221 protein-coding genes, 8 tRNA genes, 4 rRNA genes, 1 riboswitch and 1 other annotated feature (2 of these 235 only partly in view) are annotated in these 230686 nt (G+C 48.0%); of the genes, 32 read left to right on the top strand and 201 right to left on the bottom strand.

Features of this window, described 5'->3' with window-relative positions; all coding sequences use genetic code 11:
* Nucleotides 1-601, bottom strand: the 5' portion of a protein-coding gene (locus SATMO3_RS02725; protein WP_371377150.1) for a LysR family transcriptional regulator. Its footprint begins 311 nt before the window's first position; only the first 601 of its 912 coding nucleotides appear in the window; it begins with the start codon at nt 599-601; the stop codon falls past the left edge of the window.
* A gap of 205 nt (nt 602-806) precedes the next feature.
* Between SATMO3_RS02725 and SATMO3_RS02720 the strand changes: the two genes are divergently transcribed.
* Nucleotides 807-1724 carry a ketopantoate reductase family protein gene (locus tag SATMO3_RS02720; RefSeq protein WP_371377147.1) on the top strand — a complete coding sequence of 306 codons (918 nt, stop codon included), beginning with the start codon at nt 807-809 and terminating at the stop codon, nt 1722-1724.
* Nucleotides 1725-1864: 140 nt separating this feature from the next.
* On the opposite strand, the gene SATMO3_RS02715 is transcribed toward SATMO3_RS02720, so the two are convergent.
* Both SATMO3_RS02715 and SATMO3_RS02710 read right to left on the bottom strand, forming a co-directional pair.
* Nucleotides 1865-2329: a hypothetical protein gene (locus tag SATMO3_RS02715; RefSeq protein WP_371377144.1), complete on the bottom strand. Its 465-nt coding sequence runs from the start codon at nt 2327-2329 to the stop codon at nt 1865-1867.
* Nucleotides 2330-2393: 64 nt separating this feature from the next.
* Nucleotides 2394-3482, bottom strand: a complete 1089-nt coding sequence (locus tag SATMO3_RS02710) for a mechanosensitive ion channel family protein (RefSeq protein ID WP_371377141.1) — start codon at nt 3480-3482, stop codon at nt 2394-2396.
* Between the two features lie 304 nt (nt 3483-3786).
* On the opposite strand from SATMO3_RS02710, the gene SATMO3_RS02705 reads away from it, so the two are divergent.
* Nucleotides 3787-4272, top strand: coding sequence for a GNAT family N-acetyltransferase (locus tag SATMO3_RS02705; RefSeq protein WP_371377139.1), 486 nt, complete (start codon nt 3787-3789; stop codon nt 4270-4272).
* 107 nt (nt 4273-4379) lie between these two features.
* Nucleotides 4380-4465, top strand: a riboswitch (cyclic di-GMP riboswitch).
* Between the two features lie 127 nt (nt 4466-4592).
* Entirely contained in the window at nt 4593-6578 is a 1986-nt protein-coding gene (locus tag SATMO3_RS02700) for a methyl-accepting chemotaxis protein (protein ID WP_371377136.1), read from the top strand.
* A gap of 177 nt (nt 6579-6755) precedes the next feature.
* On the opposite strand, the gene SATMO3_RS02695 is transcribed toward SATMO3_RS02700, so the two are convergent.
* Nucleotides 6756-6995 (bottom strand): CDGSH iron-sulfur domain-containing protein, encoded by a 240-nt coding sequence (locus tag SATMO3_RS02695; RefSeq protein ID WP_371377133.1) that lies wholly within the window; start codon nt 6993-6995, stop codon nt 6756-6758.
* Nucleotides 6996-7538: 543 nt separating this feature from the next.
* Between SATMO3_RS02695 and SATMO3_RS02690 the strand changes: the two genes are divergently transcribed.
* A complete protein-coding gene (locus tag SATMO3_RS02690; protein ID WP_371377130.1) occupies nt 7539-8063 on the top strand; it encodes a hypothetical protein in 525 nt (174 codons plus the stop codon).
* A 36-nt stretch (nt 8064-8099) separates the two neighbouring features.
* Here SATMO3_RS02690 and SATMO3_RS02685 read toward each other — a convergent pair whose 3' ends face one another.
* Both SATMO3_RS02685 and SATMO3_RS02680 read right to left on the bottom strand, forming a co-directional pair.
* Nucleotides 8100-8222: a hypothetical protein gene (locus SATMO3_RS02685; protein WP_371377128.1), complete on the bottom strand. Its 123-nt coding sequence runs from the start codon at nt 8220-8222 to the stop codon at nt 8100-8102.
* Between the two features lie 128 nt (nt 8223-8350).
* Nucleotides 8351-8923, bottom strand: coding sequence for a TetR/AcrR family transcriptional regulator (locus SATMO3_RS02680; RefSeq protein ID WP_371377125.1), 573 nt, complete (start codon nt 8921-8923; stop codon nt 8351-8353).
* A gap of 198 nt (nt 8924-9121) precedes the next feature.
* Between SATMO3_RS02680 and SATMO3_RS02675 the strand changes: the two genes are divergently transcribed.
* Nucleotides 9122-10309, top strand: a complete 1188-nt coding sequence (locus SATMO3_RS02675) for an MFS transporter (RefSeq protein ID WP_371377121.1) — start codon at nt 9122-9124, stop codon at nt 10307-10309.
* 183 nt (nt 10310-10492) lie between these two features.
* Here the strand turns inward: SATMO3_RS02675 and SATMO3_RS02670 are convergent, their stop codons facing one another.
* The 4 genes from SATMO3_RS02670 to SATMO3_RS02655 are packed head-to-tail and all read right to left on the bottom strand — an operon-like array spanning nt 10493 to nt 15517.
* On the bottom strand, nt 10493-11812 hold the full coding sequence (locus SATMO3_RS02670) for an MBL fold metallo-hydrolase (RefSeq protein ID WP_371377118.1): 1320 nt from the start codon (nt 11810-11812) through the stop codon (nt 10493-10495).
* A 4-nt stretch (nt 11813-11816) separates the two neighbouring features.
* Nucleotides 11817-13481, bottom strand: coding sequence for an ABC transporter permease (locus tag SATMO3_RS02665; protein WP_371377115.1), 1665 nt, complete (start codon nt 13479-13481; stop codon nt 11817-11819).
* 17 nt (nt 13482-13498) lie between these two features.
* Nucleotides 13499-14539 carry an ABC transporter substrate-binding protein gene (locus SATMO3_RS02660; protein ID WP_371377112.1) on the bottom strand — a complete coding sequence of 347 codons (1041 nt, stop codon included), beginning with the start codon at nt 14537-14539 and terminating at the stop codon, nt 13499-13501.
* Nucleotides 14540-14551: 12 nt separating this feature from the next.
* Nucleotides 14552-15517: an ABC transporter ATP-binding protein gene (locus SATMO3_RS02655; protein WP_371377109.1), complete on the bottom strand. Its 966-nt coding sequence runs from the start codon at nt 15515-15517 to the stop codon at nt 14552-14554.
* A gap of 201 nt (nt 15518-15718) precedes the next feature.
* Here SATMO3_RS02655 and SATMO3_RS02650 point away from each other — a divergent pair, with 201 nt between their 5' ends.
* The gene (locus SATMO3_RS02650) at nt 15719-16621 is read left to right on the top strand and encodes a LysR family transcriptional regulator (protein ID WP_371377106.1); all 903 of its coding nucleotides are present in this window, start codon (nt 15719-15721) and stop codon (nt 16619-16621) included.
* Nucleotides 16622-17130: 509 nt separating this feature from the next.
* Here the strand turns inward: SATMO3_RS02650 and SATMO3_RS02645 are convergent.
* The 10 genes from SATMO3_RS02645 to SATMO3_RS02600 form a co-directional block, all read right to left on the bottom strand.
* Nucleotides 17131-17904, bottom strand: a complete 774-nt coding sequence (locus SATMO3_RS02645; RefSeq protein WP_371377104.1) for a hypothetical protein — start codon at nt 17902-17904, stop codon at nt 17131-17133.
* Between the two features lie 82 nt (nt 17905-17986).
* Nucleotides 17987-18565 carry a hypothetical protein gene (locus SATMO3_RS02640; RefSeq protein WP_371377101.1) on the bottom strand — a complete coding sequence of 193 codons (579 nt, stop codon included), beginning with the start codon at nt 18563-18565 and terminating at the stop codon, nt 17987-17989.
* A 78-nt stretch (nt 18566-18643) separates the two neighbouring features.
* Complete coding sequence (locus SATMO3_RS02635) at nt 18644-20701, bottom strand: TonB-dependent receptor (protein WP_371377098.1); 2058 nt, start codon at nt 20699-20701, stop codon at nt 18644-18646.
* A 202-nt stretch (nt 20702-20903) separates the two neighbouring features.
* Nucleotides 20904-22952 (bottom strand): heterodisulfide reductase-related iron-sulfur binding cluster, encoded by a 2049-nt coding sequence (locus SATMO3_RS02630; protein ID WP_371377095.1) that lies wholly within the window; start codon nt 22950-22952, stop codon nt 20904-20906.
* 192 nt (nt 22953-23144) lie between these two features.
* Nucleotides 23145-23597 (bottom strand): MarR family winged helix-turn-helix transcriptional regulator, encoded by a 453-nt coding sequence (locus tag SATMO3_RS02625; RefSeq protein ID WP_371377092.1) that lies wholly within the window; start codon nt 23595-23597, stop codon nt 23145-23147.
* A 538-nt stretch (nt 23598-24135) separates the two neighbouring features.
* Nucleotides 24136-25368 (bottom strand): nitrogenase component 1, encoded by a 1233-nt coding sequence (locus SATMO3_RS02620; RefSeq protein WP_371377089.1) that lies wholly within the window; start codon nt 25366-25368, stop codon nt 24136-24138.
* A complete protein-coding gene (locus SATMO3_RS02615) occupies nt 25349-26647 on the bottom strand; it encodes a nitrogenase component 1 (RefSeq protein WP_371377087.1) in 1299 nt (432 codons plus the stop codon). The genes SATMO3_RS02620 and SATMO3_RS02615 overlap by 20 nt, the downstream gene beginning before the upstream one ends.
* Nucleotides 26644-27399: an AAA family ATPase gene (locus tag SATMO3_RS02610; RefSeq protein ID WP_371377084.1), complete on the bottom strand. Its 756-nt coding sequence runs from the start codon at nt 27397-27399 to the stop codon at nt 26644-26646. The genes SATMO3_RS02615 and SATMO3_RS02610 overlap by 4 nt, the downstream gene beginning before the upstream one ends.
* Nucleotides 27400-27449: 50 nt before the next feature.
* On the bottom strand, nt 27450-28235 hold the full coding sequence (locus SATMO3_RS02605) for an ABC transporter ATP-binding protein (protein WP_371377081.1): 786 nt from the start codon (nt 28233-28235) through the stop codon (nt 27450-27452).
* Between the two features lie 19 nt (nt 28236-28254).
* Complete coding sequence (locus SATMO3_RS02600) at nt 28255-29235, bottom strand: FecCD family ABC transporter permease (RefSeq protein ID WP_371377079.1); 981 nt, start codon at nt 29233-29235, stop codon at nt 28255-28257.
* A gap of 340 nt (nt 29236-29575) precedes the next feature.
* Between SATMO3_RS02600 and SATMO3_RS02595 the strand changes: the two genes are divergently transcribed.
* Nucleotides 29576-30433 (top strand): helix-turn-helix domain-containing protein, encoded by an 858-nt coding sequence (locus SATMO3_RS02595; protein WP_371377076.1) that lies wholly within the window; start codon nt 29576-29578, stop codon nt 30431-30433.
* A gap of 159 nt (nt 30434-30592) precedes the next feature.
* Nucleotides 30593-30766 (top strand): hypothetical protein, encoded by a 174-nt coding sequence (locus SATMO3_RS02590; protein WP_371377073.1) that lies wholly within the window; start codon nt 30593-30595, stop codon nt 30764-30766.
* A gap of 175 nt (nt 30767-30941) precedes the next feature.
* Here the strand turns inward: SATMO3_RS02590 and eis are convergent, their stop codons facing one another.
* Nucleotides 30942-32153, bottom strand: coding sequence for an enhanced intracellular survival protein Eis (eis, locus tag SATMO3_RS02585; RefSeq protein ID WP_371377071.1), 1212 nt, complete (start codon nt 32151-32153; stop codon nt 30942-30944).
* Between the two features lie 115 nt (nt 32154-32268).
* Nucleotides 32269-33156 (bottom strand): LysR family transcriptional regulator, encoded by an 888-nt coding sequence (locus tag SATMO3_RS02580; protein ID WP_371377068.1) that lies wholly within the window; start codon nt 33154-33156, stop codon nt 32269-32271.
* Between the two features lie 151 nt (nt 33157-33307).
* On the opposite strand from SATMO3_RS02580, the gene SATMO3_RS02575 reads away from it, so the two are divergent.
* Nucleotides 33308-34468 (top strand): MFS transporter, encoded by a 1161-nt coding sequence (locus SATMO3_RS02575; RefSeq protein ID WP_371377066.1) that lies wholly within the window; start codon nt 33308-33310, stop codon nt 34466-34468.
* A gap of 488 nt (nt 34469-34956) precedes the next feature.
* Here SATMO3_RS02575 and dcuC read toward each other — a convergent pair whose 3' ends face one another.
* From dcuC to SATMO3_RS02525, 10 genes are all read right to left on the bottom strand, one after another.
* The gene (gene dcuC / locus SATMO3_RS02570) at nt 34957-36333 is read right to left on the bottom strand and encodes a C4-dicarboxylate transporter DcuC (RefSeq protein ID WP_371377063.1); all 1377 of its coding nucleotides are present in this window, start codon (nt 36331-36333) and stop codon (nt 34957-34959) included.
* 334 nt (nt 36334-36667) lie between these two features.
* Nucleotides 36668-37354, bottom strand: a complete 687-nt coding sequence (locus tag SATMO3_RS02565; RefSeq protein ID WP_371377060.1) for a GntR family transcriptional regulator — start codon at nt 37352-37354, stop codon at nt 36668-36670.
* 153 nt (nt 37355-37507) lie between these two features.
* Nucleotides 37508-38476: a phosphoglycerate dehydrogenase gene (locus SATMO3_RS02560; RefSeq protein ID WP_371377056.1), complete on the bottom strand. Its 969-nt coding sequence runs from the start codon at nt 38474-38476 to the stop codon at nt 37508-37510.
* A gap of 62 nt (nt 38477-38538) precedes the next feature.
* Entirely contained in the window at nt 38539-39117 is a 579-nt protein-coding gene (locus tag SATMO3_RS02555; RefSeq protein ID WP_371377053.1) for a FumA C-terminus/TtdB family hydratase beta subunit, read from the bottom strand.
* Nucleotides 39118-39120: 3 nt separating this feature from the next.
* Nucleotides 39121-40014, bottom strand: coding sequence for a fumarate hydratase (locus SATMO3_RS02550; RefSeq protein ID WP_371377050.1), 894 nt, complete (start codon nt 40012-40014; stop codon nt 39121-39123).
* A 94-nt stretch (nt 40015-40108) separates the two neighbouring features.
* On the bottom strand, nt 40109-41299 hold the full coding sequence (locus SATMO3_RS02545; protein ID WP_371377046.1) for a mandelate racemase/muconate lactonizing enzyme family protein: 1191 nt from the start codon (nt 41297-41299) through the stop codon (nt 40109-40111).
* A 65-nt stretch (nt 41300-41364) separates the two neighbouring features.
* A complete protein-coding gene (locus tag SATMO3_RS02540; protein WP_371377042.1) occupies nt 41365-42708 on the bottom strand; it encodes an MmgE/PrpD family protein in 1344 nt (447 codons plus the stop codon).
* Nucleotides 42709-42895: 187 nt separating this feature from the next.
* The gene (locus tag SATMO3_RS02535; RefSeq protein ID WP_371377039.1) at nt 42896-44881 is read right to left on the bottom strand and encodes a methyl-accepting chemotaxis protein; all 1986 of its coding nucleotides are present in this window, start codon (nt 44879-44881) and stop codon (nt 42896-42898) included.
* 431 nt (nt 44882-45312) lie between these two features.
* Nucleotides 45313-46434, bottom strand: a complete 1122-nt coding sequence (locus SATMO3_RS02530) for an MBL fold metallo-hydrolase (protein WP_371377036.1) — start codon at nt 46432-46434, stop codon at nt 45313-45315.
* Nucleotides 46431-47606: an MFS transporter gene (locus tag SATMO3_RS02525; protein ID WP_371377033.1), complete on the bottom strand. Its 1176-nt coding sequence runs from the start codon at nt 47604-47606 to the stop codon at nt 46431-46433. Before SATMO3_RS02525 ends, SATMO3_RS02530 begins: the two co-directional genes overlap by 4 nt.
* Nucleotides 47607-47948: 342 nt before the next feature.
* Here SATMO3_RS02525 and SATMO3_RS02520 point away from each other — a divergent pair, with 342 nt between their 5' ends.
* Nucleotides 47949-49094 (top strand): aldo/keto reductase, encoded by a 1146-nt coding sequence (locus SATMO3_RS02520; RefSeq protein ID WP_371377030.1) that lies wholly within the window; start codon nt 47949-47951, stop codon nt 49092-49094.
* Nucleotides 49095-49174: 80 nt separating this feature from the next.
* On the opposite strand, the gene larB is transcribed toward SATMO3_RS02520, so the two are convergent.
* The 3 genes from larB to SATMO3_RS02505 are packed head-to-tail and all read right to left on the bottom strand — an operon-like array spanning nt 49175 to nt 51631.
* The gene (gene larB, locus SATMO3_RS02515; RefSeq protein WP_371377027.1) at nt 49175-49921 is read right to left on the bottom strand and encodes a nickel pincer cofactor biosynthesis protein LarB; all 747 of its coding nucleotides are present in this window, start codon (nt 49919-49921) and stop codon (nt 49175-49177) included.
* 36 nt (nt 49922-49957) lie between these two features.
* A complete protein-coding gene (larE, locus tag SATMO3_RS02510; protein WP_371377024.1) occupies nt 49958-50764 on the bottom strand; it encodes an ATP-dependent sacrificial sulfur transferase LarE in 807 nt (268 codons plus the stop codon).
* Nucleotides 50765-50779: 15 nt separating this feature from the next.
* On the bottom strand, nt 50780-51631 hold the full coding sequence (locus tag SATMO3_RS02505; protein WP_371377021.1) for a LarC family nickel insertion protein: 852 nt from the start codon (nt 51629-51631) through the stop codon (nt 50780-50782).
* A 230-nt stretch (nt 51632-51861) separates the two neighbouring features.
* On the opposite strand from SATMO3_RS02505, the gene SATMO3_RS02500 reads away from it, so the two are divergent.
* Together SATMO3_RS02500 and SATMO3_RS02495 are read left to right on the top strand one after the other, a co-directional pair.
* The gene (locus SATMO3_RS02500; protein ID WP_371377019.1) at nt 51862-52968 is read left to right on the top strand and encodes a DUF362 domain-containing protein; all 1107 of its coding nucleotides are present in this window, start codon (nt 51862-51864) and stop codon (nt 52966-52968) included.
* A gap of 54 nt (nt 52969-53022) precedes the next feature.
* Nucleotides 53023-53217 carry a hypothetical protein gene (locus SATMO3_RS02495; protein WP_371377016.1) on the top strand — a complete coding sequence of 65 codons (195 nt, stop codon included), beginning with the start codon at nt 53023-53025 and terminating at the stop codon, nt 53215-53217.
* Between the two features lie 96 nt (nt 53218-53313).
* Here SATMO3_RS02495 and SATMO3_RS02490 read toward each other — a convergent pair whose 3' ends face one another.
* Nucleotides 53314-53853, bottom strand: coding sequence for a flavodoxin family protein (locus tag SATMO3_RS02490; protein WP_371377013.1), 540 nt, complete (start codon nt 53851-53853; stop codon nt 53314-53316).
* A 385-nt stretch (nt 53854-54238) separates the two neighbouring features.
* Between SATMO3_RS02490 and SATMO3_RS02485 the strand changes: the two genes are divergently transcribed.
* Complete coding sequence (locus tag SATMO3_RS02485) at nt 54239-54589, top strand: hypothetical protein (RefSeq protein ID WP_371377010.1); 351 nt, start codon at nt 54239-54241, stop codon at nt 54587-54589.
* 157 nt (nt 54590-54746) lie between these two features.
* Here SATMO3_RS02485 and SATMO3_RS02480 read toward each other — a convergent pair whose 3' ends face one another.
* From SATMO3_RS02480 to SATMO3_RS02450, 7 genes are all read right to left on the bottom strand, one after another.
* On the bottom strand, nt 54747-56030 hold the full coding sequence (locus tag SATMO3_RS02480) for a hemolysin family protein (RefSeq protein ID WP_371381659.1): 1284 nt from the start codon (nt 56028-56030) through the stop codon (nt 54747-54749).
* A gap of 204 nt (nt 56031-56234) precedes the next feature.
* On the bottom strand, nt 56235-57110 hold the full coding sequence (gene htpX / locus SATMO3_RS02475; protein WP_371377007.1) for a zinc metalloprotease HtpX: 876 nt from the start codon (nt 57108-57110) through the stop codon (nt 56235-56237).
* Nucleotides 57111-57587: 477 nt separating this feature from the next.
* On the bottom strand, nt 57588-58061 hold the full coding sequence (locus SATMO3_RS02470; protein ID WP_371377004.1) for a hypothetical protein: 474 nt from the start codon (nt 58059-58061) through the stop codon (nt 57588-57590).
* Nucleotides 58062-58206: 145 nt separating this feature from the next.
* Complete coding sequence (locus tag SATMO3_RS02465; protein ID WP_371377001.1) at nt 58207-58638, bottom strand: SoxR reducing system RseC family protein; 432 nt, start codon at nt 58636-58638, stop codon at nt 58207-58209.
* Between the two features lie 246 nt (nt 58639-58884).
* On the bottom strand, nt 58885-60183 hold the full coding sequence (locus tag SATMO3_RS02460) for a sulfite exporter TauE/SafE family protein (protein ID WP_371376998.1): 1299 nt from the start codon (nt 60181-60183) through the stop codon (nt 58885-58887).
* A gap of 236 nt (nt 60184-60419) precedes the next feature.
* A complete protein-coding gene (locus tag SATMO3_RS02455) occupies nt 60420-61856 on the bottom strand; it encodes a glucosyl-3-phosphoglycerate synthase (RefSeq protein WP_371376996.1) in 1437 nt (478 codons plus the stop codon).
* Nucleotides 61857-62245: 389 nt separating this feature from the next.
* A complete protein-coding gene (locus SATMO3_RS02450; protein WP_371376993.1) occupies nt 62246-63196 on the bottom strand; it encodes a DMT family transporter in 951 nt (316 codons plus the stop codon).
* A gap of 239 nt (nt 63197-63435) precedes the next feature.
* Between SATMO3_RS02450 and SATMO3_RS02445 the strand changes: the two genes are divergently transcribed.
* Nucleotides 63436-64332: a LysR family transcriptional regulator gene (locus tag SATMO3_RS02445; RefSeq protein WP_371376990.1), complete on the top strand. Its 897-nt coding sequence runs from the start codon at nt 63436-63438 to the stop codon at nt 64330-64332.
* 353 nt (nt 64333-64685) lie between these two features.
* Here SATMO3_RS02445 and SATMO3_RS02440 read toward each other — a convergent pair whose 3' ends face one another.
* From SATMO3_RS02440 to SATMO3_RS02410, 7 genes are all read right to left on the bottom strand, one after another.
* Nucleotides 64686-66407 (bottom strand): ABC transporter ATP-binding protein, encoded by a 1722-nt coding sequence (locus tag SATMO3_RS02440; protein ID WP_371376987.1) that lies wholly within the window; start codon nt 66405-66407, stop codon nt 64686-64688.
* Nucleotides 66408-66874: 467 nt separating this feature from the next.
* Nucleotides 66875-67399: a 2-oxoacid:acceptor oxidoreductase family protein gene (locus tag SATMO3_RS02435; protein ID WP_371376984.1), complete on the bottom strand. Its 525-nt coding sequence runs from the start codon at nt 67397-67399 to the stop codon at nt 66875-66877.
* Between the two features lies 1 nt (nt 67400).
* Complete coding sequence (locus SATMO3_RS02430) at nt 67401-68222, bottom strand: 2-oxoacid:ferredoxin oxidoreductase subunit beta (protein WP_371376982.1); 822 nt, start codon at nt 68220-68222, stop codon at nt 67401-67403.
* Between the two features lie 28 nt (nt 68223-68250).
* On the bottom strand, nt 68251-69384 hold the full coding sequence (locus tag SATMO3_RS02425; protein ID WP_371376979.1) for a 2-oxoacid:acceptor oxidoreductase subunit alpha: 1134 nt from the start codon (nt 69382-69384) through the stop codon (nt 68251-68253).
* A 16-nt stretch (nt 69385-69400) separates the two neighbouring features.
* Nucleotides 69401-69583, bottom strand: a complete 183-nt coding sequence (locus tag SATMO3_RS02420) for a 4Fe-4S binding protein (protein ID WP_371376976.1) — start codon at nt 69581-69583, stop codon at nt 69401-69403.
* Nucleotides 69584-69696: 113 nt separating this feature from the next.
* Nucleotides 69697-70650: a hydroxymethylglutaryl-CoA lyase gene (locus SATMO3_RS02415; RefSeq protein WP_371376973.1), complete on the bottom strand. Its 954-nt coding sequence runs from the start codon at nt 70648-70650 to the stop codon at nt 69697-69699.
* 39 nt (nt 70651-70689) lie between these two features.
* The gene (locus SATMO3_RS02410) at nt 70690-71883 is read right to left on the bottom strand and encodes a CaiB/BaiF CoA transferase family protein (RefSeq protein ID WP_371376970.1); all 1194 of its coding nucleotides are present in this window, start codon (nt 71881-71883) and stop codon (nt 70690-70692) included.
* Nucleotides 71884-72187: 304 nt separating this feature from the next.
* On the opposite strand from SATMO3_RS02410, the gene SATMO3_RS02405 reads away from it, so the two are divergent.
* A complete protein-coding gene (locus SATMO3_RS02405) occupies nt 72188-74056 on the top strand; it encodes a sigma 54-interacting transcriptional regulator (protein ID WP_371376967.1) in 1869 nt (622 codons plus the stop codon).
* Nucleotides 74057-74206: 150 nt separating this feature from the next.
* Here the strand turns inward: SATMO3_RS02405 and SATMO3_RS02400 are convergent, their stop codons facing one another.
* The 21 genes from SATMO3_RS02400 to SATMO3_RS02300 all read right to left on the bottom strand — a co-directional run bounded on the left by SATMO3_RS02400 (nt 74207) and on the right by SATMO3_RS02300 (nt 102058).
* Nucleotides 74207-76177, bottom strand: a complete 1971-nt coding sequence (locus SATMO3_RS02400) for a methyl-accepting chemotaxis protein (RefSeq protein WP_371376964.1) — start codon at nt 76175-76177, stop codon at nt 74207-74209.
* A gap of 143 nt (nt 76178-76320) precedes the next feature.
* Nucleotides 76321-77823 (bottom strand): SLC13 family permease, encoded by a 1503-nt coding sequence (locus SATMO3_RS02395; RefSeq protein WP_371376961.1) that lies wholly within the window; start codon nt 77821-77823, stop codon nt 76321-76323.
* A gap of 39 nt (nt 77824-77862) precedes the next feature.
* Nucleotides 77863-79449 (bottom strand): L-aspartate oxidase, encoded by a 1587-nt coding sequence (locus tag SATMO3_RS02390; protein WP_371376958.1) that lies wholly within the window; start codon nt 79447-79449, stop codon nt 77863-77865.
* Between the two features lie 61 nt (nt 79450-79510).
* Nucleotides 79511-81433, bottom strand: coding sequence for an aconitate hydratase (locus SATMO3_RS02385; protein ID WP_371376955.1), 1923 nt, complete (start codon nt 81431-81433; stop codon nt 79511-79513).
* 715 nt (nt 81434-82148) lie between these two features.
* The gene (glmS, locus tag SATMO3_RS02380; RefSeq protein ID WP_371376952.1) at nt 82149-83978 is read right to left on the bottom strand and encodes a glutamine--fructose-6-phosphate transaminase (isomerizing); all 1830 of its coding nucleotides are present in this window, start codon (nt 83976-83978) and stop codon (nt 82149-82151) included.
* Between the two features lie 381 nt (nt 83979-84359).
* Nucleotides 84360-85700: a phosphoglucosamine mutase gene (gene glmM / locus SATMO3_RS02375; protein WP_371376949.1), complete on the bottom strand. Its 1341-nt coding sequence runs from the start codon at nt 85698-85700 to the stop codon at nt 84360-84362.
* A gap of 36 nt (nt 85701-85736) precedes the next feature.
* A complete protein-coding gene (locus SATMO3_RS02370; RefSeq protein WP_371376946.1) occupies nt 85737-87332 on the bottom strand; it encodes an FAD-dependent protein in 1596 nt (531 codons plus the stop codon).
* A 16-nt stretch (nt 87333-87348) separates the two neighbouring features.
* Complete coding sequence (locus tag SATMO3_RS02365) at nt 87349-88287, bottom strand: YbbR-like domain-containing protein (RefSeq protein ID WP_371376943.1); 939 nt, start codon at nt 88285-88287, stop codon at nt 87349-87351.
* Nucleotides 88280-89101, bottom strand: coding sequence for a diadenylate cyclase CdaA (gene cdaA, locus SATMO3_RS02360; protein WP_371376940.1), 822 nt, complete (start codon nt 89099-89101; stop codon nt 88280-88282). The genes SATMO3_RS02365 and cdaA overlap by 8 nt, the downstream gene beginning before the upstream one ends.
* 210 nt (nt 89102-89311) lie before the next feature.
* Complete coding sequence (locus SATMO3_RS02355) at nt 89312-90385, bottom strand: branched-chain amino acid aminotransferase (RefSeq protein WP_371376937.1); 1074 nt, start codon at nt 90383-90385, stop codon at nt 89312-89314.
* Nucleotides 90386-90421: 36 nt separating this feature from the next.
* On the bottom strand, nt 90422-91837 hold the full coding sequence (argH, locus tag SATMO3_RS02350; protein ID WP_371376935.1) for an argininosuccinate lyase: 1416 nt from the start codon (nt 91835-91837) through the stop codon (nt 90422-90424).
* A complete protein-coding gene (locus SATMO3_RS02345; protein ID WP_371376931.1) occupies nt 91830-93053 on the bottom strand; it encodes an argininosuccinate synthase in 1224 nt (407 codons plus the stop codon). Before SATMO3_RS02345 ends, argH begins: the two co-directional genes overlap by 8 nt.
* A gap of 343 nt (nt 93054-93396) precedes the next feature.
* The gene (gene argF, locus SATMO3_RS02340) at nt 93397-94329 is read right to left on the bottom strand and encodes an ornithine carbamoyltransferase (RefSeq protein WP_371376929.1); all 933 of its coding nucleotides are present in this window, start codon (nt 94327-94329) and stop codon (nt 93397-93399) included.
* A gap of 27 nt (nt 94330-94356) precedes the next feature.
* Nucleotides 94357-95547 (bottom strand): acetylornithine transaminase, encoded by a 1191-nt coding sequence (locus SATMO3_RS02335; protein ID WP_371376926.1) that lies wholly within the window; start codon nt 95545-95547, stop codon nt 94357-94359.
* Nucleotides 95540-96445 (bottom strand): acetylglutamate kinase, encoded by a 906-nt coding sequence (gene argB / locus SATMO3_RS02330; RefSeq protein ID WP_371376923.1) that lies wholly within the window; start codon nt 96443-96445, stop codon nt 95540-95542. The genes SATMO3_RS02335 and argB overlap by 8 nt, the downstream gene beginning before the upstream one ends.
* A gap of 33 nt (nt 96446-96478) precedes the next feature.
* Nucleotides 96479-97690 (bottom strand): bifunctional glutamate N-acetyltransferase/amino-acid acetyltransferase ArgJ, encoded by a 1212-nt coding sequence (argJ, locus tag SATMO3_RS02325; RefSeq protein WP_371376920.1) that lies wholly within the window; start codon nt 97688-97690, stop codon nt 96479-96481.
* A 26-nt stretch (nt 97691-97716) separates the two neighbouring features.
* The gene (gene argC / locus SATMO3_RS02320; RefSeq protein ID WP_371376917.1) at nt 97717-98757 is read right to left on the bottom strand and encodes an N-acetyl-gamma-glutamyl-phosphate reductase; all 1041 of its coding nucleotides are present in this window, start codon (nt 98755-98757) and stop codon (nt 97717-97719) included.
* Nucleotides 98758-98906: 149 nt separating this feature from the next.
* A complete protein-coding gene (amrS, locus tag SATMO3_RS02315; RefSeq protein ID WP_371376914.1) occupies nt 98907-99920 on the bottom strand; it encodes an AmmeMemoRadiSam system radical SAM enzyme in 1014 nt (337 codons plus the stop codon).
* A 21-nt stretch (nt 99921-99941) separates the two neighbouring features.
* Nucleotides 99942-100457, bottom strand: coding sequence for an AmmeMemoRadiSam system protein A (gene amrA / locus SATMO3_RS02310; protein ID WP_371376911.1), 516 nt, complete (start codon nt 100455-100457; stop codon nt 99942-99944).
* A gap of 11 nt (nt 100458-100468) precedes the next feature.
* Nucleotides 100469-101302 (bottom strand): AmmeMemoRadiSam system protein B, encoded by an 834-nt coding sequence (amrB, locus tag SATMO3_RS02305; RefSeq protein WP_371376908.1) that lies wholly within the window; start codon nt 101300-101302, stop codon nt 100469-100471.
* 39 nt (nt 101303-101341) lie between these two features.
* Nucleotides 101342-102058 (bottom strand): N-acetylmuramoyl-L-alanine amidase, encoded by a 717-nt coding sequence (locus tag SATMO3_RS02300; protein ID WP_371376904.1) that lies wholly within the window; start codon nt 102056-102058, stop codon nt 101342-101344.
* 126 nt (nt 102059-102184) lie between these two features.
* Here SATMO3_RS02300 and SATMO3_RS02295 point away from each other — a divergent pair, with 126 nt between their 5' ends.
* The gene (locus tag SATMO3_RS02295; RefSeq protein ID WP_371381658.1) at nt 102185-102967 is read left to right on the top strand and encodes a transglycosylase domain-containing protein; all 783 of its coding nucleotides are present in this window, start codon (nt 102185-102187) and stop codon (nt 102965-102967) included.
* Nucleotides 102968-102998: 31 nt separating this feature from the next.
* Here the strand turns inward: SATMO3_RS02295 and SATMO3_RS02290 are convergent, their stop codons facing one another.
* Nucleotides 102999-103598 carry a CBO0543 family protein gene (locus tag SATMO3_RS02290; protein ID WP_371376901.1) on the bottom strand — a complete coding sequence of 200 codons (600 nt, stop codon included), beginning with the start codon at nt 103596-103598 and terminating at the stop codon, nt 102999-103001.
* A 264-nt stretch (nt 103599-103862) separates the two neighbouring features.
* Here SATMO3_RS02290 and SATMO3_RS02285 point away from each other — a divergent pair, with 264 nt between their 5' ends.
* A complete protein-coding gene (locus tag SATMO3_RS02285) occupies nt 103863-104027 on the top strand; it encodes a hypothetical protein (protein ID WP_371376898.1) in 165 nt (54 codons plus the stop codon).
* A 251-nt stretch (nt 104028-104278) separates the two neighbouring features.
* Here SATMO3_RS02285 and SATMO3_RS02280 read toward each other — a convergent pair whose 3' ends face one another.
* Together SATMO3_RS02280 and SATMO3_RS02275 are read right to left on the bottom strand one after the other, a co-directional pair.
* A complete protein-coding gene (locus SATMO3_RS02280) occupies nt 104279-104524 on the bottom strand; it encodes a spore coat protein (protein ID WP_371376896.1) in 246 nt (81 codons plus the stop codon).
* A gap of 9 nt (nt 104525-104533) precedes the next feature.
* A complete protein-coding gene (locus SATMO3_RS02275) occupies nt 104534-104728 on the bottom strand; it encodes a hypothetical protein (protein WP_371381657.1) in 195 nt (64 codons plus the stop codon).
* Between the two features lie 250 nt (nt 104729-104978).
* Here SATMO3_RS02275 and SATMO3_RS02270 point away from each other — a divergent pair, with 250 nt between their 5' ends.
* Complete coding sequence (locus SATMO3_RS02270) at nt 104979-105833, top strand: CAP domain-containing protein (RefSeq protein ID WP_371381656.1); 855 nt, start codon at nt 104979-104981, stop codon at nt 105831-105833.
* 153 nt (nt 105834-105986) lie between these two features.
* Here SATMO3_RS02270 and rpsI read toward each other — a convergent pair whose 3' ends face one another.
* The 78 genes from rpsI to SATMO3_RS01880 all read right to left on the bottom strand — a co-directional run bounded on the left by rpsI (nt 105987) and on the right by SATMO3_RS01880 (nt 163607).
* Complete coding sequence (gene rpsI, locus SATMO3_RS02265; protein ID WP_371365884.1) at nt 105987-106379, bottom strand: 30S ribosomal protein S9; 393 nt, start codon at nt 106377-106379, stop codon at nt 105987-105989.
* 23 nt (nt 106380-106402) lie between these two features.
* Nucleotides 106403-106840 (bottom strand): 50S ribosomal protein L13, encoded by a 438-nt coding sequence (gene rplM, locus SATMO3_RS02260; protein ID WP_371376893.1) that lies wholly within the window; start codon nt 106838-106840, stop codon nt 106403-106405.
* A gap of 267 nt (nt 106841-107107) precedes the next feature.
* Complete coding sequence (gene truA, locus SATMO3_RS02255; protein ID WP_371376891.1) at nt 107108-107845, bottom strand: tRNA pseudouridine(38-40) synthase TruA; 738 nt, start codon at nt 107843-107845, stop codon at nt 107108-107110.
* Nucleotides 107842-108651: an energy-coupling factor transporter transmembrane protein EcfT gene (locus tag SATMO3_RS02250; protein ID WP_371376888.1), complete on the bottom strand. Its 810-nt coding sequence runs from the start codon at nt 108649-108651 to the stop codon at nt 107842-107844. Before SATMO3_RS02250 ends, truA begins: the two co-directional genes overlap by 4 nt.
* Entirely contained in the window at nt 108641-109510 is an 870-nt protein-coding gene (locus SATMO3_RS02245; RefSeq protein WP_371376885.1) for an energy-coupling factor transporter ATPase, read from the bottom strand. Before SATMO3_RS02245 ends, SATMO3_RS02250 begins: the two co-directional genes overlap by 11 nt.
* The gene (locus SATMO3_RS02240) at nt 109501-110331 is read right to left on the bottom strand and encodes an energy-coupling factor transporter ATPase (RefSeq protein ID WP_371376882.1); all 831 of its coding nucleotides are present in this window, start codon (nt 110329-110331) and stop codon (nt 109501-109503) included. Before SATMO3_RS02240 ends, SATMO3_RS02245 begins: the two co-directional genes overlap by 10 nt.
* Before the next feature lie 157 nt (nt 110332-110488).
* Nucleotides 110489-110827: a 50S ribosomal protein L17 gene (gene rplQ, locus SATMO3_RS02235; protein ID WP_371376879.1), complete on the bottom strand. Its 339-nt coding sequence runs from the start codon at nt 110825-110827 to the stop codon at nt 110489-110491.
* A 15-nt stretch (nt 110828-110842) separates the two neighbouring features.
* Nucleotides 110843-111802, bottom strand: a complete 960-nt coding sequence (locus SATMO3_RS02230) for a DNA-directed RNA polymerase subunit alpha (protein ID WP_371376876.1) — start codon at nt 111800-111802, stop codon at nt 110843-110845.
* A 64-nt stretch (nt 111803-111866) separates the two neighbouring features.
* On the bottom strand, nt 111867-112499 hold the full coding sequence (gene rpsD, locus SATMO3_RS02225) for a 30S ribosomal protein S4 (protein ID WP_371376873.1): 633 nt from the start codon (nt 112497-112499) through the stop codon (nt 111867-111869).
* Between the two features lie 24 nt (nt 112500-112523).
* Nucleotides 112524-112916 (bottom strand): 30S ribosomal protein S11, encoded by a 393-nt coding sequence (gene rpsK, locus SATMO3_RS02220; protein ID WP_093796567.1) that lies wholly within the window; start codon nt 112914-112916, stop codon nt 112524-112526.
* Between the two features lie 15 nt (nt 112917-112931).
* Complete coding sequence (gene rpsM, locus SATMO3_RS02215) at nt 112932-113303, bottom strand: 30S ribosomal protein S13 (RefSeq protein WP_371376870.1); 372 nt, start codon at nt 113301-113303, stop codon at nt 112932-112934.
* A gap of 21 nt (nt 113304-113324) precedes the next feature.
* On the bottom strand, nt 113325-113438 hold the full coding sequence (gene rpmJ / locus SATMO3_RS02210) for a 50S ribosomal protein L36 (RefSeq protein WP_028971919.1): 114 nt from the start codon (nt 113436-113438) through the stop codon (nt 113325-113327).
* 92 nt (nt 113439-113530) lie between these two features.
* Entirely contained in the window at nt 113531-113749 is a 219-nt protein-coding gene (infA, locus tag SATMO3_RS02205) for a translation initiation factor IF-1 (RefSeq protein WP_371376868.1), read from the bottom strand.
* A gap of 36 nt (nt 113750-113785) precedes the next feature.
* Nucleotides 113786-114058, bottom strand: coding sequence for a hypothetical protein (locus tag SATMO3_RS02200; RefSeq protein ID WP_371376865.1), 273 nt, complete (start codon nt 114056-114058; stop codon nt 113786-113788).
* 13 nt (nt 114059-114071) lie between these two features.
* On the bottom strand, nt 114072-114818 hold the full coding sequence (map, locus tag SATMO3_RS02195; protein ID WP_371376862.1) for a type I methionyl aminopeptidase: 747 nt from the start codon (nt 114816-114818) through the stop codon (nt 114072-114074).
* On the bottom strand, nt 114815-115468 hold the full coding sequence (locus SATMO3_RS02190) for an adenylate kinase (protein WP_371376859.1): 654 nt from the start codon (nt 115466-115468) through the stop codon (nt 114815-114817). The genes map and SATMO3_RS02190 overlap by 4 nt, the downstream gene beginning before the upstream one ends.
* A 12-nt stretch (nt 115469-115480) precedes the next feature.
* Complete coding sequence (secY, locus tag SATMO3_RS02185) at nt 115481-116737, bottom strand: preprotein translocase subunit SecY (protein ID WP_371376856.1); 1257 nt, start codon at nt 116735-116737, stop codon at nt 115481-115483.
* The gene (gene rplO, locus SATMO3_RS02180) at nt 116738-117178 is read right to left on the bottom strand and encodes a 50S ribosomal protein L15 (RefSeq protein WP_371376853.1); all 441 of its coding nucleotides are present in this window, start codon (nt 117176-117178) and stop codon (nt 116738-116740) included.
* A 48-nt stretch (nt 117179-117226) separates the two neighbouring features.
* On the bottom strand, nt 117227-117412 hold the full coding sequence (rpmD, locus tag SATMO3_RS02175) for a 50S ribosomal protein L30 (RefSeq protein WP_371376849.1): 186 nt from the start codon (nt 117410-117412) through the stop codon (nt 117227-117229).
* A 14-nt stretch (nt 117413-117426) separates the two neighbouring features.
* A complete protein-coding gene (gene rpsE / locus SATMO3_RS02170; RefSeq protein WP_371376846.1) occupies nt 117427-117927 on the bottom strand; it encodes a 30S ribosomal protein S5 in 501 nt (166 codons plus the stop codon).
* Between the two features lie 17 nt (nt 117928-117944).
* A complete protein-coding gene (rplR, locus tag SATMO3_RS02165) occupies nt 117945-118313 on the bottom strand; it encodes a 50S ribosomal protein L18 (RefSeq protein ID WP_371376843.1) in 369 nt (122 codons plus the stop codon).
* 38 nt (nt 118314-118351) lie between these two features.
* Nucleotides 118352-118903 carry a 50S ribosomal protein L6 gene (rplF, locus tag SATMO3_RS02160; RefSeq protein ID WP_371376841.1) on the bottom strand — a complete coding sequence of 184 codons (552 nt, stop codon included), beginning with the start codon at nt 118901-118903 and terminating at the stop codon, nt 118352-118354.
* Between the two features lie 23 nt (nt 118904-118926).
* Nucleotides 118927-119325, bottom strand: coding sequence for a 30S ribosomal protein S8 (gene rpsH / locus SATMO3_RS02155; RefSeq protein WP_371376838.1), 399 nt, complete (start codon nt 119323-119325; stop codon nt 118927-118929).
* Between the two features lie 31 nt (nt 119326-119356).
* Entirely contained in the window at nt 119357-119542 is a 186-nt protein-coding gene (locus SATMO3_RS02150) for a type Z 30S ribosomal protein S14 (RefSeq protein ID WP_371376835.1), read from the bottom strand.
* 48 nt (nt 119543-119590) lie between these two features.
* Complete coding sequence (rplE, locus tag SATMO3_RS02145) at nt 119591-120133, bottom strand: 50S ribosomal protein L5 (RefSeq protein WP_371376832.1); 543 nt, start codon at nt 120131-120133, stop codon at nt 119591-119593.
* A gap of 31 nt (nt 120134-120164) precedes the next feature.
* Nucleotides 120165-120503, bottom strand: a complete 339-nt coding sequence (gene rplX, locus SATMO3_RS02140; protein ID WP_371376829.1) for a 50S ribosomal protein L24 — start codon at nt 120501-120503, stop codon at nt 120165-120167.
* Nucleotides 120504-120522: 19 nt separating this feature from the next.
* Entirely contained in the window at nt 120523-120891 is a 369-nt protein-coding gene (rplN, locus tag SATMO3_RS02135; protein WP_371376826.1) for a 50S ribosomal protein L14, read from the bottom strand.
* 85 nt (nt 120892-120976) lie between these two features.
* On the bottom strand, nt 120977-121258 hold the full coding sequence (gene rpsQ, locus SATMO3_RS02130) for a 30S ribosomal protein S17 (protein ID WP_371381655.1): 282 nt from the start codon (nt 121256-121258) through the stop codon (nt 120977-120979).
* Nucleotides 121259-121279: 21 nt separating this feature from the next.
* Nucleotides 121280-121477, bottom strand: coding sequence for a 50S ribosomal protein L29 (rpmC, locus tag SATMO3_RS02125; RefSeq protein WP_371376823.1), 198 nt, complete (start codon nt 121475-121477; stop codon nt 121280-121282).
* Nucleotides 121467-121943 (bottom strand): 50S ribosomal protein L16, encoded by a 477-nt coding sequence (gene rplP / locus SATMO3_RS02120; RefSeq protein WP_371376821.1) that lies wholly within the window; start codon nt 121941-121943, stop codon nt 121467-121469. The genes rpmC and rplP overlap by 11 nt, the downstream gene beginning before the upstream one ends.
* Complete coding sequence (rpsC, locus tag SATMO3_RS02115) at nt 121943-122620, bottom strand: 30S ribosomal protein S3 (protein WP_371376818.1); 678 nt, start codon at nt 122618-122620, stop codon at nt 121943-121945. The genes rplP and rpsC overlap by 1 nt, the downstream gene beginning before the upstream one ends.
* A 25-nt stretch (nt 122621-122645) precedes the next feature.
* The gene (rplV, locus tag SATMO3_RS02110; protein WP_371376815.1) at nt 122646-122978 is read right to left on the bottom strand and encodes a 50S ribosomal protein L22; all 333 of its coding nucleotides are present in this window, start codon (nt 122976-122978) and stop codon (nt 122646-122648) included.
* A gap of 48 nt (nt 122979-123026) precedes the next feature.
* Nucleotides 123027-123308: a 30S ribosomal protein S19 gene (rpsS, locus tag SATMO3_RS02105; protein WP_371376812.1), complete on the bottom strand. Its 282-nt coding sequence runs from the start codon at nt 123306-123308 to the stop codon at nt 123027-123029.
* A gap of 95 nt (nt 123309-123403) precedes the next feature.
* Complete coding sequence (gene rplB / locus SATMO3_RS02100; RefSeq protein WP_371376809.1) at nt 123404-124243, bottom strand: 50S ribosomal protein L2; 840 nt, start codon at nt 124241-124243, stop codon at nt 123404-123406.
* 29 nt (nt 124244-124272) lie between these two features.
* Nucleotides 124273-124560, bottom strand: a complete 288-nt coding sequence (rplW, locus tag SATMO3_RS02095) for a 50S ribosomal protein L23 (RefSeq protein ID WP_371376805.1) — start codon at nt 124558-124560, stop codon at nt 124273-124275.
* The gene (gene rplD / locus SATMO3_RS02090) at nt 124560-125186 is read right to left on the bottom strand and encodes a 50S ribosomal protein L4 (RefSeq protein WP_371376802.1); all 627 of its coding nucleotides are present in this window, start codon (nt 125184-125186) and stop codon (nt 124560-124562) included. The genes rplW and rplD overlap by 1 nt, the downstream gene beginning before the upstream one ends.
* A gap of 68 nt (nt 125187-125254) precedes the next feature.
* Nucleotides 125255-125896, bottom strand: coding sequence for a 50S ribosomal protein L3 (rplC, locus tag SATMO3_RS02085; protein WP_371376799.1), 642 nt, complete (start codon nt 125894-125896; stop codon nt 125255-125257).
* Nucleotides 125897-125911: 15 nt separating this feature from the next.
* Nucleotides 125912-126223, bottom strand: coding sequence for a 30S ribosomal protein S10 (gene rpsJ / locus SATMO3_RS02080; protein WP_021168692.1), 312 nt, complete (start codon nt 126221-126223; stop codon nt 125912-125914).
* A 156-nt stretch (nt 126224-126379) separates the two neighbouring features.
* Nucleotides 126380-127582 (bottom strand): elongation factor Tu, encoded by a 1203-nt coding sequence (tuf, locus tag SATMO3_RS02075; RefSeq protein ID WP_371376796.1) that lies wholly within the window; start codon nt 127580-127582, stop codon nt 126380-126382.
* Between the two features lie 57 nt (nt 127583-127639).
* Nucleotides 127640-129718 carry an elongation factor G gene (gene fusA, locus SATMO3_RS02070; protein WP_371376793.1) on the bottom strand — a complete coding sequence of 693 codons (2079 nt, stop codon included), beginning with the start codon at nt 129716-129718 and terminating at the stop codon, nt 127640-127642.
* A gap of 120 nt (nt 129719-129838) precedes the next feature.
* Nucleotides 129839-130309: a 30S ribosomal protein S7 gene (gene rpsG, locus SATMO3_RS02065; protein WP_371376790.1), complete on the bottom strand. Its 471-nt coding sequence runs from the start codon at nt 130307-130309 to the stop codon at nt 129839-129841.
* A 43-nt stretch (nt 130310-130352) separates the two neighbouring features.
* Nucleotides 130353-130727: a 30S ribosomal protein S12 gene (gene rpsL, locus SATMO3_RS02060; RefSeq protein WP_371376787.1), complete on the bottom strand. Its 375-nt coding sequence runs from the start codon at nt 130725-130727 to the stop codon at nt 130353-130355.
* Nucleotides 130728-130829: 102 nt separating this feature from the next.
* Complete coding sequence (locus SATMO3_RS02055) at nt 130830-131084, bottom strand: ribosomal L7Ae/L30e/S12e/Gadd45 family protein (protein WP_371376784.1); 255 nt, start codon at nt 131082-131084, stop codon at nt 130830-130832.
* A gap of 334 nt (nt 131085-131418) precedes the next feature.
* Nucleotides 131419-131784, bottom strand: coding sequence for a YmaF family protein (locus SATMO3_RS02050; protein WP_371376781.1), 366 nt, complete (start codon nt 131782-131784; stop codon nt 131419-131421).
* Nucleotides 131785-132003: 219 nt separating this feature from the next.
* On the bottom strand, nt 132004-135975 hold the full coding sequence (rpoC, locus tag SATMO3_RS02045; RefSeq protein ID WP_371376778.1) for a DNA-directed RNA polymerase subunit beta': 3972 nt from the start codon (nt 135973-135975) through the stop codon (nt 132004-132006).
* Nucleotides 135976-135996: 21 nt separating this feature from the next.
* A complete protein-coding gene (gene rpoB, locus SATMO3_RS02040; protein ID WP_371376776.1) occupies nt 135997-139818 on the bottom strand; it encodes a DNA-directed RNA polymerase subunit beta in 3822 nt (1273 codons plus the stop codon).
* A 461-nt stretch (nt 139819-140279) separates the two neighbouring features.
* Complete coding sequence (rplL, locus tag SATMO3_RS02035; protein ID WP_371376774.1) at nt 140280-140654, bottom strand: 50S ribosomal protein L7/L12; 375 nt, start codon at nt 140652-140654, stop codon at nt 140280-140282.
* A 44-nt stretch (nt 140655-140698) separates the two neighbouring features.
* A complete protein-coding gene (gene rplJ / locus SATMO3_RS02030) occupies nt 140699-141229 on the bottom strand; it encodes a 50S ribosomal protein L10 (RefSeq protein ID WP_371376771.1) in 531 nt (176 codons plus the stop codon).
* A 243-nt stretch (nt 141230-141472) separates the two neighbouring features.
* Nucleotides 141473-142177, bottom strand: coding sequence for a 50S ribosomal protein L1 (rplA, locus tag SATMO3_RS02025; protein WP_371376768.1), 705 nt, complete (start codon nt 142175-142177; stop codon nt 141473-141475).
* 64 nt (nt 142178-142241) lie between these two features.
* On the bottom strand, nt 142242-142667 hold the full coding sequence (rplK, locus tag SATMO3_RS02020) for a 50S ribosomal protein L11 (RefSeq protein ID WP_371376765.1): 426 nt from the start codon (nt 142665-142667) through the stop codon (nt 142242-142244).
* A gap of 15 nt (nt 142668-142682) precedes the next feature.
* Entirely contained in the window at nt 142683-143225 is a 543-nt protein-coding gene (nusG, locus tag SATMO3_RS02015) for a transcription termination/antitermination protein NusG (protein ID WP_371376762.1), read from the bottom strand.
* Nucleotides 143226-143263: 38 nt separating this feature from the next.
* Entirely contained in the window at nt 143264-143479 is a 216-nt protein-coding gene (gene secE, locus SATMO3_RS02010; protein ID WP_371376760.1) for a preprotein translocase subunit SecE, read from the bottom strand.
* Nucleotides 143480-143505: 26 nt separating this feature from the next.
* A tRNA-Trp gene (locus SATMO3_RS02005) sits at nt 143506-143581 on the bottom strand.
* 29 nt (nt 143582-143610) lie between these two features.
* Nucleotides 143611-143760: a 50S ribosomal protein L33 gene (rpmG, locus tag SATMO3_RS02000; protein ID WP_075752794.1), complete on the bottom strand. Its 150-nt coding sequence runs from the start codon at nt 143758-143760 to the stop codon at nt 143611-143613.
* A gap of 227 nt (nt 143761-143987) precedes the next feature.
* Entirely contained in the window at nt 143988-145190 is a 1203-nt protein-coding gene (gene tuf, locus SATMO3_RS01995) for an elongation factor Tu (RefSeq protein WP_371376757.1), read from the bottom strand.
* Between the two features lie 413 nt (nt 145191-145603).
* A tRNA-Met gene (locus tag SATMO3_RS01990) sits at nt 145604-145680 on the bottom strand.
* 15 nt (nt 145681-145695) lie between these two features.
* A tRNA-Thr gene (locus tag SATMO3_RS01985) sits at nt 145696-145771 on the bottom strand.
* 229 nt (nt 145772-146000) lie between these two features.
* Nucleotides 146001-146076: transfer RNA gene (locus tag SATMO3_RS01980), tRNA-Met, on the bottom strand.
* Between the two features lie 7 nt (nt 146077-146083).
* A tRNA-Tyr gene (locus SATMO3_RS01975) sits at nt 146084-146168 on the bottom strand.
* Nucleotides 146169-146271: 103 nt separating this feature from the next.
* Nucleotides 146272-146347, bottom strand: a tRNA-Thr gene (locus tag SATMO3_RS01970).
* Between the two features lie 124 nt (nt 146348-146471).
* Complete coding sequence (locus SATMO3_RS01965; RefSeq protein WP_371376754.1) at nt 146472-146933, bottom strand: chemotaxis protein CheX; 462 nt, start codon at nt 146931-146933, stop codon at nt 146472-146474.
* Between the two features lie 83 nt (nt 146934-147016).
* The gene (locus SATMO3_RS01960) at nt 147017-147823 is read right to left on the bottom strand and encodes an undecaprenyl-diphosphate phosphatase (protein WP_371376751.1); all 807 of its coding nucleotides are present in this window, start codon (nt 147821-147823) and stop codon (nt 147017-147019) included.
* Entirely contained in the window at nt 147820-148338 is a 519-nt protein-coding gene (locus SATMO3_RS01955; protein WP_371376748.1) for an NUDIX domain-containing protein, read from the bottom strand. The genes SATMO3_RS01960 and SATMO3_RS01955 overlap by 4 nt, the downstream gene beginning before the upstream one ends.
* 99 nt (nt 148339-148437) lie before the next feature.
* Nucleotides 148438-149142, bottom strand: a complete 705-nt coding sequence (locus SATMO3_RS01950; protein ID WP_371376746.1) for a DUF421 domain-containing protein — start codon at nt 149140-149142, stop codon at nt 148438-148440.
* Between the two features lie 68 nt (nt 149143-149210).
* Entirely contained in the window at nt 149211-150308 is a 1098-nt protein-coding gene (locus tag SATMO3_RS01945; protein ID WP_371376743.1) for a 6-phosphofructokinase, read from the bottom strand.
* A gap of 126 nt (nt 150309-150434) precedes the next feature.
* The gene (gene sigH / locus SATMO3_RS01940) at nt 150435-151175 is read right to left on the bottom strand and encodes an RNA polymerase sporulation sigma factor SigH (protein WP_371376740.1); all 741 of its coding nucleotides are present in this window, start codon (nt 151173-151175) and stop codon (nt 150435-150437) included.
* A 170-nt stretch (nt 151176-151345) separates the two neighbouring features.
* Entirely contained in the window at nt 151346-151864 is a 519-nt protein-coding gene (locus SATMO3_RS01935) for an NYN domain-containing protein (RefSeq protein ID WP_371376737.1), read from the bottom strand.
* Between the two features lie 19 nt (nt 151865-151883).
* Nucleotides 151884-153308 (bottom strand): VanW family protein, encoded by a 1425-nt coding sequence (locus SATMO3_RS01930; RefSeq protein ID WP_371376734.1) that lies wholly within the window; start codon nt 153306-153308, stop codon nt 151884-151886.
* Nucleotides 153308-154057, bottom strand: a complete 750-nt coding sequence (gene rlmB, locus SATMO3_RS01925; RefSeq protein WP_371376731.1) for a 23S rRNA (guanosine(2251)-2'-O)-methyltransferase RlmB — start codon at nt 154055-154057, stop codon at nt 153308-153310. The genes SATMO3_RS01930 and rlmB overlap by 1 nt, the downstream gene beginning before the upstream one ends.
* 250 nt (nt 154058-154307) lie before the next feature.
* Nucleotides 154308-155363 (bottom strand): HD-GYP domain-containing protein, encoded by a 1056-nt coding sequence (locus SATMO3_RS01920; protein ID WP_371376729.1) that lies wholly within the window; start codon nt 155361-155363, stop codon nt 154308-154310.
* A 75-nt stretch (nt 155364-155438) separates the two neighbouring features.
* The gene (gene thyX, locus SATMO3_RS01915; RefSeq protein WP_371376726.1) at nt 155439-156119 is read right to left on the bottom strand and encodes an FAD-dependent thymidylate synthase; all 681 of its coding nucleotides are present in this window, start codon (nt 156117-156119) and stop codon (nt 155439-155441) included.
* Between the two features lie 18 nt (nt 156120-156137).
* Entirely contained in the window at nt 156138-156626 is a 489-nt protein-coding gene (locus SATMO3_RS01910) for a Mini-ribonuclease 3 (protein WP_371376723.1), read from the bottom strand.
* Entirely contained in the window at nt 156623-158065 is a 1443-nt protein-coding gene (gene cysS / locus SATMO3_RS01905; protein WP_371376720.1) for a cysteine--tRNA ligase, read from the bottom strand. Before cysS ends, SATMO3_RS01910 begins: the two co-directional genes overlap by 4 nt.
* The gene (gene cysE, locus SATMO3_RS01900) at nt 158055-158735 is read right to left on the bottom strand and encodes a serine O-acetyltransferase (RefSeq protein ID WP_371376717.1); all 681 of its coding nucleotides are present in this window, start codon (nt 158733-158735) and stop codon (nt 158055-158057) included. The genes cysS and cysE overlap by 11 nt, the downstream gene beginning before the upstream one ends.
* A gap of 50 nt (nt 158736-158785) precedes the next feature.
* Nucleotides 158786-158997 (bottom strand) — a binding site (T-box leader).
* Between the two features lie 76 nt (nt 158998-159073).
* A complete protein-coding gene (gene gltX / locus SATMO3_RS01895) occupies nt 159074-160534 on the bottom strand; it encodes a glutamate--tRNA ligase (RefSeq protein ID WP_371376714.1) in 1461 nt (486 codons plus the stop codon).
* Between the two features lie 224 nt (nt 160535-160758).
* On the bottom strand, nt 160759-161040 hold the full coding sequence (locus SATMO3_RS01890) for a hypothetical protein (protein ID WP_371376710.1): 282 nt from the start codon (nt 161038-161040) through the stop codon (nt 160759-160761).
* Between the two features lie 80 nt (nt 161041-161120).
* A complete protein-coding gene (gene ispD / locus SATMO3_RS01885; RefSeq protein ID WP_371376707.1) occupies nt 161121-162296 on the bottom strand; it encodes a 2-C-methyl-D-erythritol 4-phosphate cytidylyltransferase in 1176 nt (391 codons plus the stop codon).
* Between the two features lie 183 nt (nt 162297-162479).
* The gene (locus SATMO3_RS01880) at nt 162480-163607 is read right to left on the bottom strand and encodes a PIN/TRAM domain-containing protein (RefSeq protein WP_371376705.1); all 1128 of its coding nucleotides are present in this window, start codon (nt 163605-163607) and stop codon (nt 162480-162482) included.
* A gap of 289 nt (nt 163608-163896) precedes the next feature.
* Here SATMO3_RS01880 and SATMO3_RS01875 point away from each other — a divergent pair, with 289 nt between their 5' ends.
* The 3 genes from SATMO3_RS01875 to SATMO3_RS01865 all read left to right on the top strand — a co-directional run bounded on the left by SATMO3_RS01875 (nt 163897) and on the right by SATMO3_RS01865 (nt 165907).
* Nucleotides 163897-164298: a DUF1573 domain-containing protein gene (locus SATMO3_RS01875; RefSeq protein ID WP_371376703.1), complete on the top strand. Its 402-nt coding sequence runs from the start codon at nt 163897-163899 to the stop codon at nt 164296-164298.
* Nucleotides 164299-164404: 106 nt separating this feature from the next.
* A complete protein-coding gene (gene spoIIP, locus SATMO3_RS01870; protein WP_371376701.1) occupies nt 164405-165574 on the top strand; it encodes a stage II sporulation protein P in 1170 nt (389 codons plus the stop codon).
* A gap of 12 nt (nt 165575-165586) precedes the next feature.
* Nucleotides 165587-165907 (top strand): stage II sporulation protein P, encoded by a 321-nt coding sequence (locus SATMO3_RS01865; RefSeq protein ID WP_371376698.1) that lies wholly within the window; start codon nt 165587-165589, stop codon nt 165905-165907.
* 17 nt (nt 165908-165924) lie between these two features.
* Here the strand turns inward: SATMO3_RS01865 and disA are convergent, their stop codons facing one another.
* The 10 genes from disA to SATMO3_RS01815 form a co-directional block, all read right to left on the bottom strand.
* Nucleotides 165925-167016, bottom strand: a complete 1092-nt coding sequence (gene disA / locus SATMO3_RS01860) for a DNA integrity scanning diadenylate cyclase DisA (protein WP_371376695.1) — start codon at nt 167014-167016, stop codon at nt 165925-165927.
* On the bottom strand, nt 167013-168377 hold the full coding sequence (gene radA / locus SATMO3_RS01855; protein ID WP_371376692.1) for a DNA repair protein RadA: 1365 nt from the start codon (nt 168375-168377) through the stop codon (nt 167013-167015). Before radA ends, disA begins: the two co-directional genes overlap by 4 nt.
* Nucleotides 168378-168555: 178 nt before the next feature.
* On the bottom strand, nt 168556-171006 hold the full coding sequence (locus tag SATMO3_RS01850; RefSeq protein WP_371376689.1) for an ATP-dependent Clp protease ATP-binding subunit: 2451 nt from the start codon (nt 171004-171006) through the stop codon (nt 168556-168558).
* A 39-nt stretch (nt 171007-171045) separates the two neighbouring features.
* On the bottom strand, nt 171046-172116 hold the full coding sequence (locus SATMO3_RS01845; RefSeq protein ID WP_371376686.1) for a protein arginine kinase: 1071 nt from the start codon (nt 172114-172116) through the stop codon (nt 171046-171048).
* Between the two features lie 19 nt (nt 172117-172135).
* Nucleotides 172136-172675, bottom strand: coding sequence for a UvrB/UvrC motif-containing protein (locus SATMO3_RS01840; protein WP_371376684.1), 540 nt, complete (start codon nt 172673-172675; stop codon nt 172136-172138).
* A 1-nt stretch (nt 172676) separates the two neighbouring features.
* Entirely contained in the window at nt 172677-173144 is a 468-nt protein-coding gene (locus SATMO3_RS01835; protein WP_371376681.1) for a CtsR family transcriptional regulator, read from the bottom strand.
* A gap of 169 nt (nt 173145-173313) precedes the next feature.
* Nucleotides 173314-174501 carry a class I SAM-dependent rRNA methyltransferase gene (locus SATMO3_RS01830; RefSeq protein WP_371376678.1) on the bottom strand — a complete coding sequence of 396 codons (1188 nt, stop codon included), beginning with the start codon at nt 174499-174501 and terminating at the stop codon, nt 173314-173316.
* Nucleotides 174488-175039, bottom strand: coding sequence for a DUF4184 family protein (locus SATMO3_RS01825; protein ID WP_371376675.1), 552 nt, complete (start codon nt 175037-175039; stop codon nt 174488-174490). Before SATMO3_RS01825 ends, SATMO3_RS01830 begins: the two co-directional genes overlap by 14 nt.
* A gap of 184 nt (nt 175040-175223) precedes the next feature.
* On the bottom strand, nt 175224-176408 hold the full coding sequence (locus tag SATMO3_RS01820; RefSeq protein ID WP_371376673.1) for an FprA family A-type flavoprotein: 1185 nt from the start codon (nt 176406-176408) through the stop codon (nt 175224-175226).
* Between the two features lie 39 nt (nt 176409-176447).
* Nucleotides 176448-177389, bottom strand: a complete 942-nt coding sequence (locus tag SATMO3_RS01815) for a nitronate monooxygenase (protein WP_371376671.1) — start codon at nt 177387-177389, stop codon at nt 176448-176450.
* Nucleotides 177390-177816: 427 nt separating this feature from the next.
* Here SATMO3_RS01815 and speD point away from each other — a divergent pair, with 427 nt between their 5' ends.
* The gene (gene speD, locus SATMO3_RS01810) at nt 177817-178266 is read left to right on the top strand and encodes an adenosylmethionine decarboxylase (protein ID WP_371376669.1); all 450 of its coding nucleotides are present in this window, start codon (nt 177817-177819) and stop codon (nt 178264-178266) included.
* Nucleotides 178267-178414: 148 nt separating this feature from the next.
* Entirely contained in the window at nt 178415-178909 is a 495-nt protein-coding gene (locus tag SATMO3_RS01805) for a rubrerythrin family protein (RefSeq protein ID WP_371376666.1), read from the top strand.
* A 573-nt stretch (nt 178910-179482) separates the two neighbouring features.
* Here the strand turns inward: SATMO3_RS01805 and rrf (SATMO3_RS01800) are convergent.
* The 16 genes from rrf (SATMO3_RS01800) to SATMO3_RS01725 all read right to left on the bottom strand — a co-directional run bounded on the left by rrf (SATMO3_RS01800) (nt 179483) and on the right by SATMO3_RS01725 (nt 195541).
* Nucleotides 179483-179599, bottom strand: a 5S ribosomal RNA gene (gene rrf / locus SATMO3_RS01800).
* A gap of 109 nt (nt 179600-179708) precedes the next feature.
* Nucleotides 179709-182706, bottom strand: a 23S ribosomal RNA gene (locus SATMO3_RS01795).
* Nucleotides 182707-183045: 339 nt separating this feature from the next.
* Nucleotides 183046-183162, bottom strand: a 5S ribosomal RNA gene (rrf, locus tag SATMO3_RS01790).
* A 4-nt stretch (nt 183163-183166) separates the two neighbouring features.
* Nucleotides 183167-183242: transfer RNA gene (locus SATMO3_RS01785), tRNA-Ala, on the bottom strand.
* 76 nt (nt 183243-183318) lie between these two features.
* Nucleotides 183319-183395, bottom strand: a tRNA-Ile gene (locus SATMO3_RS01780).
* A gap of 157 nt (nt 183396-183552) precedes the next feature.
* Nucleotides 183553-185105: ribosomal RNA gene (locus tag SATMO3_RS01775) — 16S ribosomal RNA — on the bottom strand.
* The 16S, 23S and 5S rRNA genes sit together here with 2 tRNA genes alongside, the layout of an rRNA operon.
* Before the next feature lie 560 nt (nt 185106-185665).
* Nucleotides 185666-187156 (bottom strand): lysine--tRNA ligase, encoded by a 1491-nt coding sequence (lysS, locus tag SATMO3_RS01770; RefSeq protein WP_371381654.1) that lies wholly within the window; start codon nt 187154-187156, stop codon nt 185666-185668.
* A 45-nt stretch (nt 187157-187201) separates the two neighbouring features.
* Nucleotides 187202-187681, bottom strand: a complete 480-nt coding sequence (greA, locus tag SATMO3_RS01765) for a transcription elongation factor GreA (protein ID WP_371376663.1) — start codon at nt 187679-187681, stop codon at nt 187202-187204.
* A 259-nt stretch (nt 187682-187940) separates the two neighbouring features.
* On the bottom strand, nt 187941-189035 hold the full coding sequence (locus SATMO3_RS01760) for a saccharopine dehydrogenase NADP-binding domain-containing protein (RefSeq protein ID WP_371376660.1): 1095 nt from the start codon (nt 189033-189035) through the stop codon (nt 187941-187943).
* A 14-nt stretch (nt 189036-189049) separates the two neighbouring features.
* Complete coding sequence (locus SATMO3_RS01755) at nt 189050-189952, bottom strand: quinate 5-dehydrogenase (RefSeq protein ID WP_371376657.1); 903 nt, start codon at nt 189950-189952, stop codon at nt 189050-189052.
* A 15-nt stretch (nt 189953-189967) separates the two neighbouring features.
* A complete protein-coding gene (locus SATMO3_RS01750; RefSeq protein WP_371376655.1) occupies nt 189968-190489 on the bottom strand; it encodes a transcriptional regulator in 522 nt (173 codons plus the stop codon).
* Nucleotides 190490-190720: 231 nt separating this feature from the next.
* On the bottom strand, nt 190721-191677 hold the full coding sequence (locus SATMO3_RS01745) for a hypothetical protein (RefSeq protein ID WP_371376653.1): 957 nt from the start codon (nt 191675-191677) through the stop codon (nt 190721-190723).
* A gap of 160 nt (nt 191678-191837) precedes the next feature.
* Nucleotides 191838-192818 (bottom strand): tRNA dihydrouridine synthase DusB, encoded by a 981-nt coding sequence (gene dusB, locus SATMO3_RS01740; RefSeq protein ID WP_371376650.1) that lies wholly within the window; start codon nt 192816-192818, stop codon nt 191838-191840.
* Nucleotides 192819-193058: 240 nt separating this feature from the next.
* The gene (locus SATMO3_RS01735) at nt 193059-193826 is read right to left on the bottom strand and encodes a type III pantothenate kinase (RefSeq protein WP_371376648.1); all 768 of its coding nucleotides are present in this window, start codon (nt 193824-193826) and stop codon (nt 193059-193061) included.
* Between the two features lie 119 nt (nt 193827-193945).
* A complete protein-coding gene (locus SATMO3_RS01730) occupies nt 193946-194512 on the bottom strand; it encodes a biotin transporter BioY (RefSeq protein ID WP_371376645.1) in 567 nt (188 codons plus the stop codon).
* 42 nt (nt 194513-194554) lie between these two features.
* Nucleotides 194555-195541, bottom strand: coding sequence for a biotin--[acetyl-CoA-carboxylase] ligase (locus SATMO3_RS01725; RefSeq protein WP_371376643.1), 987 nt, complete (start codon nt 195539-195541; stop codon nt 194555-194557).
* 195 nt (nt 195542-195736) lie between these two features.
* Between SATMO3_RS01725 and SATMO3_RS01720 the strand changes: the two genes are divergently transcribed.
* The 3 genes from SATMO3_RS01720 (at nt 195737) to SATMO3_RS01710 (ending at nt 198642) form a co-directional block, all read left to right on the top strand.
* Complete coding sequence (locus SATMO3_RS01720) at nt 195737-196417, top strand: response regulator transcription factor (RefSeq protein WP_371376640.1); 681 nt, start codon at nt 195737-195739, stop codon at nt 196415-196417.
* Nucleotides 196414-197835, top strand: a complete 1422-nt coding sequence (locus tag SATMO3_RS01715) for a sensor histidine kinase (RefSeq protein ID WP_371376637.1) — start codon at nt 196414-196416, stop codon at nt 197833-197835. The genes SATMO3_RS01720 and SATMO3_RS01715 overlap by 4 nt, the downstream gene beginning before the upstream one ends.
* 180 nt (nt 197836-198015) lie before the next feature.
* A complete protein-coding gene (locus SATMO3_RS01710; RefSeq protein ID WP_371376634.1) occupies nt 198016-198642 on the top strand; it encodes a hypothetical protein in 627 nt (208 codons plus the stop codon).
* 160 nt (nt 198643-198802) lie between these two features.
* Here the strand turns inward: SATMO3_RS01710 and SATMO3_RS01705 are convergent, their stop codons facing one another.
* The 16 genes from SATMO3_RS01705 to yabP all read right to left on the bottom strand — a co-directional run bounded on the left by SATMO3_RS01705 (nt 198803) and on the right by yabP (nt 215428).
* Nucleotides 198803-199879 (bottom strand): hypothetical protein, encoded by a 1077-nt coding sequence (locus SATMO3_RS01705; protein WP_371376632.1) that lies wholly within the window; start codon nt 199877-199879, stop codon nt 198803-198805.
* Nucleotides 199880-199952: 73 nt separating this feature from the next.
* Entirely contained in the window at nt 199953-201044 is a 1092-nt protein-coding gene (locus SATMO3_RS01700) for a YibE/F family protein (protein WP_371376629.1), read from the bottom strand.
* 235 nt (nt 201045-201279) lie between these two features.
* On the bottom strand, nt 201280-203205 hold the full coding sequence (gene ftsH, locus SATMO3_RS01695) for an ATP-dependent zinc metalloprotease FtsH (RefSeq protein ID WP_371376626.1): 1926 nt from the start codon (nt 203203-203205) through the stop codon (nt 201280-201282).
* Between the two features lie 109 nt (nt 203206-203314).
* On the bottom strand, nt 203315-203854 hold the full coding sequence (gene hpt, locus SATMO3_RS01690; RefSeq protein WP_371381653.1) for a hypoxanthine phosphoribosyltransferase: 540 nt from the start codon (nt 203852-203854) through the stop codon (nt 203315-203317).
* A gap of 14 nt (nt 203855-203868) precedes the next feature.
* Nucleotides 203869-205266, bottom strand: coding sequence for a tRNA lysidine(34) synthetase TilS (tilS, locus tag SATMO3_RS01685; RefSeq protein ID WP_371376623.1), 1398 nt, complete (start codon nt 205264-205266; stop codon nt 203869-203871).
* A 4-nt stretch (nt 205267-205270) separates the two neighbouring features.
* On the bottom strand, nt 205271-205720 hold the full coding sequence (locus SATMO3_RS01680) for a threonine/serine exporter family protein (RefSeq protein WP_371376620.1): 450 nt from the start codon (nt 205718-205720) through the stop codon (nt 205271-205273).
* 11 nt (nt 205721-205731) lie between these two features.
* The gene (locus SATMO3_RS01675; RefSeq protein ID WP_371376618.1) at nt 205732-206493 is read right to left on the bottom strand and encodes a threonine/serine exporter family protein; all 762 of its coding nucleotides are present in this window, start codon (nt 206491-206493) and stop codon (nt 205732-205734) included.
* Nucleotides 206494-206640: 147 nt separating this feature from the next.
* Nucleotides 206641-207780, bottom strand: coding sequence for a hypothetical protein (locus SATMO3_RS01670; protein ID WP_371376615.1), 1140 nt, complete (start codon nt 207778-207780; stop codon nt 206641-206643).
* Nucleotides 207777-208679 carry an acyl-CoA dehydratase activase-related protein gene (locus tag SATMO3_RS01665; RefSeq protein ID WP_371376612.1) on the bottom strand — a complete coding sequence of 301 codons (903 nt, stop codon included), beginning with the start codon at nt 208677-208679 and terminating at the stop codon, nt 207777-207779. Before SATMO3_RS01665 ends, SATMO3_RS01670 begins: the two co-directional genes overlap by 4 nt.
* Entirely contained in the window at nt 208676-209659 is a 984-nt protein-coding gene (locus SATMO3_RS01660) for an acyl-CoA dehydratase activase (RefSeq protein WP_371376610.1), read from the bottom strand. The genes SATMO3_RS01665 and SATMO3_RS01660 overlap by 4 nt, the downstream gene beginning before the upstream one ends.
* 521 nt (nt 209660-210180) lie before the next feature.
* Nucleotides 210181-212640, bottom strand: a complete 2460-nt coding sequence (gene spoIIE, locus SATMO3_RS01655; protein ID WP_371376607.1) for a stage II sporulation protein E — start codon at nt 212638-212640, stop codon at nt 210181-210183.
* A 228-nt stretch (nt 212641-212868) separates the two neighbouring features.
* A complete protein-coding gene (locus tag SATMO3_RS01650; RefSeq protein ID WP_371381652.1) occupies nt 212869-213333 on the bottom strand; it encodes a S1 domain-containing RNA-binding protein in 465 nt (154 codons plus the stop codon).
* A gap of 111 nt (nt 213334-213444) precedes the next feature.
* Entirely contained in the window at nt 213445-213732 is a 288-nt protein-coding gene (locus tag SATMO3_RS01645; protein WP_371376605.1) for a septum formation initiator family protein, read from the bottom strand.
* Between the two features lie 95 nt (nt 213733-213827).
* On the bottom strand, nt 213828-214310 hold the full coding sequence (yabQ, locus tag SATMO3_RS01640; protein WP_371376602.1) for a spore cortex biosynthesis protein YabQ: 483 nt from the start codon (nt 214308-214310) through the stop codon (nt 213828-213830).
* Nucleotides 214311-214416: 106 nt separating this feature from the next.
* Entirely contained in the window at nt 214417-215145 is a 729-nt protein-coding gene (locus tag SATMO3_RS01635; protein WP_371376599.1) for a lytic transglycosylase domain-containing protein, read from the bottom strand.
* A 1-nt stretch (nt 215146) separates the two neighbouring features.
* Entirely contained in the window at nt 215147-215428 is a 282-nt protein-coding gene (gene yabP / locus SATMO3_RS01630) for a sporulation protein YabP (protein ID WP_371376597.1), read from the bottom strand.
* Nucleotides 215429-215728: 300 nt separating this feature from the next.
* Here yabP and SATMO3_RS01625 point away from each other — a divergent pair, with 300 nt between their 5' ends.
* Nucleotides 215729-215959 carry a hypothetical protein gene (locus tag SATMO3_RS01625; RefSeq protein ID WP_371376594.1) on the top strand — a complete coding sequence of 77 codons (231 nt, stop codon included), beginning with the start codon at nt 215729-215731 and terminating at the stop codon, nt 215957-215959.
* Between the two features lie 7 nt (nt 215960-215966).
* On the opposite strand, the gene SATMO3_RS01620 is transcribed toward SATMO3_RS01625, so the two are convergent.
* From SATMO3_RS01620 to SATMO3_RS01605, 4 genes are all read right to left on the bottom strand, one after another.
* Nucleotides 215967-217157 carry a Ger(x)C family spore germination protein gene (locus SATMO3_RS01620; protein ID WP_371376591.1) on the bottom strand — a complete coding sequence of 397 codons (1191 nt, stop codon included), beginning with the start codon at nt 217155-217157 and terminating at the stop codon, nt 215967-215969.
* Nucleotides 217147-218265, bottom strand: a complete 1119-nt coding sequence (locus tag SATMO3_RS01615; RefSeq protein ID WP_371376589.1) for a GerAB/ArcD/ProY family transporter — start codon at nt 218263-218265, stop codon at nt 217147-217149. Before SATMO3_RS01615 ends, SATMO3_RS01620 begins: the two co-directional genes overlap by 11 nt.
* Complete coding sequence (locus SATMO3_RS01610; RefSeq protein WP_371376585.1) at nt 218252-219937, bottom strand: spore germination protein; 1686 nt, start codon at nt 219935-219937, stop codon at nt 218252-218254. Before SATMO3_RS01610 ends, SATMO3_RS01615 begins: the two co-directional genes overlap by 14 nt.
* 66 nt (nt 219938-220003) lie before the next feature.
* Nucleotides 220004-220975 carry a SpoIID/LytB domain-containing protein gene (locus SATMO3_RS01605; protein WP_371376583.1) on the bottom strand — a complete coding sequence of 324 codons (972 nt, stop codon included), beginning with the start codon at nt 220973-220975 and terminating at the stop codon, nt 220004-220006.
* Between the two features lie 158 nt (nt 220976-221133).
* On the opposite strand from SATMO3_RS01605, the gene SATMO3_RS01600 reads away from it, so the two are divergent.
* The 4 genes from SATMO3_RS01600 to SATMO3_RS01585 all read left to right on the top strand — a co-directional run bounded on the left by SATMO3_RS01600 (nt 221134) and on the right by SATMO3_RS01585 (nt 227034).
* Nucleotides 221134-223053, top strand: a complete 1920-nt coding sequence (locus tag SATMO3_RS01600) for a GGDEF domain-containing protein (RefSeq protein WP_371376581.1) — start codon at nt 221134-221136, stop codon at nt 223051-223053.
* Between the two features lie 155 nt (nt 223054-223208).
* A complete protein-coding gene (locus SATMO3_RS01595; protein ID WP_371376578.1) occupies nt 223209-224372 on the top strand; it encodes a glycosyltransferase in 1164 nt (387 codons plus the stop codon).
* Between the two features lie 86 nt (nt 224373-224458).
* Nucleotides 224459-225187, top strand: coding sequence for a zinc dependent phospholipase C family protein (locus SATMO3_RS01590; RefSeq protein WP_371376575.1), 729 nt, complete (start codon nt 224459-224461; stop codon nt 225185-225187).
* Nucleotides 225188-225432: 245 nt separating this feature from the next.
* Nucleotides 225433-227034, top strand: coding sequence for a CHAD domain-containing protein (locus tag SATMO3_RS01585; protein ID WP_371376572.1), 1602 nt, complete (start codon nt 225433-225435; stop codon nt 227032-227034).
* A gap of 18 nt (nt 227035-227052) precedes the next feature.
* Here SATMO3_RS01585 and pstA read toward each other — a convergent pair whose 3' ends face one another.
* The 3 genes from pstA to SATMO3_RS01570 form a co-directional block, all read right to left on the bottom strand.
* Nucleotides 227053-227913: a phosphate ABC transporter permease PstA gene (gene pstA / locus SATMO3_RS01580; protein WP_371376569.1), complete on the bottom strand. Its 861-nt coding sequence runs from the start codon at nt 227911-227913 to the stop codon at nt 227053-227055.
* Nucleotides 227914-228807, bottom strand: a complete 894-nt coding sequence (gene pstC / locus SATMO3_RS01575; RefSeq protein WP_371376566.1) for a phosphate ABC transporter permease subunit PstC — start codon at nt 228805-228807, stop codon at nt 227914-227916. It lies immediately after the preceding gene.
* Nucleotides 228808-228951: 144 nt separating this feature from the next.
* Entirely contained in the window at nt 228952-229818 is an 867-nt protein-coding gene (locus SATMO3_RS01570) for a phosphate ABC transporter substrate-binding protein (RefSeq protein WP_371376564.1), read from the bottom strand.
* Nucleotides 229819-230000: 182 nt separating this feature from the next.
* Here SATMO3_RS01570 and SATMO3_RS01565 point away from each other — a divergent pair, with 182 nt between their 5' ends.
* On the top strand, nt 230001-230686 hold the 5' end (the start) of the coding sequence (locus tag SATMO3_RS01565) for an ATP-binding protein (protein ID WP_371376561.1). It continues 1105 nt past the right edge of the window; the window shows 686 of its 1791 coding nt (coding positions 1-686); the start codon lies at nt 230001-230003; its stop codon lies off the right edge, out of view.

The following is a 230686-nucleotide window of genomic DNA, read 5'->3' as shown; positions in this document are numbered from 1 at the left end:
TTTTATAGCTTGGGCCTGAGGCAAGAAATAACTCATAATTTGAATCCAATTCACCGGGGTGAATGACTCGGGAGCCCTCGTTATCCCGGGCGAAAGGACGCAAAACGACCATGGGCTCGCTAAATACTTTTTCAACTGCTATTGCGGGATACGGTCTCTCAATCAATGTAAAGGCGACATCTACCTGCCTGCGCTCAAGAAGATCGTATAAATCCGGAGAATGCGAAGTAACTATATTTAAACGTATCTTAGGACTGTGCTGGCATAAAGAATGATACAGCGGCGGAAAAAGAGCATAATTTATGCTATCCAGGGTCCCGATAGTCAGTGAAAGTCTACGATTTGCGGATTTGAGCGCCTGCGCTTGATTCCACAGAACACTCCAGCGTTGTGCGATGTCAAGAAATTCTTCGCCTGCAGGTGTCAAATGAATAGACTTGGAACCTTGTCCACGTTCGATCAGCGCAGTCCCCAGCTCGGCCTCCAGTTCCTTCAAGCGCTTGCTTACCGTTGATTGAGCCAAATTTAGTTGCTCGGCAGCTCTACTAATACTTAGTATCCTTGCCACAGCTAAAAAAACCTCAAGTCCTGCATTACACATAGCGGCCTCCCATTTAATCTTATTGCAATTTGGAATATGTTCTATCAAAATATATCATTTTACATATAAGCTAAATTACATTAATATTAACTTATTAAGATTATTCGGTCAATATTTACCATTGTCTAACGATGTGGTGCAAACTACTGGATATAGAGCGGGTTAGACGTCGGATAAATTATGCAAAATGGAAGGGTGACTCTTCATGTATATAACAGTGATTGGTGCAGGGGCTACCGGCGGTTACTTTGGCGCAAGGCTCGCAGCAAGTGGTTTACCTGTCACTTTTTTAGTTCGGCCCAACCGGGCAACCCAAATGAAAGCGGACGGTTTGGTAGTTAAGAGCGTACTTGGAGATTTGGTCATCAGGGATCCTCAAATTGCCTTAGATACTAAGGATATACCCCATTGCGATCTGGTCGTGTTATGCCTAAAAAATTATCAGTTAGAAGCCTGCTTTCCTCAACTTAAGGACCTTGTCAGGAAAGGGGCAAGAATTCTTCCGATACTCAATGGGGTTGAGCATTTTGAAAGCTTGGCAAAGGAATTTGGCAAAGAAAGCGTCATTGCTGGCAACTGTAAAATTAACGCGACCTTAGACTCCCATGGAACCATTTTGCATACAAACAAATTACATAAGCTAATCTTTGGTGAAATTATTCCTACCCAAATAGATTTTTGTCTTACATTACAACAGATATTGTCAAAGGCTAATTTAGAAATAGTTTATAGTCAAACTATTTGGGAAGAGATTTGGAGTAAATATGCCTTTATTACCGTTTTTTCCGGAGTAACTACGGCCGGCAACCTAACAACCGATCTGATTTATCAAAATGAAGCAACCAGACAAATGTTTCGCCGTGCTTTGGACGAAATGACTCGCCTTGCTGGAGTTTGCGGAGTCAATTTACCTGATAATTTTGTGTCATCGCAGGTTGAGTCTTTAGCAAAATATCCGAAAGGAACCACAACTTCCATGCATCAAGATTTAAAGAAAGGCTTACCCCTTGAAGTTGAAAGTCTCCAGGGAGCAGCAATTCGTCTTGCTACCAAGAAAAATTTAGAACTGCCAATTATTGAAACACTGTATGGTCTAATTAAGCCTTATGAATTGGGATTATAGGGTGATTTCCGCATAAGCGCCAAATCGCCGGTATTTTACGCGACATTGCAATCACAACCACGGAAGGCCTCGCGTTTTCAGATGGGACTATACTTTGTTAAAAAAGGCTGCCTTATTGAAGGCAGCCTTTCTTGGATCATTTATTTTACAAATTTTATATTAGTTGCTATATTGTCAGCTGCTCCGCTGTTTGTTCCGCGGGAAGTGACGGTGATTGTGTTAGAATTCCCCAGATATGTTGGCGGTATTTTGTAAACGATCTCATAACCGCCGACAATGCCTCCTATGTCGGTAATAAAGAATTGTTTCTCAAAGAGTTGTGAATGCTTGTACTGTTTTCCATTTACCTTGATGAAAGTCAGGTTCCAGTTTGGCATGCCGGTATAGATAACATTCATATATAGCTCAGGACCTGAGAATGCAAAACCGTTCATGCTTTTTGGATAGTTGTCCGGCGTAAATTGCCACTGATAATTATAGTTTTGCGCCGTAAACGCATGAATATCAACCTTGGTTAAGGCCGGCGCCGGTCCCGCCATAGCTACTGTCGAACCTAGCAATACTGTCATGCAGACAATCAATACGAATACTACAGACTTTTTCATATCAGCTATTCTCCCTTCTAAGAACATGAACACAGGATATATTCAGGCGGACGGGATTATGCATTTAGCCAGATTTCTCAATATAAACACTGGTGCCGGGCAACCCGAACGCTATTCCTTCAGCTTCTAAGATTTCCATGATTTTTAGATTGATGTCCTGCTTAATAGCCAAATACTCTTTCCACACAATGGTTTTGGTAAAAAAGTGCAGAAGTAATTCCAGACCGCTATCGCCAAAGGAATCGAATTTTACCATAATTGTACCCTGATCAACCTGAGGATGAGACTGGAGAAGTTCTTCAATTTTATTGATACATGCTTTCAGTTTATCTGCTGGTGTGTCATAACGTACTTTCAACTGAAATGTAATTCTACGCATGGTCCGTTTCGTATAATTGATAATGGGAGCATTGACCAGATTAGAATTTGGTACAGTGACCAGCGCTTGATCAACAGCCCGTATTTTTGTGCTCCTAAAATTGATATCTTCCACGGTTCCTTCAATTTCACTGGTTTTTACCCAGTCGCCAATACTAAACGGCTTGTCCGTTATAATAATAACTCCGGAAAAAATATTAGCCAGCAGGTCTTTTGCCGCCAGAGCAAAAGCCAGGCCGCCCAGCCCCAGTCCGGCGATAAATCCGTTTACATCGTAGCCCCAGGTACTGGCTATAGCCACAAAGGCTAATGCCAGCACAATGAATTTTAGTACCTTGGAAAGGAAAGGGATTAGAATTTTATCCACTTCGCGGTTAAAAATCCGCTGGATTTCCGACTGGTTTACTGCATAATAACCAATCAGGTCGTAGATTGCGCTTGAAAACAAAATTATGACCGCTGTCCGGAATATATTGTTCAGCAAAAAATCAAATGTATTTGGCACAATATTATGCAAAGCAAGATACCCGCCGGTAAGAACAATCAAATTTTTGACAGGGTTGCGCAAAACAAGGAGAAAAGAATCCTGATTCGCTTCATTTCTGCAAAGATTGTCATGAACAAAATGGAAAATGTAATTAGTAAATAAATTTTTGAAGCCCCAGAAAACAAGAAATATTGCAGCGGCTGTGGCTAGCTTATACAAAGATATGTAGCTTGTCACATAAGGCAATAACATATAAAATTGCTCAGGCATTTGTATGTCAAACTGCATCGTATCCTCTCCCCTCCTCCTATAGTTAAAGCCAAATGGTTAAAAAGCCGGTGTAAGAAATTGGTTGCTCCAACCCGCTGCCGGCAATTATCAGGCATCGTTATTAAAGAACAAACAACTTACTTTTATTATATAAGTTTTTATTTTCCGGTTCAAGATTTTTATATATTTGGAGTAAGCGATTAGTAAATTGATCTGCCAAGCACAACCGCGCTACAAAGGAAAACAGGCTCTAACAAACGAATATCTTGATATTTAATTACAGTTTCAGGTAACTAACCATACAGAGTAAGGAGCGATGACAATGATCTTCCGGGAGGCCGCTAAAGAAGAAATACCTTTTCTTTTTCAGGAAGGGTATAAAGAATGGAGTAAAAATAGAACTTTTGAACAATATTGCGTTGATAACAGTAAGGATGATGCCATCGGCATAAGATATGTCATCGAGGAAAACGGCGAGATCGCCAGTTCGACGGTTTTGCTGCGGCTAGAAAGCCTCCTTGGCAAGAATGTCTACGGCTTAGGGTCCATACTGACTTCGCAAAACCACAGAGGCAAAGGCTACGGGTCCGAACTCATAAAACAGTGCATAAAGCTGATCCCAGGCGACAACACAATTATTTTTCTGTACTCTGATATAAAGCCGGCGTATTATGAAAAATTCGGGTTTCAAAGCTTGCCTGAAAAGCTGCAAAAATACGAAAAAAGCGTTTGTATGGCACATTGCACTGAATTGGTATGGAATGAATTGATAAAAGCTAATGCGGCTGTTATACCCGACTATTTCTAAGATTTATAACTACATATTTTTACATAAAGTTAAAAATGATATTGCTTTTTTTACAGGATTTTATAGTTGTACGGAGAAATTATTATTAGTTAGGGAAAAAATTCCATGAAATTTGTCGGCAAACCATCCGAAAGGGTGGGACGCAAAGCCATGGGTCTACAGATAAAAAATCTATGATCGCCAGGTTGCACTAATGTTTTTGGTGTGCCCTGGCATTTTTTTCTGCGGCAATATGGCGGGAGGTGCGACGACATTGAAGCTGTCGTTGAGGCCCACAGACTGACAATCCATAGGGGAAAATTGGAGGATCGAGACGATTTATGCGACTTAACAGTATTTTTACGACCTTACAGGGGAAAATGAGTCTTTTTTTGGTGATTCTGGCAATCATTCCGGCTTTAATTATCGGCTATACGGCCAATCAGCAGGCTAATTCACTTTTAGATACCATGACGAAAAACACGCACAGGGATCATGTCATTCGGGTGGCGGACCGCCTGGAGCAGTATTTGCATGACGGACAGGCCAGTGTTGCCACCCTGGCGAAAACCCCGTATGCCGCTGCATTCGGTTCGGAGGATCAAACCGCTGTGCTACGTTCCTTTTATGAGGGCAATGGCATGTTTGAACTGGTCTTTTGCGTGGATGCACAGGGACAGATAAAAAATACGTGGCCGCAAACCGATTTTGGCGGTAAAAAGGATTTTTCCGATCGCCAGTGGTATAAAGATGTGGCGGCCGCGCAGAAGCCGGTGATTTCCGATACCTATGTTTCCGCCTTCACCAAGCAGGCCACAGCACCGGTAGTTGCGCCGCTTGTAAATAACGCGGGACAGATTATCGGCTATATCGGCGGCAATCTGAAACTTGGCAATGTAACCGAATTGGCTAAAGGGCTTAATGCCGGCAATACCGGTAAAGGCGTTGTACTTGATAAGAAATCTTATTATCTAACGGACAGCCGTGATGAGACCAAGTCACAGCAGCATGAACTGTTTAACGAACAGGACGTTATTGATATGACTAAATCACAGGAAGCGCAGACCAAATACCTGGGACGGCAATTGACGGCTTTTGCCCCTGTCGGTCAGACTGGCTGGGCGGTGTTGTCCTTCCAGAATATTGAGGAAACCATGTCCAATGCGGATGATCTCCGCAACCTGATTATTGTTGTCGTTCTGCTGTCTTGCATTCTGCTCGCCTTAATCGGTTTTTTTGCGGTACGGAGAATCAGCCGGCCGATAACCGCTATATCCTCGGTTGCAGCGCAAATCGCCGGCGGGCATATTGTTACTCCTGCCGTTACTTATACAGGCCAGGATGAAATCCGGCAGTTGGTGGAAGCTTTTCAGGTAATGGCGGAAAATATCCGGCAGTTGATCCGGCAAACGGGTGATGCGGCTGATGCCACAGCCATTTCCGCCGATCAGTTGGCGGCAAGTTCGAAGCAAAGCGCCGAGGCATCCGGGCAGATCGCCCTGTCTGCCGGCGAGGTGGCAGCGGGATCGGAGACGCAGCGCCAGGCGGTGGATGATGCTACTCTGTTGGTCCAGTCCATTTCCGACAAGCTGCAGCATATTGTGTCCGTTACCGACGCGGTTGTGAACAATTCACAGGGAACAGCCAAGGCAGCCGAGGACGGCAACACCAAAATTGAATTGGCCGTCCGGCAAATGAATGCCATTGAAACAACGGTGGCCAACCTTGCCGAAGTCGTCGGGCAGATGGGCGAACAATCCGGTGAAATAGGTCAAATTATCGATACAATTTCCGGTATCGCCAAACAAACCAACCTGCTCGCACTGAATGCCGCTATCGAGTCGGCCAGGGCCGGCGAACACGGCCGGGGCTTTGCCGTCGTCGCCGAGGAAGTAAAGAAACTGGCTGAGCAGTCCGAAGCGGCGGCAGCCCAAATCGCCGGACTTATTACGGCGATGCAGACCAGCAGCGGCAATGCGGTAGCTGCTATGTCGGATGGAAGCAGGCAAGTGCAGTCAGGCTCCGAGACGGTCAGGGCCGCAGGAGTGGCTTTCGGCGAAATTGTCGCATTGATTGAAACAACTAAATCCGGCATTGGCAGTGTCGCCGAGGATGTGCAGCAAATGGCTTCCGCCGGTGCACAGATCGCCGGCCAGATGGAAAATATTGACCGGATAAGCCGGGAAAATGCCGCTCATGTTCAGTCTGTGTCGGCTGCTACAGAGGAGCAAAGCGCCGCTTTGGAAGAAATCGCCGCGTCCAGTCAGGAATTACAGACAATGTCGGAGAATGTGCGGGCGCTTACCCGGAAATTCACCATATCATGACATAAAACAAGACTGGGGACAAGAACCTTGTTCCACATAGCAAACAAAATACAAGGACAGTGTCCGTGTTGACCAGAAGAAAAGAAACCAGCTATAAAAAAGCTGGTTCTTTTCTTAACTGCCTGTCTATGCAGTTTTTTCCGCCGAAATTATTAGAAGCTTTGTTGCCATGGCAATTTAGAGGCTGTTATGAGTTCCATCACAGAAAGGAGGATTTTTCGTATGTTTACAGGCACACAGATAGACAGTCTCATTTTCCTGGGCAGCAAAAGAAACCGGTGCAAATGAGGTTCCCTGGTGCGCGCCGTTACAAAACGGCTGCGTAGCACTTTTCCCACATGCACACCAATAATAAGTCTCTCCTTTTTTAACCTCAACAGCCATAGGACCTTTTTGACTAATTACCGGTTTTTCCATTGTCATCTCTCCTTTTTAAATTGTTGATAAATTGCAAGAATTTACCGATATTTAACTTCAATAAAAATTAGTTTTCTCCTGCTAATATATAGGTGGTTTCTCATTAATGAGAACACGGGAAAAGGAACGCTGCGGCGGCCGTTGCGAATGAACAGAGCCGTGCCCGGGAGCTCGCGGCCGGCGAAATGTTCAATGCCAAAACAAAGAAGAGTAGGAAAATTGGGCGGCGGGGAGAACGATTCTAACAGACAGTACAGGGCATATCAGCGATAATTCTCTCAGCATGATTAACATATCCAACAGGAGAAAAACTATGAAATACGATCCAAAAACAATGCAAAACTACCCCTCAGAGCATGAGGGTTTCACGGAGCACTATAATGTAATCCCCGTCATGGGATATCGGCAAATCGCAAGCGCTTTTATCCGGTACATGCCAGAATTCTTTAGTTTATTTCATAACATAGGAATCTCCCGGCAGGAATATAATGTATGTTATGGAATTATTTATTATAATTAATAAATCCAGGGGGAGTGTTATATTTGAGAAAAATATTAATTCTCGTGATGTTATTTAGCTTCGTATTTTTATCTGCTACTGCCTTAGCTTATCCAAATGAGCCAGATGGCTTCAGAGGTTTAACATGGGGAACACCGCTCGAAAGGGTTAAGGATTCAATGGTGTTTCAATATACAGATGGTAGTTTTGGCGGAGTTGATAAATACACAAGAATAGACGATGAGCTGACTATTGGAGCTGCTAAATTAAAGAAAATAGAATATGGATTCTGGCAAAACAAATTATCAAGCGTTAATATAGAGTTTGAGGGTTATAATAACTGGGCTAATCTTTATCAATCAGTTATCGCAAGATTCGGAGAAGGTCTTAGACCAAATAGATATATGGATAAATATGCATGGCTTGCTTCTTCAAAAGCATCGATATTGCTGGAATATAGCGATATTAAGCGTAGTGGTTATATGTACATTGTATCTAAAGTAGCTAGCGACGAACAAAATGCTTGGGAAAAAGAGCAAGCTCAAAAAGGAGGAAAATCTGGTTTCTAGCAGTAATGCCCCGGCACACGCCAGGGGTATCACTATTTAACCGGTCTTTTTCTCTTTTTCAGTTTTTTCCTTTTTCGTTATCGCTTTAATACTGGTCGCCAACGCGGCCATAATATCAATAGCTTTGCCGGCTGCCTCTGCCTGTTTAGCTCCAATCAATGCAGTCTCGAAAAAACAAGCAGGGACTGCAAAAGACAACGTCTCATATGGTCATAAAGCACCACCTCCTTTCTCAAAGGGAGGTGGCTCACTGCTGCCTGCCGATAGGCGGCATTTTTTATTCTCCTTTATTCAATCCCCTTAAATGCATAGCTTACCAAGGTTTCAATAAAGGCTTCATCGATTATGTCCCCGGTTACCAGTAAACGATAGAAAATCGGACCAAAAATTAAATCAATACTTATTTCGAGGTCTAATTCCTGCTTTAACTCCCCTCTTTGCACGCCCCGTTCCAAAATGCGCCGGGCGTCAAGCCGCCGGGGATTAAAATACCGCAGCCGGTATTCTTCGGCCAATTTGGCGTCAAATTGTCCTTCGGCAATCAGTTCGTTAATTACTTTACCTTCCCTGCTGGTTAAAAACCGGGCTAAATTGGTCACCTGAATGACGATGTCCTTGACTACCGAACCGGTATCCGGTACGGGCAACCTGGACATAGCGGCCGAAAGAAAACCATCCATCACAACCGCCGCTTTGTTGGGCCACCATTTATAAATGGTGGCTTTGCTAACTTTGGCCCGTTCAGCAATCTTCTCAACTGTTACGGCCCCGAAGCCGGTTTCCAGCAATAGATCGTACGAGGCGGTAAGAATGGCTTGTTCCGTCGCGGCGTTACGGGGACGCCCTTTTTTCTTTTCCACTGAAATTCCTCCTGCATTGTTCACACTAATAAAACTATACGTACATTATACTAAATATTTTCTGGCAGGAAAATGAAAATATCCCTTTACAATACTGAACGTACAGTTTATAATTAAAGCATAAACTAAACTGTACGTTCAGTATTTAATTGGCCAAAAATACCAACACGTAAAAACAAGTAAGGAAGGGATTGTCGTATGAACAACTTACAAGTAAAAACCAGAGAGGTGCCAAACTGGATAACACTTTTGTTAGCCGTCGCCTGCGGCGTAATTGTTGCCAATCTTTATTATGCTCAGCCCTTAATTGGCCTGATAAGCGCCGACACCCATATGCCGCTGGCGTCGGCAGGTTTGATCGTAACGTTAACCCAAATTGGCTATGTGGCCGGTCTGTTATTTATTGTTCCCCTTAGCGATCTTATCGAAAACCGGCGGTTAGTTGCAGCCACATTAGTAATTGTGATCTGCGCATTGGTTGCTGCCTCCCTTACTCATAGCGCGATAGTTTTTCTTGTAGCAGCCATGTTTACCGGGCTAGGCTCAGTGGCGGCGCAGATACTGGTACCCTATGCAGCCCATCTGGCGGCCGAGGGACGGCAGGGCCAGGTAGTGGGCAACGTAATGAGCGGGTTATTGCTGGGAATCATGCTGGCCCGCCCGCTGGCCAGTTTTGTAACCGACCTTTGGGGCTGGCAGGCCGTCTTTATTCTCTCTGCAGTTATCACAGCCACAATGGCCGGGTTGCTGGCTTTCGCACTGCCCGCACGCAAACCCTCGCCTACTATGAATTATGGCGAATTACTCCGTTCTCTGTGGTCGCTTTTTACAACTAAGGCGGTTTTACGCCGTCGCGCTTTATATCAGGCTTGCCTGTTCGGCGCCTTCAGCCTGTTCTGGACGGTAAGCCCTTTATGGCTAACTCATCACTTTCACTTATCGCAGCAGGGAATTGCCTTATTCGCTCTCGCCGGCGTAGCCGGCGCAATAGCCGCCCCCATCGCCGGCAGATTGGCCGATAAGAGCTGGACCAAACGGTTAACGGGTTTGGCTATTGTCATTGCCGCCCTATCCTTTTTGGTTACTCATCTGGCTACCGATACTTCCGCACTGTCGTTAGCGATACTGGTTATTGCCGCTATTGCCCTGGATATGGCGGTATCCGGCAATCTCGTACTTAGTCAGCGTACCATTTATTCTCTCGGAAACGAGATACGCGGGCGCGTAAACGGAGTATTCATGGCTGTCTTCTTCATCGGCGGCGCAATCGGATCGGCACTGGGCGGCTGGGCCTACGCCGCCGGTGGCTGGATGCCGGCCTCCCTCCTCGGTCTATGTATGCCGTTGGCCGCCTTGCTGTATTATTTCACGGAGAGAAACGGTTGACTAACGACGGCAGTCCAGAGCAGCAAAAGCCAACTTCTCATATGTGGTCATACAGAAAACACGGCTTACGCCGAGCCTTTGGCGAAAGCGGAAGACGATGTTGCCCTTATCCAGACGAAAGCTATACTTTCTATCCGAATAAAAAACTGCCGCCTTGCACAATAAGGCGGCAGTTTTTTATCTCTAAAAATTCAAGGTGTCGCCGGGTATCAGTGAATGCAGACTACCAGCGCATTCCGGTGACAGTGTGCGGCAAAGGGCATCAGCAGCCGCTTTGCCGGTATGAAAGAAAACCGCATGGCGGCTGGGCAGGCGTTGTAGCAATTGCCGGACATCATTCAGTCCCTGATGCACTTTGTAATGCGTTACATCAACCTTACAGCCTGCAGCAGACTTGGCCGGAGAGTTCCATAACCGGTAGCCGGGACTGCCGGCCGCTAAATGACCGGTAAAGATAACGCCGCTATCGGCATGATTCTGGATTTGCCGGTAATACCAGCGGGCTGCAGTGGTCTGCAGCATGCCGTCGCCGGTAAGGATGATGCCGCCCGGCTGGCCGGACATGGCTTTTTTTCTTTCCCGGGCGTTTTGGATAACCCTGAGGCTAGGGCTTGTTAGTACCCGGTTTATGGCGGCGGCTGCGCCGGGACGAAGCCACTCGGGGCAGGCAAGCATTTGCTGCAGGGTTACAACAAGGTCTTCTTCCGCCAGCAAAAGCGTTTGGGGAAAGCTCTCACTCGCCCAGACCAGTAAATCCTGGCCGCGGCCAATGAAAGGAACAGGCAGCAGCAGCCACCCCTGTTTTGTAAGAATAAACCGGGCGCTCTGGGCTAAGCGGGTGAGTTTCGCCTGCTGGTCTTCATCATCCGGGCCATAGGCTGCTTCCACTATGGCTAAATCGCAGACAGGCTCGGCTGAAGCAGCGGAACCTGCCGGCGTTGTCCTTGCTAACGGCGCATCGGCGGCAAGCAGGCGTCCTTCTGTGCTCATATCGCCGGAGAAAAAAATGCATTTGCCCTCCATATCGAGCATGAGCCAAATAGCGCCGAGAGTGTGGCCGCTTTTCCCCCACAGCACGGATAATCCGGGGAAAAGTTCCGTCCAGTTTCCGGGGGAAACGGTATCTTCCATACAGGCGAACCGAATCTGAGCAATATGGCGGCGCTCGTAAGGAAGGCTGCCATGGCCGCCGGCGTATTGTTCCCAGGCGGAAAAATACTGAGGCAATTTTTGCATGGTAGCGCGGGTGGCCCATACCTTACCCCGGTAACCTAGTTTGTAGAGCAAAGGAATGGCCATCGCATGATCTTCATGGGCATGAGACAGGAATACGGCGCACAAGCCGGCAATTTTACCGGGCGACAGCAGCGGATATTCGCCGCCGCCGCTTTTTTTTGCGCCGCAGTCCAGCAAGAGGGACAATGATTTAGTCTGTAAATGAAAACAGGCGCGCCCGTGCTCGCCTGCCCCGCCAAAAACGGTTAATTGGGCTGTATGATTCATGAAGCTATTCACGCTGCTTTCCGACAGGATTGAGTTGATTGACCAGTAAGAGCAGGCTGGTGGTCAGGCCTACCATTACCACGGCCATTGCCATACCCAGCGAAACGTTGCCTTGTTCAAACTGAGAAAAAATATAGGTGGCGGATGTTTCCATGGACGGGGGTAGAATCAGGAGGGAAGCGACCAGCTCCCTGATGGCGATGGTCAGCGTCATTACCCAGCCGGCCAGCATACCCGGCCGAAGAAGCGGTAAAACAATGCGCCGGAAAATGTATAACGGGCTGCCGCCGAAAACCCGGCCGGCGTGAAACAACGATACGTGCAGCTGATTTAAATTGGCCTTGACGTATTGGACGGTATAGGGAAGAAACAGGATAACATAAGTAAGGACTACCATCCAATAGGTATTATACAGCGGGATGGGCATTTGCGGAGCATTCCAGAAAATAATCAGGCCCACAACCATTACAATACCCGGCACGGTGTTGGGCAACAGGCTGAATAAATCGAGCATGCGCTGCCACCGGCTGCGGCCGGTTCCGATCAGCAAGGCGCAGCCTGTCCCGAGTATTACGGATAAAGTCGCGGCCAGGATAGACAGGCCCAGACTGTTAAGCAAGGCCGCCAGACTTTTGGAACCCCAGGCTAAGAGGTCGAAGTAATATTGGAGGGTGAGATTATCCCAGCTAAGACCGGCTCCCCGCAGTTTCATGAGTGAGGCTGAGACAATTGAAAAATAGGGAACGCCTACTGACAGGGCCAGCAATCCGACAATATATAACCAGGCAGCGATGCGCTTCCCGACGGTTAAGCGATATACTTTCCGGAAGGAATCCCTGGCTCCTGCCAGTTGATAAGTAAAGCGCCGGCTAACCAGGGTTTGGCAATACCACAAGAGCAGGCTGGCGCTGAGCAGTACGGAGGCCAGTGCGGTGGCTTTGCTGAAATCAATCGGCCAATGCGAAAGGTAGCGGTGGATTTCCGAGGTTAATACGTAATACCCGATTTTCCGGCCAAAGGTTGCCGGTGTGCCAAACTCGGAGATCGTCTTAACAAAGATGAGCAGTGCGCCCATGGCATAGCCGGACAGCGCCAGCGGGGCAATGACGCGCCGGAACGTATACAGGAAACCGCTGCCGTGGATAACGGCCGCAGCCTCCTTATTGCCGCCGATCTCAGTAAATGTATTACGCAGGATAAGATAGAGGAAGGGAAATAAATGCAGGCTCATAATGCCGACCATGCCGCTGAAACTAAAGAACGCCGGGGCGAAAGCGCTGGCGGACGGCAGCAATTGCTCCAGATAGCCGTTATGCTGCATAAACAGAATCCAGCCCATGGAACCGATATAAGGCGGCGTCATGAAGGGAATGGTAAGAACAATATCGAGCCACTTATGGCGGCAGAGGTCGGTTTTGGCTAAAATCCAGGCGAGCGGCAGGGCGAGCAGGGTGGTTGTCGCCACCACGCAAAAGCTCAGCCAGAGGGAATTCAGGAACACTTCGCTTAGTTTGCTTGCCATGATGGTCTTAAGCGGCGCCAGCAGGTCAAACGTTTGCGCAGGATAGAAGCTGGTGACAAAGATGCACAGCAGGGGAATGACGGCGAGGATGGCCAGCAGCGCTATGGCCAGCAGCATCCCCGCTTGTTTATAATCAGGCAGTTGCATAGGTTGCATCCGTTCGGCTATTTAAACATAACGCTGAATTTTTTGACCACGGCATCCCCGTTGGCATCCATCCATGCCCAGTCGATTTTTAGCAGCGGAATTTGGTTGGCGCTGGCCCGGTCTTTGGCTTTTATATCGCTGCGCCCCGGCAGCAGGTAGGTATCGGCGACCATGTTTTGCACTTCATCGGATAATAGATAGTCAATAAAGGCTTTTGCGTTATCGGTGTTTTTACTGGTCTGAATGATGGCCGCCGGCCGCGGGCTAATCACGGTGCCACTTTTAGGATACAGCATATCGACCGGTTCACCCTTGGCTTTGGCCTGGTAGGTCATATAGTCAACCCCGGCTGCCACAATGCTTTTGGCACCGGTGATAACCGGGTCCAGAGCCTCCTGATTGGCGCCGGCTACAACTACGCCGTTCTGCTTATACTGATCAAATAGTTGCCAGCCGGCCTCTCCCTGGCCGCTCAAATAACCGGTTATGAAATCCAGAGCGGAACCGGACTGCGCGGGATCAGGAATGTTAACCTTGCCGCGCCATTCTTCCTTGGTCAGGTCGCTCCAGTCCTGGGGAGGGTTTTTCACCAGCTTGGTATTATACACTATTCCTAGCGCCGACGCGCTGTAGCCAAAGAAATGACCATCCCTGTCGGACCAGTCGGCAATTAATTTTTCAGCATTTTGGGCATTTTTGTAAGCTAGCGTCTGCCCGTCCTTCTTAAGCCCCTGCGCAGCCGGCAGCGAGGCGAGTACAACTACATCGACAACCGGATTGGCTTTTTCCGCCTGGATGCGGGACAAGATTTTGCCTGTTGTTCCCTGGAACATTTCAACCTTTACACCGGTTTTGCTTTCAAAGCCTTTCTGGATTTTTTCAGCCAGTTCTTTGGGTCCGGCGCTATATACCACCAGCTTGCCGCTTAATTTGGCCCCGGCAGCCGGGGCGGCCGCTTCCTCCGCCTTTTTAGCCGTACTGCAGCCGGCCAGGCCGGCGCCTGCCAGCGTGATACACACGAGGAGAGAACAGGTTTTTATGAGGTTGCCCGCTTTCATTTGAATTCCTCCTTAATTTGGTATGTTATGTATGTCATCCGGCGAGACATAGACGGACGCTTTATCGCCGGCCGTCATTCGCCGGGCATGATAGGCAGTCCAGATGCCATGACCGGCCACCGCTAACTGAAGCTCATACTTGTCTCCCAGAAAACTCACCCGTTGCACGATACCGGTATAGGCCTGGCAGCCGGCGGCAGCTTCCCAGCGAATATGTTCGGGCCGGAAGACGGCCTGGTCTTCTTTCAGCCAGTTGGCTTTACCGATAAACCTGGCCACAAAAGGATGAGCCGGCGACCGATAAATTGCCTCCGGGTCCCCGGTCTGCAAAATTTGTCCGTTATTCATTACGGCAATCTTGCCGGACATTGCCATGGCCTCTGTCTGGTCGTGCGTTACGTATAAGGCTGTCAGACCAGCGGTTTCCACCAAATGCATCAGTTCCAAGCGCATTTCGTCGCGCAATACGGCGTCAAGCGCACTTAACGGTTCATCAAACAGGACCAGCCGGGGCTTGGTGGCGATTGCGCGGGCGAAAGCCACCCGCTGCTGCTGACCGCCGGATAACTGATGAGGATACCGGCTTTCCAGGCCCTGCAGGCGAACCACCGCAATGGCTTCCTCCACCCGTTGTTTCAGATTGACGGTTTGACTTCGGGCTCTCAGACCGAAGGCTATATTTTCATAAATGGTCATATGCGGCCAGAGCGAAAAGTCCTGAAAGACCATGCCGAAATTTCTGCTGTCAGCACTTTTGTTGATATTTTTGGCGTGTGAATAAATACATTCATCCCCGGCATAGATTTCACCGCTATCCGGTGTTTCCAGCCCGGCGACCAGTTGCAGCAGGGTGGTTTTACCGCAACCGGACGGACCTAAGAGGGATGTGAATTCTCCCTGTTTTATGGACAAACAGGTGGCTTTTAAAGCCTGCATTGAGCCGAAGGACTTGCTGATACTGCGTATTTCGATATTCATGCTCTAATCCGGTACCTTCCTGTGAAAACTTGTTAATATCAGTATACTTGTCATAGTCCGGCTTTTTGTTAAGCATTGGTAAAGTATTAGTAAAAAAAACCAATACACTATATTCATTTGCATAGAAATAATCTATGCTTATAAAGAAAACACGGCTTGCGCCGAGCCTTTGGCGAAAGCGGAAACCGATAAGAGGTTGTTATGAATATCATTCGCCTGAGAATTATTGAATTAATGGCAAAGTACGGAAAAGTCACGGCAGTTGCCGAGGTGCTGGGCTTAAAACAGCCGACTGTCACCTTCCATATGAAAAAGATGGAACAGGAATTCGGCCTTCAGTTGTTTGAGTCGCGTTATGGCCGGACCATACTGACTGAGGCCGGCAACTCACTGCTTCACTATGCGGTTAAGATTAATTCCCTGGCGCAGGAGGCCGGGCGGGTTGTCAAGGAGTATGAGGCGCTGGACTGCGGCAGCCTTAGGATCGGGGCCAGTTATGTACCGGGGACCTACGTTTTGCCGCAGGCGCTTACTGACTTTTCCCAAAACCATCCGAAGGTGAGCCTGTCGCTGACGGTCAAGCCAGCTCCGGTCATTCAGGAGCTGTTGCAAAAGCATGAGATTGATATCGGGTTATTTTCTGCCGAAACCTGCCTTGACTCAACCCTGGTCAGTGAAGTTTTATGTGAAGATGAACTTGTTGTCATTTTTGCGCCGGCGCATGAATTGTCCGCCGGTTTGCTGGTTGACGCCGGTCAATTGGGTAAATATCCGCTGATACTTCACGGGCAGGAGTCCAATACCCGGCAAATGACGGAAATCTGGGCGAAAAGTCAGGATGTGGAGTTTCGCCGCCATATGGAAATCGACTCGTTGGAAGCTATCAAACAGGTGGTGGCGCTGGGCAGCGGCATCAGCATCGTTTCCCGTCTGGCGGTCGCCAATGAGATAAGAAACGGCAGCTTGCACTGCTATCCCCTTAACGGCGTAAAGCGGCTGGTGTACGTCGCCATTAACGCCGACCGCCACCGGTCCGCGCTGGTTAACCGTTTTATCGAAGATTTGCGGATTTTAGCCCCAAGGCTGTCGACAGCAGTTTATTAAACAAAAGGTAAAGCCCGGCTGATGATATAACGTTCCGCCGCACTCAGGTATATCTACGCGAGGAAAATAAAAAACTCCGTGACGATATCGATCTCAACTCAGCCTTCGGGCAGCAATCAATCAGAGTTTACAGCCGTGCAGAAACAAAAAGGGATTTACGAATTTATCGCAAATCCCTTTTTTTGCTACGTTCCGGCGTGCAGGACGGGTCCATGGCGTCTTTAAACTTGCCGGGGAGCAGATAATATAATTTTTAAAACCAGTAACTGTTTACTGTCTAAATTCCGTCGGTTTCCTCGTTGAGTTTCGAAGTTTGTCCATCTGTTGTAGGATTGCAACAGATAAAAGAAGATCTGGTCCAACGCCGCAGACGGCAGTTATAGCAAGAGATGGATTCATCTGCTACCATTTCTTCATCAACGTCAGGCCGAAAGGCTCGGCACCTTTGTGCCGCAGTAGCTGCTTGGTCCCAGTCCTGCTTGCCGCCACTAAACTCTTTTTCCCCTTGTTCATTGATCCGCCACAAGAGTCCTCAGCTCCTCAAAGTTACTAAGTTGTTTCTTAGAACAGGTTGTCCATAAAATTGGACCATCAGCGCCATCTAGCTTATGGACTAAAACTACTGCCTTACCTGCCATAAGCACCGGCTTAACCATATTTCCCAATAAAATTAATTCAGAGCATCCCAGATATTCCCCATGCAGGCTTTTCACCTTGTCAACAGCGGAGTGAGAACAAAGCTCGCGAACACTTATGATGTTATTAGGTACATTAATTTCGACTTTTCCCTTTACCCAGCCATCATTGTCACCTAAACGCAAACCTGCTCCGGCTAAAGCCCCGATGATTCCCTGGCCGCTGCCGCCATGCTCGGAAAGATGAACATTCAGCCTCTTAGCCAAGAGATATGCGTCGTCTTTTGTGACTACTTCCCGTTTTACTTTGTAGCCAAAATCTATCAGACTCTTAGTATCAAGAAACTCATCAGTAACGACTACACATAAGCCAGGACTTGCATCCACTTGACTTTCCCGCTCCAGAAACTCAGCTGCATAATCAATAATTGGCTGCAAATATTCAATTTTGATATCAGCTTTAAAGCACATCGAGCTATTATGCGAGGTATACGGAACAGCCGGATCAAGCAGCAGCTGGTGGCGTGTAATCCAAGAGCATTTTCCCCAGTCATGTTTTTCCACGGCATGCGCAATCATTTCCGCCAGTTCCCCTGTTCCTCTACTGTCCAGATTATCAGTATCATCTATACACACTAGGATTTGCATAGCTTACAACTCCACCTTAAAAATGCATTTCGTGCTTAACGAATTCTGCTGCGATTTCAGTCAGTACCTATTTAGCCAATGGTTATTTCCATTTTAGAGACATGTTCCTTAAAAAAGCCACTCTCTTACATACAAAATAGGCTAGTGCCCCCCCTGTAAACCCGGTAATCAAATGGGACAATAATACAGCACCAAGCCCCAGAGACAAAAAAGTCATTGGTAAATTCAAGGTAATTCCCAAAACATACATAGCCAAAAGCTTCGATACATGAGCTAACCCGGCTGCAGTTCCTATCATATACCATTTACTTACCAACATGGGAATTAGGCTTACAAACACATCCATTACTATTCCCGGTAGCATATAATCAGAAAAAGCAAAAATCCCTTTGGCACCTGGCGCTACAAATACCGTAACAAAACTGCCAATAAAACCGGCAAGTGTTCCTGCCCCCGGTTTTCTGATCATAATACAGCATGCAGTTAATGCCAGCATAATAAACAGTCCCCGATGGCCTGGAATATGCAAAGGTAATTTCAAGGCCATGCTCCCAATCGCCGCCATCACTCCGAAAATAGTAACGACCAACGCTTGCGTAAGAGACATCCCGAAAATGCTAAAGTTATTTCTAATAACCGTTTGCTTTTTTTCCAACATCATCAAAATCCCCTTTAACAGCCTGACTCAATACCATTAAAAAATTCCGGGCACTTATTTGGACTGATAGTTCCGGTATGATTAGAACTTAATGGTTGTACCGACCTCTGTATACCGGCCGGGCGCGACAAGGTATGCCCCCTGGTAATACAATTTATCAAACAGGTTTTGAACTTTGACATAGTACTCGGTATTACGCAGGGTTTTGCTGACTTTTAGATCAACGACATGGTATCCTGGCAAACTCTTGTTCTTCCAGGACCCCCAGACATTGTCACCTACGCTTGCATTGCCGTCACCGGAGCCATTACCATTGCCCTGACTATACATGCTTCGTCTTTCGCCGAGGTAATTGACGGCCAGATATGCATTTATTCCATCTTCTCCTGCATAATTAAGGCCATAGGAGAACTTGCGGTACGGAATATCACTCACCTGTGTTTTTACCCGGGTATCATAAGCATTTGTATATGAGTAATTTGCAAATCCTTTAATTCGGCCAAATTTTTTGCTAATCTCCGCCTCAAAGCCATGCATGTCAACATCCGGTATATTGTAATACTGAGTACGCCCACTGCCTGCTCCATTGCCTTTAATCATGTTTGTTATATCTCTGGTAAAATAGGTGACGTCAAATCCAAGTCCGGATTTGGTCGAGGCTGACAGTCCAACTTCACGGTTAAGGGCTTCTTCAGGCAAAATATTAAGATCATTAAGGGGCGCAGAGCGTTCCATTGCGTTAGGCGATCTGAAGCTTTTCCCGATTGAGCCATGTAAAGCTGTATTGTCGCTTAGCTTGTAATTCAAAGTGAAAACCGGATCGTCCGAAGAATAACTGCCCTTTATTTCTTGATAGTTCGGAGTGTATGCCGTTGTTCTTACTGTAATACGGTCATCGGTTTCGTTATGTCTGTAGCCAAAGCTGGCATCCAGTCTATTGTTGATCTTAAGCACATCCTGGACATAAAAGCTTTTGCCGGTGTAATCATAGTCGCCACGGTTGTATGTACCATTTGGAGTTGTGCCGGAACCGTTGGGTGTTAGCTCTGAAAAGTCCCTGGTCTCGTAAGAATAACCCCACGTAGCAGTGTTTGACCGGCCTATTCTAATTGTATGCTGCAATTCATAGCCATTTACAGTGCCATCCCAGTCCACACGCTGATAACCGGAAGTAGTGAGCAGACTTGTTTGCTTGGATTGATAAACTTTCAGGCTGAGATCGCTGTTATCGTTTAGCTTCTGGGCATATACTGCGCCGATATATGATTGTTTAAGCGGATCATATGCCCAATTATAAGTAGTACCGGGATTATCACCGCCACCAAAATAATTGTTGCGTGAAGTGATAGTACCACCTTGACCAGGATAGTTAAGTATATTGCCATTTGCATCAATGCGGTTAGGAAATTGTTTTTCAGTGTCCAAATACGAGCCAAATACGGTCAGCGAGGCTTTAGGATTAAGAGTCCAGCGGATTTTTCCATTAAAGTATTCTGATTTTTCACTGGCGTGGTCTGTATAGCCATCTGTACTTTGCTTTTTTACCCCAAAATAATAGTTAACCTTGCCGGTATCTCCGCTTACTGAGGCTGAATATGTCTCGGTGTCCCAGCTTCCTTTTGCTACTGATATAGAGCCGGAGCTTTCCTTATCGCCATTTTTAGTGGTTATAAATATTACTCCGCCAGGAGCGTTGGTCCCGTACATAACAGGAGCAGCTCCTTTTATTACCTCAATCTTCTCGATATTATCCGCAGGTATAATTGATAAATCTGCCCTTCCGTCACCAACTGTACTGAGTAACACTCCGTCAACGATTACTTTGGTGCTATTAGCATCACTGCCACGGAATTGGGCATAGCTTTTCCCCTTTGTATTACTACTGGTAACATACAAACCGGCTACATCTTTCAGCGCGTCAGCTGCAGTTTGCGCCCCTTTTGCTTTTATTTCCTCAGCTGTGATAACAGTCATTTTAACTGGAATTTTAAGTGGATTGAGCTTGGAGTCAGTCACGACAACATCGTCGAGTGCAACGGCATCATCGGCTTTGGCTTCTTCAGCGTTTACGACAAACGCAAAACTGGAATACAGCACCATGAAACTTGCTATAACTGCTGCTTTTCGTACCTCTCTCATGTCTTATCCCCCTCCATAAACATAAACTACCTAATTGCATCCAAATCTGTACATTGATCTCTTAACTTTCCCGTGATAACTACCCTACAAAGTATCCTACCCTACAAATACAACATCCCCTCCCTTCATCTATCCACGCCCCCCCGCCGCCCTCCCTATGCAGTACTGCATCCTGCCTAAGCCTTAAATAATTAAATCCGGATCATAGACTGGATGCTAAAATTTCAGCGATATCCAAAACCTTAATTCTGTTATGAGAGCCTTCCGCTTCAACTGCTTCAGAGAAAATCATTTTACAAAACGGACAGGCAGTAACGATTGCTGCTGCTCCGGTTGCGACAGCTTCTTCGACGCGATTACCGGTGATCAAATGATTGGCTGTTGGCGTTGTCCAAATCCGGCCGCCCCCAGCTCCGCAACAAAAGGCTCGCTGCTGCGAGCGGGGCATTTCCGTAAGCCGAATCTCAGGAATAGCCTTAATAACATCCCGCGGCGGGCTGAATAAATCATTATAGCGCCCTAAATAGCAAGGATCGTGAAATACAACCACCTGAGCAAAAGCTTTCTTTGCCACCAGCTTCCCCTCCTGAAGTAAGCTCGCCAAAAAATCAGTATGGTGTATTGTTTTAAACTCGCCGCCATATTGAGGATACTCGTTTCTCAAGGTATTAAAACAATGAGGGCAAGTAGTGACGATTTTTTTTATCCCCAGCTTATTCCAGGCAGCAATATTATCATGTACTGTCTGCTCGAAGAGGAATTCATTGCCCATCCGCCGGGCAGTATCTCCGCAGCACCACTCTGAGCTAGCAAGGACGGCAAAGTTCACCTTTGCCGCTTTTAAAACATTCACAAAAGCTATCGCTGTTTTTTGCGCCGCAGCATTAAAATTTGCCGCACAACCGGCATAATATAAATATTCCGCCTGCGGATTTTCCTGAATAGTAGGTACAGCCAGCCCTTCGGCCCATTGCAGACCGTTCTGGCGACTATACCCCCAAGGATTGCCCTGTCCGGCGATCCCGGCAAAGACTTGCTTCATGCCCTCACTGATATTACCTGCGGTCAATACCAAATAACGGCGCATATCAATGATTTTGGGGATATGTTCAATAGACACCGGGCAGGCCTCCAGGCAGGCCCTACAGGTTGTACAGCTCCAAATAAATTCCTGTGCAAACACTCCCCCGGCCAGATTATTTTTGAATTTATCTTTCTTGGCCTTTTTATCTGTTTTAGTTTTCGCATCTGTTTCTTGGTTTGTGATAGTCTTAATTTTTTTTCCCATTAATAAGGGAGCTCTTATTTCGATATGTTTCCGCAGCCGGCCATTTATGGCCCGTGGCTTAAGCGCCTCACCACTTAGCTGCGCCGGACACTGACCGTTACACCGTCCGCATTTTACACAAGCATACGCATCAAAGAGTTGCTTCCAGGTGAAATCCTCCATGTGGTTGGCCCCAAACACTGTTTTTCGGTTGCCGCCCTGTTGCATTTTACTTAAAGCGCCCTTAGGAGCAAGAGTATGCCAATACGTATTAAAAGGGGCAAAAACCAAGTGTAAGTGCGAGGAGTTAGGAATGATAAAACATAGTGAAAAAACAGCCAGGAAATGAGTCCACCAAAGAATAGGCGTTAGCTTATGTAATGTAACCTCATTAACATTGGCAAAAAAATACGAACCAGCAAAAGTCAACGGATTAGCTGTAGTCAAATCCATGACTTGTCCTAAGGCAAACCGGATACTGTGAAAGCCAACTTCAGTCAGCACGATGGTTAATATCAAGCCAAGTTTGACAAAATCGGCGACACTGTTTTTCAGCCATTCCGGTTTCCCGATCAGTCTACGGGTTGCCGCCCCTAACACCCCAATGATGAGCAAAGCATTACAGATATCTTTTACAAACAGAAAGCCATAATTATCTCCTAGATAGTGAATGCTGCTGTTAAACAGCCCTTCTTTGACCATATTCGGCATGCCGATCAGCAAAATCAGAAAGCCAAACACGATGAACAGGTGAAACAAACCAAATAGGGGATATTCCCGGACCTTTCTTTGGGCAACTACATTAGCCAGGAAGTATTTCCACCGTTCAGCAGGATGGTTGTGACAGTTTTCGCTTTTGCCTAATTGCGTAAAACGGTAACGGCGAAAAATTCCGTAGAAGAAATATCCGCCTGAGGTTAATGCCATTAAGAAAAAGATAACTACGTTAAGTTCTCTGGTATTAGTTTCATTTATTAACCACAAGATTTCTCAGCTCCTCATAAGCACTTCTTTTGCACCCTCACGGAAATCCAAGCAAAATTACAAAATCAGTAATACACTCCAGTACATCCTTTTTTTTAGCAATTATTTAGTTAGTGAAACTAACTAAATAATTGCAATTTTCCTGCCTACCAACAATTGACACAGACATTTTCCACAGCCTCGGGAGGGTCGTCAGTCATTATTTTGCTGCGGAAAATGCTTGGCCAGTTTTTCCATTAGCAGTATTAAGACCTGCTGTTCTTCCGGGGTTAAATACCCGAGTGGACCGGCCAGTTTCTCGATAAATTTAGACTCCGTACGGTAAAATATGTTTTGCCCTTTATCGGTTAGGCATATTATCCGCACTCTGGCGTCGGCAGCATCTGTAAACCGGCTAATAAAACCGGATTTTTCCAAGCGATCAAGCATTTGCGACATAGTGCTGGGACGAACACCTATCATTTTCGCCAGGAACCCGGCAGTGCATTGCTTCCGTTCCCGTACAGCCTTCAATATCCACCACTGAACCTTTGTAACAGGCGGTAGTATATGCTGGTCTGTCGATTCGAATTTCGGGTTTCGCAGTTTGCGGTTAATTTTATGAATCAAAGTGTATAAACGCTCGGTTTTGTCATATTGCGACAAGGAATCACCTCAGGAAAATTAGTTAGTTATACTAAACAAAACAGTGAGCCTAATACTTCATCTTCTACAAAACGAATGATGCATTCCCGCTATGACGCGGCAGAAAGTAGCATTTAATTTGTTTATGTTAGTTTATAAATCAGGATCATTGCGACTTAATGACAAATCAAACCATTAATAGATAGTTCTCGAAATCATTCACTAATATAAACGATCCAAAAAATATATAAATATATATTTTTTTTATTTTTTGTTAGTTTTTGTTTGTTTTTGTTGGTTGTTACGATTCTACATGGATTATAAAATTCCTTCCATGTTTTTGTAAAATATTTTTAAGAGTGAGCAAAGACAAATAAAATAACCATGACTCACCCAATTGGGTAAGTTACGGTTACTATCCGTTAAGTTTCTGTTTCATCCAGATTCTATTAATCAATATTACCCCCCTTTCTCAAAAAAAAGGGGGGTTGCCAGCCGTCCACGACATCCTGGCATGCCATTATGTATATTTCACCAAGGCCTCCGCAGCTCTCAAAACTTATACTTTCTGGCAGTCCTCGTTGATCCACAGATTTGCCAGCTGTACTGCGCCGCGAAAACCTACCAGCGGCGGTTCATAGGGATGCAGGCGCCATTTGGTGTCAGGATTGGCGATTTGCAGTTCCGGATTGCGGCCCGTCCACGCCAGCGCCTCGCCGCTGGCCATGAGATAACCCTTTTTATGGGCCTGCACCGCTTTTGTCCATTCATCTTCAGAGAAATAGGGAATGTCTGCGTCTCCCATATCAGGGCAGTCGCACCAGCAGCTGCCCTTGATAAGGGCCAGTTCGCCGCAGCCAAAGGAAAGAATGCCCCTGACCACGTCCGCATGGCCGCCTAAAGCTAATACAGCTTCCTCCGGGTGGGCGTGTACGATGTTTCGGAAGGAGGGCATTACGGGTGCAAGCTGTCGCCGGGAGAATTCCCGCTCTGCATTTAGGAAGGCGTCATCGGCAGTCAGTCCGGATATTTGCGCAATTTCCTCCAGCCACCGCATAGTTCCGTCAATACCATACGGCCGTCCCGCAAGATACGGTGTCCCGAAGCGTTCTCGCAGGTGCCTGGCGGTGGGTTCGCCCTCGCGACGTATAACCAGATTGACATGTGCGCCGCCCAGGTTTTCAATATCTGCAATGGCTGTGTCCGAGGTCAGCACGCACAGCGGCTTCATACCGAACGCACCTTTCATAATGCGAACCAGCTCGCCCGCGTCGGCCTGGAAACGGAACAGATCGGCGCAGGAGCCAATGATATTAAAGGTTGGCTGCGGCGTCCGTTTCATAGCTAAGGGCAGCGTTTTAGCCAGCAGCAACAACGCCTCCTGTACGCCGCGATGCTGGCTGACGTCAAAGCCGCCGTAGCCGAACGGCAGCAGGCGAACGCCGGGATACTCCGGCTGCAATTCCTCACAGAGGGCGAGAATATCCGTTCCGATCACCTCAGGGATAGAAGAAGGCAGCAGAAAAATTACGCGGGGCTGGTCGCGCTGTATGACAGCGGCAATAGTATGGTTAAGCCGCTCTGTGCCGCCAAGGGCGATATCCGTTTCGTCGATGTGCGTGGAGTAAAGCTTGCAGGCGTCATGAACTCCCGCTCGTTTCAGGGTGACGCCGCTGTAAAGCATGTGTCCCATGCAGCCGAATTCGATAAGAGCGGCGTCACGAATGGTGGCCAGTGTCCAAAGAATGCCCATACGTCCCGAAGGCAGCGGCTTAAACCGGTGCAGCCCCATGTTGAACCCTCCTTTTTTCTTCTGATACGTCCCTATCGGCCAATACGCCCAAGCTTCTTTTTAGCAGGTTACTTGTCCGGCCATAGCCCACTTGTCCGTAAAAATCAAACATATCCGGCACGCAGGGAGTCGCTTTGGTAGCCGGCAAATAACCAAAGCAGATATCCGGCGCCAGCTTGGCCAGAACCGGTACATCCGCCTCCGCATTCACCATCCGGCAAACCCAGGGGTCATACCCCAGGGAAACAAGCCTTTTCACGTGGGCCCTGTCCTCCGGATAACAGTCCTCCAGATGCAAGAGCAACGGTTCCATGCCAAGGCCGGTAAGATAAACTGCCAGCGCAACCGGCATGTCAATTCGGGGAGATAGTATATATCTGAGCCCTTTGAGCTTTTCTTTGGCCTGCTCCTCGAACTCGAGCGCCTGTTGCCGTTCTTTTGCAAATGCCTCGCCCCAGGAAAAGCCGAAGCGCTTCGCAATCTCTTCGTAAGCCCTGCCGGTGCTCTCGACATCGTACAGATTGTTTAGGGCAATATACGGTATGCCAAACTCCCGTTCCATTTTAGCGGCAAGCGGCTGCATGAAGGGAGAAACCACCAGATTCAGGGCGGCGTCCGGCGCGTTTTGGAAATCCTGCAGCGAGGCGCCGGGGGCCAGGTAGCGCAACGCAAGGCCGCGCCGCATGAGTTCAGGGAATAAAGACGGCAGAGGGATATGATCTTCCTCCGGGGCACGGCCCAGTACGTTAATACGGCCCGCATCGGTTGCCCCGGCGGCCATCAGTGTTCCCAGCGCCTCCATCGTTTTCCACAAACCGGGCGGATAGCTGACGTTCTTAAACTGGGCCAGCATTACGAAGGTAATGCGCGCCGACAATTCCGGCTGCACTTCATGCAGAATTCCTGCCAGATCCTCCCCAATCAGTTCCGGTACGCAGGTGACAATCAGCAGAATGGCCTTTGCTCCGGCTTTGTCCATTTCCCGGAGGGCAGCTATCAGTCCTTCCCGGCAGCCGAATACCACCTCCTGCGCGTTCAGGACATACAGCCAGTGCAGTTCGCCATACCTGCCTTCCGGATGAGGGCTGAAAAGTCGCGAATGCGTCGCGCACTCCGGCATCCCCACCAACAAAGAGGACAACCCCGGGACATTTTCCACGATCACCGACGCCATGCGCATGGGACAGTGGCAGCCGGGAAAAACGGCCGGCGTCAGGAATCTTATGCCGGTGCTAGCTTTCACAGCCGACAGGCGTTTCAGGTGTTTCAGTTCATTCATGGCGTTTTGGCTCCTTTAAGCAGCAGTCTGGCAAGCGCCAGGTAATGCGCCGCCATAGCGGAAGCCGGAAAAGCCTCCACTACGGTTTTCCCCTGCGCCTCGGCCTGCTGCACAAAGGGATCGCGGGGCAGGCGGTAAATGACCGGCGCGGCCAGCTCCGCCGCCGCCTTGTCCACCAGTTCACTTTCGCCCTCAATGTTCTTAGCATTTAAGATCAGCCCCCGCAGCGAGGCGTAGCCGCGCTTGCCGAGACTCTTGACCGCATGGGCGATATTAGCCGCCGCATAGAGCGACATCATTTCACCGGAAGTAACAATACACACTTCATCGGCATAGCCGCCGCGGATCGGCATGGCAAAGCCGCCGCACACCACATCACCCAGCACGTCGTACAGCACTACATCCGGCTTGTACACACCGTAGGCGTCCAGTTCCTCCAGCTTCTCAAAGGCCGTGATTATGCCGCGGCCGGCGCAGCCCACACCGGGAACAGGTCCGCCCGCCTCCACACACAGCACACCTGTGCTGCTTTTTACCACAAGGTCGTCAAGCTCCACATCGCCACTTTTCCGGAGGATTTCCAGAACCGTAGCAATGCTTGTCCCGCCGGTCAGATTGCGGGTAGAATCGGCTTTGGGGTCGCAGCCGACCTGCAGTACAGTGAGCCCGATAGCGGCCATCGCCGCCGACAAGTTGGATACGGTGGTGGATTTGCCGATGCCGCCCTTGCCGTAGATTGCTATTTTTTTCATTTCGCACCTTCCTTCATGTAGAGATGTTCTCCTTTAGCCTGAAGCTAAGTCTACTTTATCAAATCATAGGAAACGCAGGCCGGCCGGCCCGTGCGGGGCTCGGTTACGAGCTTTGCCTCAATCCGGAAAGTTTCCCGCAACACTTCGGCGGTCATTACTTCTGCAGGCGTACCGTGCCGGATGATACGCCCGCCGCGAACAGCTACCAGGTAGTCGGCAAACCGCGCCGCCAGGTTTAGATCATGCAGCACCATAACAATCGTACTGCCCTGTTCCCGGTTCAGCCGGTACAAAAGCTCCAAAACCTCCAGCTGGTAAGCCAAATCCAGATAGGTGGTCGGCTCATCCAGCAAGATCAAATCGGTCTGCTGGGCCAGGGCCATAGCAATCCACACCCGCTGACGCTGTCCGCCGGAGAGGGTATCCACCACTTTGAGCTCAGCGTCTGTGAGTTTCGTCATCTCCAGCGCCCAGGCGATGATCTTTTTGTCTTCGGGGTTCAGTTTCCCGAACCCCCGTTGGTACGGAAAGCGGCCATAAGCCACCAGTTCACCCACAGTCAGCCCCGCCGGGGCCTGCGGGGACTGCGGCAGAATCGCCATTTTCCGGGCTACCTCCTGTGTGGAAAGCAGGCGGATGTCCTTGCCGTTCAGGTACACCGTACCGTTCCTGGGTTGCAAGATACGCCCCACGGCTTTTAAAATGGTGGATTTGCCGCAGCCGTTCGGACCGATAATCGCCGTGATTTTCCCCTGGGGAAGCGTAAGATCCAATTCGTCCACCACCAGGTTTTCCTCATAAGCGACGGTTAATTTTTGCGCGAGAATGCTGCTCATATTCATTACCCTTTCGTCGTCATTTGCTCTTGGACAGCAGATAGAGAAAATAGGGTGCGCCGATGATCGCCACCATGATGCCTGTAGGGATTCCGGCCGGCTGCACGCTGGCCCGTGCGATTGTATCGGCCGCGCTTACCAGTACTGCGCCGGTAAGCGCGCAAACAGGCAAAAGCAGGCTGTGTTTTGGTCCTACCAAACGCCGGGCCAGGTGAGGCGCAATCAGTCCTACGAAGCTGATGCCGCCGCTGGCCGCCACACAGGCAGCCGCCAGGGCAACCGCCGCGGCCAGCAGCCTGCGTCGCTCCCGCTCCACCGCTGCCCCCAGACTGCAGGCGATATCGTCGCCCAGATTCAGTACATCCAGCACGCGGGCTTTCATCAGTACATACGGAATGAGAAACATTAGCCAGGGCAGCAGCGCCAGCACAAACTGCCAGTTGCTGCCCCAGATGCTCCCCGCCTGCCAGGCTGCCACAAATTCAAACTGGGAATCATCCAGCTTCACTGCCAGCACGGTAGTCAAAGCCGAAATTCCCGCCTGCACCGCCACGCCGGTCAGAATCAGGCTGAGCGGCGCGGCGCCTTCTCCCTTTTGAGAGGCCAATGTATAAATGATGAATGCGGTTACGCCCGCGCCGCTCAATGCCAAAAACGGCAGGGTGAAGATTGAAAAAAACGAATTCGCCCCGAAAAACAGCACGTACAAGATGACCGTCAGTCCCGCACCTGCGTTGATTCCCAGCAAGCCGGGGTCGGCCAGCCCGTTCCGGGATATACCCTGAATAATGCAGCCGGACAAGGCCATCCCTGCGCCGATGAGGACGGCAAGTACAATACGGGGCAGGCGGAAAGCGAACAGGATCAGATTCTCCCTGTCTGTACCGCCGCCGAGCAGGATTCGGAGCGTGTCGGGCGGCGAAAGTTTTGTATAGCCTGTGTTCATACTGATGATGAAGGAAAGCATTAATAAGGCCGCACAGCCAATAACCACCGCCATGTTGCACAAATAGAATACCAAGTAAGAAAGGTGGAGTAAATGGAGATATTGCAAGGAAAAAAGTTTAACTATCAGCGGTTTATCAGGTAAAAGAAGCTAAGTAATGGAGGTATTTCAAAAACATTTTCCGGATTGTTGTACAAAACAGGCTCTCACCGTTTGACATCCGCGACAAAAATTATTATAGTTATAGCAAATGATAATAATTATCACTTGCCATGGTTTTTACTTAAATAAAATTGCAGCCGTTATTTCATCGCTGATAAACAAACTTTAGAAGCGCATGCAGTTGGAAAATTAGACAATTCCTGAACTATCAGGTTGCGAGGGAGGATCAAAAATGCAAGTGGATATCCATCAACTGGCGGGAAACTTTTCCCGCTTCAAATTCCAGATTATTGATGTTGTCAGAGCGGTCATACCGCCGGGGAAAAAAAGTTTTGGTGTTGTCACTCCGCCTGTATCGGGTTTGATTTTTCCCCTAAAAGGACGGGCACGAATGCTGTTTGACGGTGTCCCTTACGAAATGGCGCCGGGAAAGATTTTTCACTGCGGTCCGAATATGGCTCTGGATAAGGAAGTTGTGGGGCGTACTGAATGGAATTATATGGTCATCCACTATCAGGTTGACGACAGTGCAAGAAATGAGTTTCCCCAGGCATTTTCCCACTATCAGCTTGATTCGGGCTGCAGTACGCGCGTCCAGGATTTGCTGCAGCGCTTATACAATGCTTGCACCATGCCGGGCAATATGTCGGCATTGCGGTCCCAATCGTTATTTTTTAGCATTCTGGATGAAATTCTAACCTGCGCTGATATCCGTTGCAGCCAACAGGACCGGGAACTTGTGGAGCAGGCTGTAATGTATATGAAAAATCATTACATGGAACCGCTTACCGTTGCTAAATTAGCCGGTCAGTATGGCTTAAACAGCAGACAGTTCGCCTACATATTTCAAAAATATGCCGGTACCGCGCCGCTTGAATACCTGACCGAGCTCCGGCTGCGGCACGCCCGGGAGCTGTTATGCACTACAGCCTGCTCAATAACGGAAATTTCCGCTTGCGTAGGTTATTCCGATCCTTATTATTTCAGTAAGTTGTTTAAAAAACATACCGGCTTTTGTCCCAGTGCATACAAGCTTTCGCCCCAATACACGAAAAAGCTGCCCTGGCAAGGCTGCAGGCTGGTTCAGTAATGCCGGATCTGACTGGAAGCAGTATCCCTGTCCCCCTGTTTTCAGATATGACTTAGAACTCCAACACTGCATATTATGTAATGTAACTTTACTTTATTGGAGGGAACAACTTGGTTAGAATCTTTAGCCATCCTGAGATTATTGATTGGGAGGATTTATATGATGAATATTTCGCTCGGCAGCTTTGTTCGCCAAACTGCATTCCCAATTGCGCCCCGCTCTGTCATCCTTCTTGTAAGCCTGCTTTCAAACCGAATTGCGGTCCTGCCAGTTCCTATGTCTGCAGACCCTTTTATGGCAGACGCTAGCCAACTCAGCATCTACCAGCCCTGATACAACATGGGCATTTCAGCCGCTTGCGCGATTTCCTGCTGACAGTTGTGCAACAATCAAAGCAAGAAAAACAGTGCCCCTGTCCCCCTGCTTCGCAAAAAGAACTGCCGCCTTGATGTAAGGCGGCAGTTCTTTTTGTGCTTATATGATTGTTCGCACACTTATATATTCTTGCTTAAAAATAGTCCGAGAAATAAGGCGTCTGTTGTTCTATCGCATCCTCCAGCATATCCACCGTTTCCGGACTGCAGGCAATGCGTCCGATCTTATGCAGGTAATCCGGCCGTTTGTATCCCAAAAGCATGGTTGTCATGGTTTTGATATCTATCCTTGAGCTGCTGCGCACGGCAGTTCGGTCGACTTCACCTTTGCCCTCCGGCGAAATACGCAGGGTAAAGGTCCCCTGGTTCCAGGAAAGCAGCGGATCATCCAGCGTAAAGGTCCATTCCCGTTCTCTTGTATCCGGCTTAAAGGGATATTGGTCAATAAACTGCTGCAAATCCACGATTCGGGCCATGTAGTAAGGAGAGATAATTTCCTTGATATCTGCGTCCTCGAGCAAAAACGCCAGCGGCTCATCGGTATGAATATTGCCTATAACCTTGGAAATCATGGAAAAATGAGCGCTGATAAAATTCCAAAGCCCGCTGCGGGCTTCTTCATTTACGAAGATCATGTCCTTAATATGAAAAACCTCGTCCGCGATCCAGTAAAGAACATAGCCGTCCGGCTGCCCGTCGTCATTGTAATATACAGCGGCCATCAGATCATCCAGATCCCACAGCCAGTATTCATTCCAGGCCAATTCATGGCGAAGCATAGCCCCATGGGTCTGCAGGGCAAAACGTTCATACGCTTTTTTTACGGCATCACTTTCGATATCAACCCGCTCAACCTCGCCGGCAACCTGTTTATTTTTCGGCAGCTGATAATCCTTCACTTCGAAGATTATTTTATCGGAAATAATCTCCCAGCCCTTGCGGCGATAGTAAGGAATGGAGTAGGGATACAGGTAGGAAATCGACTGCTTGTTCTCTCTCATCTTTTCCAGCGCCTGGTACAGCAATTTGTGCATTAAGCCCTGGTTTGAGTATTCGGGAAAAGTACCGACACCGGTAAGTCCGCCCATGTCGTAAGTTTTATTGAAAATCCTTACCTGAAAAGGATAAACCGCCACCTGAGATACTAATTTATCACCGTCAAACCAGCCCCACACATTGGCCTGTTCCAAAGCCGGTGATTTGGCGTGAACGATATCCCGTTCTTCCCAGCCGACCTTATGCAGAACGTTATCGGTTACCTGAAAAACATAGCGCAGCAGTTGGTTGTACTGCTCAAGATGCTCTACTCCCACCTGTTTCATTTTTAACTGTTTTCTTCGGCTCATATAGATCTCCTTTCACTGTTCAAAGGGCCCGCGACTCAAAGGGGCGGCTCTTTTGAGTCATTCAAATTCTATTGGCTTGCTCACGTTTATTTGCGTAATTCTCTACAAGTCACTGTCAGGGGGAACCGGAAACTATGTCAGTGATTTTTTGCAAAAATCCCCGCGCCTGCGCGGATACATACCCTTGTTTGCGCCAGATAACGGTTTGCGGCAATTCAATCCGGGGATTAACCAGTTCATAAAAATGCAGATGGGCTGTAGGGACCAGGTCGACTGCCGACCGGGGTATCAGGGCAATACCCACGCCGTGATCGGCCCAAGCCAGTAGCGAGCGGACATCATCCCCTTTGCAAACGATCTCCGGCTCAAAACCAGCCTGGATACAGCATTGTAAAATCAGCGATTCCATCCGGCGGTGAATGGACAGCGGCCGCGCTTTTAAGTCCGCCAGGGACAAATACCGGGAATCAGTAATAATATCGCCAAATTTCCGATGCACCGCCGCTGCCAGTGACTCTGCGGGCAAGGAAATGGAATGAAAAATTTCCTCGTCATGCGCTGACCGGACGATGCCAATTTCCACAACGCCGCTTTTGAGCAGTTCGGTAATGCGATGAGTATCCCCTTCCCACAACTGGAAAGTAACTTGCGGGTATTGTTCACGAAATTCCCTGATATACGCCGGCAAAAGTGCTACACCAAGAGAAGCTACGGTGCCAATTGACAATGTCCCGCGTATTCCGGCATGAAAATCCTTCAATTCCCTGCGGGTGGTATTTAAGAGTTCGAAGACCTGTTCCGCCCGGTCCCTGAGCACTTGCCCGGCCTCAGTCAGGCGAACGCTGCGGCTGCCGCGTTCCAACAGCTGCACCCCCAGCTCACTCTCCAGCATTTTCATTTGCTGGCTTAGCGGCGGCTGGGCCATATTCAGCCTTTTGGCTGCGCTTGTTATCTGCCCTTCCTCGGCAATAACCAAAAAATACTTAAGCTGCCGCAAGTCCATCGACTACCACTCCACATCCATATTTTTTATATATGGGAAACTAATTTTATAAGTATTTTTCATATAGTAATACATTCGGTATAATTTTACTTATCCCTGCAGTGACATAACACTAAATTGCCCGGAGCATCGTTTTAAAGGAGTGATTGTAATGTCCCGACTACCCAAAAACACTGTATCTATGTATATTATAGCCTTCGCCACCTTCTTGGCATTTATGGGCATTGGTGTTGTCGATCCTATATTGCCGGTGATTGCCAAGCAGATTGGCGCCAAACACTGGGAAATAGAGATGCTGTTTACCGCTTATATCTTTACCATGGCTTTTATCATGGTGCCGGCCGGTCTGGCGGCAAACCGGTTTGGAGAAAAACCGGTGATGACCACCGGTCTGCTTTTAGTATCTGTCACCAGTATGTTATGCGCCTTTTCCAATTCCATTCCGGAGTTGTCCCTTTTTCGCGCCGGCTGGGGCTTCAGCAATGCGCTGTTTTTCGCCACCGCGATGACGATCACCATTGCCTTCGCCCCCAGTACCAGTGTGGCAATCGGCCTTTTCGAAGCCGCCGTCGGGCTGGGTATGGCGGCAGGTCCCTTGTTAGGCGGAGTACTCGGTGATATCAGCTGGCGTTACCCTTTCGCCGCCACAAGCGTTCTGGCCTTTGCCGCGTTTCTCTGCGTATTATTCCTCATACGGCAGCCGCAATCCACAACGAAACATACGCACGGACTGCAGGACCTCACAGCCCTGTTCCGCAATACTGCGTTTATGAAGGCTGCCGTAGCTGCCATGCTCTATTATTTCGGTTTTTTTACCATTCTGGCGTATTCACCCCTCTTGTTGCACTTATCGGCCCTGGAACTGGGATTTGTTTTCTTTGCCTGGGGACTTATGCTGGCGCTTGGTTCCGCCAAGCTTTCCCACTACCTGGAGCAGAAAGCGCCGTTAGTGCAACTGATCTGGCAGGGTCTAGTTGTCTTTGCCTTTATCGTCCTGGGCATTTACTTAATTGACAACAAGACGGTACAGCTGGCGTTGATTATCATATCCGGTCTTGCCTGCGGTGTGAATAATTCCCTGTTTACCACCTATGTGATGGATATTTCTCCTTATCCCCGCAATATCACCTCCAGCGCCTATAATTTTGTCCGCTGGCTGGGAGCAGGAATTGCGCCTGTTGCCGCCGGCTTGATGGCCGAGGAACTAAGCCCGACCTTCCCTTATTTAGCCGCTTTCCTTTTGCTAATCCTGGGAATACTCATTACCCTGAGAAAAGCGCCCGAGCCTGAAGAAGCTATGGATAATCTTTAAGTGTTTGACTCCGCCACTTCCTTGTAGATATTTTTGAACAATCTCTAATTTTAATTCCGTACTGTACATCTTTTTAGGCATAGAAAAAACCCCTTTCAGTAGACTTGTTTTTGTCTAATAAAAGGGGTTCACTTCACCTTGGCAGGGGCGGTTATTTCTTTTTTATGATCAATACGATTAACGTAGCAAATGCGACTGCAAAAGATAACGTCTCATATGTGGTCATAAAGCACCACCCCCTTTCTCAAAGGGTGTGGCTAACCATCCCTGACAACCTGCCACGCTCAGTATGGCATATTTTTCCAGGTAGATAAACTACACTCTTCTACCATATAAAGCTAACACAGTCTATGCAAGTACTAAGCCCCATCCCGTAACATAATCCTGTTACAGATGGGGCTTCTCTTATAGGGTTCGGCCGTATAGTAGCTGTAATTAGAGCGAAAGGTCAGCTACAATCAGTGTGTACTCTGAAAAACTATTAGCAGTTATAAGAACAAAATGTACGTAGTAATAATATTGGCGATAAGTCCCAAAGAAACCGGTATCGCGCAGCGTTTGGCCACCTGGAAGGAGGATACGCCCGCAATATTGGATATCGCTACAATAGCTGCGGTTATTGGTGACATGCACCGTCCAAAACCGGAGGTAATTTCCATCGGCAGTAAAATTAATACCGGTTCTACGTTCAGGTTGGCGGCAATCTTAGGAGCCAAGCCGGCAAACGCGAAAAAGGATGCATTGCCTGAACCCATAAGGAAAGAAAACGAAACCATCAGTACAGAAATTACCAGGACTGTTGACTTCAAGCCAAAGCCGGCCGACTGAGCTGCTTGGATTAAGCTATCCACCGCGCCGATTTTAACTAAACCCATACCAAATACTTCAGCGCATATAATCAAAGACACCACTGCAGTGAATTGTGCTCCCATGCCTTCGAAAAAAGTCATAATATTATCCATTACCAGCCGAACTTGTCGCAGGCGAATGTATTCAAAAATCATGGTAATAACTGTACAAATTAACATCGCGGTAATAAGGTCCATTTTAATTGACTTGATAAAAAGAGGGCAGAACAAGATTACCAATATTAAAGGCAAAGTTGGCAAAATTGCGTAAATACGCGGCGGCACTTCCGCCTGCACCGTATTTTTTTCTTCCGGAGGTGTTTCCTGGGTTGTTATGTCCGCCTGCGCTTCCCGTCTATCCCACCAGGGCTGCACAAAATAGTGCGCAATACCAACTACGATGATGGACGGTATTACAACAGGCAACTGCCACTTTATAAAATATGTAACCGGGTCCAGGCCGGCATTATGAGCTGCCAGAATTGCATTCGAAGATATCGGACCGATATCTGTGAACTTCGCGGTAGCGACAATTGCAACGGCCGTTAGCTTACTGACTCCGGCTTTAACCAGAATGGGATACATGGTTAGCATTAGCAGCAATCCCAGGCCGGCGTGGCTAGGAACAAACACGTCAACCACCTGGCCGATCAAATATCCCAGCATCATTACAAGCATTGGCGAACGCACCAGTTTAAGCGGATACGCCGATAATTCAACCAGCGCCCGGTTGGCGCCGCATTTTTCCATATACCTGACAAAACCGCCAATGGACATAATCGTCAAGCCCAGGCCTGCCAGGCGATTACTCATAAGGCCCTTAATAGCTTCAAATACATCAAACCAAATCAGTCCGGTTGATTGTTTCGCAGGCACGAGTGTCCCCAGGCCAAAAATAGCCGTACAAAGCAAAAGAGTAATACCTGCCAAAAGCAATATGGCTTGGGGCTTATACTTTTTAATCAGCATGTAGCTAACCCAGACCGTCACAAGCAAAGCTATCATAATTCCTAACATTCCATATCCTCCTTGCTGTAATAGTAGATCAAAACATGTTCCGTTCCATAGTTTGATAAAAGATCCGATACCTTTTGCTTGCTACTCCCCCCTTTATTCGACATAGCCCAGTAAAAAACATCTGCCTACTACCCATTACTGAAACTTCTGTTTTATATATAATATATTATATATAATATATTATATATATTTCAAAGTCAATATATATTCTGAAACTTCAATTTAAAGTGTCTCTGCTTCTCCTGTTAATAATGGCGAAAGTAGGCATGTTTATATTTCCGGTTCCACAAAAAAAAACAGGCGGAAAGTCTTATTTCGCTTCCCGCCTGTTTCTTCAGTGTTGAGGTTCCCGCTGCATTACCGGGCCTGTATCTTCAACCTGAAAGTACTTTCTCATTTTATCAAATGACCTTTTTTTATGAACATACATTAGCTCACGCATAGCAACCGGGTTTTTCTCCTGGAAGCAGGTGAGCATTTCATGGTGCTCTTTAAAAGAATCCGGGAGAATACTGGGGAATATTTGAAACACCATGCGCATTCTTTTCTCAGATTCCATCATATCGAATATTGCATCGATCAAAATTTGATTGTCGCTCGCTTCTATTATCAAGCGATGAAAAGCCTTGTTGATCTCTCCGTACTTTTGTATGTCATTTTTTTCAAAAGCTACGGCCATCTCAGTGACGTAGCTTTCGAGCTTATCAATCAGGCGCTGGTCGGCATTTATCACCGCAAGCTCGGCCGCAAACGGCTCCAGGCACTCCCTTACCTGCAGCATATCCTTGATTTTTTTAGGCGAAATACCGGTGACTTTGGAGCCAACATGCGGTATGGTTTCAACTAATCCCTCAACACTTAGTTCTTTCAACGCTTCACGAACAGGGATGTCGCTGATATTGTATTCTGTCGCGATTTGTTTTATCACCAGATGAGTGCCTGGCTCCAGTATCCCGTCTAAAATCTTCCTCTTTATTTCCTGATAGACAGACGCTGATTTTGTCATAGGCGAAATTGGCATTGTCTCACACCTCAAGTACGATTATTTATATCCTAAAACTTAATTATTGTAAGCATGAAGTAAATATATAATATATTTTACGCAGCGTCAATGCCAGTTCACAATTTTTTACAAAATACGGCAGCAATAAAGAGGCGCGGCAAACACTATTTTCTATAGTAACGGCGGTTTGACAGGAAAATAGGGTGCGATGCCTGACAATACCCTGATCACTTCTTCTGCTGCCATTAAACCGACTCTTTGGGCTGAATCGCCGGTACTTGCCCCTAAGTGCGGCGTAAGTATTACATTGTTTAATGCAAACAGGCTGCTGTCATGTTGCAAAGGCTCGGCAGCAAAAGTATCCAGAGCGGCGCCGCTGATAACTCCGGCCTGCAAGGCCTCGGCCAAATCCTTCTCCACAACCAATTCGCCCCGGGCGGTATTAATCAGATAAGCCGAACGCTTCATTATTTTGAGTGTGGTTTTATTAACCATATTGACGGTCCCGGGAATAGCCGGAACATGCAGAGATAGGAAATCTGACTCGGCAAACACCTCATCCAAGGAGCGGTAGATTTCTCCATACTTGTCAACAAGGTCACCGCACCTATGCATATCAAACGCTATGATGTTCATTTCAAATGCAGCCGCCCGCCGGATGACTTCCCTGCCGATATTGCCTGTACCGACAATCCCCAGAGTTTTGCCCCCCAGTTCCGTTCCCACGCTTTTGGGCCACTCCCGGTTATGCATCCGTTCATTGAGCCGGGGAATATTTCTTGCCAGGGAAAGCATGAGGCCTACTGCCAATTCCGCAACTGACCGGGTATTTGCACCCGGAGTATTGGTAACCGCCACTCCGTAGCGTTGTGCGGCGGCTACATCTATGGTGTTATACCCCACGCCGCTTCTGGCTATTATTTTAAGTTCAGGCGCCCCGGCGGCAATTACTTTTTCCGTTATGGCATCATTACCTGCCACAATTGCGGCAATTCCGTCCAGCTGCTCAAGCATCTCCGCTTCCTGTAACGGCCGCTCATACGGGCTTAAAACGACATCAAAGCCGTTATCTTTCAATAAAGCCAAGCCTTCCGCCGAGCGCCGGAAGGACATAGCGGTAACCAAAACCCGTTTTGTCACAATAACACTCCTCCTTTTAGAAAGAGCCTGCAGCAAGATACATGCTGCAGGCTCTGACTCATTTAAAAAGTTTCCATTACTTTGAAAGCTTTTTCTTTAATATCCTGGTAAATGCTCTTGCCATGTGCATCCATGGTAACTGCAAACGGACCAAACTTCTCAACTTTAAGCAGCCACAGGGCTTCCGGCATGCCTTTTTCCAGCCAGTATCCGCCGCCGACTTCCCGTACGGCGGCAGCATGTTTTACAGCACATCCCGGCGCTGCCTGCAGATAAACCTGCTTATACTTTTGAAAGGCTTTCAGGCTGTCGTCACGCATACCGCCTTTACCAACGATCATTTTGACGCCTAACTGCCCGACCATTTCCGCATAGGGCTCCATACGCATGCTGGTAGTCGGGCCAACAACCACCATGTCCCAGCCGCTTTCCGTTTTTTTCAAAACCGGACCGGCATGGAATACAACGCTCCCGGCAAAATCGACCGGCAGCTTGCCGCCTTCCTGCAATAATTTCTTGATCTCTAAATGCCCCATATCGCGTGATGTAAACACGGTACCGGTGATGTATACTGTATCGCCGACATGAAGCTTTTCAACATCGGCGTCTTGCAGCGGTATATTCAATTCATATGTCGCCATCTGCTACTCCCCCTTGCCAAACAAATATTCACGCCGTCCGTCCGGATAGATGCGAACACCCATTCTTCTGGCAACCCAGCAATGGAAGTTGATGGCTACCGGGCAGATGGCCGTATGCGTTGCCGCCATGCCGATTTTTACCGCCAGACAGGTCGTATTGCCGCCGATGCCGGCAGGGCCGAGTCCCAGCTTGTTGATATTGACCAGTAATTCTTCTTCCAGCTCATTCAGCAGCGAATCCGGATTGTTATCCCGCCAGTCGCGGGTACTGATGGCTCTCCGGCTCAATTTAGAGGCGACATCCATCTGCCCGCCGATGCCGATGCCGATTGCCGAAGGCGGACAGGGCATGCCGCCGGCGTTGATCACAGTTTCATAGACGAGCGTTTTGAGTCCCTTATAATCACTGCCCAGTTGCGCTGTAGTCATGGTCTTATAGACATTGCCCAATTCGGCGCCACAGCCTTTAAAGCTCATTACCATTTCAATATATTCCTGGCCGGGGCAATACAAATATTCCATATTGGGAACGCCATCACCGGAATTGTTTCCCGGATTTTTCCGTGTCAGCGAGTGAACGATACTAGGGCGCGCGTAACCGTTGCCGGTTGCCTCTACCATTGCCTTAGGCACATATTGACTAAGCAGATCCAGACCTTCCGTACTGCCATAGCTGAAATACACGGTGGGAAATCCCGGCGACTGACAGACAGGCTTATCCTCTTTATCCGCCATCTCCACATTCTCCAGCATGGATGATAGCATCGCCCTGGCGCTTTCACTGGTCTCTTTGGCCAGGCCCTGTTTCAGCAGTATCAGACTGTCGGGAGAAACATGCGAACAGGTTTCTTTGACCCAATTGTATACTTCTTCGTAGGTTATATTAAATCTTGCCACAGAATTTCACACTCCTTGCCAACCGGTTCTGTCTATACCTGCTGCCTGATTGTTTATTGCCTGCAGTTGAAAAACAGCCCAGTCTGGTTACTGATTATTTTACAGTGATAACATCGGAAGCCTTGATTGCTTCCTCTGTGAGTTCCTGCCCGATACCGGGAAGATCAGGTATTTCATATACACCGTTTTGCGGCAAATAGTTGTATTTGCAGGTCTTGGTATTGGCCTCCAGCAAAGCGTACCGGTGCAGTTCGTGGATGGCAAAATTGGGAATGGCGGCTTCGAGATGAAGCGCAGCAGCCGTCATGATTGGTCCGCCGCAAACATGTACCTGGCAGGTCATGTCATAAACATGGGCCATATCACAAATCTTTTTACCTTCGGTGAAGCCGCCGCAAGTGCCGAGGTCCGGCTGAATAACGTCAAGCGATCCGTCTTCCAAAAACGGCCGGAAGCCCCAGCGGGTATAAACCCGTTCGCCGGCGGCAATGGGAATGTCCACATTGTCCGCAACTTTTTTCATCTGTTTGGGATTTAACGGCATAACAGGTTCTTCATAGAAGAAAATATCCAGTTCCTCGATCATTTTGCCAAACTTTATTGCGGAGGTAGTATCGGTAAGCGCGTGCGCTTCGACAATAATGTCAACATCAGGTCCCACTGCCTCCCGCATCGCTTTCAGGCGGTCATACCCAACCCGCAGCGTCTTGGCCGATAATGGCCCGCACAGGTTACGTTTCTTCACATTACCAAACTCGTCCATTTCATTAACATCAACTTTAACTGCGTCATAGCCGTCGGCCACCGCTTGCAGGGCCACATCCGCATATTGCTGCGGCTCGACCAGAATGGATTTCGCTTTGGCCTTGCCCCAGCCAAACTGCAATTGGCTGGCATATGTCCTGACGCTGTCACGGCATTTGCCTCCCAGCAGTTCATATACCGGCACATTTAACATTTTTCCCTTAATGTCCCACAATGCAATATCAATGGCGCTCATCCCGGCGGATACAACGGTACCGCCGCCTTGCCCCCAGAATGTTTTCTTTTGCATTTTGTCCCAGATTGCTTCGTTTTGCATTGGATTCATACCGATAATGATTTGGGCCAAATCTTTGGCCATGCCGAGGCCGGCCGAAGCTCCCACCCCGTAAGCCATGCCTACTTCACCAAAGCCGCAAATGCCTTCATCAGTATTAATCCTGACAACGACAGGTCTCCATTTGCTGGTAGATGACTGAAGGTCATTGGCTACGTCGATAATGTCCACGCTTGTAATTTTCACTTGTCCCCATCCCCTTCTCATTTTGTATCATATATTGATCCTAAAGGCTCATAACCTAATTCCGCTTACTGCAAGTATTTTATCAGCGCGCTTACATCCTCGAGTTCATCCATTTTTAAAACCAGTTGCTTAATTTCCTGCGCCGTTTGCTGATCAACACCGGGCACAGCCAGCGAAATAAACTTTTGTTCAAGACTGTCGTATTGAGGAATGTCATTCGCTGCGGTAACCTGCTTGTCGATGCGCCTGCCGTCTTGCATAGTAATTGTGACTTTGGCAAAACGCTTAGGAAATGCCTGGGTAGCTGCGGGATCCTCAAAGACCTGTATTTTGCGGGCGAGTTCAATAACCCGCGGGTCTATTAGTATATCTGCCGTAAATTCATCCAAAGTAACCTTATGGAACAGCAGCGCGCAGGCAATACAGTACGGCAGGGAAAACTTCGCCTCGTCATCACTGCCGTTTTTTAGTTGCGCGGTCAGTTCAACTGAAATACGATATGTGGCAATTTCGACGGCCTGTATCTGCTCAACGCTGATTTCCTGTTCCCGCATGATTGAGAATATTGCATCCAACGGCGAATGAGTATGCCCGCACGATGAGTACATTTTATAAAAGGCCGTATTCGACATAAATTCTTTGTTCCTAATTTGTTCCAGGTATCTAATTTCCTGGTCGGAAGATGTTGCCACGATAAATCCCTTTTTACCTGCAATAATATCCTCAGGCCCGGTAAAGCCCCCGTCAGACAGCAGCACCGCCTGAATGCCACTTTGGCAGGCATGCCCGACATTAAGCGGCTTGGCGTATGTACCAAATGTCTCCTGCAGGCCGGCTGACATTGTCCCGGCAATCCCCAGTGCCGTTTGCGTTTTGTTTTTATCAAAATTAAGAAGATTAGCGGCAACGGCTGCAGCCGCAAAAGTCCCGCACGTCGCCGTCGTATGCCAAACCTTATAATGCGACGGATTTACGGCAATACCCAGTCTGATTAACACCTCATAGCCGGCGACAATGGCTGTGATAATTTCCTTCCCCGATTTGGAGAAACCTTCCGCAACGGCCAAAGCAACTGGTACAGTAACAGATCCGGGATGGGCAATCGCCTGTCTGTGCCCGTCGTCAAATTCAACTACATGTCCGGTCAGGGCGTTAACCCACGCTGCCTGTGCAAGCGGGACTTTTATCCCCGCCCGCAAGATAGAAGCTTGCTCTTTGCCACCGTTAGCCCCGGCCATTGCGGCGGCAATCCGGGACGGCTGAGTGCGGATGCCTGCCAGCGCACAGCCAATCCAGTCCAAAATCCGGTATTTCGTGTCTGCCACAATTTCCGCTGGCAAATCGGTAAACTTGAGTTCGGAAATAAATTCAGCTACCCCCGCCTGAAGATCCGCCTGTCTGTTATTCATTCACTATCCTCCTCTCGTTCTTGACTAATCTTAGTTTCTAATTTAACTTATAATATATTATATATAATATATTATATATAATAACAAAGTCAATATGCACTACCTTATTATTAACGTCCAAATCGCATTTCCGTCCTTAAATCAATACACCCGGCGAAAAGTCAGTCCGGGTGTATTGATAGACATATCAAAGTTTAAACTTGGCTGTCATCTCATGCAATTCGCTGGCCATTCCGGCTAACGATCCTGCCGAGTTGGCGATTTCCTCCATTGATGCGGTAACCTGTTCAGTGGCAGCGGCCACCATTTCAGCCCCACTGCCGGCTTCTTTGGCAACTAACGCCACACTGTCAGTACTCTCATTCATCTGCAGCATAGCTTTAACCTGCTGGCGACTGGCTGCATCAATATCGTTAATGATTTTGACGGTGCCGGCAATCTGCACCAGGATATCCTGTAAAGCCTGCCCCGCCGTCTGGACAACAGCAACACCCTCGCAAACCTTGCTGCTATTGTTGTTAATGACGCTTTTGGCCTGTTCGGCATGCTGCTGTATCTCCGTAACAATCTGCGAAATTCTTTCGGCGGATTGCTGCGACTGCTCGGCCAGTTTTCGCACTTCTTCCGCCACTACGGCAAAGCCGCTCCCGTGTTTTCCTGCCCGGGCAGCTTCAATAGCGGCATTAAGCGCTAAAAGGTTGGTTTGCCTGGCGATATCGCTGATAACGTCAAGTATTTTCCCGATCTGATTGCTCTTTTCACCTAATGCGGTCACGACATCTGACGTCAATTTGCTTGAATCCATTATTTCATTTATTTTTACAGTAGCACTGCTCGCTGCTTCCCCACCCAGTTCAGCCGCCTTAGCCATCGTATCCGCCAATAAAGCTGCTGAATGGGTCTTTGCCGATACTTCTTTAGAGTTATTTGTTAAATTGTCGGCAATCCTAATAGATTTTTGAATTTCCAGCGTCTGCATCTGCGATCCCTGGGCAAAATCGGTCATTTTACCCGCAATTTGATTGCTGGCTTTCTCAGCCTCGTTCGCGGCGGCCGAAAGTTCCTCGGAAGAGGCCGCAACCTGTTCTGTTGTTTGTGTTACAGCCTGAATGAGCTTCTTTAAATGAGCCACCATCATATTGAAGTCTACAGCCAATTGCCCCAGTTCATCTTTGCTGATTATTGCAGCCTGATGGGATAAATCTCCTTCTGCCACTTTACGGGTAACACGCACAAGTTCATGTATCGGTTTAACAAAAATTCCAGCTGCATAAAAGCCAACCGCCACGGCAAGCAAGATTCCAAGGATTGTAAAGATAATGCCTGTCATTCTTACTTTATCGGCCGACTCCATTGCTTCCTTTGAAGGCAATTGGGCCACCACGCCCCAGCCGCTGGCAGCCACATTACTGTAGCCTGCCAGAACTTTCTGGTTATTATAAGTATAAGAGGTAATGCCGCTGTTGCCGCCGATCACTTGCTGAACCGAATCAAAGCCGCTAAAATCGGCCATCTCCTTGACCAGGCTCTCATCAGGATGCATGATGATTTTTCCTTGCCGGTCAACCAGGAATGCATAGCCGGAGTTACCGATTTGGGTGGCGGCGATTTTTTTACTTAAGGTTTCAAGATCGACCACCCCAAGCAACGAGCCCTTAAGCTTTTTTTGAGCATCATGGATGGGAACGGCGATAACAACAGATGTTTTACCTGTACTGCGTCCCATCTGCACATCAGAGATGGCGTATTCCACCCCACTGACTATTTTTGTAAAGTAATCCCGGTCCGCGCTGGTCGCCAGCACCCCCTTTGTTCTAACTGTCTGGACACCTTTACTGTCAGTGACTATAAGAGTACTGAGATTTTCGGTGCGGGCTTCGGCTTGCTTCATAATAGCCAGCTGTTTAGCCCGGTCCATTGACTGAATATCTTCCGTATTGGCCAAGGTCTGCAGCAACTGTACAGAGGTAACTAACGACGCATTGATATCCATAGCCAGAAACTGTGCGATCTTCTGGTTATTCTCGAAGGCATTTCCCGCCAGAGCCGAGCTGCTTACCGATGATGTTACGACCGTAGTCAGCAGCAGCGGCACGGCTGCAATAGAAATGAATACCGCGATTAACTTTCTTTTTATTGATTCCCTAAAAAATCTTTCAATACCCTTCATCATGATTCTATCGTCTCCTTAGACCCATTAAATTTCCTTAACGGCGGTGTTAAAGACTATTCCCGGTTTTTCATGATTATTTATATTGAGGGCTTACCAAATTGTCGTCTAAGCCAAATTCTTCAATACCTATATTTCGGAATTATATATTATATATAATATATAATTCTCTGTCGATTCAGAATTCCCTTTACGAAACAGGAGGACAGGTGTAAAAACAGGGGGACAGGGACCGTGTTTCAACAGTTAGTTAGATCAATCCAGGCCGATCCTATTAAATATTGTAATAGGTTAATATGGTTCCATTGATTTTATGCCACGCAAAAAAAGACATCACTGCGTATTGGCGCAAGATGTCTTCTTTGCTTTTGCAAAATTTGCTTGTCGATTAAAGCCGGTCATCGTTTTCTTTTAGATCATGCGAGAACAGCCGGTTAGTTGACCCTTTCCCACCAGCGGGAAAAAACTTGCTGCTGATTGCCGAGCTCTACCGGCTCGCCGATCATCGGTGTAAGCAACCGGTACTTTTTATTCTGAGTGGCAGCAGTTATCCGTTTGAACGGCTCATCCCAGGGATGGTTGGCAAGTGCGAACTTGCCGGCATGGCCTGGCAGTAACGCCCTGGCCTTCAGATCTTCAGCGGCCTGGGCCACTTCTTCCGGCATCATATGTATGTATGGCCAATTTTTGTCGTACTGACCATTTTCTAAAATTACAAGATCAAAACCATTTAGCCTGTCGCCTATTTGCCGAAAATGCGGCCCGTAGCCACTGTCACCGCTGAAGAATATACGACGTTCAGGAGTTACCAGTGCATAGCCGACCCATAGCGTCTTATTTCTGCTTAGCAGGCGGCCGGAAAAATGGCGCGCCGGCAAAACATGGACGATAAAGTCGTTTTCCAATTCCAGGGAGGTAAGCCAGTCAGCCTCATGGACCTGGCTTGCTGCAAAGCCCCACTGTTCAAAATAGGCTCCTACCCCCAATCCGCAAATCACATTTTTGATTTTGGGTTTCAGAGCGGTAATAGTGGGATAGTCCAGATGATCCCAATGATCATGAGAAATAAACAAATAATCGATCGGCGGCATATCTTCCGCCGTGTAGGGATTGGTTCCGGGAAAGGCCTTATTTATAAACGAAACCGGGGATGCATACGAACTAAACACCGGATCAATGAGAATGCGTTTGCCGCCCAACTGCACAAAATATGAAGAATGACCCAGCCAAATGACTACATCCTGACTTTTGTCCAGCGTCAGCAAATCGGGTTTCATTGCCGGAAGCGATTCGGCCGGTGCCGGCCGTTCTTTTTTGGCAACCAAAAACTCCCACCACAAAGCAGCGGTACTGCCTCCTTCGGCACGCTGCGGAGTCGGAATCAAATTCTGAAATTGCCCGTCAGCATAATTGGGCGAAGTTTGAATTTTTTCCAAACGGGCCCCTGCCGGCAATTCGCCAAATTTGGGCTGCTGTAAATAAATGCCTATACCAAGAGCTAATATGCCAAGAAGTATTAACAGCGTTAGCAGCATTGTTCCTCCCCATTTTTTCATGAAATTCTCCCAAAAGCTGATTTGGGACTCCACGTAAAACCAAAGGTGACGGCCGCGATGCAGGCCGCAAAGGCGACTGAAGCAGCGCCGATCCAGCTGATTGCCAGTATCGAGGAACTACCCATAGCGATTCCCCCGATACCGGCGCCAACGGCAAAACCAAGCTGCACGAAGGAGCTGTTCAGACTCAGCATGATACTGGCGGCTTCCGGAGCAAGCGAGACGATATTAAAACTCTGAGTCAGTCCAAACGTCCAGGCGGAAGCCGCCCAAAGCATAATCAGCACCATGGTAAAACTTATTGACCCAAAAGCAGCGGACAACAAGGCCAGCGTAACCGCCTGGATAACTATGCTGCCCAGGAGCGTGCGCGTAGTGCCCACTTGATCCGCTAAGAAACCGCCAAGCTTAGAGCCGATCAGGCTGGCAATGCCTAACGCAAAGAGAGCGCTGCTCAATTCCTGTTCACTCATGGGTTTAACAGAAGCCAGGAACGGAGTGATATAGGTGTTGAACACGGAATAACCGCTAAAAACGAAGAAAGTAATACCGAGGGCGGCAGCTATGTTCGGCTTTCTTAAAAGGGATAGTTGCCTGCCTAGCGGCGCAGGCGCTTCGCTTATTGTAGCCGGAATGGTCCGGGCTACGACGAAGATTCCCAACAGACTGAAAAATCCTATGATCCAAAAGATGGCTTGCCAGTCATACGCTGCCGTAATAACACGACCAATCGGAACGCCGAAGACAAGCGCCGCACTAAAGCCCATCGAGATGTTTGACATCGCCTCCCCTTGATGTCCGGGCAAGGCAAGCTTCGCAGTTAACGCAAAGGCGGTAACAATAAAGACACCCGTTCCGATCCCGAGTATGGCGCGCGAAGCCAGCAGGTAGCCGAAGCCCGGCAGGGCGAGCGTTGCTGCGATCCCCGTCAATAAGATAACGAGAGCCAGCAATAGCTGCCTGCTCTGGTTCATTTTCGCCGTAGCCATGATGACCAGGGGTGTGCCAATCGCATTAGCGAGCGCAAATGCGGTAATAAGCTGTCCGGCAGTCGATACCGAGACACCGGCGGAAGCAGCGACTTTGTCCAGAATTCCCACGATGACGAATTGTGACGTGCCAACCAGGAAACTGATAAGACTAAGCAGGTAAATTTTATAGGTGTTCCGCATGATATAGTATGTACTCCTTTGTCTCTATTGATAATCTTTGCTGATAATTAGACGTATAAGCTTTAGCGTCCTATTCTGATAGACAGCCATGAAAATGGTATCCACCCGATAATTGGTATTATAATACCTTGAGTTAACTCTAAGTCAAATACTTTTTTGCGAACTCTGTTATCTGTACCTTAGCCAGGGGTTTTGCTGTTAGCTATTCAGGCTTGGGGTTTGCACTCCAATTGCCGGGGCTGTAATTAAATTTCTTATCCACCCCTATTGACTTTGAGTCCACTCAAAGTTGTAGCATAAGACATAACGGGAGTTTTAAGAGTAAAGAAGGAGAAGAATACTATGGATAAAAAACTGGGGTTTGGCTTTATGCGATTACCGCTTCTCGACAACAATGACCAAACAGCCTTTGATACAAAAACAATCAATAAAATGGTAGATGCCTTTCTGGCAAGAGGCTTTACTTACTTTGATACAGCCTATACCTATCATGACTTTAAGAGTGAAGTTGCGATAAGAGAAGCTTTGGTTAAGAGGCATAACCGGGATGTGTTCACTCTTGCGACCAAGCTTCCGCCTAGAATTTTACAGGCAGTTGCCGACCAGGAAAGAATCTTTAATGAACAATTAGAAAAATGCGGTGTCGAGTATTTCGATTATTATTTGATTCACAATATTGGCGTGAGTTCTTATCAGCAAGCATTAAAATACGATACTTTCGGTTTTGCTATGGATAAAAAGCAAGCCGGCAGAATAAAGAATGTCGGCATGTCTTTTCATGACACGCCGGAGTTGCTGGATGAGGTTTTAACGGCACATCCTGAGCTTGATTTTGTTCAATTGCAAATAAATTATATTGACTGGGAGAATCCCGGCATTCAGTCCAAAATCTGCTATGAAGTGGCAAGAAAACATAACATACCGATTATTGTAATGGAGCCCTGCAAAGGCGGCAATCTTGCCCGGGCGCCGGAGGAAGCGGAAGAACTAATGAAGGCCTACCATCCGGCTGCATCCATTCCCTCGTGGGCAATACGGTTTGCCGCCAGCCAGGAAGGTGTCCTGATGGTGCTTAGCGGTATGTCCACCCTTGAGCAAGTGCTTGACAATACGTCCTATATGGCAGACTTTAAACCTCTTAATGATACAGAATATAAGATTGTAAATGCGGTAACTGAAATTATAAATGCAAATACGGCTGTTGCCTGCACAACTTGCCGGTACTGTGTCGCCGGCTGTCCCAAAAATATTGCGATACCTGATTACTTTGCATTATATAACAGCGCCAAACTCGCTACCTGCGATAATATTTCAAGTCAGTTTGTCTACTATATGAATCTTACTGCCAATCATGGCAAGGCCAGCGAATGTATCGAGTGTAAAAAATGTGAAACTGCATGCCCTCAGCATCTGAAGATAACAGAACACTTAAAAGATGTAGCTAAGACATTTGATGCTGCGCCGGCATTACCGGCAAAACCCAAATAATGTTACTGGTATCTGCCTAACAATAAGCCACCAGATTGGCTAAAATCTGGTGGCTTATTAATTCTATTTTTCAGCTGGTCTTACAATTTATTAATGATACTGGCGTTATAGGCTGCGCCGAAGCCGTTATCGATATTGACCACACTAACGCCGCTGGCGCAACTGTTCAGCATGGATAAGAGCGCCGAAAGACCGCCGAAGTTTGCCCCATAACCGACGCTTGTCGGGACGGCGATAATGGGCTTATCCACAAGGCCGCCGATAACGCTGGCAAGCGCTCCTTCCATGCCGGCAACCACGATTACTACCTTTGCGCCCCGGATGAGATCGATTTTGGCGAATAGCCGGTGTATGCCGGCAACACCTGTATCCATGATTTTTTCCACGCGATTGCCCAAAATCATGGCGGTTTCCGCGGCTTCCTCCACTACCGGCATATCGGACGTTCCTGCCGAAACAATGGCAATATAGCTGTCGGTAAGCTTCTCTTCCCGCCTGCGAATGGTGATTGTCCGGCCCAGGGGATTATATTGGGCTTCGGCGCAGATGGCTTTTACCGCCTCGTACTTCTCTGCGCTGGCGCGGGTAGCCAATATATTATTATCCTTGGTCAGCATGAACGCAATGATGTCTTTCACCTGTTCGACTGTTTTTCCTTCGCAGTAAATCACTTCCGGATAGCCTACCCGTATTTCGCGATGGTTGTCGATCTTGGCAAAGCCCAGTTCCTTGTATGGTAAGTCTTTCAGGATGTCCAGGGCTGCCTCGACTTCTATTTCGTTGTTTTTTACTCTTTGCAGCAGTTTTGTTATATCCGCCTTATTCATTGTTGCCTCCCGGGATAGCGAAAGCTATCGGCCGCATTATTGGTTTTCTCTTGTTTCGTTAAAACTGCCGACCCGATAGCCCTCTAAGTCTAAAGCTACATACGTAAAGCCGAATTCTTTAAGCTTCGCCGATATTTCTTCGAGGAGTTCCTCATTAAATAACCTGCTTCTATCCTTTTTATCCACTTCAATTCTTGCCAGATTGCCGTGGCATCTGACCCGGACCGCCCGGAATCCTCTGTCCATCATATACTTTTCAGCTTTTTCTATCTTGATAAAGTCTTCTTCCTTCAGTTCGTTGCCATAGGGAATTCTGGTCAGCAAACAGGCATAGGGCGGTTTATCCCAGGTGCTAAGTCCCAGTTCTTTGGATAAGCTTCTTATTTCCTGTTTGGTCAGCTGGCACTCCAGCAACGGACTTTTTATATCGAGTTCCGCCAGCGCCTTTAACCCCGGCCGGTAGTCACCGATATCATCAAAATTGGTGCCGTCAATAACATAAGCATAACCGTCCCGCTCAGCAATGGCTTTGATCTTGCTGAATACCGCCTTTTTGCACAGATAACACCGGTCTTCCGGGTTGTGTCTGATTTCATCAATAATTGGCGCTTCGAGGATTTCAAACGCTATCCCCAGTTCGGCCACCAATTCTTTGGCCTCTGCGATCTCCCATCTGGGAATATACGGAGATTGTATGGTCACTGCCTTCAGGTTATCACCTAAGGCTTCCTGGCCTGCTTTCAGTAAAAAAGTACTGTCTACGCCGCCGGAGAAAGCCAGGACGACTTTTCCCATACTTTTTAAATGATTAATCAGCTTGATATATTTTTCATTCTTTATCACAGTCATTAGCCTCCATCATTTCGCCGACTCTTTTGTCTGCTCTTCCCGCTTGCCGCCTCTGTCCTGGCAGCCAAGATACAGCCGCAAAACGTTAGGAATCTCAAGCTCTCTATGGCCTATCCCATAGCCGATTTTTTCTATGGCGAAGTCCAGCTGCTCGGTAAATTCGCTCACGTTAGCCGCCAGGATCGCGGCCCCGGTGGGCGTAGTTGTTTCAAAAGGCACGATACCTGATTTCACGGGAGTGTTTTTAAGAATTTCAACCGTTGCCGGCGCAGGAACAGGGATAATGCCGTGGGCGCATTTCACAAATCCGCCTCCCAGCTGAACCGGTGACGCCATAATCTTGTCCACTTTTAAATAATCCAAACACACGGCGGCGCCCACCATATCAATAATCGAATCCACGGCCCCAACCTCATGAAAATGCACTTCATACAGCGGCTTGCCGTGAACCTTGGCTTCCGCCTCGGCTACCTTCCTGAACATAGCCAGACTAAGCTCTTTTACCCTGTCACTGAGACTGCTGTTGATGATTATATTTTCAATATCCCTTAAATTTCTATGCTCATGGTGATTATGTCCATGGTCAGACTCTGTACCGGTCTGTGCCACATGATGATGGTGATGGTTATGGTGGTCGTCATGGTTATGAATAGGGGCTGCTTTTTTCAGGACTACATCCACCCTGGTGCCGCTTATTCCTTTTTTATTATCTGTTTTTACCTGCAGCTCATATTCAGTGTCCAGGTTGAGCTTGGACAATTCCCGTCTTACGTAAGCTTCATCCACGCCCAAATCCAGCAATGCACCCAAATTCATATCGCCGCTGATGCCGCAAAAGCAATCATAATATAGCACTTTCATTGTCGAGCTCTCCCATACCTGATTTATTTATCGTTATCCTGCTTGGCCTCCATGTTGAGTGTACCATCTGGAGTATACTCCAAGTCAAGTATTTTTTGGGAAGTAACTTATTGCCTTGCGTTAACAGGCTGGTAAAAAAACTGATCAGACCTATTGACTTTGAGTGGACTCCAGGTTGTAGCATAACAATGTACCACAGTTTAACGCAAGTTAGAGAGGGGAAAGAAGATATGTCCAGCAAAGTATATTTTGTAAATTTACGGGCAAGAACAGATAAGAGCAATAAAATCAGCAAAATAAGAAACTTGTTTGACCGTGCCGGGTTCCAGGAACTTATTGAGCCGGATGACCTCACAGCTATCAAGCTGACCTTCGGCGAGCACGGCAGCGACGGCTTTATTAGTCCTGTTTTTGTGCGCCAGGTGGTGGATAAAATCAGGGAAAAGGGGGCTAAAGCGTTTCTGACCGATACCAATACACTCTATTCAGGCAGCCGGCATAATGCGGTTGATCATTTGCTGACCGCGTTGGAGCATGGTTTTGATTATACCGTTGCCGGGGCGCCGGTCATTATTGCCGATGGCCTCCGCAGTGAAAATGTGACCGAAGTGCAAATTGATAAAAAGCACTTTGCCAAGGTGAAACTGGCGACAGACCTTGTCAGCGCCGACAGCGTCATTGTATTGTCTCACTTTAAAGGGCATGAGATGGCGGGCTTCGGCGGGGCCATAAAAAATCTGGCCATGGGCGGAGCGCCGGCGATTGGTAAAAAAGAGCAGCATGCCACCAGGATTCTAGTCGATCAGGCTAAATGCGTCGGCTGTGAGAAATGCAGTGGCGTTTGTCCGGAAAAGGCCATTACTGTGAGTGAAAAGAAAGCAAGCATCGCTCTGGATACCTGTATCGGCTGCGGCGAGTGCTTGACGGTTTGCCCGGTAAAAGCCATTGGCATGGACTGGGCGACAGACATAGCAGCTCTGTTGGAACGCATGACCGAATACGGCTATGGCCTAGCCAAGGCGCACGAGAAACGGATAGGTTATATCAATTTCCTGGTGAATATTACGCCGGATTGCGATTGTGTTTCCTGGAGCGATGCGCCGATTGTGCCTGATATCGGTTTTTTGGCATCCACGGACCCGGTAGCCATCGACCAGGCTAGTTTTGATCTGGTCAATAAACAGCTTGGCTTCACAAATTCCTTGCTTGCCTGCAATCATGAAGCCGGCGCGGATAAGTTTCATGGCTTGCGCGCCCATGTAGACGGCACTGTCCAGTTGCGATACGGTGAAGAAATCGGCATGGGCAGCCGTGATTACGAATTAATCGTCCTGTAGAATTGCCGGTAATCGCCAGACAGGAGTATCGTCCAGGAGATTAGGGAGGTATGGATGAAAAGAAAAGCCAAACAAGTTGTCATGACTATTTCCATAATGGGGGTAATGTTTTCCTTTTATACTCTGTACTATAGTTTCCTGGCTGATATCTTCTATACAATGACCGACGAACAATATGCCCGGGAAGCACAGAAAATCGTGAATGGCACTTTTTCGCCTTGTCAAACTCAGGCAAGAAAGAGTGACTAGCAAGCCAAACCGGCATAAGCAAGCAGGCTCAAATGAAGATTTGAGTCTGCTTGCTTATTCAATATTGAGCGTTGATCGTTTATTCCAGATGCCAGCTTATGCATTCTTTCCCATTGCATAAGCCTCTTCCATGGCAGGCTGTCCTTTAATGTCGCCGATATTCCAGGCGCCAATTCCGTAAAGAATCCCCTTTTCCTTGGCCCCGCCAAGACAGGAAGTAAATCCTCTGAGTCCTTCGATTGTCCTCTCCATGGCCTGCTCTCTGCCATCCGCCGCAGTTATGATGAAATACATCTCTTTATTGTTGATTTTGGTATACCTTGAATAGGTTCTGTCAATGAGAGTTTTCAGTTGTGCGTCCATGCTATAAAAATAAACGGGCGTTGCCAGGACAATCACGTCCGCCGCTATCATCTTCGCCAGGATCTCAGCCATGTCATCCTGCTGAATACAGTTGCCGCTATTCCCCTTACAGGCATCACAGGCGACACAATAATTGATTTTTTTGTCCCTTAGAAATATTTTCTCGGCCTGCTTCCCCGCTGTTTGCGCACCAAGCATAAACTGGTCGCATAATGTATCCGAATTTCCACCTTTTCTCGGACTGGCCGACAACACTAAAACCTTTTTGCTCATTAATATCACCTCAATATATTATTGCGCGGTTAACTCCAAGCTACTATCTGGAGCTGACTCAAAGTCAAGTATTTTATCCGACGACTAACCCGCGCTAAGACCCCCACTTCCACAAGTGGGAGTTAAGAGCGGCTAAGTCCCTGGATAAGGGCAACTAACCTTCATATGGGGTTAAAGCCCCATATGAAGCTAAGTCTACTTTATTATGTTGCAGATCAAAGACCTGAGCTTTGTTTGCGAAACCTGGCGGAAAAACACCTGCTGTGTGTAATGCAAAATTCCGGCGGCAATAAAACAGAACACGAACTTTATGGTCTTATATAGCAGTCATAACCATACGAATATTATATAACTTGTATAGTTTTTCAGCTGCGAGGTGCTGGGCTTGGAAGAATTCAAATTAGTTCCTGAGGAGTCCATTTTCTTTAATCTTACGCCGGAAGAGATCTCGTTATATTTTTTCTTGCTGGGCCTTGCTGTTTCGGAGACGCTAACAATTGATGAACTTAATGTTTTGGCAAACGGACTTTTTGAATGGGCGCAGGTAATGTTTGTTATTGCTTCACAGCGTACGTTGCTTAGTGATGCTATACAAGCGCAAAAGGAGGCTGCTAAAACGAAAGAGGATAAGACATCCGTAGAAGATTTCGCATCAGAAATAAAACAGTTACGGGAACAATGCAAACACCTGCAAGAACAAATTGATCAATTAAATAAACAAATCCTGAAACTGTGAATGCCCTGGGCTGCCGTTGCAGCACCGGTCGAACAATAGGCTCCAACCACTCCCCCTTCCTAAAATGAGACAGGACAACTGTAGTTAACCCAACAGTTGTCCTCACAAACTAAAGCAAGGCTTGCCATAGCTAACAAAAGCACTCCTTGAACTGTCGCTATGTGGCCGCTTCCGTCTCATCGTTTGCCATTTTGCGCAACAGCACCCGCGTAACCCGCATATTATCCACTTCTTCGATCATTAACGCATAATCGGCATAATCTACCTGCTGGCCGATCCGGGGCGGCATTTCCACCCGGGACGACATCCAGCCGCCAAGCGTATCAACATCCTCGGCATCCAGATCCAGTCCAAACACTTCGTTGACTTCCTCAATAAGCAGGCGTCCGTCCACCGAATGAACATGCTCCTCGCGCATCTCGACAGACGGCCGTTCCTCATCAAATTCATCCTGAATTTCGCCGACGATTTCTTCCAGAATATCCTCGACCGTCACCAGGCCGGCCGTACCGCCGTACTCATCAATCACAAGCGCAATTTGGGCCCGTTCTTTTTGCATCAGCTTCAGCAAATTACTGATCGGCATGGTTTCCGGTATAGCTATAATCTCCCGTACCATCTCCTTCAGCCCGGGGGACTCCCCCTTGGCCAGCGCCGCCAGTAAGTCCTTAATGTGTACAAAGCCGATAATATGGTCTTTGTCCGGGTCGCAGACCGGGTAACGGGTAAGCTGCTCTTCCAGGGCCTTTTCCAGGTTGATGGCAAAGGAATCCTCGGCATACAGGCAGACCATATCAGTCCGCGGAATCATAACTTCATTTACATGCCGCTCGGCAAAATCAAATATATTATCGACATAAGTCAGTTCTGTCTGATTGATATAGCCCTGCTGATGGCTCTCCGCCATCAAAATGCGGATTTCTTCCTCCGTATGAGCGGCCTCATGCTCGCTGGCAACTTCAATGCCCACTGTCCGCAAGATCCAGTTAGCCAGGCTATTTAATACCCAGATGAAGGGAAACATCAATTTATAAAACGCGATGAGCGGCACCGACGTCCAGATGGTTACACTGTCGGCCTTCTGGATAGCCAGTGATTTCGGCGCCAGTTCACCGAGAATAATATGCAGCGCTGTAATAATTGAAAAGGCGACGGCAAATGCAATAGTATGAATCATAGCTTCTGAGAAGCCAATGTCGGCCAGTACCGGCTCAATCAAATTGGCAATCGCCGGTTCGCCAATCCAGCCCAGTCCCAGCGAAGCCAGAGTAATGCCAAGCTGGCAGGCAGATAAATAGGCGTCCAGATTATCGACCAGCCGTTTCGCATATTTTGCCCGTGTGTTCCCCTCCTGCAGCAGCGTATCAATCCGCGTACTGCGCACTTTGACCATAGCAAACTCAGCGGCAACAAAAAAGCCGTTTAACAATACCAGAAACATGACCAGAAAGATATTCCACACTATAGACGCTGGGTCCAATTAATTCCGATTTTCCCGGAAAAGCCAGGAAAATCAGTTCACCTCCTTTTTGATTAACCAGATTTTTTGTCTAATTCTTAGCTTAACCGGGTATCCGCATATTCAGTAAAGACGCATACTTTCATTCAGTACAAAAAGGGGATTGCCTTGACAACCCCCTTACTGTTAGCGGCCCAGCCGCTGCGCCAGTTCCTGTAGTTTTGCCACCCGTTGGGCGGTGGTAGGGTGCGTACTGAAGAGGCCAACCAGCCAATCGCCGCCTTTTAGCGGATTAACGATAAACATATGTGCGGTCGCAGGCGTCGCCGCCGGCAGCGCCTGATGCTTAGCATAATACTCCAGCTTTTCCAGTGCGCTGGCCAGAGCCTGTGGCTTACCGGTCAGTTCCCCGCCGCTCTCATCGGCCAAAAATTCGCGTGAGCGGGAAATACCAAGCTGAATAAGCGTCGCCGTCAGAGGCGCCAGCACTATCAGCAGCATCGACCCGATGATCCCGCCTGCACCGCCTTCCTGTTCCTCGTCATTACTGCGTCCAAAACCGCCAAACATGGCCGCCCATTGCGCCATATTCGCGATCATACTGATCACCCCTGCCAATGTGGCCACAATGGTGCTAATCAGGGTATCACGATTTTTCACGTGCGCCAGTTCATGGGCCATAACCCCTTCCAGCTCCTCGCGATTCAAGATACGGAGAATACCGGTTGTCGCCGCCACCGCCGCATGCTCGGGGTCACGCCCGGTCGCAAAGGCGTTAGGCATTTCAGTTTCCATAATATATACCTTGGGCATGGGCATTTTGGCCTTACGGGCCAGCTTCACAACGATTTCATAGAGTTCCGGCGCTTCCCGGACCGTCACTTCCCGTGCGCCATACATATTGAGCACAATTTTATCACTAAACCAGTAACTGCCGAAATTCATAGCCACTGACACCAGGAACATGATCATCATGCCGCCCCGGCCGCCAAACCAGTTGCCAATCGCCAGCAACATGCCGGTCAGTGTCGCAAGAAGAAGGACCGTTTTCATACGGTTCATATAAAAATTTTCACACTCCTCATATTTTGCTGCTTTGTAGCAGCTACGAAATTAGGAAGCTATCACTGTCTTCCATTTTCGTATTGCTATTTATTATACCGGATAGCGCCTGTCATTACAATTTCCCTGCCAGCTTCACCCAAACGGCCTGAGACAGCCTGGCGCTGCTGATTGATACTGAGTCGCTGCTAGTCACGCAGGCTCTGTCAGGCTTATTCAGACTTAGTTTTTCATAATTCAAGTCTGTACAATCCGCGTTCACCGGCTGATAACATACCGTAATAATACTATGCCCCTTTCCTAACATCAGATGTTACAAAAGGGGCATCCTTACTATTCTCTTACCCAACCGTACTCTTGCCAGCTCTCTCGCTTAGCTGCACGACAGCCGCATGACCGGCCACTGACGTACAAGACCGGGACGGAAATTTGCTTGCCCGAAACACGGTCCCTGTCCCCGTGTTTTTAAGAAGAGACTTATTCCTTTGTCCCTTCTCCTGAATTAGCGGTCGCGGCCGTATTACCGTTCTGGTCACTGCCGATCGAATTTCCTAAATGTTTGATGGTTTCCCGCATCTTTTTCTGATAATAACCGGTCAATGCAAGCATACTGGCATCCTGAAGAAAATCAGGTCTGATCCCTTTTTCTTCTTTGCCGCCGCTCTGCCGGTTGACAGATATATCTGCACCGCCGGACGCTTGCTCGGCGCTACCGTCAGCATTGTTTTTTCCGTCTGCCGATTCCTTCTCCTTGCCATCGGTTTTCTTCTCCGCAGTCTCACCGATCAAAACCCGCATATTTTTACCGATCACCAGATAGGTATATACGCGGCCGCCTTGTCGGACAGTGAGATACTTCCAGCCGCCAGAACTATTGTCGGTTTCCTCGGAAGACTGCTTTCCATAGGCGGTCTGAGTTTTCGCCATTGCCGAAATTCCCTGCAATTCCACTATAACCCCCACACATTCTTACCAAAAATTAACATACCTACTTTATTATCGTATTTTTCAAGAAAATTCTTAAGACCGATTTTAGCTATGCCTATTTCGAAAAGAGGGGGACAAGGAAAACATCTGTTCACTTGCAGCCTTCCGCTCAGCTATGCCTATTTCCGGATAGTATAGCCACTATTACCGGGCGCATCCGTTCATCGGTACGCGCTCTATGATCAAAATATCTGACATACCATACCGACAGCGCAAACAACCCCATCCCGCCGGCTATCGATGTCAGCAAATTGTCCGTTCCGGTATAATTAGCTGCATAATATCCGGCCAGCGCGCCGGCGAACGCTGCAAGGAGGGGCGCCATATATACAATAAACGCCGCCTTAAGCATATTCACCTCGCGAATCTCAATAGCGACACTCTGGCCCGGCTTGGCCCCGGCCTTGTTTAAGGCTTCCACAACAATAGCGGTATTACCCGGGCATGCGCCGCAATTTTCACAGTCACTATGCCGGCTTGCTTTTACTTTAGCCACGTTGCCGGTTACCTCGAGAACAATACCTTCCTGTTGTTTATTCATATTTCCCACTCCTCCGGTCCTCTTGTTTCCCTTTATTATACAAATTAAATATGAATTATTTGTGAAAATGGTGTGAAGATACTATGTGTTTAGTTATAGAGAATGTGAAAATAAAATATCCTGCAAGATCTACCTTACAGGATATTCCCCTTACTCTGATACTGCCAAAATGCTTCTGTTCTCCCGGCTCAGTGCAACGCCATTTTTTCTACACCAGACGATGCCGACGGGCGGAAAATAATATTATCAATATGCGCCATCCGCTACCTTAATGACGCCGCGTATCATTCCCATCCAGCAGCTAAAGGCAACCTCTCGCTCCGGCGGTATGAATTCAATTATGTTTTCTCCCCTGGTTAGCTTCTTCTTAATTTGCAAGGCCGGTACAACAATCTCATTGTTGCAGGAGTTGATCACCTTGCCCTCAATGATCCATTTTACCGGTATCCCCTTTTGCACATGGAGGACGCTCGGCTGATAGCCATTGCGATCTGCAGTCATGCGGATAATTTGCACGGCACTGTCGGGCTCCTGTTTTACCTCCGCTACCTTGTCTTTTGTGCCAGCCACCAGGCCGGATACGGTGTCCATCCCCACCAGGGCCAGACCGCGATTGGCCATAACAATGCCTAGCACTATGACAAGCACACCGCTCAAGCGCAACAATCTGGCTGTTGCAGCTTTGCTAAACATGCCGCTAAGCGTTCCGCAGGCAAGCATCAGCGGCATGGTGCCCAGAGCAAAAGCAAACATTGACATGGCGCCTGCAGCGGCGCTGCCGGTTCCTAATGCATAAAGCTGCATGGTCTGCAACGGCCCGCAAGGCATAAGTCCGTTCACAACACCTACCCAGTATGGTGTTGTGCTATGAACGAAAGGTAAAGACGGCAGGGGTATTTTCAGGTATTTTTTTAAGAAACTGATTCCGGCAAGGTTTAAGCCCATTAGGATCATGAATATCCCGGAAAATAGATTAATGCCGGCAACTACATCCAGCGACAGCGATAATGCTGAGCCAACTGCGCCGACAATCCCGCCCAGCAGGGTATACCCTGTGAGCCTGCCTGCATTATAGGCCAGAGACGGCTTTAACGCCGCTGATTTATTACCTTCGGATACATTTATGCTTTGTGACAGCATAATGCCGCCACACATTCCGACGCAATGAAGTGAAGTTAAAATGCCTGTTGCAAAAAGCAAAAGGTATGTAACTTGGCCTGACAGTTGGCTGTTCATATTAAAATCAGTCCCCAGCCATCCCAATAACAGGATAAAAAGAAAAACCAGCAGCATACCTGCCATATCTTTAATGCCGGCCTTTGCCTGTACATAGTTGCCGACAGTATAACCTGCGCCATGAATAGCCTGCTGGACCGCCGCGGCTGTACACTGCTCCGTATCGAATTTCACCCGCACGGTTCCCGCTGCATAGCTAGCCTTTACGTATACTACACCGCTAACCTTCCGTAGCGCCTGCTCAATCTTCCTCTCACATGACCGGCAGTGCATATCACCTACCGGCAGCGATGTTTGCATGATACTCATAGCCAGCCCCCTCATATTCCAGCGTATACCATTATTATATGGGTCCCTTTCGGATTTATGAGTTAGTAGAACACTTAGTGTGAAACACAGTCCCTGTCCCCGTGTTTTAATATCCCTTTCTTTAAATATTTTAACAGTTAAAGCTTTAACGTGCACTAATTTTTGTAAAATCGCTAGCCCGTATAAAATGAGACTGTCCCTGAGAACAGCCTCATTTTTAAGCCGCTGTTGCATCCTTATTGATATCCCCGCCAAGTAACCTTAAACCGTTGACTGCGGATTTCAAATTGCCGTTGCGCGGAATAAACCCGCCGTAAAGTATCGCAGCTTTGGCCGGCATCGCCATATGGTCCCATCTCGGCTAACACTTGCAAAATCTGAAAAGCCATCTCACTAAGACCGATTACATCCTTGGACCGGTGAACAACTGTACCCAGATTGACCTGGCAGGTAGTCCAAAGTCCGGCCAACTCTACTGCCTGGAGCAGCATTGCCATTTCTACGCCGTAGTTGACCGGTATACGCATTTTCTGAAAGTCGTCACGATAAATGGCGGCTGTACCGGCCAAGGGCTGGATATAGCCGGACAGTTGCGGCATAAAGGTATTAATCCAGGGGCGGGCCAATATTTCCGTTACTCGTCCACCACCCAACTCAATCCCTGATGACTCAACGTTAACTGGTCTGGCATAATATCCTTTGGAAAATCGAATAACGGGGTGAGTAAACAACGGTCCCAGCAAACCATAAAAAAAGCGCGGCGTAATGCTCTCAATATCGGTGTCAACCCACGCTAAAATATCGGCATCGGTAACAAACGCACTTTTAAACATGGCCTCCCCTTTACCGCGAAAGCTCCCCAGTTCCGGACGGATCTCCTGATGTATAAATACGGGGATGCCATATGATCTGGCAATATCGACAGTACTATCAATGGAAGCCGAGTCAATCAGGATCACTTCATCAATCAAACCTGCTTTCTGTACCTCTAACGCTGTTTTAATTACATTGCCCACTGTCCTTTCTTCATTTAAGCTTGGCAATAAGACAGCCACTTTTTTATCCAGTCTCTTCTTATAACTGCGCAGTACGGCAGGTAAAGAGAAATCTCCGGCGTCGTATGTTCGCTGCCGCACCCACCGGTATATCTCATCACTCTCATCTAACTCCATCTCAACATGCGGCCCGCGAACCACAGTAACACTCCCGCTGTAATGCTCCTTGACCGTCTGATATAAAGGCTGCAGCTCTGAAAAGACCAACGGTGCGCCAAAAAACAGCATCCGGTACTCCGGACCGATCGCTTTAACCAAATCGGCCACGGACGCATCCCGCCGCCACCTTACAGATACACTGTCAAATAGAGCATTCGCCGGGACTACTACGGAAGACAGAAAGACCTCTTCCATTTCACGTATCCTTTCTTCCAAATGAAAAATCTTTAAGTGTTTCACTCCTGTCGCGGCTAAAACGTCCAAAACGGCTCGGGCATTGACTCCTCCCCGCAGAATAGCCGCCACTTCCCCATCTTTCCAGCCGTCAGTTATTACCATAATGCCATCGTTCTTCATACTTCTTTCTTGAAGGTCCTCAAAGCTCTCGGTAAAAAAATCAACTTCGGTTTCCCCCATTGAACTTACGAATGGCCAATTATAAATTTTGGTATTGCTCACATATATCCCCCCATTGCTCTAATATCTTACTTGTCCTGTCAGTTTGAGCCATAGGCTATCAACTGTTAATCATCCCTTGGGAGCAACCTAACATACTGGCTTGTATACATTGTATGCTGAAAAAAGCAGGTGAAGTCCTTTTAACAGACTTCACCTGTTTAAATATTTCACATTTTTACAGACACCTTATAATCAAGTGGTCTGCACAGGTCATTATACTAATAGAAATTTTTAAATAAAATAATTTGCAAGCTGCAAAAAAATGCCGCCACCAATAGAATTAAATCAAAGGTGACAGCATTTCTGACGTTTACGTTTTTCTAAATTCAATTCAACTATTCGCTCCCTGAAGTCTGGTTCCTCATAGCAAAAAAAGAATGCTAACCGCTTTAAGAATTCTGCAAATGTTGTATTTTTCGTATTCTCTCGTCGCCAGTAAAAGCAATAGCAGAACCTAAAATAATTATTAAAATTCCCATAGCCATATTAATAGTGACAGGTTCTTTAAGAATAAACAAAGCCAAAATCGGCGCTAACGCCGGCTTTATAAAAAATACAATGGAACCGCTTGCCGTTGAAGTTGCTTCTATACCTAAAAAATAGAACATGTAACCAAGTCCTGTTACAAATACCCCAATAAAGATTAAACTTGGAGCAGTTTGGAGGTTAATACCTTGCAACAATGGTATATTTGCGAACAAAGCCATGCCGTTATGCAAGAAGAAATTTGCAACAGGATATGTTCTTGTAATTAATATTAATAAGAGAATTTCTATACTGCCAAACAAAAAGCTAAAACAGGTTAAGGAAATACCTCCGTAATATTGGATGCGTTTACGTCCAATTACAGTATATGCGGCGAAAGCGGCTGAGGAGAGAAGCACTAGAATAATGCCTTCCATACTCCCGGTTACATTCCCTGGATTTATAATAATAACCACGCCAATTACATTAATAATTATAGAGATTAGTCTATAAGGATGGAGCTTCTCATCTAAGAACAAAAAGGCAAAAATCACAGAAAATACCGTTATGCTGGATAGTAAAACAGCGATAATAGACGCTGACGCATATAAAAGCGCCAATTGGTACAGTATCATACTGATCACGACACAAATAAAACCGGTCAGTGCAAAAAAACGAAAATCGCTTACTGTAAGACGAATATTTTTAGTTTTTAATCGCCGGACGGCAAAAGGGAACAGAAGCAGAGAGCCGATAAAAAATCTAAGAAAAGTTAACTGAATTGGATTGAAATCTTGATTGACCAGTTTCAGAGCAATTTCCATTGAGCTAAATAAGATAGCTGTTAGAGTGATGTAAATATATCCCTTTTTCACGCCTTTCCCTCTTTTCCCAATTAAGGATAACACACCGGCAATGTTTCTACCGTCAAAATTCATTTATTTGAGAAAAGCACTGCTATGTCGTTAAACTTAATCTTAATGCTTACGTCATTTTTGACATCCCGCCCTCAAACAATTATCATTATAGCATGTGTTAAATCATATCAAAAATATTTATTACGACTCACTTGTATATGAAATTCGAATGATAATTTATGAAAGGATATACTGTTATGGAACTTCGCCAGCTTAAATATTTTCTAGCAGTTTCCGAAGAAGGGCAAATTACCAAAGCCGCGGAGCGACTGCATATCACACAGCCCCCGCTTAGTCAGCAGATAATTTTACTTGAGCAAGATTTAGGGGTACAACTTTTCAACAGGACAAAAAAGCATATTCGTCTAACAGAAGCCGGCCAGATATTACAGCAAAGGGCCAAACAAATTATTGAACTATTAAAAACCACCAGAGATGAAGTTCAGGATAGTTCAAACGGAGTGCGCGGAAAGCTTACTATCGGTATGATTACCTCGTCAGGCAGATTCCTGATACCGGAACAGATACAGGAATTTCACCGTACATACCCGCTTATTTCTTATGATTTACGGCAGGGAGATACCCAGCGTATACTGGAACTATTAAATTCCCATCTCATTGAGATTGGATTTGTACTGCTGCCGGTCGATACTTCCCTGTATAATTTTGTTGCATTACCGAACGAAGGTATGATCATGGTCGCTGCGCCTCATTTTCTGGTCTCAGACAATGATAAAGAGCTTACCTTGAACAAGCTAAAAGACCAACCCTGGCTAATTCACAGACGATATGAAACAATTATCTACGACTATTGCCATCAACTTGGATTTGAGCCTAATATTCTTTGCATCAGCGATGAAGTAGCTCCGCTCTTATTGTATGCCCAGCTTAAAATTGGTATTGCCCTTGTCCCGGAATCAGCCATTAATCTCTTACCAAGTTCATCCTTACTGGTAAGAAAAATAATAAAACCCAGTGTCCCTACAACTAGCGGGCTAATTTGGCTCAAGAATCATGCCCTTTCAACAGCCGCAACTAATTTTATTGAGATATTCCGGCAAAGACTAGTAACTTCAAATCCCAAAACCAATTAAATATAGGGCGGCGGAAGGCAGCAAGTCCAGTTGCCGCATGATCTATTTAATAACATATTCAAACCCGAAACGTCTGTAATCCTCCAAAAAAGGCTGCGATTCGGGGGAAAATCCGATGGCTCAAGCAGTCGTTTTTGTTCGTTAAGAGCTTCTTCCTTGGGCCGCTCTTCCGTTTGTAGTTCTTGCCCGCATTGATCAAGGAGGATTGCACCTTTAGGAGAGTTAACCAATATTAACGAGACTCCCAAGGGATCAAACCATTTGGGGCTGTATTTCTCAATTCCAAAATAATCCGCTCAAAATAATAGCCCGCCAAATTGGCGGGCTGCTTAGGCATCAGATCAAGCACGAACTTATTGTTTGAATTCAATACGGTACAATTTGCTGTATAATCCACCAGATTTAATTAATGTATCATGATCACCAGATTCCACAATCTTTCCTTTCTCCAGGACGATTATCAAATTGGCACGTTGTATAGTCGACAACCTGTGAGCAATAACAAAAGATGTTCGTCCAAGCATTAGTCGATCGAGTGCTTGCTGGACTAGCACCTCATTCTCAGTATCCAAAGCCGAAGTTGCTTCATCAAGAATAAGTATACGAGGGTTCTTTAAAACTGCTCTGGCTATTGCAATGCGTTGCCGCTGCCCGCCGGATAGTTGTGAACCTCGTTCTCCAATCGTAGTTTCATATCCGTTAGACATTTCCATAATGAAATTGTGAGCATTAGCTACCTTTGCCGCTGCAATTACGTCTTCTTGTGATGCATCTAAATTGCCATATAAAATATTCTGATATATTGTACCGCTAAACAGGATTGTTTCCTGCGGCACAATCCCTATTTGCTCACGGAGGGACTGCAATGTAATTGTGTCAATATCGATGTTATCAATTCTAATCGAACCATCTGTAGGATTATAAAACCTGGGGATCAGATTTACTACTGTAGTTTTTCCCGCGCCGCTAGGCCCAACTACAGCAATTAGCTCTCCCGGTTTAGCTTCGAAAGAAACATTTGTTAAAACAGGCTTTCCTGGTTTGTACTCAAATGAAACATTGTTAAAGCTTACATATCCGTCTACGGGTGATAACTCTTTAGCACCCCTTAAATTTTTTCCTTCCGGCTCTATATCAAGCACTTCAAATATTCGTTGCGCCGCTGCTAATGCCCGTTGGATATCTGCGTAAACATTGCTTAGACGTTTGACAGGAGTGGGTAGGTTAATCACATATACGAGAAAGGATATAAGAGCGCCGGAAGTTAAATTGCCGTTTATCACTTCGTGTCCGCCGAACCAAATGATAGCTGTAATTCCAATGGTCGAGAGTATATTAATAATAGGTGTAATAATAGCCATTACTTGAATAATCTTCATTTGCGCTTGGAAGTTCCGCTTATTTTCGTAATCAAATCGCTCTAATTCGTAGCTCTCACGGGAAAATGACTTAATAACCCTAACAGCTAAGATAGTTTCCTGAAGAAATGCAGTTATATCAGCAGCTCGTTCCTGCAAAGTCCGGCTTTTTATCCGCATTTTCTGACCGGATACATTTACTGTATATAAGATGAGCGGAAAACTGACAAACATCAACAGAGAAAGTTTCCAGTCAATATAGAGTAGCAGTATGATCGATCCGACCAAGGTTACTGAGTGATTTACAAAATCAATTACATTATTAACTAATGCTGTTTGCAGCGCAGCCACGTCATTAGTAATATAGCTCATAATCGTGCCTATAGGACGCTTTTCAAAAAATAACATCGATAGCTTTTGCAGGTGCTGATACAAATCTCTGCGAATATCGATAATAATTTTTTGGCTGGAATAGGCCATTAGATATGTTTGTCCATACATGAAGATACCCTGAAGCACGATTAGGACAATGACAGTGACTGCAATTAGATTAAGTGTAGCAACATCTTTTGTCGCTAAGACATTATCAATCACATTACCGATAATTTTGGGCAAATAAAGATTAACCGCTGAGGCAAAAATCGTACAAACCAGAGCACTTATTATCGCCAAACTGTATGGCTTTATGTAGCGTGAAATGCGGACATATATTCTCAATATTACCTACCTCATTGGCATACAAAGATCTCCATCTTTATTACTCCCCAATGTGTAACAAAATATCCTCAACTGATTGCCTGGGGACTATTTCGATGTATCCAGACAAAAGCCAAGTTGGGGAGTCTCCTTCATGAAATCCTGTTTCTAAAAATACTTACACAGCTTTGTTCCAACATGCTCCCCCTTGTTTCAAAACTATTAATAATTCTTTGCACTGCAAGCAGCGCCAGCTATAAAGCAAGGAGTGAATATCGGCACAAGTGGTTTCATATTGGCGGGTTATCCCAGAGCTGTTCCTTTAGCATTAGCTGAAAGAATACGTTTTTATTGTTTTCTATCTATTTTTGCATTCCCATACAAAAAAGGGGGGGCGCTAAACGCTTTTTTCAAAAAGCGTTTAGCGCCCCCCCTTTGTATCCTGCACTAATACTTAAATTATCTAGAGCATTTTTTTACAAATGTTACTAAACCAATTCCATGCCTAGCCTAATGGCTTTTTCGTTAAGCTCTTCGGTTCCCTTAGGAACCCGATTTAACACGGCCCTGGTAAGTGACTCCATAGATACTACCCCCGTGATCTTGGCTATTGCACCCAAAGCTATTATATTGGCAAATAATGCTTTCCCCAATCCTTCTTGCGCAGTATGGGTAATAGGAAGTTCATAGATTTTTCTATACTGCTTTTCAGGCAGTTTTCCTACAAATTGATTGTCTGTAATTAATATGCCCTCTTCCGGAAGATCGACAGTATATTTTTTACACGATTCCTGGCTCATGGCCAGCACAACATTCGGTATAGTTATCTTGGGATAATGTATCACTGCATCGGAAATAAGCACTTCCGATTTGCTGGAACCACCACGGGCTTCAGGTCCATAAGACTGAGACTGTATAGCATTTTTTCCGTCTAACAGTGCGGCTTCTGCCAGAATAATGCCTGCTAAGATCAGTCCTTGTCCGCCAGTTCCGGATAAACGCAATTGCTGCATATTATTTCGCTCCTTTCTGGCTTTTAGCTATAACCTTATCATATTCTGCTGTATATTCCGGCGCTTGCTTTTTATACAAAACACCTATTGGGAATTTATCCAGCTTCTCTTCTTCGGTTAACTTTTCGTAGGCCGCCAGCATAACGCCCTGGTCTTTTTGCAGCTTCATCATATTAGCTGCAGAACCTTTCTTGTTCTGACGCCCGAAAGAAATCGGACAAGCACTTATCGCTTCGATAACGCTAAATCCTACATGCTCGATCCCCTGCGCTATAACATCAGCTAACAGTTGTGTATGGAATGTTGTAGCACGGGCGATAAAGGTCGCCCCTGCTCCTCTGGCCAAATCGTATACGTCAAAAGGACGGTCTACTGTCCCAAAAGGTGCGGTAGTAGCTTTAGAGTTTGTCGGGGTTAGAGGTGAATATTGACCGCCTGTCATACCATAAATATTATTGTTGTAGAGGATCACAGTAATGTCGATATTACGTCTGGCGGCATGGATGAAGTGATTCCCGCCTATGGCTGTAGCATCCCCGTCACCGGTTACTACGATTACTTTAAGCCGCGGCTCGGCAAGTTTAACACCCGTTGCTACCGGCAAAGCCCGTCCATGGGCCGAGTGCACCGTATTAAAGTCAAGATAGCCTGATGCTCTGCTTGAACAACCTATGCCGGATACTACTGCCACATTATCTTTTTCCAAAGACAATTTATCAATGGCTTTTACAAGAGCGCCAGTCACAATACCATTACCACAGCCGGGGCACCAGATATGGGGCAGCCGGCCGGCACGAAAATATTTGTCAATTATTTGTTCCATTTCTATCTAAGCTCCTCCTCACTGTCCCTTATTTCAAATTTTCAATAGCCACTATAAGCTCATTGGGCGTAATTGCTTCGCTATCATATTTGGCATGCAAGGTTACTGGGACTTTGCCGGCAACTGCACGTTCCACTTCTATGACATATTGTCCGAAATTCATTTCCGCAACAAGTATATTTTTTACTTGACTTGCAATTTCTTTTACCTGTTTTTCCGGGAATGGCCACATGGTGATCGGGCGGAATAGACCTACCTTTATGCCTTTAGCACGGGCGTCATCCACAGCGGCATAGGCAGTCCGCGCAGTGCCGCCGTATGCAATAACGGCAATCTCAGCATCGTCCATACAATAGTTTTCATAAAGGATGATATCATCAAGATTATTGGTTACTTTTGCATGCAAACGATCAGTGCATGCTTTGGTTGCAGCCGGAGAACCATCAGGAAAACCATATTCATCATGCACAAGCCCTGTCACATGCCAGCGATAACCAGTACCAAAGGGAGCCATTGCCGGTATCAAATCATCATCGGTCTTATAAGCTTTGTACTCTTCCGGCCTCACTTTGGGCAATTTACGTTGCGGCTTGACGATCTCGTCATAGGATGCAGGGAGTTCAATTTTTTCCCGCATATGGCCGATGACTTCATCAAGCAGTAAAATAACCGGAGTACGATATTTTTCCGAGAATTCATAAGCCTTAATGGTCAGGTCAAAACATTCCGGAACACTGCCAGGAGTAAGAGCAATCATCGGATGATCTCCATGCGTTCCCCAGCGTGCCTGCATAACATCGCCTTGTGCCGGTGACGTAGGTTGTCCTGTTGAAGGACCCACCCGCTGTACATTGACAATAACCATAGGAATTTCAGCGATGCAGGCGTAACCGAGAAGTTCTTGTTTCAACGAAAAACCTGGACCGCTTGTCGCAGTCATAACCTTTTTCCCGGTGAGAGACGCACCTATGATAACACCGATACCGGCAATTTCATCTTCCATTTGAATAAACTTGCCGCCAACAGCCGGCAGCATTTTTGCTAACGATTCCGCCACTTCCGTAGAGGGCGTAATCGGATAACCGCCAAAAAACTTTACACCAGCGGCAATAGCGCCTTCTGCCACTGCCTGATTGCCCTGCATAAGACAAATTTTGGACACCCTATTCAACTCCCTTTTACTTTTTTACAAAAATTGCATAATCAGGACAACGCATCTCACACTGGCGACATAGGATACAGTCCTTTTCATTAACAATTTCTACTTTTTCAAGCTGGTTAACACCCAATACCTTCTTGGGGCAAAACTCTACACAAATGCCGCAACCTTTGCAACGATTGATGTGTAAATTCAGACTCATTTATAAGTCCACCTCACTCTTTAGTCGTAAATATTTTATATAAAAAAGGTCAAAGACCTCTTTTTTATCATTTTAACTAGCCGGAATCTTTACCTGCTTAAAAATCTGTAATTCTATCTGTTGATCTGCCGTTTAGCCTGTTGCTTAGTCAAATCTTCACAACGCCCGGCTTTCAGAACAGCACCGCCAGTTTGATGACCTGCCATTTGCTCAGCCATGCGAGCCGTCGCTATCGCCTTTTCCAAATTAATACCGGTATCAATGCCCATTTCATGGAGCATATGAATAACATCTTCAGTAGCCACGTTACCTGACGCACCTGGCGCGAATGGACAACCGCCAAGTCCGGCAAAGGCGCCGTCAAACATAGTGACTCCCGCCTGCATACCGGCAACAATATTGGCCAAGGCCATATCCCGAGTATTATGGAAATGCATCACCCACTTCACCTGGGGAAATGACTTTTTCATATAGCTGCCTAATTCAAATACCTGGCGCGGATTAGCCATGCCAGTGGTATCCGACAGGGACAATTCCGTAATGCCCAGTTTCAAAAAGCCAAGCACAACGTTTTCCACTTGCTCTACCGGCACCTTTCCCTGGAAAGGGCAACCAAAGCTCGTAGAAATGGCCCCTGATACTTCCATGCTGTGTTGAACAACAAAATCCACACAGCTATTAAACCCTTCCATCATTTCTAGAGGTTTTTTATTAAAGTTATTGATACAATGGGCTTCACTAGCAGACACAGTGAGTTTAACCTTATTTAAGCCAGCTGCAAAAGCACGTTCAACACCTTTAAGGTTTGGCACTAAAACGCGATATTCAACACCAGGTACCTTTTCCATAGCCTGTACTAATTTATCAGTATCGGCCATGGCCGGTACTGCTTTGGGATGTACAAATGAACCAACCTCAATTACTTTGATACCGGCTGCAACTACCGAATTCAGCAATTGCAATTTTTCCTCCAGGCTAAATATTTTTTTCTCGTTTTGCAATCCATCCCGCAAACCGACTTCACAAAACGTTATTTTAGCCGGCCACATGTTGTTGGCCTTTTCCATGGGTAATCATCCTTTCCACGCACTACTGCTTCTTTACTGCTAAATAATGCCTTTTTCTTTCAATTCATTTACTTCTTCAGGACTTAATCCCAAAAGACTGCCATATATATCTTCGTTATGCGCGCCGAGTTTAGGCCCACCCCACTTGACTTCCCCCGGTGTAGCGCTGAGTTTTGGCACAATACTCGGCATTTTAATGGTGCCGAAATCCGGATGGTCCACTTCAATGATGTTCTCACGGGCGGCATAATGGGGGTCGTCCCAAATATCGGCCATACTATAAACCAAACTTACCGGTGCGCCAGCCTTGTCTAAAATCGTTTTGACTTCCTGATAATCGTGTCTGCTCATCCAATCAATAACGACCTCTTCTACAAGCGCATTATTCTTAACGCGGGCACCATTAGTATTAAAGCGGCTGTCCTCCAGCAACTCGCTTCTACCAATACCATGGGCAAAATATTCAAAAGTCCGGTCAGTGCTGCATACCAAAACCACCCATTTGCCATCTTTAGTTTTAAATGTGCCTGACGGGCTGGCTGAGCCACTGATACTGGGCCGTCTTTCCGTAATTCTGCCCGCTATGTCATAATTGGCAACAGCACCTTCCAGCATACGGAAAATGCTTTCATAGAGGCTCAAGTCCACTTCCTGTCCTGCCCCATGGTTAACTTCCCGGTAGTATATACAAACCATCGCAGCAAAAGCACCGTAGAGCCCGGCAAGATAATCACATAGCGAAATCGGCGGATTTACGGGAGGACGGTCGGGATAACCGGTCATATAGGTTAAGCCGGAAAAAGCGGTAGCCGGTGTGCCAAAGCCAGCTAAATGGGCATACGGTCCTGTTTGACCATAACCGGTAATACGAATAACAATGATTCGGGGATTGGCTTTTTTCAAAGTCTCACTGTCTAATCCCCATTTGTCAAAAGTCCCGGTCCGAAAATTTTCAATGATTATATCACTTTTTTCAACCAGTTTGAGAAAAAGATTCTTTCCTTCCTCTTTTCTGAGATCAAGCGTAATACTTTTCTTGTTTCTGGAAAACGCCGCCCACCGCAATGATTTGCCTTCATAGAGCGGTCCCATATTTCGACCGGAATCCCCTTGACCCGGCATTTCCACCTTAATAACATCTGCTCCAAAATCACCAAGTAAGGCAGCTCCGAAAGGTCCTGCTATTACGGTCGAAGCATCAAGTACGCGTATACCCGCTAATGCACCTGACATAACTTATCACTCCCTATTTATCTAAGATTCTTAAAAGCCTAACTGAAATAAGTTGTAGCACATAATGAACAAACAATTATGGCAACTAACTTTGTTATTATGCATTAGCTATGCCAAAATACGATTTAAAGCTGATAATATTTTTTAAAAAGCTAAATATGCTGATTTTGCAGATATTGAGCGAATATTTTGCAGCATGCGAATTGGAAAATGATAAAAGACAATTGAATAATTAAGTTGTTTTTGTTATACTTGTGCAAGATATAACTGCATTTTGTTGCAATTCGTTGCGGAGTGATGCCATGTGTCCAAAATACTTTTTTTAATCCCCTATAAAACTCTAGTGCCTTACATCAAAGAAATATTAGCCCCCAAATATCCCGATATTGAAGTAGTTCTGGTTAATCCCCGCACTGCGGTACCCCTTGTGCAGCAATACTCTGCGCAGGGAATTGAAATCGTAGCAGCCAGGCCGGTCACCGCAACAGCCATTCAACAAGCTAATTTAGGAATAAATGTTGTAACAATTCCCATCACAAGTTTTGATATTATTCGTGCCATAAATACCGCAAAACTGCAGGGAAAAAAAATTGCAGTTGTTGCCCATTCCGCCATGGTATTAGGCATTGATTTTCTGGCAAAAGAGTTAGGTGTTGAAATACAGTATTACTTCACCAAAAGCGGGCAGGACTATGAAGCCCCCATCTTAGAAGCCGTGGCAAATGGGGCTGAAGTAATTCTTGGAGGCGTATTAGCTGTCACTGCTGCCAAACGTCACAACATCCCTTCATCACTAATAAAAATCGGCGACGAAAGTATTTTTCAGGCCGCACAGGAAGCTATGCAAATTCAAGCAGCCCTGGAAAACGAATCGGCGAAACGCGGCTTCTTCAATACCATCTTGGATCATACCAACCAGGGTATCATCACCATTGATGTCGATCATCATATTACTGCGTTCAATCCGATTGCCCAGAAGCTAACGAAAACCAACAAAACAAACGCTCTGGGACAACCGATAGAAAAACTCCTGCCACAATTCACTTTACTGAAAACCTCTTCCCAAAAAGAAACTGCCACTCACAGTATTATTGATGTGAGTGGCAATAAGGTCATGTATAACAGCGTTCCCATCATAATTAATAAAAAATCCTTCGGAGCCGTCATATCCCTGCAAGAAATAGATAAAATTCAACAAATGGAGGCTATGATCCGTAAAGAGATCTATGCACGCGGTCATGTGGCAAAATTCCACTTTGAGAATATCATTGGCCAAAGTCCGGCCATAATGAATACGATTGAAATGGCCAAGGACTTTGCCGCTACAACTTCCAGCATATTAATTTTGGGTGAGACCGGAACAGGTAAGGAAGTATTCGCTCAAAGCATTCATAACGAAAGCAGCCGCGCTAAAGGACCGTTCGTTGCGGTAAACTGCGCCTCACTCCCTGGCCAGTTATTGGAAAGTGAACTATTTGGTTATGTAGGTGGCGCATTCACCGGCGCAAATAAAGAAGGCAAACCCGGATTATTCGAAGTTGCTCACGGCGGAACAATTTTCCTTGACGAATTAGCGGAAATGGACTATGTCAATCAAGGCCGGCTGCTACGCGTTCTTCAGGAAAAAAGCGTGACCCGGCTGGGCAGCTATAAAGTCACGCCAGTTGATGTACGCATCATTGCCGCCACTAATAAAGATTTAGAAGCTCTGATTTCTGAGCATACGTTTCGCGATGATCTGTATTATCGGCTTAATGTTTTGCGTCTGGAGCTTCCTCCCCTCAGAATGAGAAAACGGGATATTCACTTATTTGTCAAAGGCTTTTTCGATGAGTTTGCCACCAGCACAGGCAAACGCTTTAACCTGACAAATGATGCGGTAAAACTACTTGAAGATTACTCTTGGCCTGGCAACATTCGCGAATGCCGCAATCTTATGGAAAGAATAGCCGCAACGGCGAAGACTGATATAATCAACCGTTCCATATTAGCTCCCCTGCTAAATCCTCAAAAAAACCTACCTTCACGCACTCCCAAAGAAAAACGCATGATCAAGGAAATTACCAATGCGTTGCACGAAGCCCATGGAAACTATACGGTTGCTGCCGATATTTTAGGAGTCAACCGCACAACGTTATACCGGCGAATGCAAAGGCTCAATATAGATTATTAGCAAAAATCCTTTCTTTTTTTGTTCCCATTTATCAATCCGCAGAAAAAACCTTGTTCATTATATAGATACCCCTGTTCACAATTTTTCTGCGAACAGGGGTATCTATATTGCTACTTATACAATGGAGACGATACTAAAATCACGCTTGTCCTAGAGGCGAAATTTACTAGTAGTTTCTTGTAATTCTTGCGCCATCTTTGCAAGGCTATTGCTTGAGGATGCAATTTCTTCCATAGCAGCAGATTGCTCTTGTGTCGTCGCAGATACCGTATGAGCCTCGCCTGCCGTGGTTTTCGCCAGTTGCTCAACTTCCTGGACGGAAGAAACGATTTTCTGACTGTCGTTCGATAATTCTTTAATCGCCGTTGAGATTTCCTGAACCTGCGCGGCAAGCTGCGAAACTTGCATAACAATTTCCTGAAATACATCACCAGATTCATTTACGACATGAGTACTTGTCTTCACACTAACTGTACCCTCTTTCATAGTCGACACAGCCGTATCTGTTTCCTCTTGTATTTCACCGATAAGGCTTGCAATTTGTTTTGCCGCATTTTGAGACTGTTCGGCCAGCTTACGAACCTCTTCGGCCACGACAGCAAAGCCGCGCCCCTGTTCACCTGCTCTTGCTGCCTCAATGGCCGCATTAAGAGCTAAGAGATTGGTTTGACCGGCTATTCCAGATATAACATCAACAATCTGCCCTATCTCTTTTGACCGCTCGCCTAATTGGCCAACGACCTGCGCAGATGTACTAATAATCTTTTCCATTCGTTCCATTTGTTGAACAGCACTTTCTACGGTGTTGCAGCCGCTTCTCGCTGTTTCGGCAGTATTAGAAGATTGCTCCGAAACCGCATTGGCATGTCCCGCTACTTGTTGAATTCTATCCAGCATTTGTTCGACTATTGCAACGGTTTTAGCCACTATACGGCTTTCCTGATCGCTTGCCCGCACAACTTCCGTTATAGACACTGCAATCTGATTAGCTGCCGCCGCAGACTGTTCAGCATTGGCAGTAAGTTCTTCTGACGAGGCTGCAACCTGTTCAGCATTGTTATGCACTTGGCTGACTAAGCCTTTTAGATTATCGGCCATGGTATCCAGCGATTTAGCTAAGAGGCCAATTTCATCACGGGAAGTTATGTCTATTTTTTGGGTTAAATCACCCCGGGCAATTTCACCAGCCATTTTTTGCATCTCTAAAATTGGTCTGGAAAAGCGCTTGGCTATGAAGGGAACTATGCAACTAACAATTCCGAGTACTACCAGCGTCACAATTCCCAGCAACAGCATCAGAGAATGCGTTTTGTCTGTGATCATCGTATACGGCACTTCCAAACAAATTAACCATCCGGTTCTTGCATCATACTTGTATGTTACCACTCTCTTCCCCGCCACATCATCATGTATAACGGAGGAACCGCTTTTCTTTTCTGACAAGCCTGCTTTGACAAAATCCCTGTCACTCATATCGGTACGGTCCTTGACAAGATTTGCATCGGGATGAGCTAAAATCTTACCTTCGCTATCGATTACGTAGGCAATCGTTCCATTAGTGGATAGCTCCGCCACAAACTCACTTATTTTTGTCAGCGCAATAGATCCTTGCATGACTCCGCTTACCGCATCTGTGGCTATGTCTCGCACCGGGGCTGTCAAAGTTATGACCAATTTATTTGTATTTTTAGAGAATATGACTTCTGATATCGTTTCTGCATTCCCCTTTAAGGCAGACTGGTAATACGAACGCGTGCCAACTTTAATCAGGGGAGTATCATCTCCACGTACCACTTGGTTTCCATGGGCATCATCAAGTGTAAACGACATGTCCGGATTAACCTTTTGAATCTGCACGAGAAACGCCTTTACCTGCGCCAAATCGTAAGTTTTTACGGCCGGATTGCTTGCCACAGCAGAAAGAATGGCAAAAGGGATATCTAAATACTCATTAATTTTGAGTTGCACATTACCGGCTACTTCTTCACACTGGGTAATAGTTTCCTGTTCCAACGATTTGCTCAAATACTGTATTGATATCGCCGACATCAGTACTAGTGGAATAAAACTTATCAGCAGCATAATAAAGATTAGCTTTTTCTTAACACTCAAAATTATCATCTCCTATTTTACTTTTTTGCCCTCTGTAAACCAATCATGCTGATAGTCAAACAGCGGATATAAATTTCTTTTACGAAATTCATATCCGCATACAGCATGTAAATCCAAGCCACATTTTTTTTGCGACAAGAACTCGAAGGCAGTTATTTAACTAGAGCAGGAATAACCAACGAGGCCCAGAGTCCATATATCACTGCCGTTGCCAAGGTGAGCCTGAGTCCGACTTTAAACAGGTCATTTTGTCCAAAATAACCGTAATCGAAAGTCATCATCAGGGAAGCTGTCTGCGATGGCAGAAAGTATCCCGCCCGGCAGAAAACATAAGTAATCCAGCCAAGAGCAACCAGTTGGCCTTGCGAAAAACCTGCATGGGTGCCAATCATAATCGCTAATGGAATAAACAATGCAGCTGCGGCCGTCACCGAAGCAACGCCTAACCGTAAAACAAGTGTAATACCACCTACAAGTAACATTACCCCTACAAAGGAGGTAACACCCAATCCGCCTACCCAGTGGGCAATCATGTTAATTACGCCGGTGGCTTGTAGCAAAGCAGCAAAACTTGTAGCTGCGGCAATCACCATAATGGAACCCCATGCGATAGATTTACTATCCTGTTTCCAGTTACCAGGACCAACACCGGGTAAGAATAACGCAACAGCCACCATAATTAAGACGATTTCCGCCGGTATATGATGAATCTTGTCGGTTACCCATAGCATAACCGCCGCTATCAGGGTTGCTAATACATATTTTTCTTCATACCTCATAGCGCCAAGCTTTCCAAGTTGCTCATGTATGAAATCCACAGAAACAGTTTCCTGGCTGGATGGAAACATCTTTTTTAAAGTAAACCACTGAAAGGCTAACATGATAAGCGCAGGCAGCAGCAAATATTCAGCCGTATTTATCCAATATTGAGGTGCATGCGTTCCTTCTTCAATCAGCCTGCCTGCCAAAAGTGTTGCCTCGGCTCCGGTAAGAAAAGCGGCTCCCATTGTCGACGGCATCATTCCTGCTGCCATATATACCGCCTTTTGAAAGGGATTTACTTTAGAACCAATCAGCTCTTTCGTAAAATTGAACGGCCTGACCAATCCTTCGGCAAATGACACATACAGTGCGGTTCTGCCAGTTGCTGTCGGCGCTAAGAAAGACAAAGGCACTTCCGCAATAAACATAGCACCAAGAATACGATCTACCTTCGCCTTACCCGATGTCCCCGCAAAACCAGCCATGATTTTATAAATGATACGTTCGCTTAACCCAGAGGACTTAACAACGGCCGCAAAGGCTGTAGCTGCTAATACTCCTGCCGGTACAGTTCCCGCAAAGCCGGTAAGTGATTTCGTAAACGCAGACTTCAAACTCAACTTAGGATCAGCGGAACCTGCCCAGGTCATTAAAACGATTAACATGAGTGCGGAAACAGGATAAGGAACGGCCTCCGTGGCCCATGTCACCACAATAAAAACAAGAATGGCCAAAGAACGTTGTCCAGCAACAGGCAAACCTGTTAAAGGAGCAATAAATAATGTAATAATCCCCAACAAGATGGCCAATCCCAAAAACATTAGTTTCCTTCTGCTACTCGTTTTTTTCTGTTGGCCGTTAGTCTTCATCTCACTAGCTTTCGCTTCGTTCATTATTATCCTCCCGCAAATTATATATTTTGATTTTTCAAGCTACCCATTTGCATTTATTGGCACAAATTTAAACAGCAATTCGTTCTCCTCCAGCCAACACTGAACATTGCCTTCAAAATCCGGATTCGTTTGTGGGTAATCACTGCGAAAGTGAGCACCTCTGCTTTCTTGCCGCATAAGCGCCGACTGAACGATTGTTTTAGCAACACGCAGTGTGTCTCGCAGCGAACTACCATTGACCATTTCTTTCGCCGTTCTGTCAATATAATCGTCCACTTGGCGTAACCCCTGTTCTGAACGCACGAGAGAAACATCCTCCCACATTTTCTTTCTTAACGTATTGAATATAGTGGAATTATTATCATTGGCAAAACTCTGCAAAAGTTCACCCACAGAAGGTTGAACAGACCCGCACCGTTCCGCCGCCTGAGATGCGGCCTGAATTCCCGCTTGCCACCCAAAGACGCAAGCCTCCATAAGAGCGGCTCCGGACAACCTGTTTGCCCCGTGGATACCGCCGCATATTTCGCCCGCTGCATATAACCCGGGTACTCCAGTCGACGCAAGCTCATCAATCACAATTCCGCCCAAAGAATAATGTACACAGGGAGATACTTTGATGAAATCTTTGGTTGGATCAATTTTGGCGGCAAGTAAAAATTGATAGAAATCCTTATATTGCTTCTTCAGATCATCTGAAGGTATGCCCGTACAATCCATGTATACACAACCATCGATTCCTTTGCCTGTTTGAATTTCCATAAAAATCGCCCGGGCCATATTATCTCTTGTTGCCATATCGCCCATAGAGTCATAGCGATTCATAAATCTTTCACTGTCGACATTGCGCAGCACGGCCCCAGCACCAAAAAGCGGATTCGAGACTGGCGCTTTAACCGGGTCAAACATCATCGTAGGATAAAACTGAATTTGTTCCATGTCCTGCAGCCGGCACCCCGCAGAAAGAGCTAATGACAAGCCATCGCCAGTAATATCCCTTGTATTGTTGGTTTTAGAGAAAAGATAGCCTGCACCGCCGGTTGCTAGAACAATACCGTCCGCCAAAAACTGGTAAACTTTTTTTTCCCGATCCACCCCGATTGCCCCTATGACCCGGGCATCATTTTTCAATATCTGAAAGATCTTTACACCCGATACGGTTAAAATATTTTGTTCCCGCATCCTTTCTAATAGCGGCAGCATAAAAGACAAGCCCCTGTTCTGATACGGCAGCCCCGTCCAATCAGTCGGAATATTTCGTGGAACACTATGTCCAGGAGGTCTGCGTTTTTTATAAGAACCATCGCTTCGTACCAGTTTTACCCCGTAATCTTCAAGTTGTCGCAGGATAAACGGAGATTCGGCAGTTAACTTTTGGGCAAGTTTCCCATTGTTTAATCCCTTGCCCGAGTGCATAATATCCGTCAAGTAGCTCGCTGCATCGTTTTCTGCTTCACCTGTAGCTGATGATATACCACCGCCGGATACTAATGTGTTCCCAGCTTTACCTACAAGAGATTTACTTACAATGGTAACTGTTTTACCGCAGTTGCCAGCAGAGAGAGCGGCTAGCATTCCGGCCAAACCGCCGCCAATAATCAATACATCCGATTTGACTATCTCCAATATCCAACACTCCAATCTTTCGTTAACTCTGCAGCCTTTCTAATTTGAAAAATTGACCTCTCTACTTTTGGGTAGCATGGTTCAGTTTGCCACCCGCTAAAATTATCTCGCACTGACGCATTGTAAGATTATTCACTGTTGTAAAAGAATAATTCTTTGTCAGATTAGAGACTTGGATCCTGGGCTCATGAATAACGTTATATATATCGTCAATAAACAACTCATCATCTTTTTCAATCCGTTCGTAATCTTCGTCATTAACAAAAACCAGCGGCAAGATGCCAAAATTAATGAGATTATCCCGATGAATCCGCTCAAAACTTTTAGCAGCAACTACACGAACGCCCATATACATCGGACAAAGAGCCGCATGTTCACGAGATGATCCCTGACCATAACTAATACCGGCAACAATGACCGACGCTACCCCAGCTTCTTTATTTTCTTTACAGTATTGCGGAAACAAAGGATCAATGAATTTGAAAATAAACTCACAGGATTTAGGTATATTGGACCGATAGTTCATAGCAGAGCCACCTGGGATAATATCATCGGTATTAATCATATCCGACACCTTGATAGCAACCCGCGACTTTAATTCAGTTGGCATGGGCGTATTAAACGGGGGTGTTCCAATCGCGGCACTGCGAAATATCTCTGCAGTATTGGAAGGATAAAGTATCATGCTATCATCAATATCATATTTTTCCGGCAAGCAAATTTGAGGATAGTTTAAAAGCAGATCACGCGGATCGGTAATTTTTCCAGACAAAGCAGTGGCAGCCGCAGTCGCGGGGCTGACCAAAAAGACCTGCGCATCCTTAGTACCGCTTCTTCCTTCGAAATTACGATTGTTGGTCCGAACAGAAACCCCTCCGGTTTGGGGAGCTTGTCCCTGTCCGACGCAAAATCCGCAGCCAGCCTCTAATATCCGGGCTCCCGAGGCAATTATGTCATACAAAGCTCCGCTTTGAGTAATCATTGACAGAACCTGGCGCGAGCCCGGGACAATCCCCAAACTCACACTGGGATGAATCTTTCGACCTTTAAGCATAGCTGCAACAGTCATCAAATCTTGATAAGAAGAATTTGTACAGCTGCCAATCAGGACTTGATTCACCGGCTTGCCTTCCATTTCTTTCACTGTACACACATGATCCGGCGAGTGCGGTAAAGCAATATTGGGTTCTATCTGTGAAAGATCAATGGTAATTTCTTTGGCATAGGTTGCATCCGGATCGGCTAACAGCTCCTGCCAATCTTTTTCTCTGCCTTGGGCGATGAAAAAACGCTTCGTCATCTCATCGCTAGGGAAAATTGATGTCGTCACCCCAAGTTCAGCTCCCATATTACAAATGGTTGCCCTTTCAGGAACTGTTAAATTTTGAATGCCTGGCCCGGTGTATTCGAGTGCTGTTCCTACATTCCCCTTCGAAGTAAGCAGCTTTAAGATTTCTAAAATGATATCCTTAGCGGACGACCATTCTTTAATTGATCCTATTAAATTAACTTTTATCACTTTCGGCGAAAGAATATATAGAGGAGCTCCGCCCATAGCCAAAGCAACGTCAAGTCCCCCAACACCAATTGCCAGCATGCCGGCAGCACCACATGTCACAGTATGACTGTCACCGCCGATTAAAGTTTTGCCAGGTTGGCTAAACCTTTCTAAATGAACTTGATGGCATATGCCGTTGCCGGGCTTAGAAAATACAATCCCATATTTATCGGCAACGCTTTCCAAATAGCGATGTACATCTGCATTTTCCGATCCTGGCTGAAACATCAGATGATCCACATATGAAACCGATAATTCTGTTTTTACTTTCTCAACCCCCAGTGACTCAAATTGCAAATAGGCCATTGCCCCCAGCGAATCCTGTGTCAATGTCTGATCGATGCGAATTCCTACTTCTGAACCTGGTTGTACACTGCCACTAACAAAATGCGAACTGATAATCTTTTCAAATAGATTTTTTCCCATTTCTCCTCCTCAATTATCCACTGTATTTTTAATGTCATACTTGGTTGCAGCTACTCGTTAAAATCAAAATATATATAATAATAATTCTTATGATCATTAAAACAGTTGACTATACAGCAAACATAATTTCAAATTATCTACGTACCTATAATATATTGCAAATTTCATGCCAAATTAAATAAAAGTATTTGCAAAGTATCAACTTTTCTGTAAACGTTGGTTTTACTGGGCTTTTTCATTTATATTAACTAAAGCAATTTGAGAATGTTAATCCAGATAGTGGATATTTAGATAAGCGATGCAAATATCCGTGCATATTGTTGCATTTTATTGAAATATGCTGCATTTCTTTATCTAGCATCTGCACACTACAGCAGCAAAATGTACATAAGGAGTAGATCGCTCACAAGCGAATCTACTCCTTAATCCCATCAATTACTTATGATAATTAAACTGCACTTTCGATTCTTGCCAATCAGCACGTTCATACTTTGCTCCCGTGGCAATCTCTACATAGGACAGTCTGTCCTGCCCAATCAACTTGTACTTCTTCACCCGCTTTATGCACGATGCGACTAAAGAGTACCAGTGGTTTTGTTAACCCGGCAAGGTGTCCGGATACGCCGAAATGCTGTCCGAAATACAAAAAAGACAGGGACGAAAATTGAATAAGCCCCTTCTGTAACATCTTGGATACAGAAGGGGCTTTATTCTTTTACTCCACAGTTACGCTCTTAGCCAGATTCCTTGGCTTATCAACGTCGCAACCGCGGGTTACTGCCGCATAGTAGGCCAGCAACTGGAGCGGAATGACAGACAGAATCGGGGCCAGGAATTTGCCGGTGGCCGGGATATAGATGGTATGGTCGACATATTTGGCGAGTTCGGTGTCGCCTTTGAGCCCCACACCGATAACGACGGCGTCCCGGGCCTTGACTTCTTTGATGTTGCTGAGAATTTTTTCATAAACATCTTTCTGGGTAGCCAGGGCAATAACCGGTACACCTTCGATGATGAGCGCCAGGGTGCCGTGTTTGAGTTCACCGGCGGCATAGGCTTCAGCGTGGATATAGGAAATTTCCTTTAGCTTCAGCGAGCCTTCCAGGGCAACTGCATAGTCCAGCGAACGGCCGATAAAGAATACATCTTCGTTAAAGCCGTATTGCTGAGCAAAAGTTTTAATGGGCTCAACGTCTTCTAAAAGCTCATGCACCTGGCCGGGCAGGTTTTTGAGTTCCTGGCAAAGCTGATGAATTTTTTCGGGGCTCAGCGCGCCTTTGAGTGCGCCCATATAGATAGACAACAAGGCCATTACAATGAGCTGGGTGGTGTAAGCCTTGGTAGAGGCTACCGCGATTTCCGGGCCGGCCCAGGTGTAGATGACCTGGTCGGCTTCACGGGCGATGGAGGAGCCGACAACGTTGGTGACGGCCAGGGTACGGGAGCCTAGATTTTTGGCCTCTTTAAGCGCTGCCAGGGTATCGAGGGTTTCACCCGACTGGCTGATAACAATGGTCAGGGTCTGATCGTCGATAAGCGGTGAGCGGTAGCGAAATTCGGACGCCACATCGACTTCTACCGGGATACGGGCCAGATTTTCAATAAGGTATTTGCCGACGATCCCGGCGTGATAGGCTGTGCCGCAGGCGACAATGGCTATTTTTCTAATGGCGGCTACATCGTATTTACTCCATTTGAGTTCATCGAAGGTTACCCCGCTGTCATCTTTGGCTAAGCGGCCGGTCATGGTTTCGCGCACAGCTTTGGGCTGCTCATATATTTCCTTGATCATGAAATGCTCATAACCGCCTTTTTCAGCTGCTTCGGCATCCCAGTTTACTTCAAATACTTTCTTGGTTACAGGCACTCCCTGGCGGTTCATGACCCAGACGGAGTCCTTGGTCACAATGGCCATTTCGCCGTCGCTTAGAATATAGGTTTTCCGGGTGCGGCTGATAATGGCCGGAATGTCGGAAGCAATAAAGTTTTCGCCTTCTCCCAGACCGATAACCAGCGGGTTATCCTGCTTGGTGCAGATAAGCTTGCCCGGTTCGTCCTGACACATAAAGACCAGGGCATAAGAACCTTCAATCTTTTCCAATACTTTTTTTACGGCGGCTTCAAAATCGCCTTCATAGCATTCTTCGATCAGGTGGGCTACAACTTCGGTATCGGTTTCCGAGGTAAATTTGTGACCTTTGGCAATAAGCTGTTCTTTCAGGTGCAGATAGTTCTCAATGATACCGTTATGCACAACAACGAATTTGCCGGTGCAGTCGGTATGCGGATGCGAGTTGGCGTCGGACGGACGGCCGTGGGTGGCCCAACGGGTATGGCCAATGCCCAAATGACCGGTAAGCGGTTTAATTTCTACTTTTTTCGCCAGAACGTTCAGGCGGCCGACACTTTTATCCACGTTGATTACATTGCCGTCAAAAACAGCAATACCGGCCGAGTCATAGCCCCGGTATTCCAGTTTGCTCAAACCTTCCAATAGAAAGGGCGCTGCCTGATCAGGACCGATATAGCCTACAATACCACACATATATATAAGCCTCCTAAAATTCTCAAATTATTGTCCTTCCATGGAAAACAGACTGCCAGGCTGCACATGCCATGGCAAATAGGATGACTGCCTGCCGCCGTTTTGTTCCGCAGGTCGCCCTGCGGTTTTGTCGGCCAGCTTACGACTGCAGTTGCCGAGAGGTACCCGCTGACTGCTCGATAAACCTCTGCCTCGTCTGCTTGGCGGTTGCCAAGCACCAGCGCTTCAACTTAGTTTTTGACACACCAGGTGTTATTATCCGTCTTTTTGTCATTTCCACCTCCTCTAATTATTAATTAACATATGCGAAGGAGCACTATATAGTGCTCCTTCGCCATATTTATATTATTGTAATACAGTTTACCATACTGGTCAATATGCTTATGCCTGTTCCTTTTTAATTACATCGGCAATGGCGGCGACTATGCGCTCAAGATCAGACAGATCCGGGCCTTCGGCCATAACGCGAATAAGGGGTTCGGTGCCGGAAGGGCGTACCAGGATGCGGCCGTTGTCGCCCAGTTCGTCTTCACCGGCCTTAATGGCGGCGGCGATATTGGCGTTAGTGTCCCAGCCTTCTTTGCCCTTTACCCGTACATTGACCAAAAGCTGTGGAAAACGGATCATTACCTTAGCCAGTTCCGACATTTTTTTGTTGCTCTCTTTCAAGGCGGCAGCCAGCTTTAACGCAGTAATCACCCCGTCCCCGGTGGTGCTGTACTGGCTGAAGATAATATGCCCGGACTGCTCGCCGCCAAGCACCAGATTGTGTTTTACCATGGCTTCGAGCACATAACGGTCGCCAACCGGCGTCACGAGGACTTTGCCGCCGGCCTTTTTTATGGCTTGATGGAGCCCAAGGTTGCTCATGACAGTGGCAACCAGTGTTTTTTCCGGCAAGGTGTTCTGCCTGAGCATCTCAAGAGCACAGATCAGCATGATCTGGTCGCCGTCAATGGCTGTCCCGGTTTCATCCACCGCCAGGCAGCGGTCGGCATCACCGTCATTGGCCAGTCCCAGGTGAGCGTTATGCTCGACGACAGCCGCCTGCAGCTGTTCCATGTGCGTTGAGCCGCAACCGGCGTTAATGTTGATGCCGTCCGGTTTATCGTTAAGAACAATTACCTGTGCCCCTAATTTTTTAAACGCCGCCGGTGCGGCTTCATAAGCGGCTCCGTTGGCGCAGTCGACAACGATCCGGAGACCGGCCAAACTGGTTTCCACCGTGCCGACGGCATATTCAATATACTTGTCCAATAAATCATGCCTGCTGGTGATAAAGCCAACGCCATCGGCGGTTGGCCGCGGCATGGCATCCGCATCGGCCTCAATGAGTTTTTCCAGTTCATCTTCAACAGCATCCGGCAGTTTGTAACCGGTTGCGGCGAAAAATTTAATGCCGTTATCAGGATACGGGTTATGGGAAGCCGAGATCACTACCCCGGCCTGCGCCCCCTGTGTGCGGGTCAGGTAAGCGACCGCCGGCGTAGGCACGACGCCTAAGAGGACGGCCTCGCCGCCTGCCGAGCAAATGCCGGCTGCCAGGGCTGCTTCCAACATCTGACCGGAAATACGGGTATCGCGGCCAATGAAGAATACCGGCCGCTTATGCTCTTTGCCAAAATAATAGGTTGCTGCCCGGCCCATTTTAAAAGCCAGTTCAGGCGTTAATTCCGTGTTGGCCAAACCGCGTACACCATCGGTTCCAAATAGTCTTGCCATTTATGTTATATGCCCCTTTCAATTACGGTAAGTACATCATGGTTGATATTCCTGGATAAACCGAATGGCCGCGTTCATCCCGTCCAGAGCTGCGCTCATAATGCCGCCGGCATAACCGGCGCCTTCGCCAATCGGGTACAGACCCCCGGTATTTACTGACACAAAATCCGCGCCGCGGACAATTCTGACCGGAGCCGAAGTCCGGGTCTCCACACCGGTAAGTACGGCCCCCGGATGATCAAAGCCGCGAATTTTGCGGCCAAAATCGGGCAGAGCCCGGGCCAGTGTGGCTGTAACGAACTCAGGCAGGCACTGCTCAAGCCGAGCAGGCGTTACCCCAGGATGATAGCTGGGCTTGGCAAGATAGTTCGTGCTGCCGCTTTTCCCTGTCAGAAAATCGCCTACGGTCTGTACGGGAGCGGCATAATTCTGCCCCCCCAGGGTAAAGGCCAGCCGTTCATAACGGCGCTGAAACTCAATACCGGCAAGTATGCCTGGTCCGCAGTCCGCCGGATTCACGGTTACGGCCAGCGCACTGTTGGCAATACCGGAGTCCCTGCTAAAAAGGCTCATGCCGTTGGTTACCACTGCGCCCTGTTCGGAAGCGGCCGCAACAACCAGCCCACCCGGGCACATGCAGAAAGAATAGGCAGCCCGTCCTGCCGCCCGATCCTGGTATACTAAGGCATAATCGGCCGCACCCAGTTTAGGATGGCCGGCTGCCGCGCCATATTGAGACTGGTCAATAAGTTCCTGCGGGTGTTCAATGCGCACACCGACGGCAAAGGGTTTGGCCTCCATGGCAATGCAGGCCTCATGGAGAAACTGGTACGTATCACGGGCGCTGTGGCCGATGGCCAGAAATAAGGCCTGACAGGAGAGCTTGCGGTTATCATTGATGGTAATTCCCTTTAAGCTGCCATCAGCAGCTTCCAGGCCTGTCAGTTTGGCCTCAAACTCAACCTCTCCCCCCATCTCGATAATCCGGGCACGGATATTTTTGACCACCTGTCTCAGTTTATCCGTGCCGATATGGGGTTTATGAAGATATTTTATCTCCGGCGGCGCTCCGGCAGCCACCATAATGTCCAGCACCTCGGCCATTCGCGGGTCAGTTACCCGGGTGGTTAGTTTGCCGTCGGAAAAGGTGCCTGCGCCGCCTTCGCCAAACTGCACATTGCTGGTCTCATCCAGCCGGCCGGTCCGCCAGAAATCGGCGATATCGCGGGCACGCTGCTCAACATCCCGCCCCCGTTCAATTAAAAGCGGTTTATAACCGTATCTGGCCAGCATAAAAGCGGCAAATAAGCCGGCTGGGCCGGCTCCCACCACAACCGGGCGGTCGGTTAGCTGTTTACTGCCCGGCGCAATTTCTTCGGGTCTGACGGGCGCAAGCAGGGCGACATCCTTGTCTCCGGCCAGGCGGTTTAGGGCCTGCCCGGGCGGAACGGTTATATCAACTGCCAGTGTATAGACAAAATGAATACTGTTTTTCCTGCGGGCGTCAACTGCCCGGCGCATAATGATCACTTGCCGGACGGCATCCGGCGCCAGCTTAAGACGCCTGGCCGCCATTCTTGCCAGCGGTGTGTCTTCGGTCAAAGGGACACGAAAATTGCTGATTTTAAGCAAGGGTTCTTATCTCCTTTTAGGGTGGTCCTACTTTGATGGTGATACTTATGGTTCCCGGCGTAACGGTTGTTCCTTCCGGTATTTGCAGTTTTACGTCCCTGGTGGTATCCTGCTTGATGTCTGCCAGGTTCACCGGTTCAGTGTAAATTGCGTCAATTTTGTCAATGCCTTTGCCTGCCGTACTTTCACTGATTTCAACTTTGGCCGGCTGAGCGGCAATGCTTTTAAGGACCAGGCCGGCCGGTAAAGCGCCCTGGGTGACTAACTTGACATCCAGCTGCTTTTTGGCGGTCTCTGCCAGATTGACCGTCACCCGTGTTTTTTCCGGATAAATAGTCAGACCCTCGACTTCCTTGCCTTGCTGGTTGACGGGAACGAGCCGCGCATCAACATAGTAATCGGCTGTTTTACCGGTTAGATCCACAGTAGCTATAATTTTTTCCACAGCGGCGACAGCACTTTTAGGGCCTTCAATAGTAATTTGCGAGTTGGCAGCAGTAATCTTACCTGTCACTATTCCTTTGGCAGGAGCGCCGTTGGTTCGAACCTCCACCGGCAATTGCCGGCTGGTAGTCGCATCAACAGTAAGCTGCAGTCTGTCAGGATTGATTTCCACCAGTTCCAGGCTGGAGGGTACGGCCGCAACCACTTTCACGGTATGACGGCCTTCGCCGAGTCCCCTTAAGTCTATATACGCCTTAAGATCGCCGTTGAGTACCCCGGCCACAATGCTGCGCGGGCCGCGGATTTTAATTCTGACGGTTTCCGGCACATCACTCACCACATTACTGGTAGCTGTATTACGGACTTCCAGCGGAATGTTAAACGAGGACTCTATCGGGGGATTCTGCTCATTCATGACATAGAGCCACAGGATGATGGCTAAAATGATAGCAAAAATTTTCGCAGCTACATTTTTGGTTTCCCCCGGCTTGTCAAAAAATTTGTTAACCATTTGTCGGCCTCCAGCTAAATAAATCGCTAAGCGAAGAGGTTTTGGCCACAAACAGCGGTCCCAACTGTTCCTTAAGTTTTTCGGCATCCATATAGCGATGCAGTCTGCCGCCTCTGGCCAGGGAGATAATACCGGTCTCTTCGCTGACGACGATTACCACAGCATCTGTCTGTTCACTTATACCAATGGCCGCCCGGTGCCTTGTGCCCAGTTCCTTGGTCAGCGTCCGGTCATCAGACAGCGGCAGCAGACAGCCAGCGGCCTGCACCCGGTTGCCGCGCACGATAACAGCACCGTCATGTAGCGGTGTATTGGGAATGAAAATATTGATCAGGAATTCGTTGGATACCAAGCCGTCTACCTTAATGCCGGTCTCAATATAGTCATTTAGTCCGGTCTCCCGTTCCAATACGATTAAGGCCCCGATTTTATTTTTGGACAAAGCGGTAACCGTGAGGGCCAGTTCCGCAAATAAGGTTTCTTTTTCTTCGGCATTCAATTGGGAGCGGTTCTGGAAAAAACGCCCCCGTCCCAGTTGTTCAAGGGCCCGCCTGAGTTCCGGCTGAAAGACGACCGGCAGCGCTACAAGGACTACGGTCATGGTTTTTTGCAACAGCCAGTTAATAACGTTAAGTCCCAGCCATTTACTGACCAGGGTGGCGAACAGCAGGATGACAAGGCCTTTTAACAAGGCTACCGCCCGGGTATCCTTGATCATAACATAAAGCTTGTATAAGAAATAAGCGACAATTAGAATGTCGAGAATATCAAGTAAACTAATGGTAGAAATTATTCCCCGAATTTGTAATAACATGCTGTACACCTCGAACGCGCAGTGAAATTCCAGTTTGACCTATAACTTTATTCTACCCAATAATAGGAAAACCTTTTAGCAAAGCAGCGATAATATAAAATATTAATTTAGTGCAAAAAAATGTGCCCGCTCTGCTGCAGTTCCATATATCAAATTAGGCTTGTGCCCGGGGCACAAGCCTAATTGTTAACTGTTCTCGCAAAAGCAGGGTTACAGCTTCGTTACTTCGTCAACCCAGCCAAATTTATCAGCGACCCGGCCTTGCTGGATGCTGGTGATATAATCAAACAGTTTTTGCGAAGTTTCACCAATCTCATTATTGTTAATCACGATTTTTCTGCCTTTCCAGGAAAGCTCGCCAACCGGTGAAATAACGGCAGCCGTACCGGAGCCGAATACTTCTTGCAGGCGGCCTTCGGCATGGGCCTGGTATACCTCGTCTATGGAAATGCGGCGTTCCGAAACTTTCATGCCCCAGTCCTTGGCTACTTCCAGAACCGAGCGGCGGGTAATGCCGTTTAAGATACTGCCGTTTAGTTCCGGCGTAATAATTTCGCCGCCGATTTTGAAGAAGATGTTCATGGTACCCACTTCTTCAATATATTTTTGTTCCAGGGCATCAAGCCACAGCACCTGGGTATACCCTTCCTCTTTGGCTACTTCGGCTGCTTTAAGGCTGGCCGCATAGTTGGCCGGAGTCTTGGCTTCGCCCAGGCCGCCTTTGACCGCCCGGACAAAATGTTCCTCTACCTTGATCTTGACCGGCTTGAAGCCGGATGCGTAGTACGCGCCGACAGGCGAAAGGATGATAAATAATTTGTATTCATCGGCTACTTTTACCCCGACATAAGGATCGACAGAGACGACAAAAGGACGGATGTATAGGGAAGTACCCAGGGATTTGGGCACCCATTCTTTGTCAAGGGCAATAAGCTGCTTCAGACCGGCATGAAGCAAATCCACATCCATTTGCGGGATGGAGAGTATATCCGCCGAATTATTAAAACGCTTGAGATGATCTACCGGACGATAGGTCACCACACGGTTGTCTCCGGTGCGAAACGCCTTCATGCCTTCGAAAATAGCCTGGCCATAGTGCAGCACCATAGCGGCAGGTGAAATATCGAAGTCTCCGTATGGAATAATGCGGGCATTATGCCAGCCTTGGCCAGTGACATAGTCCATCACAAACATGTGGTCGGTAAAAATTTTGCCAAAACCAAGTTTGTCTTCAGCGGGAAGTGTGCCACGTTTATCAGCCAGTGTAACAGCAATATCAGTCATGTTAACAGGCCTCCTCGGGATGTATATTTATGGTTATTATAGAGTGATTTTTGTATACATGTCAAGGCGTTTTTGCTGTTTCTCCAGGATGGACTTGGCAATAGTGACCGCTTGTCCAACCTGAGTAGGCGATGTTCCGCCCAGGGAGTTACGGGCGGCCACACAGGTTTCCACACTGATCGCCTCCAAAATATCTTCTGTAAATAGAGGCGAGAATTCCTTAAACTCATCCAGAGTAAGATCTGTCAGGGTTTTTTGTTCACTTAAACAATAGGCTACGCATTTTCCGACCACTTCATGCGCCTGCCGGAAGGGTAATCCTTTTTTTACGAGGTAATCGGCCATATCGGTGGCATTGGAAAAATCTGTTTTGAGCGCCTGACGCATGGCGTCGGCATTGACTTTCATGCCGCGCAGCATGGCGGCATAGACCGTCAGGCTGAATTTTACGGTGTCAATGGTATCGAAAAGGCCTTCTTTGTCTTCCTGCAAATCTTTGTTGTACGCCAGGGGTAAACCTTTTGCCACGGTGAGCATGGCCATCAGGTGACCAAACACCCGGCCGGTTTTGCCCCGCACCAGTTCGGCCACATCGGGATTTTTCTTCTGCGGCATGATGCTGGAGCCGGTGCAATGCGCATCATCCAGTTCGATAAAGGAAAACTCGGTGGATGACCAGAGGATAATTTCTTCGCTGATACGGCTTAAGTGCATCATCAGGATGGAAGCGAAGGATAAAAACTCCAGAATATAATCCCGGTCGCTGACGGCATCCAGGCTATTTTCGTAAATGCGGCCAAATTTCAGCTCACTGGCGACAAATTCCCGGTCGATCGGGAAGGTGGTACCGGCTAACGCCCCTGCGCCCAGCGGCATAATGTCGGCCGATTCCCACACCCCGCCCAGCCGGCGGAAATCCCGTTCAAACATGAAGAAATAAGTCATCAGGTGATGGGAAAATAAAATGGGCTGGGCCCGCTGCAAGTGGGTATAGCCGGGCATTATGACATCCGGGTATTTATGGACAACATCCAGTACGGCTTGCTCCAGGTCAAATAAAAGTCTGGCAATCTCTGCCACTTGTTCGCGGACATACATGTGCGTGTCCAGCGCTACCTGATCATTGCGGCTGCGGGCGGTATGCAGCCGGCCGCCGGCCGGACCGATCCGCTCGGTGAGGCGTTTCTCAATATTCATATGAATATCTTCCAGGGAAACCTCAAAGCTGAAGTTACCGGCCTCAATATCGGCCAGAATGCCGGTCAGCCCCTCAATAATTAGGTCGGTGTCCTGTTGGTTGATGATGCCGCATTTGGCCAGCATCCTGGCGTGGGCAATACTGCCGGCGATATCCTGCCGGTACATGCGGCTGTCAAAAGAAATGGAGGAGGTAAACTCCTCCACCATCACATCCGTGCTTTTGGCGAAACGTCCGCCCCACAGTTTAGTCATTGTTTTTCAAAGCCTCAGCTTTCATCATGGCGCGGACTTTGAGCGGCAATCCAAACAGATTGATGAAGCCCTCGGCATCGCCATGGTTATATAATTCTTCACTGTCGCCAAAGGTTACGATTTTTTCGTTGTAGAGGGAGTACGGCGATTTGCTGCCGGCGCTCACGATATTGCCTTTATAAAGTTTCAGGCGAACCGTGCCGGTAACATTTTGCTGCGTGGAATCAACAAACGCATCCAACGCTTCCCTCAAAGGGGCAAACCACATGCCGTCATATACCAGCTCGGCGTATTTGATGGCAACCTGTTCTTTATACTGGAGGGTAGCGCGGTCAAGCGTCAAGTACTCCAATTCGCGATGGGCATAATAGAGAATGGCTCCGCCTGGATTTTCGTATACGCCGCGGGATTTCATCCCTACAAGGCGGTTTTCCACGATGTCGGCAATGCCAATGCCATTGGCGGCGCCAATGTCGTTAAGCTTGGTCAAAAGAGATACAGCGTCCAGTTTCACACCGTCAACCGATACCGGAATGCCTTTTTCAAAACCGACTTCGATATAGAGCGGCGCGTCAGGCGCTTTTTCCGGCGGGGTAGTGATCATATATACATCGTCTTTAGGCTCATTAGCCGGATTTTCAAGATCGGCGCCTTCATGGCTCAGGTGCCAGATGTTGCGGTCCATGCTATATGGACGGGATTTGGTAACCGGTACGGGAATACCGTGTTTTTCCGCATAGTCGATAGCATCTTCGCGGGAGCGGATGTCCCACAGCCGCCAGGGCGCAATGATTTTAAGATGCGGGGCCAATGCTTTAACAGTCAGCTCAAACCGCACCTGGTCGTTGCCTTTGCCGGTAGCGCCGTGACAGATAGCGTCGGCGCCTTCTTTAAGGGCAATGTCTACCAGCGCTTTGGCGATAATGGGCCGGGCAAAGGAAGTGCCTAACAGGTACTTGCCTTCGTAAACGGCACCGGCTTTCAGCGTCGGCCAGACATAGTCTTCCACAAACGGCTTGGTTAAATCCTCAATATATACTTTGCTAGCGCCTGATTTAATGGCTTTCTCGCGGACAGGGGCCAGTTCGTCGCCCTGACCGACATCAGCGCACATCGCAATAACTTCGCAACCATAGTTTTCTTTGAGCCAGGGGATGATAACCGAGGTGTCCAGACCACCCGAATAGGCCAGCACCACTTTTTTAATGTCACTCATTGTTTGTATTGCCTCCTAAATATATGGTTTCCTTCAGTTTCCTATGGTAAAGTTTACAGGAATTAGGTGTAAATGTCTATATCCTATCGAGAATTGCAACGTTTGCGTTGCTTCTATATTATGATACCGCAAAAGCGCAAGAACTGCGCCGGAATAACGGTTTGAGAAATCTATCGTACCTTCGGTACTCCGTCCCCCAAAAGTCACGAACTGCCGGAACTTGTTAGAAATGTCCAGATGCGAGGCGCACCGGAAAAACAAGCCGCGCCGCGTACTGGCGTACGCAAGCAATTGTTTTGAGGAGCAACGAAGCAGGTGGGCGTTTATAACAAGTTCTAATGTACTAGTCCGCCATCAGCAACGCCATGATGGCCTTCTGGACGTGAAGACGATTTTCTGCTTCATCAAATACCACCGAATTAGGCCCTTCAATCACATCATCGGTAATTTCCTCACCGCGGTGGGCCGGCAGGCAGTGCATAACGATAGCATCCTTTTTAGCTGCCTGCATAATAGCACTGTTGATCTGGAAGCCGGCGAAAGCCTGCTTGCGGATGGCCTGTTCTCCTTCCTTGCCCATGCTGGCCCAGACATCGGTGTAGAGTACGTCGGCGCCCGCAGCGGCGGCAAAGGGATCGTCCAGAATGCTGATCTTGCTGCCGGAGACCTTGGCCACGGCCGCTGCCTGTTCGACGATGGTTGCGTCCGGTGCGTAGTTTTGCGGTGTGGCCACACTGATATCCATGCCCACTTTGGCGCAGATATGGAGAAGTGAGTTGACCATGTTGTTGCCGTCGCCAATATAGCACAGTTTGCGGCCCTTCAGGTCGCCTTTATGCTCGATGGCAGTAAAGATATCGGCCATAGCCTGGCAGGGGTGCAAGAGGTCTGTCAGGGCGTTTATAACCGGAACGGAGGCATACTCAGCCAGTTCCTCAACCTCCAGGTGGGAAAATGTCCGGATCATAATACCGTCAACATAGCGGGACATTACCCGGGCGGTGTCTTTGATAGGTTCGCCCCGGCCGATCTGAAGATCGTTGGACGATAAGAAGAGCGCCATACCGCCTAACTGCCACATGCCTACTTCAAATGATACCCGGGTCCGGGTAGATGATTTCTGGAAGATCATCCCCAGGGTCTTACCTTTCAGTAACTGATGCGGTTCTCCCGCTTTTTGCTTGGCCTTTAAGACTTTGGTAAAGTCCAAAATCTGATAGATTTCATCAACCGTTAAATCATGTATTGATAGAAAGTCTTTTCCTTTAAGACTCATTCCCTATACACTCCCCCATAGTAAGAATTAAGCAATTGCTAGTGTTTTATCCAGTATCGCGATCACTTCATCAACATGCGCGACCGTTATATTAAGCGGCGGCACAAACCGGAGCACATCGCCGGCGGTGCAGTTGATGATGGCGCCCTGCTTCATGCATTCGTTAACAATATCCCGGCCCGGACGGGTAAGTTTGGCGCCGACAATTAAGCCTTTGCCGCGTACCTCGGTAATTAGCTCCGGATATTTTTCTTTCAGCGCGTTAAGTTTGCCGACAAGATATTCGCCTACTGCCTCTGCATTTGCCAGCAATTTCTCATCCTGAATGGCTTTCAGTACGGCATTGGCGGCCGCACACGCCAGCGGATTGCCGCCGAAGGTGGAACCGTGGTCGCCGGCGCTGAAAGCGGCTGCCGCTTTATTCGTGGCGATAAAAGCGCCGATCGGCACACCGCCGGCTAACCCTTTGGCCAGGGTGGTAATATCCGGCTTAATGCCCAGATGCTCATAGGCAAACATTTTGCCGGTACGGCCCATACCGGTCTGAATTTCATCCAGGATTAAGAGCGCGCCGTACTTATCACACAAGTCTCTCACTTTTACGAAATAATCCTGATCCGGAACAACCACGCCGCCTTCGCCCTGGATGGGTTCCAGCATTACGGCACAGGTCTTATCGGATATGGCGGCCTCTAAAGCAGCAATATCATTAAAGGGAACATGTTTGAAACCGCCCGGCAGCGGCTCATAGCCCTGCTGGTATTTGGGCTGACCGGTAGCTGTAAGCGTGGCTAAGGTCCGGCCATGGAAGGAATGTTCAGCAGCAATAATCTCTACTTTGTCCGGGGATATGGTCTTGCCATATTTCCGGGCCAGCTTAATGGCGCCTTCGTTGGCTTCGGCCCCGCTGTTGCCGATAAAGACTTTATCAAGGCCGCTCAAGGCCGCAAGCGATTTGGCAAGCTGAGCCTGTTCTTCGGTATAATACAGATTAGAGCAATGGATGATTTTTCCGGCCTGGCCGGCTACCGCCCTAACGAGGGCGGGGTGGGCATGGCCCAGTACGTTAACGGCGATACCGCCGAGAAAATCAATGTATTTTTTCCCTTCATTATCGAAAACATAAGGTCCTTCGCCATGGCTAAGGACAACAGAATACCGGGCGAATACCGGCAGGTAGTTCTCCTGATCAACAGCAAAAACCGTTTGTTTATCCACTGATATACCTCCTATATTTGACCACCTCGGTGCCGATGCCCTCACTGGTGAAGATTTCGAGGAGCAGGGAATGGGGCTTGCGGCCATCAATAATGTGAGTTTTGGCTACCCCGGCGGCCAGCGCTTTTACGCAGGCTTCCACTTTGGGAATCATGCCGCCTTCGATGCTGCCGGTTTTAATCATTTCCTGGGCTTCGGCCAGTGACAGGGTAGAAACGAAGGAACTCTTGTCATTATAGTCACGGTAAATGCCTTCTACATCGGTGATAAGCGCCAGTTTTTCCGCCCCCAGGGCAGCGGCCAGTTCACCGGCCACATAGTCGGCGTTAATGTTATAGGTGGCGCCGTCTTTGCCGACGCCGATCGGCGCGATAACCGGAATATAGCCTTCATCCAGCAGTTTTTCAAGAAGGCCGGTGTTGAGTTTTAAAACATCGCCGACAAAACCGATGTCCACTTCTTTGGTTTGACCGTTCTCCCGGACTTTGGCCAGATGTTTGGATGCAATAATAAGATCGGCATCCTTGCCGCTTAAGCCGACAGCCTTAGCGCCTAGGAAGTTTAGCGATTTAACAATTTCACTGTTGATTTTTCCGACAAGAACCATTTCGGCAATCTCTACCGCCTCGGCGTCGGTGACCCTAAGTCCGCTGACAAAACTGGTTTCCTTGCCAAGCTTTTTCAGCATACCGGTAATTTCCGGGCCGCCGCCGTGGACAACCACCGGACGGATGCCGGCGTATTTAAGGAATATAATATCCTGCATGACGCTCTTTTTCAGCTCGTCGCTCTGCATGGCATTTCCGCCGTATTTGATAACAACGGTATTGCCGGAAAACCGCTGCAGGTATGGTAAGGCTTCAATGAGTACAGCCGCTTTTTCTACTGAATTAATCATATAATCATTCCTTTCCCATTTTGAAAAAATTGTTCATGTTGTATATTCGCCATTGATTTTTACATAATCGTAGGAAAAATCGCAAGTCCACACCGTGGCCGCTGCGTCGCCCATTCCCAGTTCGACGGTTATAGCGATGTCTTTTGCTGCCATAACTTCTTTGAGCTTGGCGGTGTCAAAACCGGCTGCGCCCTGGCCGTTGGCGACGATGGTGAGATCGCCGATAGTCAGCGAGGTCTTGTCAGGTTCTGATTTAGCCCCCGAATAGCCTACGGCGCATAATATCCGGCCCCAATTGGGATCCTGACCGAAGAACGCCGTTTTAACGAGGGGTGATTTGGCAATCGCCATGGCCGCCAGCTTGGCATCGGCAAATGATACCGCCCCGGTCACGCTAATCTCGAGGAATTTGGTGGCGCCTTCACCGTCGCGGACAATAAGCTGAGCCAGATCAGTGCATACTGTTTTTAGGGCTGCATAAAAGGCCTGATAGGCCGGGCTGCCGGCGTCGGTAATCGTTGCGTTGCCGGCCTGGCCGCTGGCCAGTACAGCCACCATATCATTAGTGCTGGTATCGCCGTCGACCGAAATCATGTTAAAGGACAGCTCCACAGCATCCTTAAGCGCTTGCCTTAAAAGCGCCGGTCCAATGGCGGCATCGGTAGTAATAAAGGAGAGCATGGTCGCCATATTGGGGTGAATCATGCCTGCTCCCTTGGCGATACCGGCGATCCTGCAGGTTTTACCGTCAAGCATAAATTCATAGGCCGTGGACTTGGGAAACGTATCGGTTGTCATAATAGCGGCCAGCACTTTCTCATGGCCGTCTGCGGCTAGGATTTTGGCTGCCTGGCCGATGCCTGTCTTGACTTCGGTCATCGGCAGGTTAACGCCGATAACCCCGGTGGAAGCTACCAGTACTTCGCAGTCATCTATGTTAAGGGCTTTCGCGGTTTCATGGGCCATAACACGGGCATCGGCAAGTCCCTGTTCACCGGTGCAGGCATTAGCGCAACCTGAGTTAATGACAATAGCGCGCACTTGCCCGCGTTCAACGGCCTGGCGGGATACGATAACCGGCGCCGCCGCCATTTGATTGGTGGTAAACATGGCCGCACCGGCTGCCGGCACCGTACTGTAGATAATACCGATATCTTCTTTGCCGTTCTTTTTTATACCGGCATGCACGCCGGCGGCAATAAACCCTTGCGGCGAAGTAATACCGCCGGTGATTTTAGTTAGCATTGTCATTCCTCCTGCTTTGGGGTTGCTTATGGATATAACGGTGCGTAGTCAAGCCCCGTCTTCTCATCTAAATTAAAAATAACATTCATATTCTGCACTGCCTGGCCGGCTGCGCCTTTGACCAGATTGTCAATTGCGGCGATGGCTATGATTCGGCCGGTACGGTTGTCAATATGCCAGCCTATATCACAGAAGTTGGTACCGCGGGTGTTCTTGGTCACAGGGTATGCCCCCCGTCCCAGCAGACGGATAAAATATTCCCCGCTGTATGCGGCGCGGTAAGCCTCGTCAACAGCCTCCGGACTTACTCCGTCTTTTAGATTGGCATAGCAGGTACTCAAGATACCGCGGGCGACGGGAATAAGATGCGGGGTAAAGTTGATGACCAGTTCCTGGCCGGCGATTTCGCCCAAAACAGCCTCAATCTCAGGCGTATGACGATGCCCGGCCACATTATAGGCCTTGACGCTCTCAAACACTTCGGTAAAATGCGAACCAAGGCTCAGACCCCGCCCAGCGCCGGATACACCGGATTTAGCATCAATAATCAGTGATTTTAGGTCGACAAGCTTATACTTGACAAGCGGCGCCAGGGCTAATATGCTGGCTGTTGTATAGCAGCCGGGATTGCCGATGATGGCAGCGTCTTTTACCTGACTGCGGTAGAGTTCGGTAAGTCCATATACAGCCCGGGCCTCTTTGTGCGTGTGTTCTACTTTGTACCATTGTTCATATATGGCATGATTTTTGAAGCGATAATCCGCTCCAAGGTCAATTATTTTCACTTGGGGATTGATGGCGGTGGCTTTACGCCCTACCTCCATAGCGTGCCCATGCGGCAGACCGATAAAGATAACTTCGCTTTCCAGGGCGATCTTTTCTAAGTCGGCCAAACTTGCCAGCGTCTTTGTATAAAAGCGTGTCAGATGGGGATATATTTCATGAATGCCGGTACCCGGCTGGCTTTCGGAAGTAATATACAAAACCTCGGCTGCCGGGTGAGATGCCAGTATCCGGAGCAATTCCGCGCCAGTATAGCCGGTAGCTCCTACAATGCTTATTTTCATGGACTTCGCTCCTTCCGTAATAATTATACGTTATATATGAATAATAATGCAAGTATTTTCGTATCCGGTATACAAAATATTAGATGGGATAAATTGGTATAAGGCCTGCAAAAGAAAAAAGAGGCACAGATAGGTGCCCCGCCTCTGTTTTAAAATCTAACTGACCCGATAATATATATGCTGCGCCCGCATTGGGGGCAGTTTTTGGTATTGCCGGTTTCATCAGGCTCCTCTGTCAGGCGGCTGTAACCACCGGCCCGGTCAATGACCTTATAACCGCATTCCGGGCAGTAGGTATTCATGCCATCGCCGCCGACGTTGCCGATATATACATAGTTAAGGTACTGGCGGGCCGTCTTGCTGGCCAGTTGAAGCGTACTTACCGGCGTTGGCGGCGCATCCATTTTGTAATTGGGAAAATACCGCGAAAAATGAAGCGGTATATCGGGACTTATTCCTGCCAGCCATTCAGCAAGCCCGGCCAGTTCGGACTCCGAATCGTTAAGCCCCGGTACCAGTAAGGTGGTAATTTCCACATGGCACCGGGCGGCCGCCTGCTCCACGGTGCGTTTAACATGCGCAAGCCGACCGGCGCATACCTTTTGATAGAAATCGTCATTAAACGCTTTCACGTCAATGTTCATGGCATCTATGAGCGGCAGCAGCTGCTCTAAGGGCGCTTCATTGATAAAGCCATTCGACACCAGTACATTTTTCTGGCCATTATCGCGTACCAGCTTGGCCGTGTCCAGAATATACTCATACCAAACACTGGGTTCTGAATACGTATACGCGATGCCGATATTGCCCCGGTTTGCCAGCTGACCGGCTAAGGCAGCCGCGTTTTCAGGTTCGAGTAGGGCAGTATCCGGCTGCTCTTGGGCAATATGCCAGTTCTGGCAAAACTGACAGGTAAAATTGCAGCCCCAGGTGCCCAGTGAAAGGATGGTGCTGCCGGGATAAAAATGATATAGCGGTTTCTTTTCGACAGGATCAAGCGCCTGACCGGTCGCCTGCGCATAATTCAATACATACAGTTTGCCGCCGGTGTTCTGCCTGACCCGGCAGAAGCCTGTCCTTCCCTCGGCAATTGTGCAGTGCTTCGGACACAGGCCGCAGCGAACGGTTGGCCCCTGCTGTCGGTAATAAAGCGCCTCACGCACTTTGAAGTTCACCTCAGTACTCTACTTATAGCGTATCACGGTAAACCGGTATAAATCAATTTCCTCATCCGGGCGGATACCCGCCTTCTCCATAGCTATAGCTACTTGTTCATTGGCCGTATCCACACCCTCAAGGTCAGGTAACAATAAGCCGGAACGGCGGCCGCTCCGCACAATGACCCCGTATGTTTTAGGGTTCAGTTCAGTGATGCTGTTAATTGGTTCAGGTGCTTCCAGTACATCTACGGATACTTCCAGTTCAGCCAGTTCATCCAGTTCAATCGGCCAGAACCGGGGATCTTCGGTCCCGGCGCTGACGGCATTCTGAATGATCTCGTCGGCGATTGTCGCTGTTGTAGGAGCAAAAGTTCCTATACAGCCCCTGAGCTGGCCGGCCTTTTTAAAAGAAACAAATACACCGGCCTGTCCGCCCAGAATGGCCGGCAGTTCAGCCGGTTTATCCATCAGTTGCCCCTGCTTCAAATAATAGGTAAGGCTTTCCCGGGCCAGCGCCACCGGCGCGCTTTGTGCACACATGCTAAAACCTCCTATTTCTTACCTTTGATTTTGAAGGCGATAACCGCGTACCCTACGCCAAACGGCCCTTCATAGGAGGATACAGCCAGTTCGGCATCAAGTCCCCCCATAATGCCCAGAAGAAAAAATACAGGTCGTAAGCCGCATTCGCCGGCTTCTTCGATCAGGTTTCTATCCATAGCCAGCAAGGTCTTTACATCTACGTTCTCCAGGGCGGCAACCAGCTGGCGGTCAAATTCAGCCCCTTTGGGACTAAAGCCTGCCGGCGCATCAGGCGTAAGGCGGTGTGATAAATCACCGGAAGCAATTACCGCCACCCGCTTGTCCACATGGCTAATGGCCGATTGAACGGCCTTACCGAAGGTATACATTTCTTCATAGGCCAGCATTCCCATGGACAAATGTACAATCTGTCCCTTAAATCCTGCTTTGGCAAGATAGTATAACGGTACAAAAGCACCATGATCCAGCTCTAAAGGAATACGGTAATTTTTTGCCGTGTCATCAGTCATTTCTGTCAGATTTATACCCAACCGCTGGCAGTTGCGGATGATATGCTTAATTAATAAATTGTCTGTTTCAAAGCCAAGGGTCGCATCCGGCGCCCCAAACTGGGCCATATTGCCCCTAAGCCGCGGGTGAATACTGACTGTTACGGCGTCTTCAAAGACAGGTCCGTGCGGGGTGATAATCACTACTGTCTGCGGGTTGCCCTCTTTCAGCAGTTCGGCTACCCGGGTCGCAGCGTCAACGGTGGCTTGAATCTGGATAAGCTCGTTTTTCCCCACTTCCGGAACCATAAGCGGCGGGTGCGGCATTAGCGCACAACCAACCAAATTGTCCATCAAATCGCTCCCTTCATCGCGTGGTGCGTCTTGCGTTTCTTATCTTCCCACATTCTGGTTGAAATGATACGCCAGAGCTTTGGCAATATATTCAGCCAGTTTGTGCTGATATGAATCGGTACTTAAGTGTGCGGCCTCGTCCGGATTGCTGATAAAACCGGCCTCAATAAGAACGCCAGGCACATTTACAGACTTCAATATAAGAATATCAGAATCCTGCTTGACCTGCCTTTTATTACCCTGGGGAAAGTTTTTTAGGGCATGCTGCATGGTTTCCGCCAATTTTCTGTTTTCCTCCAGCTTAGGGTGGTAAAATACCTGGGCGCCCGTCCATTTAGCGCCTCTAATGGCGTTGCAATGGATGCTGACAAAGGCATTGACCCCGGAGCTTTCAATTATTTCGGCCCGTTTCAGTAAATCGTTGCGTTTCCCGCCTTTGCCTCTGGTATAATAGTCAATATCTCCCTCGCGTGTAAGTACCGGTGTAGCGCCGTTGGCCGTCAGGATATCCGCCAGTTTTAAGGCAATAGCCAGATTGATATTTTTTTCTTCAACCCCATTCCACTTTGCACCATCATCTATACCGCCGTGACCGGCATCAATGGCAATTTTTTTACCATTCAGGACTGACAAATCAACTGTTTCCAGCTCATCCAGCACGAGATATCTGAGTGTCAGCAGGTTCAGTACCACCACCGCAATGCTGCATACCAGCGCACTAATCAGCCTGCGGCGTTTTATTACCAGTATCCGCATCCTTCCCGCCACCTCTTTTCTCAATGGTCTGTCATTGCTACTTACACTGTATTCTCTTGTCGGCATTTAAATGCTAAAATATATATAATCATGTTATAACCTTTAGGGGTGATACGTTTGGCTAATATGCAGGTACGCAAGGGCCGGGTCCTGGCTTTATTATTAATTGTATTTACGGCGGCTTTTTTGTGGGCCGGCGGCAGTATGTTCCTACGCTCGTCAGTGCCGAAACTGGATATACTGCCGGTTGACACAGCCGAAACTGTGTCAGGTTTTAAAAATGCCTGGGTGCGCATACACCGGGTGATTTTTCTTAAAAACGCGGTAGATGCCAAACTCGATAAAAAGAGTTATGTGCGTCTGTCCGATATCCCGCTTGCCATGCAGCAAGCCATCATTGCCGTTGAAGACAGCCGTTTTTATCAACATACCGGCTTTGACGTCGAAGGTATTCTGCGGGCAGTTTTGGTAAATATGCAGACAGGCGCCTATGCCGAAGGGGGCAGTACCATAACGCAGCAGTTAATTAAGAACCTCTTTTTGTCGCAGGAACGTACGCTTGGTCGCAAAGTTGAAGAGTTCGTGCTGGCGATAGGAATTGAGCTGCAATATTCCAAAGAAGAAATTTTGGAGATGTACTTAAACACCATCTATTTCGGATCGGGTGCTTATGGTATTGGCCAGGCCTCAGCCATTTATTTCGGCAAACCTCCCTTTCACCTTAATCTGGCGGAATGCGCCATGCTGGCCGGACTGCCTAACGCACCTTCGCTTACTTCTCCCTATGTCAATTTTGCCGCCGCCAAAGAGCGGCAGGCCATTGTCCTTGGCGCAATGTCCCGCAACGGCTATATTGGCCCGTCACAAGCCCAGGAGGCCAAATTAACACCAATTTTACTTGCCAAATAAATGAAACGCTGCCGCCAGGCAGCGTTTCGCTTTATTTACGCTCTATTTGCAGGCCTAAATACAGACCGGCTAAGAATATTGTAAAAACAGCCACCAGGTGAATTACAAACCAGAACCAGTTGTCAAAGCGAAAAGATTCTGTACTGAGAGGCGCCCTCAGGTGCTGCGGTATAATTTTTCCGCCCAGCCATTCCATCAGTATAAAAAATGCCCACCAGGTTGTGTATGAATCCCAGAGATCCCACTCGAAATCATAGTGGATGAGTCTGGTTGTGTTTTGTAAGACGGTTTCAATAAATACACCGGTATTGATAAGTACTCCGTAAAACATTATTTTGTGGACCCAGCTTACAGGACTGTATCTAACGCCAAAGACCACATAAAAAGAGAATGCCGTTAAAATAGCTACTAACGGGATTTTCATCACCGGCAGGAAGATGTAGGGAAAGGAATAGAAGTCAACAGCAACAAAGAGGTAACACAGTGCATTGCCGATAAGACCTGCTATTAGATAAAGCAGCCCATACCGTTTCCAGTCCACACGCATAGTATAGTAACTGCCGGCCAGCGCCCCGGCTAAACTTAGTATTGATATATACATCTCTTTACTGCCGTCAAAACTATACCCCATAAGCAAATGCCTCCAGACTGACTGCCTCGACATTACTTATTCTGCACCATAAATCGGTTACTACTCGGTTAACCGGCGTGTTCACTGCTATTATAAGCAAAACACCCGGAATTGTCCTGCTATAGTCTAAATCCGCCAGTTCAATAGTCCTGCCGGATTTAGACTACATAAACGAAGCTGAGATGCAGAAACTATATAGACTATAGTAAAGTAAGCCATAGTAAATTATTACATGAAACAATATCTGACAAAGGGGGGATACTATTGGCTGATATTTTATACTGGGTTATCATGAGCGCGATTGGAGTTGCAACAGGCTGGTTTGTTGCCGGGCATAACGGCCTGATATTTTTATCGTTGGTGTGCTTATTCGGCGGCATATTTCTCCTGATTGAGAATAAGATCCATCCGCCACAGCCCAAACAGTAACGGCCCTCCTGGCTCTGTCCTAATCTTCTATGTAGGAATTGACTTATCTGTAGTGAAAAAAGCGCTTTAGAGAATGGCGCCGCAGCCATATCCTATCCTAATATGGTGAAGAATTGGTTTATGCTATGGAAAGGCAGGCCAAAACACAGCATGGTGCGTTTTGACCTAAACTAAGCGAGGGGACGGTTTCAGATGCATTGCATCAACCACCCCCTCGCTTTATCTTAGGTTTTGATTAAAAGCTGTCTTTATCAACTCATCAATTCGGATTTAACCTGCTGAATATCATTAGGATTTGCAGGGGCGGCAGGCTTATAGTAACCTTTCTGCTGAGCAATCTGCGCAACCTGATACTGCCGCTGCTCATCCTGATTTCTCATTTGCTGAAAGGTCGACCGTAATTGAGAATCGCTTGTTTCGGCGATTACATTCGCATAGGTAGCCAAACTGCTTTTGATCATTGCCAGATAATCGTTTAGCATATCTTTATCGTTCATGGTTTCCTCCTATTGTAAAAATGACATTAGCTTTTGCTTAGCGTTTCTGGCTTCCGTTGCGTCCTGAGAAAACATTTGTTTGAGCTGAGGGTCGGTGCATTGCTGGGCATAAGCCTGGAGTTTGTTAGCAACAGTTTCATGCCCGCTGATCATATGCCGAAGATGCTGCAGTTCCATTTGAGTTATTTGCGCCAAAGCTGACACTCCTTTCAATATAGCCGTTAGGGTTATTATTGAGCGTATATTTTCAAATTATCCATCATGCAGGGCAAAAATTTCAATGCAGTAACTGTCTTTATACTGCGGGGATTCTCTTTAAAACTTTGTATGCCAGATATTACATTATAGTTTTTAAAGATAATTTAAAACACAAGCCGTATAGTAAACAGGTGCAAGAAATGCAAATTTACGTATTCTTGCGATATTTAAAGAGGAGGCGACCTAATTGAAAAAAGTGACCCGTAATGTATTTCTCGGATTGCTTGGCACAACCTTTGGCTTGTATATGATGGTAGCACCTGCATCGGTTTATGCTAAATCGCAGCCAGTCGCAAATAGTATCGAAAAAACGGTTAATGCAGCGACTCAAAACGGACGGGACAACACAATTAACAAAGCAGTACAAGGTCCGCTGGAAGTAGTTAAGGCTTCGGCCAACAAACTAGGCTTTAATGTCAAAACCGATTCCTTTTCCTTAGTCAGCCAGTCGGCTACCCAAGCGATTGTTTCCGTCCGTCATGGAAGCACGCTTTATAATGTTACCCTCAAAGCAAACAAAGATAATACTGCGTGGACTATTGTGTCCTCTAAAAAAGTAAAGAATTCAGCTCCAAATAACAATACCGTCAACTTAAATAGCGGCAGTTCTGCAGGAAGCACCGGAAGCACCGGAAGCACCGGCACTACAAGCACTACAAGCTCCGCCGACGCTACCGCCGCCGAACAACAGGCAGTTCAGTTACTGAACGCCGACCGCCGCGCGAACGGTTTGTCCGATTTGCAGGTAAGTTCCGCATTGACTGCGGTCGCACGCAGTCATGCGCAGGATATGGTAGACCGCAACTTTTTCTCGCATACCAATCCGGATGGAAAAACTATGTCCGACCGTTTAACACAGGCCGGTATTTCCTTTAGCGCCGCAGGCGAAAACATTGCCGAGAACACAAGCGTTCAGGCTGCTGAAACTTCCCTCATGAATAGCTCAGGGCACCGCGCCAATATACTAAGTTCCACTTACACTACTGTAGGCGTCGGCGTGGCCTATGACAGCGCCGGCAATGTGTATGTGGTCCAGGACTTTATCAAATAAAACTGCTGCCATAAACACTGGCAAACGTTTATCCGACGACTTAGCTTCAGCTGGGGCTAAAATCCCACCTGAAGCTAAGTCTGCTTGATACGCTACTGAAATAATAAAAGACCCGTACAAACACTGAGTTTGTACGGGTCTTGTTTGTAGGTTTTAACGTTTGGAGAACTGGGAAGCTTTACGCGCTTTTTTGAGGCCGTATTTACGACGCTCTTTTTCACGCGGGTCACGGGTTAAAAGACCGGCTTTCTTGAGCGGCAGACGGAATTCACCGTCAACCTTTAAGAGAGCACGGGCGATGCCGTGGCGAACTGCGCCGGCTTGACCGGATACGCCGCCTCCCTCAACTTTCGCCAGAACATCGTATTTGCCGACAGTATCGGTGATATTCAGCGGTTGAGTCACGATGAGCTCAAGAGTTTTTAAACCAAAATATTCGTCCAGCGGACGCTGATTCACGATAATTTTGCCTTCTCCCGGAACCAGACGAACTCTGGCAACCGAGGTTTTTCTGCGGCCGGTGCCGTAGTAAGTAACCAATGCCATATATATGTTCCTCCTTTCCGGTATTACCTAATGTTAAGTTCCAGCACTTCCGGCTGTTGCGCGGCGTGCGGATGGTTAGGACCAGCGTAAACGTTGAGCTTACGATACATTTGACGGCCAAGGCTGTTCTTGGGCAGCATGCCTTTCACTGCCATTTCAATCACGCGCTCAGGCTTGGAAGCAAGCATTTTGCCTGCAGTTGTGAAGGTGGTGCCACCCGGATAGCCGGAATGACGGAAATAGGTTTTTTGTTCAAGTTTTTTACCGGTCAATACAACTTTATCAGCGTTAACCACAATTACGTGGTCACCGGTATCAACATGGGGAGTAAAGGTCGGTTTATTTTTGCCACGAAGTACTTTCGCGACTTCAACGGCCAGTCTACCCAGGGTTTTACCCTCGGCATCCACGACATACCATTTACGCTGGATGTCGGCCGGGTTTGCCATAAAAGATTTCATTGTCTATCCTCCTCGTGAAAGCTAAAAGGACTATCTTAGATATCGAGATAAAGGAAACACGGCTTGCGCTGAGCCTTTGGCGAAAGCGGAAGGCGATGTTGCCTTTATCCAGGCGAAAGTTATACTTTCTATCAGGACAAGTTACGATTTGTTAACCTTGAATTCCGGGGCTAATGGAATACATGGCAAAAATCTCATAAAGCTATTGTAATAAATTAGTTGATTGATGTCAAGCGTTATACCTTGCCAGAGAAAACTTTTTTTGGACTAGTATCTTACTTCCATTAAATACAGTCCCTGCGGCGGTGCGGTTATACCGGCGGCATGCCGGTCTCCCCCGGCTAGTACGGCGGCGAAATCAGCCGGTGTCAGACGGTGCTGACCTACTTCAACAAGTGTCCCAACCAGATTGCGCACCATATGGTACAGAAAACCCGTACCCCAAAATTCAAATTCAATGATGGACTTATCCACCCGGCTGCAGCCTGCAGCCATAATTGTGCGTACAGGACTGACCGGTGCGCCGCCGGCAGCGCGGAATGCAGAAAAATCATGAGTGCCGACAACGGCCTGGGCCGCCTTATGCATGAGCGGGACATCCAAAGAATGAGCAAAATGCCAGGCATAGTTTCGCTCAAAAGGATTGGCTAGTCGCGTGTTTAACAGCCGGTAGCGGTAGATCTTCCCTTTTGCGGAAATCCGGGCGTGAAATTCGTGAGGTTCCTCACTGGCCCCGACAACAACAATATCCGGCGGCAAGAGCCCCCTGGTCGCTAATGGAATGCGTTCAACAGGAATGGATCCTCCGGTATAAAAGCTTATAACCTGCCCGCAGGCATGGACACCGGTATCGGTACGGGCTGCCCCGCTGATTTTTAGCGTCTGGCCAAAGATTTTGGCCAGACGTTCTTCTACAATCTGCTGAACGGTCATGGCATTGGCCTGGCGCTGGAAGCCATGATAATGGGATCCGTCATAGGCCAGTATAAGCTTAATGTTTCTCATAAGGTAATTTTGTATACTTTGACGAGAGTGAGCACGGCAATTAAGATGATAAACGTTCCGGCGGCAACGGCGTCGCGGGTACCCATTCTGAGTTCTTTCATCCGGGTGCGGTTTTCACCGCCCCGGTAGCACCTGGCCTCCATAGCCACGGCCAGCTCATCGGCCCGGCGAAAGGCACTGATGAAAAGCGGCACTAACAAGGGAACCATGCTTTTGGCCCGGTTTAACATATTCCCGGAGCTAAAATCGGCGCCTCTGGCCATCTGGGCTTTCATAATCCTGTCTGCTTCCTCCAGCAAAGTGGGGATGAACCTAAGAGCAATGGTCATCATCATAGCCAGCTCGTGCGCCGGTACTCCCAGCCGGCGGAAGGGGTTAAGCAGCCGCTCGATGCCGTCAGTCAGCGCTATGGGTGAAGTAGTAAAAGTCAGCAGTGAAGATACGGCAATTAAAAGCACCAGTCTAATAGACATCAGAATGCCTGTACGCGCCCCTTCCTGAGTTGCAGTCAGCGGCCCCAGACTAAAGATGACACTTCCCGGTGTGCTGAAAACGTGAATGGCCAAGGTCAGGATTATGATAATCCATAAAGGCTTTATAGACTTCAAAACCATACGGAAAGGGATCTGGGACACTCCGACCGCCAAAGCGGCGAAGGCGATCAGTATCCCGTACGCCAGATAATCTTCCGCCAGGAATATGGTGCTGATGTAGGCAACAACCGCTAAGATCTTAGTGCGGGGGTCTAAGAGATGAATTGGTGATTTGCCAGGGAAGTACTGGCCTAGTGTGATATCATTCAGCATGTTTTGGCCCCCTAATCGCAGCAGCGATCTCACTGGCTACATCGTGTGCGGTCAGATGCCGGTTACTGAGCGGCAGACCTTTGGCCTTGAGTTTGTCTACCAGGGCTGTGAGCGGCGGCACAGCCAGGCCGGCGGCCTCAAGTTCCTGGCGGCCGGTGCTGAAAATTTCCAGGGGCTGCCCATCCAGGCTGATTTGTCCGCCGTTCATGACCAGCACCCGGCTGGCAAAACGGGCTACGTCCTCCATGTTGTGAGATACCAGGATGACGGTAATGCCTGTTTTCTCATGAAGTTTAACGATCTGCCCGAAAATCTCGTCCCGGCCCCGGGGATCAAGGCCGGCAGCCGGTTCATCGAGCGCCAGGTAGTCAGGCTCCAGGGCAATGACGCCGGCTATAGCCACCCGGCGCATTTGCCCGCCGCTTAAGTTAAAGGGCGAGCGATCTTTAAAGGTCTCATAATCAAGGCCGACAAAATCCATAGCCCGTCGTACCCGGCTGTCGGTTTCTTCGTCGGGCAACCCCAGGTTTTTGGGACCAAAGGCAATATCCTGATAGATGGTTTCTTCGAATAATTGATGCTCGGGGTACTGGAAAACCATGCCGACCCGCCGTCTGGCATCCCGGGCTTCCTTAGCCTTAGATTTCAGATCAATCCCGTCAATAGTCACCTGACCGGAGGTCGGCGCTATCAGGCCGTTCATGTGCTGCACCAGGGTTGATTTACCGGAGCCGGTGTGACCGATAATGCCGATAAATTCACCTTTCCGGATGGTAACATTGATATTTTGGATGGCGGTTCGTTGGTAGGGAGTCCCGGGCATATAAGTGTAGGTAACGTTATCAAAGATTATGGACATAGCGCCACCACCAGTTGTTCATCACTTATGATGTCGTCGGCAAGCGGAAAGCCTTGTCTGCGCAGGCAATCGGCAACTTCTGCGGATACCGGTACGTCGAGCCCCATGGCTTTTAGCTTTTCTACCTGGCAGAACACGGTGGCCGGCGTTCCCTGCATGACTATTTTACCCTGCTCCATGACGACTACCCGGTGGGCGGCAACAGCCTCTTCCATGAAGTGAGTAATATAGATGACAGTAATCCCTTCCTGGTTCAACCGGCAAACGGTTTCCAGAACTTCCTGACGACCTCGGGGATCCAGCATGGCGGTTGGTTCGTCCAGCACAAGACATTTTGGCCGCATAGCAAGCACACCCGCAATGGCTACACGCTGCTTTTGTCCGCCGGACAAAAGGTGAGGGCCGTGATGGCGGTAGTCTTCCATATTAACCAAGGACAGTGCTTCTGTTACCCGGCGGGAAATCTCCACCGGCGGCACGCCTAAGTTCTCCGGACCAAAAGCTACGTCTTCCTCCACGACAGCTGCCACAATTTGATTATCAGGATTCTGAAACACCATGCCAACCTGCTGGCGAATATCCCAGACTTTAGCCGGATCGGTTGTATCCATGCCTGCTATCAGGCATTTACCGGCTGTTGGCAGGATGAGGGCATTTAGATGTTTGGCCAGGGTCGATTTCCCCGAACCATTGGTGCCAATGACAGCGACAAATTCGCCTTGCTTCACTGTCAGGTTAATATCGGTAAGCGCAGCAACTTCCTGACCGTCGTGGCCGGGATAGGTGTGACGCAAATTTTCAATGTAAATTAGTTCTCCCATTGAGGCTGACTGCACCCCCCTGTAATAAAGAAAACACGGCTTGCGCCAAGCCGGTGGCGAAAGCGTAAGCCGCGATACTATACTTTTCCTGTCGAAAGTTAGCCTTAAAGACAGGAGAATAAAGGCGACCCTCCGGGTCGCCCTCGCCTTTAACCTGTTACACTAATTCGAGAATCGCCATAGGAGCCGCATCGCCACGACGCGGTCCAAGTTTGAGCACCCGGGTATAACCGCCTTGACGCTCGGCATATTTCGGAGCAATTACATCAAACAGCTTGGTTACAACTTCTTCGTCGTAGAGGCTTGATAACACTTGCCGGCGAGCATGCAGGTCGCCCCGCTTAGCTAAAGTAATCATTTTCTCGGCAAGGCCGCTGATTTCTTTTGCTTTTGCTTCCGTTGTTTCAATACGCTCATATGCAAAGAAGGAAGTTAACATGCTGCGAAACAACGCTTTGCGCGCACTGGTGTCCCGTCCTAACTTTCTGTAGGCCACAACTCTTCCCTCCCTTTACTCTTCGTGTTCTGCCAATGCCAGACCCATCTCAACAATCTTCTTCTTAACTTCTTCCAGTGACTTTCTGCCTAAGTTGCGAACTTTCATCATATCTTCTTCGCTCTTTTGCACAAGTTCAGCCACAGTGTTGATTCCAGCCCGTTTTAAACAGTTGTAAGAACGTACCGAGAGATCCAGGTCTTCAATGGTCATTTCCATTGTCCTGTTTTTGCCCTCGGCAGGTTCTTCCGAAACCAGACCCTGACCCTCATCTTCTTCAGGAGGTTCTCCGGCAATATTTTGAAATAATTTCAGGTGCGACACCATAATGCCAGCAGCTTTGCTGACCGCTTCTTCGGGACGCATACTGCCGTCTGTCCATACTTCTAATGTCAGCTTGTCATAGTTGGTTACGTTGCCGACACGCGTATCGGTGACGTTATAGTTGACACGGATAATAGGTGAGAAGATGGAATCAACAGGAATAATCCCGATTACATGGTCGGGTTTTTTGTTTTTGTCAGCCGGCACATAGCCTTTGCCTTTTTCAACCATGATTTCCATGCGGAGCTTGCCGCCGGCACCAACTGTCGCCAAGTGGAGTTCAGGGTTTAAAATGTCAATATCCGCGTCGGCTTTAATATCACCTGCGGTGACTTCGCCTTCTTCAAATGCTTCAACAAGTAAAACTTTAGGCTCGTCACTATGCATCTTCAGACACAGTTCTTTTAGGTTTAGAATAATGTCGGTGACGTCCTCCCGAACACCGGGAATAGTGGCAAACTCATGAAGCACGCCGTCGATTTTTACCGAGGTTACAGCACCGCCCGGCAAAGAGGACAGGAGTACACGTCTTAAACTGTTGCCCAGCGTAATGCCAAAGCCCCGGTCTAACGGTTCCCACACAAATTTGCCATAACGGTTGTCTTCACTTACTTCCACTATTTCGATCTTCGGTTTTTCGATTTCAATCATCCGGAAAAACCCTCCTCATTTGGCCAAACTCTTAGGTTACGCCATCGCCACGGTTGAGGGCAGATTATCTTGAATACAACTCTACAATGAGATGTTCCTGGATAGGAATATCAATTTCCTCCCGGGTGGGGTAGCGCATAACTTTACCGCTCATATCGGCAGCAGTCATTTCCAGCCAAGCCGGAGCTTGTTTGTGACCGAGCGACTCAGCGATTTTTTTCATAATCGGGGATTCTTTGCTTTCTTCCCGGGCGGCAACAACGTCACCGGCTTTTACCAGGAAGGAAGGAATGTTTACACGACGGCCATTTACGTTAATGAGGCCGTGACGTACCAGTTGTCTTGCCTGGTTGCGGCTTTCAGCCAAACCCATGCGGTAAACTACATTGTCAAGTCTTCTTTCCAGCATTACCAAGAGGTTTTCACCGGTAATACCTTTTTGGCGGTCAGCCTTTTCAAAGTAGTTGCGGAATTGACGCTCAAGCACACCGTAAATACGGCGGGTTTTTTGCTTCTCCCGCAGCTGAATGCCATATTCGGAAACTTTTTTACGGGTTTGACCGGCGCCATGCTGGCCGGGAGCAAAACCGCGCTCGGTGAAGGAGCATTTATCGCTATAGCATCTGTCGCCTTTAAGATACAGTTTTGCACCTTCGCGGCGGCATAATCTGCAAACAGGACCTGTATATTTTGCCATTCTTACCAAACACCTCCCAATTCCTTAAACTCTTCTTCTTTTCGGCGGACGGCATCCATTGTGCGGAATGGGTGTTACGTCTTTAATCATATTAACTTCAAGGCCGGCGGCCTGAAGTGAGCGGATTGCGGCCTCACGGCCTGCACCAGGGCCTTTAACAAATACTTCGATTTGTTTGAGGCCATGTTCCATGGCAGCTTTGGCAGCTGTTTCAGCAGCCATCTGAGCGGCAAACGGAGTACTTTTCCGTGATCCTCTGAAGCCCAGTCCACCGGCGCTAGCCCAGGAAATGGCATTGCCTCTGGTATCAGTGATAGTAACGATGGTGTTGTTAAAAGTTGAACGGATGTGAGCAACACCATGTTCTATATTTTTACGTTCTTTACGTTTTGGTCTTGCAACTTTCTTTTGAGCCAAAGGTTATTCCCTCCCTTACTTTTTCTTCTTAGCGCCGACAGTCTTTTTCGGGCCTTTGCGGGTACGGGCATTGGTCTTGGTACGCTGTCCGCGTACGGGAAGACCCATGCGATGCCGCTTGCCACGATAAGAGCCGATCTCAATGAGCCGCTTAATGTTAAGTGCTTCTTCCCGGCGAAGGTCGCCTTCTACGCGATAATTCTTATCGATGTTTTCACGCAGCTTGGCAACTTCTTCTTCTGTCAGATCCCGGGTTCTGGTATCAGGATTGATTCCGGTAGTTTTAAGGATCTCTTTGGATAAAGTTAAGCCGATACCGAAAATGTATGTTAAAGCAATTTCAATGCGTTTGTCACGCGGTAAGTCTACACCGGCAATACGTGCCATGTTTTAATCCACCCCCTTGTCTTAGCCTTGTTTTTGTTTATGTTTAGGATTTTCGCAAATCACCATTACTCGGCCATGCCGCTTGATGATTTTGCATTTTTCACATATAGGCTTAACTGATGGCCTTACTTTCATAATTAAACCTCCTTATCGTGCGTCCGCCAGTCCGCCAGTCCGTGTTCGCTGATCGACTTGACTAACGAACTTTCGAACCTCACGAACACAAGCTATTTAAACCTATAGGTAATACGGCCGCGTTTTAAATCGTACGGTGTAAGTTCAATTGTAACTTTATCGCCAGGCAAAATCCGGATGAAGTTCATACGAATTTTACCTGATACATGCGCCAGTACAACATGACCGTTTTCTAATTTAACCTGGAACATAGCGTTCGGCAGCGCCTCAACGACCGTGCCTTCCACTTCAATTACATCTTGTTTAGACATGTGAGAGTCCCTCCTCGTCCGCTATTAACAGCTTATCTAAGTGTCCTCGATGTGGGCGAGGGCCTGACGGATGGCTTCATCGGTAACTCGTAAACCACCGTTTAGCGCTTGAGCCACATAATTAGCAATAGAACGCCTTGTTACGTGCTTAACGTTTTTTCTCTTAGGACCAGCGATTTTACGTCCGCGTCCGTCAGCTACCAGAAGAGTTTGCGGCTTGTGCCAGCCCACCACTACATAGGTGTGGCCAGCATCACGTCCTGCTGATGATATCACAATGTGCCCAAGGTGTATATTTCCATCTGGCACAGGCCGTCTCCTCCTATAGTTTTGTTAATATTTCCGGACCATCGGCCGTAATGGCAATGGTGTGTTCAAAATGAGCCGAACGCTTACCGTCAGCAGTCACTACTGTCCAGTTATCGCCCAAGGTCTTGACCTCATGAGTCCCTGCGTTAATCATAGGCTCTATCGCTAATGTCATACCAGCTTTTAATCGCGGGCCGCGTCCGGGAAGCCCATAGTTAGGCACTTGCGGGTCTTCATGCATGTTTCGGCCGATACCATGCCCGACAAAATCACGCACAACACCGTAGCCATGCCTCTCAGCGTAGGTTTGAATACTATGGGAGATGTCGCTTAAGCGATTACCGGCCATAGCCTGTTCAATTCCTTTATATAACGACTGTTCGGTTACTTCGATAAGTTTCTCGACTTCAGCGTCCACTTCGCCAACCGGCACGGTAATCGCAGCATCACCGCAAAAACCGCTTATTATGGCGCCAATGTCAATACTGACATTATCTCCATTTTTTAACCGTTTTAATCCAGGAATGCCATGAACTACCTCTTCATTTACAGAAGCGCAGATACTGCCGGGAAAGCCATGATAGCCTTTGAAAGCAGGCTTTGCGCCCTTTTTTATGATGTACTCTTCGGCAACCCTGTCAAGTTCAAGCGTAGTGACGTCAGGCTTAACTGCTTTCTTAATTTCCTCAAGCGTCTCAGCCACTATCCGCCCGGCATCACGCAGGTAATTGAGTTCCCTTTGTGACTTTAGTATGATCATACTTGCCCGCCTCGCAAGCTGTTCACTATATCTTTTAAAACATCATCAATGAGTTGAAGTCCGTTAATCTCGGTATAAAGGCCTTTATCCTGATAATACTCAATCAAAGGCTGAGTTTGAGACTGATATACCGAAAGGCGGTTCACTACTGTTTCTTCCCGGTCATCATCACGCTGATACAGTTCGCCGCCGCACTTATCGCAAACACCGCTTTGTTTAGGAGCGTTGAACGCCACATGGTAAGTAGCGCCGCAGCTCCTGCAGATCCGGCGGCCGGTCATACGACCAACCAGTTCGGAATTCGGAGCTGTAATGTTTACAACCCGGTCAAGTTTGATAGCCAGCTCGGCCAGTGTCCGGTCCAGTGCTTCCGCCTGTGCTATGGTGCGGGGAAAGCCGTCCAGGATGAAGCCTGTTTGACAGTCGGCCTTAGCCAGTCGCTCTTTGACAATACCGATGGTGACGCTGTCAGGAACCAGTTGACCGGCATCCATGCATGCTTTGGCTTGTTTACCAAGCTCGGTGCCTTCTTTAACTGCCGCCCGGAACATATCACCGGTTGAGATGTGGGGAACTTTGAAATTTTCTACCAGCTTGGCCGCCTGGGTGCCTTTGCCGGCGCCAGGCGGTCCCATTAACAGAATAAACATGACCCCTACCTCCTACTTCATGAAGCCCTGATAGTGCCGCATAAGAACCAGCGCCTCAATTTGCTTCATGGTGTCTAAGGCCACGCCTACTACGATGAGCAGAGCTGTACCGCCGAAATACACTCCTTGGAGGTTGGTAATCGCCCCTATGAAGTTCGGTACTATGGCGATGATGGCCAAGAATATGGATCCGGCCAGGGTAATTCTGGTCATAATCCGGTCTAAATAATCGGCGGTAGGTTTACCCGGCCTGATACCGGGAATAAACCCGCCGTGTTTTTTCATGTTCTCTGCCATATCTGATATGTTCATAGTAACCGCAGTGTAAAAATACGTAAAGAACACGATGAGAAGCGCATAGAGCGTTGTCTGCAACGGTGTGCCCCACGCAAACCACCCTGCCACGGTTTTTACCCAGGGTACATCAATAAACTGGGCAATGGTTACCGGGAACATCAGCACAGATGACGCAAAGATTATCGGAATAACGCCCGCTTGATTCACTTTCAGCGGTATGTGAGTAGAGTGGCCGCCGTACATTTTCCGGCCAACAACGCGTTTCGCGTATTGCACCGGTATTCTGCGCTGGCCTTGCTGTATTGCGATGACAAACACGATCATGGCCACTGCGATTATGAGGAACAGGAATACATTAAATATATTAATGGTTCCGGCTCTTACATACTCGAAAATGGTATAGAGTCCGTCAGGCAGTCTGGAGACGATACCGGCAAAGATGATCAGCGAAATGCCGTTGCCAATACCTTTGTCAGTGATTTGCTCACCCAGCCACATCAGGAAAGTTGTTCCCGCGGTCAGGGTAAGAGCAATAAGGAGAATAGAACCTATTCCAGGGTTGATGATGGCTACTTTGAGCCCAAACGCCATGCCTAAGGCTTGAATAAAGCCTAACAGCACAGTTCCGTAACGTGTGATCTGGGTAATTTTCTTGCGGCCCTCGTCGCCTTCTTTGGACCATTGTTCCAGCTTCGGTACAACAATGGTTAAGAGCTGCATAATGATAGAAGCATTGATGTAGGGTGTGATGCTCATGGCAAATATCGAAAATTTGCTTAAAGCGCCACCGGAAAACAAGTCCAGAAACCCAAATAGATTACCCTGTGTAAACAGCTGTTCAATAACGGCGGCGTTCACGCCCGGGACCGGGATATGGGTGCCTAACCGAAATATCAGAAACATAACTAAGGTGAAGACAATCTTCTGCCTCAGTTCCGTAATCTTCAGTATGTTCGAGAGCTCAGGCAGCAATTAAATCACCTCAACAGTACCGCCGGCTGCCTGAATTTTTTCAGCGGCCGACTTAGTAAAGCCATTGGCTTTTACTGTTAAAGCCTTGGTAAGCTCGCCATTGCCTAAGATTCTAAGACCATCAAGCACTTTTTTAACTACACCGGCTTCTACCAACGCTTCCAGATCAACAACCGTACCATTGTCAAAACGGTTGAGCTCAGCTACATTGACTTCGCTGTATTCTTTAGCAAAGATATTGGTAAAACCGCGCTTAGGCAGTCTTAAGTACAAGGGCTTTTGGCCGCCTTCAAAACCAGGACGCACGCCACCGCCGGCACGGGCCTTTTGACCTTTGTGACCTTTACCGGAAGTTTTACCCAGACCGGAACCAAGGCCACGGCCTACGCGGGTGCGAACTTTTTTTGAACCAGGCGCTGGAGCTAATTCATGTAATTTCATTAACAGCACCTCCTTGAACTAGTATGTTGGCTAATGCCAGTAGATATATTACTCTGCAACTTGCTCTACGGTAACAAGGTGTTCCACTTTGCGAACCATGCCCCGGATTACCGCGTTATCTTCCTGAATTACCGAGCTGTTGGTTTTCTTAAGACCTAATGCCTTTACGGTATCACGTTGGTCTTGCTGTCTGCCAATCACGCTGCGGGTAAGTGTAATTTTAATTTTAGCCATGTCAAATTCCTCCCCTAGCCCAACAGTTCCTGAACTGTTTTGCCGCGCAGGCTGGCGACTTCTTCAGCCCGTTTTAATTGGCTCAGTCCGGCAATAGTTGCCCGAACCATGTTGTTGGCATTGGATGAGCCAAGTGATTTTGTCAGGATGTCATGGATGCCGGCAAGTTCAAGCACAGCACGGGCTGGGCCGCCAGCAATTACGCCTGTACCTTCGGAGGCAGGCTTTAACAGTACCTTGCCTGCGCCAAACTCACCCATGATTTGGTGAGGAATGGTTGTGCCGACAATTGGAACCGAAATAAGGTTTTTCTTTGCGTCTTCCACGCCTTTACGTATAGCTTCCGGTACTTCGGCAGCTTTGCCCAGGCCGAAACCTACATGGCCGTTGGCGTCGCCAACAACTACCAGGGCGCTGAATGAAAAGCGTCTACCGCCTTTAACTACCTTGGCAACCCGGTTAATGAATACTACTTTCTCTTTCAGATCAAGACCGGTGTAATCAATTCTGGCCATTTATTTCCCTCCTTTTCTTAGAATTCAAGACCAGCTTCGCGTGCTGCAGCTGCCAGGGCAGCTACACGGCCGTGATAGATATAGCCTGCACGGTCAAATACTACTTTAGTGATTCCTTTTTCGAGGGCCCGTTTAGCGATTGCCTCGCCTACAGCTTTGGCTGCATCAATATTGCCACCGTATTCAACTTTGGCACTGACGTCTTTATCCAGTGTGCTGGCCGCTACTAAGGTAGTACCGGTTTTATCGTTGATAATTTGAGCATAAATATGCTTCAAACTGCGAAATACGTTAAGGCGCGGGCGTTCGACGGAACCAATCAGAGTTTTCCGGGCTCTTAATTGCCGCTTTTGGCGCGCGATGTTTTTGCTAGGTTTACGCAGCAAGGTGTTCACTCCTTTCACCTATATTACCTTTTAAGGGTTTATTTTTTGCCTTTACCGCCGGCTTTACCGACTTTACGGCGGATAATTTCACCTTCGTATTTGATGCCTTTGCCTTTGTACGGTTCCGGTTCACGATAGCCGCGAATCTTTGCAGCAAGTGCGCCAACCGCTTCTTTATCAATACCGGAAACAACAATCCGGTTAGGCTGCGGTACATCAATCGAGAGACCTTGCGGCGGCTCTACTTCCAAGGGATGCGAGAAGCCTAAGGTGAGCGCAAGTTTTTGACCGGATTTAGCAGCACGGTAACCTACGCCGGCAATCTCTAAGGTTTTGGAGAAACCTTGAGTTACGCCGGTAACCATGTTATTTACCAGGGTCCGGGTCAAACCGTGGAGCGCACGATGTTCTTTATTATCTGAAGGCCGTTTGACGTTGATGACATTACCTTCCATTTCGATAATCATATCTTTATGGAGCTGGCGGGTCAATTCGCCCTTAGGGCCTTTAACTGTCACTACATTGCTATCGCCGATAGTTACGGTGACGCCAGCAGGAACAGTGATGGGACTCCTACCAATTCTAGACATATTGCACCTCCTGTATCACTAGACTACCAAACGTAAGCGATTACTTCGCCGCCCAGACCTTCTCTGCGAGCGGTTTTGTCACTCATAATACCTTTAGATGTTGAAATAATCGCGATTCCAAGTCCACCAAGAACGCGCGGGAGCTGCTCTTTCTTAGCGTAAACGCGAAGACCGGGTTTGGAAATGCGCTTAATTCCAGTAATTACTTTTTCGCGATTCGGGCCATATTTTAAGCTAACCCGGATCATTCCCTGCTTGCCGTCAGCAACCGTATCGAAGTCTTTAACGAAACCTTCTTCTTTTAGAATCTGAACTACGGATTGCTTGATTTTTGAAGCCGGAATTTCGACTTTATCGTGATAAACCGAGTTAGCGTTGCGAATGCGCGTTAGCATATCGGCAATCGGATCGGTCATTACCATGTGTTAGAACCCCCTTCCTATATGTTGCTCTCTACCAGCTGGCCTTAGTTACTCCAGGAATGGCGCCTTTGTAGCTCAGTTCCCGGAAACAAATCCGGCACATTTCGAATTTACGCATATAGCCATGCGGACGTCCGCAGATTTTGCAGCGGTTGTGCTTACGTACTTTGAATTTTGGGTCATTCTTCCATTTTTCAATCAAAGCCTTCTTGGCCACCGAATTCCCTCCTTCTTTTAAACTGCTTCGTTACTTTGTATGAAACAGTTATGCGCTGAATGGCATACCCATCAATTTTAATAGCTCACGAGCCTCTTCATCGGTTTTGGCAGTGGTAACAATGATGATATCCATGCCGCGGATCTTGTCGATTTTATCGTACTCGATCTCCGGGAAGATCAACTGTTCTTTAATACCCAACGTGTAGTTACCACGTCCGTCAAAAGCTTTCGGGCTAACACCACGGAAGTCACGAACCCGGGGCAAGGAGATATTGAACAGCTTGTCGAGGAACTGATACATCCGCTCACCACGCATGGTAACTTTAGCACCGATCGGCATACCCTCGCGGATTTTGAAAGCAGCAATAGATTTCTTGGCTCTGGTTACAACCGGTTTCTGACCGGCGATAATAGTCATATCATTTACAGCCGCATCGAGAACTTTGGGGTTGCCTACTGCTTCGCCAACTCCCATGTTAATAACTACTTTCTCGACTTTGGGAATTTCCATGACGTTTCTGTAGCCAAACTTCTGCATCATAGCTTGCGCTACTTCAGTTGAAAATTTTTCTTTAAGTCTTGTAGCCATGAGTTAACCTCCTTTCAGAGAAGAATGGTTTTTACTTATCTTTATCAATAACTTCGCCGCATTTTTTGCAGGCACGGGCATATGCGCCGCTGGCCAACTGCGATTTCTTAATGCGGGTAGGTTTGCTGCAGGCGGGACATACCAGCATTACTTTGGAGGAAGCAACAGGCGCTTCTTTTACGATAATGCCGCCTTGCGGAGCTTTTTGGCTCGGCTTGGTATGGCGTTTTACTTTGTTTACGCCTTCAACAACAACTTTGCCTTTTTTCGGCAGAGCTTCAACGATCTTGCCTTCTTTGCCTTTATCTTTGCCTGACAGCACAACGACTTTGTCGCCTTTTTTTACGTGCAATTTTTGGGCTTCTGACACTTAAGGACACCTCCTTAATCTAGATAACTTCCGGTGCCAGTGAGATAATTTTCATGAAATCTTTGTCCCTGAGCTCGCGTGCTACTGGTCCAAATATCCGTGTACCTCTCGGGCTTTTATCTTCTTTAATAACAACTGCGGCGTTTTCGTCAAACCGGATATACGAACCATCCGGACGGCGCAGCCCTTTGTTAGAACGAACAACAACTGCTTTAACTACATCGCCTTTCTTGACAACGCCACCGGGTGTAGCGTCTTTAACGGAAGCAACGATAACATCGCCAATGTTGGCATAGCGGCGGTAGGAACCACCTAATACGCGGATGCACATAATTTGCTTGGCGCCGGTATTATCAGCAACATTCAGGATGGTCTGCTGTTGAATCATAGTGCTTATCCTCCTTCCTCATGAGGCTCGATGCGTTTTACGCGCACTCGAGCGCTAGAAGATGCTTTCAGTTTTGGCGTAACTATTATTGCGCTCTTTCGAGAACTTCTACCACACGCCAGCGCTTTTCTTTGGAAAGCGGACGGGTTTCCATAATTTTTACGGTATCACCGATATGGCTTTCATTATTCTCATCATGCGCCTTGAATTTAACTGTTTGTTTCACAGATTTATGATACAGCGGATGCCGAACCAGACGTTCAACCGCTACTACTACAGTCTTATCCATTTTATCGCTTACAACTTTACCGATACGGACCTTGCGCTCGTTTCTTTCAACGGTCACTTTTACATTGCCTCCCTTCATACTCACTCAAATTATGCCCGGTTACAGGGCTTTAAGTTCTCGTTGACGCTGAACGGTTTTAATGCGGGCAATTGTTTTTTTGACGGCAGGAATCCGCATAGGGTTATCCAATTGGCCGGTAGCGTGTTGGAACCGCAAATTGAACAGTTCCTCTTTCAACTTGTTCAGTTTTTGGTCAAGTTCGGCTGCACTCATATCGCGGATATCATTAGCCTTCATTTACTTCACCACCCAGTTTAGCATTGACTCCCGGTGCGTCCATATCCAAATGAGCGGTATCCTCCCGCTTAACGAATTTGGTTTTGATTGGCAGTTTGTGAGCTGCCAGACGCATTGCTTCACGGGCTACTTCTTCGGCCACGCCGTCCATTTCAAACATAACACGGCCGGGCTTTACAACAGCTACCCAATATTCCGGTGAACCTTTACCGCTACCCATGCGAGTTTCGGCCGGTTTAGCAGTGATCGGCTTATCCGGAAATATTTTAATCCAAACCTTACCGCCACGTTTAATATAACGGGTCATGGCAATACGGGCTGCTTCGATTTGACGGTTGGTGATCCATGCCGGCTCAAGAGCGACAAGTCCGAATTCGCCATGGGACACGGTATTGCCTTTAGTAGCTTTACCGGTCATACGTCCGCGGAATTGTTTGCGATGCTTTACTCTTTTTGGAATTAGCATTATTTTTCGCCCCCTTCAGTGGCGGCAGCGGCGACTACAGTTTTCTTGGCTTCAGGCAGAATTTCACCTTTGTAAATCCAAACTTTTACGCCAATACGGCCATAGGTGGTGTGAGCTTCGGCTGTGCCGTAATCGATGTCGGCACGCAGGGTATGCAGAGGAATACTGCCTTCACGGTAGCTTTCTGTACGGGCAATTTCTGCGCCGCCCAAACGTCCGCCAACCATTACTTTAATTCCCTTAGCACCCATACGCATGGTCCGGGTTACCGATTGCTTCATGGCCCGGCGGAAAGCAATACGCTTTTCAAGCTGAGCAGCAATATTTTCTGCTACCAGGGTAGCGTCCAGTTCGGCTTGCTTAATTTCGGCAATGTTAACGTCAATGTTTTTGCCGGTAAGCTCTTTCAGCCATCTTTTAATGTTTTCAATGCCACTGCCGCCGCGACCGATAACCATACCCGGTTTAGCAGTGTGGATGGTAACTTTCACCCGGTTAGCCGCACGCTCAATAATGATTTGCGACACATTCGAAGTGTAAAGTTTTTCTTTAAGCATATCACGCATTTTAATATCTTCATGCAGATTTTTAGCATAGTCTTTGTCGGCATACCATTTTGCGTCCCAGGTTTTGATAATGCCAAGGCGAAGACCATGCGGATTAACTTTTTGACCCACTAAATTTCCCTCCTTCGACCTTAGCTTATCTTTCTTTAACGACCAATGTAACGTGGCTGGTACGCTTTAAAATCTTGAAGGCCTGACCGCGTGAGCGCGGATGAATGCGCTTCAAGGTTGGTCCCTGATCAACAAATGCCTGTGCTACATACAGGGCGTCGGTGTTCAGGTCGTAGTTGTGTTCAGCATTAGCAATAGCTGATTTTAAAACTTTCTCCACAACTTCGGCGCCAACTTTCGGAGTATACTTTAAAATTGCAAAAGCTTCGCCCACGTTTTTACCGCGAATTAAGTCAATAACGATGCGGATTTTGCGGGGAGCAATGCGAATATGTCTTGCAATTGCTTTGGCTTCCATTTTTTAACCCCCTTCCGGCTATAGTCCCGGATTTTTGCTAAGAGTAGTTTATCTTACCCCAGTAGTCCGTTCCGAGCCACTGTGACCTTTATAAGTCCGGGTCGGCGCAAATTCGCCAAGCTTGTGTCCTACCATATCTTCAGTTACATATACAGGCACGTGTTTGCGGCCATCATGTACTGCAAGGGTGTGTCCGACAAAAGATGGGAGAATGGTTGAGCTACGTGACCAGGTTTTGATAACTTTCTTATCATTCTTAGCATTAAGAGCATCAATTTTCTTGACAAGGCTCTCATGCACATAAGGTCCTTTTTTGATTGATCTTGACACCTAAATAGCCTCCTTTCGCTACGTTCGCGGGTTCGCATGTTCTAAAATCAGCTTTCCGTTCGAACATTCGCCCCTCAAGATATCGCCTTATCGGATTACCGGCTACCGCGAGTAGCCCGTCTCTTAACAATAAGCTTGTCAGAAGCTTTCCTTTTACGGGTTTTGGCGCCCATAGCACATTTACCCCAAGGAGTAACCGGATGCTTACGGCCTACAGGTGAACGGCCTTCGCCACCACCATGCGGATGGTCAATCGGGTTCATAGCCACACCGCGGTTAGCAGGGCGGATACCAAGCCAACGGGAACGGCCGGCTTTACCGATGGTGATGTTTTCGTGCTCAAGATTGCCTACCTGGCCGATAGTAGCCCGGCAGTTAATATGAACTTTTCTTAATTCACCGGAAGGTAATCTAAGAAGAGCGTGGTCGCCTTCTTTAGCCATTAGCTGAGCGGAAGCGCCAGCAGAACGAACCAATTGGCCGCCTTTACCGATTTTCATCTCAATGTTGTGAAGTTGAGTACCTACCGGTATATTTTTCAGCGGCAGCGCATTGCCTACCTTGATATCGGCTTCAGGGCCGCTCATGATAGTGTCGCCGACTTTAAGACCGTTAGGAGCAAGAATATAACGCTTTTCGCCGTCAGTGTAGTGTAAAAGAGCAATACGGGCTGAGCGGTTAGGATCATATTCAATTGTAGCTACTTTTGCCGGAACACCGTCTTTAATACGTTTGAAATCAATGATGCGGTACAGACGCTTGTGGCCGCCGCCTTGATGCCGAACAGTTAAACGGCCTTGCTGGTTACGACCGGCGTGCTTTTGGAGACGTTCGGTCAGGGAACGCTCGGGACGATCTACGGTAATGTCCGAAAAATCGGCAACCGTCATAAATCTTCTGCCAGGAGCGTATGGTTTAAAACTTTTAACTGGCATGTGTGCCCCTCCTTTTTAGGAAATTCTGGTTATACACCTTCAAAGAATTCAATGCTCTCGCCGGGAGCCAGTTTTACAATGGCTTTTTTAAAGTCCGAACGCTTGCCGAGGTTCTTGCCCATGCGTTTGGTTTTACCCATTACACGGATGGTATTGACGTCAAGAACTTTTACTTTGAAGATTTGTTCAACTGCCTGACGAATCTCAATTTTATTGGCCGTGAGCGGCACAACAAAAGTATATTTGTTTTCAGCCATCATCGCTGTGGTTTTCTCAGTGATATATGGTCTGAGGAGTACGTCGCGTGGATTTGCCATTATGCCAGCACCTCCTCGATCTTGGCGACTGCCTCTTTAGTTACAAATACTTTGTCATGATGGAGAAGATCGTAAACATTAAGTCCGATAGTTCCGATAGCTTTTACACCTGGAATATTACGGGACGATTTTGCGACATTCTCATCATTTTCAGCGGTGATGATGAGGGCTTTCGCTTCTTGTGCTTCGAAGTTACCAAGAAGTTTTACAACGTCTTTGGTTTTTGGAGCTGCAAAGCTGATATCCTCGACGACCATCAGGCCACCATCGTTTACCTTAGCACTCAGTGCCGATTTAATTGCCAGACGACGGGCTTTTCTCGGCATGCTGAATTTATAGCTGCGCGGATGCGGTCCAAATGCTACACCGCCACCAACCCATAACGGAGACCGGATGCTACCAGCCCGTGCACGGCCGGTACCTTTTTGTTTCCAGGGTTTTCTGCCGCCACCACGTACCATGGATCTGGTCTTTGTTGCGTGAGTGCCTTGGCGTTGACTGGCCAACTGCATAACAACTGCCTGATGAACCACGGCTTCGTTTACTTCTACGCCAAACACGTTATCGTTAAGTTCCATTTCACCGGTCTTTGCACCGGTCATATCATATACTGCCACTTTCGGCATATAGCACATCCTCCTTTCGATGCCTTGCGCCCACACTTTACGTTAAAGTGTAAAGCCGCAAGTTGCGATTACTTGTTGGGTTTTACTGTATTTTTAACGATCACGAAACTTCCTTTTGGTCCGGGAATTGCACCTTTAACCAACAACAGGTTGCGAGGTACATCTACACGAACTACTTGCAGACGCTGAACGGTTACTTTATGTCCGCCCATACGACCAGGGAGTTTCTTGCCTTTGAATACTTTACCGCCGCCACCACTCATCCGGGAACCAATGGTACCGGGCTCACGATGGGATTTGGAACCGTGACCCATAGGTCCGCGTGCAAAGTTATGCCGTTTAATACCGCCGGCGAAACCCTTACCTTTAGCAGTTCCGGTTACATCAATAAGTTCACCTTCGCTGAACAGATCAGCACTCAAAACTTGACCTACTGTATATTCAGAGGCTTCAGGCAGACGCAGCTCACGGATAAATTTTACCGGTTTGACGTTAGCCTTTGCAAAGTGACCCTTCATCGGCTTGTTAACGTGTTTCTCTTTGACAGCGCCAAACCCAAGCTGTACTGCATTGTAGCCATCATTTTCAACTGTCTTGTTTTGTACAACGACGTTGGGACCGGCTTCAATGACTGTAACCGGAATAACTTTACCCTCAGCCGTAAAGATTTGGGTCATACCCAGTTTTTTACCTAAAATTCCTTTAGCCATTTATCGCACCTCCTCCTACAGCTTGATTTCAATGTCCACACCAGCCGGCAAGTCGAGACGCATTAAGGCATCAACCGTCTTGGGGGTCGGCTCAAGGATGTCAATAAGACGTTTATGAGTCCGCATTTCAAATTGTTCGCGGGAATCTTTATTGACATGGGGTGAACGCAAAATAGTGAAGATATTTTTTTCTGTAGGAAGCGGAATAGGGCCAGAGACCATAGCGCCGGTACGTTTTGCGGTTTCTACAATCTTAGCCGCACTTTGGTCAAGCGCCTTGTGGTCATACGCCTTAAGGCGGATTCTGATTTTTTGCTGTTTAGCCATTTATTTATTCCTCCTTATCGCCCAGTTTCTCTGAACGGACATTCTCGGTGGAAATTTCCCCGCGCGTGCGGGCCACCTTCCACGTCATCGCCGGTCAATATCCCAGCAAAAGGCGGCTGCGCCGCCCCTTGCCAGATATTATACTAAAATATTATATTACTCAACAACAGCGGTTACAACGCCGGCGCCAACGGTACGGCCACCTTCGCGGATAGCAAAGCGGAGACCTTCTTCAATAGCGATCGGGGTGATGAGTTCAATGCTCATTTGAATGTTGTCGCCAGGCATAACCATTTCCACACCTTCAGGCAGATTTACAACACCGGTTACGTCGGTTGTTCTAAAGTAGAACTGCGGACGATAGTTGGTGAAGAACGGAGTATGACGGCCGCCTTCTTCTTTGGACAGTACGTATACTTCGCCTTTGAATTTGGTGTGCGGTTTAATGGAACCGGGTTTGGCAAGAACTTGACCGCGCTCGATTTCTTTACGCTCTACACCGCGCAAGAGAGCGCCGATGTTGTCGCCGGCTACGGCTTGATCAAGAAGCTTACGGAACATTTCCACACCGGTTACTACGGTGGATTTCGGTTTATCGGTCATACCGACGATTTCGACGGTATCACTTACTTTGATTACGCCACGTTCTACACGGCCGGTTGCTACTGTACCACGGCCGGTGATGGTGAATACGTCCTCGACAGGCATTAAGAAAGGCTTGTCGGTAGCGCGTTCCGGCGTCGGGATGTATGCGTCTACTTGATCCATGAGGTCATGGATTTTGCCGCACCATTCGCATTCGCGTTTTGCGCAGCCGCAGTTAAGTACTTTTACGGCAGAACCGCTGACTACAGGGATGTCGTCGCCAGGGAATTCATAGCTGGACAAGAGCTCGCGAACTTCCATTTCTACCAGTTCCATCAGTTCAGCATCGTCTACCAGGTCGGCTTTGTTTAAGAATACAACCATAGCAGGAACGCCTACCTGGCGGGACAGAAGAATGTGTTCACGGGTTTGCGGCATCGGGCCGTCAGCAGCCGATACAACGAGGATAGCGCCGTCCATCTGAGCAGCACCGGTGATCATGTTTTTAACATAGTCAGCATGGCCCGGGCAGTCAACGTGAGCATAGTGACGAGCCGGGGTTTCATACTCAACGTGAGCGGTGTTGATGGTGATACCGCGTTCTCTTTCTTCCGGGGCTTTGTCGATTTGGTCATAGGCCATGAACTCAGCGCCGCCATGTTTGGCCAGGGTCATAGTGATCGCGGCAGTCAGTGAAGTCTTGCCATGGTCAACGTGACCGATGGTGCCAATGTTAACGTGGGGTTTGTTTCTTTCAAACTTTTTCTTAGCCATTGAGTGTTACCTCCTAAGTTTATTACTTAAAATTTAGGTATACAGCGTGCGTAGCAGTTATGCGCCTTTGTTCTTCGCCGAAATAACTTCAGCGATATTTTTCGGTACTTCTTCATAATGGTCAAATTCCATTGAATAGTTACCGCGGCCTTGCGTTTTGGAACGCAGGTCGGTTGCATAACCGAACATTTCGGAAAGCGGCACGAAGGATTTGATGGTTTGCGAGCCTGAGCGGGCTTCCATACCTTCGATACGTCCACGACGAGAGTTTAAGTCGCCGATAACGTCGCCCATATACTCTTCCGGCACTTGAACTTCCACTTTCATGTATGGTTCAAGAATAATCGGGTTGGCTTTGGCCGCACCGGCTTTGAAGCCCATTGAACCGGCAATTTTGAAGGCCATTTCCGAGGAGTCAACATCGTGGTAGGAACCGTCATAGACAGTTACCTTAATGTCAACCATCGGGTAGCCGGCCGACACACCGGTTTCCATTGCTTCTTTAACACCGGCTTCAATTGGTGAGATGTATTCTTTGGGAATAGCACCGCCAACAACTTTATTTTCAAAGATGAAGCCTTGACCATGTTCCAAAGGACTGACTTCCAGCCAGCAATGGCCGTATTGACCGCGACCGCCGGACTGACGAACAAACTTGCCTTCGGCTTTAACGGTTTTACGAATGGTTTCGCGGTAAGCAACCTGAGGTTTGCCTACGTTGCATTCTACTTTGAATTCCCTGAGCATCCGGTCAACGATAATTTCCAGATGCAATTCGCCCATACCGGAGATGATGGTCTGGCCGGTTTCCTGGTCAGTACGCATCCGGAAGGTGGGATCTTCTTCGGAAAGCCGGGCAAGAGCAGCGCCCATTTTTTCCTGATCAGCCTTGGTCTTAGGTTCAACGGCTATATGAATAACCGGTTCCGGGAAGACCATGGATTCCAAGATGATGACGTTTTTGTCGTCGCACAGGGTGTCGCCGGTAGTGGTGTCTTTAAGACCTACAGCGGCAGCGATGTCACCGGTATAAACCGTTTCGATCTCTTCGCGGTGATTAGCATGCATCTGGAGAATCCGGCCGATACGTTCCCGTTTGCCTTTAGTGGAATTATACACATAGGAACCGGAAGAGAGTTGACCGGAATATACTCTAAAGAACGCCAGTTTACCAACATACGGGTCAGCCATAATCTTAAACGCCAGGGCCGAGAACGGCAGGCTGTCATCTGCTTTGCGCTCATCTTCTTCACCGGTATCAGGGTTTACACCTTTGATAGCCGGGATATCTGTCGGCGCAGGCATGTAGGCGATAACTGCGTCAAGGAGAGGCTGAACGCCTTTATTTTTATAGGATGAACCGCAAATGACCGGTGTCAATTTGCAGGCGATGGTTGCATTACGGATGGCGGTTTTGATTTCCTCGATGGTGAGTTCTTCACCTTCGAGGTATTTCATCATCAGTTCGTCATCGCTTTCAGCAACGGCATCCAGGAGGTTCTGACGATAAAGTTCGGCATTTTCAACCATGTCTTCAGGAATTTCAGTGGCTTCACTTACTTTCCCAAGATCATCGGTGTAAATAACAGCCTTCATTTCGATCAGATCGACAAATCCTTTGAAGGTGTCTTCAAAACCGATCGGCAGTTGAATCGGCACTGCATTAGCGCCTAACCGGCTTTTCATCATATCGACAACACGGTAAAAATCCGCACCGGTGATGTCCATTTTATTAACATAAGCCATACGGGGAACGCCATACTTATCAGCTTGACGCCAGACTGTTTCGGACTGGGGCTCTACGCCGCCTTTAGCACAGAAAACCGCAACCGATCCGTCAAGTACCCTCAAAGAACGTTCTACTTCAACTGTAAAGTCCACGTGTCCTGGTGTGTCAATGATGTTAATGCGATGCCCGTCCCATTGGGCAGTAGTGGCCGCAGAGGTAATGGTTATACCTCTTTCTTGTTCCTGCACCATCCAGTCCATAGTCGCAGCACCATCATGAACTTCGCCAATTTTGTGTACTCTGCCGGTATAAAATAGAATGCGTTCTGTAGTAGTGGTCTTGCCGGCGTCTATGTGCGCCATGATGCCGATGTTCCGCGTCTTTTCGAGAGGAAACTTTCGGGCCACTATTTTCACTCCTTAAGTATCGTCAGCTCCGTATCCACAGTCCCTTATTCGGCATGAAGACGGGTTGCTTACGCAACCCTCAAACCGTTTTGTGAACCACGAATCCGAAACCTCGAAATTTTACCAGCGATAATGTGCAAAAGCCTTGTTGGCTTCCGCCATTTTATGGGTATCTTCACGCTTCTTAACAGATGCGCCGGTATTGTTAGCAGCATCCATCAATTCTGAAGCAAGACGCTCGTGCATTGTCTTTTCACCGCGATTGCGGGAATAATTGACCAGCCAGCGAATGCCGAGTGACATTTTACGATCAGGACGAACTTCCACTGGTACTTGGTAATTAGCACCACCGACGCGGCGGGCACGAACTTCGAGAACCGGCATGACATTTTTAAGAGCCACTTCAAATACTTCCATTGGGTCTTTGCCGGTTTTGGCGCGAATGGCTTCAAACGCGTCGTATACAATGTTTTCGGCAACACCTTTCTTGCCATCCAACATAAGTTTGTTGATAAATCTGGTTACAAGCTTGGAGTTATATACCGGATCCGGCAATACATCCCGCTTGGGAACAGCACCTTTTCTTGGCATCAGTATCCCTCCTTCTTACAAAACTCTACTGCATTAAGCGCAATTATTTCTTGGTCCGTTTGGCACCGTATTTAGAACGGCCCTGGCTGCGTTTGGCAACCCCAGCGGTGTCAAGAGCACCACGCACAATGTGATAACGTACGCCTGGCAAGTCTTTAACCCTGCCGCCACGGATCAGTACAACCGAGTGTTCCTGCAGGTTGTGGCCGATACCCGGAATGTAGGCAGTTACTTCGATGCCGTTAGTTAAGCGTACACGGGCAACTTTGCGGAGTGCAGAGTTAGGTTTTTTAGGAGTAGTTGTATATACTCTCGTGCATACGCCACGTTTTTGCGGACATTCTTTCAATGCAGGAGCGGTGGATTTTTGAATCAGCTGCTCCCGGCTTTTGCGCACTAACTGACTAATTGTTGGCATTTCTTAGCGCACCTCCTTCCCCAATCTCGTTATTTATTATTAAAAACTTCACCCATTGACAGGCAACAGGTAAAATTATTAACGACTTGTCCTTGAATTCGTCTATTTTAATAGAGCGACAGCGGCAGCACCCACTTCGATGCCACAGGCTTTACCAAGTTCCGACATGGTGCTTGCCTCATCAACCTGTATGCCTTTTTGGCTACATAGCTGTATAAGCGGCGCTGTCACCCGTCTGTCAGCATCAGCAGCAAGGTAAACCTTAGCAGCCAGACCTTTTTCCACAGCCCGCACTGCTTGCTTAGTGCCGATGGCCTTCTTGGCAGTCTTTAAATCTGCAAGTTCCTCACTGTTCATACTTCCATCTCCCTCGGAAAAATCAGCCTATTTTTCAAGGCACTCTAATATATTAGCATTTCGATGATTAAATGTCAATAAAGTATTAGATTTTCCGCACTAATTTAAAGCCACTAAACCGGGTGTTTCCAGATCGCTGGACGACAGTACATATTAGTGCCCGCAAATGCTTATTTTATGCGCCTTACGGCCAGTAGGCTTGTACACATTCGGAGCTGCCGGCAATAATTTGTCACCATCTATATTCAAGGGCTGACAGAAGGTGGTTTCTGTCAAAATCCCTTCCTCCTGCCGCCCGTATTTTTTTTGTAGTAATGATTCTCAAGTCGGGTTGTTAATCTCCGATTGGGTTTTCGATTAAGGTTGCAAAAACAAACTCATGAACATGACCATCAGCTTCAGTGGTCTGACCTGCTACAAAATGCACATGCTTGCCATCACCCACGCAGATTGCCGGACCTGTACGGACTAAAATTTTGTGGAAATGGTCTTCATAAAAGTCGGTTCTGGTAAATATCTCATGGATATGACTATTACCCGCCGGGATTACTTCACCAGAAACGCCGGCAAAACGATGGTTATGCGGATCTTCTTGCAGTTCGGCCAATTTGGTACTGCCAAGGAATTCATGGACATGGGTCAGCACCTGAGGATGCCCGTCATGACACTGACAATCTCTTTTATCTTGATCGTACTCCATTTATACACCTCCTTCCTCTTTATACTCTATCCTATGTTACATAAACAGTTTTCGTGACAATTAAGTACATGCCCGCAATGCAGTTTCCATTCTTGCTGTCAGGATAAAAGTAAAAATCAGCCTGCATCCGGACCACAGACTGATTGGAGTCTTACGGTATTTTTACGCAAAAAGAAACTGGGGAAGGTTCTTACCCTCCCCAGTCAATTGCAGATAAACTTATTCGCCCAATACTTGTTCGGCAGCCGGTTCAAGAACAGGCGCCTTGAGACGAACATTGCGATAACGGCTCATACCGGTACCGGCAGGAACCAGTTTGCCGATAATTACATTTTCTTTGAGACCCAAGAGTGGATCTACCTTGCCTTTGATAGCAGCTTCGGTAAGAACACGGGTGGTCTCCTGGAAAGAAGCAGCCGACAGGAATGAGTCGGTCGCCAGAGATGCCTTGGTAATACCCAGAAGAATCGGTCTGGCAATGGCCGGTTCGCCGCCGGCTTCAATAGCCTTGGCATTTTCCTCTTCAAAGGTATTAAGATCAATGTATTCGCCTGGCAGAAGCTCGGTATCGCCGGCTTCTTCCACCTTGACTTTATGCAGCATCTGGCGAACCATAACTTCAATGTGTTTGTCATTAATCTCAACGCCCTGGGATTTATATACTTTCTGTACTTCATATACCAAGTAGCGCTGGGTGGCTTTAAGGCCGCTGACACGCAGGATATCATGCGGATTAACCGCACCCTCGGTAAGACGGTCACCGGCTTCGACCATCTGGCCGTCGCTGACAATAAGTCTTGCACCATACGGAATCTGATATACGCGTTCTTCGCCAAGCGAAGCGTCATTAGGATACACAGTAACCCGGCGCATACCTTTGATTTCCTTGACTTCCACCCTACCGTCAACTTCGGTAATAATGGCCTGGCGTTTCGGTTTGCGAGCTTCGAATAACTCTTCGACCCTCGGCAGACCCTGAGTAATATCATCACCGGCGACACCACCGGTATGGAAGGTTCTCATAGTCAGCTGAGTACCTGGTTCGCCGATGGACTGTGCAGCAATGATACCCACTGCCTCGCCGACGTCCACCATATGACTTGTGCCCAGATTGCGGCCATAGCAGTTGATACATACGCCGTAACGGGAACGGCAGGTAAGTACCGAACGGATGGATACTTTTTCCCGGACTTTGACAACTTTATCTGCCAAATCCTCAGTAATCAAGTCATTAGTCTTGACAATCATTTCGCCGGTTGCCGGATCAACGATGTCTTCCGCCGACATTCTGCCGACAATGCGGTCTTTCAGCGATTCAATAACACCGGAGCCTTCTTTGATGGCTTCCACCTCAATACCCCGGATGTTATTGTTGCGAACTTTTACTTCTTTAACCGAGCTGGCCAAAACAGCTTCGATATGCTCTTCAGTAAACGGCGTGTCCGCCGGCACCAGTTCAATACCTTCGCTTGTCTTGATGGCTTCGGTGGTATTTTTGCCAAGCATTTCGCGAATCATGGCTTCTTTAAGCGCAGCACGGACTTTTTCTTCAGGAGCACCAAGAGCGATAGTTTCCGCAGCAGCAGCGCGGCCAACATCTTCCTCGGTCTCATCAGTCTGTCCCTGGATTACAATCTCAGGCACGCCGTGTTCGCCAATCAGGCGGAGATTATTCTCTTCCAGCAAAGTCCCCTGCATCAGCAGTATATCGGCTGTTTTCGGATCAATTACATCCTGCGCCAGTATCCGGCCAATCAGCGTATCTTTCAGCATATCAATAGCACCGGCGCTGGATTGAGCCAGGCGGGCCCGTTCTCTGACCAGGTTGAGTCCAACAACATCACAGTCTTCTTCCCGGACAATAACGTCTTGCGCAACGTCGACAAGACGGCGGGTCAAGTAACCCGAGTCTGCCGTCCTCAGCGCAGTATCGGCCAGACCCTTACGGGCACCGTGTGTAGAGATAAAGTATTCGAGTACTGTCAGACCTTCACGGAAGTTAGCTTTGATCGGCAAGTCGATAATCCGGCCGGAAGGATCAGCCATAAGACCGCGCATACCGGCTAACTGCCGAATCTGTTGAATATTACCGCGGGCGCCGGAGTTAGCCATCATATAAACCGGATTAAAGCGGTCCAGCGTGTTCATTAGCGCCGCAGTAACGTCATCAGTGGCTTTGGTCCACAGGTCAATTGTCTTTTTATAGCGCTCGTCGTCGGTAATGAGACCACGGCGATATTGTTTGTCGATGGTGTCGACCTTGCCTTCGGCGGCGGCCAGAATATCTTTCTTTTCAGCCGGTATCTTAATATCAGAAATAGCAATGGTTATGCCGGCCCGGCAGGCAAATGAGAAGCCCAGGCGTTTTACGGCATCCAAAACAACGGCCGTTTTGGCGTTGCCAAAGATGTTATAGGAGTCGGCGACAAGACGGCCTAACTGCTTTTTATCCATCAGCTTGCCAAGATGCCAGCCATCTTCTTTTTTCTCATAATGTCTAAGCTCAGGCGGTAAAACTTCATTGAATATTACCCGCCCTAACGTGGTATGAACCAAGCCATAGCCATCTAAACGCATTTTGAGCTTTTCATGCAAGCCTAAAGTTTTATGCTGATACGCGAGCAGCGCTTCATTCATATTGGAGAACGCTCTCAGTTTACCGTCCTCAGGTTCTCTCTCTATTGTCAGGTAGTACGCACCTAGTACCATATCCTGGGTAGGTGTGGCTACAGGTCTACCGTCTTTGGTAGATAAAATATTGTGGGCGGAAAGCATAAGCATCCGGGCCTCAGCCTGGGCTTCTGCCGATAAAGGCACGTGTACGGCCATCTGGTCGCCGTCAAAGTCGGCATTGTAGGCAGTACAGACCAAGGGGTGAATTTTGATGGCGCGGCCTTCAGATAAAACCGGTTCAAAGGCCTGAATACCCAGTCTGTGAAGTGTCGGCGCACGATTTAAGAGCACCGGATGCTCTTTGATGACTTCTTCGAGTACATCCCAGACTTCCGGGCGCACCCTTTCCACCATCCGTTTAGCGCTTTTTATGTTATGGGCATGACCGGCGTTGACCAGTTTTTTCATAACAAAAGGTTTAAATAATTCCAGGGCCATTTCTTTAGGCAAACCGCACTGGTGCAGCTTCAGTTCCGGTCCGACTACGATAACCGAACGGCCTGAATAGTCAACCCGCTTACCCAGCAGGTTCTGACGGAAGCGGCCTTGTTTGCCTTTAAGCATATCGCTCAAGGATTTAAGCGGTCGGTTGCCGGGACCGGTTACCGGCCGGCCACGGCGGCCATTATCGATAAGCGCATCAACTGCTTCCTGCAGCATACGTTTTTCATTGCGGACAATAATATCAGGAGCACCTAAATCCAGGAGGCGCTTCAGGCGGTTATTACGGTTGATTACCCGCCTGTAGAGATCATTCAGGTCGGAAGTGGCAAAGCGGCCGCCGTCCAATTGCACCATCGGCCTCAGTTCAGGCGGTATAACCGGAACGACATCCATCACCATCCAGGCTGGATTATTGCCGGACTTACGAAAAGCCTCGACAACTTCCAAACGTCTGATAGCTCTGATTCTTCGCTGTCCACTTACTTCTTTCAGCTCTTGCCGGAGTTCCCGGCTTTGTTTTTCCAGGTCAAGTTCTTCAAGCAGCTTCTTGATAGCCTCAGCGCCCATGCCAACTTTAAATGCATTACTGTATTTGTCGCGATGCTCCCGGTACTCGTTTTCATTCAGCAACTGCTTCTTCATCAGCGGTGTGTCGCCTGGGTCAAGAACGATATAGGAAGCAAAGTATAACACTTTTTCCAGGGAGCGCGGGGAAATGTCAAGGATGAGACCCATGCGGCTGGGAATGCCTTTGAAGTACCAGATATGAGATACTGGCGCCGCAAGCTCGATATGGCCCATACGGTCACGACGAACCTTGGAGCGGGTTACTTCAACCCCGCATCGATCGCAAATAATACCTTTATAGCGTATCCGCTTATATTTACCGCAGTGACATTCCCAATCCCGGGTTGGTCCAAAAATCTTTTCGCAGAACAGACCTTCCCGTTCCGGCTTTAAGGTACGGTAGTTGATGGTTTCCGGTTTTTTTACTTCACCATGCGACCACTTGCGAATTTGCTCCGGTGATGCCAGACCAATCCGCATCGAATCAAAGTTATTTACATCCAACAAGGGGTTATCGCTCCCTTCTAACTAGTCGAAATCCTCGTCATCCACTATGTCATCCATGTAATCGCGGGGATTAGACTTTTTAGCATTTTCCTTGAGCTTTTTCGAATTACCTTTTTGGGGCTGGAAATCGAATTCGTCGTCTGCTTGCTGAGCAGCGTCAAACTTGTCGCTGTCCATTTCGCCGATTTCTGCGATAATGTCGAGTTCTTCTTCTAAGGGCTCGATATCGTCATTAGCTTCGAGTTCGTCAACCACATCAGCCTCGAAATCAGATTTCTTACGTTCAACAGGGGCCTGTGGTCCGTCATCGCCACTAATATTTAACTCTAACTCTTTGGCCGTTTCATTGATGTCTTCATCTGATTCACGGATCATAATTTCCTGAGCATCTTCAGTCAGGACTTTGACATCAAGACCGATACTTTGCAGTTCTTTGATAAGTACCTTGAAGGATTCGGGTACACCCGGTTCAGGTACGTTTTCACCTTTAACGATGGCCTCGTAGGTTTTAACACGGCCCACAACATCGTCAGACTTGACCGTCAAGAGTTCCTGCAGGGTATAGGCAGCACCATAGGCCTCCAGGGCCCATACTTCCATCTCGCCAAAACGCTGACCGCCAAATTGCGCTTTACCACCAAGCGGCTGCTGGGTAACAAGCGAGTACGGACCGGTAGAGCGGGCATGAATTTTATCGTCAACCAAGTGAGCCAGCTTGAGCATATACACATAGCCGACAGTAACATGATTGTCAAAGGGTTCGCCTGTTCTGCCGTCGAAAAGTTCTGTTTTGCCGTCTTCCGAAAGACCGGCAGCCTTCAGCGTCTTGATGACTTCAGTTTCCGTTGCTCCGTCAAAAACCGGAGTTGCTAAATGAACGCCGGCAATATCCGGTTTGGGCAGTCCGTGCTTCTCGATGTTATAGTTAACCTCTTTTAGCCTGTCGACCAAAGTAGGATCGCCCATTTTCACCTGCATACCGATAGCGGCGGCTGCACGGCCTAAGTGAGTTTCCAGTACCTGACCGATGTTCATACGCGACGGTACACCCAGCGGATTGAGCACAATCTGCACCGGTGTGCCATCAGGTAAAAACGGCATATCTTCCCGGGGCATAATCCGGGAAACTACCCCTTTATTACCATGACGGCCCGCCATTTTGTCGCCTTCGGAGATTTTCCGCTTTTGGGCGATATAGCAGCGTACCAGCTGGTTGACTCCCGGTGGCAGTTCATCACCGTTTTCCCGGGTGAAGACTTTTACATCAACGATCTTACCTGCTTCGCCGTGAGGTACTCTCAGCGAGGTATCACGAACTTCACGGGCTTTTTCACCAAATATGGCCCTGAGCAGCCGTTCTTCAGCCGTAAGTTCTGTTTCACCCTTGGGAGTAACTTTTCCGACCAGAATATCACCGGGGCGGACTTCGGCGCCAACCCGGATAATGCCGCGGTCATCCAGGTCGCGCAGCACATCTTCAGCCACGTTGGGGATGTCGCGGGTAATTTCTTCCGGTCCCAGTTTAGTATCGCGGGCATCACATTCATATTCCTCAATATGTATGGATGTAAAGACATCCTCCTTAACCAAATCCTGGCTAAGCAAAATGGCATCCTCGTAGTTATAACCTTCCCAAGGCATAAAGGCTACCAGTACATTATAGCCCAGCGCCAATTCGCCTTTGTCGGTGGAAGGACCGTCAGCCAGCACTTGCCCTTTGACGATTTGCTCACCTTTATAGACGATCGGTTTTTGGTTAATGCAGGTTCCCTGGTTGGAACGAAGATACTTAAGCATTTTATACGTATCTAATCCGCCTTTATCGGTGCGGATGTGGATATCGGTTGCCGTTACTTTTTCAACAACACCGGCATTTTTAGCTAAAATTACAACGCCGGAGTCACGGGCCGCCTTGTATTCCATACCGGTACCGACAAGCGGCGCCTGTGTTTTTAAGAGCGGTACAGCCTGACGCTGCATATTAGCACCCATGAGGGCCCGGTTGGCGTCGTCATTTTCCAAGAATGGAATCATGGCTGTTGCAATGGACACTACCTGTTTTGGCGAGACGTCCATATAGTCTACTTTTTCAGCAGGCACTACTAAGGTTTCGTGCCTGTAACGGCAGATTACACGCGCTTCTTTGAACCAGCCGTTTTCATCGAGGATTTCGTTCGCCTGGGCGATGATCATTTCGTCCTCTTCATCGGCTGTCAAATACATAACTTCATCGGTTACCTTGTGCTCCAGCCTATTAACTTTACGGTAAGGTGTTTCAATAAAACCAAACTCGTTAATCCGGGCAAAAGTAGAAAGGGAACCGATAAGACCGATGTTCGGTCCTTCCGGCGTCTCAATCGGGCACATCCGGCCATAGTGGGAATGGTGAACGTCACGGACTTCAAAGCCGGCGCGTTCACGGCTTAAGCCTCCCGGGCCGAGGGCGCTGAGACGTCGTTTATGAGTAAGCTCAGCCAGCGGATTGGTCTGATCCATAAATTGCGACAACTGGCTGGAACCAAAAAATTCTTTGATGGCGGCTACAACCGGCCTGATGTTAATCAACGCCTGCGGCGTAATTACATCTATGTCCTGGATGGTCATGCGTTCCTTAACAACTCTTTCCATCCGGGCCAGACCGATACGGAACTGGTTCTGGAGCAGTTCGCCGACAGAACGCAAGCGCCGGTTGCCTAAGTGGTCAATATCGTCAGTGGTGCCGTGTCCGTCCATTAAATTAAGAAGATAGCTAATGGAAGCAATGATATCCTCTTTCGTAATGGTGCGATGAGTGAACGGCAGTATTGAGTTGAGCGTAAGTTTGACAGGGGTGCCGTCTTTTTGCTTAATCCAGGCTTGATGCATCCCCGGACCGTCAAATATTTTTGCGGCGGCAATACGGTCAAGGATACGATCCTCCAGCACAGTGCCTTCTTCGACGACAATTTCCCCGGTTTCTTTATCAGCAAGCGACTGGCCCAATGTTTTCCCCAGCAGACGCCGGCGCCAGCCAAGCTTTTTGCCGAGTTTATAACGACCGACAGTCGCTAAGTCATAGCGTTTGGGATCAAAAAACAGTGATTCCAAAAGCTGAGCGGCATTTTCGACCGTTGGCGGTTCACCCGGACGCAGCCGCTTATATATTTCTACAAGGGCTTCTTCCCTTGAGTCGCTGTTATCCCGTTCCAGCGTCGCCCGGATACGTACATCATCATTAAAGAGCTCGGAAATAACGCCATTGGAGACAAAGCCCAACGCGCGGATGAGGACCGTAACCGGCAGTTTCCGCGTACGGTCAACCCGCACCGACACAACATCGTTGGCATCCGTTTCCAATTCAAGCCATGCGCCACGGTTAGGAATAACGGTAGCATTGTATAGTTTTTTACCGGTAGTATCGATTGTTTCGCCATAATAAACACCTGGCGAACGCACCAACTGGCTGACAATAACGCGTTCAGCACCATTGATAATAAACGTACCATTGTCGGTCATAAGCGGAAAATCGCCCATAAATACTTCTTGCTCTTTGATTTCCTGTGTCTCTTTGTTGTACAGCCGGACGCTGACGCGAAGCGGAGCGGCATAGGTTACATCCCGCTCTTTGCATTCTTCAACATCGTATTTAGGTTCGCCCAGTGTAAAGTTTTCAAAAGACAGGACCAGGTTGCCAGTAAAGTCCTGGATAGGAGAAATATCGCGGAATATCTCCTGTAAGCCTTCCTTAAGAAACCAGTTGTACGAATTCTTCTGGATCTCGATAAGGTTGGGCATGTCCAGCACTTCTTCAATTTTGGCGTAACTATACCTGAACCTTTTGCCCACCGGAACAGGATTAAACATTAACCCCTTCACCCCTTAGCCATTTTGCGCTGACACATTGCGTTAATTGCGCCGGATAACCTGACGGAATTCTGCAAATACTAAGTCAGCAGTTAAATGTTTAAAATAAATACAAAACAAAGCAAGGCTCTATATCTTAGGTAAGGACCTTGCTTTTTTTTTCGATGAAAAACGATTCATCCTCCATTATATTACTATTTCCTGCCATTCCATTATTTATACAGCACAAAATGAAAAAGGCTGCTAAGATATAGCAATATAAACATGTACGGCGATATATAATGGTATCACACATTTTTTGCTATGTCAAGAAAGATTAACCAAAAATGTATGTTTTTTTATAATAGATGGTTGGCGAAGCGCCGGCCTCTATTGTTTTATTCGGCAGAAGGTTCTTGCTGTCCGTAAATAATAAGAAGGAGCACCTGCAGAGGTGCTCCTTACCAGTAATTAAGTTAAAATTACTTAACTTCGACAGTTGCGCCAGCTTCAGTAAGTTTAGCTTTGAGAGCTTCAGCGTCAGCTTTGGAGATTTTTTCTTTAACAGGCTTAGGAGCACCGTCAACCAGATCTTTGGCTTCTTTGAGGCCAAGGCCGGTAACTTCGCGTACAACTTTAATAACGTTGATTTTAGCAGCGCCAGCGTTGGTGAGGATTACGTCAAACTCAGTTTGTTCTTCAGCAGCAGGAGCAGCGCCGCCAGCAGCAGGAGCAGCAGCTACAGCTACAGGAGCAGCAGCAGATACGCCGAATTTTTCTTCGAGAGCTTTTACCAGCTCGGAAAGTTCGAGCACAGTCATTTGCTCAATGGCTTCCATAATTTGTTCTTTAGTCATTTTAAAATACCTCCATAAACTTTCATTTAAATTTGTTTTTTTAGTTACGCAGATTCTTTTTGCTTGCGTACAGCTTCAAGCGCATATACCAGATTGCGCATAGTACCGGAAAGTACGTTGACAAAACCAGCGATAGGAGCCTGGAAACCAGCCAGAACCTGCGAAATAAGAACTTCGCGCGGCGGCAGGTTGGACAGAGCTTTAACACCGTTAGCGTCGATAACTTTACCTTCAACTAAGCCGGCTTTTACTTCCAGAGCCTGTAATTTGTTTTCTTTTACAAATTCGGAAATTACTTTGGCCGGAGCGACAGGATCGGTATATGAAATTGCGATAGCAGTCGGTCCTTCAAGATAAGGATCAAGACCTTCGATGCCAGCTTCTTTAGCAGCAATGCGAGTCATGGTATTTTTAAATACCTTGTACTCTACGCCTGCTTCACGCAGCTTGCGGCGAAGTTTGGTGTCCTGAGCCACAGTCAGACCACGGTAGTTAGTCAAAACCGCACCTTTGGTAGTGCTGAGCTTTTCTTTAATATCGGCAACTGTTTGGATTTTTTCTTGAGTTACAGCCATTAATTTACACCTCCTTACAAATAATCGCCTGACTGCTTAGGAATGCTCAAAGTTTAATCCCGCTAAAACGGAACGGCACAATGAACGTTCAAAAACAATCGAAAATTAAAAGCGGCCTCACGGCATAGACACCGGAGGCCGCGTAAACTCAAGTTACAGTTACACGCTGCAAATCCCCGGCCTCGGCAGGAAAGCGTTCGCGACGCTTTTACAAAACAACCTACTGTCTACAGCCTAGCGGAGCTATTCTTTTTTGCCGGGAGCCTTGAGCGGGTTAACTCTTACACCAGGACCCATTGTTGAGCTTAAGGAGATATTCCGCATATACTGGCCTTTAGCCGCTGCGGGTTTAACCTTAATCAATGTATCAATCAGGGTTTGGAAGTTTTTGAGCAGTTTTTCGCTATCGAAAGATACCTTGCCAATAGGAGCATGGATATTGCCTGCTTTATCGGTGCGGTATTCAATCTTACCGGCTTTGATTTCATTAATGGCACGGGTTACATCAAGCGTAACAGTACCTACTTTGGGGTTAGGCATTAAGCCTTTGGGGCCGAGGATTTTACCAAGACGGCCAACCAATCCCATCATATCCGGCGTAGCTACTGCAACATCAAAATCAGTCCAGCCACCCTGGATTTTTTCCACCATATCTTCAGCGCCGACAAAGTCTGCACCGGCAGCTTCAGCTTCTTTAGCTTTTTCACCTTTGGCGAAAACCAGCACTCGCTTGGTTTTACCTGTACCAAAGGGAAGGACAACAGCACCACGCACCTGCTGATCAGCATGTTTCGGGTCAACACCCAGTTTGACAGCAACTTCTATAGTTTGATCAAACTTGGCGCTAGCTGTTTTCTTAACAAGTTCTACCGCTTCTTCTGGATCATACAGCTTGTCAAGATCAACAAGTTTAGCGGCCTCGATATACTTTTTACCATGTTTAGGCATCTAGTTTTCCTCCTTTGTGGTAATAACGGAAGCACTTAGTCCTCCCACATGAGACGAGACACTATTAGTCTACAATCTCAATGCCCATACTGCGGGCAGTACCCTCGATCATCCGCATAGCGGCTTCTACGCTGGCTGCATTAAGATCCTGCATTTTGGACTCGGCAATTTCCTTAACCTTGTCGCGTTTAACTTTGGCAACCTTCTTTTTGTTAGGTTCACCAGATGCAGTTTCAATACCGGCGGCTTTTTTGAGAAGAATAGCGGCAGGCGGCGTTTTAGTGATAAAGGTAAATGATCTATCCTCAAATACCGTAATCTCAACCGGGATAATCAAACCTGCTTGTTGGGCTGTTCTTTCGTTAAACTCTTTAACAAAAGCCATGATATTGACACCAGCTTGACCAAGCGCCGGACCTACGGGAGGCGCCGGAGTAGCCTTACCAGCGGGAACTTGCAGTTTTACAAGTTTTACAACCTTCTTAGCCATTTATATTACACCTCCTTAATCAACTTTCGCAATTTGCGTAAAATCAAGCTCGACCGGTGTTTCACGACCAAACATGTTGACAAGCACTTTCAGTTTGCCACGATCGGGGTTTATATCAATCACAGTGGCAGACCAGTTTTCAAAAGCACCTGAAGTGATACGTACCAGTTGATTGAGCTCAATATCTATTTTCGGTTTGGCCTCTTCGATACCCATAGACTTGAGGATGTGCTTGACTTCACTTTCGCTCAGCGGAATAGGCTTGGTTCCCGACCCGACAAAACCGGTAACACCCGGTGTATTGCGAACAACATACCAGGAACGGTCAGTGACAATCATTTCTACCAGAACATATCCGGGGAAAACTTTCTTTTTGGCAATTTTCTTCTTGCCATCTTTTATTTCCACTTCATCTTCCATGGGCACAAGCACCCGGAAAACTTCATTCTCCATTCCCATGGAGTGAACTTTTTTCTCCAGATTGGCTTTTACTTTGTTTTCATAACCGGAATATGTATGGATAACATACCATTTTTTCTCGAGTTTTTCGGATTCCATAGCCTCAAGGGACGTAAGACGCCCCCCACCCCCCTAGTCTACTTGATGATAGCCTTTAGCAATTGAGTGAAAGATGTATCAATCACCCAAATTAGAGCCGCAACAACTGCAACCGTCACAAATACAATTCCAGTGAAGGAAATAAGCTCTTGTTTGCCCGGCCATGTTACTTTTTTTAGTTCAGCTTTTACTTCCCGCAAGAATTTCTTCCAGCGCGATGTATTCGTCTGGACAGTTGTTTCCTGGGCGGCCATTTTTCTCACATCCTGTGCGTACATTTTGGCAGGGGCGGCAGGAATCGAACCCGCAACCAACGGTTTTGGAGACCGCTACTCTACCAATTGAGCTACACCCCTACTCTTAGGCTAACAAAATACTGCGCACCTTACTTTGTTTCTTTGTGCGGAGTCTGCTTTTTGCAGAACTTGCAGTATTTGTTGAACTCTAATCTATCCGGGTCGTTTTTCTTGTTTTTATTGGTCTGATAATTGCGTTGTTTGCATTCTGTGCAGGCCAATGTTACCGCGTTGCGCATCCTGTTACACCTCTCTTACCAGTAAATATAGCACTTCGGTCTATTGTCTGACAATCTTTTTTTAAAATGTCACTAATACAATTTATCATAATTATATCAGCATGTCAATAGCCCACAGGCTCGGGTATGCCAGCCAATAATAAAGCAGGGGCTTATCCCCCCGCTTTATCTATTATACACCATTAAATTCACTTTATACCAGTTCTACTTATTCTGCAGAACTCTCGCTACTCGGTAACTGCAGTTACAACGCCGGCGCCAACAGTACGGCCGCCTTCGCGGATAGCGAAACGGAGACCTTCTTCAATAGCGATCGGGGTGATGAGTTCAATGCTCATTTGAATGTTGTCGCCAGGCATAACCATTTCTACACCTTCAGGCAGATTTACAACACCGGTTACGTCGGTTGTTCTAAAGTAGAACTGCGGACGATAGTTGGTGAAGAACGGAGTATGACGGCCGCCTTCTTCTTTGGACAGTACGTATACTTCGCCTTTGAATTTGGTGTGCGGTTTAATGGAACCGGGTTTGGCAAGAACTTGACCGCGCTCGATTTCTTTACGCTCTACACCGCGCAAGAGAGCGCCGATGTTGTCGCCGGCTACGGCTTGGTCAAGAAGCTTACGGAACATTTCCACGCCGGTTACTACGGTGGATTTCGGTTTATCGGTCATACCGACGATTTCGACGGTATCACTTACTTTGATTACGCCACGTTCTACACGGCCGGTTGCTACTGTACCACGGCCGGTGATGGTGAATACGTCCTCGACAGGCATTAAGAAAGGCTTGTCGGTAGCGCGTTCCGGCGTCGGGATGTATGCGTCTACTTGATCCATGAGGTCATGGATTTTGCCGCACCATTCGCATTCGCGTTTTGCGCAGCCGCAGTTAAGTACTTTTACGGCAGAACCGCTGACTACAGGGATGTCGTCGCCAGGGAATTCATAGCTGGACAAGAGCTCGCGAACTTCCATTTCTACCAGTTCCATCAGTTCAGCATCGTCTACCAGGTCGGCTTTGTTTAAGAATACAACCATAGCAGGAACGCCTACCTGGCGGGACAGAAGAATGTGTTCACGGGTTTGCGGCATCGGGCCGTCAGCAGCCGATACAACGAGGATAGCGCCGTCCATCTGAGCAGCACCGGTGATCATGTTTTTAACATAGTCAGCATGGCCCGGGCAGTCAACGTGAGCATAGTGACGAGCCGGGGTTTCATACTCAACGTGAGCGGTGTTGATGGTGATACCGCGTTCTCTTTCTTCCGGGGCTTTGTCGATTTGGTCATAGGCCATGAACTCAGCGCCGCCATGTTTGGCCAGGGTCATAGTGATCGCGGCAGTCAGTGAAGTCTTGCCATGGTCAACGTGACCGATGGTGCCAATGTTAACGTGGGGTTTGTTTCTTTCAAACTTTTTCTTAGCCAATTCTGTGTTACCTCCTTAATTATCCTCACTTGTATTAGTCTACTTTATTATATCCAGGCAAGCTCTCGCTATTGCTCGGCATTAAGTCGATTACCCTGTACAACCGGCTTAGCCACAGGGGCCAGCAACAGTTTCCGCCTTCGCTGCCGCTCGGCATAAGCTGTGTTTACTTTACACCGCTTTCGGGTGTAAGGGTAACATCAGACTTCCGCCTTCGCTGTCGCTCGGCACAAGCCGTGTTTACTTTACACCGCTTTCGGGTGTAAGGGCAACATCGACTTCTGCCTTCGCTGTCGCTCGGCACAAGCCGTGTTTACTTTACAAAACTAGATTATTCTATCTGGGGTATAAAATTCCTGCTAAGTCAGGCGGCAAAACGAAAAAAACCTTACAGATTAACTGTAAGGTTTTTTTGGTGGCGGCGCAGGGACTTGAACCCCGGACACTGCGGGTATGAACCGCATGCTCTAGCCAACTGAGCTACGCCGCCATATTTAAATATAAATGGAGCTAGTGACCGGGATTGAACCGGTGACCTTATCCTTACCAAGGATACGCTCTGCCAACTGAGCTACACCAGCACAAGCAAAACGACTTATTAGCACCCATCTGCGTTGTTGTCACTGCGTGCGCTCCCTCCGACGTACTTCCCAGTACGCGTACTCGTTTCCGCCTAGCATCTGAGTACTACTAAGCCGTTTTGCGGCTTTGAGTCAATGCTGGCTTATCGCAGATAAGATGGGTATGTTTATTCTTTATAAAGCTTCGCTTTATAAAATCGAGTTTTACATAAGCGAAGCGATAGTATCATGGTTGCGGGGACAGGACTTGAACCTGTGACCTTCGGGTTATGAGCCCGACGAGCTACCAACTGCTCCACCCCGCGATGTTATTGGTGGAGGGAGGTGGATTCGAACCACCGAAGTCAAAGACGGCAGATTTACAGTCTGCTCCCTTTAGCCACTCGGGAATCCCTCCAGAATTAATGGGTATTAGGATGTTCCGCACTGCCGCTTGGAACTAAGCGATTCGCACAGGTTTCGCGTTGCTATCGCTCCTAAAAACCTGGCTCACTGCTTAATGGAGCTGGCGATAGGAATTGAACCCACAACCTGCTGATTACAAGTCAGCTGCTCTACCAATTGAGCTACGCCAGCATCGTCTCACGAGAACCGTGCCTCAGTGACAAAATTCATTATATAATAATCCACAATCTATGTCAACATCTTTTTGTTTGGTTATTTTCCCCATATAATCTTGGCTGAGTAGACATTTTTCTATTTAGGAACCTAACCCGATATTCAGTTCAATGAGTTCTGAATCCACCATCAGATTGAGCGCCAAATACTTACTGCTGCTTACCCGCACACTGCAGGCTGAACCCACAACCATACTAGGCGGCGAAATGTCCACCACCATTCCCAACTTTTCAAAGTTTATAGCGGCATTGGCCGTAACCATATTAACCATTTCCGAAATAGCGCTCTGGGCCATGTCGTCTATTTCACAGATCGGCATCCCCATCATCATGGTTGAGGCAACCTTTTTGGCGGTATCTGCCGACATATTGTAGGCCACATTTCCCTGGACTCCTTTGGTAATGCCAATAAGAACAGTCACGCCATGACTTTCCAGCATCTGCTCTTTTACGCTGATTCCACCCCGGTTGATTTCCTTAAAGCCTAATTGCGGCAGAATGGTTGTCACTGCCTCCAAAAAAGGATTAATTAATTTTGCGTCCATATTGCGCTACCTCCTATGAACTATAAGCGTAATGGTGAAAATAGACTTGAACTTGAAGATGTACACGTCATTAATGTGCCTCTTTACCGCCCGAAAAAGTAATAATACGACACACCCGCAATAATAAAGCGATAGTAGGCAAAAGACGCCAGCGTGGAATTATTCAGGAACCGCAAAAACCACACTATTGAAATATAGGCCGTAACAAACGCAACACCAAAGCCAATAGCAAACATCAGAAGGTCACTGCTGCCTAATTGATCCCATATCTTCAGTAAATCATATATGCAGGCCACCAGCATGATGGGAACGGCGATAATAAATGAAAATTCAGCAGCCGCGGTGCGACTCATCCCCAAAAAGAGCCCTCCGGCAATTGTTGAACCCGAGCGGGAAAATCCGGGCCACAGGGATAAAATTTGAAACAAGCCTACCCAAAATGCCTGACTTAGCGTCATGTTGTCTACACTGCGTGTTACCGGACGTTTAGCTGCCTTTTCAGCCACCAGCATAAGCACAGCCCCTGCTACCAGGCCAACGATTACCGTCTGCGGCGCAAACAGAAAAGTTTTGATGGGTTTGTGTAACAGATAGCCGATCCCCATGACCGGTACTATACCGACCAGAACATGCAGAGCCGTCAGGCCGCCACCATAAACACGGAGGCTTTGCGGTTTAAGCATCGCCAAAAATTTATCCCGGTAGAGAATAAACACCGACAAAATAGCCCCAAGCTGGATAAATACTTCAAACACGCTGGCTTTTTCGCCTTCAAAACCAAGTAATGAGCCTACCAAAATCATATGCCCGGTCGACGATACCGGCAAAAATTCTGTCAAACCTTCAACTACGCCTATAACTACAGCAATTATATTATCGCTCAACGTCATTCTCCTTCGTTAGTTCTATCCACCTGCAGCATGGCAATAACCTGACCATCAGTCGGGAATGCCAGCTCAGGTACTCTATCTAACGGAAAATAGGCTACCCGGTCCAAATCATCACCCGGCTGAAGAACGCCCCCTCTGATTTCTGCTTCAAACCACACGCCAACAGTATGGACCGACGGATTATGAAAGTTTGATAAGACCGTGTATACTTTTCCTGGTTCGATAATTAAGCCGGTCTCCTCAAGAAACTCCCGCCTGACAGCATCACGGATATCCTCATCATATTCAACATAGCCGCACGGTATGCACCACAAGCCGGGGAAACTGGCGTTTGCGGCTCTCCGTCCCAGCAAAATCTCCCTGTCTTTCCGGATAATAGCCGCCACGCCAACAATCGGATTCTCATACATCGTATAACCGCACGATTCACAGACCAGACGCTCACGCTCACCAACCTGGCGATAATTTAATTTGCCGCCACACTTGGGGCAAAAATAGAACCGTTGCTTTTTCATAATTTCCCTCCGATAGCACGATGTTACTATTTTACCATATTTCGACTAAATATCCCGTAAAAAATTAAAAAATTTAATACAAAGTTAAAGCCCGGGGCTTTAGTGTAAAAAAACACCCTGTTCCCGGGCCTCTTCATGGATTACATGCAACTGCTTATTTTGATCCATAAAAGCAATAAAAACATTATGAATACTGTCTTGATGCTGCCGCCGGAACTCTTTGATTTGCTGCGCGGAAAAGCCCAGCTCGGTCAAAGTGCGTTCCTGAAGTTTGCCCTCCAAAATCACCGGTACCAGGATACTGTTCGGGCTAACGCTGAAATTCATCTGGCTGGGCGTCAGCGGCATATGTTCAGCTTTTTTCAACACACTTAATTTGCTATGCGGCTCCAAAATAGCCATTTCAACCGTCGTTATATCAAATACGTCCTTTTCCCGCAACAGCTGCAGCAGTATCTCCACAGGCATATGTACTTTGCGCAGATTCTCCTTGATAATCTGACCGTTTTGCACAAGCAGCAGCGGCTTGAAATTTATTTTTCGATTAAACGGACGAATCTTTATACTCAGCCAGCCAAAGAGCAACTGCATACAGCCAAGCGCCAAAAGTGCGATAAGGGCACTGGCAAGCTCAATCCGGTGATCCACGATAAGTGCACCGGCTACAGCCCCGATTGTAATCGAGGCCAAGAAATCAAACGTACTGAATTCGCCGAGTTGCCGGCGGCCAACCGCCAGCATGATAACAAGCAAAACACCCATTCCGGCAACTACTCTAAAAAGAGTAATACCCAATGTTTCCATCCGAGCCCTCCATTGCCTAGGCAAAAACTATGCAATATTTGGGCATAGTATATCCAGCTTAAATACTTTTAGTCACCGAAACAGATGCCGATTGCCCTGCCTGCCCGCAACAGTTCATCATCAGCGGTTACGTTATGCGCTTTACCGGCGATATCTGCAATGGGCACACGGATAATCCGGTTTTTCTGCAAGGCTACCATATTGCCGAAAGCCCCGGCGAGCACACAGTCAACAGCGGCAACACCATAGCGGGTGGATAACACCCGGTCAAAAGCAGTCGGTGTACCTCCCCGTTGTACATGTCCCAGCACAGTGCAGCGCGATTCTATGCCGGCAAGACGTTCAATCTCCCTGGCTAGCTTCTCGCCGGCCCCGCCTAAACGGATTTTTTCCTGACTCCCTTCTACAATACGCCCTACTGATATTTCGCCACCGCGGGGATACGCTCCCTCAGCAATAACAACAAGGCTAAACTGACGGCCGCGTTCCTGCCGCTCTTTAATTTTGGCAATAACTGAATCCAGGTTAAAAGGTATCTCCGGTATCAAAACGCAGTCTGCCCCGCCAGCCATTCCGGCATGCAGGGCTATCCAGCCGGCGTATCGGCCCATAACCTCAAGCACCATGACCCGGTGATGTGATTCCGCCGTAGTATGCAGCCGGTCCAGGGCCTCAGCAGCAACGCCAACCGCAGTGTCGAAACCAAAAGTGCGTTCTGTTCCGGGTATATCATTATCAATGGTTTTCGGAACAGCAACTACTGGCAGGCCTAACTGGTAAAACTCCGCGCCGATTTTAAGCGTACCGTCGCCGCCAATAACAACAAGCGCCTGGATGTCCGCCTGCCGCAGATTAGCCAACGCTTGTCCGGACATATTTTCATAGACAACCTGCCCGTTGCGGCTTACTGGATAATTAAATGGATTATCCCGATTGGTTGTCCCCAGCATGGTGCCGCCACGCGGCAAAATACCGGCGACACTGACATCTGTCAGCTCACACATCTGGTTTTCCACCATACCGCCAAAACCGTTCCTGATGCCCCATACTGCCAGTCCCCGGCCAAGGGCGCTTCTCACGACAGCCCGGATTACCGCATTAAGCCCTGGCGCGTCGCCGCCACCGGTAAGTACTGCGATTGTTTTTACACTTGTTGTGTTCAACACGGATCACCTCATTTATAGTATGTGCAAAGACGTATGAAATAGAGGAAACACAGCCGCACTTCCGCAAGGAGATATATTTGCCGATAATGAAAAAATGACACCTTACTGGTGTCATTTCATACTGCGTTACTCTTCGTATCTATCACTATAATTGGCTAAATCAGTCTGAGTTTCCTTATTAAGGCTACTAAGACCTTTATACATACCGCGGATGTCAGTGTCTTCACCGCGGTTTTCCAGATAGCGTTCCAACTTACGTTTTACCCGTTGTAATGCATTGTCGATAGACTTTACATGACGGTCAAGCTCAACAGCAATTTCCTGATAGGATTTGCCGTCAAGATAGGACATTAGTACTTTCCACTCAAGATCACTTAGAATTTCGCCCATCTTTTCTTCGATGTCAACAAATTCTTCGCGGCTAATAACCAATTCTTCCGGATCTGTCACTTTTGAGCCTGACAACACATCCAGAAGAGTGCGGTCGGAATCTTCATCGTAAATGGGTTTATTCAAGGAAACATAAGAGTTTAAAGGTATATGTTTTTGCCGGGTAGCTGTTTTGATAGCAGTTATAATCTGCCGGGTTACGCATAGTTCTGCGAATGCCCTAAAGGATGAAAGCTTATCATTGCGAAAATCACGAATAGCCTTGTAAAGACCAATCATGCCTTCCTGAATGATGTCTTCCCGCTCAGCGCCGATTAAAAAATATGATCTGGCCTTAGCCCGCACGAAGTTGCGATATTTATTAATCAAATACTCCAGAGCGACCGTATTGTCATTATCTTTGGCGTCGAATACTATTTCTTCATCAGTTAAGTTGTCAAAACAACTATACAGATCGCGTTGAGTATTAACCCGCATCGCATCGCCCCCACTAGTTTTATTATGCTGTCTATAGACGGCCACCAGCGCTGTTCTGCTACAACGGCCAATTTATACACTATAGAAAAAAATAAAAGTGCACTAAACAAATTAGTGCCGCCGTATTGGTGCATGTCTTATCACAATAAATTATACTTGCTGAAGCAAAGTTAGTCAAGCCCATCACGCCGCATAGCGTCAAGACGTTTAAGAATATCTTTTCCCAGGCGGCTGCCAAGTTCGTGCCGGTCTCGCGCCAGCACCTTCCGGGAAATACCAGCCGCAATTTCCCGCTTGACATCCTTTATATCATTTCTGAGTTCACGAGCTGATATCCTAAAAGCTCCGGCACCTAAAACAAACATTTGCTCAGCCAAATCAGAGGTAACGACATACACGCGCCCACCCTGGCGGACAAGATAGTATACCATTTTTTCAATATAACTGTCAGCAGTTTCTCCTTCTTTGGTATAAATCACCTCCAGGTCAGCGGCCCTCATATGGCTAGCGCCCTTGCCACTAGTCATATGAGCATCGAAAACAATGACGGTTCTAAATCCTTTATATGCGCCATATTCGCCAAGTATGTCCACAAGTTTGTCACGGGCATACTCCAAATTATCTTTAACTGCTATAAGTTCAGGCCAAGCATTAATAACATTGTAACCGTCAACAATTAACAGGTCCATTGAGGGAAATTCTCCAATCTTATTGCCTGTTGGTGGTTTTAGGCATCTTTTCCGGAACTTTGGGGGTAATAACCGGCGGCGTCTTAAAAGCCGGCTGCTTTTCCGCCTGTACAGGACTAGGTTCCGGCCCAACTCTTACTATAGTGTTATCAGGAGCATATTTGTCCCGGGATAATACTTCACGTTTCAGTTCATTGCCATAATTATCACGGATAACACGCATAACCACGACTTCATAGCCCGGTTTGCCCGGTTTCTCAACTTTTTTTTCACCGGGAGCCAGCTCCGGGTCGGCTTTTTTTACAATAGCCGGTTGAATAGCCCGCTCAGACGCAATAACAACATCAATATTCTTATCAAGCGCCCGCTGGCCAAATATGCCGACATTAAGTTTATTGCCAACCGTCTCGGCCATGATCATCACGGGGGACGTACTGTCATTGACAAATTTAAAGTCAAGGGTGTTATATACCACTGTCGCATCCCGGCCTAAGGGGACATAGGCAAGGGGCTTGGAATGGTTGGTACGCTCGACAATGTTAAGTCCCGCCAATATAACAGCATTATACAGGGTCGATGAAACCTGACATACGCCGCCGCCAATTCCTGGCACAAACTCACCATTTATAATCTCCATAGCCTCTTTAAAACCTTGCGATTTTTCTCTGGGTCCCACTGTATCATTATAAGAAAAAGTTTGTCCGGGATAGAGCAGCTTGCCATTAATTTTTTGGGCGGACAATCTCACGTTAGCCGTGCGGTTAACATCATCTGTATTAAAGGAGGTCGTATACATTGCTACTAGTTCTTTAATACCGTTTTTGGAAAGATCATATGTAGTAATTTCCGGCTTAACCGGCATTACCGGCAAGACGATGCTCCCGCCGTCCATCCTGATAAGTGCGGTCTCAATCCAGTTTTTGAGCGTGTCCAGATCAAGCTGCCGGCCTTCTTCTTCCGCAATAATGCCGCCTGTTTGCAAACTCAAGGTTGCATTGCGCGGCGGACGGTTGACAGAATCCTGCAGTTGCACAAGAATACTATCCAGCTTAGTTTCATTATACTTGACTTTAGGGGGTATAGACCAGCCCTCGGTTTGCGCTTTATGAATATTTTTTAAGCGGTCCCACCAGGGGCCTTCACGGCCAAATTGCCAAACAGCGTCAGCAGTAATCTCAGCATCAACGGTATAATCGATGTTTTCCGGTTCAATACGGAAAGTTGTTGTTTCGTAAGATAATAGAAGGGGGTTGGTTTGGTGGTCCTTTTGCCAGGTGATAAGCAATTGCGTAATCTCTTCCCGGGTTTTTCCACCGGCCTCAATGTTGCCGATGGTGACACCAGCATATACTGTTTGGGCAAATAGTGGCCGTGACAGCCAAAATCCGGCTATCCCGGCGATTATAGTCATCACTGCCAAAATAGCACCCGCCCAGCGTTTCACTATCCTTTCATCCCCCTTTGCTTTAAGGCTTCATAGAGCAGCAGCGAACAGGCTACCGAGGCATTTAACGATGTGATTTTTCCTTTCATGGGAATACGCACAACAAAATCACAGGCCTCTTTAGTCAGTCGTCCCATCCCCTGCCCTTCACTGCCGACCACAACGACGATAGGACCGGACAAATCGGCTTCATAGTAGTTTTTGTCTCCGTCCATATCGGCGCCAACTACCCAGAGGCCCTGTTTTTTTAAACTTTTCAGCGTTTGTGAGATATTGCCGATTCTGGCAACAGGCACATGCTCAATGGCCCCGGCTGATGTTTTTGCCACCGTTTGGGTAAGGGGACAACTGCGCCGTTTGGGTATCAAAACACCATGCACCCCGGTAGCATCAGCGGTTCGTAAAATAGCACCAACATTGTGCGGGTCAGCCAGTTCGTCCAGGAGAACTAAAAAAGGCGGTTCCCCCTTGTTATAAGCTGCTGACAGAATATCCTCAATCTCAACATACGCTACCGGCGCGGCCATAGCGATTACACCCTGGTGGCGTACACCGGCCGCCATCTGATCCAGCTTGGCTGCATCCACTTCCTGAATGACCAGCCCTTGTTCCCTGGCCTGCCCGATAATATCACGGATAGATCCCTGTCGTTCTCCCTTGGCTATAAGGATTTTATTCAGGGACCTACCGGCTTTCAGAGCTTCCAGCACACTGTTGCGTCCGGCAATGATTTCTGCGTCATCTGACATTTATATCGCTCCTCCGGTGCTAAACCGTATTTTTTATGTATTTCACTCTGCTTTAAGGTTAGCATCACCTTTCGCTCTCGCTATCACTCGACGAAAGGTGTGTTTTCTTTACACCGCTTTCGGGTATCAGGGCAACATCGGCTTTCGCTTTCGCTGCCGCTCGGTGAGAGCCGTGTCTTCTTTATTATTATGAAAAAATGGCAGAATATAATCCTGCCATTTTTTTGGTAATTTCTTAATGCAAAGACTTTTAAGAGACCTCGGCAATATACAAAGCCGGATTCGTCTCCAGGTCAATTGTCACTGTTTGATTGATGCGTTCGCCGCTGGCGTTTTTGGTTATATTGACGACAGGTTTGGTCCTAAGCTCATCTTCATAATCATTAACAATACCTATTGCCTGGTTATTAAGACGGACAACGGCACCTAAAGGAAAAATAGCAACATTGCTAATAAAAGTCTTTACAAGTTCAGGATTAAAATAGGCAGCCCCGGTTTTGGCGATAATCGCCAGCGTGTCATACACGGACAACGCCTTACGATACGGGGTGTTAGCTGTCATCGAAGAATACACATCGGCCAGAGCTGTCATCTGGGCAAACTCATGGATGCTGCTTTCCCGGGCACCGCGCGGGTACCCGCTGCCATCATAGCGTTCATGATGCTGCAAGGCGCAATTAGCCGATGCTAAGCTTATCTCCGGATTGCGTTGCAGAATTTCGAAGCCTTTCTCAGTATGTAGTTTTACGATGGCCATTTCTTCCGGGGTCAGAGAACCCGGCTTGTTTAAAATATCACGGGAAATGGTAATCATCCCCACATCCCTTAAAAGAGCTCCCAGTCCTAAATCCCTTAGGCGATGCCCTTCGATTCCGCAGCTCATTCCAAGCATCATGGCAAAGAAATATCCGCATACTGCATGATTAAAAAGATAATCATTGCAGTTCTGCATAGCGGTAAATAAAGGCTGAATTTCCTTATGCATGCAGCATTCGTCCAGGAGAGTCAGCACTTTTCCTTTAATGATGTCTGTCTGGACATATTTGCCTACGCGTATCTCGTCAAGCGCCTGATGTGCAGCCAGAACAATTTCATTTTTGGCATTTTGCGCCGCTACATCGTTTGGATCAATAAGCTGGGCCTCGCCTTCGACGTAGATGTACTTCACGTCAAGTTCGGCAATCTTGGAAATATGAAACTCGGTCAGTTCGACGCCGCTGTTTAATATAACTTGTCCATTAAAGCCGTATACCGGCTGAGCCAGCGTCATTCCCACTCTGATACTTTCCCGGAGCACACGCCGCACAGTAAATTACCTCCACTACAGTTAAACTTGGTATTACTAAAATTCTACATTTGCTGCACTTATCTTCTAAAGATTCTACTTTTGTGCTTTAATTCCTGCCAGCCGCCCACAGGTCATAGCGCCCTCAGTACAATAACCGCCGGAAATACAGGTCGGCCCGGCCTGAGCAAATAAACGGGGCGCTACAGCTTTAACCTCGTCCAGCATTGCATTGGCCAAATTACGAATCTCCCACTGCGCCCGCTGGCAACACCGCTTCTCAAAAAAATGCAACAGAGACCTGGCATTCATTGTTACCACAATTTTTGTCTCGGTAGCGTTGCCAAGAACATAACGGGCATCTTCCTGGTGAACACCTAAAGCAACAAGTTCATCATAGGTTTGCTGAATTTTGTTCATAAGCTCCTGGTATTTAGCACCGGCCTCGGCATTAGCAGCTACCGACGGCGGCACAATATATTCAAAACCATGCTCAGCAACATACCGCTGGGATTGCTGAGAATAGGAAGCGATACGATGACGTACAAGCTGATGGGTAAGAACCCGTGAAACACCTTCGATTGCAAAGGTAAAACTTACATGCTCAAATGTCGATAAATGTCCCATGCTTCTTAATTTTTCAAGCAAATTACCAACTTGAGCATCGGTCATATTTTTTTCCAGTTCTTCCGCCCCGATAGCCGAATAACAAAGGCGGGCCGACATGGCTACGGCGCGCTCAGGGTCAGGGGTATATTTTATCAGCTTTAACTTCATGGCGGTATTTCTCCCTTATCATATTTTTTTAGCGGCAACTGTCATTTCCCGGGAAATAATGACAAAGGCCTTGTCAACAATTTCCGACAGCCGGTCATATCTTTTGTGCAAATACAGATAACCCACTAATGCTTCAAAGCCGGTCGCATAGCGATATTCGGCAATGGAAGCGCTTTTGGGAACCGTGGATTTGGCATTGCGTCCCCGGCGTAAAATGGCGGCTTCCTCACCGGAAAGTTCAGCTTCCAGAACTTTAATGGCTTTGGACTGCATAACGGCGGAAACCATCCTGGCATCAAATGTATGAAGTACCCTTACCTTGTTTTGCTCATAGCCAAGCAGCCGGGTTCTCACATACAACGTAAAATAGGCATCGCCGATATAGGCCAATACCAAAGCAGGCAACCGTTCAACCGGGACATCAGTATATTTAGCCGGAGAAAGTTCTCCGGCTTCATCCATGGAAAAAAAATTATTTACCAATGTTTGAAAGTGGTCAAAGTTCACTTTTTCTTCCACCTTACGCCCTGCGGCGAGTCTTCAAGTACTATGCCGGCTGCCGCCAGTTTATCACGAATTTGGTCGGCGGTAGCCCAGTCTTTCTTCTGACGGGCTTCCTGCCTGATTGCAATAATAATGTTCATTAATTCATTTACCAGTTCGGTATTGCCATCCGCTGCCTGGGCCGCACTGTCAAGTGATATTCCCAGAATGTCCGCCAGTTTTCCGTACACGCCGCTAACATGATCCAGCGCTGTGGCATCAAGCCCGGTTTTGCCGCCAGTCACTTTGCTGTGATAAATATTTATCTCCTTAGCCAGGCCAAACAAACTGCTGATAGCCAGCGCGGTATTAAAGTCGTCATCCATAGCCGCTTCAAACTCAGTAACGGCCGTATCGGCCGCCGCTGACAGGGCCTGTGAATCTTCATTAGTATCGCTTGCCGGGAAAGTCTCCAAATGCTTCAGGTTGACTTGCGCCGTCTTTAATCTCTCCAAACTGCGCCCGGCCTCCTGCAGACGTTCATCGTTAAAATCCAGCGGGCTGCGATAATGGGTTGACAGAATAAAGAAGCGAAGCACCTCAGGCCGGAAGTGTTCCAGAATATCAACCACCAGAAAGAAGTTGCCGAGAGATTTGCTCATTTTTTCTTCATTAACCGTTATAAAACCGTTATGGAGCCAATAACGGACAAATGGCTCGATCCCGGTGAAAGCTTCCGACTGGGCAATTTCGTTTTCGTGGTGGGGAAATACCAGGTCACTCCCGCCTCCATGGAAATCAAAGCTCTTACCCAGATACTTATTAGACATCACCGAACATTCAATATGCCAGCCCGGCCGGCCCGGTCCCCAGGGGCTATCCCAGGAGGGCTCACCCGGTTTGGCGCTTTTCCACAATGCAAAATCCATGGGGTGCTGCTTGCGCTCATCCACATCCACCCGCGCCCCGGCTTTCATATCTTCCAGACTCCGTCCACTTAATTTCCCATAACTGCTAAATTTTTCGACACTATAATATACATCCCCGTCTACCTCATAGGCGAAGCCTTTGTCAATCAGTGTCCGGACCATAGCCACAATATCGGGGATATGGTCAGAAACCTTAGGATACACATGAGCCCGGCGGATATTGAGTTTATCCATAACTTCGAAATAAGAGCCGATATAGCGGTTGGCAATGACATCCCAGGTAACCTGCTCTGTTTTTGCCGTATTAATAATTTTATCATCCACATCCGTAAAGTTTTGGACATGATACACTTCATATCCTGAATATTCAAGGTAACGGCGGATAACGTCCCAGGTAATAAACGGACGGGCATTGCCAATATGCGGATGATTGTAGGGAGTAACACCACAAACATACATTTTGACTTTACCTGGCGTTAGTGGCACAAATTCTTCTTTTTGCTTGGTCAGGGTATTATACACCTTAAGACTCATGCTGTTTCAGCTCCTTTTCCAACTGTGTGATTCTTCCTTCCATTCTCTGCATGTTACGTTGCATACAAAGCAGCATCTCAGCCACAGGGTCGGGTAAATCTCCATGCTCAAGGTCGATCCCCTCTGCCTCATCGTCAATACGTCCTACCTTTTTCCCTTCATGCCAGACAATTTTCCCCGGAATGCCTACAACGGTTGAGTTGGGCGGTACTTCCCTCAAGACCACCGAGCCGGCGCCGATCTTTGAATTATCCCCGACAGTAAATGATCCCAGCACTTTAGCGCCACTGGCGACAACCACATTATTGCCGATAGTAGGATGGCGTTTGCCTTTTTCTTTGCCGGTACCGCCTAAAGTTACTCCCTGATATAGTGTGACATTGTTACCAATAATACAGGTCTCACCAATGACCACGCCGGTAGCGTGGTCTATAAACAAACCTTCACCGATTGTTGCTCCCGGATGAATATCAACGCCGGTCAGCACGCGATTAAAATAACAAATAAGGCGTGGCACAAGCACCCAGCCGCGTTTAAACAGATAGTGGGAAATGCGGTGCAGCCAAATGGCATGCAAACCAGGGTAACACAACAATACTTCTAGCACACTTTTAGCTGCCGGGTCACGCTCAAATACCACTCGTACATCCTTCTTTATCCGAGTAAACATAGTATTCCCTCCCCAGTTTAAATTAGAACAGTAAAAAGCCACCCTCTCTGTACAGAGACGGGTGGCCCGCGGTTCCACTCTGCTTGGGTATCGCTACCCCTGCTCTCACTGATAACGGCAGCTTCCGGGCCGGCTTACTGCTACTTCAGCCAACCTGCTACCAGGTGCATTTCGGCATTACCTTGCCCAGCACCGCTTACAGCCGACGGCGGCGCCTCTCTGAGGGGGTAAATGCGTACTTATCCTGGATTATAGCATTTCCGAGTATGCTAATCGGTTTTTATGTATAAATTATACTAATAGTGGCTTGAACATGTCAAGAAACATTCAGCATTGACTTAAATCTTGGCAAGCAGTCCGTTCATTCTTGCCAGGGTGCGTTCTTTACCAATAAGCGGCACAAGATTAATAAGTTCAGGGCCATGCATTTTGCCGGTGACAGCAATTCGCACTGGCATATATACCTTTTTTCCGCCCAGCTTCAATTCCTTGGTAATTCCCTTTAATATAGCCTGTACAGCCGGCGGTTCCACAGTCTCAAGCGCGGCCAGTCTGGTTTTAAAGGCTTCCATAACCTGAGGAATGTCGGCATCCTTCATAATTTCATGGGCCTCTTCGCTCTCAAATTCAATGTTATCATTAAAGAAAACATCAATATGCTCGGTTATTTGGGCAGCATAGCTGATGTAACCCTGCAGTTCGCCCACCACCTTCACCAGCCATTCCTTTTGACCGGCAGTCAGTTCTTCCCCAACATAACCTGCAGCTTTCAGATGCGGCAAGGCCAGTTCGGTGACAAGCTCAGGGCTGGCCTGCTTGATGTAATGGGCATTAATATAATTCAGCTTGTCAATATCAAACACCGCCGGGTTCTTGGCGACACGGTCCATAGAAAACTGTTCAATCAGTTCCGCCGGGCTGAAGATTTCCTGTTCGCCCGGAGGGGCCCAGCCTAAAAGCGCCAGGAAGTTTACAATACCTTCCGGCAAGTACCCCAGATTTTTATATTGTTCAACCGAAGTAGCGCCGTGGCGTTTGCTCATCTTGCTGCGGTCTTTGCCTAAAATTAGCGATATATGGCCAAATTGTGGTAAAGAAAGATTGAGAGCCTGATAAAGCAAAATCTGGCGCGGTGTATTTGACAAGTGTTCCTCGGCCCGGATGACATGCGATATTTGCATAAGGGCATCATCCAGAACAACTGCGTAATTATATACGGGAATACCATCTGATTTCACAATAACAAAGTCGCCAACACCATTGGAGTCAAAGCTTACGGTATCCCGTACCATATCTTTAAAAACAATCTGTTGGTTATCAGGTACGCGAAAGCGAACGGTAGATTTGCGACCCTCGGCGATAAACCGGTCGCGGTCTGCCTGGCTTAATTCGCGACAACGCCCGGTGTAATGAGGGTTTTCCCCTTTGTTCATCTGCTCCTGACGTTCGGCATCCAGTTCCTCTTCGCTGCAATAGCAATGGTAGGCTTGTCCGCTGGCCAGCAGTTTCTCGGTATACTGCCGGTAAATATCCAGGCGTTCCGTTTGCCGGTATGGTCCATAATCCCCGCCTACATCAATGCCCTCGTCCCAGTCAATTCCCAGCCAGCGCAGGGAAGCTTTAATGTTCTCCTCCGATTCTTTGGTTGATCGCTCCAAATCAGTATCCTCAATCCTAAGAATCAGCTTACCGCCCACTTTACGGGCCAACAGCCAGTTAAAGAGCGCCGAGCGCGCTCCGCCGATATGAAATGGCCCTGTTGGGCTGGGCGCAAACCGCACCCTAAGTTCTTGTTGCATATCTATGTGCTCCTTCCACGTACCCTTGCAATAATCCTCTGGTTTTATGCCAATCATTGTATATTTTAGCAGATTCTGCGTCAGCTTGCAAAACAAACCGGTAAAGAAAACACGACCTGCACCGAGTTTTTGCGAAAGTGCAAGCCGATGTTGCCTTATCCGGCAGAGTTTTTTCTGTCAGGTAAAAAAAGCACTGCTATTTTACAAGCAGCGCTCTACCTGGTTTACTCTACTTTGACGACAAACATACCGTAGACAATGTCAGGAATGACAAAGGTTGTATTAGTTCCGCTGAATCCACCCGTTACCGGCTTGGCGCCGTCCGCAAGCAGAGCCACCCGCCAAATTAGTTTGTCATTGAGCCATAACTCACTCGAAGTAACACCATCCTGCCGCAGGAGATTTATATTAAAGCTAAAATCAGCTGCAAAGGCAGAGGACGGATAGAGGATAACAGTCATCGCCAAGGCAAGAGCAATAATTAGTTTATTAAGCCGGCTTTGCATAATAATCCCTCCAGACAGAAGATATTAACTATTCATAATATGTCTGTTTAAAAGGCTTTTATGCATTGTCAATAACAGCATCAAACCTGAGTATTGAAGATTGTTGCCGTGGCATAAGCGGCAATGCCTTGTCCCTGTCCGGCAAAACCTAACCCTTCTGTTGTTGTTGCCTTTATGTTGACTTGGTTGCTATTCAGGCCAAGTATTTCAGCAATATTTTGGTTCATCCGCATTATGTACGGAGCTAGTTTAGGCCGCTGAGCAACAATGGTTGCATCTATATTATTAATAGCATAGCCATGAGCCGCTAAAATATTGCCCACTTCTGCCAGTAATTTCAAACTGGATATACCTTTATACCGGTCGTCGGAATCTGGAAAATGCCGGCCAATATCCCCCAGGGCAGCCGCCCCCAGAAGTGCATCCTTAATAGCATGCAACAACACATCGGCGTCAGAATGGCCGTCAAGCCCCTGATCGTAAGGAATATCTACCCCGCCCAAAATCAACTTGCGTTCAGCTACCAAGCGGTGCACATCATAGCCAATGCCCGAGCGAATCATTTGCCTTCCCTCCAGTTTCTTAGTAAGCAGCGCCTCAGCAAAAGCCAAGTCTTCCGGTGTAGTGATTTTGAGGTTCTCATAACTGCCGGGAACAATCTTAACTTTTGCACCTACTCTTTCCACCAAGGCAGCATCATCGGTGCCCAGATATCCGTCCTGCACCGCATGCTCGTAGGCAGTTATCAGCAGCCTGGCCTCAAACGCCTGCGGCGTCTGTACTGCCCATAAGCTGCGGCGGTCAGGTGTACCTGTCACTTGCCTGTTGTCATCGGCGGACTTAATGGTGTCTTTCACCGGAACGGCTACAATGGCCGCCCGGTATTCTCCGGCAGCAGCAACAGCCTGATTGAAAAGTTCCGGCTGAGCCAGGGGGCGGGCCCCGTCATGCACAACAATAATCTTTGCATCTGGCGGAACCGCTTTAAGCGCGTTGGCAATAGAATGCTGTCTTTCACTGCCGCCTGGTACAACCTGCCAAGGCACCGTTACCTGCATCGCCGTCAGCATTGCGGCTACTGTCTCAGATTCTTCGGCGGCTGCTGTTACAATCAGGCTTGTTACCGCCGCTGCGGCACAAACCGCTTTTATGGTATGAGCCAGCACGGTTTTATCGCCGAGCGGCAAAAAAACTTTATTAACAGTGCCGCCCATTCGCTTCCCCTGTCCGGCAGCCGCAATAATAACACAGATCACTACAATTATTCTCCTTCCATCTGCCAAATGCCAAACTCTGTAAGCATAAAGAAAACACGGCTTTCGCCGAGCTTTTAGCGAAAGCGTAAAGGATAAGTTTCTTATACTAAAAGAAACTTATCCTTTCATTCAGTATAAAAAGCCCTCAAGCCGAAAAGGCCTGAAGGCATATGGGTTCCAGTATTACATCATTGCTTTGGGTTTGGCAAAAATCATCCGGCCGGCAGCGGTCTGCAGTACTGATGTAACCAAAACACCCACGGTTTCACCAATATGTTTTTTACCACCATCGACGACAATCATAGTACCATCATCCAGATAGGCTACACCCTGTCCCATCTCTTTGCCATCCTTTACAACATGCACTACCATCTCTTCCCCTGGCAGTACCACCGGTTTAACGGCATTGGACAGTTCGTTGATGTTGAGAACTGAAACCCCCTGAAGTTCGGCCACTTTATTAAGATTATAGTCATTTGTTATTACTTTGGCCTTTAACAGTTGTCCCAATTTGATGAGTTTTGAATCCACTTCAGAAATATCATCAAAATCCCGGGTATCAATTTCAACGTTAAGTGCGAGTTCTTTTTGCATACGGTTTAAAATATCCAGACCGCGTCGTCCCCGGTTGCGTTTCAAAAGATCTGACGAGTCGGCGATATGCTGCAGTTCTTCCAGAACAAAGATAGGAATAATCAGCAAACCTTCGATAAAACCGCTCTTGCAAATATCCGCGATACGGCCGTCAATAATAACACTGGTATCGAGTATTTTGGCCTGACATGCCGATTCGCCTTTATCTTTGGAGCGGTCTTTTCCCTCACGGTTAAGCCAGGGCAATGTCGGCATATTAGAAAACATATTGAAAAGCTCTTCGCGTTTTCTAATGGCCACATTAATTCCCAGATACCCGAGGATAACACTTAGTAACAGCGGGACATATTTGCCGACAATTGGAATAGGCAAAAAAGCAGACCCGAGCAAATTAGAAATTATTAGTCCAGTGGCTAACCCCAATACACCTGCTAACACATCATATCCAGGCATCTTGTTTAAGCGTAACTCCAGCCAGTAAGTAAAGTTCCACAAATGTTTCAGAAGAAAGGGTGCTACTAAAAAGCCAATGGCTCCTCCAACCAAACCGCCGAAAACAAACGAGAGAATAGTGGTCATGGTAACACCAAATACACCAATTTTCAAAAACTCTTCACTTACCACAGTAGCCAATAACGGGATAATCCTATCCGTTATCATGAGTCCGCCAACTGCTGCCAGCACGGTAATAATTATTCTAAGTGTTCTGTCGATCATGGCCTCAACCTCCTTTCTGCAAAGATATGTTAATCCAAAAAGTGGAAATACATCTGTATTATACCCTGTTTTGAATAAAAAAATACGTCCAGATGAAAAAGCATCTAGGCTGTATCGATTTTTAGTATAGCACATAGCTTGATCTTTTGTCAAAATTTTATATTGTAGCATGTATAATTAAGCCTTGTCAATAATCATCCTCTAAATTGCATTAAGGGTTTTCTGCACAGATACATTGACACCAGGGAGAGCAGTTTATATAATAAAGGCAAAGTGAGGTGTACCTAATATGCAGGATAACAATAAATGTTGCTCAGACTTTCAGTCTGCTGTAGATGAATACCTAATCCGCCACCGCAGTGTACTTGATATTTTAACGAAACATCAGGAGGCAGCCGCCCGGGTAAACAGGGCTATTGCCAAAGCGGTTACCGGCTGTGGTTGTATTCAGGTCTCGGCCGCCCGTCAGTCTGTCCCGGAAACTGCCTCCTATAGTGAACTTAAGGATCATATGTCCTCACACCTTGTAGGCGAGCCTTGCCCGCAATGTCAGGAAGTAATCGCCAAGGAACTGGGTCACAGCATGTTCTACTTAGCCGCCTTGTGTAATCTCACAGGCCTTTCGCTGCACCAGGTCATGCAACAAGAATATAAAAACGTCAAAACTTTAGGTTTCTATCATCTTTCCTAACTCTATTTACACAGTCGGTACTTACCAGGCTGTTTTTTTTTGCCCTCAGCACCTTATTACATAATCATTTTCCCTGTGGGAATGATAGTGGTAAAGGGGGATACACATGCACTATTTGTTTCGGTTCATACTCAATTTGTTGATATTCATAAGTCTTGGCAGTCCTTTCGCTATGGCCGCGCCTGACTCAGAGGTGCCAGGCGGGAGTGAATTAGAATCCGGGTACATGACAGTTGTTGATGACCAGGGCTCCGTCATTTTTCAAACAGGCCATGAGGTTCACCCCGGTGATGAGTATATCAGCGAAACTGACATATTGTACGAGATTACGTCTGTGGAAGGAACCCTGGCACGCTGCCGGGCTATGGAGAAAGTTTCCGGACAAGCACCCGCAGATGCCGTTTTTGTGCAGGCGGCGCCAGCTGACGCCCCAAAGCCCAGAATAGCAATTTACCACTCTCACACTGATGAATCTTATATCCCTAATGATGGAGTACCAACGCAAAAGGGCAGAGGCTCAATTATGCTTGTCGGCGACGCTTTCGCGAAAAGATTGACTGAACTCGGGTATGATGTCAGTCATTCCAAGGCGCTGCATGACCCGCATGATGCCAATGCGTATCATCGTTCCCGCCGCACGGCAATGAAACTCTTAAGGGAACAACCTATTGCTATCTTTGATATTCATCGCGACAGCGCCCCGCTTAAAGTGTACAGCACAACCATCAATGGAGAAAACGTCGCCAAGCTTCTGCTGGTCGTAGGACGGCAGAATCAGAACCGCCAGACTACCATGGACTATGCCAGAAGTATAAAATCAGCGACAGACGCTAAGTACAGAGGTCTAATCCGCGGAATTTTTATCGCCCACGGCAACTACAACCAGGATCTAAGTCCCCGGTCATTGCTAGTAGAAGTAGGAACCCAGTATAACAGCCGTGAAGCGGCTGAACGCAGCATCACGCTATTCGCCGATGTCGTCCCCTCTTTCTTAGGATCGCCCGGCGGTAATAACGGAGTGGCGGAAGCCAATCAGGCAGGTACCTATACGGAAACAGGCGATAATAATACCGGCGGAGGCAGTACGCAGTACACGCCAACCGATCTTGCTCCCGGTTATGATATAATGGGAATCGTGTTGGCGGTCGTTGTGGGCGCAATTGCATTTTTATTTCTCAGTACCGGCAGTTGGCAGGAAGCCAGAAAGAAGCTCAAACGTTTTTTCCGCTATGAGTTTGCTAATTTTTTAGGCTCGCGCCGCAAGCGTAAGGAATAGGAGGCGCTCAGTTTGCAAAAAGGACGCTTGGTCAAACTGATTGGCATCCTAGCCCTGATAACTGTTATTGCTGCCGGAGTCATTCATTATGTTCCGCTAAACTTGTTTACAGTCCAGCAAAAGCCTGAGCAACCTCCGCAGAAAGTTTATGATTATTATATTATTCGCGATGAAAGCACCAACGAGATTCTGATGTATGTGCCGATTGTTGTCAGTATCGATGATGAACTGATCAGTGAGTCCAACAAACGGTACAAAATAGTAAAAATAGAAGAAAACCAGGCATACGCCCGGTTTGTTGAAGACCTGAATTTAAAAGTTATGGAAAAATGACGGTAGAAAGTAGCTAATCAGAGATGGCGGTCTAAGAGTGCTTGTTCCCGTATTCTCTTTAGGCCGTCTTTTATTGTTTTTGCCCGTACCTCGCCAATGCCCTCGACTTCATCGAGTTCGGCCAAACTGGCGTTGTAGATACGGTGCAACGTCTTAAAATGAGCTACCAGTTTTTCGCCTACCAATAGCGGCAGCCGGGAAATCTGTCTAAGTATCCGGTAACCGCGCGGGACAACCGGAATATCCATTGCGTTAGGACTGACGCCATAGCCAAGAAGGCGGCAAATCGTAAACGCTTCCAGATTTTCCTCAGGCAGGGCGGCAATTTGTTCCCTCACGGCTTCATATTCTTTAAAGTCGCTGGTGTTGCAATAATCTTTAACCAACTGGGCGGCGGCATCAGCATCGGAGATAAGTTCTTCCATCTGCATGCTGACAAGCCGTCCTTCTGTTCCCAGTTCTATCGTGTTACGTTTTATTTCCATGGCAATGCGATTGACTTGTTCAGCCCGGATCAGCACAAGAGCCACATCGTATAGCGTAGCCAAATCTTCAAATTCCAGAGCACTTAGATTGGTAAGCCCCTTATCAAGCACATTTTTATATTTTTCCAAAGTCTGAAGAGCCTGATTAGCCCGGTTAAGGATTACCGGAATATCTTTTAGGGTATACCGCAAGTGTCCGAGATAGACTGTAATCACATTACGCCGCTGGGAGATTGCAACCACTAAAGAGCCGGTCTGTTTTGCGGCTCGTTCGGCAGTACGGTGCCGCGTACCGGTCTCGGCAGTTGTTATCCCCGGATCAGGCATCAACTGGGCGTTTGCGCACAAAATCCGTTTACCATCATTGGATAGGACAATAGCGCCATCCATCTTAGCTAATTCATAAAAACCCGCCGGTGAGAACTCGGAGTTCAGTTCAAAGCCCCCATCAACGATCGCAAGCGCCGCCGGGCTATCGCCCACTAATACCAACGCCCCCATCTTGGCCCTAAGCACATTCTCCAGGCCGTCGCGCAGCGGGGTACCCGGCGCCAGTGTTTTTATCGTTTTCACGAAGCGCGCATCCCATAACTTTTCAGTGCGCTCTTCCTTATTCTTAATCATAAAAATACCGCCTCCATGGCCTCGCTGACACTAGCTGCGCCAATAATATCAAGACCTGCCGACCGAACCATTTTAAGGCCGGGAACATTGCCGGCAGGAATTACAAAACGTTTGAACCCCAGTGCCGCCGCTTCGGCAATTCTGGCTTCCGCCCGGCTTATCATCCGTACCTCGCCGGTTAGTCCCACTTCTCCCATAACTACCGTCCGGGCATCAACAGCCATACTTCTGAAGCTGGAGGCAATGGCTAATGCAACCGGTAAGTCGGCGGCCGGCTCGGCGATCTTAAATCCGCCCACAGCATTAACATATGCGTCCTGATTTGCCAACATGAGTCCGACCCGCTTTTCCAATACCGCCATGAGAAGAATTAGGCGGTTATAGTCAAAACCGGCAGCCATTCTGCGCGGCATACCAAAACAGGTAGCAGTCACCAACGCCTGTATTTCTATCAACAACGGGCGAACGCCTTCCATATAGGCCAGCACCACTGAACCAGGCGCACCCTGGGGACGCTCTGCCAATAGCAGTCCCGACGGATTGGCGACCTCAGCTAACCCGTGTTCTTCCATGGAAAAGATGCCACTCTCATTTGTTGAGCCAAAACGGTTCTTAATAGCTCTTAATACCCGGAAGGCAAAGCTGTTCTCCCCCTCAAAATACAAGACAACATCAACCATATGTTCTAATAAACGCGGACCGGCAATATTGCCATCCTTGGTAACATGACCAATGATGGCTGTGGGAATACCACTTTCCTTAGAAAAACGCATAAGCTTGCCTGTACATTCCCGCACCTGTCCGACACTTCCCGGTGCTGAAGGGACTTCCGGACTATACATTGTCTGAATAGAATCAATAATAACTAAAGCTGGTTTATGCTGCAACGCTTCCAAAAGGATAGTCTCAAGGTTATTTTCTGTAAAAACAAGTAAATTATTACTTATTTTCCCCAGTCGTTCCGCTCTAATTTTTATTTGCGCCGCAGATTCTTCACCCGATATGTATAAGACAGGCCCCTGGGCAGCAGCGATGCCTGTCGCCACCTGCAAAAGCAATGTGGACTTGCCGATTCCGGGATCCCCGCCAATTAAAACCAAAGCCCCCGGCACTATTCCGCCGCCAAGAACCCTGTCAAACTCACTTACACCGGTTAAAATTCGCGGCATGGCGGATGTATCCACCATACTAATGGGTTTGGGCTTAGCTCCAGGCGCTGAAATCAGGCGAGTCTCAGTCTTTTTAACGGCCACTTCTTCCGACATGGTATTCCATTCACCACAACCGGGGCACCGTCCCAGCCATTTACTCGATTCCGAGCCACATTCCTGACAAACAAATTTAGTCTTAGTTTTGGACAAGTTATTTCTCCTTCATATACATCCCAAAATCAAAAAGTTTTTAAGACGGGGCTTAGTAAATGGTAGATTAAGCGCCCGCAGCAAAGCATACTTAAGCCTGACAATAATCTTAGATATTAAGCGAAAAAAGCACTCATTTGAGTGCTTTTTCGCGTTTTCGGAGCAAATATCCTGCTAATTACACCTTTTTCGCGAATTTTAATTTACCATTTTCATCCGCATCCACTACCACAGTATCGCCGCCGGTGACTGACTGCTTTATAATCATCTCAGAGACTTCGTCTTCAATCATTTTTTGAATAGCCCGGCGCAGTGGACGGGCGCCGAAAGCATGGTCGCGGCCCTCCTTCAGTAATTCCTGCTTTGCTGTTTCGGTTAACTCAAGGTCAAAGTTAGCCTGGCTAAGCCGTTTAGTCACATCTTTAAGCATAATATCCACGATTTGCTTGAGATCGTCATCGGTCAGGCTGCTAAAGACGATAATTTCATCAATTCTGTTCAAAAACTCCGGCCTAAATACTTTCTTTACTTCGTCCAATACCCGGTTCTTCGCGACTTCGCCCTCGTTCGACTTAGACCGCTCTTCCGATAAGAAGCCCATAGCAGCATTTTCTCTTTTGAGATGCTGTGACCCCACATTAGAGGTCATAATGATAACTGTATTTTTAAAGTCAACTGTCCGTCCCTGGCTATCAGTCAGACGACCGTCTTCCAAAACTTGCAGCAGCATATTAAATACGTCATAGTGAGCTTTTTCGATTTCGTCCAGAAGAATAACCGAATAGGGTTTGCGCCGGATAGCGTCTGTTAACTGGCCGCCTTCTTCATAGCCGACATAGCCGGGAGGTGCACCTACAAGCCGGGATACCGTGTGCTTTTCCATGTATTCAGACATATCCAGGCGAATCATGGCCGTTTCATCGCCAAACAGGGCCTCGGCCAAAGCGCGTGACAGTTCGGTCTTCCCTACACCTGTCGGCCCCAGGAACAGGAAGGAACCAATCGGCCGTTTGGGATCTTTAAGACCGGCGCGAGCGCGGCGTACAGCCCGGGCAACAGCCTGAACCGCCTGATGCTGTCCCACTACCCGGTTATGCAGAATTTCCTCCAGTTTTAACAGTCGTTCAGACTCTTCTTCAGCCAATTTCTTGACAGGGATACGTGTCCAGGTGGACACAACATGAGCGATATCCTCGCCAGTAACCACAATACGCTCATTGCCGCGATGCTTCCAGGCCTTTTGCCTGGCATCCAATTCCGCCCGGATTTGCTGCTCCATATCACGCAGACTGGCAGCCCGCTCAAACTCCTGCGCCGCAATCGCCGCTTCTTTCTCTGTACGTGCCTGTTCTAACCGTTGCTCAATTTCTTTAACGTCAGGCGGAATAGAGAACGCCTGCAAACGGACCCGCGACGCAGCCTCATCCATCAGATCAATCGCCTTGTCCGGTAAAAAACGATCCGAGATATAGCGGTGGGACAGTCTGACAGCCGCGTCAATGGCTTCATCGGTGATCTGTGCCCGGTGAAAAGCCTCGTACTTATCCCTGATTCCTTTTAATATATCAATAGCATCTTCCACACTGGGTTCACCAACGGTAATTGGCTGGAAACGCCGCTCCAGGGCAGCATCTTTTTCTATATGCTTTTTATATTCATTCAGAGTTGTTGCACCGATAACCTGCAGCTCGCCCCTGGCTAACGAAGGCTTGAGGATATTGGCGGCATCAATCGCCCCTTCCGCCGCACCAGCCCCGATAAGGGTGTGCAGTTCATCGATAAAGAGTATTACATTGCCGGCTTCCCTGATTTCGTCCATGACCTTCTTCAGCCGTTCTTCAAACTCACCACGATACTTGGTTCCAGCCACCATGGAGGCCATGTTGAGGGAAACAACCCGTTTATTGCGCAGGATTTCCGGCACCTGTCCCTCAATAATCCGTTTGGCCAGCCCCTCAGCTATGGCAGTTTTACCAACACCGGGTTCACCGATAAGTACCGGGTTATTCTTAGTTCTCCTTAGCAGAATCTGAATCACTCGTTCGATCTCACCGGCACGTCCGATCACAGGATCAATTTTTCCTTCCTGCGACATTTTGTTGAGATCACGGCCAAACTCATCCGTAAGAGGTGTTAAAGAGCCCTGGGACTGCTGTGCTCCCGGCGCTTTGGGCTGTGGCGTTTGTCCCGACATGGAGTGACCGCCGAGCATCTCAATTACCCGCTGCCGCATTAAATTGATATCAACACCCATACCTGTCAGCACCTGCGCCGCAATGCCTTCTCCCTCACGAATGAGTCCCAGCAGAATATGTTCTGTACCTACATAGCTATGCCCCAGGCGCAAAGCCTCTTCCATTGCCAATTCAATTACTTTTTTAGCGCGTGGTGTATAGCCGATATCGCTGGACTGCTCCTGTCCCATGCCTAAAATACTTTCCACGTGGGCTCTTACCGAGGATATATCTAACTCTAAGGAGGCAAGCGCCTTGGCAGCCACTCCTTCCCCCTCACGCAATAGTCCTAAAAGCAAATGCTCGGTACCTATATAACCATGTCCATAGCGGGCAGCTTCCTGCTGCGCCAGTATTAGTACTTTTCGAGCTCTGTCTGTAAATCTGTTAAACATTAGTACTTGCCTCCTTTGTGGCTTCAAATTGGTGTTACATTACGTTTTTTGTAGAGTTGCCCGAACGAGCTTGGCCCGCATTTTATCACTTTCGGATTGACTCATTCCCACATCCCCGGCTAAATGCTGGAGAAAATTTGGCCGGGTTGTTATAAGCAGCTTAGTAAAAATATCAGGCGGTGTTTCATCAATTACACCAAGGTCTACTCCCAGCCGCACTTCGCTTAAAAGCGCTAAGGACTCCTGCGCAGATATACTGTGAGCATAGCGAAGCACGCCATAGGCCCGCCAAACCCGGTCAAACAGAGCATCCGGAGAATCATTGATTAAGAGCCTTCTGGCCATACGTTCTTTATCAACAACCTGCTTGACGACACTCGTTAAATTGCTGATAATATCTTGCTCATTCCGGCCCAAAGTAACCTGATTGGAAATTTGAAAAATATTGCCGGCGGCCTCGGTGCCTTCGCCGTATAAGCCGCGCACCGTCAGCCCCAACTGGGTGGCAATAGCCACAATTCTCCCCATCTGCTTAGTCAAGGACAAAGCCGGTAAATGAACCATAACAGACGCCCTGAGCCCGGTCCCGATGTTAGTCGGGCATGATGTCAGGTACCCCATATTTTCCATGAAGGCAACGTCATGCTTGGCTTCAATGATATCATCAACTGCATTTGCTTTCTCGAGGGCATCGTTAAGATTAAGGCCGGCTTCCAAACATTGCAGGCGTAAATGGTCTTCCTCGTTAATCATAATACTGACACTGACGTCGTCGCGTACAATAAGCGCCCGGTTCTCAGGCTCAGCAACATGATTAGGACTTATTATATGTTTTTCGACAAGTACATATCTTGCCAGCGGTAACAGTTGGTCCAATTCAACAAAGGCATATTCATGACCGTCTTCGGCCTGCAGATCGTAAGGCACCTCTTTTAGTTCTGCGGTTATCTCCCCAAGCTGTGCTGCCGAGGCACGTCCGGGAAAGGGCAGACACCTTAGATTACGTGCCAGGCGTATCCGGCTGGAAAGTACGATTTCACCCTCCGGCCCGGAACCGCTTAGCCATGGCGTCAGCGGTTGATCAATCAGCTTCTCCACTAAGTTCGCCATCAGGCATTCCTCCTCTCCCTTACTCCTGTTTGGCATCTTGTTCGGCAAGGTGCTTTTCCAGGGCCTTTATCTCATCTCTGAGTTTAGCCGCCTGCTCATATTCTTCACAAAGGACATGCTGCTCCAACTCATGGCGCAGCTTTTTAATGCGCTGTTGTACACTATATCTGACACCACCGCGTTTAGGTACCTTGCCGGTATGCAAAACAGTACCATGCATACGCTTTATAAGCGGCTCCAACTGGCCGCCGAATGCCTGATAGCAGGCACTGCAGCCGAATTTTCCACTCCGGCTGAATTCACTGTAACTCAGACCGCATTCGGGGCAGACGGACTCAAGTGTTTTTTGGTTATTGTCGGCTACTGTATAATTAAACATTTCTTTCAGAAAATCATGAACCGAAAACTTACTGCCTAATACACTGCTAATACCCTTACCGATAATTTCGCCCGATTTTTGTGCACATTGCTCGCACAAGTGTTTTTCAATCTTCTGCTGATTAATTATTTTAGTAATATGCACACAAGCCGGTTCTTTTTGACACTCATCACACAGCATATTATTTGCCTCCGTACTCATCGTCATTCGGATTGGCCAGAGTCATCAAGAGTGATTGCAAAAGCGGCATGCGCTCTTTCGGTGCCAACCGCTCATAAAGATAAGAAAAGCATTTGTGAATTAGCGCCGCTTCCCGGCTGGTCATAAGATTATGACTTCTTAGCCGCGTAATAATTGCCTGAGCCTCATCCAAACGCAAATCTTCGTCAATCTGCTTGGCTGCATCCTGGAAAACAATGGTCTGCACCGGGATGCGGGCAATTCGTACAAAGCCTCCCAACCCACGCCGCGACTCTACGATAAAACCGCGTTCCACTGTAAACCGTGTGCTCAATACATAGCTGATTTGCGACGGCGCGCAGTCTAACTCTTCGGCCATCTCGTTACGGCGTAATATGATAATCTCGTCCTGCTGCCGCGATATTTGCTGCAAGATCCATTTCTCGATTGCATCGGCTAAATTGTTCAAATCCCCACCTCCCAACTTATAAATTGACTTTTGTTGACCTTTTGACCTTATTGTATTTTAAAATTTTTCCCAGTGCAATGTTATAATATCGGCAAAAACAGCCTTTTAAACTAAACTATAACGATTATTGCCAAATATCTTGTCTGTTATAACTATTTCTCGGGCAGACTTATTCAACCACCTGTAAGACCAGGAACTTGAGATAATTGGTTTCCGGAGCAGCCGGGAGAATGGGATGATCCTTGGCCTGTGTACGGTATTCGACTTCCCGAATCACGCGCTTAGCATCGCGGGCTGCGTCGACAACAACGGCTTTAAATAACTCGCGGTCCATGTGGTATGAGCAGGAGCATGTCACCAAAAAGCCACCCGGGCGCGTTAATTTCAGACCCCGCAGGTTGATTTCCTTGTAGCCCCGGGCAGCCCCCTCGATGCTGCTACGGCTTTTGGTAAAGGCCGGGGGATCAAGAATAACAACATCATACTGGCGATGTTCTTCGGTTAATAACCGGAGAGCATCAAAAGCATTGGCTACTTCAAACCGGCAGCGGTCACTGACCCCGTTAAGTGCAGCATTTTTTTGGGCCAGAGCAATCGCCTCTTCAGAGATGTCAATAGAATGCAGGCTCTTAGCTCCATAGAGTGCGCTATGGACGGCAAATGACCCGGTATGACAAAAGCAGTCTAGTACTTCCGCGTTTTTCACAATTGGCTCTAAAAAGCGCCTGTTTTCCCGCTGATCATAGAAAAAGCCCGTCTTTTGCCCTTTCTCGACATCTGCATAGAACGGGATACCATTCTCATGAACCAATATTTCCGTGGCAAAGTTACCTTTTAGATAGCCTTTACGCATATCAAGACCTTCCAATTTCCGCACAGGTACATCATTACGCTCATAAATTCCTGCCGGATTGAATAATTCTTCTAAAACGGACACAATGGTATCTTTGTGAACATCTATCCCCAGCGCCAATGTCTGGATTACCATATACTCGCCAAATTTATCAACAATAAGAGCTGGTAAAAAATCGGCCTCGCCATAAACCAAACGACAGTATTCCGGCTCACTCAGAAAGGTCTGGCGGTACTTCCAGGCAGTCTCAATGCGGCGCTTAAAGAAATCCCGGTTAATAGGCTCCTGCTGGCGTGACAGTATCCGGACAATGATTTGTGAGCGGGGATTAATATAGCCCCGGCCTATAAAGCGTTGCCTGAAGTTATATACATCAACAATATCACCTGGCATAAATTCACCGTCAATATAATCCAATTCACTTTGATAGACCCAGGGATGGCCATTTTCCACCCGGTGCTGAGCCCCTTTACGCAAAAATATTTTTGTATTAGCTTCCATCATTATCTCCTCTTTTCCTCAATTGTTGCCGTTTTTTCCACCATTCAAAAATCATATAGGCAGCTGCAGCCGTCATAGCTACAGCGTTAACCTGTCCAAATTCCCTAAACCAGTGATCGTGCTCCCAGTACGATACCGGACTCTCGACCGTACTGTACGAGAGGGGATACAGATAGAAATTTGAATAGGCGCCATGTGTAAGCGCATCTATAAAAAGATGTGTGCCCCAGCCGATGACAAAAGACTGCAGTCTTCTAATTTGGGGCAAAAAGCTAAGTAATAAGGCTGAAAACCATACCGGCACCGAATGGCCAATTAAGTCTATTTTTACTACCCAGGGAAAAGTGGCAACAAGACTCATCAGCATTCCTGGAGTTAATTGGCTAAGTTCGGGTATCGTCACATGGCCTTTAACCAATAGCGTGAGTAGTAAAACTATGTAAATATAATCCGGCAGCATGGAACCTATGACAAATTGCCAAACCTTCGGATGATGCCTGGTAAGGAAATATAGCCAAAAGCCGTGGTGGAGAGTATACATGTTACCTCCTTATCTACAATCAATTATTATATCAATAGTTTGCTTCCACCACTGCGACAGTATGTAGAAAGGCAGCGCCCACAAGCGCTGCCTGACCAGTTTATCCTGCGACAATCCGCTCACAAAGTCTCCCGCCTCTGCAAATATGGGAGCTAAGAGCGGATAATCCCTAAATAAGGGTTAGTTATATCCTTGCCAAAACTCGGTTAGCAAATTCGCGTCCAAACTCAAAGCATTTATTGAGTTCCTCATTATCGGGAACCCACTTCAGGGAAAGTCCTGGCTGATCAACAGCTATTCCCGCCCCCTTAAGCATATCCTCAATCGCATTCTGAGAACCACCGCCCCAGCCATAGGCGCCGAAAGACGCTCCTATCTTGCCGGCGGGCCTAAGACCTTTAAGATATGTCGTGAGTGCGCCGACAGTTGGTAACATACCGTTGTTCAGGGTTGATGACCCAATCAATATACCACCAGCCTCAAGAATATCGCGGACCACCTCACTCCGGTCAGCAGTTGACATTTTATACAACTTACCGGTAACACCGGCAGCGGCAACGCCGTCAAGAATCTGGCGGGCCATACGTTCTGTGCCGCCCCACATGCTGTCATAGGCAATAATAACCTTATTTACCGCTTTACCCTGTCCCCAGTCCTGATATTTGGCCACAATTTCGGCAATATGCGAGCGCCAGACAATACCGTGGCTGGGAGCAATAAGCCTTACCGGCAGAGTTTTGAGCTTATCTACAGTCTTAACTACATTTTTACCAAAAGGCATTAAAATATTGGCATAGTATTTTTCAGCTTCGTACATGACTTCACTGAGGTCATTTTCATCATCAAAACGCTTGGTTGTTGAAACGTGTTGGCCAAAGGCATCGTTGGAAAATAGAATCTGTTCCCCGGTCAAATAACTTAGCATAGAATCCGGCCAATGCAGCATAGGTACAGGTACAAAGTGGAGTTTGTTGCGGCCAAGATCAAGTGTGTCGCCTTCTTTGACTACCTGGAAATCATAATTTTGCTGATAATGCTTGATAATACCGTTACGTCCATGTTCGGTCAATAATACTTTCGCCTGGGGCGCATGAGCCTTAATTATCGGCAATGCACTGGAATGATCGGGCTCAATATGATTGGTGATGATATAGTCAATTTTGCCGGGGTCAATAATCTGACTAATCCGATCCAGCAGTTCCTGGGCAAACGGTGCCTTAACGGTATCAATCAGGCAAACCTTTTCGTCGACAACTAGGTATGAATTATAAGTTACCCCGCGCGGAGTTGTATACCCGTGGAAATCCCGGAGGTTCCAGTCAACAGCTCCTACATAATACACACCTTCAGCTAACCGTACATTATTCATGCACTTCACTCCCTTATATGTAAAATTCTCCTCTATCCCTTAATCGAGTATTTTGGGCGCTCCAGCCAGTATCTGACAGGATTCTTTTATAATATCCCCGATAATAGTCGCTGCAGGTTCAATTTTTTTCAAGGGCAACAGACTTTGACCGGCCAGTACAGCCCCATTGTCTACATCTCCCTCAATAGCAGCCAGGCGGTTGGTGCCGGTTGCAAGCTGATCCAGTTCCTGCTGGGAGGCTGAGCGGCGTTCCAACGCCAGATATTTATCAGTAAAGGTGTTTTTTAGGCTGCGAACGCCGTGTCCGGATAACAGGCCTGTAACAACACTATCAGTATCTTCCGCATGAATCAGTTTTTCTTTAACATTAGGATGCACACTGCATTCTTCCGCAAGTAGGAATCTGGTACCCATTTGCACACCGGCCGCGCCCATAACCAGAGCCGCCGCCAGTCCACGTCCGTCCGCAAAACCACCCCCGACAATTACGGGAATTTGCACAGCCGGAATCACTTGCGTCATCAAAGCCATAGTTGTGATCACGCCGATATGACCACCGGCCTCCATTCCCTCGATGACAATAGCATCTGCCCCACTGGCTTCCACCCGCTTCGCAAGCTTGACATTAGGCACAACCGGTATTTTTTTCACTCCGGCTTTTGTCAACCTCTCAAAGAAGGGAATAGGATTACCGGCTCCCAAAGTAACAAACGCCGGCTTTTCCTCACATATAACCGCTATAATATCTTCTTTATTATCTGCCATTAATTGCACATTAACCCCAAAGGGTTTATCAGTAAGCTTTTTGGCCAAACGAATGTGATCCCTGACAAAAGCGGCATCACGCCCGCCGGCAGCAATGATTCCTGCACCACCGGCTTCTGAAACGGCAGCAGCTAATTTTCCGTCAGAAATCCAGGCCATGCCACCTTGGATTATGGGATAAGCAATAGCAAGCAGTTTCGTAAGTTGAGTATTCATATCTATCTCCTTCCGTTCGCCAATACTTTATTTTCTTCACTACTGGTCCAAATAATTCCTGCAAAAAAACCTGCTGCACAAAAATATGAAAGCTGAAATTATATGGGGTTCAAAATTTTTATGCAGTTTTCCGAAAATATATAAAATAACTCTTTACAATATGGTTCAATATAACTATAATGATAATCTGTATAAATCTAATCTCTAACAAAAAATAGAGACTTTTTCCGGGTTTTTTTTGTGGATAATTATCCTGCAATTAACCCTCCCGGAAGCTCCTCCCGCAATTGGGACGGGATGGGGAAAAGAGAAGGACAGTTACTCTTTCAATGGGGTTAAAACCCCACCGGAAGCTAAGTCTACTTTATACAGAATGGCCTGTTTGAGGCTAATATCACTTTATTTACTATTACGGGGGCGATATATTGTGAAACCCATCGGCAGACACCTGACCGTCGACATGTATGGCTGCAGCTTTGATAATCTGAATAACCTCGAATTTATTAAAATGGCTATGCTTGCCGCTATTGACGAAGTGAGTTTAACATTGCTAAGTGCAAACTATCACAAGTTTGAGCCCCACGGCCTCGCAGCTTTAATACTACTGGCCGAAAGCCATATGACTATTCGGACCTATCCTGAGCTTGGCTATGCCGCCTTTGATATCTTTACCTCGGACGACCTCAGTCGTCCGGAAAGGATACTGGCGGTACTGAAACGCTTTCTCAAGCCTGAGAAAACGAAAACTACGAATATCATGCGCGGTGACTTTGGATCACAAAAGGACATGAAGCCACGCATTCGGGTCAGCATTGCCCCTTTGCGCCGCGTTCGCAACACAAGTGCTAAGGTTTGGAGTTTTCTGCGCAAAAAATAGCCTGATAGGCAACCGGTAGGATATTCTGCTGGTTGCTTTTTTTAGAAATTAAATAAAAATTTGGCTAAAGTATTGACAAAAATCAAGAAATGGATAATAATAATCCATAGATAATAATAATGTATTGTAATTTAAGGAGGAAGATTAAATGAGTAACACTGACAAAAACTTAGCTGCCGCTTTTGCCGGCGAATCCCAAGCCAACCGCAAATACTTGGCCTTTGCCAAACAGGCGGATGCAGAAGGTCATGCACAGACCGCAAAACTTTTCCGGGCAGCTGCTGAAGCTGAAACAATTCATGCACATACCCATCTAAAAACAATGGGCGGAATTAAATCCACGGCTGAAAATCTTAAGACTGCTGTTGAGGGTGAAACATACGAATTCGAGTCCATGTATCCTGATTTTATCAAAGCAGCACAGGAAGAAAACAATACGGCTGCTGTCCGTACCTTTACTTTGGCCAATGAAGCGGAAAAGGTGCACGCAGAGCTTTATAAAAAGGCGCTGACCAACCTCGGTAACGGTGAATCCTATGACTATTATCTCTGTAGTGTCTGTGGACATATTGCCGAAAAAGAAGCTCCTGAGAAATGTCCTATCTGTGGCGCCAAATCCCAAGCCTATAAAAATGTTGGCTAATAGATATATCCTATAATAAGAAGTCTGACCGCGAGGTCAGACTTCTTTTATATAGTTTTCATTATCTATCGTTCCTTTGGCATGTATGCCAAAAAACACTCATTTTCATGAGTGTTTTCGTAACCAGCAGCTTCCTAATCTCCCGGGCCGTTTCCAGTCAAGTACCTTCGGCGTTTGTCAGCGTTCTGGTCACTCACCTTTTCTATATCCATTACTTATTCACTTCGTATGTACTAGGTGCATCTTCGGGTCCTTAACTACTGTGCTCAGTATGGGAACAGGTGGATTCCGGATTCGCTCTTTTGTCATTATGACAAAAAACACTCATTTTTTATGAGTGTTTTCGTAACCAGCAGCTTCCTAATCTCCCGGGCCGTTTCCAGCCAAGTACCTTCGGCGTTTGTCAGCGTTCTGGTCACTCACCTTTTCTATATCCATTACTTATTCACTTCGTATGTACTAGGTGCATCTTCGGGTCCTTAACTACTGTGCTCAGTATGGGAACAGGTGGATTCCGGATTCGCTCTTTTGTCATTATGACAAAAAACACTCATTTTTTATGAGTGTTTTCGTAACCAGCAGCTTCCTAATCTCCCGGGCCGTTTCCAGCCAAGTACCTTCGGCGTTTGTGGGCTTAACTACTGTGTTCGGTATGGGAACAGGTGGAACCCCACAGCTATCGTCACTGGATATTAAATTAGGTGATCATCTCAAAAGAGTATGTTCCCTAAAAACTTCACAGAAGAAAGACTGCGCATTAGTTTTATTCATTGTTTGCACTTCATGCAAACGAGGTGTTTAAGTCAAGTCCTCGGCCTATTAGTACCAGTCAGCTGAGTGGATTGCGCCACTTACACACCTGGCCTATCTACCTTATCATCTATAAGGGGCCTTACTTCTTTCGAATGACAGACCTCATCTTAAGGCTGGTTTCACGCTTAGATGCTTTCAGCGTTTATCCTTTCCGGACGTAGCTACCCAGCTGTACTCCTGGCGGAATAACTGGTACACCATTGGTCCGTCCACTCCGGTCCTCTCGTACTAGGAGCAGTTCCCTTCAAGTCTCTTACGCCCGCGATGGATAGGGACCGAACTGTCTCACGACGTTCTGAACCCAGCTCACGTACCACTTTAATGGGCGAACAGCCCAACCCTTGGGACCTACTTCAGCCCCAGGATGTGATGAGCCGACATCGAGGTGCCAAACCTCCCCGTCGATATGGACTCTTGGGAGAGATTAGCCTGTTATCCCCAGGGTAGCTTTTATCCGTTGAGCGATGGCCCTTCCACTCGGTACCACCGGATCACTAAGCCCGACTTTCGTCCCTGCTCGTCTTGTCTGACTTGCAGTCAAGCTCCCTTCTGCCTTTACACTCTTCGCGCGATTTCCATCCGCGCTGAGGGAACCTTTGGGCGCCTCCGTTACTCTTTCGGAGGCGACCGCCCCAGTCAAACTGCCCGCCTGATACTGTCCCGAGTCTCGTTACGACTTCGGTTAGAACTCCAGTAAATAAAGGGTGGTATCCCAACATCGACTCCACCAAGACTTGCGTCCTAGTTTCTTAGTCTCCCACCTATCCTGTACATCATTTACCAAAACTCAATGTCAGGTTGCAGTAAAGCTCCATGGGGTCTTTCTGTCCAGTCGCGGGTAACCTGCATCTTCACAGGTATTTCAATTTCACCGGGTCCCTCGTTGAGACAGTGCCCAAGTCGTTACACCTTTCGTGCGGGTCGGAACTTACCCGACAAGGAATTTCGCTACCTTAGGACCGTTATAGTTACGGCCGCCGTTTACCGGGGCTTCAATTCACAGCTTCGATTGCTCTAACCGCTCCTCTTAACCTTCCGGCACCGGGCAGGTGTCAGCACCTATACGTCAGCTTTCGCTTTAGCAGGCACCTGTGTTTGTGGTAAACAGTCGCTTGGGCCTCTTTTTTGCAACTCATTCTCGCTTCGACCGTTTCTAGTCTACACGATATACAAGCTCCCCTTTTCCCGAAGTTACGGGGACATTTTGCCGAGTTCCTTAACGAGGGTTCTCCCGCGCACCTTAGGATTCTCTCCCCGCCTACCTGTGTCGGTTTACGGTACGGGCACCTATTATCTCGCTAGAAGCTTTTCTTGACAGTGTGGGATCAATGAATTCGCCGTTATCTCTAACAGCTATCCATCACTCCTCAGGTTCCAGTCTGGCGGATTTACCTGCCAGACACCCTACAAGCTTAGACGCGAATTTCCATCCTCGCGCTCATCTACCCTGCTGTGTCACTCCATCACTCAAACGACTTTAGGTGGTACTGGATTTTTAACCAGTTGTCCATCGCCTACGCATCTACGCCTCGGCTTAGGTCCCGACTTACTCTGAGCGGACGATCCTTCCTCAGAAATCCTTAGGCTTTCGGTGGACAAGATTCTCACTTGTCTTTTCGCTACTCATACCGGCATTCTCACTTCTATACAGTCCACAACTCCTTACGGTATTGCTTCTATCCATATAGAACGCTCCCCTACCCATTCCGTTAGGAATGCCATAGCTTCGGTTCCGTGCTTTAGCCCCGGACATCTTCGGCGCACAATCTCTCGACCAGTGAGCTATTACGCACTCTTTAAATGGTGGCTGCTTCTAAGCCAACATCCTGGTTGTTTCTGAAATTGCACATCCTTTGCCACTTAGCACGGCATTGGGGACCTTAGCTGATGGTCTGGGCTGTTTCCCTCTTGACTACGGATCTTATCATTCGCAGTCTGACTCCCAGGTTAAAGTATATTCATTCGCAGTTTGACAAGGTTCAGTAACCTAAATGGCCCCTAGCCCTATCAGAGCTCTACCGTCTATACTCATCACCTGAGGCTAGCCCTAAAGCTATTTCGGGGAGAACCAGCTATCTCCGCGTTCGATTGGCATTTCACCCCTATCCACATCTCATCCCAAAGCTTTTCAACGCTCACGGGTTCGGTCCTCCACGCATTTTTACCTGCGCTTCAACCTGGACATGGATAGATCACTGCGGTTTCGGGTCTACAATAACTAACTCTTCGCCCTGTTTAGACTCGCTTTCGCTTCGGCTCCGTGTTTTCCACTTAACCTCGCTAGTTACTGTAACTCGCCGGTTCATTCTTCAATAGGCACGCCGTTGACCACATAAGGGTCTTCGACTGCTTGTAGACATACGGTTTCAGGTTCTGTTTCACTCCCCTCCCGGGGTGCTTTTCACCTTTCCCTCACGGTACTATGCGCTATCGGTCGCCAAGGAGTATTTTGCCTTGGAGGGTGGTCCCCCCTGCTTCCCACAGGGTTCCTCGTGTCCCGTGGTACTCTGGATTCCGGCCATTTAGCTCTGCCTTTCGTTTACAGGGCTTTTACCTTCTGCGGCCTACCTTTCCAGGTAGTTCGACTAGGCCTGGCTAAACTTATGCCGGTCCTCAACCCCCTGCTCGACATTCGACCTTCGACTTTAGACTTTCGATGAGGTTCGTTAGACTTTCGTCTCCCTTCGAATGTCGCATGTCGAAAATCCAATGTCGAACAGGGTTTGGGCTCTTCCCCGTTCGCTCGCCGCTACTTAGGGAATCTCATTTGATTACTTTTCCTCCGGGTACTTAGATGTTTCAGTTCCCCGGGTGCCCTCCTAGCAATCGCTAGGTGACGGTGCATTACCACCGCCGGGTTCCCCCATTCGGATATTCATGGATCAATGCCTGCTTGCGGCTCCCCATGACTTTTCGCAGCTTACCGCGTCCTTCTTCGGCTCTTGGCGCCTAGGCATCCACCGTATGCCCTTACTAACTTGACTTAGTTCAACTGTCTATAAGCCGCCATCTGCTTCGTTGGTCCTCAGAGGTTTTGCTTGCGTACATCAGTACGCGGCGCTACAGCCTCTTCCGGTCCGCCTTGCATCTGACACCTTCTAGCCAGTTTCACGTCGGCCATATTCATAGCTTACGTTTTGCCTTTAGTATAAATCCTAATTGCGCTTCGTTAAGTTTTACTCACATATTTGCATATGAGAGGTATTACTTTACTTTGCTTTCTTCTGTGCAGTTTTCAAGGAACACTTTCTCGACTATCGATTACGACGTTAGACTTTCGATTTTTGTCGAAGGTCGCAGGTCGAACCTCGAATATCGAGAAGAACCAGCAACTTCCTAATCTCCCGGGCCGTTTCCAGCCAAGTACCTTCGGCGTTTGTGGGCTTAACTACTGTGTTCGGTATGGGAACAGGTGGAACCCCACAGCTATCGTCACTGGATTTATGGTGGAGACGAGCGGGATCGAACCGCTGACCCCCTGCTTGCAAGGCAGGTGCTCTCCCAGCTGAGCTACGCCCCCATAATCGCTATTAGATTCTCGACTTACGACTTTCGATAACTACTAATGTCGAATATCGAGCGTCGAATGTCGAAAGTGGTGGGCCTAAGTGGACTTGAACCACTGACCTCACGCTTATCAGGCGTGCGCTCTAACCAGCTGAGCTATAGGCCCGTTCAGGAACAACTATGTTACCATAGTAAATCATCTTTTTCAATGATCAATTTCTGGTAACTAACATTCCCTCAAAACTAAACAATGTAAGATGTATCTTGCCTGATGTGTCGACCTTGGAAGTAGTTCAGGTGTTACCCCGAACGGTTCTCCCTAGAAAGGAGGTGATCCAGCCGCACCTTCCGATACGGCTACCTTGTTACGACTTCACCCCAATCATCGGCCCCACCTTAGACGGCTGGCTCCTTACGGTTACCCCACCGGCTTCGGGTGTTTCCAACTTTCGTGGTGTGACGGGCGGTGTGTACAAGGCCCGGGAACGTATTCACCGCAGTATGCTGACCTGCGATTACTAGCGATTCCGACTTCACGGAGGCGAGTTGCAGCCTCCGATCCGAACTGAGAGCTTGTTTATGCGTTTCGCTTACCTTCGCAGGCTTGCTTCGCTTTGTTTAAGCCCATTGTAGTACGTGTGTAGCCCAGGACATAAGGGGCATGATGACTTGACGTCATCCCCGCCTTCCTCCGCATTGTCTGCGGCAGTCTCCCTTGAGTTCCCACCATAACGTGCTGGCAACAAAGGATAAGGGTTGCGCTCGTTGCGGGACTTAACCCAACATCTCACGACACGAGCTGACGACAGCCATGCACCACCTGTTTTCGTGTCCCCGAAGGGAGGAACTAATCTCTTAGTTTTTCACTCAATGTCAAGCCCTGGTAAGGTTCTTCGCGTTGCGTCGAATTAAACCACATACTCCACCGCTTGTGCGGGCCCCCGTCAATTCCTTTGAGTTTCAACCTTGCGGCCGTACTCCCCAGGCGGGGTACTTATTGCGTTAACTCCGGCACAGGAGGGGTCGATACCTCCTACACCTAGTACCCATCGTTTACGGCCAGGACTACCGGGGTATCTAATCCCGTTCGCTCCCCTGGCTTTCGCGCCTCAGTGTCAGACACAGTCCAGAAAGTCGCCTTCGCCACTGGTGTTCCTCCCAATATCTACGCATTTCACCGCTACACTGGGAATTCCACTTTCCTCTCCTGCACTCAAGATTCCCAGTTTCCTGCGCCCATACGGAGTTGAGCTCCGCACTTAGACACAAGACTTAAAAATCCACCTACACGCCCTTTACGCCCAATAATTCCGGACAACGCTTGCCACCTACGTATTACCGCGGCTGCTGGCACGTAGTTAGCCGTGGCTTCCTCCTTTGGTACCGTCATTACCTTGCATTATTTACACAAGATACGTTCGTCCCAAACGACAGAGCTTTACGATCCGAAAACCTTCTTCACTCACGCGGCGTTGCTCCGTCAGACTTTCGTCCATTGCGGAAGATTCCCCACTGCTGCCTCCCGTAGGAGTCTGGGCCGTGTCTCAGTCCCAGTGTGGCCGTTCATCCTCTCAGACCGGCTACTGATCGTCGCCTTGGTGAGCCATTACCTCACCAACTAGCTAATCAGACGCAGACCCATCTCTAAACGGTAGCTTATATATAGAGGCCACCTTTCTTAACTCAGTCATGCAACCAAGTCACCACATTCGGTATTAGCACCACTTTCGCGGTGTTGTCCCCAATTTAGAGGCAGGTTGTCTACGCGTTACTCACCCGTTCGCCACTAAGAGTTATTGCTAACTCTCCGTTCGACTTGCATGTGTTAGGCACGCCGCCAGCGTTCGTCCTGAGCCAGGATCAAACTCTCCATAAAAGTTATATTTATGGAGCCTTTTGTGGCTCATAAAATTTAAAAGAAATTATTTAATGTGCTCAAATGAGCACCGCACATCTGGCTTTCCGTACATTGTATCAAGATTACATTCGCGACGGCCATTAGGACCGTGATGCGTTTGTAAGCTTGCACGATAGTACGTTGATGCATTACTTACATTGTTCAGTTTTCAGGGAACAGCATTGTTTTTGCGATACTTCGCAATCAACAGCTTTTATATATTAGCACACCGCTTAAGATGTGTCAATATATTTTTTTGGAATTTTCAATCGCCCGTTTTCGGCGACTTCTATATATTATCACATACTAATACGTTCTGTCAATATATTTTCTTGCCACAAGCTCGGTGCACATATGCATTGACCGAACGAATTGTATAGTACCATACACGTTTACTTTTTGTCAAGAACGAAAGCAGTTCTCCAGGCTAGGCTATCAATAAAATTTAGTAAAAGTTAGTTGATGTTACCCTACTCCAGCAGAAAGCTATATTTTGCCCGTCAAACAACAACTGACCGGCAATGCCGGTCAGTTGTTGTTTACTCTCTGTGGCGCATATGAGGAAACAGGAGTACGTCCCGAATCGAAGACGAGTCTGTAAGGAACATAACCAGGCGATCAATGCCAATCCCCAGACCACCTGTAGGCGGCAAGCCGTATTCAAGAGCCGTGATATAATCTTCGTCCATCATATGGGCTTCATCATCGCCCGCTAGCCGTTGATTCAGCTGATCGGCAAAACGGCCATGCTGGTCAATGGGATCATTAAGTTCTGAAAAACCGTTTGCGATTTCACGGCCAAAAATAAAGGCTTCAAACCGGTCGGTGATATCAGGATTGTCCTTGTTGCGTTTAGCCAGCGGCGATATTTCGGTAGGATGCCCAATTATAAAAGTAGGCTGAATCAAGTGTTGTTCGGCAGTCTCTTCAAAAATATTATTTAGTATCCCACCAATGCCATGCTTTTTCTCGTACTTGACACCTAACTTATCCGCAATCTCTCTTGCCTGTTCTACTGTAGTAACTTCAGCAAAATCCACACCGGCATATTTTTTTACAGCCTCCGGCATGGTCATGCGATTCCACGGCGGCGTTAAATCAATTTCCTGACCTTGATAAGTGATTTTCATGGTACCAAGTACCGCTTGCGCTACGCCAGCTACTACTTCCTCTGTTAGGCGCATAACATCCTGATAGTCGGCAAATGCCTGATATAATTCGATCATAGTAAATTCCGGGTTATGCTTTATGGATATACCTTCATTTCTAAAGACCCGGCCTAACTCATACACTTTTTCAAATCCGCCGACAATCAAACGTTTCAAGTAGAGTTCCGGAGCAATCCTCATATAAAGTTTCATATCAAGTGCGTTATGGTGAGTAACAAACGGGCGTGCAGCGGCACCGCCGGCAATAGGATGCATCATGGGAGTTTCCACTTCTAAGAAACCACGTTCATCCAACTGTTGGCGCATAGCCCGGATAATTTTACTACGCACTACAAAGTTATTACGTACATCAGGATTCACAATAAGATCCAGGTATCGCTGCCGGTAACGAATTTCCACATCTTTTAGTCCATGCCATTTCGCCGGCAATGGTCTAAGCGACTTGGACAAGAATTCAAAACTATTGGCTTTGACACTGATCTCACCTTTTTGGGTTGTAAAGACTACTCCTTCAACACCAATAATATCACCAATGTCTAACAGATGAAACTGCTCGTAAGCCGTTTCTCCCAAGGTATCCTGGCGAAAATAAACCTGAATTTTGCCGGTCATGTCCATGACATGACCAAAACTGGCTTTCCCATGACCACGCACAGCCATAAGCCGTCCGGCAATACGGACTGTCTGTCCTTCCAGTTCCGAATATTTATCAAGAATCGTCTGCGCATGATGCGTAAAATTATATTTACGTCCAAACGGTTCAATTCCGTATGCAACAATTTTATCTAGCTTTTCCCGGCGGACTTTCATAAGTTCATTGAGTTCTTCTGTTGCCTGCTGGCTATCTTGTACTTCTTCCATTTCTGCCATGTAACTTCTCCTCTGTTCACTTTCTAGAGTATGCCTTTAGTGTTGCCGTCTGATCTCCATAATTTCATATTTAAGCATTCCAGCTGGCACATTTACCTCTACAATACTGCCAACCTTTTGGCCAATGATTGCCTGGCCAACCGGTGACTCATTTGAAATTTTAAACTCGGCGGGATCTGCTTCAGCTGAGCCCACAATAGTATACTCGAGTTCATCATCAAATTCCAGATCCTTAAGTTTAACAGTAGATCCCAACGCAACGACATCTGTGCCAACTTCGCCTTCATCTATGACTTTGGCATTTCGCAGAATTTTTTCTAATGTGAGGACTTCACCCTCAATAAAAGCCTGCTCATTTTTAGCATCTTCATACTCTGAGTTTTCACTGATATCGCCAAACTCAATTGCCTGCTTAATACGTTCAGCCACTTCCCGGCGACGGACTGATTTTAAATGATCAAGCTTCTGCTCAAGCTTCTTCAGTCCCTCTATAGTTAGCATAACGTCTTTTTCCATGGTTACATTCTCCTCTTTATTTAAATACTTGCCAATTTTCTTTTGCAAATATTATAAATTTTCTTTGTAAATAGTGTATTCATTTTGAAGCAAAAATTGCCCCAACTTCGCAAAAAGACTTAGACGGATGAATTGGGCAATATAAATAGTGTCAAGTAGAACTTGACACTGTTGATGTTAAGAGGCCGCCCTAAATAACCAATGGTCATCCTCTATTTTTCACTATTATAGGCATAAATAGGCTCTTTGTCAATATTTTCTAAAGCACTCCTTTCTGAACCTGTCTCAATCCCTGAGCGGCATTCTCCTTGATCGCAGCCAATTCCCGCGGGCTAATGGCCCGCTCAAAGCTTCGGAATCCCGCGAGTTTGAAGCCATGCTTAGCAGCCAATTTATCAATAGTTTCGACTTGTTTCACGGTTAAATCCCGTCCTAAGGTAAAATTTTCATAACGCCCTTCCAAAGCTAAAATCATGGTTTCAGCCATACAAGCATAGGCGGTTTGGGGCGGGAAACCGAAATTAAGTCCAAACTGCACATCGCCAGGGACTTCGACAACGCCCCCTTCGATCACAAGTACATCGTTGCGTATTTCCGCCACCCGGCGCGATACGTTTCGCGGCCTTGCGACATCACAAACAATAGCACCCGGCTTCAGGTCCTCCGGTTCAATGAGGCTATCAACAGCACTAGTTACGGCTACAACAATATCAGCATTCTTGATAGCTTGTTTAGTATTTGCGGTAACCCGTACGGCTAAACCTGTCGACTTAAAAATTTGCGAGGAAATTCTTTCCAATTTCATTTCATCCCGAGCCGCCAATGTTAAGTATCGTACCTCCCGGGCTAAAATTTGTGCACAAGCAGATCCGATTGCGCCGGTTGCACCTAAAACAAGCACGTTAGCCCGCCCCAGATCCATGTCCATTATCTTAGCGGCCTGACGGGTACCTTCCAGCGCGGTGGCCACTGTATAACTATTACCAGTAGTAACTGCAATATTGAGATTCTTAGCTACCGTAATACCGGCATCACCCACTATAGAGGTAAACGCGCCCAAGCCTACAATCTTAGCTCCTAATTTTTCGGCCACTCTGCCGGCCTTGATTATTTTCCGGATAACTTGTTGTTCCGGCATAGCAAGCATTTGCCGCGATGTCAGAGGACACCCCACAAACCACCCCTCTGCCTTATTATGTCCAGACTCAATCCCACTAATGTGAGACACTTTAAATGGCGGTATGTATTTAATAATACCTTCCACTAATCCGTCCGGCCAATCACGGGCAAAAGAAAACTTGCGACTGAAATCTTTAGCTTCCAAAGGATGAACGACAAACGCAAATTGCTGCAAATATACACGCCTCCTTATGTAAGTTTCTTGATCCTTGGTTCAATTCCGGTCTCTTCAATCAGTGATGTATAATCTGCTACCGTCATTTGTTCCGGCCGTTTGCCGGACAGTGCTGTCAGGACACCTTCCAAAATATTGGTGCCGAATGACCGCCCGCCCATCTCCGGTGTGGTAGTAACCAAGGTAGCAATGCCCCGCTCCTTTAGCAGCATTTCATCATCTGTAGTGACTGTGTTGGTAATAATCAGCTTATTCTTCATATTATCCGGCATATATCGCCGAATAAAGTGAAAATCACCGGCGATAACATTTGCCTTATGGAAATATGAGGCGAACTTGGGATTAACCTGTGTTTGCTTGTCACCGGTAGGATAAAACAGGCTGACAGGCAACTGGGTAATAACAGGCGCTACCACATTAGCCAACCGTGATAACCCATTTAGCGAGGTGATCGGAATCGGCAGCCCCAACCCAAACATTAAATCACCAAAAACTGTATGGCTGCCAGCACTTACCAAGGCTTCCGCCAGGCCAAACCGGTCTACCGCACAAACAATAAGCGCTTCCTGCCCGGCAAATTCCAGCCCATGCTTGGTAATAAGATGAGGAATTACCCGCCGCTCCAGCGTATTTTTAATAGCGCTGCCATCTACTACCGGCGTTACTTTGGCGTTAGCGGCTAAAGCAGCCGACTCCCGGAAAGTATAGCGCCTATTCCCGGCATAAATGTATAAATCAGTACCGCCAAGGCCAATGGCATCGACCCGTCCATCCAGTTCGCGGATCAGCCGTGCGGCTAATGTTTTATTACCGTCTGTACCAATTCTCCTGATGTGGAATTCCTGACCGCCAAAACTGGCCGTCGTAGTTCCGTTACGTTTCGATGAACCCAGACTGATACTTACCACCTGTTTCATCTTTTGCCCTCCTGGCTAAAACCTAAGCTGCCTAATAAGTGCACGAATATCCTCCGGGCTTACATATTTATCTTCCTCAATGGGCGATTCCCCTATTTGAATGCCGATGACGGCCTTGTCGAGCAGTGTCTCGATTAATTTAATCCGCATGTTAGAGCCAATAATAATGACAATATCATGTTTACGGACATCTGTGATAATTTGCATGATGGTATTAAATAATTCGACACCGCTTTTGGTTTGAACAAAGTCCCATCGCTCCTGCTCAGACAAAACAAAGCAAAAATCAATCCCTTCCTGTCTGGCAACAGCGTATATTTCTTCACAATTTTTTATGGGAAACCCGATAAGCGCTACCCGTCCGCCTTTGCGGATCTCACCAATTGTCTCAAGCCGGGAGACAAAAGTACGGTCAACACCGATTTGCCCAGCCACATCCTGTTGCGAGAAACCATCGCGCCGTAATTCTAGAATTCTGTCGATTGTATGATGAATTTTCTGCCGATTGATTATCTTCTCGCCAATGCGAAGCAACACGGCTTGTCATCTCCCCCATAGTATATGTGCACATTCTTGTGTACATACATATTTTAGCATTATTTTTTTAAATTGACAAGTTTTTCCACCTCAAGACAGAGAGGGCGCTGCAAAAGCTATCCTTATCTGCAAAAGAAAACATGGCCTCAGCCGAGTTTTCGGCGAAAGCGCAAGCCAATGTTGCCTTATCCAGGAGGAGGCATATTTTCTAACAGGATAAAAAGAAAAAGCCTATCCCCAGGGTTCAAAGGGGAAACGGCTAATTACTTTCTTATAAGTATCCAGCTTTAATAGCGTGTCATCATGAGCCATGCCTTTTTTTAGTCCCTGTAAGACCCGGAGTCCTTCATGCATAGTAAGGCCAATGTCATCAGTCAGTTGGGACATGGTTGATCGCCGCGCTTTCTCCAGCGATTCGTTCAAAGACTTACCAGCCTCAATATTGCTGACAAATTCCTGAGCCAAATATACCTGGGCCATGTTAGTCAGTGGATTGCCGCAGGCGCCACTGGCTGTCAATCCAAGCACCTCCGGCATGGTATGTTTTATGCTAAACTCCACTGATTTTTTCAGTTCATCTGTCTCCCGGCCCATAGCCTCTACCAGCGTCCGGGGTGTACACAGTCCATATGTATGCAGCGCCCGGATAACGGAATGTTCAATAGTATGGGCCTGTTCCAGTTCCACTAAACCGCCCAAATTGGCAGTGATACTAACTTCCTGCGTCGTTTCCAGATCGGTTCCGTAAATGGTCACCGGAATATCGCTTTTGTCACGAAATTCGGTATAGCCCCCCTGCGGCATCCAGCCGGCGCCGGAAATGGCCGGGTAATCTTTACGCATTTTCTTCAGATTGAGATGTGCTACGTCACTGGAGTAAATATAGCTGCCGGCGGTTCGAACGGTATGCCACCGGGCATGACCGCGTCCCTCCAATTTGGCCATAAGCACCGGAATCTCAGCGCCAGACTCATCCGCTACCGTATGATTCCAAATATTCATAATGCGGACAATAACGCCAACAGGGTACAATCCCTGTTCCTCAACTACCCAGGGACAAATCAGAATCTCTTTTCCCACGCCAACATCCAAAAGCAGCTGGCCGCCATTTTCAATGATGAACATACCGGTAATTGTTCCTCCCTGCGGCCTCGGCAGTATGCCGTTGGCGACAGGCATGATGAGCATATGCATTCTTCCCCCTGCGAAAACAGGCTATAAACGCCCATCTGCGTTGTTGCTCCTGCGCGTGTTCACTGCGACGTACTTCCCAGTACGCCTTCGTTCGCATGCTCGTCGCGCCTAGCAGTTGGACATTTCTAGCCTGTTTCCGGCCTTTGCACATAATTTAAATATTGGGTTGAGATAAAGTATCACGATAATCTTCCATTATCGTGATAAAATCTTCTTTATTTGACGCCTGATTGAACTTTAGCCTTAGCTCGGCGGAACTATGCAGGCCTTTGGTGTACCAGGCGGCGTGGCTGCGCATTTCGCGAATGGCGATGTATTCGCCTTTGTGCGTGACGAGCATATCGAGATGCTTTAGGAGCATGTCGATTCGTTCACCCAGTGTGGGCGGCGGCAACATTTCACCGGTTGACAGGTAATGGACAACCTGGCGGAAAATCCAGGGATTTCCCTGGGAGCCCCGCCCTATCATTATGCCATCACAGCCGGTCTCCGTCAACAGACGCTTGGCCTCCTGCGGTGAACGTACATCGCCGTTACCGGTAACCGGTATGTTGACGGCTTGTTTAACTTCCCGGATAATACTCCAGTCAGCCTGCCCGGAATAAAATTGTTCCCGGGTACGTCCGTGTACACTGACAGCCGCCGCGCCGGCCTGTTCAGCCAGCCGGGCAATTTGCACGGCATTTATCGAATTATCGTCCCAGCCCTTGCGAAATTTAACGGTTACCGGCACATCACCGGCCGCCTCCACCACCGCAGCTATGATGCGGCAAGCCAAGTCAGGCTTACGCATCAGGGCGGATCCTTCACCGTTCTTTACAATTTTCGGTGTCGGGCAGCCCATGTTAATGTCGATAATGTCAGCTCCTGCTGAGGCAACAATTTTAGCTGCTTTTCCCATGCTTTCCGGTTCCGAACCAAAAATCTGTAAAGCAACCGGTCTTTCCCGCTCGTCGATAGCAAGCATTTTTTTAGTATGAACATTATCATAGATAAGCCCTTTATCACTCACCATTTCAGAGTACACCAAGCCACAGCCCATTTCTTTCGCCAGCAGGCGAAACGGTAAATCGGTGACCCCGGCCATAGGCGCAAGTATAACAGGATTGGCAAGAGCGAGTTTTCCGATGCGCATGGTTCCTCCTATGTAAAAGGCGGCCGTTGCTGGCCGCCCAACTGTATACGTATCCAATAAAGCCTGCCAGGCAAGATGTTAGTATAACCGAAGATTAAGCTACAGCGTTGGAGTGTTACTAACATCCTGCCCCAAAGAATCTTTATCCGAAGACTAATCCGCGCTAAGACTCCTCTTCTACAAGTGGGAGCTATACCCTACAGGTGAACAGCAAGTCTGCCTCATTGGATTTTCCCACGTTTATTGCCGGTTGCGTTCGTAAATCAGCCTAAGGCCCTCAAGTGTCAGGAAGGTATCCACTTTGTCGATAGTATGAGACTCCTGGGCAATAAGATTAGCCAGGCCGCCTGTGGCAACAACCGTAACCTCCTGCCCCATTTCTGCCCGCATGCGACGGACAATTTCATCGACTTGTCCCACAAACCCGTAAATAATGCCGGATTGCATGCTGTTAATGGTATTGCGGCAAATAATTGTTTTGGGTTTGATAAGCTCAATACGTGGCAATTTTGCCGCCCTCTGGAATAAAGCTTCGGTGGAAATACCTATGCCCGGAGCAATGGCTCCGCCCAGATAATCGCCATTTTCGGCCAGCGCACAAAAAGTAGTGGCCGTACCAAAATCTACTATAATTAGCGGACCACCATATTTTGCATAGGCGGCAATGGCATTCACGATTCGGTCGGCCCCCACCTCACGCGGATTTTCATACTTTATGCAGATTCCTGTTTTTACGCCAGGTCCGACAACGAGCGGGTCAACATCAAAATACCGCTGGCACATCCTGGTTAACGGTACAACAAGTGGAGGAACAACCGAGGAAATAACAATGGCTTCCACGTCCTCCATCTTTAATCCCCGGTATGCAAATAAGTTGTAAATCAGCATACCGTACTCATCACCGGTCTTTTGCTTATCGGTCGATACCCGCCAGTGATAGGTCAGTTCTTCGCCCTCAAATACACCTAAGACAATGTTGGTATTGCCAACATCAAATACAAGCAGCATTAGCAAAAATCCCCCTGTAGAAACTTTAAACCGCCGTCATTGCCAGCGGCTTTGTAGTAGCTATTATTGTACCTTAAAAGCAGCGAAAATGTAAATACAAGCGCACTCTTCTCGATATATTAAACCAGTCGTTTAACCGTCATCAGCCGCGCCTTAATTAAGGCGCGGCGCACTTTCACGCCTGTATAGACGGCAGCAGCCGCCTTGACAATATCCATAGGCAAAAAAGGCCAAACCGCCAGTTGCAATGCTCTGTCCACAGTCATTGCTTTATGCAAGACATATTGAAACGAAAGCATAAATCCTGCTAAACCAACCCCGTAAATTACCGCCAGACCGGCCAACATGGCCAGAGTGGTATTTTTGTAGGACACTTCAAAGTGTTCCGCGACATAACCAACAATATACGTGCATATAAAATAGCCCAAAATATAGCCCCCGGTCGGTCCGATCAAAACGGCTGCCCCCGCCTTACCCTGGGCAAATACAGGTAACCCGAATACCCCCAGCAAAACCCAGACTGCAACACTGGCCGGGCCCAACCGGCTGCCTAACACTATGCCTGCCAGCAAGACAAACATGACCTGCAAAGTGATGGGTACAGGACCTATAGGTATAGACACCTGCGCACTGACAGCCAGTATCGCAGCAAATAAACTTGTAAGAGCCATATTTTTCGTCTGCATAAACAAACCTCCTTATTCCCGGTAATATTGCTAAAGGCGCTCTTACCTCAGCTTGCCTGCGGCAGGCCGGATAGATACATCACCAGCCAGCACCCGTGCCACACCGCTGGCTGTTGTCACAAGCAACGCGCCATCGTCGTCAATGTCTGTAGCCAAACCGGTAAAACTCCTGTCTATGCCATGTACATCTACCTGTTGTCCAAGAGTTATTGACTGGTTCTTCCACTCGGCCAGCACCGGTGCAAAACCGAAATTTTTCACCGTATTATAAGCACTCTCCAGCTCAGCAAGAATCTCCGTAAACAATTTCAGCCGGGGTATCTGACAACCGGCGACTGCCGCTAAGGATGTGGCGGTTGCTGCAATTTCACCGGGGAATTCATGGGGATCAATATTGACATTAATACCCATGCCAATAACTATATAATTGATAGCATCCATCTCGGCGCTCATTTCTGTAAGAATCCCCACTACCTTGCGCCCATTGCATAATATGTCGTTGGGCCATTTAATCCCGCAGCCGGCGCCGGCAACCGCATTGACTGCCCGGTTTACAGCGACCGCAGCCATAAGCGTACATTTGGCGGCATCCATCGGACTAAACGGCGGCCGGAAAACAACAGACAGCCAAATTCCTTTGCCATAGGGCGAAAACCAGCCCCGGGACAGACGCCCCCTCCCGGTGTTCTGCGCTTCCGCTACAACTATGGTTCCCTCCGGACAGCCGCCGGCTGCCAGCTTCTTAGCCGCATTATTGGTTGAATCCACTTCACTGAAATAATGAATCTCCCGGCCCAATACTTTACTTGTCAGGTGCGTTTTGATCTCCTCCGGCAAAAGCCGGTCGGTGTTTTGCCGGAGGGCATAGCCCAGGCGGGGATGGGCTTCAATTTCGTAGCCGGCTTGTTTCAGGGAACGTATATGCTTCCATACCGCCGTTCGCGATACCTTAAGTAATTGTGAAATCTCCTCACCGGAGATGTATTGACCGGAATTCCGCTTTAAGAGTTCAAGGACTGCTGTCCGCATTGTTTTTCACTCCAGAATTATATTTGTTATCCTAATCATAAAATATCGGTTAACAATTGTCAATTAATCCTCATTTACAACATTGCTATTTGTGTGATAGCATTTTCTATATGAAATCCAATAAAGATTTTCTCATAGTAAGTGTAAATCCTTATTGGGTGCTACCTACAAACAACCATGCAAGTGAGGTGCCTTATGGAACAGATAAAAGTTTTGCTTGCTGACGATGAGCCTGCAATAGTAGAAGTCTTGCAATTGTATCTGGAGCGGGAAGGCTTTAAAGTGTTTCCCGCATTAGACGGCCAGGCAGCTTTGACAATAGAGGAAAAATACCGACCGGATTTGTTAATCCTGGATGTTATGCTGCCTAAGCGAACAGGCTGGGAGATTTGCCAGGCAATTGAACGAAAGGTGCCCGTAATTTTTTTAACTGCTAAAGGTGCCGAAGCTGACAAACTTACCGGCTTCTCTTTGGGAGCCGATGATTATATAACCAAGCCGTTTAGCCCCAAAGAAGTCATTGCCCGCGTTAAAGCAGTACTTCGCCGCAGCGGTTTGCTTATTGAGGCCGGCGCCCGGCTGGATTTTCCCGGAATCAGTATCGATACCGCTGCCCAGGCGGTTTATTCCAGCGGCGAAAAAGCCCCATTATCACCAAAAGAATTTGAGCTTTTGGTCTTTCTGGCACGACATAGCAAACTTGCTTTTTCCCGGGATCAACTGCTTACCAATGTCTGGGGTTATGACTTTGATGGCGCCGACCGCACCGTTGATGCCACCATCAAGCGTCTGCGGCAAAAAATCGATAACCCGGAGTATAGCTACATACATACTGTTTGGGGAGTAGGTTATAAGTTCGAGGTGACCGGCAAATGATCCGTTCTATTTTCGGCAAATTGCTGCTCTCACATCTGACAATTATTTTAGTTAGTGTATTGACAGTAGGCTTACTGATGTTTTATCTGGTGCGCGACCACGTCATTGAAAACAAGCGCCACGATCTCCTGGTCAAGGGTCAGGCTGCCGTCAATATTATCACGCCGCTTATGGATAACGGCCAGAAACCTTCCGGAGCCTTGCTTGACGCCATGAGCGACATGGCCGGCGGTAATATCTGGATCATGGACAAAACCGGGCAGATTCTGGCCGGCCAGTTACCGTCCGGCTGGAAAAGAGGCAGGCGGTTGAGCAATTGGAAGGAGTTATGGGAAAAAGCAGACTGGCAGGACGGCAGCGGTGCGCAAAAGGTTTTGAAACCCTGGCGTAAACCGGATCCGTCTATTATCATCGCTCTGCCGCTGCCAACGCAGCCATCCTCGCCACCAGCCGCGTTGTTTCTTTACGCCCCGGTAACAGGCGCCACCCGTACAGCCCAGGCGCTGGAACAGTTGCTTGTATATTCACTGCTGGCCAGCAGCGTTGTTGCTATTTTCGCCGGGTTGCTTATCGCCCGCAGCTTTACCCGGCCGCTAACCGATATCAGCCGCGCTGCCGCTGCGTTTACTAACGGTGATTATACCAGTCGCACTACAGCTACGCAAAGTGATGAAATTGGCGAACTGGGCCGGACCTTTAACACTATGGCGACCGAACTTTCTCAGCAGGAACAAAACCGGCGTGAATTCCTCTCCGATGTTTCCCATGAACTCAAAACTCCGGTTGCCTCTATCCAGGCCTTGGCTGAAGCCATGCTGGACGGACTTGTTACTACTGCCGAACAACGCATGCGTTATCTCGCCGGCATCGTGGACGAGACCAAACGAATCGGCAGACTTGTGGCCGATTTACTCGATCTGTCGCAACTGGAAGCCGGCGAGCTGGCGATTTCCCGCCAACCAGTCAAGTTTGATTCACTTCTAGCCCTTAATACAGCTAAACTGGCGCCGTTTCTTGAAACCAAAGAATTAACGATCAATTCCAGCATACCTTCGACATTGCCTGCGATTCTGGCCGATCCCGACCGGCTTAATCAGGTACTCACCAACCTGTTGACAAATGCCATTCGCCATGCCACTCAGGGCACGGCTATCATGATAACCGCCCGCACCTGGCAGCAGCAGATTGTTATCGATATAACCAACAGTGGGGCAGGTATACCTCCCGAACATCTCCCTTATATCTGGCAAAGATTTTACCGGGTAGACAAATCACGTTCCCGCGCCGATGGCGGTACCGGCCTGGGTTTAGCCATCACCCGCAAACTGGTAATCGCTATGGGTGGCGCCATTAGTGCGGCAAGTACCCCCGGGGAAACAACCACTTTCACCTTTTCGCTGCCTGTCGCCAGTCCATAGGCCGGATAGACTGTTACAAGTTTTTCTCAGTAATGTCATATTTTTGTCATATCTCTTCGCTACACTATAAAGAAAATACAGTTTTCACCGAGCCTTGGGCGAAGGTGGAAACCGCTGTCGTCCTTATAGTAAACAACACCTTGCGAGTACACAAAATCACAAGAAAGCGGAGGGATTTACATGTTGTCAGCCAAATCGCGTAAAACTATCGCAGGTCTTGCCGCCGGAGCCTTTATTCTCGCTGGCCTTGGCGGCGCTCTGGCGGTTCAGGCCGAATCTGTATTCAAAGAACGCCCGGGCCACCATCAGTGCTATCAGATAAAACCCGAGCAGGCAGCGGAGCGCCTGTCGGCGGACTTTGGAATTGATAAATCGCTCATCCAAAAATACCAGGAGCAGGGCAGAACCTTTAAAGATTTACACCGCGCCGCCTTATTCGCCAAGGCCGGTGATACATCTTTCGAAGACGCACTGGCCCTTAAGAATGATAATAATACCTGGAAAGATGTCGCCCGGACGCTAAATATTGACAAAGCCAAAGTTAAAACAGTACGCCAGGAAATAGCCGCCAAGCATATAGCGCAGCGGTTTAATATCGCGCAAACAGATATTAAGAGCCTGTTTGATCAGGGCTACCACTCCCGTGATATTGCCATGGCCGGCAAGCTTGCAGTAAAAAGCGACACCAGTATCCAGGATGTAATCCTTCTGAAAAAAGTCAACAATACCTGGAAAGATGTCGCCACCGATCTTGGTGTTGATTGGCAGGCATTAAAAAAAGAACACCGCAATACCTCTACGAATTAAAACAATACGAAAACACGGCTGCGCAGACCTTTGGCAAAATCGAAGCCGTTGTTGCCCTTAGTAAGAACGTCATACATCTGTCAGAATAAAAAAATCACACCATGCTTATATGGTGTGATTTTTTTTAGAAAAAAGAATAACTACTCACCCTGGAGTCCATTTACCTATTATCCAGCGCAGAAAGCCTGCGTACTACGCCTTCCATCAACTGATAAATGTGCTCAGCGAGGTCAATTGGCAATGCTCCTGTCCCACAGCTTGGCGTCCAAATAATCTTCTGCCGCAGCATATTTATGTCCACGCCACGTCCTGCCAGTTCGCTGCATTGACCGGCAAACCGGCTAAGGATTGTCTCCGGTGTTTCCTGCCACGCCTCTTCCGAGGTAGGTACAAGCCCCCAGGCCATTGCCCCGCCCCGCTCCAAATAGGCGGCTAGCCCTTCGGCTTGCAACGCCATGCCGGTAAAGTAATGATAAGCATCAAAACTAATGATATCAACCGGCAGTGCAAACAGGATGGACCAGTCAATCCCGGCGCAGGAATGCACGCCTACCTTTACGCCTTCACCATGTAGGGCCTCAATAACAGTGAGCAAAGCAGCCGATGCCATTTCTTTCGTCAAGGTAATATGAGTTGAAGCACCGATAAGAAATAAAGCCGGGTCATCAATAAAAATCAGTACCGGTTTACCCAGTGCTTTCAGTCGTCTGGCCTCTAATACAGCTTCGACTGCCAAACATTTGACCAACAGATCACGCAGAGTCTCGTCATAAAAGCAGGCCCGGCCACGTTCATCCTTAATTTGCAAACCAACTGTCAGAGGCCCGCTGACATGCCCTTTCACACCTTCGGCCGCGGGAAAAAGGTGCGTAAAGTTATTAATAAAGGCTTCCAGGCCGGCAAAAGCCTCACCGGTGAGTGCAAAAACATCTTCAGCACCGGCATCGCCGTTAACAAAGGCCAAATAGTTATTGAAAAACATAACGGCTTTGCTTTCCCACCCGGCGTCCAGACGGGCAAACACCGGATCCTTCAGCGGAATTTCAGTTAACACTCCTAATTTAATCAGCGGCTGAACGTATTGCACCACAAAACCCTGTGCCGGCATTTTTGCCGGTAATTGCGGCCAATGCGGCCAGTGAGGCATTGCTTTGGCAATCACTCTGAGCGCTGTCAGTTCATCCTGATGCGGCAAGCTTCCCAGGCCGGTGGCCCGATGTGGTGTAAACCATCCCATGTGTCAATCCCTCCAAATGCCTATTTCCTTAAAAGTATCGCCTATATACAACGCATTAAAGCTCTAGGATTTCTTAGTCCCTTTGCAGCAAAACAGCAGTAATAACAGCAGTCAGCGGTATCGCGCAAATCAGGCCGATGCTTCCGGTCAGCGCCCTGGCGAACTCAGTGACAATCATATTAAGATTTAATATTTTAAGCATAGGTGCATTTTGTTGCGAGGCGATCAGCAGCATCAGCGGCAGGGAACTACCGGCATACGCCAGAATCAAAGTGTTGGACATGGTTCCCATAATGTCCCTGCCAACATTCATACCGGCCCGCACCAAATCTTTAAAGCCTATTGACGGCTGTACGCTTTTCACCTCATAAACAGCAGACGCTATGGAAATAGTGACATCCATTACAGCTCCCAATGCGCCAAAAACCATGCCGGCAAACAAAACCCCCTGAAAATCGATATGCGCCAAAGCCGATGCCTTAAGCAGCATAGCTTCCTCGCTATCCAGGCCAGTCAGGTGCATCAGCCTGATAGATAAAGCGGACAATATGCCTGCCACGGCCACCCCGCCGACTGTACCCAAAACGGCGGCCAGCGTCTTCTTTGACAGACCGCTTACTACCAGTTGCGTAGCCACAGCAATAATCGCCGCCACCACTAGTGTCAATAGCGTCAGGCTATACTGGTTAATCAGCACCTGGCCGATGAAGAACTTAAAAATAACCAGAATGGAAAAGGCAATAACCAGTACTGACTTCGCGCCGATGAACCCGCCGAATACCACGAGAGCCAAGACAAATAAACCACCTAAAACATATACATAGTCAAAACGGTCGAAATCACTGACATGATAGGTCACCTTCCCCAAATCATGGGAAATGGCAACGATAACTTTGTCGCCGGGTTTAACCCTGATTTCATAAGCAGACCGTTCGGATACAAAGTTAAATGTATCGACCACTTTGCCAGCTTCCGGACCACTGGTCAATTGAATACTGACCAATTCACCCTTAGCCATTTGATATTGTTTCTGCATGGCTTGATTTAGCGGCCCGACGAACACCACCGTGCCTTTTTCGTATTCTACCGGCTGGCTTGCCGGTGCAGCCTGCAGTACATTTGTTGACAGTAACATGAGCAATATGAATAATACCAGTTTTTTCAAAATATACCTCCTATCCTGACGCTATCTAAATCTTAGCCCATGTAGGCCTAACATGCAATAAAAAATGGCGTAATCTTAAGTTTGAGCGGCTTTCTTATATAGAAAACACGGCTTGCGCCGCGCCTTTGGCGAAAGCGGACACCGATGTTGCCCTTATCCAGGCGAAAGTTATACTTTCTATCAGGATCAAAAAAACGACGGCAGGTACAAAAACCTGCCGTCGTTCACACAGTCATCAATAACGCGATTCAGCCAAACCAAAACTATATACAATTTTAGGGCCGGTACCGGTATCAGGACCGGGCTCGGCATTCACAGGCGGTACATCGGCAGGCGGCTGCTGATCATCGCTGCCTTGTTCCTTTTCTGTTATTTTGCCGTTATTTAAAAGCTCAGCCAGTTCGTCTCCTTCTAAGGTTTCCCGCTCTAAGAGCGCATTTGCAATAGAATGAAGTTTATCAAGATTTGTTCTGAGCATTTCTTCGGTCTTGGTATAAGCTTCTTCAATCAGCCGCCGCACTTCCTTGTCAATAGAATAGGCGACTTCTTCACTATAGTTACGGTCACGGGCAATATCCCGGCCCAGGAAAACCTGTTCCTGCCGACGCCCGAAAGTAATGGGCCCCAACACTTCGCTCATACCGTATTCGGTAATCATCTTGCGTACCAGGTCAGTGGCTCGTTCCAGATCATTTTGAGCTCCGGTGCTGATTTCGCCTAATACAACGGCCTCGGCAACCCGTCCGCCCAGAAGGGTCTTGAGTTGTTCCAGCAGCTCGGTCCTGGTGGCGTAATACCTATCTTCCTTCGGCAGCATGAGTGTATAGCCGCCGGCACGTCCCCGGGGAATAATCGATACTTTATGCACCGGGTCGGTATGGGTAAGCAGCATGCCTACTAAAGCATGGCCTGCTTCGTGATAGGCAGTCAGTTTTTTCTCTTTGTCGCTAATGACCTTAGACTTGCGTTCCGGTCCGGCAACAACCCGTTCAACGGCTTCTTCCAGTTCAGACATTTCAATGCGCCGCTTGTTGCGGCGGGCGGCTAACAAAGCAGCCTCGTTGACCAGATTGCTCAGATCGGCGCCGGTAAAGCCGGGAGTACGTCTTGCCAGTACATCCAGATCGACTTCTTTGGCAACAGGTTTGCCCTTGGTATGAACCTTAAGGATTTCCAAGCGGCCTTTTACGTCCGGACGGTCCACCACAATCTGGCGGTCAAAACGTCCAGGCCGGAGAAGCGCCGGATCCAAAATATCAGGACGGTTAGTTGCGGCGATAATAATAATGCCTTCATTAACGCCAAAACCATCCATCTCAACCAATAACTGATTTAGCGTCTGTTCACGTTCATCATGGCCGCCGCCAAGACCCGCACCCCGCTGCCGGCCTACGGCATCAATCTCGTCAATAAAGACAATACACGGAGCGTTTTTCTTAGCCTGTTCAAACAGGTCACGCACCCGGGAAGCGCCGACACCAACAAACATTTCCACAAAATCAGAGCCACTGATACTGAAGAAAGGGACACCGGCTTCACCGGCTACTGCCCGTGCCAGCAATGTTTTACCTGTCCCCGGCGGTCCGAATAACAGCACGCCTTTAGGGATACGCGCCCCCAAGTCATTAAACTTCTTGGGATGCTTCAGGAATTCAACAACCTCTTCCAATTCCTGCTTCGCCTCGTCAGCTCCGGCCACATCACTGAATGTGACCTTGGTTTTTTCTTCACCATGCAGTTTGGCACGTGATTTACCGAACGACATAACCCGGTTACCGCCGCCCTGTGTTTGCTGCATAATAAAGAACCAAACCCCGATTAAGAGCAACATCGGTAATATAGAAGAGAAAATCGTTGTCCACCAGGGTGGCTGCGGCGGCTGTTCGGCCTTAATGTCTACGCCTTTATCCCTGAGCTGGTTAATAAGCGTCGGATCATTAGGGGCAATGGTTGCAAACTCCTGCCCGTCTTTGAGCTTGCCGCGAATCGTGTTATCGACAATAGTCACCCGTTCGACCTTTTGCTCCTCAACCTGTTTGAGAAACTGTGTATAACTGATTTCTTGCTTGGGTGTTGTTCGTGACGAATAGTAGTCGATTATCGAAATGGCTATAATGATAATCAACAAATAGAAACTAACGTTACGAAAAAATTTGTTCAACAAGTAGCCCTCCTCTCGCTGGACCACAAAACTGCGTAAAGAACCTCTTACCATTCATATCGCATAATTATAGCATACTAAGTAAAAATTGACAATTAAACAAAAACATTTATCCTTGATAAGCCTCTGGTTTTAACACTCCGATAAATGGTAAATTACGGTACTTCTCGGCAAAATCGAGTCCATACCCGACAACAAAGTAATCAGGGATGGTAAAACCATTGTAGGCAATCGGCACATCTGCTTTACGGCGGTCAGGCTTGTTTAACAGCGTACAGATTTTGATGCTGGCCGGCTTGCGCGACCACAAATTCTCCATGAGGTAATTCAGTGTCAGACCGGAATCAATAATGTCTTCAACAATAAGCACATGTTTGTTTTCCACGTCCTCGTCCAGATCTTTCAATATCCGGACAACACCGCTGGAGGAAGTGGCCGCACCATAGCTTGAAACCGCCATAAAGTCAACGGCTACCGGCAATTCAATCGCTCTGGCCAAGTCAGACATAAAAATAACCGCGCCGCGCAGCACTCCGATCATCAGAATTTCCTTACCGGCATAATCCGCAGTAATCGCCTGGCCCAATTCTTTAATCCGGGTAGCCAATTCAGCCTCACTAAATAATATCTTCTCCACGTCATCCATCATATTATTACTCATATTCAGAATTCCTCCCGTTTAGTAATGCTAAGCTGTAAGATTTTTTTTGTTGTGCTTAAAATCCGGCCCCGTTCAGCCTGGCGATAGCCTGCCACCCAGATGATTTCCTGTTGATCACTAATAAGCAAAACGGAATCCCGTTCTGCCAACAGCACTTTTTGATCAATAAAAAACTCTTTTAGCTTTTTGCTGCCGTTAAGACCCGCGGGACGAAATTTATCCCCTGGACGGCGGGTTCTTACAGTCAGCGGCAAACTAAGCCGCTCAAGGTCAAAGGCGGCCGTTTGCCGACACTTCCCTGGCCGCGGCCGGGTTACTAACTCGGCCGTAATTGTAAAACCACCTGCCTGCGTTATTCCGGGAACAGCGACTTGAACCGCAGCAAGGCTTGATTCGGTCGAAAAAGGTTGCTGTTGCAGCTCGAATACCTCTTTCAGCCCAAGTTCAAGGCCGGTATACGTTTTGCAGGCCTTGAGCCCGCCAGGCAGCAGCATAACGCTCCCTACTGTTCCGGATATTACCATAGTAAGTAATTTTTCCACATGATCAAAGCTTATTCCTGTCAGGGATCCACGTTTTTTCTCGATGGCCTGACGAATTATTTCACGCTGCAAAGCTTTATGCAGCTTTGCCAGGGCTTGACTATCAATAGTAAGCCTGTCAGCTTCTGTAATTACTATTGGCCATTGCCGGCCAGCTTCCTGCCGCAGAAAGTCATGTTCATCCCCAGCCAGCATTGCCAGCCGCCATACAGCCTTGCGAATCGCGGGATTATAGCCGGCTTCCAATGCTGGGATCAGCTTCAACCGGATACGGTTCCGCAGATAATCGGTTGTAAAATTGGAGTTGTCCTGGCACGGTTTTAAATCCCACAATGCACAATACTTTTCAATTTCCCGCCGGCTAACAGGCAAGAGCGGTCTGATAATACCGTCACTGGCCGGCTGGATGCCGCGCAGGCCACCGCTGCCCGCACCTCTTAGGAAATTAATCAGTACGGTTTCTACCTGGTCATCCCGGTGATGGCCGGTGGCAATCAGAGCACCGCCCCACTCGGCGGCGACACTGCGTAAATACTGGTAACGCAAAATCCGGCCTGCTTCCTCCGGTGACATCTTATTAGCTTTATAATAAGCCGGTACATCGATAGCGGTAACATGACAGCCAAGCCCCAGACCAGCCGCGAAGCAGGCAACAAATTCGGCCTCTGCCACGGCTTCCGGACGGAACATATGGTTTACATGGGCTACAGCCAATTGAAAAGAGTACTCTTCTTTGAAGGCGTTAAGAATATGTACCAAAGCCAGCGAGTCCGGACCACCAGAACAGGCAGCCAGAATACGGCTGCCAGGAATAAACAGGCTATGGTTTTCAACCCATTTTTTTATAATAGCAAGCATGTAACTATCCCCGGCTCTCTACCTGATAGTCTGTACTCATGCGCAGTATGCGATACAGCGTAGAACTCACAAAAATGCCAAAAGCAATGGCTCCTCCGGTTAGCAGGGTTAACATTCCCATAGCTACACCTTCATTGAATTGCCCTTCCACCATAAAGCGCATGGTTGTATAGGCCTCCCGCCCCGGTACCAACGGAATAAAGCCAGGCACTGTAAAAATGGTAGCCGGTTTTTTTAAGATTCTGGCCAGCAGTTCGGCTACCAGACCAACGGCCATACTGCCCAGGAAATTGGCCATTATTGTACTTATGCCGCTTTGGGCTACAAAATACATCAGGGTCCACCCCGCCACCCCGGTAGCGCTGGCGTAAACAAGCAGACTGCGGGGAATGCGGTACAATACACCGATGGCACTGCTCATGGCAAAAACGGCCAGAATTTTTATGAACAGCATAAGGACTCCCCCTAATAGGCGCTGACAGCCAAAATAATAACAACTCCCATAGATACTGCAACCGCCGTAAGCGCGGCCTCGAGACCGCGTGACAAACCGCTCAGGAGATCGCCGGCAATAACGTCCCGGATGGCGTTAGTAATAGCAACCCCCGGCACCAGCGGCATTACGCCTCCTACCACAACAATATCAGGACTGAGGGCAGGCCAGAGGTAATGAAATTGCATACCCATCAGGGCTGCAGTCATTCCTCCCAAAAACTCAAAAGTAAACTTTACACCATGCAGCCGGGAAACAACATGGGCGATATACCTCACAACCAGAGCCGAAATAAAGGCTGCCATGCTTTCGAAGACACCCGCGTTCAAAAGAATGGCCGAAGCGCCGCCAACCACTCCGGAAGCAAGCATGGAAGGCAGCAGGGAAAAACCGGTCCGTTCGCGGGCAATACGCTCTAAATGGCAGCAAACCATTTCATAATCAATACGCTTATCGGCCAACCGGCGGGAAAGCTCATTTACCTTGGCAATCCTGTCAAGATTTATGGTACGGTCATGTACCCGCCGCATAATAGTTCTTGTCCGGCCATCAGGGCAGGTTACGGTTAAAAACACGCCGGTAGGTATGACAAAGCATTCCGCCTTGACTGCCCCCAGCGCCCGCGCCATATGAAACATAGTCTCTTCCACCCGGCTTGTTTCAGCACCATTCCTGAGCATAATCTCGCCAGCCAGAACGGTAATGTCCAGTATTTGTTCCATTAGGATTGACATTCTAACCCCCGCCAGCCCGTTTTAGTTGTCAATTCGCGCCCCAGACGGCAATTTCCTGCCGGCAAGTTTTCTATATAGCATCCAATAAAGATTTACAGGCGGACAGTGAGTAAGAGCACAGATTAAGCGCCAGCGGCAAAGTGTTACTCACTGCCCGCCTCTGCAAGAATCTTTAGCCGATTTCATATAGATTGGGGCTCCCAGTACCGTTTGGGAACATTTCCTCTGCCGGTAGCGTAATAAATCGATAAAAGCCTCCAGCCTGGTCATAACGCCTGCCTCGCCGGTCTGTTCATCATAGGCCAGTGTTAATACCGGCATATCCACATCCCGGCTTACTTTGGGAAGAATATTTTTAGCAATTACTTCAGGCATGCAGGTAAACGGATATACCTGGATGATGCCGTCATATCCCTGCTGTTTTTTTAACAACGTATTGGCAATGCTTTTTAATCCGTGTCCGCCAACATAATGCCCAAGGTACGGCCGGGCCATGGCTGACAGTGTTTTGTATAATTCGATGTAACTACGGCGCCGGAGAATATGGCCCCGCACATAATCACTCAGGAACATGGTCCTTGACACTTCCACTCCCATAAAGCCAAGACAACGTTCGAGATCCTGATTAACAAAATCCTCAAGCATAACATAAATTTCGCCGACTATTGCCACGCGTAAAGGCAGTGCCTCAGTATTTAGTTTTACCGTCTGCAGTTTGGTAAACAGTTCTTTTCTCCGGGCTTGCACCAGTTGGAAAGTGGCCGCCTCGCCGACTGACAGAGCAGCCTGTTCCCAGATGTCCTCCACTGCACCGCGCTCCAAGGCACGCGGTCTGATTCTATGGATTTGGCGCTGAAGATCGTCCAGAAGATTCATTTTGGCGCCGGCTAACCGGAAAGCCTGATAGATTGTCTGCCAGCCGGTTTCCGGGGCTAGATATTTTATCTGTTTATAAATCTGGGCTATACTCGGCTCCACGGTAATCATCCTGAACGTGTAACCTAATTCCGCCAGAATTTGTTGCTGCACAGCGGCATAATAGCCAAGGCGGCAGGGTCCGCTGCCCCCGCAGGTCACAAGGGTATCGGCGCCCTGTTCCAAGGCTTCGATAAAGTTGCCTAATGTCGTTTTAAAGGGTAAACATACCGTTTCCGGCGAGAACTTAATACCCAGTTCCAGCGTGCGCCTGGTTAGCGGCGGCGGCGGCAAAACCTGACAGCCCATCGTGCTGAATAATGTCTTGAGGACAAGACTCATAATCCCCATATGGGGAAAAGTTACAATCATTGGCAGCGCCTCCGTTTTAGCATGTCGGTAAAAGCCTCCAGCCGTGTGACAAAACCGGCTTCTGCCGTATGTTCGTCCAATGACAGCTGCATGCTGGGAATTGCCAGACGCTGAGCTTGTTGACGAATGAGTTCCCCGGTGATAGCATCAGGACCACAACCGAAACAAGTCAAAAAAATTATGCCGTTAAGCTGTGCGCCGGACATCATGGCCATAGCTGCGCCATACGTCGTATGACTGTTTGACCAGAACAGCTTTTTTCCCAGTTGGGCTGCCGCCCTGTCAACTGTTTTCTTTCCCACCGTCTCCGCCGTACAGACCGAAACACCCAGACGCTCTAACTTTCCTAATATGTCAAGACTAATTTGACGGTCATACACAATGTAGGGATGGCCAACAAGGGCAACTTTCGGTCTTGCATCCCTCACCTCTGTCAATGCCGGCGGAGTGCCGCTCCGCCAAGCCTTAATCCAGGCATACAGACTGGCTGACAGATTGCGTCCTAACACCCGCCCCACGGCAATTACGGCTTGGTACAATTGCCAGCTCTTTTGACGCATATCCACATTTATATCGATAATGGGCGGCAGCTGCCCCGCATTATTTTTAAGCACATCCGGAATGCCAATAATTTTCGGACAGGTAAATTGTCCCTGATTGATACTGATAATACGCGGTAAAAACAAATAGTCAACCTTATCTTTAAGATAACAGGCATGACCAAATAAGACTTTGGACGGCAGGCACATTTCATCCAATATGCTGCCGCAATCCAGGGTCTGCCGGGAGGTTTCGCCGGACAGAACAACCTCGGCCCCCAACTCTTGCAAAAACCGCTCCAAAACAATACCATACTGAAAATACATAAGTCCTTGCGGCAGACCAACGCGAATACTCATGCCGGGGCACTCACCTTTACAGCGTGAATTGCGTTCTGGCTCCACTTGCCGCACCGGTCACCCCAGCGACCCAGCACGAGGGCGTCAGACTTAAGTTCAACTACTTCGCATAGGTTGGCACAGCCGCTGCATTCGAAGCTTCTGGTAGTATAGAGGGCCTGAAGAGCCGTAAAGCCCCGGAACGAAGAACTATCTTTTCCGGCCATTTCTTCCCTTGCCGAAAGTGCCGCGCCGATGGCGCCCATAACATTGAAATGAGGCGGTATAACCACGGGGCACTTTAACGCCTCTTCAAAAGCACGGTGCATCCCCTTATTGGCGGCTACTCCCCCCTGAAACAATACCGGCCCGTCCAGCCGCTTGCCTTTACCGACATTGCTTAGATAATTTCGCACCAAAGCCTGACATAAGCCACTCAAGATGTCGGCCATCGAATGGCCGGTCTGCTGCTTGTGAATCATATCCGATTCGGCAAAAACTGCACAGCGCCCGGCAATGCGGACCGGCGCTACGGCAGTCAGGGCAATATCGCCGAACTGATCGATAGGAATATTTAGCCTGGCGGCCTGCTGATCGAGGAAAGAGCCTGTGCCGGCGGCGCACACGGTATTCATGGCAAAATCGGTTACAACACCATTGTCAATACTAATGAGCTTGGAATCCTGCCCGCCTATTTCCAGCACGGTTTTGACATCCGGCATTACGTGCATGGCAGCCAGCGCATGCGCGGTAATTTCATTTTTCACACTGTCAGCGCCCACGACCATTCCTGTCAGATAACGGCCGCTGCCTGTTGTTCCCAGGCCCAGTACCGTAAGTTCACCCAGTCTGTCAACCACCTCTCGCAGCCCTTGCTGAACTGCCTCGATAGGCCTTCCCTGCGTCCTTATATACAGACTGTCAGCGACATTCCCGGTTGCTGTGAGCACCACAATATTGGTGCTCACAGAGCCAACATCAATTCCTAAGTATACCTCCACTACTGATCACTCCCTATAACTTTAAAAACCAGAACACTGTCAAGTGTTCTGGCATACAGCTCCCTGCACAGCAATTCAATGTCTAAACCTGCAGTGATATTATTGTCAGTTGTCCCCAAAATATACATATTGCTTGTATAGTAAAGAAAACACGGCTGCAGCCGGGCCTTTGGCGAAGGTAGCAACGGAAATACGGGATACGTCCCCCGCCACATGATTCACAGGTAAACTATCAGCGGTTGAGTTACATCCCTGGTGGGAATATGCCGAGACAGTGGTACTGCGTGGGTGCGCACCACCACTCCTTTGTCTCAAACCGGCATAAACAGTATGGCGGCACCGGCGGCCGTTATGCATAAGCGGAGGTTAAACGCCAGCGGCGCAGCCCGGTGCCGGATTTTGTACTTGACACCCCTTGTTTTATAAGGTCTCCGCGACCCCCAAACTTATACCTTCTGGTAGATAAAAAAACTCCCGGCTGCTTAGTCCGGGAGTTTACACTAATTTTCCGGCAGTGGGAACTACTGCACAATGCTTGGCCTCTCGACAACCTTGGCAACGAGTACCGCCATATCATCCTTAGTGAAACCGCCTGATAGTTCAATAGCCTGCTTAAGCAGCCTGTCGGCAATATCCTGCGGCCGTTCGCTGCCTGTACGGCGGAGAAAATTGGCTACCCAGTTCTCTTTCTCAGTCCCGCGGGCAGCATCAACAATACCGTCACTCACCATTACCACAATGTCTCCCGGAGCCAGCAAACGTCTAACAGGTTCAATCTCAATATTCTCCAGTATTCCAAGCGGCGGAGCTGCCGGGTTGATTGTCGCTACTTCCCGCACCCTTTTTACATAGCTGGGCACTGAACCCACTTTCAGAAACTCAGTTTCTCCTGTATATGTGTCAACTACGGCCATATCCACAGTAGCAAAAGAATCACCCGGCATTTTGATCATTAGCAGAGAATTGACTGTTTTGACCGCAGTATCAATATCAAAACCTGCCGCCAGCAATTTATGGAGAAATGTTACTGCATACCCGCTGCCATGGGCCGCCGCTTCCCCGCTACCCATACCGTCACTTAGAATAAGAGCCATCCGTCCCCGCCCAACCGGCTGGGCCACACAGGTATCACCGGCTACCCGGCTGCCTTTCTTGGCTGCTGTTGCCATACCGGTTTCCACATGATATCTTTCTTCCATTTCCATCGCCAGCTGGCAGTTTTTATTCCTGATCTTATTGCCGCAGGAAGCATGCATCGTCATTTTTTCCTGCAGCAGGTTGGCAGCAGCCGGCAAAATTGTGTTAACGCATTCGCGCGCCCCGCCACAGGCTTTTTTCTGCGCAGTTACACTCACTTTGCCGCGTTCACTGTTAACCTTCACATCGGCGAGCGGGCAGTCAAGAACTGCCGCCCGCTCGGCCAGCATCTCGGCCACTTCCGTGTCACTCTGCGGTCCCTTTTTCAATTCCTGGGCCAAATTACTGACGATTACGCCGGTGGCCCTGATTTGATCAACAGTTACCTGGCGGCATTCTGTCAATTTTTTATGCCAGTACAAATGAGTCCGGTTACTATCCGCAACTTGGCCAATGAGGTCGATTAAAGCCTGGCGCCTAACACATAAACCTTTAATATTATCCGGCGTTGCATTGGCCTTAAGTTTACCGTTTTCCGCCAAAGCCAACATATCCAGCATGGCCTGATAAGTCTGATAAAAATCCTGATCCCAGCATTCACTGCGCCGCTCACACGGTCCGCATACTCTTTCGCCGACAACTGAGAGCATTTGCGCTAACTGGGCTTCCTGCAGCTTCTCTTTATAAGCGGCATGTTCACCGCTGCCGCTGAGGTCAAATGAATTGGCCAAATCCTTAAAAACATCGGCAATACTATGCAGCTTGTCCACAGCAACATGGATGGTTTGCGCAGCCGCGCCGGCATCGCCGGTTTCTTCCAGACAAGTTTCCCGCCACTGATTCAACTTGGCAACAGGCACCAGCATGAAAGCAGCTCCGGCTGCGGAACCTTCCACCAAAGTCAGCAGCAATTCATTAGGCTGACCCAAATATAATACGGCAATGGCACTGCCTAAAAGAAATCCCAATAACACGGCCGGTTTACCCAAACCCTTAAAAACCCCGCCCAGCATTCCCGCCATGGCATACATTGCGATGGCCGGCGCGGCGTCGCCGTCGCTTAAGCCTACGACCAGCCCGGTAACAACCCCTATTGACGCCCCCAAACCCGAGCCGCCGGTAAAAGCCAGCGTCATGGCAATCAGGGAAGCGGCAACATTACGAATACTGTAGTCGAACACAGTTACATTTCCCAAACCGCCCACGGCGATCGCCAGCATCATTATGCCGCATATCAGAGCCTCAGCTCCAGCCTGTCGCAGCTTGGTCTGATTGAGAAAGAGGGGAGCACCGTACTGAAAGATAAAAGTCAATACCATACATAAGGCAGCTTCCAAAATCACGATCACCATGCCATACAAGCTTGAATCCCGCCAGGGTAAAAGCGCCAGCCCACATAAAAATACGCAGCCAAAGATAAATAGCGGCACTGCCTGGATCTTTCGTTCATATTGGGATAATCTATCTGACAGCCGCCAGTAAAGCAGCATGGAAAGAAGATATAGTATTGCCTCCAGATATAAACCGGTGCTAAGCACGCCGGCCAGCGCCCAGACCCCGGCGACTGGCGCCCGCTTGCGAGCTGTACCGGCAATAGCCGCAAATAACGCCAGACCGAATGGCGCCAACTCGCCCAGGAGAGATACCCGGGCAACAAGAAATGCCAGCCCATGAAGGGCTAGATTCTGATAACTAAAAAGAGACCTTCCTCCTGTCTTGATTCTTTCAGGAATTGACCGCCAGGGAAAGGCGGGCTTGTCCTCCTGTACAGTTTCCACCGGCGGCCTTACCGAAGGTGGCTGTAAAATTTTCTCAGGCAACGTGATAACAGATACTTTTGGCATAATTATTCACCTCTGGGAAAAAGTGTTTTACGCTGTAAGTAAAATTTTACAGAAGTTTCCAATACATTATTTGTCTATTTTAGTTCCGGCCGAAAAAAAAAATCCGACAAAGATTATATTCAAAATGCAAAAAACCACCTGGCATTCCCTGCCAAGTGGTTGACTGTCTCTATAATTAAGCTAATCACTTCAATTATTGTCGAATAACAGATAAAATTACTGCTGGGGTTATTCTGCCCGACGAGCCGCTCCGCCACCACCGCCACCACCGCCACCGCCGCCGCCACCACCGCCGCCCCGGCCGCCATTGCCGCCGCGTTTGGACTCAGTGTTGCGCTTCAGGTCTGTCAGCCGCTCATCACTGTCTTTTAAGAACTTACTCAACTTATCTTCAAAGGATAAACTGTTCACTCTATTAGAACGGCGGAAATCGTTGGCATGCTGTTTTCTTGGCGCAGGTGGCTGCAGTTGCTTGATGGATAAGCCAATCTTGCCGCGATCATCTACAGATAAGACTTTAACTTTAACTTTGTCCTGTTCCTTTAAAAAATCCTTTACATCGCGGACGTATACGTCAGCCACTTCGGAGATGTGAATCAAGCCAACCTTTCCACCCGGTAACTCGACAAACGCGCCGAAGTTAGTGATTCCGGTCACAACTCCTTCTACAACACTGCCAACTTCAATGGACATACTAATCAAACTTCCTCCTTAAAATCTTTCGTACTTTTTTCAATTACGTTTTGGCGGAACCCGCAATCCATATTATACTCTTGCACATGAAAATGTGTCAAGAAACGATACCTATTTGGAAGGAATATACGGCACTTCTCCCGGCTTAACCAGTCCCAGCTGTTCGCGGGCAATCTTTTCGATATAAGCGGCGGTACTAAGCTTTTCCTTCTCGGCAATCAAGCTGTTATTTACCTCAGCGGCCTCTGCCATCCGCGAATTGACCAGCTCGGTTTCCCGGCGGATTTTGGCCAGCTCGGTTTGCTGGGCAATCACAAGATAGCAAAAGTATCCAGCCATAACTAAAATACATAGCCGGAACCAGCTAAACCGTTTGGTTTTTTTGCTTATTTGCGTCATATACATCACCATACTACATTAATGCTTACTTGTATTCGCTCTTTAAACGGCAAATCCTCTTTCAACTGGGAAATTATATAAAAATTTCATGAGTATTACAGCGGTGGCCCCTCTTCCGGCGGCGGCGACGGCGGTGGGCGCCATTTCCTATACCAGGCTGCGCACCGCCTGCGCGTAAACCTAAGCGGCCACAGCACTATCCTGGTAGCATACAAAACGGGTTTTATAATGGTAATCGCGAATACGCGTTTGGCCGTCTGCCACATGGTGACCAAAAAGAGCAGCAGGGCTGTAACAAGTTGTACTACCCGGCGGCTGGCCAGCTTATAGTACATTACCAGACCTGTCAGGAGCGCAATAAAAACATAGAAACGCAGTTCTCCCCAGTTTCCTGCCAGCAATGCGGTGAACGCAACCCCGGCCGCAAGCAGGCAATATGCCAAATCTGTCAGTGCAGTGACAAACCACGGCGGCCGGAAGCGTCTGTTAAGTACACGGTACGTATCAAACAGAATTCCTAAAAAAATCCCGGTAGCCATAATAAGAAAAAACGTCCTGACCTGCGATGAAAATTCCACCTGTTCACCTCCTGTCTGCGGTCAGTGCCAACCCTAATGCCGCTTGACAACAACGCAATGTTTAGGGAAAATACCCCGCCAGTATCCCATCAGGGTTGACACAGCACTAGCGCCAGCGAAAGGACTTATAGCGCCGGAATAAATGCTTTCCCAAAAAAATGAGAGCAAGGATGTCTAGCGCAATGCCCCAGTTTAGCAATAACGCAATCTGCTCCCAGCTTTCCGCTGTAAGCCCGCCTGGCGGCAGACGCCCGCTTATCTGATACCAGTAAGTGACTACTCGTTTTACATATTCTGTTGTTTCAGCGTAAGGTGGAATTCCACCGTATTTGTCAACCGCTCCCGGTCCGGCATTATAAGCTGCCACCGCTAACTCGGCGTGGCTGGTATACCGTTTGCTAAGCTGGCTAAGATAGCAAGTGCCGATGGCAATATTCAGCTCAGGATTATAAAAACACTCACTGCCGCATTCTCCTTCGTGGCGGCCGCTGCATACCGCGGCTTGGCTATTTACCAGCCGCCAGGTGTCGGGAATAACCTGCATCAACCCGTAAGCCCCGGCCTTTGACAACGCCCGGGGCTGAAATGAACTTTCGGCCTTAATAATAGCGGCAACCAGTTCGGGACTTACCCCGTATTTTCTGCCGGCGTCATTAATGAGCTGCGCATAAGGCAGCCCGCTTATTTCCCGCAGGCGGCCAGCCTGGGCGGAAAAGCCGGCGTACAGCGTTCGGCGGCTATACTCGGCAAGACTGTATGTCAAGCCCTGGGCGACAGACTGTGCGGCCAGCGCAAACAGCAAGAACAGCCATAGCGATAACGCCCGGCTGCGCACGTTATTTCAAAAACCGATCCAATAATCCTTTTCGCTGGCGCATTTCTTCCTCATAATTTATGCCTTTGACAGTACCTTCAATGATAATATTGCCTTGTTCTAAATTCAGTTGCTTTATATTGAGCCCCTCGCCCTTGATTGTCAGCACACCTTGCTCGGTTTCCATGACAATTTCCTTTTCGTCATAGCTTCCCAGACTGACAACGCCGTCAACAGTTAGTTCCTCCCTGTCAATCAGCATAAGCTGATGCCGCCATTTCGGCGTCTTGTTATCTATCGGCATACCCTTACCTCCTCATATCGCAAATGACTTCTCTTAAGTTATGTATATGAAACGCCCGCACCAAGTAGTACCAAAAACAATTACCGCCGGAAACCGGCTTCCAAAGAATACTTTCCTTCATTGTAAAGAAAACACGGCCTCAGCCGAGCCTTTGGGGAAGCTGAAGATGATGTTGCCTTTGTTCAGACGATATACTTTCCCGCAGGACAAAAAAAAGCGCCAGTTGTTCACTGGCACCGCTTGTGATTATATTAAATACACATACTAAGATAAACAGACGATGTTAACCGGGGTGAGACTATGAGTCAAGAATACAGTTATGGAGAGAGAATCCATTTCCTGCTTGTGCATATGATGCAGATGGAACTGTTACTTGTCCTTCTGGGCACAGCAGTTGCTGCCTGGCTGTTAGCCATAGCGCTGCGAAAGAAAAATGCGCGCCTGGCCGAGCAGCTGTTATCTCGCAAAATTGCCATTTTGTACGCCGGTCTGCTGGTGCTGATTTGGCTAAGCGGCCATTTGGCAAGATAAGCTGCGTTTATTTGTGTTCGCCGACATTCTGGATGGATACCCTGGCCTTTACATACAGCGGAATAGTAGGATAGATATCCTCCCAGTTATCCTTAATCCGATTCCAGGTTTCCGGTTCATAGGCCTTTAAATACCTGGCAAAATTCATGGGGTCAACACCGGCCTGCTGCGCGATGTTAAGTGAATAAGAGATATTATGCGTAATTTCCTCGGCCAGCAGCTCTTCCGCCTTTTCCTGAAATTTTTCGTCCAGGGTATCGTGATATTGCTGGCACGCCACCTCGCTGATATTACCCCGCCAGGCCGTATTTAACGTGAAGTATATCTTATCGCCTTCGACATGGGGCTCAAGAATGGTGTTATGCCTAAACATCTCAAAGGTGACGCCATAGCCGGGGTGAAGGGGACAATTAAGGGTTATCACCGCTGATTTTAAGTTGCCGCGAATCATGCGAATACCTTTTATTGTGTATTCATCCCAATAGGTTATAAATCTGTCTTTTTTAAAAACAGCCAGACCGTTCACCTTTACTTTGTTATCTTTATATTCCAGCCTGGGAAGAATTGCGTCACCGCCGGCGTCAAGCACCTGGGAAATGGCGCCCAGATCGGTTTGCGCCGAGGCAATATTCATGTTGCGAGTATACAGCCTGGCTACACCGGCCAGGAAGATTCCTCCCGCTTCACCGGTAGGCGGCTGAAAGGATAAAACCTCCCGCGCTTCGCCGGGAATGACAAAAATTCGGGTACGCCAGCGCATTTCGGCGTCCCGCCGCCAGAAGTCGATCATCTGCTTTAGCGAATATTCCCTGAGCACCGCTTCACTGATAAGTATGGCCTGAATATGTTCAAAATACAGCCCTTTGCTGGTCTGGCCCAGCATGTCCCTGACCATCTCATGAAAGGCAACGCCAGTATTAGAGAGTACATACGTCTTGCCTTCCCCTTTTGGCTGGTCACTGCCGCCCCCGGAGGGGGTGAGTTTAAGGACTTGCACACTGAGCCGCAGCGGCTTGCTTCCTTCCCGGCGGGTGTAAGACTCCAGCGCGCTGCCGCCTGCCTGTCCGTCCTCGGCCAAGTCGATGGCCACCGCCATAACAAAGCCGCGTTCCTGGAGCTCGCGCCGGTCCCAGCACCCCGCCGTAACCAGGCACAGCAATACAACCAGCAGTCCCGCCGCCACCTGTCTAACGCCCATCAAGCGTCACTCCCTGCCTGTGCAGTTTCCATCTTGCCAATAAATAGGAGGCAGGTATTATCCCAAATGAGAATAACAGTCCCGGCCAGGGAATCCATTTTGAGAATTCAGTAAATACGGTAGCGTCGTGCAGCGCCGCGCTGCCGATAAACAGCACCGGCACAAAAAACAGGACTATGGGGCGGTGATCTTTATAGCCATGCAGGTCTGCCAGCATAGCCGCAGCAAAAAATAAATACTGGGCAAAGGTCATAAAACCAATCGGAATCCAGAGAAAAAACAGGTAATTATCCAGCCGCTCGACAAAGGTGCCGGGTAGTTCCACGCCGCGAATGGCGATCATTGTCGGGTAGGGCGATCCCTGCAGCCCCTCGACGGTATGAACGCCGATAACCATAAGGATGGTAACCGCCATTAGCAGCGATTTCAGCGCAAAGGCAATGCCGGTGGCTTTAACGATGCTGGTATTACCCCGGTAAATAAACGGCAGCAGATAGAGAATAAACTCATAGCCGAAAAAGTAAACCCAGGATTCGGCTATCGCCCGGCCCACGCCCGCAATATTTACCGGCCATAGCGGATAGATATTAATAACATGAAAAGAAATATAGCCTAAAAGAATGATCATCATCATCATCGGCAGAGCAGTAAAAAATAAAATTTGGCTTATTTGGAGAACGGTCCCCAGGTCCTGCACCGCACAATAAGCAGACACGGCCAGCATGGTCAGGATAATGACCTCCGGTGGTGTCCGGTCGAACATAAAGAAGGTAATCTCCCGGGAAAAAAGCTGCAGTCGCACGATAATTTCCGCCGTGAGGGCAAGGACAAGGAACCAGACTATGACAATGCCGACTGCCTTACCCCAGAGGATCTTTAAGAAACTTGACAAAGTTTGCCCAGGAAAAGAAGCGGCTAGCCGGATCATTAGCCAGGCGACACAAAAATAAACCCCGCCGGCGACCAAAGCGGCCAGCCATGCGGCCTGCTGGGCCAGCGCAGCAAGCGTAAAAGTGGAGGTTATCGTGGCCGAGCCAATACCGAAGATACAGTTCATTACGGCCCATTGCCATGGTGATATTTGCTTGTCAATATTAAGTTTGCTCAAAAGTCTCACCCTGTCTGTCCCGGTCTTGTGACCCTAATTCCTTAGGCCTGGCTCCCAGCCACCGCTGCGGCAGCCGGACTAGTTGGTCGGCCCAGTCCTCCAGCAAAGTAAAATTAAACATACCGCCTAAATAAGATTGGCCAAAGTTCTTAATTGAGCATAGATGTACTGTTATCGCCAGCAAACCGATCATAACTCCATATAGCCCCAGAATGGAGGCAAGAATGAGCAGTGGAATCCGGAAGAACCGCAGCGCCAGTCCAAACCCCCAGCTCGGCATATTATAAGAGGCAATGGCCGTCATGGCCGTAACAACCACCAGAAAGGGATTTACCAGTCCGGCCTGGACAACGGTTGTGCCAATGACCAGAGCCCCTACCACGGCTGCCGCCCCGGCTACCTTCTGCGGCATTCGGATTATAGCTTCCTGAAAAAGCTCCAGGAGGATCTCCATGGCAAATGCCTCCAAAAATGAGGGAAAGGGGGTCCTGGACCGGAGCTCGGCTATCGAAATGGCCATAGTGGTGGGTATAAGACCTGGATGGTAAGAGACAACCGCAACATAGATGGCCGGCAGATAAATGGCGATAAAAGCCGAGATATGGCGGCTGAACCGGATCAGGCTTGCAATCAGAGGCGGCGTTGTATAATCCTCCGGTGTTTGCATGATTAAATTATAGGTACAGGGAACCAGCATAGTGGCCGGCGTATTATCTACAATAATGGCAACCTGTCCTTCATAAATGGCCGCTACCGTTTTGTCAGGACGTTCCGTCTCCTGCAACTGCGGAAACGGTGTCCAGGGATGCTCCACAATTTGTTCTTCAATCATTTTGGAAGCCAAAACCCTGTCCACTTTCACCTTTGCGAGCCGCCGCTCCACTTCCTCCACCAAGCCAGGTTTAACAAGGTCTGCGACATAGACGACGGCGACCGATGTTTTGGTTCGCAGCCCGACCTGCAGGATACGCACCTTGACATTGTAGTCCTTGGATCGCCGCCGGATTAAGACGATATTATCGTTCAACGTCTCGTTAAAGGCATCATGGGGACCGCGGATTACATCCTCAGCCCCCTTCTGCACACTGCGCTTCACATGCTTAACTGCGCCAATAACCAAAACTTCCGGCGGTCCGTCAAGCAGCAGCAATGCCTTGCCGGCCATGACTGATTCAATCGCCGTAGCTGCATTGCTTACTATTGTCACATCGGCGACACTTAACTGCTCATTTATCAATGTTTGCAGATTTACTATGGATGCTAAGCTGCTTGCCGACTGAGCCGAAGATTCTTCGGCGAAAGTCTTCATAATGCTCTCGCCCAGCATAATCGTATCTGCCATGCCATCCAGATATACAAGCAGTACAGGCTTGCCATACAGACTGAAGGAGCGCATTTTAATATCTTCACAGTCACGGAAGACAACTTTCAACAATTGTTTATTTTCGTCAAGACTGTTTGTGAAGATAAAGGGCTGACCGTCAGGAGCGGCAGCCTGCCTGATATCCGCTACAAGCTGGTTAATCTTTTCCCCCAGTCGCGCACTCTCTTCTACCATGGCCTTAAGGTCTTTGAGATTTTGTCTGGTACGCTCAAGTGAGGCGTCCGGAAGCAGGGCGGAAAGCTTGTGAATATTCTTTTGCTTGGTTTTATCCCTGTTTCCAGACTCCACTACCCTACCTCCCATCAACCTGTATTAATATATCGACTGCGGAGTTTGCCTGCCTCATGCCGCCAGTTAGTTCCAGCGTTTTTCGACCGTTATGCCTTTGAAATACTGACTTACGATTTCTTCAGGCTTCTTGCCGTCTTTGGCAAGACGGTTGGCGCCCCACTGGGACAGGCCTACGCCATGACCGTAACCTTTCCCGGCAAAAGTGACGCTGTCTTCACTAACTTCAATTTTATCCAGCAGCATGGATTTCAATTTTGTACTGTCTAATGCCACCCGCAGGTCAGGTCCGGAAACCTGCACTTCTTTATTAACCAGCAGCACAGTGGCCCGTCCGGACGGCCCTTTTTGCGCAATTTCCATACTGCTGATATCCTTTACCTGCTTGCCGATTTTCCCCATAGCCGCAATAACATCTTCCTTAGGGAAAATAATGGTCCAGTTTTTTACATCCGCCGGCGCCAGATCGTCAGGCGACTGCACGGACTGAATATAAGGCGGCTCATCATACTTGTAATTAAGCCCTTCTTTGGCGGTAGCTGTAATACCTCCGGCCGAGGCATGGAACCAGCTTTTAATGGGTTTGCCCTGGTAGGTCATTATCTGACCACGTGTCATTTGTACGGCTTTTTTGACATTGTCGTTAACGGCCTTGGCATTATAGGCCTGAAATTCCTTAATATCGGTAGAAGCCTGGGTCCCCCGTTCCGGCACCCCGCCTTTGGTTTCCATAGCTTCCACCGTAAAGGTACGAGCAATAATAGCCTGCGCCGCCAAGGCTTCTACCGGCCAGTCGTTTTTCATTTCACCCGCTACCACGCCGGCGATATAATCCTCCATTTTCATCGTTTTCTTCTCGCCTGTTTCGTGCATAAACACGGTAATATCAGGCTCATTCTGCGTTCCCTTAGGGGGAGTTGCCTGCGACTGCGGGGTCTGCGGCATATCCGGCTTTTTCTGCGGATTCATGCTGCAGCCGCCAAACACCAGGGCTAAACTAACAAGCAGTACTACACAAAGCACAACTTTTCTTTTCATCCTAAAATCCACCTCACTAAACATTTTCTTCTATACTATTATGGCAGTTAAAGACAAACCGCATGCATGCCAAAAACTTAACACAATGATTACAAAGTCCAGCTGATTTCTAACTTATAATGAGAATATACAATTCATCCCTGTTAGGAGGAATTACCTTGCCATTTAAGCTTCCTCAATGGCTGGAAGGTATTTATAACGGCATATTGACATTTAACAATCCCGTGTTCCAAACCAACGGAATCTCCCTGCCCGGAACCCAGTTGCCGGCCGCAGCAACCTATACGCCAGCCGATCTGAAAGCAGAGCTGGAGATCATTATCAAAGACAGAAGCATTTTTCCGATTTATCAGCCCATTGTAAATTTACAGTCCGGACGCATCATGGGCTACGAGGCCCTAAGCCGCGGCCCATTAGGCAGCCCTCTCCATTTCCCCACCCAGCTTTTTAGTACGGCCATACTTAATAAGCGGTTACTGGCACTGGAACAGGTTTGCCGCGAAGCGGCACTTAAAAGTATAGCTGCATTAGGCGTAGAACAGCGCTTATTTCTCAACATGAACGCCGAGGTTGTCAAAGATCCCGAATTTCGCGGCGGCCTTACCAAAGCACTCTTAATTCGCCACGGCCTTAATCCGGACCAGGTAACCTTTGAAATTACCGAACGGACAGCCATAACCGACTTCGCGAGCTTCACCCGGTCCCTTAACCATTACCGGCAGCAGGGCTACAGCATTGCCGTTGACGATGCCGGCGCCGGCTATTCAAGCCTTGAGGCTATCGCCACTCTGAGGCCTAACTACATCAAACTTGACCGCTCTATTGTCTGCAACGTTGATAAAGATCCGTTGAAACAGTCTATGCTGGATGCCATGATTAATCTGGCCGCAGTCATCAAGAGCAAAATCATCGCTGAGGGAATTGAAAATGCAGACGAACTGGCGCTCCTCATTAGTAAAGGAGTTCATTACGGTCAGGGTTATCTGCTGGCGCGACCGGGTTTCCCTGCACCGGAAATATCGCAGGAGGTGCTTCATTTGATTGCCGAGTTCAATTTACAAAGCATACAGGTTAAATCCCGTTTGGCTAACGGTTTGGGTGTGACCATCGGCGAAATTGTGGAACAGGTTCCTACCTTCAGTCCCGCTACGGCGGTAAATACCATAGAAGATGTTTTTACTACCCAGCAGGTAAACGGGATCGTCGTCGTTGACGGCAGCAGACCGGTCGGCCTGCTAATGAAGGACAAGCTGTACTATCAGTTGGGGACCAATTACGGTATCTCCCTCTATTACCGGCGCTCTGTGGAGCGGGTAATGGATAAAAGCCCGCTCATTGTTAATGCGGAGCTGCCCCTCGAGGCAGTTTCGCAAATGGCTATGAGCCGGGAAGAATACCACCTTTATGATTTTGTTATTGTTGTTCAGGATGACAAATTTGCCGGCGTGGTATCTGTTATGTCGCTTTTGAATAACATAACCAACCTGCAAATCCGCCGCGCGCACAATTCCAACCCGCTCACCGGCCTGCCGGGCAACTTAGTTATCGAGGACAAACTCAAGGAACTGATCCGGATAGATGAACCTTTTGCCGTTATGTATCTTGACCTTGATAACTTTAAAGCGTACAATGATAAATATGGCTTTGAGCACGGCGATAAGGTATTGCTAGTGACCGCCCAGATTTTAAGTCAAAGCATCGGCAAAGCGGGTTCCGCTGACGATTTTTTAGGTCATATCGGTGGCGACGATTTCATAATTATCACCAAGCCGGAAAATGTCCCAGGCATTTCTGCTAGTATTATTGATCTTTTTGACCGGGAAATCCGCGGTTTGTATCATCCGGATGACTTAGTCAAAGGCTATATTGAAGGAAAAAACCGCAAAGGCCAGCCGGAACATTTTTGCATTGTATCTATTTCAATTGCTGTTGTTTTTAATCAACGGCAGACCTTCAAAAACTATCTGGAAATTGCCGAAATAGCCGCCGATCTAAAAAAGCTAGCCAAAGAGCAGGCCGGGTCCTGTGTCGTCTACGACCGCCGAATTGCCGCGAATGAGGTCAATAGCTTCAAATAGTTTTCACAATCAACGCGCCGCGCTTGTTTGCAGCATAAGCAATACACGCTGGCGTTTTTTACATAGCAGATTTAACGCCCTTTTAACGCAGGGTTAACAGTCTGCTTACAGTCGAGTGCTATAATAAAAATGAGGTTTATGACGAGGTGATAGCTTTGTCGTCCCAAAAAAGGCTAGATAACATTCTCCTGGTAACCGCATCGGTAGGGTCCGGGCATACCCAGGCAGCCCAGGCGGTCCGTACAGCCATCGACAGCCAGAGTCTGGCTGCGACCGAGGTTGTTGACTTTATGGCTGGTGACTACTCCTTTGTTAATACGCTGGCCAAAGAAACTTACCTCAAAATGATTGATATCCTGCCTGATATATATGACCTGATGTACCGCTGGTCCCAGATGCCGCTGCCAGGCAGTAAAGTACAGAGTCTTATGGCCATAACCATGAAACGAAGCATGCACAAGTTAATCATGGCTCACCGACCTGATGCCATTATCTGTACCCATCCCTTCCCCTGTGGCGCTGCTGCCTATCTGAAACGTACCCGCCGGATTTCCTTACCGCTCATCGGGGTTATTACTGATTTTGCTATCCACCGTCTCTGGTGCTACCAGGAAACCGACCTGTATTTTGTCGCCACCCCTGAGCTAAAGCAGGAACTGATTTTACAGGGAATTTGTCCGGATCGCATTCATGCTACCGGAATACCTGTCGGCTCAAAATTCAGCCACATACCTGCCGCTGCCGAACAGGCGGCTCTACGTCAGGCTTTGGGCTTTACCAACAGGTATCCGATCATTCTGATTATGGGCGGCGGTCTTGGGATGGGTGATCTTGAACAAGCCGTGCTCTCCATTGATGCTCTGCCACAGCCCTTAAATCTGATAGTGGTTGCCGGCCGCAATGCAACACTGCGGCGGAATCTGCTAGCCAAAGCCCATGATCTTATACATCCTGTCAAAGTACTTGGTTACACGCGGCATATTCCCGAGCTTATGGCAGCTGCCGACCTTTTAATCACCAAGCCCGGCGCTCTCACGCTTAGCGAAGCGCTGTCCATGCGGCTGCCGATGCTGCTGTACCACGCCATACCCGGTCAGGAAGAAGAAAACGCTGCTTTTTTGACCCGCAAGGGCGCCGCACTGTGGGCTCATGACAGCCGGACTTTGGCCGGTACTGTTTACGAATTGTTTACCAAACCGGAGCGGTTAAGCTATATGCGGGAAATGGCCGCCTTGCTTGCCCGCCCCGCCGCCGCCCAAACAATTGCCGCCACTGTTTGGCAGAACATACTTAGCACCGGAACCGCCGCCTCACGCTGATCATGTCAAAAGAGACTGTCAAGGGGATGGTTCTTTTGACATGGCTGTCAGAAGAACCATCCTTTGTTATTAAGGAGGAAACGACTATGAGAGCTGGGTCCTTACCGGCCATATCCACCGGTGTGGCCGGAACAAAACTGCTGCTTGCCGCTGTCAGTCCTTTACAAACGCTGTTGGACCGGCCTAGTATTACTCACGAGTTTCTTAACAGGCAGGCTCTGATAATCTTACAGAATGATGGTCTGGAGCACTATGCCGGTCTGCTCAAATCCTTTCTCGTCGAACTCAATGACGGTGTATACTGGGCGGATGGCGGCTGGAAAAATATCAGCCACTATTATGAACCGCTAACCAATAAAGGATTATGGCATTTTGCCACTGCCCTGGATAGTTTTTCCCTATACTTTGAAGCTGCTTTAAAAAGCTTCAGACAGCAGGATATAGCCGGCAGCATTTTCCTGCTGGGCGCAGCCGCTCATCTACTGCAGGATGTATGTGTACCACATCATGCCCGGGCCAAACTTTTTTCCGGTCACAAAGAATACGAAAATTGGGTTAGAACATATCATACCGATTTTGCCGTTAACGGCCAGGGCCTGTACTCCGTAAGCCTGCGTCCCCATGAGTTGCTGATCAGCAATGCCGTGGCTGCCGCCGACTATCTGGATTGGGTAACCGAAGAAAACCATACACGCTTTCATACGGTAACCACAAGCCTGCTTACCCGCGCTCAGCGGAGCACGGCCGGCTTGTTTGAACGTTTTTGCTTTTTAGCCGGCATTGGCAAACACAGCACAAAAACAATAGTTGCCTGAAGGCGCTGCCAATAAGGCAAACAGGATTTACGCCGGGAATCCGGCGAAAGTGCGCGCCTTAACAGCATTTTCATCAGGGTAAAACACGGGATGGATCTCGTGGCTGACTACGCGGGCAGCCCGGAACCATCCCTTAAATATTTAAAAAATTATTTGGAAAAAAGAGGCATAGCTTCCAGCTAACGCGAATATCTAGATAAAATTAATCCGTTTTGGACATGCCATACTTAAGGAGGTGTCTTCCGGTGTCAAATACTGAAGCTGAACTGAAACTACGAATTGCCGATTCGGCTTGCCTGTCCAGCCTGTTATCGTCTCCCCTGCTGGGTCAGCTGGCTACGCAGCCGCCCTATAAGCAGCTGCTCGAAACAACCTACTTTGATACAGCTGATCAGCAGTTGCTGAAATCACGCCTGTCATATCGGCTGCGCCTGGCCGACGGCGAGTGGACGGCCACTGTCAAGGCAGACGGCACAAGCGACGGCGGATTGCATCAGCGCACTGAGTATAATATACCAGTAGATAACCCGCTCCCGGCGACTGAACCATTTATCGATACCGCCATTGGCGAACGGTTGGTTCAGGCTGTTGCCGGTATGCCTTTAGAACCCATATTCAGCACCCGTTTTGAACGGCATATCATCGAGCTCAGCACACCGGACGGCAGCAATATCGAATTGGCCCTTGACGACGGCAATATTATCGCCGGTGATAAAGTACAGCGGATTCTCGAACTGGAGCTTGAGCTGAAATCCGGCAGGCCACAGTCGCTCATTTGGCTGGGTGCGGCTCTAGCCGAGGACTTTCCGCTGCTGCCCGAACAGGAAAGCAAGCTGTACCGGGCCACCGTATTGGCCGGCATGGCTAATGAACTGGGCCGGGATATTCCGCTCGCTTCGCCGCTAAAAAAGAGCAGCGGCCTCCTGCCTGCCCAACGTTGTTTCAGCCAAATTATGATTTATAGCATTCACGAAATAATCCGGACCCAGCAAACCTATTTGGACGCTCCCGACGATATGGAAGCGCTGCACGCTCTCAGAATTGAACTCCGCAAGCTTAATGCCCTTTTACAACTGGCCAAACCGCTGCTGCCCTTTGAAGAGCACCTGGACATGGAGGAAAAACTCACTGCCTGGGACAGCCGCTTCAGCTCAGTCCGCGATCTTGACAGTCTTAGCGCCGCCTGGCATGACGCAACCGGCTATATGAACCAGGTAATCCCCGGGTATGCCGGCAGACCGGCGTTAACCGCCTTACTTACCGCCAAGCGCCAAGCTGAGAAAGCCAGCTTTTACAATACAGTCGCTGCCGGTAAGCTTACAGCACTGCTGCTAGGTATTTGGTCATATCTTGCCGAATGGGCCGATCAAAATCCGGACAACGCTCAGCCGGTATTTAAGGATTTTATTTTTGAAAACCTTAATCTGTGGCTGATTCATTTTTTGCATATGGGCAATGATCTTGATTTATCAGATCTGGATACCGTACATAATCTCCGGGTCACCGGCCGTCGCCTGCGCTATACACTAACCGTCCTTGACCCAGTCCTGCCGGACAGCACCCGGTTGCTTACCAAACGCCTGGAGAAGCTTCAGGATATCCTGGGTAAAATTCAGGACATTGGCCTTATTCCGCTGCTCTTAAAGGATTTAATCAAAGCTTCCGCCAGCCGTATCAGCCACCGCGATGCCGGCCTTATCACCGGCTGGCAGCTGGCCCGCTCCTTCCAGGCCCGCAGCAGCTATGGCAAAGTCTGGCCAAAGATCATTAAGGAGGCTGCCAAACAAAAGAAATTGAAGTCCAGGAAAGAAGGCGTACCATATAAAAGGAACCCTGAGCTTAACTAGCTCAGAGTTCCTTTTTTTTTAATGGCCGCCTCCAGCCATTTTTCGCTGTACATATTTGCTGGGCAGAGTAAACATAAGATTGAATATGAGGATAGTAATGATCAGGAGCGCGCCAGTACCGTCGGCTATCGCCACCCGGTCGGGGACCAGGCCCACGGCCATAACGTACCACATGTGCACGGCCAAAGTCTCCCCGGCGGATGTTACAGCGAAATCCGGCAACGTCCGGGATACCGTTGTTCCGGCAGTAAATATCAGAATGGCGGTTTCCCCCAGAGCCCGCCCGGCCGTCAGGGTAATGCCGGTAATAATGCCCGGCAGGGCGTTAGGCAGTACTACCCGCCAGATTGTCTGCCATTTAGTGGCGCCTAGCGCCAGACTGGCTTCCCGGTAGTGAGCAGGTACAGTCCGGATGGTTTCCTCGGTCACCCGCACCAGCACCGGCAAATTCAGCAGCATCAAGGTTAATGAACCGCCAATAATACTAAAGCCCATGCCTAGCATGTTAACAAAAATAATCATACCAAATAAACCTAAAACGATTGAGGGAACAGTAGCCAAACTCTCGGTACTCAGCCGGATCATGTCTGTCAGCCGGTCATTGCCGGCATATTCGGCTAAATAGATCCCCGCTCCGACCGCAACAGGAATGGAAAATAACATAGAAAGACCCAATATATAAAAAGAGTTGAATAACTGCGGACCAACGCCGCCTCCGGCATTAATATCGCTCGGCATGCCGGTAATAAAATCCCAACTGAGCACCGGCAGGCCCTTAACCAGCATGTAGCCTAAAAAAGTAACAAGTACAGCTAAAATAATAATCCCTGCCAGCCACATAACGGCAGTGGCTGCTTTATCCTGAAACCGTGCCGACATTTAGGCCATCCTCCTTGCTGCAATCCGTCTGATGATCAAAATCATTACGAGGGATAAAATGAGAAGCACCAGAGCCATAAGAAAGAGGGAATTACCCCACGCCGAGCCAAACGGCGTATTGCCCATCTCCACAACAATTTCACTGGGCAGCGTCGAGGTCGGCATAAACAGGGACTTGGCCATTTGCGGCGTATTGCCAATAACCATTTGCACCGCCATTGTTTCGCCGATGGCTCTGGCCATGGCCAGGATAATGGCAGTCAGAATCCCCGGCAGCGCGGATGGCAGCAGTACCTTGGCGATCGTCTGCCAGCGGGTAGCGCCTAAGGCCAGCGATGCTTCCTCCAGCGGTTTCGGCACAGCCCTGATAGCGTCTTCCGAAATGCTGATAATTGTCGGCAGGATCATAATAGCCAGGATAAGAGCAGCGGCAAACAAGCCAAATCCGGTATTTACATGGAAAAATTCCCTAATAAACGGTACTAAGAGCGTCAAACCGACATAGCCGTATACCACCGACGGGATGGCAACATACAGATCAGTAGCCGGGCGCATAATTTCCCGCAGCCAGTCGGGAGCAATCTTGGCCATAAAAATGGCGCCGGCTAAGCCTAACGGTGCACCAAACAGAACAGCCAGGACGGTAACATATACCGAGCCGGTGATAAAGCTCAAAGCGCCATACTTATCTTCTGTAGGATCCCATTTTGGTGAAAAAAAGAACTCGGTAAAGCCGACTTCCTTAAAAGTCATGAGCCCCTGCTGGCCTACAAACACAATGATTGATAAGATAATCACCGTCATCAGAAACGCGCATGCAATAAATAAATAGCGTATATACCGGTCATAGAGAAGTTTAAGCTGGTGTTCCCGGTTATCAGCTGTAACTGCCATCAGTTTCACATCCTGTCTAATGAGTTGTTCCCTTTAATTATACGCTATTAGTATACCAGGCTTTGTTAATGCAATGTTAAGAATGTGTTAAGTTAGGAGGGCCCTGAGTCAGATGACTCAGGGCCCTCGTTGCTGGCTATTTAGTTATTGCTTCATTTTGGTGATAGGCACAAAGCCGTTTTTCTCAGCATATGCTTCTTGGAACTCTTTGCTTGTTGCATAGTCAATGAAGGCTTTTACAGCACCGGTCGGCTCACCTTTGGTGTACATGCGGCCAAAAGTAAATACCGGATATTTACCGCTGATTACATCGTTAATACTATATTTTACGCCGTTATAGGCCAGAGCTTTTACTGTTTGATCTGCATAAGCGGCGTCAACATAGCCGATTGCGCCCGGCGTGCTGGCAATAGCGGCGCGAACGGCCCCGTTGGAATCCTGGATTACGGCATTATCGGTAAAGGCCGCACCTTTAAGAACGATTTCAGCAATAGCGCCCCGGGAACCGGAAGACTTGGCGCGATGGATAATAGTAATTTTTTGATCTTTGCCGCCAACCTCTTTCCAGTTGGTTACCTTGCCGGTAAAGATGTCCACATATTGCTGCTGAGTCAGATTATCAACCGAAACATCAGGATTAGTAATAAAGACGAAAGGAATACCTACCAGCTTGGTTTCGACAAGGCCTTTATCTTTCAGGCTGTCCTGCAACGGTACGTCTGAGTTGCCGATATTCACCGAGCCGGCCGCCACTTGGTTTTGGCCGGTAAAGGAGCCGCCGCCGGCAATATTAACGGTCACTTTGGCATTTTTCTTCTGGAATTCCTCCTGGGCCGGTTTCAGGAATGGTAAAAGTGCCGTTGAGCCTGAAGCAGTAACAGTACCGGTGATTTCGGCCTGGGCTTTCGGAGCCTCTTTCGGAGCCTCTTTTTGTCCGCCACAGCCGGCAACTAAGCTCACACCCAGCATCATGGCCAGTGCGCCTGCTAACATTTTCTTGGAAAGCTTCATGTTATTGTTGACCTCCTCGTAGTTTGGTGCTCTCTATAATGCTATTGTAAATCATCTCTATGGACAATGTGTTAAGGCAATGTTAAAGGAATGTTAAGAAAAGGATTACGTACGGGAAGTGGCTTTTATTAACTATTTGCGGTATGATTTGTAATATACCGCTATAAGGGGGTAACAGCATCTTGTTTGTCCGCAATCTCCGCAACCGTCTGGTTGCCCTGTTTTTACTGCTTATCCTGTTTACACTGACAGCCCTTGGCAGTTACATATTGTGGTATTTCTACCAGCATAATATCGCCAGTCTGAATGCCGCTATGCTCAGCCAGGGGAAAATTATTGAAGAGCTTATCAACCGGGACATGTCCGGCCCTATTCAAAAAGCGCAAATTGATGAGAAAATTAAAGAACTAAGTTCACGTATTGATTTACGGGTAACCATTATTGACGCTACCGGTACTGTTATCGCTGATTCCCAGCAGAATCCGGCGCTGATGGAAAACCACGGCGACCGGCCCGAAATTGCCGCCGCACTGGCAGGCGACAACAGTTACAATATCCGCAAAAGCGCCACTCAGGAAAGATCGCTGCTTTATGTGTCCACACCGGTATTGTTTCATAACGAAATCACCGGCGTGGTGCGGGTAGCTATGCCGCTTGACCATGTTGATGCCGGTTACCGTAAAATACTATCGGCGCTGCTCATTGCCAGTCTGTTGACCTCGTTAGTGGCCATATTCTTTAGCCTTACATTTGCGCACCGGTTCACCCGCCCGCTCGGCCAAGTAATCAATACCGCCAATGAAATTGCCGAGGGCGACCTTAGTAAACGGGTTTATATAAAAACAGGCGATGAGCTGGAAATACTGGC

The sequence above is a fragment of the Sporomusa aerivorans genome, from assembly GCF_041428895.1.
GTDB lineage: Bacteria > Bacillota > Negativicutes > Sporomusales > Sporomusaceae > Sporomusa > Sporomusa aerivorans.
The sequence above is the reverse complement of the archived record's forward strand: the minus strand, read 5'-3'. Positions and strand labels throughout refer to the sequence as shown.

What these genes read in the sequence shown, in the direction of transcription:
- SATMO3_RS02720 (WP_371377147.1), top strand. Translation starts at nt 807, where the DNA reads ATGTATATAACAGTGATTGGTGCAGGGGCTACCGGCGGTTACTTTGGC.
- SATMO3_RS02715 (WP_371377144.1), bottom strand. Translation starts at nt 2,329, where the DNA reads ATGAAAAAGTCTGTAGTATTCGTATTGATTGTCTGCATGACAGTATTG.
- SATMO3_RS02710 (WP_371377141.1), bottom strand. Translation starts at nt 3,482, where the DNA reads ATGCAGTTTGACATACAAATGCCTGAGCAATTTTATATGTTATTGCCT.
- SATMO3_RS02705 (WP_371377139.1), top strand. Translation starts at nt 3,787, where the DNA reads ATGATCTTCCGGGAGGCCGCTAAAGAAGAAATACCTTTTCTTTTTCAG.
- SATMO3_RS02700 (WP_371377136.1), top strand. Translation starts at nt 4,593, where the DNA reads ATGCGACTTAACAGTATTTTTACGACCTTACAGGGGAAAATGAGTCTT.
- SATMO3_RS02695 (WP_371377133.1), bottom strand. Translation starts at nt 6,995, where the DNA reads ATGGAAAAACCGGTAATTAGTCAAAAAGGTCCTATGGCTGTTGAGGTT.
- SATMO3_RS02675 (WP_371377121.1), top strand. Translation starts at nt 9,122, where the DNA reads ATGAACAACTTACAAGTAAAAACCAGAGAGGTGCCAAACTGGATAACA.
- SATMO3_RS02670 (WP_371377118.1), bottom strand. Translation starts at nt 11,812, where the DNA reads ATGAATCATACAGCCCAATTAACCGTTTTTGGCGGGGCAGGCGAGCAC.
- SATMO3_RS02665 (WP_371377115.1), bottom strand. Translation starts at nt 13,481, where the DNA reads ATGCAACTGCCTGATTATAAACAAGCGGGGATGCTGCTGGCCATAGCG.
- SATMO3_RS02660 (WP_371377112.1), bottom strand. Translation starts at nt 14,539, where the DNA reads ATGAAAGCGGGCAACCTCATAAAAACCTGTTCTCTCCTCGTGTGTATC.
- SATMO3_RS02655 (WP_371377109.1), bottom strand. Translation starts at nt 15,517, where the DNA reads ATGAATATCGAAATACGCAGTATCAGCAAGTCCTTCGGCTCAATGCAG.
- SATMO3_RS02650 (WP_371377106.1), top strand. Translation starts at nt 15,719, where the DNA reads ATGAATATCATTCGCCTGAGAATTATTGAATTAATGGCAAAGTACGGA.
- SATMO3_RS02645 (WP_371377104.1), bottom strand. Translation starts at nt 17,904, where the DNA reads ATGCAAATCCTAGTGTGTATAGATGATACTGATAATCTGGACAGTAGA.
- SATMO3_RS02640 (WP_371377101.1), bottom strand. Translation starts at nt 18,565, where the DNA reads ATGATGTTGGAAAAAAAGCAAACGGTTATTAGAAATAACTTTAGCATT.
- SATMO3_RS02635 (WP_371377098.1), bottom strand. Translation starts at nt 20,701, where the DNA reads ATGAGAGAGGTACGAAAAGCAGCAGTTATAGCAAGTTTCATGGTGCTG.
- SATMO3_RS02620 (WP_371377089.1), bottom strand. Translation starts at nt 25,368, where the DNA reads ATGGGGCTGCACCGGTTTAAGCCGCTGCCTTCGGGACGTATGGGCATT.
- SATMO3_RS02615 (WP_371377087.1), bottom strand. Translation starts at nt 26,647, where the DNA reads ATGAATGAACTGAAACACCTGAAACGCCTGTCGGCTGTGAAAGCTAGC.
- SATMO3_RS02610 (WP_371377084.1), bottom strand. Translation starts at nt 27,399, where the DNA reads ATGAAAAAAATAGCAATCTACGGCAAGGGCGGCATCGGCAAATCCACC.
- SATMO3_RS02605 (WP_371377081.1), bottom strand. Translation starts at nt 28,235, where the DNA reads ATGAGCAGCATTCTCGCGCAAAAATTAACCGTCGCTTATGAGGAAAAC.
- SATMO3_RS02600 (WP_371377079.1), bottom strand. Translation starts at nt 29,235, where the DNA reads ATGGCGGTGGTTATTGGCTGTGCGGCCTTATTAATGCTTTCCTTCATC.
- SATMO3_RS02595 (WP_371377076.1), top strand. Translation starts at nt 29,576, where the DNA reads ATGCAAGTGGATATCCATCAACTGGCGGGAAACTTTTCCCGCTTCAAA.
- SATMO3_RS02590 (WP_371377073.1), top strand. Translation starts at nt 30,593, where the DNA reads ATGATGAATATTTCGCTCGGCAGCTTTGTTCGCCAAACTGCATTCCCA.
- eis (WP_371377071.1), bottom strand. Translation starts at nt 32,153, where the DNA reads ATGAGCCGAAGAAAACAGTTAAAAATGAAACAGGTGGGAGTAGAGCAT.
- SATMO3_RS02580 (WP_371377068.1), bottom strand. Translation starts at nt 33,156, where the DNA reads ATGGACTTGCGGCAGCTTAAGTATTTTTTGGTTATTGCCGAGGAAGGG.
- SATMO3_RS02575 (WP_371377066.1), top strand. Translation starts at nt 33,308, where the DNA reads ATGTCCCGACTACCCAAAAACACTGTATCTATGTATATTATAGCCTTC.
- dcuC (WP_371377063.1), bottom strand. Translation starts at nt 36,333, where the DNA reads ATGTTAGGAATTATGATAGCTTTGCTTGTGACGGTCTGGGTTAGCTAC.
- SATMO3_RS02565 (WP_371377060.1), bottom strand. Translation starts at nt 37,354, where the DNA reads ATGCCAATTTCGCCTATGACAAAATCAGCGTCTGTCTATCAGGAAATA.
- SATMO3_RS02555 (WP_371377053.1), bottom strand. Translation starts at nt 39,117, where the DNA reads ATGGCGACATATGAATTGAATATACCGCTGCAAGACGCCGATGTTGAA.
- SATMO3_RS02540 (WP_371377042.1), bottom strand. Translation starts at nt 42,708, where the DNA reads ATGAATAACAGACAGGCGGATCTTCAGGCGGGGGTAGCTGAATTTATT.
- SATMO3_RS02535 (WP_371377039.1), bottom strand. Translation starts at nt 44,881, where the DNA reads ATGATGAAGGGTATTGAAAGATTTTTTAGGGAATCAATAAAAAGAAAG.
- SATMO3_RS02530 (WP_371377036.1), bottom strand. Translation starts at nt 46,434, where the DNA reads ATGAAAAAATGGGGAGGAACAATGCTGCTAACGCTGTTAATACTTCTT.
- SATMO3_RS02525 (WP_371377033.1), bottom strand. Translation starts at nt 47,606, where the DNA reads ATGCGGAACACCTATAAAATTTACCTGCTTAGTCTTATCAGTTTCCTG.
- SATMO3_RS02520 (WP_371377030.1), top strand. Translation starts at nt 47,949, where the DNA reads ATGGATAAAAAACTGGGGTTTGGCTTTATGCGATTACCGCTTCTCGAC.
- larB (WP_371377027.1), bottom strand. Translation starts at nt 49,921, where the DNA reads ATGAATAAGGCGGATATAACAAAACTGCTGCAAAGAGTAAAAAACAAC.
- SATMO3_RS02505 (WP_371377021.1), bottom strand. Translation starts at nt 51,631, where the DNA reads ATGAAAGTGCTATATTATGATTGCTTTTGCGGCATCAGCGGCGATATG.
- SATMO3_RS02500 (WP_371377019.1), top strand. Translation starts at nt 51,862, where the DNA reads ATGTCCAGCAAAGTATATTTTGTAAATTTACGGGCAAGAACAGATAAG.
- SATMO3_RS02495 (WP_371377016.1), top strand. Translation starts at nt 53,023, where the DNA reads ATGAAAAGAAAAGCCAAACAAGTTGTCATGACTATTTCCATAATGGGG.
- SATMO3_RS02490 (WP_371377013.1), bottom strand. Translation starts at nt 53,853, where the DNA reads ATGAGCAAAAAGGTTTTAGTGTTGTCGGCCAGTCCGAGAAAAGGTGGA.
- SATMO3_RS02480 (WP_371381659.1), bottom strand. Translation starts at nt 56,030, where the DNA reads ATGTTTCTGGTATTGTTAAACGGCTTTTTTGTTGCCGCTGAGTTTGCT.
- htpX (WP_371377007.1), bottom strand. Translation starts at nt 57,110, where the DNA reads ATGAACCGTATGAAAACGGTCCTTCTTCTTGCGACACTGACCGGCATG.
- SATMO3_RS02465 (WP_371377001.1), bottom strand. Translation starts at nt 58,638, where the DNA reads ATGAATAAACAACAGGAAGGTATTGTTCTCGAGGTAACCGGCAACGTG.
- SATMO3_RS02460 (WP_371376998.1), bottom strand. Translation starts at nt 60,183, where the DNA reads ATGAGTATCATGCAAACATCGCTGCCGGTAGGTGATATGCACTGCCGG.
- SATMO3_RS02445 (WP_371376990.1), top strand. Translation starts at nt 63,436, where the DNA reads ATGGAACTTCGCCAGCTTAAATATTTTCTAGCAGTTTCCGAAGAAGGG.
- SATMO3_RS02435 (WP_371376984.1), bottom strand. Translation starts at nt 67,399, where the DNA reads ATGCAGCAATTGCGTTTATCCGGAACTGGCGGACAAGGACTGATCTTA.
- SATMO3_RS02430 (WP_371376982.1), bottom strand. Translation starts at nt 68,222, where the DNA reads ATGGAACAAATAATTGACAAATATTTTCGTGCCGGCCGGCTGCCCCAT.
- SATMO3_RS02420 (WP_371376976.1), bottom strand. Translation starts at nt 69,583, where the DNA reads ATGAGTCTGAATTTACACATCAATCGTTGCAAAGGTTGCGGCATTTGT.
- SATMO3_RS02415 (WP_371376973.1), bottom strand. Translation starts at nt 70,650, where the DNA reads ATGGAAAAGGCCAACAACATGTGGCCGGCTAAAATAACGTTTTGTGAA.
- SATMO3_RS02410 (WP_371376970.1), bottom strand. Translation starts at nt 71,883, where the DNA reads ATGTCAGGTGCATTAGCGGGTATACGCGTACTTGATGCTTCGACCGTA.
- SATMO3_RS02400 (WP_371376964.1), bottom strand. Translation starts at nt 76,177, where the DNA reads ATGATAATTTTGAGTGTTAAGAAAAAGCTAATCTTTATTATGCTGCTG.
- SATMO3_RS02395 (WP_371376961.1), bottom strand. Translation starts at nt 77,823, where the DNA reads ATGAACGAAGCGAAAGCTAGTGAGATGAAGACTAACGGCCAACAGAAA.
- SATMO3_RS02385 (WP_371376955.1), bottom strand. Translation starts at nt 81,433, where the DNA reads ATGGGAAAAAATCTATTTGAAAAGATTATCAGTTCGCATTTTGTTAGT.
- glmS (WP_371376952.1), bottom strand. Translation starts at nt 83,978, where the DNA reads ATGTGTGGTATTGTAGGCTATATCGGTCCTGATCAGGCAGCGCCCTTT.
- glmM (WP_371376949.1), bottom strand. Translation starts at nt 85,700, where the DNA reads ATGGCAAGACTATTTGGAACCGATGGTGTACGCGGTTTGGCCAACACG.
- SATMO3_RS02365 (WP_371376943.1), bottom strand. Translation starts at nt 88,287, where the DNA reads ATGGTTAACAAATTTTTTGACAAGCCGGGGGAAACCAAAAATGTAGCT.
- cdaA (WP_371376940.1), bottom strand. Translation starts at nt 89,101, where the DNA reads ATGTTATTACAAATTCGGGGAATAATTTCTACCATTAGTTTACTTGAT.
- SATMO3_RS02355 (WP_371376937.1), bottom strand. Translation starts at nt 90,385, where the DNA reads ATGACTGATATTGCTGTTACACTGGCTGATAAACGTGGCACACTTCCC.
- argH (WP_371376935.1), bottom strand. Translation starts at nt 91,837, where the DNA reads ATGACTAAACTGTGGGGCGGACGTTTCGCCAAAAGCACGGATGTGATG.
- SATMO3_RS02345 (WP_371376931.1), bottom strand. Translation starts at nt 93,053, where the DNA reads ATGAGTGACATTAAAAAAGTGGTGCTGGCCTATTCGGGTGGTCTGGAC.
- argF (WP_371376929.1), bottom strand. Translation starts at nt 94,329, where the DNA reads ATGAGTCTTAAAGGAAAAGACTTTCTATCAATACATGATTTAACGGTT.
- argB (WP_371376923.1), bottom strand. Translation starts at nt 96,445, where the DNA reads ATGATTAATTCAGTAGAAAAAGCGGCTGTACTCATTGAAGCCTTACCA.
- argJ (WP_371376920.1), bottom strand. Translation starts at nt 97,690, where the DNA reads ATGCTAACTAAAATCACCGGCGGTATTACTTCGCCGCAAGGGTTTATT.
- argC (WP_371376917.1), bottom strand. Translation starts at nt 98,757, where the DNA reads ATGAAAATAAGCATTGTAGGAGCTACCGGCTATACTGGCGCGGAATTG.
- amrA (WP_371376911.1), bottom strand. Translation starts at nt 100,457, where the DNA reads ATGTGTGCACAAAGCGCGCCGGTGGCGCTGGCCCGGGAAAGCCTTACC.
- amrB (WP_371376908.1), bottom strand. Translation starts at nt 101,302, where the DNA reads ATGGACAATTTGGTTGGTTGTGCGCTAATGCCGCACCCGCCGCTTATG.
- SATMO3_RS02300 (WP_371376904.1), bottom strand. Translation starts at nt 102,058, where the DNA reads ATGCGGATACTGGTAATAAAACGCCGCAGGCTGATTAGTGCGCTGGTA.
- SATMO3_RS02295 (WP_371381658.1), top strand. Translation starts at nt 102,185, where the DNA reads ATGCAGGTACGCAAGGGCCGGGTCCTGGCTTTATTATTAATTGTATTT.
- SATMO3_RS02290 (WP_371376901.1), bottom strand. Translation starts at nt 103,598, where the DNA reads ATGGGGTATAGTTTTGACGGCAGTAAAGAGATGTATATATCAATACTA.
- SATMO3_RS02280 (WP_371376896.1), bottom strand. Translation starts at nt 104,524, where the DNA reads ATGAACGATAAAGATATGCTAAACGATTATCTGGCAATGATCAAAAGC.
- rpsI (WP_371365884.1), bottom strand. Translation starts at nt 106,379, where the DNA reads ATGGCATTGGTTACTTACTACGGCACCGGCCGCAGAAAAACCTCGGTT.
- rplM (WP_371376893.1), bottom strand. Translation starts at nt 106,840, where the DNA reads ATGAAATCTTTTATGGCAAACCCGGCCGACATCCAGCGTAAATGGTAT.
- truA (WP_371376891.1), bottom strand. Translation starts at nt 107,845, where the DNA reads ATGAGAAACATTAAGCTTATACTGGCCTATGACGGATCCCATTATCAT.
- SATMO3_RS02250 (WP_371376888.1), bottom strand. Translation starts at nt 108,651, where the DNA reads ATGCTGAATGATATCACACTAGGCCAGTACTTCCCTGGCAAATCACCA.
- SATMO3_RS02245 (WP_371376885.1), bottom strand. Translation starts at nt 109,510, where the DNA reads ATGTCCATAATCTTTGATAACGTTACCTACACTTATATGCCCGGGACT.
- SATMO3_RS02240 (WP_371376882.1), bottom strand. Translation starts at nt 110,331, where the DNA reads ATGGGAGAACTAATTTACATTGAAAATTTGCGTCACACCTATCCCGGC.
- SATMO3_RS02230 (WP_371376876.1), bottom strand. Translation starts at nt 111,802, where the DNA reads ATGATTGAAATCGAAAAACCGAAGATCGAAATAGTGGAAGTAAGTGAA.
- rpsD (WP_371376873.1), bottom strand. Translation starts at nt 112,499, where the DNA reads ATGGCAAAATATACAGGTCCTGTTTGCAGATTATGCCGCCGCGAAGGT.
- rpsM (WP_371376870.1), bottom strand. Translation starts at nt 113,303, where the DNA reads ATGGCACGTATTGCCGGTGTAGACTTACCGCGTGACAAACGCATTGAA.
- rpmJ (WP_028971919.1), bottom strand. Translation starts at nt 113,438, where the DNA reads ATGAAAGTAAGGCCATCAGTTAAGCCTATATGTGAAAAATGCAAAATC.
- infA (WP_371376868.1), bottom strand. Translation starts at nt 113,749, where the DNA reads ATGTCTAAACAAGATGTAATTGAAGTGGAAGGCACGGTCGTTGAGGCG.
- map (WP_371376862.1), bottom strand. Translation starts at nt 114,818, where the DNA reads ATGATCATACTAAAGTCACAAAGGGAACTCAATTACCTGCGTGATGCC.
- SATMO3_RS02190 (WP_371376859.1), bottom strand. Translation starts at nt 115,468, where the DNA reads ATGTTTATTCTGTTAATGGGACCGCCTGGCGCCGGCAAAGGCACCCAG.
- rplO (WP_371376853.1), bottom strand. Translation starts at nt 117,178, where the DNA reads ATGAAATTACATGAATTAGCTCCAGCGCCTGGTTCAAAAAAAGTTCGC.
- rpmD (WP_371376849.1), bottom strand. Translation starts at nt 117,412, where the DNA reads ATGGCTAAAATTAAAATTACACTTACCCGCAGCGTGATTGGCAGACAG.
- rpsE (WP_371376846.1), bottom strand. Translation starts at nt 117,927, where the DNA reads ATGGCCAGAATTGATTACACCGGTCTTGATCTGAAAGAGAAAGTAGTA.
- rplF (WP_371376841.1), bottom strand. Translation starts at nt 118,903, where the DNA reads ATGTCTAGAATTGGTAGGAGTCCCATCACTGTTCCTGCTGGCGTCACC.
- rpsH (WP_371376838.1), bottom strand. Translation starts at nt 119,325, where the DNA reads ATGGTAATGACCGATCCGATTGCCGATATGCTAACGCGCATTCGCAAC.
- rplE (WP_371376832.1), bottom strand. Translation starts at nt 120,133, where the DNA reads ATGGCTACAAGACTTAAAGAAAAATTTTCAACTGAAGTAGCGCAAGCT.
- rplN (WP_371376826.1), bottom strand. Translation starts at nt 120,891, where the DNA reads ATGATTCAACAGCAGACCATCCTGAATGTTGCTGATAATACCGGCGCC.
- rpsQ (WP_371381655.1), bottom strand. Translation starts at nt 121,258, where the DNA reads ATGAAGGGAGGCAATGTAAAAGTGACCGTTGAAAGAAACGAGCGCAAG.
- rpmC (WP_371376823.1), bottom strand. Translation starts at nt 121,477, where the DNA reads ATGAAGGCTAATGATATCCGCGATATGAGTGCAGCCGAACTTGACCAA.
- rplP (WP_371376821.1), bottom strand. Translation starts at nt 121,943, where the DNA reads ATGCTAATTCCAAAAAGAGTAAAGCATCGCAAACAATTCCGCGGACGT.
- rplV (WP_371376815.1), bottom strand. Translation starts at nt 122,978, where the DNA reads ATGGAAGCCAAAGCAATTGCAAGACATATTCGCATTGCTCCCCGCAAA.
- rplB (WP_371376809.1), bottom strand. Translation starts at nt 124,243, where the DNA reads ATGCCAGTTAAAAGTTTTAAACCATACGCTCCTGGCAGAAGATTTATG.
- rplW (WP_371376805.1), bottom strand. Translation starts at nt 124,560, where the DNA reads ATGGCAAATCCACGCGACGTACTCCTCAGACCATATATCACTGAGAAA.
- rplD (WP_371376802.1), bottom strand. Translation starts at nt 125,186, where the DNA reads ATGCCGAAAGTGGCAGTATATGATATGACCGGTGCAAAGACCGGTGAA.
- rplC (WP_371376799.1), bottom strand. Translation starts at nt 125,896, where the DNA reads ATGGCTAAAGGAATTTTAGGTAAAAAACTGGGTATGACCCAAATCTTT.
- rpsJ (WP_021168692.1), bottom strand. Translation starts at nt 126,223, where the DNA reads ATGGCTAAACAGCAAAAAATCAGAATCCGCCTTAAGGCGTATGACCAC.
- tuf (WP_371376796.1), bottom strand. Translation starts at nt 127,582, where the DNA reads ATGGCTAAGAAAAAGTTTGAAAGAAACAAACCCCACGTTAACATTGGC.
- rpsG (WP_371376790.1), bottom strand. Translation starts at nt 130,309, where the DNA reads ATGCCAAGAAAAGGTGCTGTTCCCAAGCGGGATGTATTGCCGGATCCG.
- rpsL (WP_371376787.1), bottom strand. Translation starts at nt 130,727, where the DNA reads ATGCCAACAATTAGTCAGTTAGTGCGCAAAAGCCGGGAGCAGCTGATT.
- SATMO3_RS02055 (WP_371376784.1), bottom strand. Translation starts at nt 131,084, where the DNA reads ATGAACAGTGAGGAACTTGCAGATTTAAAGACTGCCAAGAAGGCCATC.
- SATMO3_RS02050 (WP_371376781.1), bottom strand. Translation starts at nt 131,784, where the DNA reads ATGGAGTACGATCAAGATAAAAGAGATTGTCAGTGTCATGACGGGCAT.
- rpoB (WP_371376776.1), bottom strand. Translation starts at nt 139,818, where the DNA reads ATGTTTAATCCTGTTCCGGTGGGCAAAAGGTTCAGGTATAGTTACGCC.
- rplL (WP_371376774.1), bottom strand. Translation starts at nt 140,654, where the DNA reads ATGACTAAAGAACAAATTATGGAAGCCATTGAGCAAATGACTGTGCTC.
- rplJ (WP_371376771.1), bottom strand. Translation starts at nt 141,229, where the DNA reads ATGGCTGTAACTCAAGAAAAAATCCAAACAGTTGCCGATATTAAAGAA.
- rplA (WP_371376768.1), bottom strand. Translation starts at nt 142,177, where the DNA reads ATGCCTAAACATGGTAAAAAGTATATCGAGGCCGCTAAACTTGTTGAT.
- rplK (WP_371376765.1), bottom strand. Translation starts at nt 142,667, where the DNA reads ATGGCTAAGAAGGTTGTAAAACTTGTAAAACTGCAAGTTCCCGCTGGT.
- nusG (WP_371376762.1), bottom strand. Translation starts at nt 143,225, where the DNA reads ATGGAATCCGAAAAACTCGAGAAAAAATGGTATGTTATCCATACATAT.
- secE (WP_371376760.1), bottom strand. Translation starts at nt 143,479, where the DNA reads ATGGCCGCCCAGGAAACAACTGTCCAGACGAATACATCGCGCTGGAAG.
- rpmG (WP_075752794.1), bottom strand. Translation starts at nt 143,760, where the DNA reads ATGCGCAACGCGGTAACATTGGCCTGCACAGAATGCAAACAACGCAAT.
- SATMO3_RS01965 (WP_371376754.1), bottom strand. Translation starts at nt 146,933, where the DNA reads ATGGACGCAAAATTAATTAATCCTTTTTTGGAGGCAGTGACAACCATT.
- SATMO3_RS01960 (WP_371376751.1), bottom strand. Translation starts at nt 147,823, where the DNA reads ATGACGTTGAGCGATAATATAATTGCTGTAGTTATAGGCGTAGTTGAA.
- SATMO3_RS01955 (WP_371376748.1), bottom strand. Translation starts at nt 148,338, where the DNA reads ATGAAAAAGCAACGGTTCTATTTTTGCCCCAAGTGTGGCGGCAAATTA.
- SATMO3_RS01950 (WP_371376746.1), bottom strand. Translation starts at nt 149,142, where the DNA reads ATGGAAACATTGGGTATTACTCTTTTTAGAGTAGTTGCCGGAATGGGT.
- sigH (WP_371376740.1), bottom strand. Translation starts at nt 151,175, where the DNA reads ATGCGGGTTAATACTCAACGCGATCTGTATAGTTGTTTTGACAACTTA.
- SATMO3_RS01935 (WP_371376737.1), bottom strand. Translation starts at nt 151,864, where the DNA reads ATGGACCTGTTAATTGTTGACGGTTACAATGTTATTAATGCTTGGCCT.
- rlmB (WP_371376731.1), bottom strand. Translation starts at nt 154,057, where the DNA reads ATGTCAGATGACGCAGAAATCATTGCCGGACGCAACAGTGTGCTGGAA.
- thyX (WP_371376726.1), bottom strand. Translation starts at nt 156,119, where the DNA reads ATGAAGTTAAAGCTGATAAAATATACCCCTGACCCTGAGCGCGCCGTA.
- cysS (WP_371376720.1), bottom strand. Translation starts at nt 158,065, where the DNA reads ATGAGTCTTAAGGTGTATAATACCCTGACCAAGCAAAAAGAAGAATTT.
- cysE (WP_371376717.1), bottom strand. Translation starts at nt 158,735, where the DNA reads ATGTTTACTCGGATAAAGAAGGATGTACGAGTGGTATTTGAGCGTGAC.
- gltX (WP_371376714.1), bottom strand. Translation starts at nt 160,534, where the DNA reads ATGCAACAAGAACTTAGGGTGCGGTTTGCGCCCAGCCCAACAGGGCCA.
- SATMO3_RS01890 (WP_371376710.1), bottom strand. Translation starts at nt 161,040, where the DNA reads ATGCAAAGCCGGCTTAATAAACTAATTATTGCTCTTGCCTTGGCGATG.
- SATMO3_RS01880 (WP_371376705.1), bottom strand. Translation starts at nt 163,607, where the DNA reads ATGATCGACAGAACACTTAGAATAATTATTACCGTGCTGGCAGCAGTT.
- SATMO3_RS01875 (WP_371376703.1), top strand. Translation starts at nt 163,897, where the DNA reads ATGCAGGATAACAATAAATGTTGCTCAGACTTTCAGTCTGCTGTAGAT.
- spoIIP (WP_371376701.1), top strand. Translation starts at nt 164,405, where the DNA reads ATGCACTATTTGTTTCGGTTCATACTCAATTTGTTGATATTCATAAGT.
- disA (WP_371376695.1), bottom strand. Translation starts at nt 167,016, where the DNA reads ATGATTAAGAATAAGGAAGAGCGCACTGAAAAGTTATGGGATGCGCGC.
- SATMO3_RS01850 (WP_371376689.1), bottom strand. Translation starts at nt 171,006, where the DNA reads ATGTTTAACAGATTTACAGACAGAGCTCGAAAAGTACTAATACTGGCG.
- SATMO3_RS01845 (WP_371376686.1), bottom strand. Translation starts at nt 172,116, where the DNA reads ATGGCGAACTTAGTGGAGAAGCTGATTGATCAACCGCTGACGCCATGG.
- SATMO3_RS01840 (WP_371376684.1), bottom strand. Translation starts at nt 172,675, where the DNA reads ATGCTGTGTGATGAGTGTCAAAAAGAACCGGCTTGTGTGCATATTACT.
- SATMO3_RS01830 (WP_371376678.1), bottom strand. Translation starts at nt 174,501, where the DNA reads ATGATGGAAGCTAATACAAAAATATTTTTGCGTAAAGGGGCTCAGCAC.
- SATMO3_RS01825 (WP_371376675.1), bottom strand. Translation starts at nt 175,039, where the DNA reads ATGTATACTCTCCACCACGGCTTTTGGCTATATTTCCTTACCAGGCAT.
- SATMO3_RS01820 (WP_371376673.1), bottom strand. Translation starts at nt 176,408, where the DNA reads ATGAATAATGTACGGTTAGCTGAAGGTGTGTATTATGTAGGAGCTGTT.
- SATMO3_RS01815 (WP_371376671.1), bottom strand. Translation starts at nt 177,389, where the DNA reads ATGAATACTCAACTTACGAAACTGCTTGCTATTGCTTATCCCATAATC.
- SATMO3_RS01805 (WP_371376666.1), top strand. Translation starts at nt 178,415, where the DNA reads ATGAGTAACACTGACAAAAACTTAGCTGCCGCTTTTGCCGGCGAATCC.
- lysS (WP_371381654.1), bottom strand. Translation starts at nt 187,156, where the DNA reads ATGGAAGAAGTACAAGATAGCCAGCAGGCAACAGAAGAACTCAATGAA.
- greA (WP_371376663.1), bottom strand. Translation starts at nt 187,681, where the DNA reads ATGGAAAAAGACGTTATGCTAACTATAGAGGGACTGAAGAAGCTTGAG.
- SATMO3_RS01755 (WP_371376657.1), bottom strand. Translation starts at nt 189,952, where the DNA reads ATGAAACAGGTGGTAAGTATCAGTCTGGGTTCATCGAAACGTAACGGA.
- SATMO3_RS01745 (WP_371376653.1), bottom strand. Translation starts at nt 191,677, where the DNA reads ATGCTCATCATGCCTGTCGCCAACGGCATACTGCCGAGGCCGCAGGGA.
- dusB (WP_371376650.1), bottom strand. Translation starts at nt 192,818, where the DNA reads ATGCGCATCGGAAAACTCGCTCTTGCCAATCCTGTTATACTTGCGCCT.
- SATMO3_RS01735 (WP_371376648.1), bottom strand. Translation starts at nt 193,826, where the DNA reads ATGCTGCTTGTATTTGATGTTGGCAATACCAACATTGTCTTAGGTGTA.
- SATMO3_RS01730 (WP_371376645.1), bottom strand. Translation starts at nt 194,512, where the DNA reads ATGCAGACGAAAAATATGGCTCTTACAAGTTTATTTGCTGCGATACTG.
- SATMO3_RS01725 (WP_371376643.1), bottom strand. Translation starts at nt 195,541, where the DNA reads ATGCGGACAGCAGTCCTTGAACTCTTAAAGCGGAATTCCGGTCAATAC.
- SATMO3_RS01720 (WP_371376640.1), top strand. Translation starts at nt 195,737, where the DNA reads ATGGAACAGATAAAAGTTTTGCTTGCTGACGATGAGCCTGCAATAGTA.
- SATMO3_RS01715 (WP_371376637.1), top strand. Translation starts at nt 196,414, where the DNA reads ATGATCCGTTCTATTTTCGGCAAATTGCTGCTCTCACATCTGACAATT.
- SATMO3_RS01710 (WP_371376634.1), top strand. Translation starts at nt 198,016, where the DNA reads ATGTTGTCAGCCAAATCGCGTAAAACTATCGCAGGTCTTGCCGCCGGA.
- SATMO3_RS01705 (WP_371376632.1), bottom strand. Translation starts at nt 199,879, where the DNA reads ATGGGATGGTTTACACCACATCGGGCCACCGGCCTGGGAAGCTTGCCG.
- hpt (WP_371381653.1), bottom strand. Translation starts at nt 203,854, where the DNA reads ATGATGGATGACGTGGAGAAGATATTATTTAGTGAGGCTGAATTGGCT.
- tilS (WP_371376623.1), bottom strand. Translation starts at nt 205,266, where the DNA reads ATGCTTGCTATTATAAAAAAATGGGTTGAAAACCATAGCCTGTTTATT.
- SATMO3_RS01680 (WP_371376620.1), bottom strand. Translation starts at nt 205,720, where the DNA reads ATGCTGTTCATAAAAATTCTGGCCGTTTTTGCCATGAGCAGTGCCATC.
- SATMO3_RS01675 (WP_371376618.1), bottom strand. Translation starts at nt 206,493, where the DNA reads ATGTCAATCCTAATGGAACAAATACTGGACATTACCGTTCTGGCTGGC.
- SATMO3_RS01670 (WP_371376615.1), bottom strand. Translation starts at nt 207,780, where the DNA reads ATGATTGTAACTTTTCCCCATATGGGGATTATGAGTCTTGTCCTCAAG.
- SATMO3_RS01665 (WP_371376612.1), bottom strand. Translation starts at nt 208,679, where the DNA reads ATGAGTATTCGCGTTGGTCTGCCGCAAGGACTTATGTATTTTCAGTAT.
- spoIIE (WP_371376607.1), bottom strand. Translation starts at nt 212,640, where the DNA reads ATGCCAAAAGTATCTGTTATCACGTTGCCTGAGAAAATTTTACAGCCA.
- SATMO3_RS01650 (WP_371381652.1), bottom strand. Translation starts at nt 213,333, where the DNA reads ATGTCCATTGAAGTTGGCAGTGTTGTAGAAGGAGTTGTGACCGGAATC.
- SATMO3_RS01645 (WP_371376605.1), bottom strand. Translation starts at nt 213,732, where the DNA reads ATGACGCAAATAAGCAAAAAAACCAAACGGTTTAGCTGGTTCCGGCTA.
- yabP (WP_371376597.1), bottom strand. Translation starts at nt 215,428, where the DNA reads ATGCCGATAGATAACAAGACGCCGAAATGGCGGCATCAGCTTATGCTG.
- SATMO3_RS01625 (WP_371376594.1), top strand. Translation starts at nt 215,729, where the DNA reads ATGAGTCAAGAATACAGTTATGGAGAGAGAATCCATTTCCTGCTTGTG.
- SATMO3_RS01620 (WP_371376591.1), bottom strand. Translation starts at nt 217,157, where the DNA reads ATGGGCGTTAGACAGGTGGCGGCGGGACTGCTGGTTGTATTGCTGTGC.
- SATMO3_RS01605 (WP_371376583.1), bottom strand. Translation starts at nt 220,975, where the DNA reads ATGAAAAGAAAAGTTGTGCTTTGTGTAGTACTGCTTGTTAGTTTAGCC.
- SATMO3_RS01590 (WP_371376575.1), top strand. Translation starts at nt 224,459, where the DNA reads ATGAGAGCTGGGTCCTTACCGGCCATATCCACCGGTGTGGCCGGAACA.
- pstA (WP_371376569.1), bottom strand. Translation starts at nt 227,913, where the DNA reads ATGTCGGCACGGTTTCAGGATAAAGCAGCCACTGCCGTTATGTGGCTG.
- pstC (WP_371376566.1), bottom strand. Translation starts at nt 228,807, where the DNA reads ATGGCAGTTACAGCTGATAACCGGGAACACCAGCTTAAACTTCTCTAT.
- SATMO3_RS01570 (WP_371376564.1), bottom strand. Translation starts at nt 229,818, where the DNA reads ATGAAGCTTTCCAAGAAAATGTTAGCAGGCGCACTGGCCATGATGCTG.